At 59.4% G+C, this 219,719-nt stretch carries 202 protein-coding genes, 2 tRNA genes and 1 pseudogene; 99 read left to right on the top strand and 106 right to left on the bottom strand.

The window, feature by feature from the left end:
• Positions 1–123 precede the first annotated feature (123 nt).
• Positions 124–981, top strand: coding sequence for a PQQ-dependent sugar dehydrogenase (locus tag GMO_RS13505; protein ID WP_008850969.1), 858 nt, complete (start codon positions 124–126; stop codon positions 979–981).
• An 86-nt stretch (positions 982–1,067) separates the two neighbouring features.
• Here the strand turns inward: GMO_RS13505 and GMO_RS03835 are convergent.
• From GMO_RS03835 to GMO_RS03825, 3 genes and pseudogenes are all read right to left on the bottom strand, one after another.
• Positions 1,068–2,586 (bottom strand): annotated as a pseudogene (locus GMO_RS03835) (efflux transporter outer membrane subunit).
• 1 nt (position 2,587) lies between these two features.
• Complete coding sequence (locus GMO_RS03830; RefSeq protein WP_008850967.1) at positions 2,588–3,499, bottom strand: biotin/lipoyl-binding protein; 912 nt, start codon at positions 3,497–3,499, stop codon at positions 2,588–2,590.
• 12 nt (positions 3,500–3,511) lie between these two features.
• The gene (locus tag GMO_RS03825; RefSeq protein ID WP_008850966.1) at positions 3,512–3,709 is read right to left on the bottom strand and encodes a DUF1656 domain-containing protein; all 198 of its coding nucleotides are present in this window, start codon (positions 3,707–3,709) and stop codon (positions 3,512–3,514) included.
• A 259-nt stretch (positions 3,710–3,968) separates the two neighbouring features.
• Between GMO_RS03825 and GMO_RS03820 the strand changes: the two genes are divergently transcribed.
• The 3 genes from GMO_RS03820 (at position 3,969) to GMO_RS03810 (ending at position 5,987) form a co-directional block, all read left to right on the top strand.
• On the top strand, positions 3,969–4,409 hold the full coding sequence (locus GMO_RS03820; RefSeq protein WP_245528418.1) for a MarR family winged helix-turn-helix transcriptional regulator: 441 nt from the start codon (positions 3,969–3,971) through the stop codon (positions 4,407–4,409).
• 401 nt (positions 4,410–4,810) lie between these two features.
• Positions 4,811–5,269 (top strand): EipA family protein, encoded by a 459-nt coding sequence (locus tag GMO_RS03815; protein ID WP_050801380.1) that lies wholly within the window; start codon positions 4,811–4,813, stop codon positions 5,267–5,269.
• A 100-nt stretch (positions 5,270–5,369) separates the two neighbouring features.
• Positions 5,370–5,987 (top strand): DUF1269 domain-containing protein, encoded by a 618-nt coding sequence (locus GMO_RS03810; protein WP_008850962.1) that lies wholly within the window; start codon positions 5,370–5,372, stop codon positions 5,985–5,987.
• 266 nt (positions 5,988–6,253) lie between these two features.
• On the opposite strand, the gene GMO_RS03805 is transcribed toward GMO_RS03810, so the two are convergent.
• From GMO_RS03805 to GMO_RS03750, 12 genes are all read right to left on the bottom strand, one after another.
• Positions 6,254–7,645: a carbohydrate porin gene (locus GMO_RS03805; RefSeq protein ID WP_083813588.1), complete on the bottom strand. Its 1,392-nt coding sequence runs from the start codon at positions 7,643–7,645 to the stop codon at positions 6,254–6,256.
• A gap of 786 nt (positions 7,646–8,431) precedes the next feature.
• Positions 8,432–8,683, bottom strand: coding sequence for a hypothetical protein (locus tag GMO_RS03800; protein WP_008850959.1), 252 nt, complete (start codon positions 8,681–8,683; stop codon positions 8,432–8,434).
• A gap of 161 nt (positions 8,684–8,844) precedes the next feature.
• Positions 8,845–10,398 (bottom strand): glycerol kinase GlpK, encoded by a 1,554-nt coding sequence (glpK, locus tag GMO_RS03795; RefSeq protein WP_008850958.1) that lies wholly within the window; start codon positions 10,396–10,398, stop codon positions 8,845–8,847.
• Between the two features lie 27 nt (positions 10,399–10,425).
• Positions 10,426–11,322, bottom strand: a complete 897-nt coding sequence (locus GMO_RS03790; protein ID WP_008850957.1) for an MIP/aquaporin family protein — start codon at positions 11,320–11,322, stop codon at positions 10,426–10,428.
• A 34-nt stretch (positions 11,323–11,356) separates the two neighbouring features.
• Positions 11,357–12,937 (bottom strand): glycerol-3-phosphate dehydrogenase, encoded by a 1,581-nt coding sequence (glpD, locus tag GMO_RS03785; RefSeq protein ID WP_040507421.1) that lies wholly within the window; start codon positions 12,935–12,937, stop codon positions 11,357–11,359.
• Positions 12,938–13,057: 120 nt separating this feature from the next.
• Positions 13,058–13,840, bottom strand: a complete 783-nt coding sequence (locus GMO_RS03780; RefSeq protein ID WP_050801402.1) for a DeoR/GlpR family DNA-binding transcription regulator — start codon at positions 13,838–13,840, stop codon at positions 13,058–13,060.
• Positions 13,841–14,022: 182 nt separating this feature from the next.
• Positions 14,023–14,337, bottom strand: coding sequence for an antibiotic biosynthesis monooxygenase family protein (locus tag GMO_RS03775; protein ID WP_008850954.1), 315 nt, complete (start codon positions 14,335–14,337; stop codon positions 14,023–14,025).
• Positions 14,338–14,540: 203 nt separating this feature from the next.
• Positions 14,541–15,902, bottom strand: a complete 1,362-nt coding sequence (locus tag GMO_RS03770; protein WP_008850953.1) for a c-type cytochrome — start codon at positions 15,900–15,902, stop codon at positions 14,541–14,543.
• On the bottom strand, positions 15,895–17,532 hold the full coding sequence (locus GMO_RS03765; RefSeq protein WP_008850952.1) for a GMC family oxidoreductase: 1,638 nt from the start codon (positions 17,530–17,532) through the stop codon (positions 15,895–15,897). Before GMO_RS03765 ends, GMO_RS03770 begins: the two co-directional genes overlap by 8 nt.
• Positions 17,533–17,552: 20 nt before the next feature.
• On the bottom strand, positions 17,553–18,167 hold the full coding sequence (locus GMO_RS03760) for a sorbitol dehydrogenase family protein (protein WP_139064348.1): 615 nt from the start codon (positions 18,165–18,167) through the stop codon (positions 17,553–17,555).
• 639 nt (positions 18,168–18,806) lie between these two features.
• Positions 18,807–19,775 carry a ribokinase gene (locus GMO_RS03755; RefSeq protein ID WP_008850950.1) on the bottom strand — a complete coding sequence of 323 codons (969 nt, stop codon included), beginning with the start codon at positions 19,773–19,775 and terminating at the stop codon, positions 18,807–18,809.
• 106 nt (positions 19,776–19,881) lie between these two features.
• Positions 19,882–20,367 carry a YceI family protein gene (locus tag GMO_RS03750; protein WP_245528417.1) on the bottom strand — a complete coding sequence of 162 codons (486 nt, stop codon included), beginning with the start codon at positions 20,365–20,367 and terminating at the stop codon, positions 19,882–19,884.
• A gap of 206 nt (positions 20,368–20,573) precedes the next feature.
• Between GMO_RS03750 and GMO_RS03745 the strand changes: the two genes are divergently transcribed.
• Genes GMO_RS03745 through GMO_RS03730 form a run of 4 tightly spaced genes read left to right on the top strand, consistent with a single transcriptional unit; the run spans position 20,574 to position 25,336 of the window.
• Entirely contained in the window at positions 20,574–20,891 is a 318-nt protein-coding gene (locus GMO_RS03745) for a YtcA family lipoprotein (protein WP_245528416.1), read from the top strand.
• A gap of 2 nt (positions 20,892–20,893) precedes the next feature.
• A complete protein-coding gene (mdtN, locus tag GMO_RS03740) occupies positions 20,894–21,943 on the top strand; it encodes a multidrug transporter subunit MdtN (RefSeq protein ID WP_008850947.1) in 1,050 nt (349 codons plus the stop codon).
• A complete protein-coding gene (locus GMO_RS03735; protein WP_008850946.1) occupies positions 21,924–23,717 on the top strand; it encodes an FUSC family protein in 1,794 nt (597 codons plus the stop codon). The genes mdtN and GMO_RS03735 overlap by 20 nt, the downstream gene beginning before the upstream one ends.
• The gene (locus GMO_RS03730; RefSeq protein WP_008850945.1) at positions 23,714–25,336 is read left to right on the top strand and encodes a TolC family protein; all 1,623 of its coding nucleotides are present in this window, start codon (positions 23,714–23,716) and stop codon (positions 25,334–25,336) included. Before GMO_RS03735 ends, GMO_RS03730 begins: the two co-directional genes overlap by 4 nt.
• Before the next feature lie 161 nt (positions 25,337–25,497).
• On the opposite strand, the gene GMO_RS14940 is transcribed toward GMO_RS03730, so the two are convergent.
• On the bottom strand, positions 25,498–25,848 hold the full coding sequence (locus tag GMO_RS14940) for a con-10 family general stress protein (RefSeq protein ID WP_008850944.1): 351 nt from the start codon (positions 25,846–25,848) through the stop codon (positions 25,498–25,500).
• 301 nt (positions 25,849–26,149) lie between these two features.
• Here GMO_RS14940 and GMO_RS03720 point away from each other — a divergent pair, with 301 nt between their 5' ends.
• Both GMO_RS03720 and GMO_RS03715 read left to right on the top strand, forming a co-directional pair.
• Complete coding sequence (locus GMO_RS03720) at positions 26,150–26,701, top strand: 5' nucleotidase, NT5C type (protein ID WP_040507420.1); 552 nt, start codon at positions 26,150–26,152, stop codon at positions 26,699–26,701.
• A 143-nt stretch (positions 26,702–26,844) separates the two neighbouring features.
• Positions 26,845–29,049 (top strand): TonB-dependent receptor, encoded by a 2,205-nt coding sequence (locus GMO_RS03715; protein ID WP_008850942.1) that lies wholly within the window; start codon positions 26,845–26,847, stop codon positions 29,047–29,049.
• Between the two features lie 6 nt (positions 29,050–29,055).
• Here the strand turns inward: GMO_RS03715 and GMO_RS03710 are convergent, their stop codons facing one another.
• Positions 29,056–29,694: a TetR family transcriptional regulator gene (locus GMO_RS03710; RefSeq protein ID WP_008850941.1), complete on the bottom strand. Its 639-nt coding sequence runs from the start codon at positions 29,692–29,694 to the stop codon at positions 29,056–29,058.
• Positions 29,695–29,807: 113 nt separating this feature from the next.
• Positions 29,808–30,173, bottom strand: a complete 366-nt coding sequence (locus tag GMO_RS03705) for a hypothetical protein (protein WP_040507798.1) — start codon at positions 30,171–30,173, stop codon at positions 29,808–29,810.
• A gap of 176 nt (positions 30,174–30,349) precedes the next feature.
• Here GMO_RS03705 and metH point away from each other — a divergent pair, with 176 nt between their 5' ends.
• Complete coding sequence (gene metH, locus GMO_RS03700; protein WP_008850939.1) at positions 30,350–33,856, top strand: methionine synthase; 3,507 nt, start codon at positions 30,350–30,352, stop codon at positions 33,854–33,856.
• 141 nt (positions 33,857–33,997) lie between these two features.
• Positions 33,998–34,222, top strand: a complete 225-nt coding sequence (locus tag GMO_RS03695) for a hypothetical protein (protein WP_008850938.1) — start codon at positions 33,998–34,000, stop codon at positions 34,220–34,222.
• Positions 34,223–34,244: 22 nt separating this feature from the next.
• Here GMO_RS03695 and GMO_RS03690 read toward each other — a convergent pair whose 3' ends face one another.
• Positions 34,245–35,435: a serine hydrolase domain-containing protein gene (locus GMO_RS03690; RefSeq protein ID WP_008850937.1), complete on the bottom strand. Its 1,191-nt coding sequence runs from the start codon at positions 35,433–35,435 to the stop codon at positions 34,245–34,247.
• Positions 35,436–35,621: 186 nt separating this feature from the next.
• On the opposite strand from GMO_RS03690, the gene purU reads away from it, so the two are divergent.
• The 8 genes from purU (at position 35,622) to GMO_RS03655 (ending at position 43,948) form a co-directional block, all read left to right on the top strand.
• Complete coding sequence (purU, locus tag GMO_RS03685; protein ID WP_040507791.1) at positions 35,622–36,500, top strand: formyltetrahydrofolate deformylase; 879 nt, start codon at positions 35,622–35,624, stop codon at positions 36,498–36,500.
• Between the two features lie 175 nt (positions 36,501–36,675).
• Positions 36,676–38,094: an FAD-binding oxidoreductase gene (locus GMO_RS03680; protein ID WP_008850935.1), complete on the top strand. Its 1,419-nt coding sequence runs from the start codon at positions 36,676–36,678 to the stop codon at positions 38,092–38,094.
• Between the two features lie 52 nt (positions 38,095–38,146).
• Positions 38,147–39,646: a malate dehydrogenase (quinone) gene (gene mqo, locus GMO_RS03675; RefSeq protein WP_008850934.1), complete on the top strand. Its 1,500-nt coding sequence runs from the start codon at positions 38,147–38,149 to the stop codon at positions 39,644–39,646.
• Between the two features lie 112 nt (positions 39,647–39,758).
• Complete coding sequence (locus GMO_RS03670) at positions 39,759–41,306, top strand: phytoene desaturase family protein (RefSeq protein WP_008850933.1); 1,548 nt, start codon at positions 39,759–39,761, stop codon at positions 41,304–41,306.
• A gap of 196 nt (positions 41,307–41,502) precedes the next feature.
• Positions 41,503–41,685 (top strand): DUF2141 domain-containing protein, encoded by a 183-nt coding sequence (locus GMO_RS14935; protein ID WP_139064377.1) that lies wholly within the window; start codon positions 41,503–41,505, stop codon positions 41,683–41,685.
• Between the two features lie 400 nt (positions 41,686–42,085).
• A complete protein-coding gene (locus GMO_RS03665) occupies positions 42,086–42,277 on the top strand; it encodes a hypothetical protein (RefSeq protein ID WP_008850930.1) in 192 nt (63 codons plus the stop codon).
• A gap of 156 nt (positions 42,278–42,433) precedes the next feature.
• Positions 42,434–43,012, top strand: coding sequence for a hypothetical protein (locus tag GMO_RS03660; RefSeq protein ID WP_008850928.1), 579 nt, complete (start codon positions 42,434–42,436; stop codon positions 43,010–43,012).
• Positions 43,013–43,129: 117 nt separating this feature from the next.
• Entirely contained in the window at positions 43,130–43,948 is an 819-nt protein-coding gene (locus tag GMO_RS03655) for a DeoR/GlpR family DNA-binding transcription regulator (RefSeq protein WP_008850927.1), read from the top strand.
• Between the two features lies 1 nt (position 43,949).
• Here the strand turns inward: GMO_RS03655 and mntR are convergent, their stop codons facing one another.
• On the bottom strand, positions 43,950–44,426 hold the full coding sequence (gene mntR / locus GMO_RS03650; protein ID WP_050801378.1) for a manganese-binding transcriptional regulator MntR: 477 nt from the start codon (positions 44,424–44,426) through the stop codon (positions 43,950–43,952).
• 165 nt (positions 44,427–44,591) lie between these two features.
• On the opposite strand from mntR, the gene GMO_RS03645 reads away from it, so the two are divergent.
• Positions 44,592–45,962: an Nramp family divalent metal transporter gene (locus GMO_RS03645; RefSeq protein ID WP_008850925.1), complete on the top strand. Its 1,371-nt coding sequence runs from the start codon at positions 44,592–44,594 to the stop codon at positions 45,960–45,962.
• Between the two features lie 13 nt (positions 45,963–45,975).
• On the opposite strand, the gene GMO_RS03640 is transcribed toward GMO_RS03645, so the two are convergent.
• Both GMO_RS03640 and cysG read right to left on the bottom strand, forming a co-directional pair.
• Positions 45,976–46,914, bottom strand: coding sequence for a glutaminase (locus GMO_RS03640; RefSeq protein ID WP_008850924.1), 939 nt, complete (start codon positions 46,912–46,914; stop codon positions 45,976–45,978).
• A gap of 122 nt (positions 46,915–47,036) precedes the next feature.
• Positions 47,037–48,449, bottom strand: coding sequence for a siroheme synthase CysG (gene cysG / locus GMO_RS03635; protein WP_008850922.1), 1,413 nt, complete (start codon positions 48,447–48,449; stop codon positions 47,037–47,039).
• Between the two features lie 275 nt (positions 48,450–48,724).
• Here cysG and GMO_RS14825 point away from each other — a divergent pair, with 275 nt between their 5' ends.
• Together GMO_RS14825 and GMO_RS03630 are read left to right on the top strand one after the other, a co-directional pair.
• Positions 48,725–48,850, top strand: coding sequence for a hypothetical protein (locus GMO_RS14825; protein ID WP_280985119.1), 126 nt, complete (start codon positions 48,725–48,727; stop codon positions 48,848–48,850).
• A gap of 55 nt (positions 48,851–48,905) precedes the next feature.
• The gene (locus GMO_RS03630) at positions 48,906–49,493 is read left to right on the top strand and encodes an HD domain-containing protein (RefSeq protein WP_008850920.1); all 588 of its coding nucleotides are present in this window, start codon (positions 48,906–48,908) and stop codon (positions 49,491–49,493) included.
• An 87-nt stretch (positions 49,494–49,580) separates the two neighbouring features.
• Here GMO_RS03630 and alr read toward each other — a convergent pair whose 3' ends face one another.
• Positions 49,581–50,738, bottom strand: a complete 1,158-nt coding sequence (alr, locus tag GMO_RS03625; protein WP_008850919.1) for an alanine racemase — start codon at positions 50,736–50,738, stop codon at positions 49,581–49,583.
• Positions 50,739–50,967: 229 nt separating this feature from the next.
• Between alr and GMO_RS03620 the strand changes: the two genes are divergently transcribed.
• The 5 genes from GMO_RS03620 (at position 50,968) to spt (ending at position 56,830) form a co-directional block, all read left to right on the top strand.
• Positions 50,968–52,332 carry a lipopolysaccharide biosynthesis protein gene (locus GMO_RS03620; protein ID WP_008850918.1) on the top strand — a complete coding sequence of 455 codons (1,365 nt, stop codon included), beginning with the start codon at positions 50,968–50,970 and terminating at the stop codon, positions 52,330–52,332.
• Entirely contained in the window at positions 52,329–53,459 is a 1,131-nt protein-coding gene (locus GMO_RS03615) for a hypothetical protein (protein WP_008850917.1), read from the top strand. The genes GMO_RS03620 and GMO_RS03615 overlap by 4 nt, the downstream gene beginning before the upstream one ends.
• Entirely contained in the window at positions 53,459–55,270 is a 1,812-nt protein-coding gene (locus tag GMO_RS03610; RefSeq protein WP_175282569.1) for a fatty acyl-AMP ligase, read from the top strand. Before GMO_RS03615 ends, GMO_RS03610 begins: the two co-directional genes overlap by 1 nt.
• 115 nt (positions 55,271–55,385) lie before the next feature.
• Entirely contained in the window at positions 55,386–55,640 is a 255-nt protein-coding gene (locus GMO_RS03605) for an acyl carrier protein (RefSeq protein WP_008850915.1), read from the top strand.
• The gene (gene spt, locus GMO_RS03600; RefSeq protein ID WP_008850914.1) at positions 55,637–56,830 is read left to right on the top strand and encodes a serine palmitoyltransferase; all 1,194 of its coding nucleotides are present in this window, start codon (positions 55,637–55,639) and stop codon (positions 56,828–56,830) included. Before GMO_RS03605 ends, spt begins: the two co-directional genes overlap by 4 nt.
• 54 nt (positions 56,831–56,884) lie before the next feature.
• On the opposite strand, the gene GMO_RS03595 is transcribed toward spt, so the two are convergent.
• Positions 56,885–57,859: a hypothetical protein gene (locus GMO_RS03595; RefSeq protein ID WP_050801377.1), complete on the bottom strand. Its 975-nt coding sequence runs from the start codon at positions 57,857–57,859 to the stop codon at positions 56,885–56,887.
• Positions 57,852–58,802, bottom strand: coding sequence for a diacylglycerol/lipid kinase family protein (locus tag GMO_RS03590; RefSeq protein ID WP_008850912.1), 951 nt, complete (start codon positions 58,800–58,802; stop codon positions 57,852–57,854). Before GMO_RS03590 ends, GMO_RS03595 begins: the two co-directional genes overlap by 8 nt.
• A 127-nt stretch (positions 58,803–58,929) precedes the next feature.
• Here GMO_RS03590 and GMO_RS03585 point away from each other — a divergent pair, with 127 nt between their 5' ends.
• Genes GMO_RS03585 through GMO_RS03560 form a run of 6 tightly spaced genes read left to right on the top strand, consistent with a single transcriptional unit; the run spans position 58,930 to position 64,744 of the window.
• Complete coding sequence (locus tag GMO_RS03585; RefSeq protein ID WP_008850911.1) at positions 58,930–59,838, top strand: metallophosphoesterase family protein; 909 nt, start codon at positions 58,930–58,932, stop codon at positions 59,836–59,838.
• Positions 59,835–60,992: an LptF/LptG family permease gene (locus tag GMO_RS03580; protein WP_040507419.1), complete on the top strand. Its 1,158-nt coding sequence runs from the start codon at positions 59,835–59,837 to the stop codon at positions 60,990–60,992. Before GMO_RS03585 ends, GMO_RS03580 begins: the two co-directional genes overlap by 4 nt.
• Positions 60,989–62,098: an LptF/LptG family permease gene (locus tag GMO_RS03575; RefSeq protein WP_008850909.1), complete on the top strand. Its 1,110-nt coding sequence runs from the start codon at positions 60,989–60,991 to the stop codon at positions 62,096–62,098. Before GMO_RS03580 ends, GMO_RS03575 begins: the two co-directional genes overlap by 4 nt.
• Positions 62,095–62,895, top strand: coding sequence for a sterol desaturase family protein (locus GMO_RS03570; protein WP_008850908.1), 801 nt, complete (start codon positions 62,095–62,097; stop codon positions 62,893–62,895). The genes GMO_RS03575 and GMO_RS03570 overlap by 4 nt, the downstream gene beginning before the upstream one ends.
• Complete coding sequence (locus GMO_RS03565; protein ID WP_008850907.1) at positions 62,892–63,647, top strand: nucleotidyltransferase family protein; 756 nt, start codon at positions 62,892–62,894, stop codon at positions 63,645–63,647. Before GMO_RS03570 ends, GMO_RS03565 begins: the two co-directional genes overlap by 4 nt.
• A complete protein-coding gene (locus GMO_RS03560; protein WP_008850906.1) occupies positions 63,644–64,744 on the top strand; it encodes a glycosyltransferase family 4 protein in 1,101 nt (366 codons plus the stop codon). The genes GMO_RS03565 and GMO_RS03560 overlap by 4 nt, the downstream gene beginning before the upstream one ends.
• Here the strand turns inward: GMO_RS03560 and GMO_RS03555 are convergent.
• Positions 64,710–65,603, bottom strand: a complete 894-nt coding sequence (locus GMO_RS03555) for a glucosamine inositolphosphorylceramide transferase family protein (RefSeq protein ID WP_008850905.1) — start codon at positions 65,601–65,603, stop codon at positions 64,710–64,712. The two genes, GMO_RS03560 and GMO_RS03555, sit on opposite strands and share 35 nt — an antisense overlap.
• A gap of 78 nt (positions 65,604–65,681) precedes the next feature.
• Here GMO_RS03555 and GMO_RS03550 point away from each other — a divergent pair, with 78 nt between their 5' ends.
• The 3 genes from GMO_RS03550 (at position 65,682) to GMO_RS03540 (ending at position 67,991) form a co-directional block, all read left to right on the top strand.
• Positions 65,682–66,209 carry an MmcB family DNA repair protein gene (locus GMO_RS03550; RefSeq protein WP_008850904.1) on the top strand — a complete coding sequence of 176 codons (528 nt, stop codon included), beginning with the start codon at positions 65,682–65,684 and terminating at the stop codon, positions 66,207–66,209.
• Positions 66,210–66,219: 10 nt separating this feature from the next.
• Positions 66,220–67,008: an inositol monophosphatase family protein gene (locus GMO_RS03545; RefSeq protein ID WP_008850903.1), complete on the top strand. Its 789-nt coding sequence runs from the start codon at positions 66,220–66,222 to the stop codon at positions 67,006–67,008.
• Positions 67,009–67,097: 89 nt separating this feature from the next.
• Positions 67,098–67,991 (top strand): lipid-binding SYLF domain-containing protein, encoded by an 894-nt coding sequence (locus GMO_RS03540; RefSeq protein WP_040507418.1) that lies wholly within the window; start codon positions 67,098–67,100, stop codon positions 67,989–67,991.
• A 72-nt stretch (positions 67,992–68,063) separates the two neighbouring features.
• Here the strand turns inward: GMO_RS03540 and mltG are convergent, their stop codons facing one another.
• From mltG to GMO_RS14100, 9 genes are all read right to left on the bottom strand, one after another.
• Positions 68,064–69,110 carry an endolytic transglycosylase MltG gene (gene mltG / locus GMO_RS03535; RefSeq protein ID WP_008850901.1) on the bottom strand — a complete coding sequence of 349 codons (1,047 nt, stop codon included), beginning with the start codon at positions 69,108–69,110 and terminating at the stop codon, positions 68,064–68,066.
• Between the two features lie 16 nt (positions 69,111–69,126).
• Positions 69,127–70,410: a beta-ketoacyl-ACP synthase II gene (gene fabF / locus GMO_RS03530; RefSeq protein ID WP_040507417.1), complete on the bottom strand. Its 1,284-nt coding sequence runs from the start codon at positions 70,408–70,410 to the stop codon at positions 69,127–69,129.
• 127 nt (positions 70,411–70,537) lie between these two features.
• On the bottom strand, positions 70,538–70,777 hold the full coding sequence (locus tag GMO_RS03525) for an acyl carrier protein (RefSeq protein WP_011253554.1): 240 nt from the start codon (positions 70,775–70,777) through the stop codon (positions 70,538–70,540).
• Between the two features lie 209 nt (positions 70,778–70,986).
• Positions 70,987–71,727: a 3-oxoacyl-[acyl-carrier-protein] reductase gene (gene fabG / locus GMO_RS03520; protein WP_008850898.1), complete on the bottom strand. Its 741-nt coding sequence runs from the start codon at positions 71,725–71,727 to the stop codon at positions 70,987–70,989.
• A gap of 12 nt (positions 71,728–71,739) precedes the next feature.
• Complete coding sequence (fabD, locus tag GMO_RS03515) at positions 71,740–72,684, bottom strand: ACP S-malonyltransferase (RefSeq protein ID WP_040507763.1); 945 nt, start codon at positions 72,682–72,684, stop codon at positions 71,740–71,742.
• Between the two features lie 75 nt (positions 72,685–72,759).
• Entirely contained in the window at positions 72,760–72,939 is a 180-nt protein-coding gene (locus GMO_RS13500; protein WP_008850896.1) for a hypothetical protein, read from the bottom strand.
• Positions 72,906–73,313: a hypothetical protein gene (locus tag GMO_RS03510; protein ID WP_139064346.1), complete on the bottom strand. Its 408-nt coding sequence runs from the start codon at positions 73,311–73,313 to the stop codon at positions 72,906–72,908. The genes GMO_RS13500 and GMO_RS03510 overlap by 34 nt, the downstream gene beginning before the upstream one ends.
• Positions 73,314–73,544: 231 nt before the next feature.
• Complete coding sequence (locus GMO_RS03505) at positions 73,545–74,423, bottom strand: class I SAM-dependent methyltransferase (protein ID WP_008850894.1); 879 nt, start codon at positions 74,421–74,423, stop codon at positions 73,545–73,547.
• Positions 74,410–74,619: a hypothetical protein gene (locus GMO_RS14100; RefSeq protein ID WP_139064345.1), complete on the bottom strand. Its 210-nt coding sequence runs from the start codon at positions 74,617–74,619 to the stop codon at positions 74,410–74,412. The genes GMO_RS03505 and GMO_RS14100 overlap by 14 nt, the downstream gene beginning before the upstream one ends.
• A 59-nt stretch (positions 74,620–74,678) precedes the next feature.
• Here GMO_RS14100 and GMO_RS03500 point away from each other — a divergent pair, with 59 nt between their 5' ends.
• Positions 74,679–75,458, top strand: a complete 780-nt coding sequence (locus GMO_RS03500; RefSeq protein ID WP_040507415.1) for an acetoin reductase — start codon at positions 74,679–74,681, stop codon at positions 75,456–75,458.
• 64 nt (positions 75,459–75,522) lie between these two features.
• Here the strand turns inward: GMO_RS03500 and GMO_RS03495 are convergent, their stop codons facing one another.
• The 4 genes from GMO_RS03495 to GMO_RS03480 form a co-directional block, all read right to left on the bottom strand.
• The gene (locus tag GMO_RS03495) at positions 75,523–76,248 is read right to left on the bottom strand and encodes a glycine betaine ABC transporter substrate-binding protein (protein ID WP_040507414.1); all 726 of its coding nucleotides are present in this window, start codon (positions 76,246–76,248) and stop codon (positions 75,523–75,525) included.
• 81 nt (positions 76,249–76,329) lie between these two features.
• A complete protein-coding gene (locus GMO_RS03490; protein ID WP_040507412.1) occupies positions 76,330–78,426 on the bottom strand; it encodes a M13 family metallopeptidase in 2,097 nt (698 codons plus the stop codon).
• Positions 78,427–78,503: 77 nt separating this feature from the next.
• Positions 78,504–79,136 carry a Dabb family protein gene (locus GMO_RS03485; protein ID WP_008850890.1) on the bottom strand — a complete coding sequence of 211 codons (633 nt, stop codon included), beginning with the start codon at positions 79,134–79,136 and terminating at the stop codon, positions 78,504–78,506.
• Between the two features lie 79 nt (positions 79,137–79,215).
• On the bottom strand, positions 79,216–80,037 hold the full coding sequence (locus GMO_RS03480; protein WP_008850889.1) for an acyl-ACP desaturase: 822 nt from the start codon (positions 80,035–80,037) through the stop codon (positions 79,216–79,218).
• A gap of 101 nt (positions 80,038–80,138) precedes the next feature.
• Here GMO_RS03480 and bioB point away from each other — a divergent pair, with 101 nt between their 5' ends.
• Together bioB and GMO_RS03470 are read left to right on the top strand one after the other, a co-directional pair.
• The gene (gene bioB, locus GMO_RS03475; protein WP_008850888.1) at positions 80,139–81,179 is read left to right on the top strand and encodes a biotin synthase BioB; all 1,041 of its coding nucleotides are present in this window, start codon (positions 80,139–80,141) and stop codon (positions 81,177–81,179) included.
• 184 nt (positions 81,180–81,363) lie between these two features.
• Positions 81,364–82,662, top strand: coding sequence for an Hsp70 family protein (locus GMO_RS03470; RefSeq protein WP_008850887.1), 1,299 nt, complete (start codon positions 81,364–81,366; stop codon positions 82,660–82,662).
• Positions 82,663–82,744: 82 nt separating this feature from the next.
• Here the strand turns inward: GMO_RS03470 and GMO_RS03465 are convergent, their stop codons facing one another.
• The 5 genes from GMO_RS03465 to GMO_RS03445 are packed head-to-tail and all read right to left on the bottom strand — an operon-like array spanning position 82,745 to position 88,505.
• Complete coding sequence (locus GMO_RS03465) at positions 82,745–83,677, bottom strand: hypothetical protein (protein ID WP_008850886.1); 933 nt, start codon at positions 83,675–83,677, stop codon at positions 82,745–82,747.
• Complete coding sequence (locus tag GMO_RS03460; RefSeq protein WP_008850885.1) at positions 83,674–84,630, bottom strand: MlaD family protein; 957 nt, start codon at positions 84,628–84,630, stop codon at positions 83,674–83,676. Before GMO_RS03460 ends, GMO_RS03465 begins: the two co-directional genes overlap by 4 nt.
• Complete coding sequence (locus GMO_RS03455) at positions 84,630–85,349, bottom strand: ATP-binding cassette domain-containing protein (RefSeq protein WP_008850884.1); 720 nt, start codon at positions 85,347–85,349, stop codon at positions 84,630–84,632. The genes GMO_RS03460 and GMO_RS03455 overlap by 1 nt, the downstream gene beginning before the upstream one ends.
• A 1-nt stretch (position 85,350) precedes the next feature.
• On the bottom strand, positions 85,351–86,163 hold the full coding sequence (locus tag GMO_RS03450) for an MlaE family ABC transporter permease (RefSeq protein WP_008850883.1): 813 nt from the start codon (positions 86,161–86,163) through the stop codon (positions 85,351–85,353).
• Complete coding sequence (locus tag GMO_RS03445) at positions 86,160–88,505, bottom strand: adenylate/guanylate cyclase domain-containing protein (protein WP_008850882.1); 2,346 nt, start codon at positions 88,503–88,505, stop codon at positions 86,160–86,162. Before GMO_RS03445 ends, GMO_RS03450 begins: the two co-directional genes overlap by 4 nt.
• Positions 88,506–88,993: 488 nt before the next feature.
• Between GMO_RS03445 and ygfZ the strand changes: the two genes are divergently transcribed.
• Together ygfZ and hisI are read left to right on the top strand one after the other, a co-directional pair.
• Positions 88,994–89,806: a CAF17-like 4Fe-4S cluster assembly/insertion protein YgfZ gene (gene ygfZ / locus GMO_RS03435; RefSeq protein WP_008850880.1), complete on the top strand. Its 813-nt coding sequence runs from the start codon at positions 88,994–88,996 to the stop codon at positions 89,804–89,806.
• Complete coding sequence (gene hisI / locus GMO_RS03430) at positions 89,803–90,213, top strand: phosphoribosyl-AMP cyclohydrolase (RefSeq protein ID WP_040507753.1); 411 nt, start codon at positions 89,803–89,805, stop codon at positions 90,211–90,213. Before ygfZ ends, hisI begins: the two co-directional genes overlap by 4 nt.
• Here the strand turns inward: hisI and GMO_RS03425 are convergent.
• Genes GMO_RS03425 through GMO_RS03415 form a run of 3 tightly spaced genes read right to left on the bottom strand, consistent with a single transcriptional unit; the run spans position 90,201 to position 92,947 of the window.
• The gene (locus tag GMO_RS03425; RefSeq protein ID WP_008850878.1) at positions 90,201–90,983 is read right to left on the bottom strand and encodes a ribonuclease T2 family protein; all 783 of its coding nucleotides are present in this window, start codon (positions 90,981–90,983) and stop codon (positions 90,201–90,203) included. The two genes, hisI and GMO_RS03425, sit on opposite strands and share 13 nt — an antisense overlap.
• Positions 90,980–91,828, bottom strand: coding sequence for an S-formylglutathione hydrolase (fghA, locus tag GMO_RS03420; protein ID WP_008850877.1), 849 nt, complete (start codon positions 91,826–91,828; stop codon positions 90,980–90,982). The genes GMO_RS03425 and fghA overlap by 4 nt, the downstream gene beginning before the upstream one ends.
• 3 nt (positions 91,829–91,831) lie before the next feature.
• Positions 91,832–92,947, bottom strand: a complete 1,116-nt coding sequence (locus tag GMO_RS03415; RefSeq protein ID WP_040507411.1) for an S-(hydroxymethyl)glutathione dehydrogenase/class III alcohol dehydrogenase — start codon at positions 92,945–92,947, stop codon at positions 91,832–91,834.
• A gap of 233 nt (positions 92,948–93,180) precedes the next feature.
• On the opposite strand from GMO_RS03415, the gene GMO_RS03410 reads away from it, so the two are divergent.
• The 5 genes from GMO_RS03410 to GMO_RS03390 all read left to right on the top strand — a co-directional run bounded on the left by GMO_RS03410 (position 93,181) and on the right by GMO_RS03390 (position 97,660).
• Complete coding sequence (locus GMO_RS03410) at positions 93,181–94,056, top strand: bestrophin family protein (protein WP_008850875.1); 876 nt, start codon at positions 93,181–93,183, stop codon at positions 94,054–94,056.
• A 55-nt stretch (positions 94,057–94,111) separates the two neighbouring features.
• Positions 94,112–94,699, top strand: coding sequence for a CarD family transcriptional regulator (locus GMO_RS03405; protein WP_008850874.1), 588 nt, complete (start codon positions 94,112–94,114; stop codon positions 94,697–94,699).
• A gap of 159 nt (positions 94,700–94,858) precedes the next feature.
• Positions 94,859–95,659, top strand: coding sequence for a glucose 1-dehydrogenase (locus GMO_RS03400; RefSeq protein ID WP_008850873.1), 801 nt, complete (start codon positions 94,859–94,861; stop codon positions 95,657–95,659).
• A gap of 6 nt (positions 95,660–95,665) precedes the next feature.
• Positions 95,666–96,040, top strand: coding sequence for a response regulator (locus GMO_RS03395; protein ID WP_008850872.1), 375 nt, complete (start codon positions 95,666–95,668; stop codon positions 96,038–96,040).
• Positions 96,041–96,055: 15 nt separating this feature from the next.
• Entirely contained in the window at positions 96,056–97,660 is a 1,605-nt protein-coding gene (locus tag GMO_RS03390; RefSeq protein ID WP_008850871.1) for a tetratricopeptide repeat protein, read from the top strand.
• Here the strand turns inward: GMO_RS03390 and GMO_RS03385 are convergent.
• Positions 97,654–101,811, bottom strand: a complete 4,158-nt coding sequence (locus GMO_RS03385) for a translocation/assembly module TamB domain-containing protein (protein WP_008850870.1) — start codon at positions 101,809–101,811, stop codon at positions 97,654–97,656. The two genes, GMO_RS03390 and GMO_RS03385, sit on opposite strands and share 7 nt — an antisense overlap.
• Positions 101,811–103,985 (bottom strand): autotransporter assembly complex protein TamA, encoded by a 2,175-nt coding sequence (locus tag GMO_RS03380; protein WP_040507749.1) that lies wholly within the window; start codon positions 103,983–103,985, stop codon positions 101,811–101,813. The genes GMO_RS03385 and GMO_RS03380 overlap by 1 nt, the downstream gene beginning before the upstream one ends.
• Positions 103,986–104,140: 155 nt before the next feature.
• Here GMO_RS03380 and GMO_RS03375 point away from each other — a divergent pair, with 155 nt between their 5' ends.
• From GMO_RS03375 to GMO_RS03320, 12 genes are all read left to right on the top strand, one after another.
• On the top strand, positions 104,141–105,163 hold the full coding sequence (locus tag GMO_RS03375; RefSeq protein WP_342632837.1) for a lysophospholipid acyltransferase family protein: 1,023 nt from the start codon (positions 104,141–104,143) through the stop codon (positions 105,161–105,163).
• 238 nt (positions 105,164–105,401) lie between these two features.
• Positions 105,402–106,811 carry a tRNA (N6-isopentenyl adenosine(37)-C2)-methylthiotransferase MiaB gene (miaB, locus tag GMO_RS03370; RefSeq protein WP_083813587.1) on the top strand — a complete coding sequence of 470 codons (1,410 nt, stop codon included), beginning with the start codon at positions 105,402–105,404 and terminating at the stop codon, positions 106,809–106,811.
• Complete coding sequence (locus GMO_RS03365) at positions 106,805–107,971, top strand: PhoH family protein (RefSeq protein ID WP_040507410.1); 1,167 nt, start codon at positions 106,805–106,807, stop codon at positions 107,969–107,971. The genes miaB and GMO_RS03365 overlap by 7 nt, the downstream gene beginning before the upstream one ends.
• Positions 107,940–108,431, top strand: coding sequence for an rRNA maturation RNase YbeY (gene ybeY / locus GMO_RS03360; protein ID WP_008850864.1), 492 nt, complete (start codon positions 107,940–107,942; stop codon positions 108,429–108,431). The genes GMO_RS03365 and ybeY overlap by 32 nt, the downstream gene beginning before the upstream one ends.
• A complete protein-coding gene (locus GMO_RS03355; RefSeq protein ID WP_040507408.1) occupies positions 108,428–109,369 on the top strand; it encodes a hemolysin family protein in 942 nt (313 codons plus the stop codon). Before ybeY ends, GMO_RS03355 begins: the two co-directional genes overlap by 4 nt.
• 60 nt (positions 109,370–109,429) lie before the next feature.
• Positions 109,430–110,062 (top strand): DsbA family protein, encoded by a 633-nt coding sequence (locus GMO_RS03350; protein WP_008850862.1) that lies wholly within the window; start codon positions 109,430–109,432, stop codon positions 110,060–110,062.
• Complete coding sequence (locus GMO_RS03345) at positions 110,063–110,701, top strand: thioredoxin domain-containing protein (RefSeq protein WP_008850861.1); 639 nt, start codon at positions 110,063–110,065, stop codon at positions 110,699–110,701.
• A gap of 30 nt (positions 110,702–110,731) precedes the next feature.
• Positions 110,732–115,255, top strand: coding sequence for an AAA family ATPase (locus GMO_RS03340; protein ID WP_008850860.1), 4,524 nt, complete (start codon positions 110,732–110,734; stop codon positions 115,253–115,255).
• A gap of 111 nt (positions 115,256–115,366) precedes the next feature.
• The gene (locus GMO_RS03335) at positions 115,367–116,053 is read left to right on the top strand and encodes a metallophosphoesterase (protein WP_040507407.1); all 687 of its coding nucleotides are present in this window, start codon (positions 115,367–115,369) and stop codon (positions 116,051–116,053) included.
• Positions 116,043–116,360: a chorismate mutase gene (locus GMO_RS03330; RefSeq protein ID WP_008850858.1), complete on the top strand. Its 318-nt coding sequence runs from the start codon at positions 116,043–116,045 to the stop codon at positions 116,358–116,360. The genes GMO_RS03335 and GMO_RS03330 overlap by 11 nt, the downstream gene beginning before the upstream one ends.
• Before the next feature lie 2 nt (positions 116,361–116,362).
• Positions 116,363–116,878, top strand: a complete 516-nt coding sequence (locus GMO_RS03325) for a SixA phosphatase family protein (protein WP_008850857.1) — start codon at positions 116,363–116,365, stop codon at positions 116,876–116,878.
• A 106-nt stretch (positions 116,879–116,984) separates the two neighbouring features.
• Positions 116,985–118,280 carry a citrate synthase gene (locus GMO_RS03320; RefSeq protein WP_008850856.1) on the top strand — a complete coding sequence of 432 codons (1,296 nt, stop codon included), beginning with the start codon at positions 116,985–116,987 and terminating at the stop codon, positions 118,278–118,280.
• Between the two features lie 19 nt (positions 118,281–118,299).
• On the opposite strand, the gene GMO_RS03315 is transcribed toward GMO_RS03320, so the two are convergent.
• On the bottom strand, positions 118,300–118,536 hold the full coding sequence (locus tag GMO_RS03315) for a hypothetical protein (RefSeq protein ID WP_008850855.1): 237 nt from the start codon (positions 118,534–118,536) through the stop codon (positions 118,300–118,302).
• Positions 118,537–118,726: 190 nt separating this feature from the next.
• On the opposite strand from GMO_RS03315, the gene GMO_RS03310 reads away from it, so the two are divergent.
• Complete coding sequence (locus GMO_RS03310) at positions 118,727–119,473, top strand: orotate phosphoribosyltransferase (protein ID WP_040507406.1); 747 nt, start codon at positions 118,727–118,729, stop codon at positions 119,471–119,473.
• Positions 119,473–120,300 carry a glutamate racemase gene (gene murI / locus GMO_RS03305; RefSeq protein ID WP_083813586.1) on the top strand — a complete coding sequence of 276 codons (828 nt, stop codon included), beginning with the start codon at positions 119,473–119,475 and terminating at the stop codon, positions 120,298–120,300. Before GMO_RS03310 ends, murI begins: the two co-directional genes overlap by 1 nt.
• A gap of 68 nt (positions 120,301–120,368) precedes the next feature.
• On the opposite strand, the gene GMO_RS03300 is transcribed toward murI, so the two are convergent.
• Positions 120,369–121,424, bottom strand: a complete 1,056-nt coding sequence (locus GMO_RS03300) for a polyprenyl synthetase family protein (RefSeq protein ID WP_008850852.1) — start codon at positions 121,422–121,424, stop codon at positions 120,369–120,371.
• Between the two features lie 145 nt (positions 121,425–121,569).
• On the opposite strand from GMO_RS03300, the gene GMO_RS03295 reads away from it, so the two are divergent.
• Positions 121,570–122,412 carry a tRNA1(Val) (adenine(37)-N6)-methyltransferase gene (locus tag GMO_RS03295; RefSeq protein WP_008850851.1) on the top strand — a complete coding sequence of 281 codons (843 nt, stop codon included), beginning with the start codon at positions 121,570–121,572 and terminating at the stop codon, positions 122,410–122,412.
• Positions 122,413–122,425: 13 nt separating this feature from the next.
• On the opposite strand, the gene GMO_RS03290 is transcribed toward GMO_RS03295, so the two are convergent.
• Together GMO_RS03290 and GMO_RS03285 are read right to left on the bottom strand one after the other, a co-directional pair.
• A complete protein-coding gene (locus GMO_RS03290; RefSeq protein WP_040507746.1) occupies positions 122,426–123,451 on the bottom strand; it encodes a ribonucleotide-diphosphate reductase subunit beta in 1,026 nt (341 codons plus the stop codon).
• Between the two features lie 308 nt (positions 123,452–123,759).
• Complete coding sequence (locus GMO_RS03285) at positions 123,760–125,736, bottom strand: ribonucleoside-diphosphate reductase subunit alpha (RefSeq protein ID WP_040507742.1); 1,977 nt, start codon at positions 125,734–125,736, stop codon at positions 123,760–123,762.
• Positions 125,737–126,076: 340 nt separating this feature from the next.
• Between GMO_RS03285 and GMO_RS03280 the strand changes: the two genes are divergently transcribed.
• Positions 126,077–126,508, top strand: a complete 432-nt coding sequence (locus tag GMO_RS03280) for an OsmC family protein (protein ID WP_008850848.1) — start codon at positions 126,077–126,079, stop codon at positions 126,506–126,508.
• A gap of 54 nt (positions 126,509–126,562) precedes the next feature.
• Here GMO_RS03280 and aroC read toward each other — a convergent pair whose 3' ends face one another.
• Both aroC and fabI read right to left on the bottom strand, forming a co-directional pair.
• The gene (gene aroC / locus GMO_RS03275; protein ID WP_008850847.1) at positions 126,563–127,645 is read right to left on the bottom strand and encodes a chorismate synthase; all 1,083 of its coding nucleotides are present in this window, start codon (positions 127,643–127,645) and stop codon (positions 126,563–126,565) included.
• 1 nt (position 127,646) lies between these two features.
• Complete coding sequence (fabI, locus tag GMO_RS03270; RefSeq protein WP_008850846.1) at positions 127,647–128,498, bottom strand: enoyl-ACP reductase FabI; 852 nt, start codon at positions 128,496–128,498, stop codon at positions 127,647–127,649.
• A gap of 140 nt (positions 128,499–128,638) precedes the next feature.
• Here fabI and GMO_RS03265 point away from each other — a divergent pair, with 140 nt between their 5' ends.
• From GMO_RS03265 to GMO_RS03230, 8 genes are all read left to right on the top strand, one after another.
• Positions 128,639–129,172 (top strand): hypothetical protein, encoded by a 534-nt coding sequence (locus tag GMO_RS03265; protein ID WP_008850845.1) that lies wholly within the window; start codon positions 128,639–128,641, stop codon positions 129,170–129,172.
• Between the two features lie 134 nt (positions 129,173–129,306).
• Positions 129,307–129,921, top strand: a complete 615-nt coding sequence (gene pdxH / locus GMO_RS03260; protein ID WP_008850843.1) for a pyridoxamine 5'-phosphate oxidase — start codon at positions 129,307–129,309, stop codon at positions 129,919–129,921.
• A gap of 56 nt (positions 129,922–129,977) precedes the next feature.
• Positions 129,978–130,862 carry a universal stress protein gene (locus tag GMO_RS03255; RefSeq protein ID WP_008850842.1) on the top strand — a complete coding sequence of 295 codons (885 nt, stop codon included), beginning with the start codon at positions 129,978–129,980 and terminating at the stop codon, positions 130,860–130,862.
• A gap of 85 nt (positions 130,863–130,947) precedes the next feature.
• The gene (locus GMO_RS03250) at positions 130,948–131,664 is read left to right on the top strand and encodes a hypothetical protein (RefSeq protein ID WP_008850841.1); all 717 of its coding nucleotides are present in this window, start codon (positions 130,948–130,950) and stop codon (positions 131,662–131,664) included.
• A gap of 61 nt (positions 131,665–131,725) precedes the next feature.
• Positions 131,726–133,591 carry a glycosyltransferase N-terminal domain-containing protein gene (locus GMO_RS03245; protein WP_008850840.1) on the top strand — a complete coding sequence of 622 codons (1,866 nt, stop codon included), beginning with the start codon at positions 131,726–131,728 and terminating at the stop codon, positions 133,589–133,591.
• Between the two features lie 2 nt (positions 133,592–133,593).
• Positions 133,594–134,571, top strand: coding sequence for a tetraacyldisaccharide 4'-kinase (gene lpxK / locus GMO_RS03240; RefSeq protein WP_408734791.1), 978 nt, complete (start codon positions 133,594–133,596; stop codon positions 134,569–134,571).
• Positions 134,568–135,476 (top strand): lysophospholipid acyltransferase family protein, encoded by a 909-nt coding sequence (locus tag GMO_RS03235; RefSeq protein ID WP_008850838.1) that lies wholly within the window; start codon positions 134,568–134,570, stop codon positions 135,474–135,476. The genes lpxK and GMO_RS03235 overlap by 4 nt, the downstream gene beginning before the upstream one ends.
• 174 nt (positions 135,477–135,650) lie before the next feature.
• The gene (locus tag GMO_RS03230; protein ID WP_040507404.1) at positions 135,651–136,034 is read left to right on the top strand and encodes a hypothetical protein; all 384 of its coding nucleotides are present in this window, start codon (positions 135,651–135,653) and stop codon (positions 136,032–136,034) included.
• A 102-nt stretch (positions 136,035–136,136) separates the two neighbouring features.
• Here the strand turns inward: GMO_RS03230 and GMO_RS03225 are convergent, their stop codons facing one another.
• Positions 136,137–137,516 carry a penicillin-binding protein activator gene (locus GMO_RS03225; protein WP_083813585.1) on the bottom strand — a complete coding sequence of 460 codons (1,380 nt, stop codon included), beginning with the start codon at positions 137,514–137,516 and terminating at the stop codon, positions 136,137–136,139.
• A 95-nt stretch (positions 137,517–137,611) separates the two neighbouring features.
• Between GMO_RS03225 and rsmI the strand changes: the two genes are divergently transcribed.
• Complete coding sequence (rsmI, locus tag GMO_RS03220; protein WP_040507402.1) at positions 137,612–138,445, top strand: 16S rRNA (cytidine(1402)-2'-O)-methyltransferase; 834 nt, start codon at positions 137,612–137,614, stop codon at positions 138,443–138,445.
• A gap of 3 nt (positions 138,446–138,448) precedes the next feature.
• On the opposite strand, the gene GMO_RS03215 is transcribed toward rsmI, so the two are convergent.
• The 4 genes from GMO_RS03215 to GMO_RS03200 all read right to left on the bottom strand — a co-directional run bounded on the left by GMO_RS03215 (position 138,449) and on the right by GMO_RS03200 (position 142,238).
• Positions 138,449–139,081 (bottom strand): LolA family protein, encoded by a 633-nt coding sequence (locus tag GMO_RS03215; protein WP_008850834.1) that lies wholly within the window; start codon positions 139,079–139,081, stop codon positions 138,449–138,451.
• Positions 139,082–139,084: 3 nt separating this feature from the next.
• Complete coding sequence (gene mbfA, locus GMO_RS03210) at positions 139,085–140,041, bottom strand: iron exporter MbfA (RefSeq protein ID WP_008850833.1); 957 nt, start codon at positions 140,039–140,041, stop codon at positions 139,085–139,087.
• Position 140,042: 1 nt separating this feature from the next.
• Positions 140,043–141,419, bottom strand: a complete 1,377-nt coding sequence (locus GMO_RS03205; protein ID WP_008850832.1) for a glutamate--cysteine ligase — start codon at positions 141,417–141,419, stop codon at positions 140,043–140,045.
• Positions 141,420–141,494: 75 nt separating this feature from the next.
• Positions 141,495–142,238 (bottom strand): 16S rRNA (uracil(1498)-N(3))-methyltransferase, encoded by a 744-nt coding sequence (locus GMO_RS03200; RefSeq protein WP_008850831.1) that lies wholly within the window; start codon positions 142,236–142,238, stop codon positions 141,495–141,497.
• A 37-nt stretch (positions 142,239–142,275) separates the two neighbouring features.
• Here GMO_RS03200 and ubiA point away from each other — a divergent pair, with 37 nt between their 5' ends.
• A complete protein-coding gene (ubiA, locus tag GMO_RS03195; protein WP_008850830.1) occupies positions 142,276–143,193 on the top strand; it encodes a 4-hydroxybenzoate octaprenyltransferase in 918 nt (305 codons plus the stop codon).
• The gene (locus GMO_RS03190; protein WP_008850829.1) at positions 143,190–143,846 is read left to right on the top strand and encodes a class I SAM-dependent methyltransferase; all 657 of its coding nucleotides are present in this window, start codon (positions 143,190–143,192) and stop codon (positions 143,844–143,846) included. The genes ubiA and GMO_RS03190 overlap by 4 nt, the downstream gene beginning before the upstream one ends.
• On the opposite strand, the gene GMO_RS03185 is transcribed toward GMO_RS03190, so the two are convergent.
• From GMO_RS03185 to GMO_RS03165, 5 genes are all read right to left on the bottom strand, one after another.
• Positions 143,815–145,203 carry an MFS transporter gene (locus GMO_RS03185; protein WP_008850828.1) on the bottom strand — a complete coding sequence of 463 codons (1,389 nt, stop codon included), beginning with the start codon at positions 145,201–145,203 and terminating at the stop codon, positions 143,815–143,817. The genes GMO_RS03190 and GMO_RS03185 overlap by 32 nt on opposite strands.
• A gap of 6 nt (positions 145,204–145,209) precedes the next feature.
• Positions 145,210–146,622 carry a sugar porter family MFS transporter gene (locus GMO_RS03180; protein ID WP_008850827.1) on the bottom strand — a complete coding sequence of 471 codons (1,413 nt, stop codon included), beginning with the start codon at positions 146,620–146,622 and terminating at the stop codon, positions 145,210–145,212.
• Positions 146,623–146,795: 173 nt separating this feature from the next.
• Entirely contained in the window at positions 146,796–148,193 is a 1,398-nt protein-coding gene (gene der, locus GMO_RS03175; protein WP_008850826.1) for a ribosome biogenesis GTPase Der, read from the bottom strand.
• Between the two features lie 4 nt (positions 148,194–148,197).
• Positions 148,198–149,595, bottom strand: a complete 1,398-nt coding sequence (locus GMO_RS03170) for a PQQ-binding-like beta-propeller repeat protein (RefSeq protein WP_008850825.1) — start codon at positions 149,593–149,595, stop codon at positions 148,198–148,200.
• Positions 149,595–150,275, bottom strand: a complete 681-nt coding sequence (locus GMO_RS03165; RefSeq protein WP_245528415.1) for a tetratricopeptide repeat protein — start codon at positions 150,273–150,275, stop codon at positions 149,595–149,597. The genes GMO_RS03170 and GMO_RS03165 overlap by 1 nt, the downstream gene beginning before the upstream one ends.
• A 210-nt stretch (positions 150,276–150,485) precedes the next feature.
• Here GMO_RS03165 and GMO_RS03160 point away from each other — a divergent pair, with 210 nt between their 5' ends.
• Positions 150,486–150,782, top strand: a complete 297-nt coding sequence (locus tag GMO_RS03160) for a hypothetical protein (protein ID WP_008850823.1) — start codon at positions 150,486–150,488, stop codon at positions 150,780–150,782.
• A 22-nt stretch (positions 150,783–150,804) separates the two neighbouring features.
• On the opposite strand, the gene GMO_RS03155 is transcribed toward GMO_RS03160, so the two are convergent.
• From GMO_RS03155 to GMO_RS03105, 11 genes are all read right to left on the bottom strand, one after another.
• Complete coding sequence (locus GMO_RS03155; RefSeq protein ID WP_008850822.1) at positions 150,805–151,185, bottom strand: hypothetical protein; 381 nt, start codon at positions 151,183–151,185, stop codon at positions 150,805–150,807.
• A 45-nt stretch (positions 151,186–151,230) separates the two neighbouring features.
• Positions 151,231–152,550 (bottom strand): dihydroorotase, encoded by a 1,320-nt coding sequence (locus tag GMO_RS03150; RefSeq protein WP_008850821.1) that lies wholly within the window; start codon positions 152,548–152,550, stop codon positions 151,231–151,233.
• Between the two features lie 34 nt (positions 152,551–152,584).
• Positions 152,585–154,345, bottom strand: a complete 1,761-nt coding sequence (gene asnB / locus GMO_RS03145; RefSeq protein WP_008850820.1) for an asparagine synthase (glutamine-hydrolyzing) — start codon at positions 154,343–154,345, stop codon at positions 152,585–152,587.
• Positions 154,345–155,421 carry a glycosyltransferase gene (locus GMO_RS03140; RefSeq protein ID WP_008850819.1) on the bottom strand — a complete coding sequence of 359 codons (1,077 nt, stop codon included), beginning with the start codon at positions 155,419–155,421 and terminating at the stop codon, positions 154,345–154,347. The genes asnB and GMO_RS03140 overlap by 1 nt, the downstream gene beginning before the upstream one ends.
• 36 nt (positions 155,422–155,457) lie before the next feature.
• Positions 155,458–156,378, bottom strand: coding sequence for a glycosyltransferase family 9 protein (locus GMO_RS03135; RefSeq protein ID WP_050801400.1), 921 nt, complete (start codon positions 156,376–156,378; stop codon positions 155,458–155,460).
• The gene (gene dnaQ, locus GMO_RS03130; protein WP_008850817.1) at positions 156,378–157,064 is read right to left on the bottom strand and encodes a DNA polymerase III subunit epsilon; all 687 of its coding nucleotides are present in this window, start codon (positions 157,062–157,064) and stop codon (positions 156,378–156,380) included. The genes GMO_RS03135 and dnaQ overlap by 1 nt, the downstream gene beginning before the upstream one ends.
• Complete coding sequence (gene coaE, locus GMO_RS03125; protein ID WP_008850816.1) at positions 157,061–157,666, bottom strand: dephospho-CoA kinase; 606 nt, start codon at positions 157,664–157,666, stop codon at positions 157,061–157,063. The genes dnaQ and coaE overlap by 4 nt, the downstream gene beginning before the upstream one ends.
• Before the next feature lie 3 nt (positions 157,667–157,669).
• On the bottom strand, positions 157,670–158,500 hold the full coding sequence (locus GMO_RS03120) for a shikimate dehydrogenase (protein ID WP_008850815.1): 831 nt from the start codon (positions 158,498–158,500) through the stop codon (positions 157,670–157,672).
• The gene (locus tag GMO_RS03115) at positions 158,497–159,258 is read right to left on the bottom strand and encodes an N-formylglutamate amidohydrolase (protein ID WP_008850814.1); all 762 of its coding nucleotides are present in this window, start codon (positions 159,256–159,258) and stop codon (positions 158,497–158,499) included. Before GMO_RS03115 ends, GMO_RS03120 begins: the two co-directional genes overlap by 4 nt.
• A 335-nt stretch (positions 159,259–159,593) precedes the next feature.
• The gene (locus GMO_RS03110) at positions 159,594–160,175 is read right to left on the bottom strand and encodes a TlpA disulfide reductase family protein (RefSeq protein ID WP_008850813.1); all 582 of its coding nucleotides are present in this window, start codon (positions 160,173–160,175) and stop codon (positions 159,594–159,596) included.
• Positions 160,172–160,714, bottom strand: coding sequence for a TlpA family protein disulfide reductase (locus GMO_RS03105; RefSeq protein ID WP_245528414.1), 543 nt, complete (start codon positions 160,712–160,714; stop codon positions 160,172–160,174). The genes GMO_RS03110 and GMO_RS03105 overlap by 4 nt, the downstream gene beginning before the upstream one ends.
• A 42-nt stretch (positions 160,715–160,756) precedes the next feature.
• Here GMO_RS03105 and argH point away from each other — a divergent pair, with 42 nt between their 5' ends.
• Both argH and lptM read left to right on the top strand, forming a co-directional pair.
• Positions 160,757–162,202 (top strand): argininosuccinate lyase, encoded by a 1,446-nt coding sequence (gene argH, locus GMO_RS03100; RefSeq protein ID WP_008850811.1) that lies wholly within the window; start codon positions 160,757–160,759, stop codon positions 162,200–162,202.
• Positions 162,199–162,330, top strand: a complete 132-nt coding sequence (gene lptM / locus GMO_RS14345) for an LPS translocon maturation chaperone LptM (RefSeq protein ID WP_008850810.1) — start codon at positions 162,199–162,201, stop codon at positions 162,328–162,330. Before argH ends, lptM begins: the two co-directional genes overlap by 4 nt.
• A 74-nt stretch (positions 162,331–162,404) precedes the next feature.
• Here the strand turns inward: lptM and GMO_RS03095 are convergent, their stop codons facing one another.
• Both GMO_RS03095 and gluQRS read right to left on the bottom strand, forming a co-directional pair.
• Positions 162,405–162,605, bottom strand: a complete 201-nt coding sequence (locus GMO_RS03095) for a hypothetical protein (RefSeq protein ID WP_008850809.1) — start codon at positions 162,603–162,605, stop codon at positions 162,405–162,407.
• 51 nt (positions 162,606–162,656) lie between these two features.
• Positions 162,657–163,637: a tRNA glutamyl-Q(34) synthetase GluQRS gene (gluQRS, locus tag GMO_RS03090; protein ID WP_008850807.1), complete on the bottom strand. Its 981-nt coding sequence runs from the start codon at positions 163,635–163,637 to the stop codon at positions 162,657–162,659.
• Positions 163,638–163,710: 73 nt separating this feature from the next.
• Between gluQRS and GMO_RS03085 the strand changes: the two genes are divergently transcribed.
• Together GMO_RS03085 and GMO_RS03080 are read left to right on the top strand one after the other, a co-directional pair.
• Positions 163,711–164,283, top strand: a complete 573-nt coding sequence (locus tag GMO_RS03085) for an HNH endonuclease (protein ID WP_040507719.1) — start codon at positions 163,711–163,713, stop codon at positions 164,281–164,283.
• A gap of 43 nt (positions 164,284–164,326) precedes the next feature.
• The gene (locus GMO_RS03080) at positions 164,327–164,776 is read left to right on the top strand and encodes a CHRD domain-containing protein (protein WP_008850806.1); all 450 of its coding nucleotides are present in this window, start codon (positions 164,327–164,329) and stop codon (positions 164,774–164,776) included.
• A 76-nt stretch (positions 164,777–164,852) separates the two neighbouring features.
• Here GMO_RS03080 and guaA read toward each other — a convergent pair whose 3' ends face one another.
• Positions 164,853–166,448 carry a glutamine-hydrolyzing GMP synthase gene (guaA, locus tag GMO_RS03075; protein ID WP_008850805.1) on the bottom strand — a complete coding sequence of 532 codons (1,596 nt, stop codon included), beginning with the start codon at positions 166,446–166,448 and terminating at the stop codon, positions 164,853–164,855.
• 101 nt (positions 166,449–166,549) lie between these two features.
• Between guaA and GMO_RS03070 the strand changes: the two genes are divergently transcribed.
• From GMO_RS03070 to GMO_RS03060, 3 genes are all read left to right on the top strand, one after another.
• Positions 166,550–166,927, top strand: coding sequence for a hypothetical protein (locus tag GMO_RS03070; protein ID WP_008850804.1), 378 nt, complete (start codon positions 166,550–166,552; stop codon positions 166,925–166,927).
• Between the two features lie 62 nt (positions 166,928–166,989).
• A tRNA-Arg gene (locus GMO_RS03065) sits at positions 166,990–167,066 on the top strand.
• Between the two features lie 39 nt (positions 167,067–167,105).
• Positions 167,106–167,182 (top strand) — tRNA-Arg (locus GMO_RS03060).
• Positions 167,183–167,210: 28 nt separating this feature from the next.
• Here GMO_RS03060 and GMO_RS03055 read toward each other — a convergent pair.
• The 3 genes from GMO_RS03055 to GMO_RS03045 all read right to left on the bottom strand — a co-directional run bounded on the left by GMO_RS03055 (position 167,211) and on the right by GMO_RS03045 (position 168,862).
• Entirely contained in the window at positions 167,211–167,645 is a 435-nt protein-coding gene (locus GMO_RS03055; protein ID WP_008850803.1) for a response regulator, read from the bottom strand.
• Between the two features lie 111 nt (positions 167,646–167,756).
• Positions 167,757–168,476, bottom strand: coding sequence for a trypsin-like serine peptidase (locus tag GMO_RS03050; RefSeq protein ID WP_008850801.1), 720 nt, complete (start codon positions 168,474–168,476; stop codon positions 167,757–167,759).
• Positions 168,473–168,862 carry a cytidine deaminase gene (locus tag GMO_RS03045; RefSeq protein WP_008850800.1) on the bottom strand — a complete coding sequence of 130 codons (390 nt, stop codon included), beginning with the start codon at positions 168,860–168,862 and terminating at the stop codon, positions 168,473–168,475. The genes GMO_RS03050 and GMO_RS03045 overlap by 4 nt, the downstream gene beginning before the upstream one ends.
• Positions 168,863–168,931: 69 nt before the next feature.
• Between GMO_RS03045 and lysA the strand changes: the two genes are divergently transcribed.
• Entirely contained in the window at positions 168,932–170,293 is a 1,362-nt protein-coding gene (lysA, locus tag GMO_RS03040; RefSeq protein ID WP_008850799.1) for a diaminopimelate decarboxylase, read from the top strand.
• Positions 170,286–172,982: a DUF4175 domain-containing protein gene (locus GMO_RS03035; RefSeq protein WP_008850798.1), complete on the top strand. Its 2,697-nt coding sequence runs from the start codon at positions 170,286–170,288 to the stop codon at positions 172,980–172,982. The genes lysA and GMO_RS03035 overlap by 8 nt, the downstream gene beginning before the upstream one ends.
• 71 nt (positions 172,983–173,053) lie before the next feature.
• Here GMO_RS03035 and GMO_RS03030 read toward each other — a convergent pair whose 3' ends face one another.
• The 6 genes from GMO_RS03030 to GMO_RS03005 form a co-directional block, all read right to left on the bottom strand.
• Positions 173,054–173,740: an HAD family acid phosphatase gene (locus GMO_RS03030; protein ID WP_008850797.1), complete on the bottom strand. Its 687-nt coding sequence runs from the start codon at positions 173,738–173,740 to the stop codon at positions 173,054–173,056.
• A complete protein-coding gene (locus tag GMO_RS03025) occupies positions 173,737–174,879 on the bottom strand; it encodes an MFS transporter (protein ID WP_040507715.1) in 1,143 nt (380 codons plus the stop codon). The genes GMO_RS03030 and GMO_RS03025 overlap by 4 nt, the downstream gene beginning before the upstream one ends.
• Before the next feature lie 90 nt (positions 174,880–174,969).
• On the bottom strand, positions 174,970–175,740 hold the full coding sequence (locus GMO_RS03020; RefSeq protein WP_050801376.1) for a CDP-diacylglycerol diphosphatase: 771 nt from the start codon (positions 175,738–175,740) through the stop codon (positions 174,970–174,972).
• A complete protein-coding gene (locus tag GMO_RS03015; RefSeq protein ID WP_008850794.1) occupies positions 175,737–177,218 on the bottom strand; it encodes a Ppx/GppA family phosphatase in 1,482 nt (493 codons plus the stop codon). The genes GMO_RS03020 and GMO_RS03015 overlap by 4 nt, the downstream gene beginning before the upstream one ends.
• A gap of 9 nt (positions 177,219–177,227) precedes the next feature.
• On the bottom strand, positions 177,228–179,420 hold the full coding sequence (locus GMO_RS03010) for an RNA degradosome polyphosphate kinase (protein ID WP_008850793.1): 2,193 nt from the start codon (positions 179,418–179,420) through the stop codon (positions 177,228–177,230).
• A gap of 186 nt (positions 179,421–179,606) precedes the next feature.
• A complete protein-coding gene (locus GMO_RS03005) occupies positions 179,607–180,323 on the bottom strand; it encodes a DnaA/Hda family protein (RefSeq protein WP_008850792.1) in 717 nt (238 codons plus the stop codon).
• A gap of 102 nt (positions 180,324–180,425) precedes the next feature.
• Here GMO_RS03005 and purM point away from each other — a divergent pair, with 102 nt between their 5' ends.
• A complete protein-coding gene (gene purM / locus GMO_RS03000) occupies positions 180,426–181,484 on the top strand; it encodes a phosphoribosylformylglycinamidine cyclo-ligase (RefSeq protein ID WP_008850791.1) in 1,059 nt (352 codons plus the stop codon).
• Complete coding sequence (gene purN, locus GMO_RS02995; RefSeq protein ID WP_008850790.1) at positions 181,481–182,065, top strand: phosphoribosylglycinamide formyltransferase; 585 nt, start codon at positions 181,481–181,483, stop codon at positions 182,063–182,065. Before purM ends, purN begins: the two co-directional genes overlap by 4 nt.
• A gap of 10 nt (positions 182,066–182,075) precedes the next feature.
• On the opposite strand, the gene GMO_RS02990 is transcribed toward purN, so the two are convergent.
• Positions 182,076–182,747, bottom strand: coding sequence for a glutathione S-transferase (locus GMO_RS02990; protein WP_008850789.1), 672 nt, complete (start codon positions 182,745–182,747; stop codon positions 182,076–182,078).
• A 317-nt stretch (positions 182,748–183,064) separates the two neighbouring features.
• Here GMO_RS02990 and GMO_RS13715 point away from each other — a divergent pair, with 317 nt between their 5' ends.
• Positions 183,065–184,825, top strand: a complete 1,761-nt coding sequence (locus tag GMO_RS13715; protein ID WP_008850788.1) for a glycosyltransferase family 2 protein — start codon at positions 183,065–183,067, stop codon at positions 184,823–184,825.
• Between the two features lie 111 nt (positions 184,826–184,936).
• On the opposite strand, the gene ndk is transcribed toward GMO_RS13715, so the two are convergent.
• Positions 184,937–185,359: a nucleoside-diphosphate kinase gene (gene ndk / locus GMO_RS02985; protein ID WP_008850787.1), complete on the bottom strand. Its 423-nt coding sequence runs from the start codon at positions 185,357–185,359 to the stop codon at positions 184,937–184,939.
• A 115-nt stretch (positions 185,360–185,474) separates the two neighbouring features.
• Between ndk and GMO_RS02980 the strand changes: the two genes are divergently transcribed.
• From GMO_RS02980 to GMO_RS02970, 3 genes are all read left to right on the top strand, one after another.
• Positions 185,475–187,376 carry an ABC-F family ATP-binding cassette domain-containing protein gene (locus tag GMO_RS02980; RefSeq protein WP_008850786.1) on the top strand — a complete coding sequence of 634 codons (1,902 nt, stop codon included), beginning with the start codon at positions 185,475–185,477 and terminating at the stop codon, positions 187,374–187,376.
• Positions 187,377–187,606: 230 nt separating this feature from the next.
• Complete coding sequence (locus tag GMO_RS02975; RefSeq protein WP_008850785.1) at positions 187,607–189,388, top strand: Hint domain-containing protein; 1,782 nt, start codon at positions 187,607–187,609, stop codon at positions 189,386–189,388.
• 113 nt (positions 189,389–189,501) lie between these two features.
• Positions 189,502–190,692, top strand: coding sequence for an AI-2E family transporter (locus GMO_RS02970; RefSeq protein ID WP_008850784.1), 1,191 nt, complete (start codon positions 189,502–189,504; stop codon positions 190,690–190,692).
• Between the two features lie 572 nt (positions 190,693–191,264).
• Here GMO_RS02970 and GMO_RS02965 read toward each other — a convergent pair.
• The 3 genes from GMO_RS02965 to GMO_RS02955 are packed head-to-tail and all read right to left on the bottom strand — an operon-like array spanning position 191,265 to position 194,739.
• Positions 191,265–191,693, bottom strand: coding sequence for a hypothetical protein (locus GMO_RS02965; RefSeq protein ID WP_008850781.1), 429 nt, complete (start codon positions 191,691–191,693; stop codon positions 191,265–191,267).
• A gap of 2 nt (positions 191,694–191,695) precedes the next feature.
• On the bottom strand, positions 191,696–192,832 hold the full coding sequence (locus GMO_RS02960; protein ID WP_008850780.1) for a DegT/DnrJ/EryC1/StrS family aminotransferase: 1,137 nt from the start codon (positions 192,830–192,832) through the stop codon (positions 191,696–191,698).
• A complete protein-coding gene (locus GMO_RS02955; protein WP_083813608.1) occupies positions 192,829–194,739 on the bottom strand; it encodes a polysaccharide biosynthesis protein in 1,911 nt (636 codons plus the stop codon). The genes GMO_RS02960 and GMO_RS02955 overlap by 4 nt, the downstream gene beginning before the upstream one ends.
• A 142-nt stretch (positions 194,740–194,881) precedes the next feature.
• Here GMO_RS02955 and GMO_RS02950 point away from each other — a divergent pair, with 142 nt between their 5' ends.
• Positions 194,882–195,847, top strand: coding sequence for a glycosyltransferase family 4 protein (locus GMO_RS02950; RefSeq protein WP_008850778.1), 966 nt, complete (start codon positions 194,882–194,884; stop codon positions 195,845–195,847).
• Position 195,848: 1 nt separating this feature from the next.
• On the opposite strand, the gene GMO_RS02945 is transcribed toward GMO_RS02950, so the two are convergent.
• On the bottom strand, positions 195,849–196,244 hold the full coding sequence (locus GMO_RS02945) for a MarR family transcriptional regulator (protein WP_008850777.1): 396 nt from the start codon (positions 196,242–196,244) through the stop codon (positions 195,849–195,851).
• 310 nt (positions 196,245–196,554) lie between these two features.
• Positions 196,555–197,946, bottom strand: a complete 1,392-nt coding sequence (locus GMO_RS02940) for a M17 family metallopeptidase (RefSeq protein ID WP_040507398.1) — start codon at positions 197,944–197,946, stop codon at positions 196,555–196,557.
• 78 nt (positions 197,947–198,024) lie between these two features.
• Between GMO_RS02940 and GMO_RS02935 the strand changes: the two genes are divergently transcribed.
• The 3 genes from GMO_RS02935 to fdxA all read left to right on the top strand — a co-directional run bounded on the left by GMO_RS02935 (position 198,025) and on the right by fdxA (position 201,281).
• A complete protein-coding gene (locus GMO_RS02935) occupies positions 198,025–200,580 on the top strand; it encodes a helicase-related protein (protein WP_008850775.1) in 2,556 nt (851 codons plus the stop codon).
• Positions 200,577–200,855: an RNA-binding S4 domain-containing protein gene (locus tag GMO_RS02930; protein ID WP_008850774.1), complete on the top strand. Its 279-nt coding sequence runs from the start codon at positions 200,577–200,579 to the stop codon at positions 200,853–200,855. Before GMO_RS02935 ends, GMO_RS02930 begins: the two co-directional genes overlap by 4 nt.
• A 93-nt stretch (positions 200,856–200,948) precedes the next feature.
• Positions 200,949–201,281 carry a ferredoxin FdxA gene (gene fdxA / locus GMO_RS02925; protein ID WP_008850773.1) on the top strand — a complete coding sequence of 111 codons (333 nt, stop codon included), beginning with the start codon at positions 200,949–200,951 and terminating at the stop codon, positions 201,279–201,281.
• 254 nt (positions 201,282–201,535) lie between these two features.
• Here fdxA and cyoD read toward each other — a convergent pair whose 3' ends face one another.
• The 5 genes from cyoD to GMO_RS02900 form a co-directional block, all read right to left on the bottom strand.
• Complete coding sequence (cyoD, locus tag GMO_RS02920) at positions 201,536–201,877, bottom strand: cytochrome o ubiquinol oxidase subunit IV (RefSeq protein ID WP_050801375.1); 342 nt, start codon at positions 201,875–201,877, stop codon at positions 201,536–201,538.
• A complete protein-coding gene (cyoC, locus tag GMO_RS02915; protein ID WP_040507397.1) occupies positions 201,877–202,494 on the bottom strand; it encodes a cytochrome o ubiquinol oxidase subunit III in 618 nt (205 codons plus the stop codon). The genes cyoD and cyoC overlap by 1 nt, the downstream gene beginning before the upstream one ends.
• 18 nt (positions 202,495–202,512) lie before the next feature.
• Complete coding sequence (gene cyoB / locus GMO_RS02910; RefSeq protein ID WP_008850770.1) at positions 202,513–204,501, bottom strand: cytochrome o ubiquinol oxidase subunit I; 1,989 nt, start codon at positions 204,499–204,501, stop codon at positions 202,513–202,515.
• Positions 204,502–204,515: 14 nt separating this feature from the next.
• On the bottom strand, positions 204,516–205,448 hold the full coding sequence (gene cyoA, locus GMO_RS02905; protein WP_040507396.1) for a ubiquinol oxidase subunit II: 933 nt from the start codon (positions 205,446–205,448) through the stop codon (positions 204,516–204,518).
• A gap of 448 nt (positions 205,449–205,896) precedes the next feature.
• A complete protein-coding gene (locus GMO_RS02900) occupies positions 205,897–206,667 on the bottom strand; it encodes a Bax inhibitor-1/YccA family protein (protein ID WP_008850768.1) in 771 nt (256 codons plus the stop codon).
• Positions 206,668–206,816: 149 nt separating this feature from the next.
• On the opposite strand from GMO_RS02900, the gene thpR reads away from it, so the two are divergent.
• Complete coding sequence (gene thpR, locus GMO_RS02895) at positions 206,817–207,380, top strand: RNA 2',3'-cyclic phosphodiesterase (RefSeq protein ID WP_040507706.1); 564 nt, start codon at positions 206,817–206,819, stop codon at positions 207,378–207,380.
• The gene (locus GMO_RS02890) at positions 207,377–207,976 is read left to right on the top strand and encodes a uracil-DNA glycosylase family protein (protein WP_008850766.1); all 600 of its coding nucleotides are present in this window, start codon (positions 207,377–207,379) and stop codon (positions 207,974–207,976) included. The genes thpR and GMO_RS02890 overlap by 4 nt, the downstream gene beginning before the upstream one ends.
• On the opposite strand, the gene GMO_RS02885 is transcribed toward GMO_RS02890, so the two are convergent.
• From GMO_RS02885 to GMO_RS02875, 3 genes are read right to left on the bottom strand one after another with little or no spacing between them, the layout of a single operon-like run.
• Entirely contained in the window at positions 207,973–208,671 is a 699-nt protein-coding gene (locus GMO_RS02885) for a MarC family protein (protein WP_008850765.1), read from the bottom strand. The genes GMO_RS02890 and GMO_RS02885 overlap by 4 nt on opposite strands.
• The gene (locus tag GMO_RS02880; RefSeq protein WP_008850764.1) at positions 208,668–210,758 is read right to left on the bottom strand and encodes a lysylphosphatidylglycerol synthase domain-containing protein; all 2,091 of its coding nucleotides are present in this window, start codon (positions 210,756–210,758) and stop codon (positions 208,668–208,670) included. Before GMO_RS02880 ends, GMO_RS02885 begins: the two co-directional genes overlap by 4 nt.
• Positions 210,759–210,761: 3 nt before the next feature.
• Positions 210,762–212,381 carry a lysine--tRNA ligase gene (locus tag GMO_RS02875; RefSeq protein ID WP_008850763.1) on the bottom strand — a complete coding sequence of 540 codons (1,620 nt, stop codon included), beginning with the start codon at positions 212,379–212,381 and terminating at the stop codon, positions 210,762–210,764.
• Positions 212,382–212,593: 212 nt separating this feature from the next.
• Here GMO_RS02875 and GMO_RS02870 point away from each other — a divergent pair, with 212 nt between their 5' ends.
• On the top strand, positions 212,594–215,533 hold the full coding sequence (locus GMO_RS02870) for an ATP-dependent DNA helicase (RefSeq protein ID WP_040507395.1): 2,940 nt from the start codon (positions 212,594–212,596) through the stop codon (positions 215,531–215,533).
• A gap of 315 nt (positions 215,534–215,848) precedes the next feature.
• Here GMO_RS02870 and groL read toward each other — a convergent pair whose 3' ends face one another.
• The 3 genes from groL to GMO_RS13710 all read right to left on the bottom strand — a co-directional run bounded on the left by groL (position 215,849) and on the right by GMO_RS13710 (position 218,157).
• Positions 215,849–217,489: a chaperonin GroEL gene (gene groL / locus GMO_RS02865; protein WP_008850758.1), complete on the bottom strand. Its 1,641-nt coding sequence runs from the start codon at positions 217,487–217,489 to the stop codon at positions 215,849–215,851.
• A gap of 51 nt (positions 217,490–217,540) precedes the next feature.
• Entirely contained in the window at positions 217,541–217,831 is a 291-nt protein-coding gene (gene groES / locus GMO_RS02860) for a co-chaperone GroES (RefSeq protein ID WP_040507703.1), read from the bottom strand.
• 131 nt (positions 217,832–217,962) lie between these two features.
• Entirely contained in the window at positions 217,963–218,157 is a 195-nt protein-coding gene (locus GMO_RS13710) for a DUF4169 family protein (RefSeq protein ID WP_008850756.1), read from the bottom strand.
• 60 nt (positions 218,158–218,217) lie between these two features.
• On the opposite strand from GMO_RS13710, the gene GMO_RS02850 reads away from it, so the two are divergent.
• Together GMO_RS02850 and GMO_RS02845 are read left to right on the top strand one after the other, a co-directional pair.
• Positions 218,218–218,934, top strand: coding sequence for a dienelactone hydrolase family protein (locus GMO_RS02850; protein WP_139064343.1), 717 nt, complete (start codon positions 218,218–218,220; stop codon positions 218,932–218,934).
• Between the two features lie 9 nt (positions 218,935–218,943).
• Positions 218,944–219,693, top strand: a complete 750-nt coding sequence (locus GMO_RS02845; RefSeq protein WP_008850754.1) for an SDR family oxidoreductase — start codon at positions 218,944–218,946, stop codon at positions 219,691–219,693.
• Positions 219,694–219,719: the final 26 nt, after the last annotated feature.

Here is a 219,719-nt window from a genome sequence, read left to right as displayed (position 1 = left end):
CAGACCGACCAAAGTTCGTCCCTGGTCGTCCCACCCCATTTTCATATTGAAACTCTTACTAATGCCATTCCCGGAGCGCGAGAAATTGCTTTAGGAGCCCATGGAACCGTCTTTGTCGGGTCCATGGCACAAGGAAACGTCTATGCAATTCCTCATATAGATCAAAACAGCCACCCATTGCGGGTCTTTACCTTAGCAAAAGGGCTGAATACGCCTGCTGGCGTAGCTTTTCACAATGGCGATTTGTATATTTCGGATACAGACCGCATTCTTGTCTTGCGGGATATTGAAAATCATCTCGACAGTCCGGCCATCCCTGAGGTCATAACAGATCGCCTTCCGTACAAAGACGGTGATCATTTCTGGAAATTCATTGCTTTCGGTCCGGATAACCGCCTGTATGTTCCTATTGGGGCCCCTTGCAATATCTGTGACGTTGGACATGATTTCGCTAAAATAATCAGCATGAATCTAGACGGGTCTGATATTCGGGATGTCGCATATGGGATTCGCAACAGTGTAGGGCTAACGTGGCAGCCGCAGAGCAATAAACTCTGGTTTACGGATAACGGTCGCGACATGATGGGAGATGATGTTCCTTCAGACGAGCTTAACCAATTATCCCATATCGGCGCGTCATATGGATACCCTTATTGTCATCAAGGAAATATCCCTGATCCCGTTTTCGGGAAGCAGCATTCCTGTCACGATTTTACACCGCCTGCCCTTCTTCTTGGTGCCCATGTGGCGGCGTTAGGTCTGAGGTTCTATAATGGGAAAATGTTCCCTGCGGATTATCAGGGGAATCTTCTGATTGCAGAACATGGATCCTGGAACAGATCCGTACCGTCAGGATACCAAGTTGTATCTGTTCATTTCAGTGGAATGAATCATCCCGAAAAGCCAACTCTCCTGGTCGGAGGATTCCGCAGAAAGAACCACGTTCGCGGGTCGACCAGCCGATCTTCAACCATTACCTGACGGAAGTCTGTTGATTAGCGATGATCTGACGGGTTCGCTTTATCGCCTGACTTACGACAAAACCCGTCCCTGAACTGTGAGTTGTTTTATCTTGTAAAGGCCCGTGCGAGTGCGTTCTGTTTTTTGACTTTCGACGGGCAGTCTGGTGTCTTCGAGCTGCCGGCCCTGCCATCCGGCGCCGAGGGAGACATAGAGTTCGATGGCATTGCGCACGCGGGCCAGGCGCCCGACCACCGCCTGATCCTGCGCCGACAGGGCGGTCTGCTGCGTGGTCAGCACGTTCAGGTACCCGGTCAGACCCGCCGTGAAGAGTTTCTGCGCCCGGTCACGGGCCAGACCGGCATCCACCGCCGCCGCGTTCAGCTGCTCGACCAGTTCGGCATTATGCCGCCAGTCGCCCATCGCGTCCTCGACCTCCGCGAAGGCCTTGAGCACCGTCTTGCGATAGGTCAGACGGCTGGCTTCCGCTTCCGCCCGTGCCTGCGCAATCGCCGCCGTATAACGTCCGCCATGAATGACCGGCAGCGTCGCCATCATCATGAAGCTCCAGCTCATGCCGCCAAGCTGGAACGCCTGATAGGCCGCCGAGGCGTTCGGATTGAAGTTCAGCGGAATGGAGAACTTCGGATACAGGTTCGCCACCGCAATCCCCACTCGCGCCGTGTCGGCGGCGTATTCCGCCTCCGCTCCGCGGATGTCGGGGCGGTTGATCAGCACCGTCGAGGGCAGGCTGGCCGGGAAACGCGGCAGATCCGGCAGCGGACGGCGCTTCTCCAGATCCTCTTCCAGCTGGCCCGGCATCTCGCCCAGCAGCACGGAAATCGCATGCATCAGACGCTCTTCCTGCTCATGCAGGGGCGCCAGCCGGGAGCGTTCGAGATGCTCTTCGGTCTGCGCCTGGGCCACGGCCAGCGTGTTGCCCAGACCGTGCGTGTACAGCCGTTCCGTCAGTTCGCGCGATTTCTGCGCCACGTCGATGGCCCGCTCGGTCACCGTCAGACGCTCCTGCACACCGCGCAGCGTCACGTAATCGGAGGCCAGTTCCGACAGCAGTGCCAGCAGCACGGCACGGCGGTTCTCGATCGACTGTTCGACGATCCGCTTGCGCTCTTCCACCTGCCGCGCGATATGCCCGAACAGATCGATTTCCCAGCTCGCCCGCGCGCCATAGGTCAACACGGAAGCTTCCGGACGGTTGGCCGGGTTTCCCGGACGCAGTGGCCAGTTGTCCACATTCACGGAATAGCGGTCATCCCCGCCCCCGGCCGCCGCATCGAGCTGCGGGTACCAGGCCGACTGCGCCTGACGGCGCACCGCACGTTCGGAAATGATGTGCTGCGAGGCAATCTGCAGGTCGTAATTGCCCTTGATCGCCTGCTCCACCAGTTCGTTGAGCATGGGGTCATGGAACTGGCTCCACCAGTCCTTCATGTCCGCTTCGGTCTGTCTGATCTCATCCGCCGTCGCCACTTTCGGCTGCTCGACGAAGGCGTCGGGGATCTTGATCTTATCCGGCTTGAAGTTCGGCCCCACCGTACAGGCCGTCAGGGACAGGCAGGTTCCAAGGGCCAGGGCGACAGTGCGGGCGAAGACGGAGCGTGCCATGTCAGAGATGGTTCTGCAGCCAGGTGGTCAGCTTGCCCTGGGCTCCGGGCGCTTCCTTGCCGATGGTCACCGTGGCCGTCATGCCGGCCGCCAGCGTGATCTCCGGCGGAACGTTGTCAAATTCCAGACGCACCGGAATACGCTGTGCCAGACGCACCCAGGTGAAGATCGGGTTGACATCTGGCAGGCCGAGGCGGTCGGACACGCCGTTCTGGTCGTTGATGCCGCGGCCGATGCTGACCACGTGGGCCTGCAGGATCGTCTTGTAACCCATCAGCTTGACGCGCGCCATGTCGCCCACGCGCACGCCATGCATCTTGGTTTCCTCGAAATAGCCGTTGATCCAGAAGCTGTGCGCGTCGATGACCGCCAGACCCGACTGACCGGCATGGGCGTAGTCACCCACCCGCAGGTTCAGGTTGGTGATGTATCCATCCACCGGGGAATAGACCGTCGAGCGCTGGAGATTGAGCAGCGCCGTGTTGAGGTCCGCCTTGGCGGCGTTCACCTTGGCGCGCTGCGTCTCGGCGTTGGAGTTGAAGTCTTCCTGTTCTTCCGCGGAGACGATGCCGCCCAGCCCCATGCGGCGCTTAGCATCGGACATGCGGAGTTTCAGGTCTTCCTCTGCCCCGGCCAGGCGGGCCCGGGCGGCGTCGATGTCCAGGCGGAAGCGGACGGGATCGAGCACGAAGAGCGGATCTCCCTTGTGAACGAACTGGTTGTCCACCACCGGAACCGACACCACCGTGCCCGAGACTTCAGGCGCCGCATCCACAACATAGACGCGCACGCGTCCGTCACGGGTCCAGGGGGCAAGGACATAGATGTCCCACATCGTCCGCCCCAGCCCGATGGCCAGCGCCAGAACGATCAGGGTCAGCAGAACACGGATGACACTACGGGTCCAGTTCATCGCCGACCCCTCCTACACGTAAAGGATGAGCAGACAGAGAACACAGACATACAGCGCTATTTCAAACAGGGCGACATGCCAGAACCAGCCCAGAGCACCCGTTCGCCACAGGACACTCCGCAGGACCAGCGTCACAACAACCGCCGCAACCGCATAAAATCGAAAAGGGGGAGCAACAAAAACCCCAAAAAGATCAACCTCCGCAAGCATCACTCAGATACCTGCAGATCAACAAACTCGCCGGTCAGATCTCTTCCCACGGGGCTCCTCGGCTAGACCACAGCGACTCTTGCGATACGAAGAATCACCAGAACGCCATTCAAAGATTCCTGAAACCAGCGTCAATGGCAACAGACTGGTTCCCTTACAGACCGATGCCATATAAACAGATTATATGTCAATTAATGAGATATGATCCATTATGGGCCGCGAGCAGAACCCTTCAGATTTTCACAACCATTTTCAGGATATGAATCTGACATTCCACGTCATGCGTCTGGCGATTCTCTGGCGCGCACAATTAGATCGTGCCCTGCGCCCCGAAGGGATGACGCTGGCGGCGATGCGCCCCATGGCCTATCTGATGCTTCGCACAGCCCCTATGAATCAGAAGGATCTGGCAGCCTGCATGGGCCTCGACAGTTCAGCTCTCGTCCGTATTCTGGATTCTCTTGAAGCTGACGGTCTCCTCTTCCGTCAGTCCGATCCACAGGACCGTCGATCGAAATTCATTGTCCTGACAACAGCCGGACGGAAAAAATGTCAGCAATTCCACCATATTGCTGCTCAGGTGGAAGCAGAACTGACATCCTTCATCAAAACCGGCCAGAAAACTGAAGTTGCAAGTGTTCTGGCCACAATGGAAGCGCGTCTTTCCCCGCATTGCGTCCTGCCTTCTGACCCTTCCTGAAAGCAGCGATCACGGAGCCTCCCATTGATCGTTCCTTAGCTTCATCGCCCTTTCATGCAGCAGAGAACTTTGCCGGAATTTCTTTCAGGCGCCCTAACAGCAATTGTGATTGACCGCAGCTGTCGCTGCCCTTCCCTGAGACAGTCGCTTATCCGTCTGCGCAGAATCGTGACGCTCCTTGGTCAACTTCCGGCAAAAACCCTGACTGTGTATGGCAAACATATTTTCCCTTTGCAGCAGGGTTGCCGTCATCGTTTTTGACAGGATTTTCCGCCTTTTTTATTCGTAGAGAAACTAGGGACTGGATACAGACACAAACCGTTCATATCTAAATGAACGTTCCGATGCGTCGCGTGTTTAACGGAGGAAAGCATCGGTTATGCATGTGAAAGGTTTCAGTCATGTCTCTCACTACTTCGCGTTTCGGGATTACACTTGCTGTCATGGCAGGTCTGGGTCTGGCGGCAACAGGAACAGCTTCTGCGGCTGATACGCTGGGAACGCCTTCTGGTCATATCATACTGGAATCACACTCTGCGGATATCGGTGTCGGGCTTACCTGGGGCGAAGGAAAGCTGGTCTATGACCACCAGACCTATCGCTTCAAGATAAGCGGCGGCAATCTTGCAGCTGTCGGATATTCCACGGTCAAAGCAGAAGGAACGGTATACAATCTGAAGCACCTTCATGACTTTGACGGCAGTTATGGCTCCCTGGCCGGAGAAGCAACTCTGGACAAAGGACTAGGTGGCGCAGTCCTCCAGAACAGCAATGGCGTGCGGGTCCGTATTGACACTACTTCGTCGGGCGCACGTCTGGCCGCTGGCGCACAGGGGCTGACTTTTACCCTCAAAAACTGAAACGGATTTTCGAGCGGAAAAGTTTTACAAAAGTTTGCAGCCCTGAAGAGAGTGTGATCCTATCGCCTTCTCTTCAGGGCTTTCAGCATGAGGTCTTTCAATGAATACTAATATTCTGGTTCTTTCTTTCCATGAGGAAAGCAAGGCATTTCAAGCATTTTCGGAACTCAAACAGCGTGCGGCAGACCAGAAACTTGTTCTGATCAATGCCGCTGTCCTTCAGCGTGACACTGCTGGGAAACTTGCCATCCAGGACAGCTGGGTCAATGGTTCTGCCGGAGATCAGGTCCTGACAGGGACACTTCTCGGCTCGCTGGTCGGTCTTCTGCTTGGTCCGCTCGGTTTTCTGCTCGGCGCTACTACCGGTGCACTTATTGGTTCCGGCCTTTCTGTAGAGAGCGGCGAAGTTCAGACCAGTCTGATCGAACAGATCTCTGCATCAATTCCTGACGGGATGACAGCCGTTGTCGCAACGGCTCAGGAATACGTTCCGGAAGTTGTTGACGATCTCGCTGCCTCTCTGGGTGCCGCCGTACTGCGCCGACCTGTTGAAGCTGTAGAACAGGAAGTAGTCGGCCACGAAAAAGCCCAGATCGCCGCAGCTCTGCAGGCGCGTAAGGTATTGTCTTCACAGCACAAGGCTGAATGGCACGAGAAACTGGCTCAGTGGCATCAGCAATTTACTGCACACCTTCAGAATCTGAAGAATAAATTCTAATTCTGCCCGTATTTTCCTGTCCAGAACAGCAGGACAGGAAAATACTCCTGATAAGTACCTTGGCCATAGGTGAATATCTTTTCGTAGGCCCATGAAAAGGAAACAATCTTCTCAAGAACTTCAGTCATTTCATAATGCTGATACTAACCATTTCTATTTACCAAAATATGCAACGCATCAATTTCTATACGCCTGAAAAAATCTTCTCCGGATCCTGAACAATCCAAGAAAAATCCCTGCACTTTTGAGAAAAATATTTTCAGATTTTATAGGTTCCCCAAAACCTTAAGTCCGATGAGAGTTGCGTTGGGAATGACGGAAGTTTCGCCCGGTCTCATCATGTATTCAAATTCAGACTGGACCACGACCCCTGGCCGAACGGGAATACCGTAATAGGCCTCAAGAATTGCAGAATGGGTTTGTGGACCATTGACGAATGCCCCCATTGACATTCCCGCCATCTGCCGGAGCCGCTGACCATATGTCAGGGCCGGACTCATCTGGTAATAGGAATACATGACGCCAAACCGGTCAAAGGGACGACGCGGGATAATACCCAGCAGAGACGCACCCACATAAACTTCATCTGAAAATGCCGAAACGCTCGGTGTGTTATGAATATATCCGGCCAGAATATATCCACCTGCCATCTGATGCCGTCCCCCTTTCCGGTACACCATCTGATCTGCTTCAATATAGAAAGTATCTCGTGCCCGCTTTGAACCGGCCGTAACGATATTCCGGTATGCTGTAGGAATGGTTCCTATAAGATCGGCATAGGGCGACGTGTCATGTCCAAAGCCTAGTTTGTAATGACCCGGAAGCCGCTTTGGCCCGAAAAACGGCTCCCATGTCAGTTCGATAGGCAACATGACGCCAGTCGACTTTTCACTTCCCCATGACCAACCAGAAGGATTGTCCGTCAGAGCCGTTACACGGTAAGCCCCGGTCCGGAGCACGAGATCACGAGCAGGTTTGAAACGGACCGTCCCTCCCCAGGTCGCCTTTGGATATACACTCCATCCCTGCATTCCTTTCATGGCGACAGGTGCGGAGCACTGGACCATGAAAGTGCACAATAGGACTGAAGTGCCATAAGTATGGGTCAGCGTAATGCGACCAATATTGATATTGATCCTGTTATGTAAGAACGATTTTTCCAAGTAGATATCAGCAAGATGCGCTGCCATATGGCCAGAGAGACTATACACTTCACTGAGCAGGATATGATGATCCCCGACATGGTCGTATGACACCTGCCGTCCGGCGCGTTCCATCATGACAGCGTGCAAAATCCATCCATCAAACCCCAGCAGCTTACCCAGATCCAGCCGGTTGTTCCATGTCAGTTCATGAGCATAGGACATCCCGTGGCTTTCCCCTCCGCCCACGTCGGCCATCGCTTCTCCCTTATACGAAAACTCAAAGCTGTAGCCGTATTTCTGAAGCCAGTTCCGGACGGGAGAAAGTTGCGGAACAAGATGCCCAAAAGCTTCCTGCGGAACATAGTATCCCGCTACCAGGTCACTTTTGCGCAGAGCATCGTCATTTTTGTTCAGCAGGAAGGAAATGCTTTCCGTGTCGAATACAGACGCCAGATAATCCCCGGCAGCCGGAGGTTTCTTCGCAGGTTGGGGCAAGCTGTTTTTCTGTCCCATCGGCAGAACTTTTTCTGATCCTGAAGGCACTCCTGATGACGAAGATACCACTGGCGAAGCCCGGCCCGAATGTTGAACCATATCCTGCGCATGAGTCTGCAACGGTAAGATGGACAGTCCCATAAGAAGCACGGTTCCATATCCCCACTTCCAAGACAGGACAGGCTTCCGGGAATGTCGTGAACACCAAAGGCATAATCCTGACTGCTTTTTTATGCCCCATCGAATCAATGTGCCCATTGGACGTGCGCATTCGCATCCCGAAAAATCTTTTTCGAACATTACCTGCACGCTCCTGAGAGAATTTACCTGATATGCAATTACTCAAATTGCTAGACCACAAGACAAGAAATAAAACTAATATACACAGTAGAAATAAGCATATAATAATTTTTACAATATAAAAATGTGTTATTATTTAAATAATAAAATTATATAGCCATGATTTATTCCAAATTATTCAAAACTCTGATTTAGAGCTTAACCATATGTTCGAGATTCATTGGAGGGCAAGTAAGAGTATAGTCATTAAATACTTTTACTTTTCGTTGTTTTTGTAGTGATGTCAGTTCGCTCGACACGCCAATTCAGGACTGACATACTTGGCAGCAGCCGTCATATTCCGCCCCGGGAATGCTGTATGGGTTTCCCATACGGAAAGTATTTTCTTTCCTGCGAATTTTTATTTTGAAGTCATTTCGGGATTTTTATCCCCTTTGTCGGGCCTAGGACCCGCCAACAGACCCTTTCTCTGAAGGAAAGGGTCATCCCGCTCTCTTTCTACTTTCAGGAACGACCCAGAGAGTCTGAATCCAGAAAACGCAGGATAAGATAGGGAACGAAAAAATATAGCGCCACCAGAACAAGCAACTCGTCCAGCAGCCAGCCGACATCCACATGAAACACGGAGCGGTTCAACATATTCGCCAGCCCTAGAATGCAGATCACGCAGAAAAACCCACCCATGTTCCCCCAGAATCCACGCCCATCATTGATCTGGCGCACCTGTTCGAGAATGGTGCCGGACGTGATTTTCATGGCTACGTTCCCGTTCTTTCCGGAGCAATGGGTCTGAGTTAAAAGCGGCTCACATTCTGTAATCTAGCCCCATTGCTTCACGGATCAAACCCTTGTCTCACGAAAAAACCGGCCCCTCCCCTGAAGGAGAAGCCGGCTTTCCTGTTATTGTTCCTGACTGATCAGGCAGCGCGAACGGACGAAACCTGAGGCGTTGTCTCCTGCCCTGCCCGGGAAAGCGCTGCCGAACCCGGGGTCAGTGTCCGGTGCACGGCATCATGCCATCCGTCAATCATGATCCGACGCTGTGCAGGCTCCATGCCAGGCTGGAACACGCGCTCCTGCTTCCATGTTGCGGCCACCTCATCAAGGCTTTTCCATATTCCCGCCTGCAAACCCGCCAGAAAAGCGGCGCCGATCGCTGTCGTTTCGATGTTGCTGGGACGTTCAACATCCACTTTCAGCATGCTAGCCAGAAACTGTGCAAACCAGTCATTAACTGCCATTCCTCCATCGATCCGGAGCATTTTCGCCCGCATGGCGCCGTCCTGACGCATAGCATGGATCAGATCGTAGGTCTGATATGCAACAGATTCCAACATGGCACGTGCAATATGCGCCTGCGTCGATCCCAGCGTCAGACCACAGATCAGTCCACGTGCCTCGGCGTCCCAGTGAGGAGCGCCAAGCCCCACGAAAGCTGGCACGATGTAAACACCGTGGCTGTCAGGAACGCGGGTCGCCATATCATCCGTCTGTGAGGCATGTGTAATCAGATGCAACCCGTCACGTAGCCACTTGATCCCGGCTCCTGCCACGAAAATGGACCCTTCAAGGGCATAAACCGTGCGATTGCCGATCCGGTAACCAATGGTCGTCAACAGACGGTTATGGGACATGATCGGCTTCTCCCCGGTATTGAGCAGCATAAAGCAGCCCGTCCCGTAAGTTGCCTTCGCCATCCCTTCCTGAAAACAGGCCTGCCCCACGAGGGCCGCCTGCTGATCGCCCGCCATGCCTCCGATCACGATCGGCTCACCAAACAGCTTGGCATCCGTTTCACCGAAGAGACAGCTGTTGCCCAAGACCTCCGGCAGAAGCGGCTTGGGAACATTAAACAATCTCAGCAGGTCCTCATCCCATTCCTGTGTGTGGATGTTGAACAGGGATGTCCGACAGGCATTCGTAATGTCCGTCGCATGGCGCTTACCTCCGGTCAGCCTCCAGAGCAGAAAACTGTCGATGGTGCCGATAGCCAGTTCCCCGGCTTCCGCCCGCTGCCGCGCATCCGGCACATTATCAAGTAGCCATGCGATTTTGGTGGCCGAAAAATACGGATCCAGCAGCAGGCCGGTCTTTTCCCGAACCATGGGCTCCATGCCCGCCTGGAACAGCCGGCTGCATTCCTGCGCCGTACGGCGGTCCTGCCAGACCAGAGCCTTGTGAATCGCCTGTCCCGTCTTCCGGTCCCAGATCACAACGGTTTCGCGCTGGTTGGTAATGCCGATTGCTGCAATACGGCTCACACCACCGACATCATCAACCACTTCGCGCGCCGTGGACAGGACATCACGCCAGATGTCCTCAACGTCATGCTCGACCCAGCCGGGAGCCGGATAATGCTGCGGGAATTCCCGACGCGAAAGCGCAAGCGTTTCCACTTTATCGTTAAAGATAATGCTGCGTGTTGAAGTCGTGCCTTGGTCGATGGCGAGAATGCAGTCTTTCTTGATCATGATACATACTCCAAGAGACAGGCGAGGTCAGGAAACCTTGTTGATGACAGGAACCAGCGGCTCAGACGGGTTAGACACAACAAGGACGGGTTCCGCAGGATTGACGCCTTCCGAATCTACCTTGATTGTCTGCTCCGCAAACCGCGGCATGTAAGGGCGCAGGCCATACTGGTAGAGACCGGCACCAATCGGACCACCAACCATCGGCGCAACGATCGGAACCCACCAGTAGTTCGCTGGCGCAGGAATGGCCGCCTGTCCCCATCCTGCGAAAAAGCAGAAGAGCCGGGGCCCGAAATCACGGGCAGGATTGATCGCCCATGCATCCAGATACCCACACGAAGCGCCAATAGTGGCCACCAGAAGACCAATAATCAAAGCGCTGGAATTCGCCTGCGGTGCTTGCGTGTTGTACTGGCAGGTAATGGCAAAAATTCCGAACACCAGAACTGCCGTCAGGACAAGTTCGTCCCAGAAGGCATGGGAAACGGTTACAAAATCACCGGGATGCGTAAAGAAGACGCCCGAAGATCCACCATCCACTGCCCGGCTCAGCCCATGAGCAAGATTGTAATGATCGATCACTGGTACATACAGTGAATACACGAGAGCCGCACCAGCCAGTCCACCCAGAACCTGTGCTCCGATATAAGGTGCAACCTTCTTCCAAGAAAAACCGCGGAACAGGGCAAGGGACAGGGTAACAGCCGGATTGGCGTGCGTTCCACTTATGGCGCCGGTTGCGTAAATTGCAATGGTCACACCAAGCCCCCAGACAATACAGACGCCCCAGTAAGCCGTCTTGTAAGGGCTGGGATCATAGAGGGAATACATGGCCGCAACACCGTCTCCGAAGAGAATGATGATGGCGACCGCAAAGAACTCGGCAAGGAGTTCACCAATGTAGCGTTTATTCTCTGACATGACCGGGTATCCGCCATGAGAGTTGCGGGGAAAGTCAGGCGACGTTCTGCCGCCAGGCCTGCGATGTTTCGGATAACGGAGAGACACCTGTCCTCAGACGCCCCTCGACATAAGACTGAAGATCCGCCTTTTCCGCATCGCTGAGGAAAAGACCCAGCTTCGACCGCCGCCAGAGAATGTCATCTGCCGAGCGGGCCCATTCATGATCCATCAGGTAATCAACCTCGCGGGATGACAGGGTCTTCCCGAACAGGCGTCCCATCTCACGGACATCTGGCGTTGCAATGTCATAAGCGCACAAACCGTAATTGCGCATCAGACGCCATGCCGTTTCCGTAGAAAGATGAGGCGCGTAAGCCTTCAGACGGGCAAGCTGCCGATCGAAATCCTGCGGCGCAAAATCTCCGCCCGGTAATGGCGTATCCGCCGTCCATCCTGGCTTGGCCAGAACATGGACATAAGGCGCCAGCTTCTCGATCGCGTGTTCAGCCAGTTTGCGGAACGTCGTAATCTTGCCCCCGAAAACGGACAGGATAGGCGCGCCTGAATTGTCCACATCCAGAACGTAATCACGCGTGACAGCAGAAGCATTTCCGGAATTATCGTCATAGAGGGGACGCACACCCGCATAACTCCAGACAACATCTGCCGGTCGGATCTGCGACGTAAAATAGCGGTTCACGCTTTCACACAGATACGTCACTTCCTCTGGAGAAATATGAACCGTTCCCGGATCCTGGTTCCACGCCACATCGGTTGTGCCAATCAGGGTGAAGTCGTGTTCATACGGGATGGCAAACACGATACGCTTGTCAGGGTTCTGGAGGATATAAGCCTGTTTTCCCTCAAACTGACGGGGAACCACGATGTGGCTTCCCTTCACAAGACGGACCTGATTGCGGCTGGCAACATGCAAGCGATCGTGCAGAAGCTCCGCCACCCAGGGACCTGCAGCATTGACGATCGCCCGGCTCCGAACCTGATAGTCCTCGCCCGTATCGCGATTGCGCAATGTGACCGTCCATTCCTCCATATCCCGATCTGCCGTCAGAAGCTGCGTATGCGTCCGGATATCTGCACCGACACGCGCCGCATCCATGGCATTCAGCGCAACGAGCCGACTGTCCTGTACCCATCCATCGGAATATTCGAAACCGCGCACGTAATCGGATTTCAGCGGCACACCCGTCGGGTCTGTCCGCAGATCAACCGAGCGGGTCTTGGGTAATGTCATATTCGGACAGAGATGGTCATACAGGAACAGGCCTGTCCGCAGCAGCCAGGCCGGGCGCAGCATCTTCGAATGCGGCAGCACGAAACGCAGAGGCCAGATGATATGCGGTGCAATCTTCAGAAGACGCTCGCGTTCAATCAGAGCCTCACGGACAAGCCGGAATTCGTAATACTCAAGATAACGAAGTCCGCCATGGATCAGCTTTGTGCTGGCAGACGAGGTATGGCTGGCCAGATCGTCCTGCTCGACAAGCAGCACACGCGCACCGCGCCCTGCCGCGTCCCGGGCAATACCACAGCCATTGATACCCCCACCTACAACCAGAAGGTCATAGGCTTTGGGCTCTTCCACAGAGGGAGAAATTTCTCGAATCGATGACATCCCGATCTCCTGTCATCACGCTCCAAATCGAGCATTGGATGTTCGTTTTGGAACATCTTTATCGATAAAGAAAGGGATTTCTTCATTTTATCACGTGCTTTTGTGATTTATGTTATTATATTATGTTGTTTCTGCAATGTGCAATGTAACACCCGCGATTTCCAGCCGCTCCTGAAACGCCTCAGGTAACGGTCTGTCTGTAATGAGATCATCAATTTCCGATAGATCTCCCACCTTTCCCGTAGGCCGGCGGGCAAATTTCGTATGATCCGCAAGTAGCAGAACGCGACGGGAATTCCTGATGATGGTCCGGGCACACTGGATTTCCGCAAGGTCAAAATCCAGAAGCGTGCCATCCTCATCAATTCCACTGATTCCGATCACACCGTATTCCATACGAAATCCCGCCAGCGCTTCGGTCGCGGAAGCCCCCAGAATACCTCCATCCTGCGGCCGCAGTTCCCCGCCTACAATCACAGTCCGGAAGTCCAGCCGTCGCGCCACGAGAGACGCCACCTGAAGATTATTGGTCACAATCCGCAGATCCCTGTGCCCCGTCAGATTTCGGGCAAAAGCCTCCGTGGTAGTTCCGATATTGATGAAAAGGGAGGAACGATCCGGAATCAACCGGGCGCCATATCGCCCGATGGCGTCCTTGCTACCGGGATTGAGAACCTGCCGGTCATGATAGGCAATATTCTCAACCGTGGAAATCGGCATCGCACCGCCATGACAGCGACAAAGCAGGGTATTGTCCGACAAATAACCTACATCCCGCCGGATTGTCTGAACGACCACCCCGAAATGCTGCGCCAGTTCCTCATTGGAGATATATCCCTGTCGCCGGACCAAACGGACGATCTGCTCCTGCCGGGGCGTAATCTGTACAGAAAAATCCTGCATGTTTTTCATCCGAACAGAAACGAACATCATATAGGATTAAAGGAACATTATCACATACTCTATTCCCAGAGAGATCTTCATGGCGTTCTTTCGCACGCCTGTCTGGCTTGTGATCATCAAACACAAAAAAGGCGCCCTTGCGGACGCCTTTTTTCTACCGTGTGTCATGGTCGGAAAATTCGTCAGGCTTCAATATTCTGGAGAACCTGAAACCCCTCGAAAACAGGCGGGCCGACCGTCAAGCTTTTCCGCTGCCCTGCTCCGGCATGCGCGGCGCGGAACTGTTCAGACTGCGTCCAGCCAATAAAGGCTTCATAAGAAGCCCAGACAGTATGGGAAGCATAAAGAACGTAATCCTCCATGGCCGGCCCTTTCAGAAACTGAAAGCTCACAAAACCCGGAAGGTCTTTCAGAAAGGACTCCCGCTCCAGCCAGCGCTGGCAGAATTCCTTCTGGTTTTCAGGACGGACCTTGAAGCGGTTCATCGCAATATACATCGGAAACTCCTGCTGCTTTCGGGCTCAGAAAATGCCCCGTTTCCGAATATTGCCTGTTCCGCACCAAAAGACACACTGTTCCCATGATTTTCCGCTTCACAACCTGCGGAGTATTCATACAGAAAAGTCATAAAAAACCCTGGATCTTTTTAGAGAAAAAAGATCCAGGGTCAGGACTAAAAGATGCGGACAAAAACCGAAGGTTATTCTTTTCCGGTATGGACGGCTTTCTCTACATGAGAGACGATCTTTTCCAGATGGCTCTTGCGGGCCCCTGTAACCTGATCGGCCGTCACATGATGATCACCGCTGCCGAAAGTAGCCGTGACATAATTGACCAGCCGAGCAATTTCATTATCGCTCAGGCGCTGCACATCGGAGCTGCTTCCGAAGCTTGGCATGCTCGCATGCCCGCCCGGGGTCGTACGATCCACACCGTAAACAATCGTCATGATCAGGTTGTCAGTCCGCTCGGACCCGACGACTGAGTTGTGATACAGAGATGGTGCATACTGATTGGCCGTTCCCGAACCATTCTGCCCATGACAGGCTGCGCAATTTGCATCATAGATCTCTGCACCGCTCTTTTCAGCTAGGTTATCGATCCGTGTCAGCTCCCCGGACCGCAGATCGGGATTATCTGCCGGCCGCCCAAAACTGTCCCGGGCCTGATGATCACGGTCATCATCCAGTGCTTTTACCTGCTGAACAAACGCTGCAAGAGCATGCAGATCCCCATCTGTCAGATGACTGGTGCTGTGCTCAACCGCCTCGCCCATCGGACCAGCCGCCTGACTGCGCCCCTTGGCATGTCCTGTCCGCAGATACGTAACGATATCATCCTCGCTCCAGTCCCCGATGCCGCCGGTCTTGCTGGGCGTAATGTTCGGTGCATACCAGCCATCCAGGGCTCCCCCTCCCAGATACTGATCCTGCTTTTCCACCAGCATGAAGTTCCGCGGCGTATGGCACGTTCCACAATGTTCCAGTGCCACCGCCAGATAACGGCCACGACGCAACTTGTCATAAGACATGGAATCCCCTGTCTCCGGTTTTTCACTGCCGGCCAGAAGGTTCCAGGCCGCCATGCTCATACGGATATTTCCAGGAAATCCGAGCTGCGTCTCAGGCGGACTTTCCGCAACAGAACGCACACTATGCATGAACCAGGTATAAAGAGCTTTTACGTCCTGATCCGTCATACCCGCATAAGAGACATACGGCATGACCGGATACAAATAGGCTCCGTCCTTGCGAACACCGTGCCGGATCGCCTTTTCAAAATCCGCCTCGGTATACTGTCCGATCCCGTGAACAGGATCCGGTGTGATGTTGGTGGCAATTACATCCCCTTTCGGGGTCGAGATCTTGAGCCCCCCCGCGAATGGCTTGCCACCGGGACGGGTATGACACGCCACACAGTCGGAAGCCGTCGCGAGATAGGCCCCACGGGACAGAAGATCGTCCTGCTGGTTGTCAGCAGCATGAGCAGAATGAGCACCTACGCTCCCCAGAACCGCTCCACCGACCAGCATGGACCAGAAAACGTGTTTGATATCAGGCATGGAGGATTTCTTTTTTCAGCGTATCTGCAACACGGAGCGCAAGGGCAGCGACGGTCAGCGTGATGTTTCCCGTGCCGACTGACGAAAAGACCGAAGAACTGGCGATGAAAAGGTTCTCGTGGTCATGCGTACGGCAATGCCCGTCCACTACGGAGTCCTTCGGGTCCACACCCATGATGGTGCTGCCTGAGGGATGGTCCTGCGGGAAATAGCCCGGCGTCCACTGTTCGTCCGTACCGTGCATCAACCCGATAAGCTGCTTGAACACACTCCGCGTGTGCTCACAGCTGCGGACCGTATATTCCGGCAGTTTGTAATAGACTTCCGGATGAGGAATGCCGAGAGCATCCTTTTTCGTCTTACTCAGGGTCAGACGGTTATCCGGATCTGCGAGCGCTTCGTTATGACTGAACAGGCGCACGGTATGGGACGCCAGATAACGGATCTGCTCTTCCAAATCCTTTCCAACATATCCCTTGGAAATTGCCAGCTGGGTTGCAAAATCCACCTGGTTATCATCGACCATGTGAACCAGATACGCACCGCGTTCTCCGCGCCAGTCTCCGTCACGGAAATTGTCGATCACGTTGGTTTCCAGCGGCCCGCGCCCCGGCCAGAGCGCCTTGTCTCCACTGATGAACGTCACCTGCACGCCGGTATGATCCATCATGTTCCGGCCGACATGACCGGAGCTGTTAGCTACACCATCGGGACTCTTCTTATCAGCGGAAAGCAGCAGGAGCTTGGCTGTCTCGATGCAGTGTGCGGCAATGACGAAATACTTGCCGGTAACGCGGTGGGAACCCTTGTCAGGATCGTAATAGTTAACTGCCGTAACCTTCTTGTTGGCGGCGTCACGTTCGATACTGTACACGACGGCGTTCGGGATGAATTTCGCACCCGCAGCCTCGGCATGATAAACGGAGTAACTGCCGTTATACATGGCCCCGATCGGGCAGATCGGCATGCAGTTGTTATGGCCTTCACAGGTCGGACGGCCATCATAGGGGCGTGTATTGCGGGCCTGCGGCTCGTGAACGACGCGCCAAGGGGTCTGTTCACTGATGAGCTTGCGGAACTGCTGCGCTGCATAGGAAATCGGCAGCGCTTCCATGGGGTAAGCCTGCCGGCGTGGGGAGCCAAGATCCTCGACCTTCGCATCCGGGCCACACACACCCATCATTACCTCGGCTTGATAATAGAACGGCTCGAGATCATCGTATTTCAGGGCCCAGTCCCGTCCCTGCCCGTAACGGGATTTCAATTCGAAATCGGATGGCAGATATCGCCAGGCACATCCCGCCCAGTGCCACGTCGTGCCACCCATCATCCGTAGATAAACCTGCTGATAGGCTTCCGCATCAGGTCCTGTCGTGTGCAGATACGAGTTGGGTGTGACCTGATCGGGCGGATGAGGCGCCCAAGGTGTGGACGGAAATGGCCCCTGATAGGACGGCTTGTTTTCAAGATTGCGGAAATTTTCCACGAAATGCTGGCGGTCCACACGCGGTCCCGCTTCGAGCACGATGACGGATATTCCGGCACGAACCAGCTCGTTCGCAATGGAACTGCCCGCAACACCGGAGCCAACGATAACGACATCGGCGGAAAGATTCTGGTCAGAAGACATGGATATGGCTGTTCCGGTTTTCAGGTGGGTTCCACGACGAATTTGGATGGCGAGAGAGCGGGTTGCCCTTCAGGCCGGGCAACATCGGGCGGCTCGCTCGTCCAGTAAAATGGTCCACCAGCGGCATAGGTTTTGGGATAGATGGCGTCCTTGGTGATGTCGAACATCAGCGCGGAACGATAGACAACGACCTTGCCATTCGCGACACCCCGGTACCACCCTGTCATGACGTCGTGGATAACGTCCTTCAGAGCGGGATCAGCCTGTTCCGCCGCTTTCGCAAGTTGCGTTGACGACGTGATGTGTCCGCCCTGCATGATGTCATGTAACTTGCCGATCTGCGCCTTGCGCTCGGGGCCGGATGCCACGATACCCGCATACAGTGCCGCGCCGATCCGTGGATCAAGCTGTAGTCGGTCTGTCAGGCAGTGAGAAACTTCCATGAAGACCGCCACATCCGGGTCGGTCGCAGTCTGGACCATGGGAGCAGCCCCCGCCAGTCCACAGGTCGCGGCAGCGCCCATCCCGGTCAGCAGGACATCCCGGCGTGACATCCTCACCAGTCGGTTCATCCTCATCGCATTGGGGGACGAACCGTGAAGGTTAACAAGCGGGCAATACTTATCGTTCGCCATGACGGATCACTTTATCAATTCCACTATTCTGGACATAAGCAGTACTATTCCCGCTCACGTTTAAGTGCTTTAACACTACCGCGCTTTGTCGATCACGCAACCGCACCCCAACCAGCCCCACCGAACCTATCCAGAACATCGGAAAGAACTTTTCCTTTCCCGGTTGACATCGAAACTGATAGCTGTTTTATTACAAACGTTCAATATACGTTTCGATACCGGAATGTTATTTTCTTATTTGTTTGTATTGCATCTTCAAAAGCCCCACCAGTAAATGTAACAGACAACGCGGATACATCCGGAAATAAAGCCGAAGACGTAACATGATGTTTGCGTCACACAAACAAAAGGCCGTCCCATACCCGGTCCAATTTTGTTTAACGCATCAGACACATTGTCTTATATGCTTGGAGTATAGCTGCACTCCGAAAGAAAAATCCCAGTAACGCGCCTGACCGCCTCTTTCCTGACACGGCAGCCTCAGGACACAGAAAGTCACATTTTTGTTGTTAAAGCATTTGTGAACAGACAGAATCGCTTTTCCATGTCCAAGCCCATTCCCCTTATGGGAATAGGCCATATTTCCTGTCGATAACTATTTGGAAATAGGTAATTTTTATAGCATCAGCCCAGTCATAGCTATCGTGTCGCCATTGCTTCCAGAGATAGTTCCATCATCTGCGCCACCTCTTCCCATTCCGGAGCGGCTTCCGCTGCACCGACACGTGTCGTAGCCAGCGCCCCACAGGCCGCCGCCAATCGTACGGCTTCTCCAAGAGTTTTCCCGGCAGCCAGCGCAACGGCAAGTCCAGCATTGAAACAGTCTCCCGCCGCGACAGTGTCCACTGGAACGACCGGAAAGGGCGGCCAGTGTCCCTCGTGGGTACCATCGGTCCAGTAAACGCCCCGGGCGCCCATTTTCACGACAACAGCCCGGGCGCCACGACTAAGAAGTACTGCTGCCGCGCGGGCAGCCTCTTCCGGAGCAGCTGGCAGAATTCCTGTCAGACTGAAGGTTTCGGTTTCATTGGGCGTTATGATGTCACTTTCTGACCAGAGAGCGTCCAGCAACCCCTGCTCCGGAGCAGGAGCTGGATCCAAAATGACTGTTCCCCCTGCCTGCCTGACACGCCGTGCTGCACCCAGAACCGCAGCCTGCGGGATTTCAAGCTGAAGTAGCAGCACATGCGCTTTATCCAGCCATGGGCCAGCCTCTGCCACATCCGTCTCATCAACGGCCCCATTAGCGCCCCCGGCCACAGTGATGCAGTTCTCACCGAGAGCATCAACTCCAATCAGGGCGATACCTGTCGGATTGTCAGGGTCATCTCTCAAAGGCGCCAGATCAACACCGAAGCGCGTCAGGGTTTCCCGAGACTGCAACCCGAAAGCATCCTGTCCGACACGCCCCGCCAGAGCGACCTGAACACCAAGCTTTTTTCCCAGCCGTGCCGCCGCCGCCGCCTGGTTGCTTCCCTTGCCTCCCAGCCCGACGGCATAACTTTCCGCATGCACCGTCTCGCCCGGCGCAGGCAACCGCCTGACACGTGCCGTCAGATCCATGTTGATGCTGCCAAACGAGAGAACCAACGGAACGGAAGCCTTCATGACGTTTGTCGCCTTGTTAAAACCACGGAAAACAGGGCCTGAGCGCCCTGACTGGGCGTATCGAACCCACCCAACCGTCACAAGTCTCATCTGACGATGGCAATTGTTATTTCAGTTCGATAACCGTTTCCGACCGGACCATGGGATTGACTGAACGCAACAACGTGCTGACACCCCATTTCCGCTGATCGAATGTCGCGGTACTGACAATCCTGCGGAGCGTATTACCGGAGAACTGCATCCGAGATGCGAACGTGACCGGATGGGTCTGTCCCCGCATAGTCAGCATTCCGACAAGTTGTCCCTGCACCTGACCATTCACGACCCGGGGGCGACAGTCGCCTACGTAATGCATCGTCGGATGAGCATCACTGTCGAGCATGATGCCGGACAGCATGATCTGTTTCATGACAGCACTTCCCACTTTCAGGGAACTGACATCCATAGTCAGATCCACATGGCAGGTCTGATGTTCAAGGTCATAATCCAGATGCCCCGAAACCTCGCTGAACGTCCCGTCCACATCCGTCACGGCAGAACGCGCATGAAGATAAGCCTGTGTGTTGCCGGGTGACAGCGTCAGATTTTGCACTGCCGCAAAAGCAGATCCTGTCCCGAAGGCAACCGTGAGCAGGACGGACAGAAGAAAGTGTTTCCTCAACACGGATAATACCTTTCACAAAATCATTTCTGCCTTTGAGAACACAGGGCGGGAAAGTGGGTTTTATAATCTGACCTGAAACAGCATTCTGTCTCTACCGGCAGAGCGGCATGGCGGTACGTCGGGAATATGATAAAGTGCCAGCTCCAGGCCACGTGAAAGCGCACTCCTTTTCCATGCATGCGGCAAAATCCGGTAGACTGCTTCCTGTTCTCTGTCTTGGCTTCGGTCTCGGCGGATGCAGTACCGGAGGCGCACCGTCCTTTCCCCTAGTGGGAGCCTATTTTCCCGCCTGGATGCTGTGCGGCCTTATCGGGATTGCCACAGCCGTCGGGTTGCGCGTGCTGTTTCTGGCAATCGGGCTGGACGCCCTTATGAGTTTCCGTCTCTTCACATATGTCTCCCTGGGGGTCATTACCGCCCTTCTGGTCTGGGCGCTGGTGTTCGGGCCCTGACGATGCAGCGTGTCAAAATCTCTGGCAAAAAACCTGTTGGCATCTTCATCGCAGTTCTCTGCGTCGGCGCGGCGACACTGTTCGGCATCCATGTCGCTCATGAGGACAGCCAGTATCCCAGCTCCGAAAGCGCCAGTATCGATGCGGAACTGGTGCATGTGGCCTCCACGGTAGGCGGCCGCCTCGTCGATCTGCGCGTCCGGACCAATCAGCACGTCCACAAGGGCGATATCCTTTACCGCCTTGACCCGGAACCTTATGAACTGACGGTCAGACAGGCGGAAGCCAATCTTGCCCTTGCGAAGGCGGAGGTGGAAAACCAGCAGCGTCTTGTCAGCGTCAAGACGGCCAATGCCGCCACAGCCAGCGATCAGGTCACCCGCACACGCACAAACCGCGATCTGGCGGCACGGACCGTCGAACGCCTGCGGCCACTGGCTGACCACGCCTACATCCCCTGGCAGCAATACGATCAGGCCCGCGTCGCTCTCCACGATGCGGAAGTCTCACTTGCCCAGAGCGAGCAGCAGTCCATGGCAGCGGGCGTCGCCATCGGAGATCTGAAAAGCTCCCTCGCCGCAGCGGCCGCCAGTCAGGCCGCACTGGACCATGCCCGTTATGAACTGCGCCAGACCGTCGTCACTGCCCCGCAGGACGGCTATGTCACCAGCTTGAATGTCCGCCCCGGCGAGGTGCTCGCCCCTTCGCAAGTTCTCTTTACGCTGATTACGGATGACGCCTGGTACGCCACAGCCAATATCCGCGAGATAAATCTGAATGCTGTCCATGCGGGAGACTGCGCCACCGTCTATTCCATGATCAACCGCAAGTCCTCGATCCACGGCCATGTGGAAAGCATCGGCTGGGGCGTTCTGTCCGCGGATTCCGCTGGTATTGCCCGGTCCCTGCCACTGGTCCCCCGCCAGATGGACTGGGTCCATGTCGCGCAGCGGTTTCCCGTACGCATCAAACTTGATGGCACGACACTGGAACTGCTCCGTCTCGGCGCCACGGCCACAGTCGAGATCCGTTATGGCGCGGCCTGTCCCTGATTTTCCCGACAGACTGAGTCCGGCACGGCTCTGGCATCTGGTCTGTGACCCGACGCCCGGCCGCCTGCCCTATGCCATTCGCATGGCGGCGGCCTGTACCGCCACGGTTCTGATCGGCGAGATCTGGCAGGTTCCGGACCTTGCCGTCCCCACACTCGCCGCCATGGCGCTATGGCAGAAAGACAGGGTCACCAACGCACTGGCCGGCGTAGGCCTGAACGTCATCATCCTCGTTCTCATCGCACTTGTTTATGGACTGGTGCGCCTGACGCTCGATCACCCGATGGGGCTGGTCATCGTCATCGCACTTCTCTCGTTCATGTTTTTCTTTCTAGGGTCGGCAAGCAAGCTCAAACCGGTCGCCTACATGCTGGGTCTGATCATCGTCTACGCCCTGATTGCCATCGATCAGGTACCGGTCGGTGAGGTCGTGACCCGGGCCCTTCTCTATACTGATCTGTTTCTGGCCGTTCCCGGCGCAGTAATGGTCGTACTCGGACTACTGATCTGTCCGTCGCCCAAAATACTGCTGACAGATGCTGTTGCTACCCGGCTGCGTATTTCCGTCCAACTGCTGGAATCGCCAGATGGCCAGATCCGCGAGCGCGCAACGGACATGCTCCGAACCGGCACGACAGAAATGATGAAAAACGCGAAGATGGCCGCGCTGGAGAAACTCTGGTCTGCCCATGACCTCGCCTGTCTGAAACAGGCGGCCGGAGCAAGCGTCTCCGTGCTCGCACTGGCCATCGAAGCGGCGGACAGCCATTCCTCTCTGATCATACCGCCCGAACTCCTGAACCCACTGCGGAGCATGGTCGCCATATTCGCGCAGGGGGATTATCCGACAGACATCCAGCGTCCACACATCCCGGCTGCTGCGCCAGCCCTGCAGGCGCTCGCGGATCTGCTTCCCACCTTCACGACTCCCGCGCTGGAATCCAAACAGACTTCTGCAAAACAGGCATCCGGATTCTTCGCGCCAGATGCCTTTACCAACCCTGAGCACGTCCGCTTTGCCGTCAAGGGAACGGCAGCGGTCATGACCAGCTATTTCCTATTCAAGATCCTGAACTGGCAGGGCATTCACACCTGCATCATCACCTGTTTCATTGTAGCGCTCCCCACCATGGGAGAAATGATCTCCAAGCTGACACTTCGCATTGTCGGGGCCCTGATCGGCGGCTCAATCGGTATTTTGTCCATCATTTTCCTGATGCCCCATTTCAATGACGTCACAGCCTTCCTTGCGCTGGTTTTCGTTGCCTCCCTGATCGGCGCATGGATCAAGGCCGGTGATGAGCGCATTGCCTATGCCGGCTTTCAGATCGGCCTCGCCTTTTATCTGACGGACCTCAAGGGCTATGGCCCGACAACCGATATGGCCACCGCCCGGGACCGGATCGTCGGAATCATGATCGGCAATTTCATCACTTACGCGATGTTTACCAGCTTCTGGCCATCCAGTGCCTACCATCAGCTTCCCACCAAACTCCGCGCCATCGCCGACACTCTGAAAAGAGAGCGTGATGCTCCGGACATACAACACCGTGAGGCAGCCTGTGCGGAAACTCAGACCGCGATTTCAGAGGGGGAACGCACCCTCGAATACGCCATGACCGAACCTGCACACATGCGCGCCGACCTGACCCATCTTCAGACCTGCCAAGATGTCCTAAAAGATGCTGCCCGTCTGAGCGCAGACCTGCTTCAGGACGGCTCCGAAACCGATGCCGATAGCAGAATTGCACGACTGGAACAGACTGCCTCATGACCCGTCACGCCTCTTTTCTACCCGCAACAGTCCTGCTCCTGACATTGACCGCCTGCGCCACGCAGGAACTGCAGACCGCCCCCGAACGTTCTGACAGCCCGTGGCAGCCCAATCTGGCCGCAAGTGGCGAAATCATACCGGGAAAGCACGGCGCGCGGGGACTGGCCCTGCCACCGGGCTATACTCTACCCTCCAATAGCCACATCCAGATCCGTCCACCCGCTCCTGAAGCTATATTCCACCCCGGCCATGCCTATAATCTCGCGGAACTGATCGATATTGCGCAATCCGCAAACCCGGAAACACGCCGGGCATGGGACATGGCGCGGGATGCGGCTCTTGCCGTCGGCATCACCAAAAGCACTTACCTTCCGCAACTGACAGCCACTGTCGTGGGCGGATACAGTCACAGCCGTAATGACGGGGCCAATCCTTCCGTCAGCGATGCCGGTTCAATCGGAAACGGCATCAACTCCGGCTTGAATTCCCTCAACAACCTGTTAGGCGGAACCCGCAACAGGAATTCTGGCCCCGGCGAGGTACAGACGCTTGGACTGGAATGGCTGCTGTTTGATTTCGGTAAGCGCGAAGCCACCATTGAAGCTGCCCGCCAGGCCCAGATCGCCAGCAATATCCTGTTCACCGCTGCTCATCAGAAGATCATCTATGGTGTCACCACCGCGTTCTATACGCATGCAGCCGCAGCGGCCCGCGTCACATCGCTTCAGAAAGCCCATGACAACGCCGTCCTTGTCCAGCATGCCGCCGAAGCGCGCCTGAAACAGGGACAGGGTACCATAGTCGATGTTACACAAGCCCGGCAGGCAACTGCCCAGACGGAACTGAGACTGGTCCAAGCAGAAGGCGATGCGGAAAATACCTACCTGGAACTCGTCAACGCCATTGGCATTTCTCCAACCACGCGCTTCCAGACCGAAAATATTGCCGGCCGTCCCCTCGCGCTTGATGATACGCGTCTGCCTGACGCGCTGGTCCAGCAGGCCGTTGCCCGCCGTCCGGACGTGCTCGCGGCCTATGCCAATGCCAAGGCCGCCCGCAGCCGCGTTACAGCTGCGAAAAGCGAATTTCTCCCCAAGATTTTCGTAACCGGTAACGTCGCTTACACCACCGGACGTCTCGCCCTGTCCTCTGTTCCGGGCATTGCCAGTGAAACACCGCCCACCCTGAATCTCTCCACCAATTCCTTCAGCAGCCTGATCCTCGGAGGCATCACCGTTCCGATCTTCGATGGCGGAATGCGCGCCGCCATGCTCAGGCAGGCACAGGACCAGTCCGATAGTGCAAACGCCACCCTCCAGCAAACGGTTGATTCATCCGTCAAACAGATCGTGGCTGCGGAGAACGCCCTGCGGACAAGCCTGAGTGCCTACATGGCCTCCGACAAACTCCAGACCGCTGCCCAGACGGGTTTCGATGCAGCCTATGCGGCCTATCGCAACGGTGTAGGATCCATCACACAGGCGTCTCTGGCCCAGAATGGTCTGCTGAATGCGACCCTCAGCCATTCCGACGCTTATTACGCAGCCCTTATTGCTGCGGCTGGCGTTGCTTTCGGCACGGGCGCGCTGGGAGACGCACAGTCCACCGGCCTGCCCTGATATCCAAGCATTTTCGATGCGGAAAAAAAATTTCGACAGGTCCAGAACGCCGAAAAGCCGGCATCCCGAATTACTGAGGGAAATGCCGGCTTTTCTGAAGCATTCACAGCCCCTGAAGTCCTGACTGGTCACGAACCACGTCAGAACTTCAGGCTACCACATCACGATCGATGAGATGCCTGTCCGCCCTTTTTTCCGGCTTCAGACAGTTTTTCATGTGTCTGGCCCGAAGTATGGGAAGACGAATGGCTTCCCGAAGAACTGGAATGGTTGTTCTGTCCGCCCTTGCGTCCTGCTTCAGCCGCCTTTTCGTGGTTCTGGGAGAAGTTTCCCTCATGGGAACCTGTACCAGACGAAGACGAGCCGGAGTGACTGTGCTGTCCACCTTTGTGGCCAGCAGCAGAGGCCTTTTCACGATCATTGGCGAAGTTGCCGGGATTGGAAGAAGAACCACCGCCATGACCACTGGCGGCATAAACAAAGGAGAAGGTCTCTTCGTGATTACGAAACATGACTGATTTCCTTATGCTTGCATCGGCATGGAGAATTCAAACCTTTCGTCCAAACCGAGCAGTAACCTAAAAGAAGAAGTCAGACCTTAGTTTCGGAAAAAAGAAATTATTTTCCTGTTTCTTTTTCTTTCTATACCACATGAAACAAAAGAAATACTTGAAACAGACCTCACACAATATTTCATTAAGCATTAAAAATAAAATAGCACTTACCTGAAATTCTTTCGTCATTTCCTGCTCTCTTGCCTTTGCGTATCAGGCGTTTGACAATCCCTTCCCTGCTGTTGTCCCGGAGCCTTTCATGACTGACATACGCCCGCGTTTGGCCGTTGATATGGACGAAGTCATCGCAGATGCCTTCTCAGCCCAGCGCCTCTGGTACCAGCGGACTTACGGATATGAATGGGATGACACTTCCCTTGAAGGACACAGCCTCAAGCAACTCGCCGATCCCGAACACGCTGCCGCCATGGAAAATCTTCTTCATCAGGGAGATTTCTTCGCCGATCTCGAAGTCATGCCAGGAGCACAGGAGGGCCTGCGTCAGCTCTCGGAAGATTTTGACATTTTCATCACCACGGCTGCCATGGAATATCCTGCCTCCTGCGCACCGAAATTCGGATGGCTGCGGCGAAATTTCCCTTTTATTTCCCCGATGAATATTGTCTTCTGCGGTGACAAGAGCATTCTTGCCGCGGATTTCATGATTGATGACAATGCCCGGCACTTTCAGCGTTTCCAGGGTCAGGGCATCCTGTTTTCAGCGTTGCACAACATGAACACGATCTGGTCGCCTCGCGTTGAAAACTGGAAGGATGCCGTCGACCTGATGCGGCAGTTGAAAGAGGGTTGACAAACTGGCACCCTGTGTCATTTTAGTAACAAGAAAACGGAAACGGTTTTAAACCAGCAAAAAGTGTCCATCGCATAATTGTGACACTCAGTGCCGAAATGTAGGAAAGCAGGAAATTGCCATGCTTTCCGGGACGTTTCCACATGAAAACCACGCATCTGGCTTTCTGCCTCCTCTCTGCCTCCATGCTTGGCGGACTATCGGCCAATGCTGCAGAAACCACCCCAAAGACGGCTCGAAAAGCCAGGCCGGATGCGGCATCCCTCGTCAAAAAGCCCGCCCCCAAGGCTGAACACATTACCGTCCATCGCCGGAACGGCGCCGGGACGGCAGCAGATTACAATGCGAAAGTTGCCGACCTGGGTCCCCTCGGCAACCGCCCGATCCTTGACACACCGATGTCGATCATGACCGTCACCCATGATGTCATGCTCAACCAGCAGGCCCGCAATATCAACGATCTGATGGCTTACGTGCCTTCAGCCCAGTTGGAAATGCGCGGCGATCCGAACACAAGCCGTCCCCAGTCCCGTGGCTTTGAAGGTGACGTGATTGCCAACACCCGCATGGACGGACTGAACATGGTGATCACCACACCTTATGCCGCCGAGCAGTTCGACAGTATGCAGGTGCTCAACGGATTGGCTGGTGCGCTTTATGGTCCCCAGAACCCTGCCGGAACCTTCGATTTCACGCTCAAACGTCCCACGGACCGTATGACCGAGCGTTTTGTCGCAGGCGTGGATTCCATCGGCGCGCCAATGGAAAGCGTGGATGTATCCGGTCGTGTAGGACACAATAAATGGTTCGGATACCGGCTGAACCTGCTGAACCAGAACGGAGAAGGTTACGTCGCAGACTCTCACATGCGGCGCGATCTGGTCAGCGGTGACTTCGATATCCACATTTCACCGAAAACCGTCATTCAGATCGACGCCAGCCAGTACACCTATGCCGAGCGGGGTTATCCCGGCGGCTTTTCCTACAGCACGGCCATCCAGCTTCCACAGGCTCCCGATCTCAGCCAGCAGGGTTATGGCCAGCGCCAAGCCGGTTACAATATGGAAACCGACACAGTCCTGGCGAAGATCATCCATCATTTCAATGACAACTGGAGCCTGAAGGTCGGCGGCCTGTGGCAGAATGCAGGCCGTAATGTTTTCAGCACGGCCAATCAGCTCCAGAACTCGGCAGGGCTCTACAAACAGACCATCTCCGCTGCCCTCACGGCCAATGATTTCGTGGCCGGCAGCAACATGGCCTACCTCAATGGCACTTTCCATACCGGTTTCCTGAAACATCAGATCGAAATCGGTACTAACGGGTATGTCATGGGCAATTACAATCCGACATCCTCAACCGGCACCCTGACGCTCGGCGAAGCCTCGATCGGCCACCCCCAGACCTTTTCCAGTGCACAGCCTTATTACTCCGGCCGCTACAAATCCGCCGATACGATGAATCAGTCCTTGCTGGCCGGCGACACGATTTCGCTCGGACGTCACTGGTCCATCATGGGATCGCTCGCCTGGAGCTGGCTGAGCACCAATAACTACAACACCACCAACACCAAGACATCGTCCTATTCCCGCTCGGCCGCCTTCAGCCCGATGACAAGCCTGATGTACAAACCCGCCGATAACCAGACGGCCTATTTCACATGGGGTCGATCACTGCAGGCAGGCACGATCGCTCCGGCCGGAGCCGCAAACGTCAATCAGGTCACGGCTCCCTTGCGGTCGGAGGAATATGAGGTTGGCTATAAGATCCTCGTTGCCAAACGGCTTCAGCTTAACGTCGCCGGTTTCCGTATGGCCCGGCCATTCGGCTATACCGACCCCATCACCAACGTCTATTCCAACTATGGCATTCAGCGGAACTACGGTGTGGAATTCCAGGCGTCCGGCAACATTACTGATAATCTGAGCGTCCTTGGCGGGATGACCTGGCTGGATGCCCAGCTTCTCAATACCGGAACGGCCAAAACATCCTATAAACAGGTGGTCGGCGTACCGCCGCTCATGGCAAACGTCCTGCTGGATTACCGCCTGCCGTTCCTCAAGGGCGGAGCGGTCAATGCAAATGTCCATTACATGGGCCGTCGCGCCGCCAACGTCTACAATACGACCTTCGCCCCCTCATACGTCACGCTCGATCTTGGTGCCCGATACGCCGTGCATGTCTATGACCAGCCGCTGGTCTTCCGCTTCGGCGTCAATAACGTGACAAACCAGAGCTACTGGGCATCGGTCTATCCCTCCAGCATCAATGGTGGTGGCTCAGCGACCAATTCGGCCGTCGCCGGGCTACCGCGCACCTATCACTTCTCGATAGAACTAGATCTGTAAGCCCGGTCAGCCTGCGCTGAGGGGATGGTCGTCCTGCCACAGCAGTGGCTGAAAGACGAATGCCTGTCGCAGAATGGTCTCGAGATCGACCATTCCCTCTTTCCTGATCCATTCGTCCAGTGCGGAGCGGAACGTGGCAATAGCCGTCCGCGCCAGTAACCGGGCCACAAGAGACGGCATTTCCGTTGCTGGCATGCGTGGAATGAGCGCTTCGGCGAGTGTATCTTCCCATTCGGAATATTTTTGCAGGCTCATGTTCCAGAGGGCCGGCGTACGCTCCACCAGAACCACAAGCGCATAGGCGTCCAGGCGGTCGGACGAATAATACGCAACCACCGGCAACAAAGCTTCCAGCACGGTTTCCTGCAGAGGCGCATTCAGGGGAATTTTCCCGATAGCGTCAGCCAGAATCTTCGTCACGCCATGGGTCCATGCCAGTACGATATCGGCCTTGCCGGGAAAGTACCGAAACAGGGTTCGCCGCGACACCTGCGCCGCCTCGGCAATCTCCTCTACCGAAGTTTCCTCATATCCCTTGGTAGAGAAAAGACGCATGGCCTCCTGCACGAGGGCTGCATGCGTCCTGTCCTTCTTGCGTTGGCGAAGCTGACGTTCCTTGCCATCCGGCAACACATCGGTCGTCATATCGTCCTGTTACCCCCAAATGGCTGACGGGCCCGACATCAACCTGCCGGTTTCATAACCTGCTTCATCTTGTACGGTTTGCTTACGACAGGCATCGAAGAAGGAAAATCCCGTCATTCCTGCCCTGCCAGACGATAACGCGCCCGGACAAGAACGTCATTTTCAAGAATGTCCCGTAGAGCATGCCGCTCTTCCGGATGCATCACGAGCACGACCTCACGAAAGGGAGGCCGCTTTCCCATAACACGTTCCTGAAATACCGCCGCCAGCGTCATGACCGCAGGCTCACGGCTGCAACAGGCACATCCCGCTCCATGCCTCATCTGAAAAGGCGTACTTGCAGGAAGGGTTATACAGTGTGGCCAGTCCTCACCCGCCCCATCCGGCGCCCGAATCAGAAGCGCATCCCGGAGGCGGGCCTGCGGCCAGTCGGGAACATCCGTCAGCATGTGCAGGGGGATAAGACCATCAGTCGCCATGGACGCCATTCTATCAGCAACATGTCCCGGCATATACACATGCACAGACTCCGTCTTTTCCAGAACGAAAAGTTCCTCCGTCTGTTTGTCTGACCCTGTTCTATGATAGGAGACGCTCTCTGCGGTCTCACCGCCAGATCCTTCCCTTCATTATCCTGCTACAGAGCCCCGGTTTCATGTCCAAACGCCCCCATCTGCTCGATGCCCTCACCGACCAGGTCCTGCTGTGTGACGGCGGAATGGGATCACGTGTCCAGATGCTCGACCTCGAAGTGGACCGCGATTACTGGGGACAGGAGAACTGTACCGAAATTCTGAATCTTTCTCGGCCCGAACTGGTCCGGGAGATTCATCGCGGCTATTTCGAGGCCGGGGCGGACATGGTGGAAACCAACACCTTCGGTGGGTCCACGGTCACGCTGGCTGAATTCGATCTTCAGGATCGCGCCCGCGAGATCAACCGCATCGCCGCAACCCTGGCCCGCGAAGCCGCCGAAACCTTCTCGGACGACCGGCACCGCTATGTCATCGGCTCCATCGGCCCGGGCACAAAGCTCCCGACACTCGGCAATATCGACTACGACACTCTTGAAGCCGGAATCGCAGAACAGTGCCGCGGGCTCGTGGAAGGCGGCGTCGACGCCTTCCTGATCGAGACCTGTCAGGACACGCTTCAGATCAAGGCCGCCGTCAACGCCGCCAAGTTGGCCCGGCAGGAACTGCGTTCGGATGCACCGATTTTCGTTCAGGTAACTGTTGAAACGACCGGCACGCTCCTCGTTGGGCCGGATATCGCTGCCGCGGCAACCACTGTTCAGGCCTTGGACGTCCCGTCCCTGGGCCTCAACTGCGCCACCGGTCCGCAGGAAATGGGCGAGCATGTCCGCTGGCTGTCCGAGAACTGGCCCGGACTGATCTCGATGCAACCCAATGCCGGCCTGCCCGAGCTTGTAGACGGCAAGACGGTCTACCCACTGAGCCCGACCGAGATGGCCATCTGGATGGAACGTTTCATCCAGGAAGACGGCCTCAACCTGATCGGCGGCTGCTGCGGTACCTCCACACCCCATATCCAGGCGCTGGATGACATGCTGCGCCGCCTTGGCGATGAGAAATACCGTCCGGCTCCCGTCAAGCGCAGCACTATCTGGATGCCGTCCGTCTCCAGCCTTTATACGCAGGTTCCGCTCCGGCAGGAGAACAGCTATTTCTCGATCGGCGAACGCTGCAACGCCAACGGATCGAAAAAATGGCGCGAACTTCAGGAAGCCGGTGACTGGGATGGCTGCGTCGGGATTGGCCGGGAACAGGCGGCGGAAGGCTCGAATGCGCTGGATATCTGCACGGCCTTTGTCGGACGCAACGAAACAGCGGAAATGACCGAGGTCATCACGCGCTTCACGTCGTCGGTCAATGCACCACTGGTGATCGATTCAACGGAAACGCCCGTCATCGAAGCGGCCCTGAAACTGCATGGTGGCAAGCCGGTCATCAACTCCATCAATTTCGAGGATGGTGAAGAGCATGCCCATGACCGCATGAAGCTGGCCCGCAAGTTCGGCGCGGCCATGATTGCCCTGACGATTGACGAAGTCGGTATGGCCAAGGAGCCGCAGGACAAGCTGCGCATTGCCGAACGACTGGTTGATTTCGCCTGCAACCAGTATGGTCTGCCACAATCCGATCTGATGATCGACCCTCTCACCTTCACGATCGCAACCGGCGTGGAGGATGACCGCAAGCTTGGACAATGGACACTGGAAGGGATCCGTCTGATCCGGGAGAAATTCCCGGAAATCCAGATTATTCTTGGCCTCTCAAACATTTCCTTCGGCCTCAACCCGGCAGCCCGCGCCGTGCTGAATTCGGTCTTTCTCGATCATGCCGTCAAAGCCGGCATGACTGGCGCGATCGTCCATGTCTCCAAGATCCGTCCGCTGCACCTGATCGCACCGGAAGAGGTCAAGGTGGCTGAAGATCTGATCTTCGACCGTCGTACGGAAGACTACGATCCGCTTCAGAAACTGCTGGAACTGTTCGCGGGCCGCAAAGCTGCTGACGCCGTCAAGAAACGCCGTGCCGAAACCCCGGCAGAACGCTTGAAAGACCGGATCGTGGATGGTGACCGCAAGGGCATTGAGGAAGACCTCGAAGCCGCGATGCAGGAAATGCCACCGCTGGACATCATCAACAATGTGCTTCTCGATGGCATGAAAGTAGTGGGCGAACTGTTCGGCTCCGGCAAGATGCAGCTTCCTTTCGTCCTGCAGTCCGCCGAAACGATGAAGACTGCCGTGGCTTGGCTCGAACCGCACATGGAACGCGTCGAAGGACAGCACCGCGGCACAATGGTTCTAGCCACCGTGAAGGGCGATGTTCACGACATCGGCAAGAACCTCGTGGACATCATCCTGACCAATAACGGCTATCAGGTCATCAATCTGGGCATCAAGGTGCCGCTGGCGGACATGATTGCCGCAGCGAAGAAACACACGGCTCACGCTATCGGCATGTCAGGCCTGCTGGTGAAGTCCACAGTCATCATGCGCGAAAACCTTGAGGAAATGCAGCGGCAAGGCATTAACCTCCCGGTTATTCTGGGGGGCGCGGCCCTGACGCGGAATTATGTGGAGGAAGAATGCGCGGCCAGCTATGGCGGGGGAACACCGGGACGTGTGGCCTATGCTCGGGATGCCTTTGACGGCCTCGCCCTGATGGACAGGGTCGCGCAGAACGAATTCGACGGCTATCTGGCCGCCATCCAGTCCCGTCGCGCAGGCAAGCCCAGCCGCCGGAAAGAACGCGCGCCCGAAACCGCCGAAACAAGGGGCTTCGGCGTCGTGGACAGGGACGCCGCGCGGGCACGCCGGGAACGCATTTCCGGCTCTCTTCCTCCCGTGACACCTCCATTCTGGGGATCGCGGGTCATCGAAGCCCCACCAAATGCAGTCCTACCTTTTCTGAATGAACGCTCCCTCTATCAGTTTCAGTGGGGCTTCAGGAAACAGGGGCGTTCCTTGGAAGAGTTCATGGAATATGCCAAGCAGGAACTGCGCCCTGTCCTCAAGCGGATGCTGGCCCTAAGCGCAGAACAGAATATCATCCGCCCGCAGGCCAGCTACGGATACTGGAAGGCAGCCGGCGATGGAAACGACCTGGTCCTGTTCCATGAGGATGGACAGACCGAAGCCGCCCGCTTCACCCTGCCCCGCCAGCCCAAGGATGATGGCGAGTGCATTGCGGATTTCGTGCGCGATATCGGTGACGAGGTCCGCGACGTCATCGGACTTCAAGTCGTGACAGTCGGACAGAAAGCCTCTGATCTGGCACGGGAGTGGTTCGAGGCCAACCGTTATCAGGATTATCTGTATTTGCATGGACTGTCCGTCGAGATGGCGGAAGCCATGGCGGAATACACCCATAAACGTATCCGGGCGGAACTTGGCTTCGCAGCGGAAGACAGCCGGGACATGGAGAAGCTACTGTCACAGGGCTATCGTGGATCGCGATATTCCTTTGGCTATCCTGCCTGTCCGAAACTGGAAAATCAGGAACCGATCCTGAAACTGCTGGATGCCGAACGCATCGGTGTTTCCCTTTCGGACGGCTACCAGCTTCACCCCGAGCAGTCCACGTCCGCACTGGTGATCCTCAATCCGCAGGCAAAATACTTCACGGTCTGATGTCAATACTGCAAGCCCGGAAGGATGAACCCTTCTTGGCTGGCATCCTGCGGGGAACAGCATTACTTAAGAACCAGCCTCTCTTCCGTCAGCCTGAACCCTCTGGCATGTGATGGAAGACATTTTTTGGGGAGATCTTCCATGGCAGACGACTTGCCTGACAAGGACGTTTCATACGCTTACGCCTGGGTCGAGAAAGCCCTTTACTGCGCGGCATTCCTGTTTCTCGTTTTCGGGCTGGCCTATGGCTGGAGCACCTATGACGGAGGAAAGGCAGCCTATATCGATCCCTTGGCCATCTTTGCCATCATCATGGCCCCCATTCTGGGAATAGTTGCGAAATCCCTGAAGAATCTCGTCCCCTGAACTACGGTTCCGCAACCGGGCATCAGATCGGCGAGGAAAGACCCAGCGCATGCCCAACGGCTGTTGCGATATCATGGCGAAGACTGACGACACTGTGTCCACCAGACGGATGTACGCGGTTTGTCAGGATCAGCACGTAGCTGTCCGTGTCAGGATCGATCCAGAGAGATGTCCCCGTAAAGCCCGTATGACCAAAAGAACGGGCGGAAAAGAGGTCTCCGCGGGGCGAAGAATAATGCGTGTCGATATCCCAGCCCAATCCGCGCAGTTCGGTCTGTTCTGCCGGCTGCTGAGGCGTCACCATCTGCATCACGGTCTCCTGCCGGAGCGGAAAACGGCTGGGACGGCCTAACAGACGGTCAAGCAGCGCCTGCGCGTAGAGTGTCATGTCCTGCGCATCGGAAAAGAAACCGGCATGACCTGCAACGCCTCCCATGCGGCGGGCGGTCGGATCGTGCACAACACCACGCAGCATGATACCGTTTTCATCATACTGCGTGGGTGCGATGAGCGGACGCAGACTTGCATCCGGCAGGAAACCCGAGGACATCATGCCAAGAGGATCAAGGATATTTCGGCGCGCGTAATGCTGTAACGGCAACCCGCTTACCTTTTCCACAACCAGACCGAGCGTGATGAAGTTGATGTCACTATAAACGAATTTCGTACCTGGCAGGTTGATCAGCCTGGACTGCATCGCGCGCCTGACACCTTCCTCACGGCCGGTCCATGGATCATCCAGCGGTACATCGGGCGGCAATCCGGAATAATGCGTCAGAAGCAGACGCAGGGTAATCGCGCTTTTTCCGTTGGCTGCGAAGTCGGGAAGATACCAGCTGACCGGATCGTCAATCCGCACCAGTCCCTTCTCGGCAAGCTGCATGACAGCCGGGGCGGTAATGGTGGGTTTGGTCAGGGACGCCATGTCAAAATGCGTGTCCCAGGTCAGGGGTTCAGGGACTGGCACCAGAGCCCGGCGTCCATGAACATAGCGATGCACCACCCGCCCCTCATGTCCGACCGCAACAACGGCTCCGGGCGTCTGTCCATCGCACACACTGCGGCGGACTAACGCATCCACCTCGGCAAAGCGGTTACCTGATGAGCGGGCACAGGCTGAAAGTCCTGTCAGGAATGTGGCGCTCCCCAAGGCGAGAAACCCGCGTCGCACCAGCGGGAAGTGCTGGTACGGGATGCTGCTGTTTTCTGCCATGCGTTGCCTGCCCTGACTGGGATGTGATGCAAGAAGAGTAGAAAGAAAAGATCGGACAACGCAACGTCCTGGGTACAAATTCCGGACCGCCGTTCCGTTCCATAACGAAAAGGCGTAATGCGCTCAGACTGTCTTCGGACATTACGCGCCCTTTCGATCCTCCTTCTCCGGGGTATTTCCTACACCATGACAACCGTTTCCCCTTCCTGCGCAACATATATCCTGACCCTATCCTGTCCGAACCGCCCGGGCATCGTCGCGGCCATCAGCAGCCGGCTGGCCGAACTGAAAGCCAACATCACGGAAGCCCAGCAGTATGATGACAGGACCAGTACCTCTTTCTTCATGCGGATTGTCTTCGAGATCGCTCCGCATGATGCGGATGAGACGCGTCTGATAATGGAGATCACGGAACTGGCGGCTCAGTTCGCAATGGAATGGTCTCTGCATGACCGGGCACGCCCCCTGAAAGTTCTGCTACTGGTTTCAAAATTCGATCACTGCCTCGTTGACCTGCTGTATCGCTGGCGGATTGGCGAGCTTCCAATCGAGCCTGTCGGGATCATTTCCAACCATTCCGCCGAAACCTATGCCAACCTCGATTTCTGCGGCATTCCATTTCATCATCTTCCCATTACGAAAGAGACCAAGCTCCAGCAGGAGGCCCGGATCTGGTCCATTTTTGAACAAACGGGCGCTGAACTCGTCGTTCTGGCCCGTTACATGCAGGTTCTCTCCCAAGATCTTTCCGCGCGCCTGTCCGGCCGCTGCATCAACATCCACCATTCGTTCCTCCCCGGTTTCAAGGGCGCACGCCCTTATCACCAGGCCTTCGCCCGCGGAGTAAAGCTGATCGGGGCCACGGCGCATTACGTTACGGATGACCTGGATGAGGGGCCGATCATCGAGCAGGACGTGGAACGCATCTCCCATGCCGACACACCGGGTGATTTGATCCGTAAGGGACGCGATATCGAGCGCCGGGTCCTAGCCCGGGCCGTACGTTATCACATCGAGCGCCGCACGCTCATAAACGGCAGCAAGACCATCGTTTTCACCCCCTGATCCTTTTCTTCGGCGCACCTGAGGATAATTGCCGTCTCACCATAAACCGCCATGCCGGGTAGAACGGAACGTCGAACAATTCCTGATACCAAGCCCGTTAAGGGATTGCGCAAATCAGCATACGGATTAAGAGAATATTTCCTGACGTCATCATTTTCTTCCCGGATATTTCACAATGCCTGACAGTTCTTCATCTGCTTCCGCACGTCTTGCAGCGGCTCTGGCAAGCCTGCACGGGCAGATGGCCGATCGGATCAGCACTGCATCTTCGGTTCGCGAAGAACATAGTCATGGAGAGGCGATGAACGCGGCCTTCCTGCCGGAAGCCGTCATTTTTGCTGAAAGCACGGACGATGTCTCAGCCGTACTTTCAATTTGTCATGACCACCGCGTTCCCGTTGTCGCATTCGGTGCGGGCACATCCGTGGAGGGGCACGTTGTTCCTCCCGAACATGCCATCAGTCTCGACCTTTCCCGAATGACGGACATCATCCAGCTCAATGCGGAAGACCTGGACTGCCGGGTACAGGCAGGCATCACACGCCAGACCCTGAACACGGAGATCCGGGCCAGCGGCCTCTTCTTCCCTGTCGATCCGGGCGGCGAAGCGACCATCGGTGGCATGTGCGCCACCCGCGCCTCCGGCACCGCAGCCGTGCGATATGGCACGATGAAGGAAAATGTCCTCGGGCTGACGGTGGTTCTGGCGACAGGAGAAATCATTCGTACAGGTGGCCGCGTACGTAAATCTTCCACCGGATACGATCTGACATCCCTTTTCATCGGCTCCGAAGGGACGCTGGGCGTCATTACGGAAGTCCAGCTGCGTCTGCATGGTCGCCCCGAAACACTTTCCGCTGCAGTCTGCCAGTTCGAGACGCTCGACGATGCTATCCTGACCGCCATGGAGATCATCCAATGCGGTATTCCGATCAATCGCGTCGAACTCATGGACAGCATGCAGATGGACGCCAGCATCCGCTATTCGAAGCTGGAGGAATATCAGCCCCTCACAACCCTGTTTTTCGAATTCGCCGGTGCGTCCGCCGCCGTACAGGAACAGGTCACCGCCACAGAAGCTGTTGCGGCGGCCAATAACGGCCTGTCCTTTGCCTGGGCCAACACCCCCGAGGAACGCAATCGTCTGTGGAAAGCCAGGCATGATGCTTTCTGGGCCGCCAAGGCCATCGACCCGAAGGCCCGCGTCATTTCCACGGACTGCATCGTACCAATCTCACGCCTCGGGGAACTGATTGCAGGCGTTCATCAGGATATCGAGGCGTCGGGACTGCGCGCTCCCCTGCTCGGTCATGTGGGAGACGGCAATTTCCACACCCTGATCATCACGGATGATACGCCCGAAGGTCATGCCCGCGCCTGGGAACTGGACAAGAAAATCGTCGCCCGCGCCCTGTCCCTTGATGGTTCATGCAGCGGGGAACATGGTGTCGGCATGGGCAAGCTCGATTTTCTGGAGACGGAACATGGCGCCGGAACGCTGGCCGTCATGCGGGCACTGAAAGACACTATGGACCCGCGCCACATTCTGAACCCCGGTAAACTTCTGCCAGCCGGACCGGTTTACAGGGGATAGAAAACAGGAGACTTTTCAGCTCCTGTGACTGCCATACGGAACATCTGATCTTATGCCTCTGAAATCCGCCTCCTGTCCTGATATCGTTCTGATCGGAGCGGGTATCATGAGTTCCACGTTTGGTGCCCTCATCCGGGATCTGGACCCTTCCCTGTCCATTGCGATGTTCGAAGGACTGGCGGAAAGCGGACTTGAAAGCTCAAGGGCATGGAACAATGCTGGCACGGGACATGCCGGTTACTGCGAGCTGAACTACACACCCCAGCGTGCGGACGGGAGTGTGGACATTTCCCGCGCCCTGTCCGTCAATACCGAATTCGACATCTCCCGCCAGCTCTGGGCCAGTTGGGTCCGCACGGGCCTTATCCCCGATCCCGGACAGTTCATCTCCCCCTGCCCTCATATCAGTCTCGTCTGGGGTCAGGAAAATATCGCCTTTCTGAAGGCCCGGTACGAGGCCATGTCAGCCCATCACTGTTTCCATGACATGGAATACAGCGAAGACCGTGCCGTCATCGCGCAGTGGGCGCCGCTAACCATGGCGAGACGCGACGGATCGCCTCCTGTCGCGGCGACGCGCGTCAGAAGCGGAACAGACGTTAATTTTGGCGCCCTAACCCGTATCCTGACGAACCATCTTCACACAACTTCCGGCTTTACGGCCCATTACAATCACACCGTCACGGACATCAGCCGCACGGAAGATGGCCGCTGGCGTGTAACTGCCCGCAATACCGTGGATAACCGCTCCACGACGGTCCTGACCCGCTTTGTCTTCTTGGGTGCTGGTGGCGCAACCCTGTCTCTGCTTCAGAAATCCGGAATTGCTGAGGCCCAATCCTATGCCGGTTTCCCCGTCAGCGGGCAGTGGCTGCGCTGTACCGTTCCTGCCATTACGAGCCAGCATCACGCCAAAGTCTATGGCAAAGCGCCCGTTGGTGCGCCGCCGATGTCCGTTCCCCATCTCGATACCCGCGTCATCGACGGACAATCCTGCCTGCTGTTCGGACCCTATGCCGGTTTTTCAACGAAATTCCTGAAATCTGGCTCGTGGACGGACTATTTCCGCTCCCTCACGCCACACAATATCCTGCCTGCCCTGACCGCAGGATGCGATAACCTGCCTCTGGTGAAGTATCTTGTCCAACAGGTTCTCCAGACGGACCATGAGCGTTACAGGGCGCTGCTGGACTTCTACCCGTCCGCCCGCGAAGGGGACTGGACCAGGGTCAACGCCGGACAGCGGGTGCAGATCATCAAACCGGACAAGGGAAACCATTGTGGCGTCCTCAGATTTGGAACAGAACTGGTCCGTAGTGCTGACCAGTCTCTTGTCGCAGTCTTGGGAGCATCGCCGGGTGCGTCGATCGCCGCCTCGATCGCCCTGCAAGTCGTCCAGACCTGCTTCAGGAACCGTCTGGGTCAGAATGACTGGCTACCACGCCTGCAAGACCTTTTCCCGGCTTACGGAACAGACCTGAAATCGGATGCCAGCCTGTGCAACGACCTGAGACGACAGACCGCCACGGCATTGCAGATCGTTCAGGATTGATATCCGGCCTTAGGAACTGACTGAAGAGCCCCTCCCCCTGTCGCGCCTTTCGGCAAGACCGCCCCTGTCATGTTATGATATATTTCGACAGGACAGACGACGGCAGGCAGCAATGGCGACTCTCTTCCCCGGATCCCGGATTTCCTCTGATCAGGCGGCCTCACTGACAGGACGACGGGTCGCCATCATCGGAGCCGGCCCTGGCGGACTGGCGGCCGCCATGAAACTTGGGCATGCGGGCGCGCAGGTCACGGTTTATGAGCGCCATGCACAGGCCGGTGGTCGCTCGGGTCGCATCCGCGCTCAGGGATATACCTTCGACATCGGACCGACATTCTTCCTTTATCCTGAAATCCTGCAGGATATTTTCAGAGATTGCGGATTGGATTTCGAACGGAACATCACCCTGCGCAAGCTGGCGACCTGCTATCAGCTTGTTTACGAAAATGGCCCGACGCTGGATATCAGCAGCAATCTCACCCGCATGAAGCAGGAAATCGCCACGAAAATCAGCCCGGCGGATGCTGCCAACATTGATGCATGGTTACGAGACAACCGCGAGAAATTTGACGTTTTTGCACCGATCCTGAAACGACCGTTCAATTCATGGCGTGACCTTCTGCGCCCTGACATGCTTCATACGCTTCCCATGATGCGGCCGTTTCGGACGGTGGATCAGGATCTGGCACGCTATTTCCACGATCCGCGCACCCGACTGGCCTTCTCATTCCAGAGTAAATATCTGGGCATGTCGCCTTACCAATGTCCCAGCCTGTTCACGATCCTAAGCTACATGGAACATGAATTCGGTATCTTTCATGCCGTCGGGGGTACAGCCACCGTGATGGATAGGATGCAGGAGGCAGCGGAAAATTTCGGGGTGGTTTTCCGATTCAGCACACCCGTTCAGCACATCCATCTGGAACAGGGAAAAGCAGCGGGTGTGGTCACGGATTATGGTATCGAACCTGCTGATGCCGTCGTCATGAATGCAGATTTCGCACATGGCATGAGACAACTCGTCGCAAATGATGCCCGTCCTTCCTGGAGCGATATCAAAATTGCGAACAGCCGTTATTCATGCTCGACGTTCATGATGTATCTGGGGGTTGACCGCGCGTTTTCCGACCATGCCCACCACACGATTTTTCTCTCTGATGATTATGACCACAATTTCGCCCGCGTAGATGCTGGCCGGGCCCTTCCCTCCCGTCCCAGCCTTTACGTTCAGAACGCATGTGTAACAGATCCTTCCCTTGCACCTCAGGGATGTTCCACGCTGTATGTTTTGATGCCGGTCGCCAATCTTCACGAGAATGGCCTGCAATGGAGGGCGGAAACGCAGGAACAGGCCCGCGGAATGGCCTATCGGCGTCTGGAAGAAGCCGGTTTTACCGGTATTCCCGAGCATGTCCGGTTTGAAAAAATTATGACGCCACAACATTGGAAAACGGAGCATGACGTCCATCGCGGCGCCGTCTTCAACCTTTCGCATGATCTGGGGCAGATGCTCAATCGCCGCCCTCATAACCGTTTCAATGACATTCCCAATCTTTATATCGTAGGTGGAGGCACACATCCCGGCAGCGGTCTGCCGGTTATTTTCGAGGGCGCACGGATCAGTACAGACCTTCTGATGGAAGATCTGGCACATGCTTGAATGACCAGTGTTTCCGCTGTTCCTGATCTTCAGTCAGCCATGCAGCACCCCCGGCAGTGACGGTACAGGATGTTCCTGATGCAACTGGCGCAATCCGGATTGCCGTCTGCCCGCGAGCTGAATTCCTGCATATATCCTGTCATGATGCGCAGTCCGTTCCTGCAGAAAAGGCTCGGTTCGCGTCCGGTTTCCAGACATAGGACCAGGAATTTATGCCGTTCAGGTCTTTCAGGACCGAAACAGCAATGGAAAACTGGATCGGGGATTTCTGGGTGTTCCGCGCGGACCTTTTAGTTTTCGCGCAATCCGGCCACAACATGGGGACCACCCTTCTTCCAAAGCGCAGCATTCACAGCGGAAGACCAGGCAGTGGAACTGACTGTCAGTCTCAAGGGCAGACCATAAAATTACGATTAAGGAATGACATAAATTCCGGCTCTTCTTTCTTCTTGACGCATCTTCCTTCTTGGTGCGCGGAAATTTCACCCTATGTCATCAGACCGACGGCACAAACAACCAGATCAGCCTGCATATCCGTCAGCTTACGATATTTTCAGAAAAATATTTGGACACCGCCTTTTAGGCGGTTTTCTGTGTCGGAGATCAGCATGACCAATCTGTTTTCCCTCCTCAAACCCAGAATTTTCAACAATGCATGACCGGGGCCGGCGGAACGTTCTGCATCTTCTCACGACCGGAACGGCATTGGAGATCTGACAAACTGTACGATCACACGCGACAGATCCGTAACAACTATTACGCTGAATGTTCCTGAATTCGTGACAGATACAACTGTTGAGCCTAATTCGATCACGGACCGGACGCCGGCAGGAGGGCATGCCATCGCACTGGTCGGCTATAACCGACTGGGAATCTTCTTCAACACGTGGAGCGCGCGGACATTCATGCCATGGGCCACGTTCATGCAAATCGCCGATGAAGCCTATGGGCTGTTCAGTCGCCAGAACTGACTGACAATCCACAGCCTCTCACCACAGACAGAGAATTTCGACACCCTGCTGGCGGAAATGAAAGCTGTCTGACCCGAAGAGCAGCCGCTCTGTCTTCCCTGTTTTCCATGAGTGGTCTTCACGCGGATTCCATCAGCTCTCATTCTGTCATGTTCTATGGTCCTGAGCGGCTGTTCCATTCATCCCCGTCAGATGGTAACGGTCAGCAGGGCCATCGCCAGCATTCAGGCCGATCTCGCCAAAACAGGTGCGAGCGGCACATCCCGCATCCAGGAATTGTCTCCGATTCAGATGGCCCATTTCGATGCGAATATCCGCCCTTTCCAGTGTACCCAGAAAACCCCGTACCCGATCGTACCTATGATTTCCGGTCGGGTTCAGCTTACAGGCTCCTATACACGGAGCAGATCCTTTTCCGTCAGCACAATGGGAACGGCACCTGTTCTCGAAATTGGATCTGACGCAAGCCAGCGCAGGAACCAGCAGATTACGCTGCCTGCCCATTTCATTCCGCTCTCGGCATTGGCTGACGCGGAAGCCGAGCGCGAAACGGATTATGCCGAAGCCCTGCTGGCCCAGCCCAATACGGCACGAAAAACAGAAGGGGCGCGCATCGCGAATGACCGCGACCACTTTGCCGCACGTCTCTCCAACCTGATGAACCAGTATGCCGGATCAAACTGTCCCGATTCCCGCAAACCCACTCCACTGGTGGAAATACCGGACCACGCCTGAAGGGTGGAATATCCGGAATGGTATTTTCTGAACATTACAATCACATTCTCATCTGATATATCTGTGATGTTTTCCGGAACGCATGTCGCGTTCCTGATTGAAGGATCAAACTGACAGATGACTGACAGTCCGGGCTCCGCGATTTCTCCTGTGGCTTTTCCCGGAGGAAGACGAAGAGACAATTCTGCCCGGCAGCAGCAGATCCTAGATATTCTTCTGGAAACCGGAACAGCCACGATCGAAAATCTGGCCGACCGTTTTGGTGTCAGCCGCATGACCATCCATCGTGACGCACATGCACTGGTGGAACAGGGACTGATCGACAAGCTGCATGGCAGCATCGTCCTGCGCAACCGCGTCGTAACGCAGAAAACCGTTAATTTCCGGCGCTCCCGCGCTCCGGATCTCAAGGACGCCATCATCCAGCGGGCCGTCTCCATCATCCAGCCGGAACAGGTTCTTGTACTGGACGACTCCACAACGGTTGCCGCCATGCTACCCCTGCTTCCGGCGCTGGCACCCCTGACTATCATTACCAACGCGGTTGGCGTGGTGCAGGCGCTGTCTCCCTATCCGAACCTGAAACTGATCTGCCTCGGCGGGGACTATAATCCACCACGCAACGCCTTTTTCGGGCTGGTCTGTGAACAGGCGGCACAATCATTGCGGGCAAATACGATGTTTCTTTCCACATCGGTCATACACAACGCCACGGCCTTTCAGAACGATCAGGACGTCGTGAAAGTCAAACGCGCCATGATGGAAATTGCAGATCAGAGTGTCCTGCTGGTGGACAGTACGAAATTCCGAAAGGGCGGACTGCACCGGCTTGCGTCCCTCTCGGAATTCGATCTGGTCCTGACAGACTCTCACCTCAAACCCGCCATTCGCAAGGAACTGACAGGCGAAGGCGTGAATTTCGAAATCTGTACCTGATCTAGGTCTCGGGTAGGCTACGCATGAACTGATGCAGACCACCGGCAATTGCTTTTTCAAAAGCCGCCAGGGTCTCCTGACCAACGTAATGCTCGACACCCTCGGCGTCGATCCGGGCGTTGTCCGGACTGATCCCAAGTGCAAGCAGAAATTCCTCCACGAGGCGATGACGGCGCCGGGCCTTCCGGGCCATTGTCTGTCCGGCCTCAGTCAGAAAAACGCCCCGGTAAGACTTCTGCGTCACATATCCTTCCGCTGAAAGGCGGCTCAGCATCTTGGCGACCGTTGGCTGGGAGACCCCAAGCCGGCTGGCAATATCTACCTGCCGCACTTCCCGTCCTTCCGCGAGCAGATCCGAAATCAGTTCCACATAATCCTCAACCAAGACCCTGCGCCGCGCCGCGCGATTAACCCGGAACCCTTCAGACTGGATTTCTATGTCCGGCATGGCATCTGCCAGAGGTTCCGTGCGCCGCATTCCGTATCGCTCCATATTCCTTATTGAATATTCGCGAGGGAATAAAACATTCTCTCCTTGTGATCCAGTCAGGTTGGCCCGCTTCCCGTTTCCATCGGCAATATCTGCCCTTCAGATATATAGCATATTGAATATTTCATTGCTTTCCGTAAGAATGTCATCCTTATGTCCAGCCAACCTTCCCCGTCTGATAACTCCGCTTCTGGCTCGGGCTGGCGTTTTTCCCGAGACACGGACGAAGACCGCCCCAGCCTGCCGGAAGCTTTTGCATCCGTCCGGGTTCCTGCCGCTGGCGCGTCATGGTTCCGGCGGTTTCTGGCTTTTGTCGGCCCGGGCTACATGGTGTCTGTCGGATATATGGACCCGGGTAACTGGGCGACGGACCTTCAGGGTGGGGCGCAGTTCGGCTACACGCTTCTGAGCATCATCATGCTATCCAACCTGATGGCCATCCTGTTGCAGGCGCTTTCCGCCCGCCTGGGCATTGCAACGGGGCGCGATCTTGCACAGGCCTGCCGGGATCATTTTCATCCTGCCCTCAATATCGTCCTGTGGCTGGCCTGCGAACTGGCGATCATTGCGTGTGATCTTGCAGAGGTAATTGGTACGGCAGTAGCCCTGAAGCTTCTTTTTGGCCTTCCTCTGCTGGGCGGAGCGCTACTCTCCATTTTCGATGCGCTGATCGTTCTTCTTCTGATGAACCGTGGTTTCCGGTACCTCGAAGCCTTCGTAATCGTCCTGCTCAGCATCATCGCGCTTTGTTTCGGCATTCAGGTTGTGGCCGCGGCCCCACCGGTCAGAGACGTACTGGCCGGCCTGTTACCGCCAACCGGGATCGTGACGGATCCGTCCATGCTGTACATTGCCATCGGCATTATCGGCGCAACCGTCATGCCGCATAATCTTTATCTGCATTCTTCAATCGTTCAGACACGCGCTTACGAGCGCACGCCTGCCGGACGACGGGACGCCATCCGCTGGTCCACGCTGGATAGTACGATAGCGCTGATGCTGGCTCTTTTCATCAACGGGGCCATTCTCGTCGTCGCGGCCGCGGCCTTTCATACAACCGGTCATCAGGGGGTAGCGGAAATCGAGGATGCCTATCGACTTCTGTCACCCATCCTTGGGCTGGGAATGGCCTCTACCCTGTTTGCACTGGCTCTTCTCGCAGCCGGCACCAATTCCACCGTTACAGGCACTCTGGCGGGCCAGATCATCATGGAAGGCTTCCTCCGGCTGCGGATCCCGCACTGGGCCCGACGCCTCCTGACCCGGGGACTGGCCATCATCCCGGTCGCCATCGTGACAGTCCTGTACGGTGATCAGGGCGTTGGCATGCTGTTGCTGGCCAGTCAGGTCATCCTCTCGCTTCAGTTACCCTTCGCAGTCATTCCTCTGGTGAAATTCGTTTCCGACAAACGAAAAATGGGAGAATTCGTCATTTCACCCGCCATACGCCTACTATCATGGAGTGTAGCAGCCTTCATTCTTCTCCTGAACTTCAAGCTGCTTTACGATACCCTGTCCAGCTGAAAAGCCCCGACTTTCAATACGAAGGCCGGAAAACAGACCAGCCAGTCTGCTGTACCAGACGTTCCAGAGCCCGCGTCCCCAGCAGGGAGTTGCCCTGCGCGTTCAGCCCCGGTGACCACACCGCAATGGAGGCGATACCCGGCGCCACGGCAAGAATCCCACCGCCCACGCCTGATTTTCCCGGCAACCCGACACGAATGGCGAACGCCCCTGACCCGTCATAATGACCACACATCATCATAAGCGCGAGAACGGTCTGCGCATGGCGGGGCGTGACAACCTGTTCCTTCGTGCGGGGGTTACGTCCTTCCATCATCAGGTAGGTGCCAACCTCCGCTAGCTGGCGACAACTCATCGTGAGCGCACACTGATGAAAATAGAAGTCCAGCGTGTCTTCGACCGGATTGCGGATATTGCCGAACGTCCGCATGTAATTGGCCAGAGCGATATTGCGGAAACCCGTTTCCTTTTCCTGTCGCGCCACATCCCGATCCATCTGGATAGCATCTGGCGCACTGACCAGTGAACGAAGGAAATCCAGCAGGCGTTTCTGCGCACCGTCTTTGCCATACCGGGCAACAAGGATATCATCCACGACAATGGCCCCCGCGTTGATAAACGGATTGCGGGGAATGCCAAATTCGCTTTCAAGCTGAACAATGGAATTGAACGGACTGCCTGACGGCTCCTGACGGACCCTCGCCCAGATTTCCTCCCCCATCGCGTTCAGGGCCATGCTGAACGAAAAGACCTTGGAAACGCTCTGGATGGAGAACGGCTCATCAGCATCTCCCACAATATGGCAATGACCGTCTGCATCTATAACCGCCATGCCGAACCGTCCCAGATCCACGCGTGCGAGGGGCGGGATATAGCTTGCGACAGTTCCTCGCTCGGCTGCTATGCGCATTTCTTCTGCAATAGCAGCGATAATGTCAGCAATCTGTGTCATGGAAAAACCGGTCTTTTCAGGGAGATGATCGATCAGAGAGATTACCTTTCTCTGCCACTCCCTCTTCCCGCAACCCTCATGGCATGCCGGAAGGTATGCATTGAATGCATACCTTCCGCGGTTCAGTTCGTCAGGGCGACGGGCGAAATCACACGGTGCCTCACCACCTGCCCGATAATGACAAGCGCCGGAGATTTCACCCCTTCATCCCGGGTGCGGGCGGCAATGTCATCCAGCGTTCCAGTCAGCACACGCTGGGCAGGCTGGGTGCCACGCTCCACGATGGCAACGGGCCAGTCAGAGGGTAGCCCCTGTTCCTTCAGCCCCGTGACAAGCTGCTCCAGTGTGGAAATTCCCATATAGATCACGACGGTCTGGCGGCGGTCCGCCATATCTTTCCATGGCAGATCCAACCTCCCGTCAGCACGGGCATGACCCGTGACGAAAAGACAGGCCTGCGCGCAGTCACGATGCGTCAGCGGAATACCGGAATATGCCGCACACCCATTGGCCGCAGAAATCCCTGGTACAAGGCGGAATGGCACACTAGCGCCAACGAGCGCCTCGATTTCTTCTCCGCCACGTCCGAAAATGAAAGGATCGCCCCCTTTGAGGCGCAGGACCCGCTCCCCGGCACTAGCACGACGGATCATTTCCTGATTGATCTCTTCCTGTGGCAAGGCATGGCGATCCCGCTGCTTGCCCACAAACACCATTTCCGCGTCCCGGCGGACGAGTTCCAGCAGATCCGGGGACAGCAAATTGTCATAAAGTACAGAATCCGCGTTCTGCATCAGATGCAACGCCTTGAGCGTCAGCAGGTCCGGATCGCCCGGTCCTGCCCCAACCAGCCAGACCTCCCCAGTACGGACGGGATTGGCGAGAAGCGCCTCAAGAATGGTATCCGCACGGTTGTCTTCTCCCGCAGAAGCTGCCTCGGCACCGGGTCCATCCAAAAAGTCTTCCCAGATGCGTTTGCGTATCCGCACATCAGGATACCGCCCCGAAACGCGCACCCGCCTTGTCTGCATATAATCCGCAAGGGCAGCGGTTCCGAGGGGTAACTGGGCTTCAATCCGCTCCCGAAGTCGCCGGGCCAGCACCGGCGCGGCCCCGCCAGTCGAGATTGCCACCCGCACCACGCCACGCCGGATCTGCGCCGGGGTAATGAAACTGGAAGGTTCCGGATCATCCACCGCGCAGACGGGGATATTGAAACGGTCTGCCATGGCCGCGACCTGCCGGTTCACGGCACGGTCATCCGTGGCGGCGTAAACCAGACGGCTTCCCGGCAGCAGTGCCTGCAAGTTCTCCGCGTTGGCATGGTCCCCGACATGCAGGGCCTGTCCACTTTCAACCCACCCTCGAACAACCGGCCCAAGCCTGTCAGCAAGAATTTCGATACGCGCGCCATGGTCCAGAAGCAGCCTTCCCTTATTGGCCGCAATTTCCCCACCGCCCACCAACAGCACCCGCGCCCCTTTCAGGCGCAGGGAAACAGGAAACCAGCCTGTGCCGTTCTCAGTGGATGTCATGGTTCGTATCCCCGATCTGAAAGGTCGGCACTGCGGAAGAAAAGTTCATGGCCCTATGGATAATCCGGACAGGCACAGAGATGAAGGGATCAGCGCCATCCGGGCTTTCCTTTCTCCGACATCGCGAAAAATCCATATTCCCGCGACTTCCTGACAAATATGAACAGCCATGGGGCGACCCAATGTCAGTTTGATGCTAGGATCAATTTCCGACCAAACAGCAAGGGCAGGCCTGATCCTTGATGCTCGCCCTTCCGGGACCGGAGATTTCCCGCATGGCCAAATTTTTCGTGGACTTCATCCGCTCACTTCAGAAAGGCCCCGGTTTCATCGCGGTCTTTGCTGTACTGATCATCGCTGTTCTACTCGCCTATCTGACACTTTATGCCCTGGTTATGTAGGACAGGGAGCCATTTTCCCATGCCGTATCAGACACATTGGACAGGATACTGAGACATGACGTCAGACGACATTACAAAACGTCTGGACTTTATGCGGGAAGCCACGCGCCTCAAGGATGTCCTGAGACGGACCTACACCCTTGGTGGCCAGTCAGAAAGCACGGCCGAGCATAGCTGGGCGCTCTGCCTGCTCATCATGACGTTCGCTGACCAGATGCCGGACATTGATCTGCTGAAACTCCTGAAAATCTGCATCATCCATGATCTGGGCGAAGCCATCCACGGCGATATTCCCGCCATTTCCGTCCTGGCATCCGCGAACAAGTCCGTTCAGGAACGCGAAGACCTTCTGGTCATCATGGAATCCCTGCCTATTTCTCTTCGCGACGAATTCCTGTCCCTGTGGGACGAATATGAAGCAGCCTCCACACCCGAGGCACGCCTTGCCAAGGCATTCGATAAAATCGAAACCATCAGTCAGCACAACACCGGTCAGAACCCTTCCGATTTCGACTACGCGTTCAATCTTACCTACGGTCGCCGATATACAGACCACTCGACACTGACACGTCAGATCCGGGACATTCTCGATCAGGCGACAAAACGCAACATGCATGGAACACGGGCGTTGCTGGCAGACTGAAGCACGACAACCCCGGCCTGACCGGCAGCACCTTTCCAGCCTTAGCCCTGTTTGCCGTCCGGATGCAGATATTCCGCCTGCCAGAGATCAGCCGTCTGCTCCTTCAGCGCGAACAGCCGGACGGCTATCATTCTGCAAATCCCTCTGGCTCTGCTTATAGAAACGATGGAAACGGCTTCCCAGCGAAGTCAGCACCTCATATCCAATCGTCTTTCCAGACGCAGCAAGTGCATCCACGTCCTGACAAGGCCCCACTACTGAAAGAACATCGCCAGGTTCAAGGCTTTCAGAAGCCGCATTTAGATCAATGCAGATACTGTCCATTGAAACACGCCCGATGACTGGCAGTCGTTTCGATCCGTGCCAGACCGACGCTTCCCCCGCCTGCGCCCGGAAAAATCCATCCGCATAGCCCAGTCCAAGCGTTGCAATCCGGGTTGGTTCCTGTGCTTCCCATGTCAGGCCATATCCGACACGCTCTCCCGCCCTGACCGTGCGGATCTGAACGATCCGCGCATCCAGCCCCAGCACAGGAGAAAGGGAGCGGTTGCCCGGTTGTGGAGCGATACCGTAAAGCGCCGCGCCCGGACGGGTCAGTTCAAAATGATACTCTGGCCCCAGGAAAATTCCGGATGATGCGGAAAGCGAACGCGGAATCCTCGGAAAAAAAGCCGCCATCTCCAAGAAACGCTGCCGCTGGCGGGCATTGGCGGGATGATCGGGTGTATCCGCACAGGCCAGATGACTCATGATCAGGTGCAGTGACAGTCCCTCGAACTGGGCCCTGTTCTCGAGATCCGCTTCAGACAGGCCAAAACGGGACATACCGCTGTCAACCTGCAATGCCGCTGGAAGCGCCTGTCCTTTCAGAGCACAGAGGGCTTTCCATTCCTCCACCTGTGACAGGTCATTCAGCACCGGCAGCAGGCCATGATCTGCCATTGTGGCGGCACAGCCCGGCATGAAACCGTGCAGAACAAAAATGCGTCTTTCCGGCAGAATGGTACGGAGATGGATCCCTTCATCAAGATGTGCCACGAAAAATGTCCGTGCGCCTTGCCCTTCCAGGAGCGGAGCGATACGTTCCGCTCCTAGTCCGTAAGCGTCTGCCTTGATGACTGCAGCGCACTCGGCGGAAGCGCACATCCTGCTCAGAAGACCATAATTGGCACTGATGGCGTCCAGATCGACTGTCAGCCAGGCCCCTGCCCGTGCCGACGCTGCATCAGGAATGGTTTTCTTCATGGATGGGGCTGTCCGCTCTTGATCATACTTGGGAAGCAGCCTTCATCTAGACACGGTTCTGGGCCATAGAAAAGCCTGTAATCACAGTACTTTTCTTACATCCTGGCGCTGCGCGGCAGGAAACTGCAACGTTCCGTCATAAAACGTGAGTTCCGATTTCCGCGCGAAAGCCTATTTCTTGGCGAACCTATCGCAACGCTAGGACCATCAGGAAAGTTCCCGGAAACTGATGTCAGACGACATAACGTCATCTTCCCCCCTCAAAGCCGGCGGTGTCCGGCGGGTCATGAGCAATCTCGGCGTCCTGCTGGGAGGCCGGGCGGTCAACGCCCCTCTCAGCCTCGTGCATGTTTGGATGGCAACCCATCTGCTGGGCAGTTACAATTTCGGCCTGGTGGCCATGATGTACGCCTTTGCACGGACAATGGGCGATGTCGTGGACTTCCAGTCCTGGCAGACGGTGCTTCACTATGGCCTGCGCCCCCTGACAAACGGTGATCGCCGCGGCTTTCAGCGGATCGTGGCCTTCAGCCTCCTGCTCGACAGTTGCGGCGGGCTGATCGGCTTTGCAGGCGGGGTCCTGATCAGCATCATGGCCATGACTGCACTGGGCTGGCCTTCACAGATCCATGTTATCGGTGTGATCTACTGCGTATCCATCCTTTTCATGGCGTCTGCCACCCCCACTGGGCTGCTGCGGGTTTTTGACCGCTATGACCTGCTTTCCGCCCAGAGCACGGTCGCAACCATCGTTCGGGTCATCGGTACGGCGACTCTGGGACTGGGTTTCGCGTCCGTGGCGGGACTGGCGACGGTCTGGATCCTTGCGGAAATGGTGGCATGGGGGACAATTTTCTTCATGGCGGCCCGCGAAATGCATCGCCGTGACCTGATCCGGGGCCTTTTCCATGAAATGCGCAGCATCGTGCCGGAACTCTGGAACCGGCGGTTCTTTGCATCCTATCCCGGTATCTGGCGCTTTGCTGTCAACACCAATCTGAATTCTACTCTAGCGCTGGCTTTCGGGCATATCGGCACACTTGTCGTCGGTGCCTTCGTAGGCCCGACAAGCGCCGGGTATTATCGCATTGCCAGTCAGATCGCCTCAGGCATCGCAAAACCTGCAACCCTGATCCAGACCACCGTTTATCCGGAAATGGCTCGCCTGCGCCGTGACCGGGCCATGAAACGGCTTTACCGTCTGACAGGGCAGGTCGCACTTGCAGCTGGTGGTATCGGTACCGCTCTTCTTCTCCTGACTTTCTTCGCAGGCCAGCCACTGCTTCAGCTCTATATCGGCCACAAGGGCGCGATGGAGGCCATGCCGGTGACGCTCTGGCTGCTTGCGGCCGAAGTGGTCACGGTGTGGGGACTGCCGCTAGAGCCGCTGCTTTTCACCATCAACCGTTCAGGTTCCGCTATCCAGGCGCGCTGCCTCGAGTGTTTCTTTTTCCTGCCGGCTCTTCTGTTCATGGTTCACCGCTACGGGCTGAGTGGCGTTGGACCGGCAACCCTCGCCGGCGTCACGCTTCTGATCCTGACACAGTTCTTCTTTGTTCTGCGCGCCACCGGCCAGGGACAGGCCACGGCATGAAGGTCGCTTTTCCCCTGATCGCCCAGCGACACCAGACTCTCCATGCCCTGCCAGTCGCGCTGGAGATGTCCGCACGCCATCCCGACGTCGCGGTGCATGTGTCCTGCCTGACCATCAGCCACATGGAACTCGCGCGCTCGCTTGCAAGCCTGTACCCAGAGGCCCGGGTGCAGTTCGATCTGCTGCCTCTCTCTCCACGTCAGAGACAGAGAATCGAAAAACATGGTCTGCGTGTGATAGACCGGTTGATGGGCCTGTTTCTCGCCCGGCGTTATTTCCAGAAATTTGACGCCATCATCGTGCCCGAAGCTACCTCCCTGCAACTCCGCCACATGGGAGTTACGCATCCGCGCATGATCTGGACCGGACACGGCGCGGGCGATCGCGCTATCGGTTTTGCCCGACACCTCAGGAAATTTGACTTCCTGCTGGTTCCGGGCCGGAAAGTGGAGCAGCGAATGCTACGTGAAAAGATCATTCGCTCCGGTTTTTATCATCGGGGCACCTATGCGAAATTCGATCTGGTCCGCAGACTCGAAGCCCATCGGCCAAAGCTTTTCGATAATGACCGGCCTACGATCCTGTATAATCCGCATTTCCTGAAGCGGTTTTCATCCTGGTCCTCAATGGGTCCTCGTATTCTTGAATTCTTTGCCCATCAAGACCGCTATAACCTGATTTTTGCGCCCCATTTCCGCCTCTTTGACAACCGGCGCAAGGAAGGAGAGGCTCTGAAACAGGAATACGGACGCTTTCCCCATATGATCATAGACCCTGGAAGCGAACGCAGCATTGACATGACCTACACAATGGCGGCTGATCTTTACATGGGCGATGTCAGCAGCCAAGTCGCGGAATTCATGGTTCGCCCGCGTCCCTGTCTTTTTTTGAATGCCCATCATGCAAAATGGCAGAACGATCCCAATTATCTGTCATGGACGCTCGGTCCGGTAACGGACAGAATGGCTGACCCCGGCGCTGAAATCGAACGGGCATTCGAAACCCATCCACGTTTTCTTGAGACCCAGCGTCAATATGTATTAGAGACATTCGAGACTCTAGGCGACGAGCCCACGGCCCCCGCCGCTGCGGATGCCATCGTTGATTTTCTGCAAAGGGCCGCCTGATGTCCGGCGATCCAAATGGAGCTAGTCAAGGTTTGACCGAGGCCAACCAGAACCCCACCGCCCCTTCCGCCCCCACGCCCAGCCGCTCGGGCCTGACCCGGCGCTACGGGGACTTCTCCAGCTTTGCCGCAGCGCTCGACTACGCAGCCCAAGGTGAAAGTGGATTCAACATCTACTCAGGCCGCGGACAGCTTCTCGAGGCACTGCCCTATCGTGCCCTTCGCGAGCAGGCGCAGTCCATGGCGCGGCGCCTGCTGGGTCTGGGACTCACGGCTGGAGACCGCGTGGCCATCGTGGCAGAAAGTGACGGGGACTTTGCCCGCATTTTCTTCGGTTGTCAGTATGCGGGCCTTGTCCCAGCTCCTCTGCCTCTGCCCGTCGCCTTTGGAGGACGGGAAGGCTACGTCTCAACCCTGCGCGGCATGGTTGAAAGCGCTGCTGCACGGGCTGTGGTGGTTCCGGACGTGATCGGCAGCTGGACTTCAGACATCGTGGACGGGCTGGATCTGGTTTTTGGCGGCTCTCCCGCTGACCTGTATCGTCACGCGGAAGCGAATGTCGACCTACCGGAAATCCGTTCTTCAGATCTATCCTATCTCCAGTTCTCCTCGGGCAGCACCCGTTTCCCGATGGGTGTCTCCGTCACGCAGGCCGCCGGCATGGCCAATGCCCGCGCCATTGCCCGTGACGGACTGAAAGTCCATCCAGCCGAAGACCCGCGCAATGACCGCTGCGTGTCCTGGCTGCCGCTCTATCATGATATGGGACTGGTAGGTTTCTTTCTGACGCCTCTGACCTGCCAGCTCAGCGTGGATCTGCTGCCAACCCGGGAGTTTGCCCGCCGCCCGCATGTCTGGCTGGATCTGATCTCCCGCAATCGCGGCACGATCGCATACAGTCCATCCTTCGGCTACGAACTCTGCGCACGACGCAGCGGACAGACCGAGCTCGATCTGTCCTGCTGGCGTATTGCCGGCATTGGCGGAGACATGATCCGCCCTCATATCCTCGAAGGGTTTGCCGAGCGCTTCGTCTCCAACGGCTTCAATCCCAAGGCTTTCGTCGCCAGCTACGGCATGGCGGAAGCGACCTTGGCCATCAGCTTCGCACCACTCGATACCGGCATCCAGACAGATACGATCGACCTGCGGGCGCTGGAAAAGAACGGGATCGCCGAACCCTGCAATGACCCCACACATGCCCTGCGGACCTTCGTCCTCTGTGGCGCTCCCTTGCCAGACCATCAGATCGAAGTCCGTGACCCGGCAGGCAGGATCCTGCCCGAACGACACGTTGGCACAGTCTATGTGCGCGGGCCGAGCCTCATGTGCGGGTATTTCCGGCGCCCGGAGGAAACGGAAGCCGTCCTGGACGCCGATGGCTGGCTGAACACGGGCGACCTTGGCTATCATCTGAAAGGACAGATCATTGTCACAGGACGCGCCAAGGACCTCATCATCATCAACGGCCGCAATATCTGGCCGCAGGATCTTGAGTGGTCGGCGGAAAGCGAAGTTCCCACCCTGCGTTCACGCGATGTGGCCGTCTTCTCCATGGATACGGAAGACGGCGAGAACATCGTCGCGCTGGTTCAGTGCCGCGCGACGGAAGAAGCCAGCCGTAATCAGCTTCGGGATGAAGTGGCCAGCGTGTTCCGTCGCCAGCACGGTGTCGATGTCAAGGTCATTCTCGTACCGCCGCGTACCCTGCCCCAGACGTCATCGGGCAAGCTGACACGCGCAAAGGCGAAAACCATGCTCCTCACCGGACAGTTCGACCTCCACCCGGAAACCACGACGTCCGCCGCCTGACAATCCGATACCGTATGCCCGTTCCTGCAAGTTTAGATGCAGGAACGGGTGGCAGTCCTGCGCAGTTTGGCGCATAAGGCCGCCCCAACAGTTCAAGAGACCGAGAGCCCAATTCATGACTGACAGTGTCGCCGCCATTTCGCAGATGATCATCGACAAGTTGCTTGCCAATCCGAAAGTTCCCCGGGACATCGATGGCAACAGCAAGATCGTCGAAGATCTGGCATTCGACAGCCTTGCCGTCATGAATTTCGTCATGGAAATCGAAGACGAACTTGACGTTTCGGTCCCGCTCGACAAACTGGCTGATATCCGGACGATCAATGATCTGGCCGTCTGCCTGCATACGCTGAAAGCCAACCAGGCGTGACTGACATTTTCGCCAAGCATGCCGCGTTGCGTGCAGCTTATGACGGGCTGACCGCGCATTTCCCGCGCAATCCATTCGAAGTCGTCATTGACCATCCCCTGTCGGCTACTGTCGGCATCATTGAAGGACGTGAGACGCTCCTGTTCGGAACGAACAACTATCTTGGCCTGAGCCAGTCGAAACACGCTGCGGATGCCGCCATCGAAACGGCGCGCACCATGGGTGTCGGTACAACCGGCTCACGGATCGCCAATGGTACGTTCGGCCTGCACAAGCAGCTTGAACAGCGCCTGGCACAGGTTTTCCATCGCAAGCACTGCATGGTGTTCTCGACCGGCTATCAGGCCAATCTGGGTACCATCTCCGCCCTCGTGAACAAAAATGACATCCTTTTCCTGGATGCAGACAGCCACGCCAGCATCTATGACGGCGCCAAGCTCTCCGGAGCACAGGTCATCCGCTTTCGTCACAATGATCCTGCCGACCTGGAAAAGCGTCTGAGCCGCGTCAAAGATCATCAGGGCGCCAAACTCATCATCGCCGAAGGTATCTATTCCATGACGGGGAATGTCGCCCCGCTGGACAAATTCGTCGACATCAAGAAGCGCCATGGTGCTTATCTGATGGCCGATGAAGCCCACTCCTTCGGGGTTCTGGGTAAGCATGGCCGTGGTGTTGCTGAGCTTCAGGGCTGCGAGGACGGGATCGATTTCGTGGTCGGCACCTTCTCCAAATCCCTGGGTACGGTCGGAGGATACTGCGTTACGGACCATGATGGCGTGAACCTCATGCGTCTGTGCTCCCGGCCCTATATGTTCACGGCTTCGCTGCCTCCCGAGATCATCGCAGCAACCCTTGCTGCGCTGGATGAAATGGAGGCACATCCCGAACTGAGGACACGCCTTCAGGAAAATTCCGCAAGGCTTCACAAGGGATTGCAGGACGCAGGTCTCAGCACAGGTTCCCACGTTTCTCCGGTTGTGGCTGTCACGCTTGAAACCGTTGAACAGGCCGTCGCATTCTGGAACGCCCTCCTGGAGCATGGGGTTTACGTCAACCTCTCCCTTCCCCCGGCCACGCCTGATAACAGGCCTCTTTTGCGTTGTTCGGTCATGGCAGCGCATTCAGCACGGGAAATTGATCAGGCCGTTGACGTGTTTGGCAAACTGGCCAGAGAATTCGGGCTCTGATTTTCTACTCGATGCAAGAAAAGCGCCGGACAGGCTGGTCTGTCCGGCGCTTTTCTATTGTGTCCCGTTTTTCTTTTCTGGAACCATACCATCCTGAGGGCGGTTCCAGAGCTTCCGTGCCCGCCAGAGAAGCGCAGGCAGCATCAGAAGCGGATGACGTTGTTCAAACGCTGAGAGCCTCAGATCAAAACCGGTATGCCGCCTGATTTTCCAGGCGAGGTAAGACGCGCCGTTTTCAAATGTGAAGGCTCCTTTCAGCAACCGCATGACATTCCGCGGCTGACCCGTTCGCCGGACAAGCTGCCAGCGCTGTACCGCTTTCAGACGCAGTTCCCGTGGAATCACGGGTTCCAACAGCTGTCCGTCTGCGGAAAACTGAAGATGTGCCCTCGCCCATCCAAGGGCCAGCAGCGCAGCGTAACGCGCCTCCTGTCCTTGTAATAGACTGTTTCCCCTGCCTTTTTTTTCGACACGAAGTTCAGAGGCATAGGTCTGGGCAAAAAGCGTCCGCCAGAAACCGAGCGCCGTCATGCGCGGCTCTCCAAGCAAGGCGCTCCAGCAGGCTGCCGTGGTTACACAGCGCGCAATCAGGTCGAGCAGTGCATCAGCGGCTTCCGGCCCTCTGACCCAGATCAGCCGAGCCGGCTGACAGAAACGTGCCCAGAGCGTGGTGTCCAGTGACGCCAGACTGGTTCGCGCTGCAAACTGAGCTCGGGACAAAATCGCAATCTTGGCCCGCAGGATACGGTTATCGGACGCTGTGAACTCCGCGTAACGGACATTGGGAGGTAGCAGGCGATTGGCAGCTCGGGCCAGAAAACCGCCCGGAAAATCCCGTGCCGTCTCCGTGATGATATAAAAATCGAGAATCCCGTCAGGATCAGCTGACCGAAGCATGGAGCCATAGAACAGAACACCCAGCGGAGGCGCCGGCATGGACTGGGCCAGGTTGTGCGCGAACGCCACGACGGCCGGATCAACGGCCGTTGTCAGCTCACCAATCAGGCGTTGTTCGAGTGCATCAGGCATGGAGAAACCTGAAGGCCGGGGCACGTTCGAGACGGATGAGACCATTGGGAAGAGCCGTGAAAACCTCTCCATCCAGAACGAAATCACTTTCCGTTCTAAGCAGCATGTCATCCGTACGGCCGCTTACATAATCCGGATGAAGACGGAGCCAGCGGGGCGCGCGACCGCAGAGCAGAGCCATCGTGGCCCGGGCCAGACTTTCAGGATAGGCACTCACATCCAGATAACGTAGCCCTTCCACATTCGGTTCCGCATCCCAGAAGGGCCAGATCCGGTGCGACAGGCGGGCAAGCCCTGTCGTCAGGAACATGAAGCTGCGGCCATCATAGACATGACCACCCGTTTCGATACGCAGTTCGTCCCCGCTGAGCCATTTCCGGCGACTGGACCGGAAGAGAAGACTGACAACCGTACTGAGCAGCGTGATGCCAACGGCCAGATCGTGCGGCGCAAAACGCAGTATCGTTGGAGAGTGGGCAATCCGTACCGCCCGGGCATAGCCCGAACATCCGCCAAACAGCCCCAGAACTGGCAGACGGTCGCTGCCCGGCCAGGACAGACGGATCGGTGTTCTCATTCCGGAGCGCAGAGGCACGTCCTGCCGCAGACGCTGAAGCGCCTCCCGCCCGCGCAGACCAAACCCGACGTCACCAGCGATCAGATTGGTATTGCCGGACGCCAGCACCACGATGTCAGGCAGACGGTCAGGAGGATAGGCCCGGGCAATGGCCGTCAGCGCCGTACTGACCGTGCCATCTCCGCCATCAATCGCTATGGTATTGATACCACGTTCATAGAGCTGGCGAACGTGTTCCGTTGTTCCTTCCCGACTGTCGGAAGGAACAAAGTTTTCGCCCAGAAACGCCGCCGCTTCGGCAGCAAAGACGGAACCGTTGCGCAGATTTTTGCGGCTTCGGGCATTATGGATCAGGGCAAGTCGCACTATGGGGGGATTCTTCAGTCTCACGTTCGGTGCTATGCGGGCGGGTCTAGCATGGCTATGATGCTCCCGCCAGAACATGGGTTCCCCTTGAGACTGGCCCCAAGATTGACAAGGCCCTGTTCCTCTCATGTCCCACGACCAACCCGCAGATTTTTCCTCTCCGCGGGGCAAGTCCGTTGTCACGCTGGCTCATATCTCTGACCCCCATTTGCCGCCGCCTCCTGTCCGCTGGCAGGAAATCCTGAACAAACGTGCACTCAGCCTCGTTTCCTGGAAAAGATTCCGCAGACACGTCCATCTGGCCGCAACCTGCGAAGCACTGGTGAGCGATATTGGACAGACGGGGGTGGACGGAATTCTCGTCAGTGGGGATCTGACCAATTTCGGCACACCTGCTGAATTCGCCTCTGCAGCACGCTGGCTCAGAACCCTGCCCGCTCCCGCCATGGTCATACCAGGTAATCATGACTGCATGGTAAAACAGCCGGAAACCACGGGTCTGGCCCAGTGGAGGCCTTGGGCAGCCGATACATTCCCCTATGTCCGCATTCATGATGATGTCGCGGTTGTCGGCGTCAATTCCGGCATTCCGACCCCACCCTTCATGGCCTGTGGCCACGTCGGCGCCCGACAGAGGACCCGCTTGGAGCGACTGCTGGAAAGATTAGGGGAAAAAGGCCTGTGTCGCGTGGTGATGATTCATCATCCGCCCCGCCGTGGACTGGTGCCCTGGCGTAAATCCTTGCTGGATTCCCGGGAAGTCGCGCATCTTTTCCAGCGGACGGGAGCGGAAATCGTACTGCACGGTCATTCCCATGACGCAACCCTGACCCGCATCCCGGGAACGGATATCCCGCTCCTGGGCGTCGCTTCCGCCTCCTTGACCAGCACGACGCCACAGCGTCAGGCCTGCTGGAACCATCTGGCCATTCATCGTGACGGCTCCGGCTGGCGCATAAACCTGTCCCGGCACCGGGTTGATGGCTCCGTCAGTGAACGGGCATCCTGGTGTCGGCCGGGAAGGATGGGCTCGTGAAGCAGAAGGCGAAGATTCTTGACCTTTATCTGCTCCGGCAGATGGCGCCTTCCTTCTTCGTCGCATTGGCGGCCATGCTTGTCGCTCTTCTGCTGGAACGCCTGCTTGCCCTGTTCGATTATCTGGCCTCGGCAGGCAGTTCACTCGCAACCTGCATCGCGCTGCTAACCGATCTCCTGCCCCATTACTTTGGCATCGCCCTGCCTGCAGCCCTGTGCATCGCGGTTTTCCTGACCATCCGCGGCATGAGCGACAACAATGAGATCGATGCCCTGCAGGCAGCCCGCGTTTCCCTGATTCGCATCGCCCGCCCTTTCATGCTGGTCGGTCTTGTGCTCAGCGCCGCCAGCATGTTGCTCTATGGCTATATCCAGCCCGTGGCACGCTACGATTACAGGGCAGGCTTCTACTTTGCCGAACATACCGGCTGGGCCCCCCATCTCCAGGCCGGCATGTTCGCTTCCACGTCAAATTCCGCCGTCATGACGGCAGATAAAGTCACGCATGCCGGAACCCGGCTTGCCCGGGTTTTCATCCGCGAGATGAACAAGAACGGTGTTGCCCATATCATCACGGCTAAAACGGGTACACTCACCATCTCCGAACGCTCCCGCAGCACGCGCCTTGACCTGTGGAACGGGGAAATCGTGGATGACCCCTTCCCCGCAGCACCGGGCCACAAGCCGACCGTGACCCATTTCGAGCATGTGGTCCGGATCATTGACCGGCCACAGAAGGATACGACTTTCCGCTCCCGTGGGGCGGACGCACGAGAACTGACCCAGTTCGAACTGGCCCATGACCTGCGTCATGGCGTTCCCGGGATGGAATATCGCACTCTGCGTGCGGAAATGGACTTCCGGCTGGCCCGTGCGCTTGCCATTCCCTTCATTCCGCCCCTCGCTGTCGCACTGGCCATCAATGGCCGGCGCCGGCGCTCCATCTGGGGGCTGATCACGGTCGCCGTCATTCTTCTCGGCTTCGACCAGCTTCTGACATTCGGCCACAGTCTTGCCGCCACCGGACGCATGAAGATCTGGGCCGCCATCTGGGTGCCGGAAGCAGTTTTCTGTATTGGCTGCCTTGCGACCCTTCTGCGTCGTTCCCGCGGATCATGGCGGCGGCGTAAACTGATCCGGCGACCTGTGTCATGACATCACCCTCCAGCGACACACCACGCCTCGTTCTCCTGCGATGGCTGAATCGCGCCCTTCTGGGACGCGTCGTGATCTGTGGCGGCGTTCTCGCCGCGCTGATGGAAATCCTGGCCCTCCTAGAGCAGACGACTCCCATTCTGGATCGCAATCTGGGAATCAGGGGGATTCTGACGTTTTCGCTCCTGCATCTGCCGGTCATCAGCATCGACATCCTGCCCCTCGCCTTCATGATGGGGGCCCTGTTCCTTCTGACGCAGCTGACCCTTTCAAGCGAAATGGCAGCCCTTCGCGCGGCAGGCATGTCCACCATCATGCTGTTCAGAGTGCTGGCTCCCTCTGTGGTGATCATGGGTGGTGCCGGGATGATCACCCAATACTGGGTCGTGCCCGCCAGTGAAAAGGCCCTTGCCACCTGGTGGAACAAAACCGACCCAGATGCCGATAAACTGGACAACAAGGAAAAACGTGTCCTCTGGTTCCGGGCAGGGCCGACACTGGTCCGGATCGGCAGCTACGCGCAGGGCGGAACATTCCTGCGGGACGTCACTATCTATCACCGTGATCCGGGTGGCCTCCTGATCGGCACGGAACATGCCGACACCCTTACCTATACCAACGGCACCTGGCATCCGACCGGTGCGAAGGATCTGACCTTGTCGGCTGATCAGGCCTTCGTGAAGGTCACGAACGGCGACAGCAACTACGATATTCCCGCGACTCCATCGACGATCATGATCCTTTCCGAAAGCGGAGCCGCGGTAACACCAGGCCAGATCAGCGCCATTCTTCACAAAGGTGCACCGGCTAGCCTGTCGCGCGCTACCTATCGCATGGCACTCTTCAGCACACTCGTCCTGCCACTAGATATTGCGGTAATGCTTCTATTGACGCTCCCAGTGATCTATATCCCTCCCAGGGCAGGACTTCGTAACCCGCTGCCCGTCTATGTCCTTGCGGCCGGGATGGGTTTCGTGATCCTGCAAGGGATGATTTCCGCGATGGGAAATGCCGGGACGCTGACCGCGCCACTGGCCGTTATGGTCGGACCGGTTCTGGGCATTCTTCTGGGACTGACCTGGCTCCTGCGGATGGAGGAAAAATGAGCAAGTTCAAGGCCCCGTGGGGCAACATGTCGGCGATCCGGACCGGACGAAGCTTCGATCTCGGCAAGATGAACCTGCCGCAGCTCTGGTATGCCTACCTGACGTACCCGACTATTCTGCTTTATTTCGCGCTGATCGCCGCAACGGCTTTCGCTGCACTGCGTCTCTCCCACGGTTTCTGGGCAACGACCATTCCCGTTCCTGCGGTGATCGTGATCTACCCACTCGTCTGGTACCTGATCCACCGTTTCATCCTGCACGGCCGCTGGCTGTATCGTAACCACTGGACCGCGGCACTCTGGAAACGCATCCATTTTGACCATCATCAGGACCCTCACCTGCTGGATGTACTGTTTGGCTCACCCCTGAACACGATCCCCACCATGGCCATCATAACCATGCCCATCGGCGCTCTGATCGGCGGCTGGAGCGGCGCATTCTCTGCCCTGTGCATGGCGCTCGTGATGACCTGTATCTATGAGTTTTTCCATTGCATCCAGCATCTGGCCTACAAGCCGCGCTGGAAATGGGTGTCGCATATCAAGCAGCTTCACGTCTTGCACCACTTTCACGACGAAGACGGCAATTACGGCATCACAAATTATGTGCCGGACCGGCTTTTCGGCAGTTTCTATAAGGAAAGCCGCGACCGGAAGCGCAGCAGACACGTCTTTAATCTGGGCTATGACGTCAAGGAAGCCGAGCGTTATCCCTGGGTCATGGACCTGACGGGCGCCCCACCCAAGGACCGTCCCGACGGCGCCCGCCCGGCCTCAGATCGCAGTCGCGCAGCGTGACACTGCCGGTTCTCGTACTTGCAGGCTCGCGAGACGGAGAAGATGATCCTCTGGCCAGACTTGGCGGGGTTTCCCACAAGGCGCTCCTGCGCGTCGCCGGCCAGCCGATGCTTACCCGCGTGCTGGAGACGCTGAGACATACGCCCGGTCTGGGACCAATAACCATCAGCATTGAAAATCCGGAAGCCATCCAAGCCATTGCCGGGGACGCCCGAATCCTGAAATCCGCTTCAACCCCGAGTGAAAGCGTGGCCGATGCCCTGGCACGCATCGGAACGCCCTGCCTAGTCACCACTGCGGACCATGCGCTTCTGAAGCCTGAATGGATTACGGAATTTCTCTCCCGAACGGCCGGCTGCGATCTTGCGGCAGCCGTCGCCCTGCGTTCCACGGTCGAGCGGGACGTCCCGGGCACGAAACGGACTTATATCCACCTGTCTGACATGCAGTTTTCCGGCTGCAATCTTTTTTGGATGGGAACGCCAAAGGCCCGGAATGTCGTGGAATTGTGGAAGCAGTTGCAACAGAACCGGAAGCATCCCCTGAAAATGGCCCTGACGCTCGGGGTGAGCACATTGATCCGGGCCCTGCTGGGACGTCTGGATTCCAGGGCCCTGTACCAACGGATCGAACACCTGACAGATGCAAGGGTCCGTCTGGTTCCCCTCGCCGACGGAGAAGCAGCAGTGGATGTGGACAAACCAGCCGATCTGGAACTGAGCGAACGTCTTCTGGCACGACGGACAGCATGAAAGTCGCCTACGTCATCAATTCGGTGGAATGCGGGGGGGCGCAGATGCCCATTCCCGATATTGTCGCCCTTCTCCGCGCCCGGGGAGGAGATGTCACGGTCTTCGGTCTGGCTCCAAAGGACGCATTGGCTGTTCCCCTTCTCGAAAACGCCGGCGTCCCCGTCAGAGTCCGTTCAGGAACACTGAAGGACCATGTCGCGGCCTATCGCTGGCTGAGCCGTGAACTTCAGGCGTTTCAGCCAGACCTGATCTGGACGTCCCTGACCCGCGCCAGCCTGCTGGGCCAACTCGTTGCCAACAGGCTGAATGTCCCTACGGTGCACTGGCAGCATTCAGCCCGACTGAAAGGCGCCAATGCCTTTCTCCTGCGTCTCTGCCGCAAACGTACAACGCTCTGGATTGCAGATTCCCGTACAGTCGAGAATTTTGCGCGCCGTACACTGGGTCTGAAAAATAATCTGCTGTGCTGGCCGATTTTTCGGGCCAACCCGGATACGCCTCTTGCATCCCCCTGGAAGCAGGGCCAGACGGTCCGCATCGGCACGGTCGGACGCCTTCATGCCGTCAAGGGATATGACTTTCTCTGCGAAGCCATCAGACTTCTGAAAGATCGTCCCGGCTTGCCGCCATTCCGTCTTCTAATCGCAGGTGATGGCCCGGAACAGGCCTCTCTAGCTCAGTGTATCAGGAACAGCGATCTGCCGGTAGAGCTTCTTGGGCACTACACGGCCCCTCTGGATTTCATGAAAACGCTGCATCTCTATGTCCAGCCTTCTCACTGGGAAGGGCTTTGCGTCGCAGCTCATGAAGCCATGAGTTGCGGCCTGCCCATTGTCGCGACTCCGGCGGGCGAATTGGCGGTCACGATCGAAGAGGGAAGAACAGGAAAAATCGTCCCGTTCAACAATGCTCCCGCTCTGGCTTCCGCGATCGGCGACCTGCTTCAGCGTCCTGAAAAGCTAGCCGAAATGGGCCGTCTCTCTCGGGAGCGGGTTCTTGAACGTTTTGGGCCGAAAGCCTTTGCCGAGCATGGCAATGCCGTGCTGGACAGGCTTCCGGGCTTTACACCCCGACGCCCAGCTTCCGGCGCAGATTGAACAGGTCCCGTTTCGGTCCAAGCCCCACTTTTTTGACATCAATCAGCGTGACCTGTCCTGCAGCGGACAGTGTATGCATCCCGTCGGGATAATGACGCCGGAACACAGCCGGGCTTTGCAGCATCAGGTCAGGTGTGACTTTCGGCAACCCACGCTCCAGCCCTTCAATCTTGAGCAGTCTGATGGCTCTTCCATACGTGCCTTGGCAGTCCTGTGTCGGCAGGAAGATTTCCCCTTCCACGACAACCGGCGTTCCGCCAGGTCTGGCTCCCTGCCGATCCTTGAGAAAAAGACCCATGTCCTGCCAGAGACCGAAAAGGCTGTCCGCTACGGAGATATGAAGCATGCTCTGACGCTCGTCCCGGCTTCCCGGTGGCGTCCAGAACATCCACCAGCGTCCGGCATGATGAAACGGCGTGGCATCGATCGCACCAATGGGAAAATCAAACGCGTCCACCTTTTCCCATCCCCATGGAAACGCCACCGACCGGTAAAGGCTCAGCCGCCCGGATTCGCTGGCTTCCGGCAGCAGATAGGTTTCCCCCTCATGCTCGAAAACGTAGGGATAGGAGAGGTGCCAGTCTTCCTTCAGAACAGTTTCACGCTGAACAAGATGGCCAGTCCGGTCATAGGCCAGAACCTCGATCACCCCGTGGGGCTGACGATAGTCATAGGCCTCTGCAAAAACATAAAGCTGTCCGTCACGCCATAATCCGAACGGATCTGCCAGAAACCGATGATCGCCGATATCGGGCAGAAGCGTCACGGGATGGCCGTTCAGGCTCCCGGAACGGACAAGTTCGGCCAGCGGTGCATGAATGATCGCGCTACGCCAGTGATCGGTCCGGAGGAACGGCATGACACTCTCCCGTAAACTGGATGATGAAAAAGAACGACAGGGGAAGACGTAAAGCGCAGATCAGGGCAAGATGGAACCATGAGTGCCGCTCTTTCCGACATCTCTCCCGGTCTGCCAGAGACCCAGCTTGCCATCCGGCGTGCGGTTCTCGGCTTATGCCGTAACATGAACTGGGGCGCCATCAACGAGTTTTCCCTCCCTGCCGCCGGTCGCCGCGCTGACGTCATGGCGCTCCTGCCGGATCACTCCCTTACCTGCATCGAAATCAAGTCCGGAGTGCGGGATTTCCAGACAGACCGCAAATGGCACGAATACCGGAACTGGTCCGACCGCCTGTTTTTCGCCGTGGATGACCGCTTTCCCACCGAACTCCTGCCGGCGGATGTTGGTATCATCAGCGTCGGACTGAGCATGGTACCTGAAAGCCTGCGTGACAGTATCGTGCCGGAATGCGCCATTCTGCGCGAACCCGCCCTGCACAAACTGCCTCCGGCACGCCGCCGAACTCTCCTTCACCTTTTCGCCATGACAGGCGCCAGCCGCCTCATGTCGCTGGAAGACCCGGCCATCACAGCCTCCCTGCGCGCCGCACGTCGCGCTGAATAGGACTTTCCCCATGTCTTTCGATCCTGTCGCCGTCCGCCTTGAAGCCGCCCGCAGCGTTGTTCGTGACGCTGCGGCCCTTGCCCTTTCCATGCGTCCTGCGCCCGGAGGCCCAACCGGCACCCTGAAAGGCCGACAGGATTATCTGACGGAAGCGGACGGCGCTGTGGAAGCTCTCATCAGCGCCCGCATTCAGGAGCTTTTCCCGGATGATGGTTTTCAGGGCGAGGAAAACGGCACAACCCGGCAGGGTCGCTTCCGCTGGGTGGTTGATCCGATCGACGGCACGTCCAACTTCGCCCGTGGCCGTGATCGCTGGTGTGTTTCCCTCGGCCTTCTGGACGGGGATACACCCGTTGCCGGGATCATCGATGCGCCTGCGTTGCAGGAAGTCTTCACAGCGCGCAAGGGCCATGGAGCTTTTCTGAATGGAAAGCGCATCAAGGCCTCCCCTATCGCCAATCCACAGGAAGCCATGGTCGAGATGGGATGGTCTGCCCGGGTGCCGAAAGGTATATTTGAAGAGAAGATCGCAGCCATCATGGCGATGGGAGCCATGCCGCGGTCCGGCGGGTCCGGTGCGCTTGCCCTGACGGATGTGGCCTGTGGCCGGAGTGACGGATATCTGGAGATCGTGATCCAGCTCTGGGACGTCGCGGCAGCCCTGATCATTCTGGATGAGGCCGGAGCTGCAGTTTCTCCCTTTCTTCAGAGTGGCGGCCTGACGGGCGGAGCCACCATCCTCGCAGCAGCCCCGGCACTCGCCCCCATCCTTTCCCAGGCTTTCGGTGTCGAAATCTGACTTTCGTCTTTCCCTGCTCGTGATTCGGCCGCATTTCGCGCATAGTGCGGGAACATGATTTCTCCCGCATTCTGCAGAAGGTAGCCTCTATGACCCTGTCCGGTCTCCTGCGTTCGACCATTCTCATGGCCTCCGGCTGCACGGCCCTTTCAGCCTGTGCCAGTGAGGCCCAGACCACAGCCAGCCAGCAGCAGATCATCGTGGACAAGGCGACACTGGCGGTACAGGATATTTTCTCCGGTTCCACACCGCGCTCCCGGTCCCAAAAACTTCTCGCACAGGCCAAGGCCGTCATGGTGTGCCCGTCTGTCCTGAATATGTCCTTTGGGATTGGTGGGTCCGGCGGTCGCTGCCTACTCCTGAGCCGCGATGCCCGCGGTTCCTGGTCCGACCCGGCATTCTACCGGCTTGGAACGGGATCACTGGGTTTCCAGCTTGGCGTGCAGAGTTCGGAGATGATCTTTTTCATCATGTCCCAGCGCGGCATTCAGGCCATGCTGGACAGCCAGTTCAAGTTTGATGCCTCTGCTTCCGCTTCCTTTGCCAGTATCGGTACTGGCCTTCAGGACAGTACCGCAGGCGCCAGCAACACCGATATCTACGCCGCACAGAAAAACGAAGGCCTCTATGCCGGTGCAGCACTTGGCGGCTCCAAACTGACAGTCGATAGCGGCGCCAACCGTGCCTATTACAACCAGAGCGTCGGCCCGGAGGATATTATCGTCACGATGCGGGTCAACAATCCGGCCGCGGACCCATTGCGCAGGATGCTGATGTCCATCGCACAGGTTCCAACGGCCACGACTGCCCGCTCCACCACAGCTACCGCTGCCGGAACCACCTCAACCGCACATTCCACAACGACCGGCACCGCATCGGAAACGGGAAGCAGTCCTTACCCCTCTAATTATGATTCCAGCCGCCCCTATAACGCGCAGCAGGGCGCAGTGAAGAGCGAATCCCTTGGACGGGTCGGTCACTGACCCTGACCACATCTCTGACCAGCTGTAGACAGACCAAAAGGCGTTCCCCACTAGGAGAGCGCCTTTTTTTGTTCAGGGTTGAGACGCGGGGTCCGCCATCCGGGCACGATAGGCACGGATATTCCTGTCCTGGTCGGAAAGGGTCTCAGCGAAACTGTGACCGCCATTCCCGGTCGCCACAAAATACAGCATCTTGCCCTCTGCGGGATGGGCTGCTGCGGTCAGGGCGCTCAGTCCCGGGGAGCAGATGGGACCAGGCGGCAGGCCAGCCTGAAGATAGGTGTTATAGGGGCCAGGCGTCTGAAGATCTTCATGCGACAAGGGAGCGTCCAGCGTTCCCAAGCCATTACTCAGGCCATAAATGACGCTGGGGTCCGTCTGCAACCGCATTCCCAGCCTGAGGCGGTTCAGAAAAACACGCGCCACCATGGGACGCTCCGATTCCATCGCACTCTCCCGTTCGATCAGGGAGGCCAGAACCAGCAGTTCCTGTGGGGACTGGATCAATCCGTCAAGCGCTTCCACATCCCGACCGTTCCAGACCGTGTCCAGATGGGTCTGCATCATCTTCTGCAGTCGGCTGACCAGCCCCTGACGGTTCATTCCCCAGACATAGGAAAGCGTCTGTGGATAGACGCTGCCTTCGGCGAACTCCGGAACATCCCCTGTCAGGGCAGGAGCACGACGAAGAATATCCCTGATTTTCAGGGCCGTCAGCCCTTCGGGAATCGTGACCTGATGGGAAACTGGATGTCCATGCCGCAGGATTTCAAGCACATGCGCTACGGATACCCGGTCAGGGAATTCGAATTCGGCAGCGTGGATCTGTCCGTCCCGATGCGTCAGGAAAGCAGCAAGACGAAAGAACGCTCCCGAAGCCCAGGTTGGGGACAGGATACCATCATCCTGCAGGGCCTTCGTGACACGCGCGTTGTTGCCATGCGGAATGACAAAAACCTGCGTTTTCGGCAGCGGCCCAGGATCTGTGTAATGCCCATAACCGGCCGCCGCGATCGCGACACACAGGAAAGGCACCAGAAAGAATGCAGCCTTGCGACCAGCCTTTGGCGGAAGAAAACTCAGAAGGCTTTTCCGGGAGTCTTCTTCACCATCAGGCATGCGTCCAGCCTATTCCTCAGTCCTTGAAGCGCTTCAGGATAATACTGGCGTTCGTTCCGCCAAATCCGAAACTGTTGGAAAGAGCGACATCTACCTTCCGTTCCTGTGCCTTGTTGGCCACGCGATCGATCAGGCTCTCACGCTCGGCATTATCAAGGTTCAGCGTCGGAGGCACCACACCGTCCCGGATCGCCTGAAGACAGAAGATGGCTTCAACCGCCCCTGCAGCCCCCAGCAAATGGCCAATGGCAGACTTGGTGGAAGACATGGCGATGCTCTTCGCATGCTCTCCGAAGAGTCGCTCGACAGCATTCAGTTCAAGGTCGTCCGCCATGGTGGAGGTTCCATGGGCATTGACGTAATCGATATCCGCCGGTGTCAGGCCACCATTGCGCAGGGCGGCCTTCATGGCCCGGAACGCCCCTTCATGCCCTTCGGCGGGAGCGGTAATGTGATAGGCGTCACCGGACAGGCCATAGCCACCGATTTCGCCGTAGATCTTCGCACCGCGCCGTTTGGCGTGTTCCAGTTCTTCCAGGACCACGACACCCGCGCCTTCGCCCATGACGAATCCGTCACGATCCTTGTCCCAGGGACGCGATGCCTGCGCCGGATTGTCGTTCGACCCGGTGGAAAGTGCGCGCGCGGAAGAGAATCCGGCAATTCCCAGTTCACAGATGGCTGCTTCCGCGCCACCAGCGACCATGACATCCGCATCTCCGTACTGGATCAGCCGGGAAGCATCGCCAATGGCATGAACCCCAGTCGCACACGCTGTGACAACCGCATGGTTCGGCCCCTTGAATCCGTAACGGATCGAAAGATGGCCGGAAATCAGGTTGATCAGGGCGGAGGGAATAAAGAATGGGGAAAGCCGCCGCGCACGTCCTTCCGCAACCGTCCGCGATGCTTCATAAATCGTCTGGAGACCGCCGATTCCGGAACCGATCATCACACCTGTGGCGCAGCGATCGTCCTCATCTTCCGGCTTCCATCCAGAATCCTCAACAGCCTGGATTCCCGCAGCCAAGCCCAGATGGATAAAGCGATCCATCTTCTTCTGGTCCTTGACGGGGACCCAGTCGGACAACGTGAGACCGCCTTCCGCAGTCGGCCCATCTGGCACTTCGCCGGCAACTTGGGCCGGAAGACCGGACGGATCGAAATGCGTAATACGTCTGATACCGGACTGACCCTCGATCAGGCGTTTCCAGGTCAGTTCCGCACCTACGCCGAGGGGGCTGACAACGCCAATACCGGTGACGACAACGCGCCTTCCGTTCATTGCAGTCCCACTCATTGATGCCTCATGTCTCACGTTATGATCCGGTAACCGATACGGCCGGGAAAAAGCCGCATCCTTGTAGTCTGGTCTTTGTTGAAAAGACAGGGGAACCGGGCGTGCCCGGCTCCGTATGCAAAGAGGCTCAGGCTGCCTTCTGCTTCTCGATGTAATCGATGGCGTCCTTGACGGTCGCGATCTTTTCGGCGGCGTCTTCAGGGATCTCGACGGAGAATGCTTCCTCGAAAGCCATGACCAGCTCAACCGTATCGAGGCTGTCAGCGCCCAGATCGTCGATGAAGGAAGCGTCCGGAGTCACCTTGCTTTCGTCAACGCCGAGGTGCTCGACAACGATCTTCTTCACCTTGTCAGCAATATCGCTCATCTGTTCGTTCCTTATGCCCATCCCGGGCGTTACAAAAAAACTCGTTGCGCCGTCTGCCTGTCCGGGGGGCCACAGATCCCTCCAGCGCAGGGCCGCCTTCCCTTCCGGGGAAAGACGTTGCCGCCGGACGAACCGGACATCAGCCTTCATCAGGCTGGGCAAAGCAGCGCGCGATTAGCACGCTTTGACCGGAAAGGCCAAGCGTCTCCTTACACCATCGCCATTCCGCCATTAACGTGCAGGGTGGTTCCGGTGACCCAGGCGGCCTCATCGGATGCCAGATACACTACGGCGGAGGACACGTCATCAGCATTCCCCATCCGACCAAGCGGAATGGACCCCACCAGCTTCTCCCTGATGTTTTCCGGCATCACATCTGTCATGGGAGTCTCGATGAAACCCGGAGCCACGACATTGACGGTCACCCCACGCGGCCCTGCTTCCTGCGCCAGAGACTTGCTCATGCCCACGATACCCGCCTTTGCAGCAGCATAGTTGGCCTGTCCGGCATTGCCGGTCGTCCCCACGACGGAGGATATGGAGATAATGCGGCCAGCCCGCCGCCGCAACATACCTTTCAGGGCGGCCCGCGCCAGGCGGAACGGGCTTTCCAGATCAACCGTCATGACTTGGGACCAGTCGCTGTCCTTCATGCGGATGGCCAGCGTATCGCGGGTCAGACCAGCATTGTTGACGAGGATGTCCAGCGGTGCACCCGCCACCTCCTCCGCCTTCGCCACAAGACTGTCCGCTTCCGCCGGCTCGGACAGGTTGGCCACGGCGACATGCACACGCTCGCCAAAACTTTCGGCCAGCTCCTGCAGAACAGCCTCACGCGTACCGCTGAGGACAACGGTCGCACCCTGTGCATGAAGCTGACGGGCAATGGCCGTTCCGATACCACCCGAGGCACCGGTGACGAGAGCAATCTTTCCGGAAAGAGAAAACATGATCCGTTGTCCTTACAGGGTCTTGAGCAGCGCTTCGATTTCATCCGGAGTTCCGGCGTTATCCGTTCTGAGGTCCGGAGCAATACGACGGGCCAGTCCACACAGGACCTTCCCCGCACCCAGTTCGTGCATGTCCGTCACTCCCATGCCGACCATGGCTTCAACGCTTTCGCGCCAGCGGACCGTTCCTGTCACCTGCTGAACCAGCAGCTTGCGGATGGTCTCTGGGTCCGTCACCTTGGCGGCCGTCACATTGGCAATGACGGGAACGGAGGGCACCCTGAGCGTCGCTTTCGAAAGAGCCTCTTCCATCTCGCGGGCGGCAGGCGCCATCAGGGACGAATGGAACGGTGCAGATACCGGCAGCTTCACGGCTCGTTTGATCCCGCGCTCCTTCGCCAGCGCGATGGCACGGTCAACAGCTTCCATTTTGCCGGAAACGACGATCTGCCCGCCGCCATTGTCATTGGCGACTTCAAGCGTATCGCCCTGTGCGGCGTCCTCACAGATGGATCGTGCCTGCTCCGTATCCACCCCCAGAAGCGCCGCCATGCCTCCCTCACCTGCTGGCACGGCCTGCTGCATGGCGCGTCCGCGCAGACGCAGCAGGCGTGCGCCTTCATCAATGGCCAGCGTTCCAGCTGCAGCCAGCGCGGAATATTCTCCCAGTGAATGACCGGCCACCAAGGCTGCCTTGTCCGCCAGACGGAAACCGCCTTCGCTTTCCAGCGCACGAACCGTTGCCATGGAAACGGCAAACAGGGCGGGCTGGGCGTTTTCGGTACGGGTCAGTTCGGCGGCATCACCTTCGAACATGAGCTTTGTCAGATGCTCGCCAAGCGTTTCGTCGATTTCCTGAAAAACCCGACGGGAAGAGGAAAAGGCATCATGCAGGGCGCGCCCCATCCCGACAGACTGACTACCCTGCCCCGGAAAGACAAATGCGTGAACCGACATGAACACCCCTGCTGGCATGAAAAACTGGTTCTGGGTGATGCGGTTTTGTGCGCGCGCTGTCAAATGATCCGTGCATCAAAGGTCATCGAACGTGAAATGCGCATCGCCGGGAATACGGATGAAAACGCCCCGGAAACGCCGGTCAGACCGGAACAGCGCACCATCAGGATAATCTGCCGGACGAAGCAGAACGGTCAGAGGTACGCTCTGCCCGTTGAACGCTACACGTCTGGTCCCCTGAGGGGTATCCGCCATGAAAGATGCCCCGGGCGCGAGCTCAACCTTGAGTCTGTGAGCATCGGGGAGAAAAATGCAATCATCACACCAGTCAGGTCACGGATACAGGCATTCATCTGACGCAGCCAGCGCTGCGCATCCGCTTTCGTAAAACGGACCGGATCGGGAGTGGCAACCTTCAGCGCGACTTCCAGAACAGCCTTCCCGCCCTTGGGCACTGTCCCGCACAGAGGCGGATTTTTAGTCCACAAGGCATCGATCAGGGGAAGATGCATCTCCCGGTCCTGCCCGGCGAACAGAGGGATATTCACCTGCTCCGCCCGTATTACGACATTCGCCTGTGACGGATCACCTTCCCCCGGCTGAAGGACCCCCAGGATATGCAGGGACAATCCTTGACGAATTTCTGGAGGAAACCGTTCAAACCGCCGGTAAAGGCCAGCCACCCGCCGATAGGACGTTAACCGGACGCAGGAATGACCCGTAACCTGAACCGTTTCCGCTCGTGCGCAAAATGGTTGGACAGCCAGACTTCCAGCAACCAGAAACGCTGCCAGGAGTCCGAAGCGGGGCATGAGCATCGCGCCCTCCCTTTTCTGCAATCAGGACCGGCTGGCCGACGATCAGCCGATCTTCTGAAGGACGATCAGAACCTGCGGCAACCGGACCGGATTGTCGAGATACTCCACCAGCCTGAACAGTCCGCCCCATGCCTTGAGAACATAATTACGCGGGATGATGGCCTCGCCATAATGTGCCTGCGGATGAGGCGGCCGCGCAGACGCCGCATGCAGAAACCTGCCCGCCTCAAACTGGGCATTGGCCTGCGCTTCATCCGTAAAACTGTCAGCACAGGCCTCATGCCATGGGTGATCCAGTTTCATGCCCGACGCCCGTCGCAGCCGCTGTTCAGCGCAGAACCCGATGAACCGTCGGCTCTGTGTTGTCAGGACAAGCAACCCGTCAGGCTTCAGAAGACGATGGAATTCCCGCACCCAGTGCGACGCCAGAAATTCGTCAAGATGGGAAAAGACAGACCATGACGTCACGAGATCGAGACTTTCCGCTTTCAGCAGCAAAGGGGGCACCTGCCCGCAATCCAGAAATTTCAAAGCCGGATTGGCACGCCTTGCCGCCATCAGGAAACGGTCTGTCGCCTCCACGCCATACAGGTTTTCAGGAAGAATATCTTTCATGAAGAGACGCACGATCCGCCCCCAGCCGCAGCCGAAATCCATCAGAACCGTCTCAGGCCGCACCGGTCGTCCGGCATAGGCGCAGTAGGATTTGATTTCCCGATAAAAGACATGGGCCTCATGGATGGACACCTCTCCCTGGTGTCCATGGATTTCCCGCTGCAGCCCTTCAGGCGGGAAACCCGGCATGGGTACCCTCTGAATTTCCGGAACCTTCAGGGAAGACACCAGAACATGAAGCCATTCTTCATCACTAAGGCCGTTAAAGGTCTCAAAAACGGCACTCGTGCTTTCAGAAAGATTCATTCAGGGTCGCCTGCAATAATTTATAACGATTATTTAACGCACTCCCTGTCATCCGGAAACCGGGTAAAGCCATTCCCCTGCTTCCCATTCTCGTTTCTCGTCCCTCTATCGCCATTTCTTTCTCCGTCAGGACACGTTGCCGTGTCTTCAAACGAAAACCGTTCTTTTTTTGTGGAAAATCAATGTGAAAGGACATGAACATTCCTAATATCATTCCAACCGCCTTACATGCGGAGAATGAGAGAGGAAATCCATATGTCTCTTTCGGGTAAAGTTGCCGCAGTTACCGGAGCTGCACAGGGTATCGGCAAGGCCATCGCCCTTCGCCTCGCCAAGGACGGCGCTGATATTATTCTGCTCGACGTCAAGCACGACATTCTGCTTCAGACGGGAAAGGAAATCGAAGCGCTCGGTCGCAAGACGATTTCCCTGACCGCGGATATCAGCAACCGTGACCAGTTCCATGCCACGCTGGCAGAAGGTGCCAAGGCGCTCGGTGGACTGGACATCATGGTCAATAATGCCGGGATCTGTCAGGTCCGGCAGGTCATCGACATCCAGCCGGATGAATTCGAAAAGATCTTCCGCATCAACGTGGACGGTACTCTGTGGGGCATTCAGGGGGCTGCCAAGCTCTTTAAGGACAAAGGCACGAAAGGCAAGATCATCAATGCCTGCTCCATTGCCGGCCATGACGCCTTTCCGCTTCTGGGCGCATACTCCGCCACCAAGTTCGCCGTCCGTGCCCTGACACAGGCTGCGGCCAAGGAGCTTGCATCTTCCGGAATCACCGTCAACGCCTACTGTCCGGGTATCGTTGGAACCGATATGTGGGTCTCGATCGACAAGGGAATGGCGGAAATCACGGGCGCCGAGATCGGAAGCACCTACAAGAAATACGTTGATGGCATTGCGCTGGGACGTGTGGAGACCGGCGATGATGTTGCCGGCTTCGTCTCCTATCTTGCCAGCAGTGACGCCGACTACATGACAGGTCAGTCGGTCATGATCGACGGCGGTCTCGTCTATCGCTGACAAAAAAAGGTCGGGTCATAAGACTGACCCGACCTTCTTCCTGAGTTATCTGCTCCGGCCAGTCTTAGCGACCGATGAGACGGCCGCGCTGCCATGCTTCGGCAGCCTCTTCCGGGTCCTGCCCTTCCACGGCAATACAGTAATCCAGCGCACTCATGACCTTGTTGCCAAGCATCATTTCGGACAGCTCATCCAGCAGGTCCGTATCAGCTGCGCGCGCCACAGCTTCCCGCAGGATCATCCGTGCGGACATTTCACCACCCAGCAGGCGTTCCGGATCATCCAGAACGGTCAGCAGGGGAACATGGAAAACCGCATGGGGCTGAGTCGCCACCACCAGAGGTTTCTCCCCGTTTTCCTGGGCTTTTTCCAGCCGCTCGATCAGTGCGGCCTCTCCAGTAATCTCAACGGGAAGCCCTGACAGGGCAGGAAGACGACCCTGCGCCTTTTCAAAGGCGACCCAACTGTCTTCCGCGACAATAATCCGGTCTACATCCGATGCCGTCAGGGTCGTTACCTCGCCAAGCGGCGAAAGGGCTGCAAAACTGACGACCGGCTGGTAAAGGTCTCCGATCATGCGGGTCCCCGGAACAGCCAGCTTTTCGTCCCGCGGAAACCATGCCGATACCAGCAGATCGACCTCCCCCGCCTCCATGACGTCCGCCATGTCCTCGGGATCAAGATCAATATATTCGACCTCGACTTCATGCGCCTCGAGAACGCGGGCCACCGCGCTGGCACACCCGGCATGAAGCGAAGTGTACAGATGGCCAATCGTCATTTGCGTCATGAAACTCGCGCCCGTCAGTCAGAAAGAAATAAGAAACGTAAGGGCATGAGATAGGCCTCACGTCCCGCTTTGTCACGACCCTTACCAGATCTTTACGCGCTGATCGGGGGCGAGATAGAGGTTCTGACCGGGCTGAACGCCAAATGCGTCATACCAAGCATCGATGTTGTGGGCCGGGACATTGACGCGGGTGATGGCCGGAGCATGTTCATTGGACAGCACCTGCTGACGCAGGGCGTCCGGACGATCCTTCTCACGCCAGACCTGCGCCCAGCCCAGGAAGACCCGCTGGTCCCCCGTCAGACCGTAAACCGTAGTCGGGGCCTTTCCGTGCAGGGAATTGTGATAGGCCTGAAGACCAAGATTCATGCCCCCTAGATCGGCGATATTCTCGCCCATCGTCATCTTGCCATTCACATGAAGTCCCGGCAGGACTTCCTGCGCGTCGTACTGCGCGCCCAGACGATCCGCCAGCTTCTGGAACGCATCGCTTGAAGATTTGGACCACCAGTCATGCAGACGGCCATGTTCGTCATAATGACGTCCCTGATCGTCAAAACCATGGCTCATTTCATGCCCGATGACGCCACCGATGGCACCGTAATTCACGGCCATGTCGCCCTGCGGGTCGAAGAACGGCGGCTGAAGGATGGCTGCCGGGAAGACGATCTCGTTCATTGTCGGATCGTTATAGGCATTCACCGTCTGCGGCGTCATGCCCCATTCATCGCGGTCCACCGGCTTGTCGAGCTTGTCGAGCTCATGCTGCCAGTTGAAAGCTGCCCCACGAACGGCGTTGCCGTACACGTCCCCCTTACGGACCACGAAATGACTGTAATCCCACCATTTCTTCGGATAACCGACCTGGATGGCGAAGTGATCGAGTTTGTTCAGCGCAGCCTTGCGGGTCGGTTCATCCATCCAGCTGTTCTGCGCCAGACGATCGTGGAAGGCGGTCTTCACTTCCTGCACGAGAGACGTGATCCGCGCCTGCGCGGCAGGCGGGAAATAGCGGGCCACATAGACCTTGCCGAGTGCCCATCCCATAGCACTGTTCGTGACACGAACGCCACGTTTCCAGCGGGGGGACTGCTGTGCCACGCCCTGAAGGACATGACCATTGAACTGGAAAGACGCCACGGAGAAGTCATGTGACAGATAGGGTGCAGCGTTGTCAGCCAGATGGAAGGCGAGCCATGCCTGAAGCGTGCTGAAGTCTGCTCCCTTCATGACTTTCGCAATAGCCGCCACCCCGGGGGGTTCACGTACATCCACATTGCGCTCCGCCAGCCCGTCCGCAGGCAGGCCAGCCGCGACAAGGAACGAGGTCCAGTCGAAATCCGGGGCCAGCTTCTGAAGCTGCGAAACAGGCATGGGATTGTAGGTCTTGAGCGGATCGCGCGTCTGATCGCGCGGGATCTCGACCTTCGCAATAGCCGTTTCCAGATCCACTACAGCTTGCGCATTCCGGGCGGCGTCCGGCCATCCCACCAGGGTCAGCAGCTTCTGGATATAGGCTCGGTAAGCCGTTTTCTTGTCCGCCAGTTTCGGGTCCGTGTAATAGCTGATGTCCGGTAAACCGAGACCACCGCTCACACCGATACTCATGCCCTGGTCCAGCATCAGCATATAGCGCGTTGGATCTTTCTGATCCTGTTCGACGCCAATCTGGAATGTGGTGAAGGACAGGGACTTCAGAGAGGAACCGAAAGCCGCCGCAAGGCTTTTCGAATCCCCCACCGTCCGGATGGTTTCAAGGTCAGGTGCAAGCGGCTTCGCACCAAGACGATCCACGGCCTTCTCATCAAGGAAACTGGCGTAATACGTGCCGATCTTGCCCATATCGTCCGAAGGCTGGTCAGACACATGCCCGCGGGCTTCATCCAGAATGGTCCGCTGCCTTTCCAGGGAAAGTTCGTAGAGGATACGGAACGGGCCGTAGCTGCTCATATCCCCCGGAATTTTGAGGTTCTTGAGGTATGTTCCGTTGGCATATTCAAAAAAATTATCACCGGGCTTGACGCTGCGGTTCATCCCGGCTTCGTCGAAGCCCCAACCCGGATCATATCCGGCTGCCTGGGCGCCAGTTCCCATAATTCCTGCCGCCAGCGCCAGAATACTGGCGCTGCGGATCAGAAAATGCCGGGAAAATAATGACTTTGTCACATTATGCCTCATATCATAGCGTTTCTTCCACTATGCGGCATAAGATATTCTTCCGTCAAAAAGACGTTTCGCACACGGTACGCCAGACGTTAGCGACGTGATGTGTGATACTTCTTCCGCCCTGGTTCCTGCGGCGTCGTAACAGCCGCCACGTCATAATCGAACACCACTACCTTTTCGAGGTAAGGCGCAGAAAACTCCTTGAAGGCTTCGTGAGCCGGATCAAAGAACGCCGCATCGGTCACGACTGGCTTGCCAACATAGTAGTTCCGGTCTCCTTCCGAACGGAATGTGACCAGGAACGCCTGCTGAAGACCATTCCCGACCCCTTCGCCACTGTTCTGGAAACCGCTTTCCACGCTAACAACCACAGGCATGCCGTCCATACGCCGGCTGTCCACCGCCAGATGCATGAAACGGGCCGTCACTTCAGCCCGCTGCGCAGGTGTGGAACCCTTGGTGTACCGGAACATGACCATGTGCCGCACTGTCCCGACCTTCCAGTTCGGATCAGTAAAGCGGGCATACCCGACCTGCCGGGCAAGCTGTTGGGCGGAAAGGGTCATGGGGTCCGGTGCGTCGCTCCGGACAGGACCTGAAGTGGCAATCGGCAGGGAATAGGGATCAGCTTTCGCCAAAGGCGCCTGCACGATACCACCTGCACAGAGAAGTGCCGTAACACCATGAACGAGACGGCGGGAGAAACACGGAGGGACAGTCATCTTGATCTCCTGACGCAGGCGTAAAGAACACGCCTTTCATGACATAAGGCCATCCCGCCGTCTTCCTTTTTCAGCTGGCTCAGGCTGCGACCTGCCGCCGGAAACTGCGCCTGCGCCACTGCATGAGGTTATAGACTCCTTTCGCAGCCAGTTTCTGCCAGCGGGAATGGGGCGCAAAGCCGATCGTCTTGAAGATCATGGCCGTGACACGATCGACATGTTTCGGCTGATAGAAACCCAGTGTTTTGGACATGTAGGCCGCAATGCAGCGCTGATGATCGTAGGTCATGCCAACCGGTTCGTTGGTCGTATGGTAAGCCGAGGCCAGTTCGTCATCCTCGCTTTCCGTCACCCGACCGAGCGCGATGCGCGTCCGCGCCCATACACTCAGCTTCTCGCGCTTCAGATAGCGGTGCATGTGATCGTAGAACAGTTTGAAATGCCGGTATTCATCGGCGGCGATCTGCTTGCAGATGGCCTTGAGCAGCGGCTCATCCGTCGCATCCGCCAGCGCGGTATAGAACGACGACGTACCGGTCTCGACCATGCAGCGCGCAATCAGTTCCCCCGTGCGCGAACCGCGGATAGAGGCATCCACGTCCGCATCAATCTTGTAGGTGTCGCGGTAACGCTGGAACGCTGTTTCATAGTCCCAGGACGGATCGGCCAGCATGGCCCAGCGGCCCAGTGCGTCTCCGTGCTGGACCTCCTCGACCGCCCAGTTCTCGGCAGCCTGGCTGAAATCAGGATCCCCGACGAAGACACGGCGCAGATATTCCGCATAGTCGAGGCCGTTCTTTTCCACTACGGACGCCGCCTTGACCAACGGGATGATCTCGGGGTCCACGCGGGCGGGATCAAAGGAATCCCAGTCCATCTGCTCGATACGCCAGTGTTTCATCGGTTGCCTCGTCGATTTTTCCGTCTCCGGGTCGTGACGATCAGATGACACGGACACGCAGTTTTGGGTAGGTGTGAGATAGAAACGTTGGAGATTGCCCCGTGACGGCCCAGACCATGACCAAGCCCGATGTCCGCCACGACTGGACACGCGATGAGGTGGAAGCCCTTATCAACCTTCCCTTCCCGGACCTCATGTTCCGTGCGCAGGAGATGCACCGGCGCTATTTTGACCCCACAAAAGTGCAGATTTCCACGCTCCTGTCGATCAAGACAGGCGGCTGTCCGGAAGACTGCGCCTATTGCCCGCAAAGCGCCCTGCACGAAAAAAGCGTCAAGGCCGAACGCCTGATGGCGGTCGAAGCCGTCATGAAGGAAGCCCGGGCCGCCAAGGCAGCCGGCGCGGGCCGATTCTGCATGGGAGCAGCCTGGCGTTCTCCCAAGGAGCATGACCTTGACGCGGTCTGTGACATGATCGAAGGCGTGAAGTCGCTCGGGCTGGAAACCTGCGTGACCCTCGGCATGCTGAATACCGACCAGACACAGCGCCTCAAGGCCGCGGGCCTGGATTACTACAACCACAACCTCGACACGTCCGAAGAGTTCTACAACACCATTATCTCAACCCGCACCTATCAGGAGCGCCTCGATACGCTGGCCAATGTACGGGATGCCGGGATCAATGTCTGCTGCGGCGGTATCGTCGGCATGGGCGAAGACCTGTCAGACCGCGCAGGCCTGCTCATGACGCTGGCCAATCTTCCCAGGCATCCTGAAAGCGTGCCGATCAATCTTCTCGTCCGTGTGGAAGGCACTCCTCTGGGTGAGGCGGAAGCCGTGGATCCGATCACCTTCGTCCGCATGATTGCCACCGCCCGCATCATGATGCCGGAAAGTCATGTGCGTCTCGCAGCCGGCCGTGAAAACATGACGGATGAAGCCCATGCCCTGTGCTTCCTAGCCGGAGCCAACTCCATTTTCTGCGGCGAAAAGCTCCTGACCACGCCCAACCCCGCCGAGCACCGGGACCGCCAGCTTCTGAAGCACCTCGGCATGACGCCAATGGTTCAGTCCGAAACTGAAATGGGAACCCTCCGCCCGAGCGTTCCGGAAGACAGGGCCTGCGAAGTCGCGCTATCCTAAGGTCATCCCTGCGGCAGAGAGTGAACCTCACGGTCGCTCCCTCTGCCGGTTACCCCGGCGCATGAATAATACCAAACACCCTTTTCCTGCGCCGGGATGGCGGAAAACCATATTCTCTCTTGGCCGTCCTGCCGTTCTTCCCTAAACCCACGCCCTTTGCGCTTTTGGGACAGGAACGGGACAGATGACGACGCAGCCATCCACAGCAAAGATTCGCGTCGGCATTGATTTCGGCACCACCAACAGCGTCATCGTCATCTCGGACGAAAACGGCCAGACACACCCTGCTCTGTTCAGCTTCGTGGACAGTGCCGCAAGCGAAACCTGCCGCACCCTGCTTTGTCTGTGGCAGGAGCAGGCTGGAAGCCGACGCATCCTGCAGGACGCAATCGGCGTTGATGCGATCGAAACCTATCTGGATGATCCGGCCGAAAACCGTCTGATTATGTCCATGAAGACCTATCTCGCTCAGGGTTCTTTCCGCGAGACACGCGTTTTCAATACCACCATGACACTTCAGGCCATGATTGCACGTTTCCTGCGCGCGCTGATGGAAAAGGCAGAACTTGCGCCGGAACAGGTCAGCGTCACGATCGGTCGTCCGGTCCGATTCGCCGGCGAACTGGCCGATGACGCACTGGGCGTGCTGCGCCTGAAAGAGAGCTTTCTGGAAGCCGGCTTTACCGAACCCCGCGTCGTTCTGGAGCCAGAGGGGGCCGGCTGGCGTTTCATGCAGCGACTCGATCGTCCGGCTACTGTTCTGGTTGGCGATTTCGGAGGCGGCACGAGCGATTTCTCCATCATGCGCTTTGATCCGGAAGGTTCGCCCCGCACGCTTACACTGGGACATTCCGGCGTTGGCATCGCAGGAGACCAGTTCGATTACCGAATCATCGAAAACGTAGTGGCGCCCGCGCTCGGGAAAGGAACGACCTATCGCGTCATGGGCGGCCAGCCCCTGCCTGTTCCCGCGGAATGGTATGCTTCCCTCGGGCGGTGGCATCGCCTCTCACTGATGCGCACGCCCCAGACCCTGCGCAGCATTGCCGATGTAGCGAAAACAGCCTCCGATCCGCAGAAGCTCCGGAATCTCCTGAGGCTGATCGAAGATCAGGAGAGCCAGAACCTGTATCGCACCATAGGACGCGCCAAAACCGAACTTTCCCGTCAGGAGCAGACCGTCCTGCGCTTCACGCACCGCGATCTGCATATAAAAGAGACCATAACCCGCACGGCATTCGAAAGCTGGATCGCCCCGGATCTGTCGCGGCTGGATACAGCCATTGGCTGGGCGATGGAAGATGCTGAAACCGGACCGGAAAAAATTGACCGTGTCTTCCTGACCGGAGGCACATCTTTTGTTCCGGCCGTAAGGCAGCTGTTTATCAATCGGTTCGGTCCGGAGAAGATTGATACCGGCTCAGAATTCGTTTCCGTGGCGGAGGGACTGGCGCTGATCGAACAGGCGCATTGCTCCGGATAGACGCAAGCACACCCGGGAGCACCAGCCATAAAAGCTCCCCGGATACCGGGTATTCACTCTCGTCAGCGCCTGCACTTTCTGGTCACTGGGTGCCTCCGGTGTCTCCGACCTGCCCTGCCGATACGCTGTTGATTCGGATCGGACTGCCAGGATTACGCAGACTGACGGACACGTTGACACGGTCGTCGTGGCCTGTGGTGTCCGGGGCGTCACTGACCTCACCCCGCACGCTTCTCTGCTGATCGGACTGTCTGAGGCTGTCATCTTCCTGCTGACGCAGACGAGCGGCCTGCTGGCTCTGCCCGGCAGCATCAGCTGACTGAGCGGCCAGAAGAAGCGCACGACGCATTCCACGATAATCCAGCCTGTCACGGCGGCGATCCACCACCGTTTCGGCCAGACCCAACGCTTCCACAGGATGGCCACGGAGCAGGTCCAGCCGGGCCAGCAGTTCGTCCCGGTCTGTCCGAGCACCTTTTTCAGGAGACAGCCCCAGTTGCGTGACAGCCTGCGACAGGACATCCCCCTGCCGCAGGTCCGAGGCACAGAGCCCCGTCAGGTAAAGGGCGCGTTCCCGGATGCCCGTATCCGCCGACTGCACTTCCCCCTGTACCTTCTGCTGGGCACCCGAAATATCCCCGAGACGATACAGCGCCGCCGCCTCGACAACCCTCAGATCCCCCAGATCCGCTCGATGCCGCGCCATCATGGCGGATTCCACCTTGCCCAGAATGATCAGGGCACGCCTGGGCTGATTTTCGTTAAGCAGGACCGTCGCCAGATTGAAGCCGGCTTCATGGATCTGGTCCACGTCATCACGCAGAAGCGCGCGGTCATAGGCAGACCGGTATTGTGCTTCCGCCTGCGTGATCTGACCGCTGTCATAAACGCTGCGCGCCGTATCCATGGCGTCATCATAGGACTGATCCGGCTTCGGTCCATGGCTGCCCCCGGCGGAGGAACATCCAGCCAGCAGCAGACCAGAAGCACAGCAGGCCAGAAGGATGCGCATCATGGCCGCACCGCCTGCGCCGGAAGACGGCGTGTCTTTGGTTCTGTCTTGCCATTGCCGCCCAGCAGCCACAGTCCGCGAAGCTGGTCGGTCAGTTTGCGCAAACTGTTGGCGCTCGCCTGCGCCTGCGTGATGAGGGCCGGCAGGGCCGCGGTGGCCTCGTCCGTGTGGTTGACCGTCTCACGGACCTGCGGCATTGCCTTGCGAAGCGTATCCGTGGCGGAGCGGACATTTTTCATGCTGCCATCCGCCTTGACCATGACACTTCCCGCCTGTTTCTCGATCGGTTTCAGCCCTGCGATAACCTGATCCAGATGCTGGAGCGCCGCATTGGCTTCGTTCAGCACGTCATCCTTTGTCAGCAACCCTCCGACCGTGCCTTTACCCTTCCGCATGTCCGTAACCATGTCGTTGACCTGCGCCGTGATTTTCTGAACGTTCTGCATGGCAGGAACGAGCTGGTTGCGCAGATCCGTGACGGTCTTGGTGATGACATCTGCAGGATTGGGCTCGACCGTGGCCTTCATGACGGCATATTTCCAGTCCAAGGGCTGCCCCTTACCGCGATCCAGCTCGATATAGGTCGCCCCGGCCACGATCAGACGATGCCGGATGATGGCCGTACTGTCCTGCCGGATGAAGGGCACGAACTGCGGATCGATATACCCTTCTGCATACATCCGACCGCTGTCATTAAGCTTCAGATGGCGGATTTCACCGGCATGCACGCCCATCACCTCGATGTCATCGCCAATACCCAGACCGGCCACACCGCTTTCAGGCAGCACGAAATGGATCTTTTTCTCTGGTGTGAGCCACTGTTTCAGGAAGCCGGCCTCGATCACTGCCACTGAGAACAGGACGACGGCACCGAGAACCAGGAGCCCGACCCATTCATCCGCATAGCGGTTCTGGAAAAGCGGTTGCGCGGAATCGGTCTGGCGCACACGAAACATCACGAACCCCTCATTGAAAACAGACCATCATCATACAGTCGCAGGCGTATTGTCGCATCAGACGCATAATCGCCCCATCCGCTCTCATCAGGCGCAAACCAGACAACCGCGCACCCCCGGTCCCGCGCATCCGTCAGGGTGGAGAGAAAAGCTTCCATCATGATATCAGACGCGCCTTCCATGGGGTGTTCCAGCAGAAGAAGCGACGGTTCACCCAGAAACGCCCTCGCACAGGCCGCGCGCTGCCGGTCCGCCGCGGACAGTCGCCCCGGCGGAACTACTGGCAGGCCCGGCAAACCGAAACGCGTGGCAAGATGCCCCGCCTGCGTCACGAGCCTGTCCATTGGCGTGCGGGTATGATGAAGCTGGGGCCAGAGAATGTTGATGTGTGTCCCGTAAAGGTCGATCCACCCGCCACCGATCACAATTCGCCCACAGCGACCACGCAGGGCCCAGCTCCGGCGCTCATTCAGGTCACTCCAGTCCAGCCCCATGCAGCGGATATGTCCGTCCGACAGTGGGACAAGACCAAGGCACATATCGGCGAACAGACTGGCCTGCGTCATGTCGCGACACTCAATCAGAGCACATTCCCCCGCATCGAGATGCAAGTTGTATTTCGCGGAAACGAGCCCGCTTTCATCGAAGCGCGGAACAGCGTCCAGCAGTTCGAGAACCGGATTGAGGGCGTTGGAGAGCATGTCCCGTTCATCAGCCATGTCAGTCAAAACTCACGCTGAAAATGACGTTGATGACCATGATGGTCAGCATCCCGCGTGCAAAGCCACGAGGCATGAGAGAAGAAAGGTCATCCTCCGTCGTGACATCCATGCCTGACAGACAGGAACAGACACCGACCGCAAACCCGCTACATGTGAACTTGGCAGGGATAACGAAATAATCGATTGGATGCATGCTGCTGATAACTTGGTCCAAAAAGGCCCAGATCGGCATAGTAACGACATCCTCGACCCGGCAGACGGCAAATCCGACCAGAAGCGCCGCCATGCTGAAAATGATGCCGAGCGTAAAGCCACTGATCGTCATGGCCAGTGTGCGAGGCACAAGGAAAGTCAGAAACGGATCGATGCCCATGCCGGTCAGCGCACGCATCTGCCCCCCGACCGTCAGGGTACCCAGCTCCGTCAGCATGAGCATTCCTGACCGCCCCAGCAGAATGACTCCGACCAGGACCGGAGCGATTTCCCGGACGAGAACAGTAGACAGGATCGACCCCGTCATCTGGGCCAAACCGGCAAAACCGAGCCAGTACACCGCCTGCGCCACAATACCGAACCCCGTCAGGGCTCCAGTCACCAGCACGCTGATCAGGCCTCCGCCCGTTGCCTGATGCAGACTCTGCCAGAATTCGATGCGCACCGTCCGCCGCCAGGTTGTCGGGCTGCATGCCTCCCGGAGCACGCCCCACGAACCACCGATCACCATAAGGGTGAAGCGCATCTGCGTCCGGGTGAAATAACCCAGACGGATCAGAAAGCGGCGCAGGAGAATGATGCGGTTCGGCACTTTCATCGACGGCCGGCCAGAACGAAGCTGCGGGTCGTGCCACTGCTGGGAAGATAGAACATGCCCCGTGGACGGAAGAGGAAATGCTCCCGCAGCAGGGCATAGGCATGTTCGGAAACCTGGATGGTTCCGGCATCCGGAGCACTGGCCGTCAGCAGTTCAGCCACATTGATAGCCTCACCCCAGACATTGAAGATGGCCGGATTGGTGCCCAGCATGCTGGCCATGACCGGCCCGACATCCAGTCCGATCCTAAAGACAGGATCAATATCCGCAGCAGCTAGCGTGGAAAGGCAGACCTCCCGGATGGACACGGCTGCATCGGCAAGACGAAGCGCGGCCTCCGTGTCCGGCGTCTGGCTGATTCCACCCACCAGAACAACTCGGTTGCTCACGACCTGCACGGAGAAGAGATTTTTCTCGTCAGCGATGCGCTGGATATCCTGGCTGAGGGTAGAAACCACCTTCATCGCCCGGACAATGCTGTCACGGTTGCTGCCATACGGATCATCAAAAGAGATGACCATCACCGGAACCTGCGGATAGACCCCGGCCGGTAATACCCCGTCAGGGTGCCCCGCTTCCCCCTGCGTTTTCTGTTCTTCTCCTGGCTCCAGCAGAAAACCTTCGTCGAAACGGGTTTTCTGGCTGCTCTGGGTCAGGCTGAAAGTCTTGCCCTGTCCATCGCCCATCTCGTCATAGGCATAGGAGAAGCGCAGCGCTACGATGGAAGCAACAAAAGCAACGATATGCTCCATCGTCTCCACAACCGTCGGGTTTTCGAGCACGATGGCCCCGACGACCTGATGACCATACACCACCGGCTGAAGAAACAGTCTGTCGGCTCCGACAGTCCGCATGACGGTCCGCTGGAAGGTCTGGACGCGGTCATCCTGGGACGCATTGGCAATCGAGAGGACATGCCCCTCCGTCACGGCGTCGAACAGTTTTCCGTTTTCGCTGCGACTGATCTCCATGCCCGTGCTGTGCACGTCACGGGCCGCATCGAAAGCGTCCTCACAGATCAGCCGGTCACCTTCGGACAGAAGACGCCAGAGACTGGCCCTCCGCGAACCCGTCCGTACGGCCAGTGCCTCTGTCAGGACCGGCGCGTCATGAGTAGGATCAAACAGGTCCGGCGTGCTGGCGATTGCCTGAACCGTGACATTTTCTTCCCGGACCTGCGCGCGATCGCGGTTCATCCGCTTGCGCAGGCGTTCCACATGCCGCCCCTGCGCGATCAGTGCAATTGCCAGAACGGATGCCAGACCGATCACGAGAAGGGAAAAGCCGATATTCTGTCGTCTGACCGTTACGGCAAAATCCGCGAAATCGTCTTCCGGCGCGTTCAGCAGCAGAACCCATCGCCGATGTACGAACGGCAGCACGGACGCAATCGTCACATAATTCCGGCCGCCCTCCCTGACGAGCCCAGTCTGTGGTCCCTTGACGAGGAACATGTTCAGGGCACGGGTGAAAACCGGCTGCGTTTTCGGGTCCAGTTGGATTGTCGACGGGTCGAAGTTTGTATCGCCCGCACTGGTCCGCAGATTATGGCCGGCAATGACATGACCGTGCAGATCCACGATCACGGCCTGCCCGCTCCGCCCTACCTGAAGATGATTGAGAAAATCCGTCATCTGGTTGAGGGAGATATTGATGGCAAAGACGGTCGTATGCCCGTCCTGTCCCGGAAAGGCGATGGAAGCCGTCAGGATGAACTGATGTGTGGAAATATAGGGATAGGGGTCGGTCCAGTGCAGTTCCCGCCCTGTGTCATGTTCACGCTTGATGGCTTTTTTGAACCAGTCACGCGTCCGCACATCATAACCCGAAGCCGGATCCATCCCCGTCCCGGTGAATTTACCGTTCGAATCAACGTAGTTGTGCCGATAAATCTGCTTGCCGTTTTCTGTGGTGAAATGCGTCTCCTCAAACCCGCCTTGTCCGTGACGGGTCACCATCCAGAACTGCCCCTGGTCATTGGCGATATAGAAACTGTCCACCTGGGCCATATGCGTCAGAACAGAGCGGCCATAGAGCATGAACGTGTTGGGTGTCTGGTCCGTCAGGGGACCACGAAGCATGTCCTCCGCAATAAGGGCACCGTTGGATGCCGGGACGAGATAGTCCCTGACCTCCTGTGTAACGTACCGCTGCTGGCTGCGGAGCAGGTCATTGGACAGGGCAATCGCGCCCTTGCGGGTCGTCTGGTAATTATGAAGGCTGAGGATCGTGATCGTGGCAATGACCAGAAGAACGCCAATGATCGGGCCGAGGATCTGGAAGATCCGTCGTCGGCTGCTGGCCGGGCTCTGGTTCGGATCAACGATCTCGTCAGCGGACAATGTTTTTCACTCCGACAGTCGGCGGTACGGTTGCGGACGCATGACTGACCGCAAATGCAATATCCTCCGAGTAATGACGGACCGCAACCCGCTCTCTTCCAACGAGATGCTCCGATAACCGAAAAGGAATTTTTGCCTTTTCATGGTCTTCTTGGAACAACCCGGCATGAAAAAACCAGGATCTGCGACTTTCCCCTGACCAGACAACATAAATCCGCCTGATCAGCGGCCCGGCACAGAAAAAGCTGTCTTTTTGCCATCCTGTCACAAAGACAGATCAGCACTTCTGTGATGCTGAAACAATTTTTACAATAACAAAGAAAAATATCCATCATTTTCAGAGGCATGGTCCTGTTTCGTGTATAGTGCGGAAAATCATGCTGAATTTCCACGCGCGCAGGCTTCGTCCTTCGCGCTGAACAACAGGCTTTTCATTTCACCCCGGGCGGTTCGGCTCGATACCGCTGGAACACAGGTCTTTATCCCTGATGATCGAGTCATTGACCCATCGATCCGTCCTTCGCTTTTCAGGAAAGGACAGAACCACCTTCCTGCAAGGGCTTGTCACCAATGATCTCCTGTCCCTGACCGCCGGGCAGGCCGTCTGGAGCGCATTGCTGACCCCGCAGGGGCGCTGGCTAAGCGAATTTTTCCTGATGGAGCAGGACGGCAGTCTTTTCATGGACTGCGCAGCCGCACATGCGGAGATGCTGACGAAACGTCTCTCCCGCTTCCGCCTCCGGGCGGATGTCCAGATCGAACCTGCGGCCTTGCACGTCATTGCCGGAGATCACGCAACGCCGGCTCCGGAAACAGCGTTCTGCCATGCTCCCGACCCCCGATGCGACGGTGCCGGCTGGCGCGCGCTCGTGGGGGCACTTCCCGACCCCATACAGGACGCCAGTCACTATCTGATCCGGCGTCTGCCGCTTGGCCTGCCTGACGTCATGGATTTCGAACCTGAACAGACGCTGGCCCTTGAAGGAGACATGGACCTCCTGCATGGCATTTCATGGAAAAAGGGCTGCTACATGGGACAGGAACTGACGGCCCGGACCCATTATCGCGGACTGGTCCGACGGCGCCTGCTGCCAGTTTCCCTCCAGGGCGCCCCATTCCCGGCGGAAGGCGGTACGATCCTGATGGGGGGCCGGGAGATAGGGGATCTGCGATCCCGCTCCGGACACCGCGGGCTGACCATGCTCCGACGCGAAGCCTGGCAGGCTTCTGACCTGACATGCAATGGCCAGCCGGTTACAATAGACTGGCCACAATGGTTCCCTTCGGAGATGCGTTCGTGACTTACCTTCCCCCGTCCTCCGGTGTTGTGGATGACATCATCAGCCAGGTGAAATTTGATTCAGACGGACTGATTTCGGCCATCGCGCAGGATACGGACGGAACAGTCCTGATGCTGGCCTGGATGAATGCGGACTCCCTGAAGGAAACCCTGACGACGGGCCGTGTGTGTTACTGGTCCCGCAGCCGGCAGAAACTGTGGCGTAAGGGCGAAACCTCGGGCCAGCAGCAGAAACTGCTCGCAGCACGCCTCGACTGCGACATGGACGCCGTTCTCCTGACTGTCCGACAGACGGGCGTGGCCTGCCATACCGGACGCCGGAGCTGCTTCTATCATGGCGTTACGCCGGACGGACTGCGAGACACCTCACGGCCCGAAATCAGCCCCGAAGACCTTTACGGCCGCTGAACCGCCTGTGTTCCCACAACAGCCTGCAAGGGCCAGCCCGGAACAAGGAAACTGGCCGGACAGCCGTTCTGGTCATCCGGAGACGGCAGATAGGACGTCCCGGCAGGAAAGCTGTTCAGTCTGGCAGGATCCAGTGTGAACCAGAGCTGCGTCAGGACAGGCTGTTTCGTGGCCGCATCCGGCTCACAGCGAAGCTGAAGCGCACGGGGCTGTGTGGCGCCAGTCATCTGCGCGAACGTGCTCAGGATATCTTCCCTCCGCACCTGAAAACCGGCCTGCTGCGCCAGCCAGAGACCGAACCCGGACGCAGCCAGCCTGCTCCGCAACTGCATGGACGTGACGAAGAACCGGTCAGCCGGATAGCCGAAGCAGCGCGCATGCTTGGTATATTCATGCACATGCAACGGGGATTTCAGATGTGGCATGACGGCCGCTATTCCGGCTTGCGTGACAGATTGCAGAACGGGAGGCTGGTCATCGTGATCATAAAGGTCACAGCCCTGACGCCACCAGGTCTGCACCGGAATATTTTTCGCTTCCAGTGCATGCGGTTCCGACGCCCACAGGCCATGAAGCCCGATGGAGAGGTTGTGCGGCTGATCCGGCAGACAGCCCGATCCCGTGGCGCAGAATCCAGGCTGCCATGTCAGGGCGAGCGTATCATGTGCGAAATCCGTATGGGCCGTGGGCGTCAGAGTTGGCCCACGTGGCGAAGGCCCCGCACAACCTGCAAGAACCCCGCACAGCCCTAGAAGGGCCAGCCGCATCATGCGGAGAGTCCTTTCGCATGATGTGCCATGTGGTCGGCAATGAAGCTCTGCACGAACCAATAGGAATGGTCATAGGCAGCATGCCGGCGGAGGTCGAGCGCCTGTCCTACCTCTTTCGCCGCCTCTTCCAGCGCATCCGGCCTCAGATCCGCCAGATACTGATCCATCAGCCCCTGATCCACCAGAATGGTAGATGGATGGCAGTGACCTGAACGGAGGAGCAAAGTCGGATCGCAGATCTGCCATTTGGCCGGATCACCGCCGAAATACGCATCAAAAGCCTTCTGTCCCCACGGCACCGCGCTTGGGTTGCCAATAGGCGCGAAAGCAGACACTGTTTTCCAGCGTTCGGGATAACGCAGCGCCTGAACGAGCGCGCCCATACCACCCATGGAATGCCCCATGATGCCGCGGCGCGTACCGTCCAGCGGGAAGAGCTGTTCTGTCAGAGCCGGGAGTTCCTCCCCGACATAACGACCCATCTGATAGTGATGAGCCCAGGGTTCGGCTGTAGCATCGATGTAGAAACCGGCTCCCGTGCCGAGATCGTAGTCGTCATTCTCGCCTTTCGTTCCGGTGTCCCGCGGGGACGTGTCCGGCGCGACGAGAGCAATGCCATATTGTGCCGCGAAACGAAGGGCATTGGCCTTGATCAGGAAAGTTTCCTGCGTGGCCGTCAGCCCGGCAAGCAGGTGAATGACCGGAACGGTCTTCCCCTCCAGCGCCTGCTTCGGAAGAAACAGGCCGAACGTCGCCGGAACACCAAGAGACTGTGAATTGTGACGCAGAAAGCGGAGTTCACCATCAAAACAGGCATATCTGCCAACAATACCGGGTTCCGTCATACCTCAGTACTCCACCACGGTACGGATGCTGGTGCCCTTACCCATCATGTCGAAACCGCGGTTGATTTCCGACAGAGGGATCGTGTCCGTGATGAGGTGATCGATATCGATCCGCCCTTCCATGTACCAGTCTACGATTTTCGGCACATCCGTACGCCCACGCGCACCACCGAACGCTGACCCGATCCAGCGGCGACCGGTCACCAGCTGGAAAGGACGCGTGCTGATTTCCTGCCCCGCTCCGGCTACCCCGATTACACAGGACACACCCCAGCCACGGTGGGCACTCTCCAGTGCCTGCCGCATGAGTTTTACGTTCCCGACGCATTCGAATGTATAATCCGCACCACCGCCGGTCATCTCGATCAGATGGCCGACGAGATCACCGTCAGGGCCCAGATCAGCCGGGTTGACGAAATCCGTCATGCCGAACCTGCGCGCGATATCGGCCCGCTCAGGGTTGAGATCGATGCCGATGATGCGGTTGGCCCCCACCATCTTCGCCCCCTGGATGACATTGAGGCCAATTCCGCCAAGACCGAAAACCGCAACCGTGGAACCCGGTTCGACCTTCGCCGTGAACAGGACAGCACCAATGCCGGTCGTCACGCCACAGCCGATATAGCAGACCTTGTCGAACGGGGCGTCGGGCCGGATTTTGGCTAGGGCAATCTCCGGCAGGATGGTGAAATTCGCGAAGGTGGAGCAGCCCATGTAATGATGGATTGGCTGTCCCTTGCAGGAAAAGCGCGATGTTCCGTCCGGCATCACGCCCCGGCCCTGCGTGGACCGGATGGACGTGCAGAGATTGGTCTTGCGCGACAGGCAGGACGGACACTCCCTACATTCGGGCGTGTAGAGCGGAATGACATGATCCCCTGGTTTCAGGTGCTTCACGCCGCGTCCGACCTCCCGGACGATCCCAGCTCCTTCATGGCCCAGGATAGCAGGAAACAGCCCTTCCGGGTCCTGACCGGAGAGGGTGTACTTGTCTGTATGGCACAGGCCGGTAGCCATGATTTCCACCAGCACTTCCCCTTCATGCGGGGCTTCAAGCTGGACAGTGTCAATCTCGAGAGGACGACCTGCCTCGAACGCAATTGCTGCGGTTACATCCATGTCAGCGATCTCCGGTAACATTCAGTCCGGTCAGGGTGTCGTATGAAAAGCCGTTTCGGCAAGGGGCCGACGGCATTTTCCTTCCAACGGTGCCGGGGATATCGCGCCTGCGTCCGGACAGTCTTTCAAATACCCGTCAGGGGATAACGAACTGAAATGTTTTGCTGTTGGCCGGGTGTGCCTTTGGTCGATAGTCTTGAAGGCTTCCTTAATCCTCATGTGGAGACGCGCGATTGATCGTTAACCGTCGGCACGGACTGGCCATTCTGTTCTGGGAATCCCTGCCTCCCCTGCTGATCCTGGCACTGTGGGACTGCGTCGTGGTGATCCTCTTTCAGATCTACCATCAGGAGTGGATGGAACAGCCTGCCCTTCCGATCTCACTCATGGGCTCGGCACTGGCACTGTTCCTAGGAATGCGCAACAACGCAGCCTATGCCCGCTGGTGGGAAGGTCGCACGCTCTGGGGAGCCATCACCAATAACTGCCGATCATTCGGGCGTGAGGCGGCTTCCCTTCTCGGGGGCCGTCCGGATCTTGCCCGCGCCATGGCAGCCTACCCTCATGTCCTGCGCGCCGCCCTGCGGGGGGACGCACCCAGTGAGGATGTCCGTCGTCTGCTGACACCGGAGATGTATGGCCGGGTCTTTGCCTGCTCGAACGCAGCCAATGCCCTGCTCTACCAAATCGGGCTGGGCGTGCGCGAACAGGTGGAGCATCTGAACATCGACGGCGCCGTTCATGGCACGGTTGACCGCATCCTGTCGGACATTGCCAACGCCCAGGGGGGACTGGAACGCATCCGGAATACACCACTCCCCGCCCAGTATTCGCTTCTACCGGAACTCGTCACGCATCTGTTCTGCATCATCCTTCCACTCTCGGCCGTGCAGACGCTGGGCTGGATCACCCCGCTGGGCTCCAGCATCATCGGCGTCCTGTTCCAGATGCTTGATCGCAGCGGCCGCGATCTTCAGCAGCCTTTCACCAGCAGCGTCCATTCCCTGCCGATGGCGACCATGGCACGGAACATTGAACGCGACCTGCTCCAGCCCATCGGAGACGAAGCACCACCACCCATTGCTGCCGTGGATGGCGTACAGCCGTGAGATAAAGCGCGAAGGCACAAGACAGAAAGTGGTTTTTCTGCTATATTCCGTCTCTATGAACACCTTCAAGACACCCCAGAAGGGCGGCATGACCGACGAAATGGCGCGTGCCGCAGCCAAGAACACCGCGTCCCAGACCGAGCCGGATCATGACGAGGATCCCTTCCGCGAGGGTGACTCCATCGTTTACGCAGCGCATGGCGTCGGCCGGGTGGACAGGATCGGAATGGTCGAGGTTGCCGATACGGCCATCGAGATGATCCAGATCTCCTTTCCCGGCAACCAGATGACGCTTCGCATCCCTCTGGCCAAGGCCCGCAAGGCCGGCCTGCGCAAGATCGTCACGCGGGACATCGTGGACAAGGCGATGACTGTCATCAAGGGCAAGCCCCATGTCAGCAAAGGCATGTGGGCCCGCCGCGCCGTGGCCTATCAGGAAAAGATCAATTCCGGCGATCTGATCCAGATTGCCGAGGTCCTGCGGGATCTGCGTCGCAACGTGGACAGTCTCGACGGCAGCTTCTCAGAACGCAAGCTGTTCGAAGCCGCACAGGAACGTTTCGTTGCGGAAGTGGCCGTTCTGGAAAACACCGACCCGGCCACGGTCCTCGAAAACCTGACCAAAACCATGAAAGCCGCCTGAGGCTTCCAAAACGACCACACGGCTCTTTTCCCTCATCATCCGGAAAAGAGCCGGTTTTTTATTGCATCCCTCCCCGTTTCTTTCGCGTTGGCAAAGCAGCGGCACATCCAAGATTGCCGCTTCACACCCATTTCAGTTTTCAGGAGAGGTGAGGACAGTATGCCCGCCCCTTACAAAGATCGCTTTGCCGGCAGAAAAGTCTTCGTGACAGGTGCTTCACAGGGCATCGGTGAGACAACCGCCATCCGCTTCGCCGAAGAAGGTGCGCAGGTCGCCATCAATGGCCGCAAGGAAGACAAGCTCCGAGCCGTTCAGGCAAAGATGCCAAAGGTTGCCGAAGGTGAACACCCGATCGCAACCGGTGACATCTCGAAGGAAAAAGCCGTCAAAAACATCATGGCCGAAAGCATCAAAGCCATGAAGGGCCTGGACGTATTGGTCTGTAATGCGGGATACCAGATCGCCTGCCCCTCCGAAGATATCAAGCTGGAAGACTTCGAAAGCGTGATGGCCGTGAATGTCACGGGTGTTATGCTGTGCTGTCGCGAGGCCATCCGCTACTGGCTGGAAAACGGTATCAGGGGCACGATCATTGTAAATTCCTCCGTTCACCAGGCTATTCCCAAGCCGCATTACTTGGGTTATTCCGCCTCCAAGGGCGCGGTTGGAAATATCGTCCGCACGCTGGCGCTGGAATATGCCGGCCGGAACATCCGGGTCAACGCGGTTGCGCCGGGCGCCATCGTCACACCGATCAACAGCTCGTGGACCGATGATCCCAAGCAATATAAGGCCGTTTCCAGTCATATCCCCATGAAGCGCCCTGGGGAGAGTCGTGAAATCGCCGATACCATCACCTTCCTGGCCGCAGAGGACAGTTCCTACATCACGGGACAGACCCTGTATGTGGACGGAGGACTGACCCTCTATGACGATTTCGAAAAAAACTGGTCATCGTAAACGCATATGAAACCTTCCCTCTCCGTCCTCCTTATCGAGGATGATTTCCTGATCCGGACCTGTCTTGCGGAATTCCTGCAGGATAATGATCTGACGGTCATGGAAGCCGGAAACTGTGCTGAAGCCGAAGCCATCATCACACAGACGGCCGCTCTGGACGCCGTGGTGGCCGATGTCACCCTGCCGGATGGAGACGGGATGGCGCTCAGCCGTTCCGCCCGGGAAAAATGGCCGGATCTGCCTGTCATCTACATCAGCGGGCACGGAGACCTGAGGCGCAACGAGACATCAAACGACCCCTCGCGTGACCGTTTCATTTCCAAACCCTATACTCTTGCGAGCATACTGGACGCCCTTCAGGACATGGCGCATTCCGGTTGATCGGAGGAGAGTTGCATGTCGGCTGTACTGGACCCCGCGGAAACGGCTGCGGATGAAAATCCGCTGAAGGACGCTGTCGCAGCCCTCCATGCAAACCAGCCGGAGCGCGTTCTGGATCTTGTCGTTGTCGAGGATCTGCCTTCCACACCGGAAGTTCGGATCCCGGCCGCCCTGCTGCGGGCCAGGGCTCTGTTCCGTCTCTCCCGTCACGTAGAAGCCGCGGCCGAACTGGAACAGGCCAGCACGCCTTACGGACCACATCCCATTACAGGACTGATCGACGAGGCACCGGGCCTCGGGCTTCGGCATGAACTGCTGCCGCTGCTGCGGGAATGCCGGAAACTGGCGCCGCAGGATACACGTCTGCTGGAAGCTGCGGCGACGCTTCTGCTGCATCAGGGACATTTCAATGAAGCCGAAGCCCTTATCCGCGAGAGCCTGCGACGCCGCCCGGGCATCAAGTCCGCCCTGAACCTTCTGGTCATGATCCTGACGGAAAAGGGCGAGTTCGACGAAGCCCTGACCCTGATGGATACCCTGCGCCAGAGCGCCCCGAAAGACTGGGCCGCCATCTGCAACAAGGCCTGCATTCTCAGCAGCATCGGCCGACTCGAAGAAGCGGCGAACCTGTACCGACAGGCCATTCCGCTCGCGCCACAGGAGCCTCAGCTCCGGCTCAACCACTCTATCACCATGCTCAAGAGCGGACGCATGGCGCAGGGCTGGGCCGAGCATGAATGGCGCTTCGGATTGCCGGGGCATACAAACCTGCCGTTGGACAGACTCCTGCCCAACATTTCCCCGGACATCGATCTCCGGGGTAAGCGCGTGCTGGTTACGCAGGAAGAAGGTCTGGGCGATACGCTCATGTATCTGCGCTATATTCCGGCCCTCGGCAGGACAGGCGCCATCATACATATCTGGGGCGCGGAGACGCTGGCCGCCATCTGCCGCCGCGTCGAAGGTGTTTCCCATGTTCAGGTCGGTGGGACCACGCCCGAATTCGACTATCACTGCCCCTTCATCAGCCTGCCACGCGCTTTTGCGGGCACACCTGACGCCATGGGCGCTCCGGTTCCCTATCTTTCGGCGGACCCGGTCAAGGCGGATCTCTGGAAAGACCGCCTGAAGGCTGATCACCAGCTTCGGGTCGGACTTGTCTGGGCCGGTGGCGCCCGCCCGGAGAACACGGCCGCCATGATGGTGGATCGCCAGCGGTCCATTCCCCTGCTCCGGTTGGCTCCGCTTTCCGCCGTCAACGGCATGACGTTCTATTCCCTTCAAAAGGATGCCGCCGCCAGCCAGATTGCCGATTTCCCGGCCCATCTCGTGGATTACATGCCCGAGTGCCGGGATATGGACGACACGGCGGCCCTGGTCGCCAATCTCGACATCGTGGTTTCGGTCGATACCTCGATGGTGCATCTGGCAGGCGGGATGGGCAAACCGGTCATCATGATGGACCGCTTCAACAACTGCTGGCGCTGGCTTCACGACCGGGAGGACAGCCCCTGGTACCCACAGTTACGGATCGTCCGCCAGACCTGTTTCCGGGATTGGACGGATGTGGTGAGCCGTGTAGCTGACCTGCTTGAAAAGGCTGTGGACGAGCGTCAGTAACTGAAGCCGTAGGACAGGCCCACGCTCGATCCAGGATCGTTTTCCGGCGTGGTGAAGCCTGTCACCTGTCCACCCGTTCCGACCGTCGTGTTCAGCTTCAGACGCTTGGTCAGGTCAACCTGAACCTGCGCCTGCGTGCCGGAGCCGGACGTGGCCTGCTTGGCCCCGACATACACGCCCTTCATGACATACTTGCCAGCTTCGACGCTGGTGCCGCCGTTATCCACGCCACTGCCACCGCCGATCGCCAGACGGTCCAGTCCGAGCGTATTGCGGATCTTGCTCAAAGGATCGAAGGCGGACCCGCCTGCAAGCTGCACCACTGCGGCACCAAGCTCGGCAAGCTGCGTCGTGGACAGGGAATGGCTGTCCGTTCCGAACAGAAGGATGGACAGAACCTGATCCCGCGGAAGGCTGGGAACGGAACTGAAATCGATCTTCGGCGCGCTGGCATATCCTGTCACGAGCAGACTGGCGACAGTGCCGCTGGCATTGCGGTCCGCCCGGAAATCCAGCGTCGGATCGAGGCTGTGCCTCACGCCCGAACCATTGAAGCCGACGCGCCCGTGCGTGAAGTTCAGATTGACGCCGCCGAGATTGAAATTGCCACGCTTGAGATCAAATCCTCCGGTCACGTCCGGCGCGCTGCTGGTGCCACGGACATGCAGCGTTCCCTGCATCTCCGCGAACACGCCATGCCCCTGCACAAAGAACTCACCCGGCGAGACGACATCGATTCCAAGACCGATGATCAGACTGCTATCCGAGGCGGAGGGAGCTTTTTCTCCGGGTCGGATGACGGTCAATTGCGGCACGGAAGACGGCATGGAATCCGGAATGTTGATCGTCGCATTGGGAATAACGACCTTGCCGTCCACATCCAGCCGCGTCGTGGCCTGTCCATGAACATGCAGATCGGTGTTGATCGTCGCGGTCAGCAGATCGCTCGAAATCGGGCGCGCCTTCGTGGCGACGATATGCAGATCAACGGGCAGGTCCGGCCGGAAAGCGCCGACCGTGCCATCCAGCGCGATGGTTCCCGCCCCGGCATGGGCGAGGATATGATTGATGGCGATGCTGTCACCAGAGGCTACCAGCGTACCGTTGATGTTATTGAGCCGCACACCCTGCGCGTAATGATCGAAAGCCGCATTCTGGAGCGCGATTTGTCCGGATGCACGGGGCTGGGACGCCGTACCGGCCACGTTCATGTTGATGGCAACCTGTCCGGCGACGCCCATCCCGTTCGCGCCCAGGACGGCATTCGCAACCGAGAGGTCAACATGCCCGGTCGTCGCCAGCGCCATAGGGCCGGTACTGGACAGGGGGGCGGTACCGCGGACAGCCAGAGCCACTTTTGCTCCGGCGTCCATGGAGACGTCCACTTTCGCCGTTTTCCCTGCAAGGCCGATATTGGCCAGGATCTGCGCGGCCGGCAGGGAAGCGGCCGGCCCCGTCTGCATATGCAGGTTCCGCGCGGTCAGGGAAACGGTGCCAGTCGGAGCCTCGATCGTGCCACCGAGTTTCGCATTGCCCGAAATCGTACCTCTGGCTGCGAGATCAGGCGCAAAAGGACGGGCAATCGCGGGGGATACATTCTCCAGCCGGACGGTTGCGTTCAGATTGGGTTTGAACGTCCCGGCGACATCAATGGTCGCGGGGGATACGCCCTGCGGCGCCACGGTTGCCCGCAGGTGATCGACGCCCATCGTCTTGCCGAAAGACACATTGGCCGGACCGCCGAGACGGATGTGTTCCCCCTTGGCCGTAGCCGTCAGGCGGTCCAGCCGGACGGTCTTTTTCGGCATGTCGAGCAGGAGTGACGTGTCGATATCCGCTGGCGCACCGGCCACATTCTGGAACGCACCGGTCAGAACGATGGCCATGCCGCTCTGCGGGCCGCGGACAGTTCCATGCGCCCTGCCCGTTATGCCCTGCGCCCTGAGCCCGGAGACATCCAGCGTCAGATTGGGATTGGGGTTATCGATGGGATTTGTGACGGTACCCGACACCTTCAGGGCCTGCACGCTTGCCTGCTGCATGACGAGCATCCCGTCCAGCCCCATATGAACCACAGGCGGCGCGCTGGCCGCCTCCGTCGTGTGAATGGCCAGTGTGAGATGGCCGGCGATGGCCTGTCCGATCAGGCGGCGGAAATCCGCGAGATTCCTGACCCCGACATCCAGATCCCCGAGAGGAACCTTCGCGCCTTTTGGCAGCTTCAGCCTGCCGTGTCCGGACAGGCTGTTCCAGTCGAGTTTGGTCAACGTCAGGTGATAGGCACCCGCATCATCCTGCTGCAAGGCACTGTCAAGCAGAAGAGGCGCGTGATCGAGCGTGCCGTGTGCCTTGAGCGTTCCCTGAGGGCGCGATGGCAGATGCTGGAAATCCGCATCCAGCGCGATCGGTCCCTTAGCGACCTGCTTCGTACCGAAATCACCCGACAGATCGGCCTTGACCGCCAGATCGCTGGTCGGACCGTCCGCCGTGGCCTTCAGGACCGTCTTCCCCTGGATGGCCGGACTGACCTGTTTCAGATCCGGCAGGGAGAGAGAGGCCTGGGTCTGCATGGTGTTGCCGTGGGCGAGATCGACGACCGAAGACACCAGAAGATGCAGCGCCCGGCCATCCAGCCCGAAGTTCCGCAGTGTCAGGACATTGGCAGGCGACTTTGCAAGCTGGACAGCGAAATGTCCGTCACGACCGATCAGGCTGACGGCCTGTGCCTGCCCTCCCGTCAGGGAAAGCGTGCCCGTGCTGTTCAGGGTCAGATCATCATGGGTCGTACGGGGCATCGCGAAATCTGCCTCCAGACCCGCGCTGCCTTTCAGCTGCGTGCCGCCCATCGCTGCCAGAGGCTGAAGATCTGGCAGGGAAAGGGAAAGATGTCCCTTCGCGGCAGGTTTGATGTCCGCTGTGGCGCTGGCATGGATCAGCGGATGGTCGATCTTCGCCACGACCGGCATGGTCGCTGCCAGCGGATGAGCGCTGACATCCAGCGTCAGTGGCGCGGCCGCCAGAAGACGCGGCTGGGAGCCCGGCAGGCGCAGACCGTCCAGCACGGCAGTCAGATGCGCCAGCGTATCGCTTGGGCTGGCGCCCTCGGTGCCGTCAAACTGCGCATGCAGATGACCGATGGCCGCCCCGGATGCGCTCAGGCTGTCGATGTCGAACGCACCCTGTCCGTTCGGAGCCATCAGGGGACCATGCAGGTTCGTCTCCAGTGTGATAGCGTTCCAGCTCAGACCGGGCCTGAGGGTCATGGCTGGAGCGTTGGCCTTCACGTGCAGATCACCGGCGCGCGTAAAGAGGTTGATCGTTCCACTGGAGGACGCCGTGACCGGTCCGGCAGTCAGTCCGAACGCAAGAATGGCAGCATCACGCGGTCCGGTCAGGTTCAGATGCAGGTCCAGCGGATCAAGCTGCGGCGTTTTGGCGAGAGTGGTGATGAAACCGTTTGCGGCGTCCTGAAAATGCAGGTCAAGCGCCAGACGGTTGCGGGGTGTCTGGGCCGTCAGGGTCAGGCCACCGGGAACATCCAGCCGCTTAAGCCCCAGCCCCATATCCATGACAGGCAGGGTTTTGAGCGTTACGCCGTTCAGAAATGGCGCAATGCTGGCGATATGGGCGTGCCCGTTCAGCGAGAACACGCTCGCCTGCCCCGTGAAGGAGGGACCGATCTCAATCCGGCCGACATCCAGACGGGCGAGATCGACCCGCAGGTTCAGCTTCGATGGAGCGGAACTGGAAGAGGATGTCTCCGAAGACGAGGAAGACTCTGAAACGGGCGCCCGCGTTACAGCCAGCCGCGAGGCACTCAGATTACTGACGGAAGCATCAAAATGCAGGAGTGACAGCGGCGACCAGCGCAGGTCGAAATCATCCAGTTCGAGCCACGTTCCCTTTGTGTCTCGAATCTCCAGTTTCGTCAGGGCGAGATGCTGGGGAAGCATCCCATGAAGACCGGAAATCTGCACCATTCCGCCCGTAAGGGGACCGACCTTGCGTTCGATCAGTCGCTGGCCCGGACCTATATTGATTCCGACCAGCACGACAACAAGTGCAAGCACCACAAGCCCGACTGGAACCGCAACTACGCCAGCCGCGATCCGCAGGAGAAGTTTCCGGTGTTGCGTCAGCCAATGCCGCATCAGAACGTCTCCCCGAGGCCGAAATAGAGTTCCCATTTGTCGCCACCGACCGGGCGGTTCATAGGCAGCGCCACATCCACACGGACAGGCCCGATCGGCGTGAAATACCGCACGCCACCACCATAACCCACGCGCAGCTTGCCTTCACCCGGCCGGGATCCCGTCCCGACCTGACCGGCATCCACAAAACCTGCCACACCCAGATTCCAGGGGAGTCGCTGACGGTATTCGACGGAGCCAGCATCCATGGAGGTGCCGCCGATGCCGTATTTCGTATGCCCGTACTGTGGACCGACACCCTGATAGCGGAATCCGCGCACGGTTGAGGGACCACCGGCATAGAGCCGCTGATCAGGCGGGATCTGAAAGGTCGAGGCACCTTGGACGGATCCGACCAGACCACGCACGGCGATGACGCTCTTCCCCGGTTTCGTCAGCCCCAGATGGGCAAGATCGAAATAGGTGGAAACCTGTGCGGACAGAATGGCAAAGAACGAGGAGCCGCTTTCCAGCGACTCGGAAGGTGTGGCGGAGAGGGAAGCCCGGACACCATGCGTGGCAGGATCGATCGGGTTGCTCAGCTGGGTGTTATCGAAGTTGGCATAGAGCGGCGCAGAGATGATGAAGTAGTTTCGCGTAGTGCCAAACTGCTGGATCTGTTCCTGCTCGGCTGAAAGACTGCCGGAGAGGCTCCAGTACCGTCCTACATGGCGGGTGATGCCCGCCCGCCCCAGAATGGCGGTCTGGTGATAGGAATACAGCCACTGACGGATTCCTTCGAGACGTACACTCAGATTCTGACCCTTGTGCAGAAAGTCCGGCTTGAGAAAGTCAGCATAGAAATCATAACCGAGCCCCTGCTGCGCCGAGCCGCCCAGACCGGTGATGAGCGCCGTCAGGCGAAGCTGTTCGGCATTGCCGAGGATATTGTGATGTGTCCAGCTCACACCGGCACGCTCGCCCAGATCGGTCGAATATCCGACTTCCGCGGCCACGGTCCGGGGTTTGGATTCCTTGAAGTCGAACCGCACCGGCATGGCCTGCGTAATGCCCGGGACCATGCTCTCCGCGGGCGGAAGTGTGACGATGGGCGGGGCGTTGTTGGCCTGCACGGAAGAGAAGACACCCGTGCTTGCAAGATCCTGACGGGCATTTTCGATCCGGGACGGCTGGTACAGCTCTCCCTCATGCAGGGGAATGCGGCGGCGGAGATAGGACTGATGGGTGTTTTTCAGTCCATTCATGCCTATGGGACCGATGACCAGACGTGGCCCGCGCTGGATGCGGAACACCACATCCAGCGTCTTCGTCTGCGGCCGCAGATAAGCTAGCGGCGTCGAAACGGTTGCCGTCGCGTATCCCTCTTCCTGCAGATGGTTCAGCAGATTGGACTGCGCCGCCAGCACATCAGCCGCGACAGCGGGCTGCCCCGATCGCAGGTTGAAAGCCTTCTGTTCCTCCGGCGTCAGTGTGACGGGCGTGCTTTCCGCCGCCGCGGCCTGCGATGTGGGCGGAGCGGCATTGCCCTGTGGGGTCTGTGCGCTCTTTCCTCCCGGATGCGTCGTCTGCCGTCCGGCCTTTCCACTGGAGAATGAGGAGACAGTCTGCCCCGCCGTAGCGTTCCCTGCCTTCACGGCAGAGACATCGGCCGGGGTCGCGGTCCGGGCGGGGGGCGGCGTGGTGAGGGAAACGGTTCCGAGATGGAACTGGGGACCAGTCTGGGCAGAGATCGTAATGGTGGCTTTCTGCCCTTTAGGCAGAGCGCGCAGCACATCAGGAACAGTCGGATCGCGGCCATCAAGCGTATGGCCATTCGCCTTCACGGTGATGGTGATGGTTCCGGCGTAATAGCCGAATGATTCCAGCGCGTTTTTCACACGGTCATAATCTCCACGGATCCGTCCGGCGAGCGCATAACCTCCAACGGCATGGGACGCCTGAAGGGATTTGAGCTGCGACGATGCCGTCATGGCGGCGTCAAGTTCCGTGTTCTTCGTGGGCGTGACCGTCACGGTGTAGGCAACCGCCGGCTCTCCGCCCGGAGTATCCGTTTTCTGGGCGTGGGCGGCCTTCCTGGCCAAGGCGCTATGGGGGCCCATGGTGCAGAAGACGGTTGTCATCACGCCGAGCGCAAAAGACATGGGGAGAGCGGCTGAACGGCGAGCTGACTTCACCGGGCTTCCTGAAATCCGTTTTGAAGATACGACCGATCCACGAAACAGACCGATCGGAAGGCGCGGACCCGACAGAAGCGGCCGCATATCCCTGAGGAGCCTTTTCATCTCCCTCCTGTCAAGGGTGCACATGCCATCAGCTCCGGTTCACCTGAATGATTATTGCGCAATGGACAAACAAGATTGTCTCGGCGGATCGAAAACCGTATCACTCAGCCCCCATGTCCCATCATGATGCCCAGAACCCATCCAGCCGTCGCAGTCACAGCCGCCCGGTCCTCGACGAGAATGCGGATTTCTCCGGATTCCAGCCGACCACGCCCTCGACCCTGATGGGGCGTGTGCAATGCGTGGTACGGCTAGTCCTTGTGCTGCTCTGGGGGTTCTGGATCTGTAGCATTCAGGGGATTCTCATCCGCCTGCCGGGTCCGGCGAAAATTCTGTTTCCCCGCCTGTTCTGGAAAGGGATCGGCCGGATCCTCGGGATCCGGACCCGCGTGGTGGGGCGGATCGCAGGAGGCGTTCGCAGCCGTAAGGACGTCGAGCGCGGGGCACGGCCTGTCGTCTACGTCGCCAATCACTGTTCCTGGCTCGATATCGTGGTGATCGGGAGCGTTCTTCCTGTCGTGTTCGTCGCGAAGGGCGAAATCGGCGCATGGCCCCTCATCGGTAGCGCCGCCCGCGTGGGCGGGACGATTTTCGTCTCCCGCAACCGCCGCGACACGGGCCGCGAAGTCGCGGAAATGGCGGCACGTCTGCGAAGCGGGAGCGACATCGTGCTGTTCCCGGAAGGCACGTCTTCCGACGGGTCCCGCGTGCTTCAGTTCATGTCGTCCTTTTTCGCGATCGCAAAGCCGGGCCGGCTGGAACGCAAGGAGGCCGAGAAAGCTCCGCCTGTCCTGATCCAGCCCATTTCGCTCGTTTACGACCGGCTGGAAGGCCTCCCGGTCGGACGCAGCCGCCGGAACGTCTTTTCATGGTATGGCGACATGGATCTGACGCCCCACATCTGGTCGTTCGGGCAATGGCGTTCGATGGGAGCGACCCTTCTGATGCATCCGCCGCTTGACCCCGACGATTTCAAGAGCCGCAAGCAGCTCGCTAATGCCACATTCCAAGCCGTAAACGAAGGCGCTGCCGAACTGCGCCACGGCCGACGGGACGAGGATGAAACCTGACGCATTTTCCCCCGCCAGATGCAGGTTTATCTTGACTTACGGCCCATGCACGCTCCACTTTTGGTCAGGAAGAGTGGACGCAATCTCGCGTTCTCCCGGAGGCGGTAGTTCCCATTCAGGCCTGTCTGACATCATGCCGGTTTTCCCTGTCCTGCCATCCCCTATCCGGATCAGGCTTGACCCTAGCCGCTCCTGCCCCGATGTGTGTGCCTGATTCTGCCAGCCCCGGAACAAGACCGTGACCACTCAGACGTTTCCCACGCCCCCAGAAGCCACCGCGCGCGTATCGCGCAACCTGCATGTCATCACATGGGGTTGCCAGATGAACGTCTATGACAGCGCCCGCATGGCGGATGTATTGCGGCCTCTGGGTTATGCGCCGGTTGAGCGTCCCGAAGACGCCGACATGGTCATCCTCAATACCTGTCATATCCGGGAACGCGCGACGGAGAAGGTCTTTTCCGAACTGGGACGCCTGCGCAAGATGCGCGAAGAACGCATGCAGGCGGGTCATGACCGGTCGATCATCGCGGTGGCGGGATGTGTGGCCCAGGCAGAAGGGGCGGAAATCCTGGCCCGTGCGCCATTCGTCGATCTGGTGCTCGGACCGCAGACCTATCATCGCCTGCCGGAAATGGTGGCCCGGGCCGCGCGTGCGGGTAATGCCGTCATCGAGACGGATTTCCCCGTAGAACAGAAATTCGATTTCCTGCCGGAACAGGCCGCCCCACAGTCACAGGGTAACCTAACGGCTTTCCTGACCATTCAGGAAGGCTGCGACAAGTTCTGTTCTTTCTGCGTGGTGCCTTATACGCGCGGCGCGGAGACGAGCCGCCCGGTCCAGTCCGTTCTGGCAGAGGCACGCCGCATGGTGGACAGCGGTGTGCGCGAGATTTCGCTGCTTGGCCAGAACGTCAACGCCTATCATGGCGACGATGGCAGCGGCGCAAGCGCCACACTGGCGGAACTGACGGCAGATCTGGCAAAAATTCCGGGCCTTGCACGCGTCCGCTACATGACCTCCCATCCCCGGGACATGGAAGACGACCTGATCGCAGCCCATCGGGAGAATGCGGCCCTGATGCCGTTCCTGCACCTGCCGGTACAGAGCGGATCGGACCGCATCCTCAGGGCCATGAACCGCGGACACACCGCCGATGAATACCGGGACATCGTGCACCGCCTGCGCGAGGCACGGCCGGACATTGCCCTGTCTTCCGACTTCATCGTCGGCCATCCGGGCGAGACGGAGGAGGATTTCGAAGCAACCATGCAGCTTGTGCGGGACATCGGTTTTGCTAGTGCCTACAGCTTCAAATACTCTCCCCGCCCCGGAACACCCGCTGCCGGACAGCCGATGCAGGTCCCCGAGGACGTGAAAGACCGTCGCCTCGCCGAACTGCAGGCCCTCCTGCGTGAGCAGCAGGATGCCTTCAATGCCGACCTGGTCGGGACCATGCAGGACATCCTAATCACCGGACGGGGCCGTCTGCCCGGGCAGCTTTCCGGGCGCTCCCCTTACCTCCAGCCCGTCCATTTCGATGGGCCGGACCATCTGATCGGTTCCATCGTGAAAGTGGCCATCACCGCACGCCACACAAATTCCCTTCGCGGCACTCTGATCCGGGAGACAGCTTCCGCTTGCTGACAACACCCCCGACCCGTCCTGTAACCATGGACTCCGGTCCCGAAGGCAACCGCACGGTCGCGTTGCGCTTCAGCGACAATATCCTCCTCCAGCGGCTGCTGGGCGACCATGACCGCCATCTCGTGCGGCTGGAAGAGGGGTTTGACGTCCGTCTCTCCTGCCGTGGCAACAAGATCGCCATTTCCGGCGAAAATGACGCCGTAGGCCGGGCGCAGGCCGCGATTATCGCCCTGTATAACCAGCTTGAGCAGGGTGGCACGCTGGACAGTTCGCAGGTCGATGGCGTGATCCGCCTGACGGCCCTGCCCGTCCGTGAAGCCCGGACGCCGTCTTCTCCCTCCCCGGCGCCGGCCGCACGTCAGCCCCGGCACCGTCACGATGAGCGCCGCCGTCCCGAGCGGGCGGAGAAAAACTCTGATCCACTGACGGACCTGCCCGCCATCCGGACCAAGCGCGGGGTCATTGCGCCCCGCTCACACGGTCAGGCAGCTTACATGGACATGCTGGCCCGCACGGATCTGGTTTTCGGGATCGGACCAGCGGGAACGGGCAAGACCTATCTGGCTGTAGCTCAGGCCGTAGGCATGCTGCTGGCCGGACAGGTGGACCGGATCATTCTTTCGCGCCCGGCGGTTGAAGCCGGAGAACGTCTCGGCTTCCTGCCGGGTGACATGCGCGAGAAGATCGATCCGTATCTGCGTCCGCTCTACGACGCCCTCAATGACATGATGCCAGGCGATCAGGTCGTCCGGCGCATGGGAACAGGGGAAATCGAGGTGGCGCCGCTCGCTTTCATGCGCGGACGGACGCTGGCTCATTCCTACGTCATTCTGGATGAAGCCCAGAATACGACCCCGGCCCAGATGAAAATGTTCCTTACCCGTCTGGGGGAAGGAACGCGCATGGCGGTGACAGGTGATCTGAGCCAGATCGACCTTCCCTCCGGTGTGTCATCCGGGCTGCGGGAAGCGGTCGAGACCCTCGAAGGCATCAAGGGAATCGGCATTACACGCTTTTCTTCCGAAGATGTGGTGCGCCATCCGCTGGTCAGCCGCATTGTCGATGCCTATGAACAGAAAGCGCCAGCCGCCCGGGACGTCTTCCGGAACAGGCTGCGCCGGGAAAACAATGGAACCTCCAAGTCCACACGCCGGCACTGACATCATCATTGAGGACGCCAGATGGCGCGCCTCCGTCCCTGATACGGAGCGGGTCGTCCGGCGTGCCATCGCTGCCGTTCCGCGCCAGGGCGGGCCGGATTTCGCGGTCTCGCCGCCACCTTCCATCCTGCTGTCGACCGATCGGGTCGTGAAGCGGCTCAACGGCCATTTCCGCAACCGGAACAAGCCAACGAACGTCCTGACGTTCGAGCCTGTCTCGCCGCAGCATGGCGGGGACATCATCCTCGCCTATGAAACCGTCCGACGCGAAGCGCAGGCGGCACGGCGCTCCCTGCGGGCCCACCTGTCCCATCTTGTCGTGCATGGCCTGCTGCATCTGGCAGGTTATGATCATCACCATCCGGGGGAAGCCCGCGAGATGGAGGGCGTCGAGACGCGGACAATGCGTGCGCTCGGGTTTGGTGACCCATGGCGGCAGGGTGGAAAGGTCCGGGCATGAGCGACGAAAACAACGACCGACAGGACGATCAGGGCAAAAGCCGCTCACGCGGGCTGTTTGGCCTTTTCAGTCGTCGAGGCCGTGACCAGGGCCTGCGCGAATCCATCGCGACGCTCGTGCAGGAAGCCGGGCAGCCCACCGAGGACGCCGGAGAAACGGAAGAGCTCGACCGGCAGGAACGCGCGCTCATCATGAACGTGCTCCGTCTGCGGGACATCACGGCGGATGATGTCATGATCCCACGCGCGGACATCATCGCAATGCCCGAAAACATTTCTTTCGAGGATGCGCTCGATCTGATGCGCCGGGAAAACCACTCCCGGCTTCCGGTCTATCGCGGACAGCTCGATGACATTGCGGGCATGATCCACGTGAAGGATCTGATCGCGTATGTCGGAGACCCGCAGGCCTTCGACATACGCCCGCTCCTGCGTCAGCCCCTGATGATCGCCCCGACCATTCCTGTGCTGGACCTGCTGCTTCAGATGCGGCAGCGGCAGATGCACATGGCGCTTGTCATTGACGAATATGGCAGCATTGACGGACTTGTGACGATCGAGGACCTGATCGAGACGATCGTGGGAGATATTTCCGACGAGCACGACGATCCGGTCACGACAGCCTGGGTCGAACGGCCTGACGGTTCCTTCGACATCGATGCCCGTCTGCCGATCCGCCAGCTTGAAGAGCGGCTTGGAGCAGTTCTGACGGATGCGGAACGGGAAGCGGAAATCGAGACAGTTGGCGGGCTTGTCTTCCGTCTGGCTGAGCATGTTCCAGCCCGGGATGAAGTCCTGACCCATGAAAGCGGACTGGAATTCCGGGTTCTGGACGCGGATGCACGCCATATCCGCGCCCTGCGGATCCGGGTGCCGGAAGGCTGGGAAAAGAAGCCTCTGCCCACACCACGCACACAGGAGGACGAGCGCGGGTCTTGACGCCCGCGGCCGTTCGGCGTTGTGAGTATTCAGGATCACCTTCAATCGGAGCGTTGCCTCATGCCATCCGGGTCTTTCGGCCGTCGTGCTTTCCTTACCTCCGGGCCCGCCATCGTGGCTGTCGCTGCCCTTCCCGCCGCAAAGGCGGACAGTCTGCCCCCCGGCGATCCACGGATGGGACCACGGATGCTTGGCGCACCGGATGCGAAAGTGCTGGTGGAGGAATGGTTCTCCCTGACCTGTTCACACTGCGCTCATTTCGCCAAGGAAATTTTTCCGCAGATCCAGAAGCAGCTGATCGATACGGGCAAGATCCGTTACCGCTTTCACGATTTTCCGCTCGATCAGGTCGCGCTGCTCGCGGCTATGGTGGCGCGCTCCCTCCCCGCCGAGCGCTATGAGCCGTTCGTGCAGGATCTGCTGGTGAACCAGGATCAGTGGGCGTTCGCCCGGGATATCGATCCGGTGGCAGAACTGAAAAAACGTGCGGCTCTGGCCGGCATCGGTTCTGCCGAGTTTGACAAGATCAATGCGGATAACGCCCTGCGTGAGGCCATCGTGAACCGGCAGGACCGGGATGGCGCATTCCTTCAAATCAAGGGAACGCCCTATTTCCGCTTCAATGATAAACCTGCGCCGGATGTGGTACGCAGCTACGACGATTTCGCGCAGGCAGTAGCAAAGGCTTCCTGAATGACCGACCGCTTTACTCTCTCCCGCCGTTTCCTTGTCAGTGCGGCTCCAGCACTCGCCCTTGTGGGTACCGCGGCCCACGCCGCCGGAACCGATGCACCGGCAACGACGGATGCCCGGATGGGGCCACGCATCATCGGCAACCCAAAGGCTCCTGTCCTCGTGCAGGAATGGTTTTCCCTGACCTGTACGCACTGCGCCCATTTCGCGACAGAAGAGTTCCCAAAGGTCAAGGAACAGCTGATCGATACGGGCAAGATCCGTTACCAGTTTCATGATTTCTGTGGTGACCAGGTCGGCCTGACAGCAGCGATGGTGGCCCGCTCCCTGCCACAGGACCGGTATGTCCCCTTCTTGGAGGCCCTGTTCTCCAGCCAGATGCAGTGGGCATTCGCCTCGGGAGGCGATCCCATGCAGCGGCTTCAGCAGATGTCCGCACTTGCGGGTATTTCCGCATCCCAGTTCCAGGCCATCCATGATGACAAGGCCTTCGCGCAGGCCCTGTTCACGCAGGTCCAGAAGGACTCCGACACGTACAGCATCCAGGGTACGCCCTATTTCCGCTTCAATAACACGCATTACGATCAGGATCCGGAAACCTACGAGAAATTTGCTGATCTGGTTGCCAAGGCAACCTGATTCAGCAGCTGACATTTTCCTGTTTCCACGATGTCGCATCACGATACGACGATCAGCCGCCTGACGATCGGTGGCTTCAAGAGCTTCGCCGATGAGGTGCGCCTCGATATTCTCCCAGGCCTGACCGGAATCATCGGTCCGAACGGCTGCGGGAAATCGAACGTGGTTGAAGGGCTGCGCTGGGCCATGGGCGAAACGTCCGCCCGGGCCCTGCGCGGCGGAGAACTCGATGACCTGATCTTTGCCGGGACGGGCGCACGGTCGGCCCGGAACATCGCACAGGTCACGCTCAGCCTGACGGGCGCGGCTGGTCTGGCTCCCGCCCCGTTCCAGAATGCCGATGAACTGGAAATCTCACGCCGGGCGGAACGCGGCTCGGGCAGTGAATACCGCATCAACGGTCGCGTCATGCGGGCGCGGGATGTCCAGACCCTCTTTGCCGACCTGGCCTCCGGCGCCCGCAGTTCTGCCATTGTCAGTCAGAACCGCGTAGGGCAGCTCATTGCCGCCAAGCCGGAAGAGCGCCGTCTTCTGCTGGAAGAAGCCGCGGGCATCACCGGGCTCCATGCCCGCAGACATGATGCAGAACTCAAACTGCGCCAGACGGAGACCAACCTCTCCCGCGCAGAAGACCTGCGACTTCAGATCGAAGAACGCTTGGAAAGTCTGGAAGGCCAGACGGTTCAGGCCCGGAAATACCGAGAAATCTCCGAAAAGCTGCGTGATACGGAAACACAGCTTCATGCCCTGCTCCATGCGCGCGCCAATCTGGCTATCCAGCGCAGTCGCGATGATCTGGCCAAAGCACGCGAGGCCCTGAAAAAAGCCGAGTATGACGCGGAGCAGGCTACCATTGCCGAATTCGAGGTCCGCAAGACGGCCCCCTATGCCCGTGAGGAAACGGATCGCCTGCGTACGGTGCTGGAACGGCTGAAACTCCGCTCCGAGACAGCACGGGCGGAAATGGACCGTGCAGGACAGGCTGAACGCGAAGCGCTGGAGCGCCTGCAACAGGCTCAGGCTGATCTGGCACAGACCACGGAACAGTGCGAGGAAATCGCGGCAGCCATTGAAACCGGCCGCACAGACCTTGCTGCACTGGATGCCGAGAATGCCGCGCTACCGGCTCGCCGGCAGAACGCTGAAGCAGACGGCGCGCGCCTGAGCAAGCAGGAACACGACGAAGCAGCCGCACTGGAAACAGCCATCCGACTGCGGGATGCCGAAATCATCCGCCGTGACGGGCTGATGAGCGCACTTGATGCCCTGACCACCCGCCTGAGTACGGAAACCGGTGCATTGCAGGCCGTACAGGACGAACTGGCCACGCTGGAACGCGATCGGCCCGATGATGCCGCGCTGCAAACCCTGCGCGACCAGACTACCCTTGCGCTGGAGCAGGCCGAAGTGGCCCGGCAGAATGCCGCCGCCTCTGCAACGGCATTGCAGGAAGCGCGGCTGACCATGGAGCTGGAAGCCCGCGCCTTTACGGAAGGGCAGCAGAAAAGCGACAGCCTGACCAGGGCGGAAGCGGATCTGCGCGAGCGTCTTCAAGGCATTGAAGTCCGCCTCGGGGAAGACGGAAACGCGGCCCTTCAGGCACGCTCCGCCCTGCTGTCACCAGAACAGCGTCAGGCCTTTGAACAGGCCCGGGACGATACGAACGCACAGCTTGAACAGGCCCGCATAGCCGAGGACAATGCGCGCCGCATTCAGGATGAGGCCAATACGGCCTGGCTTGAAGCCCGGGCGAAAGCCGAGGAAGGTATCCAGCGCCACCGCGCCCTGACCCGCGCACAGGAGCAGGCCACGCAGGCTCTGGAACAGGCCCGGCGCAGGCTCGATACCCTGACGACGGAAGAGGATCGAACCCGGAAGGCGCTTCTTCCCGAAGAGCAACGGACAGAGGCGCATGGACAGGTCGCAGATCTTGAAGCCCGCCTGACAGCCCTGCAGGAGACCATCCGGCGTTCCGAGACAGCTGTGACTGTAGCCACGGAGCAGGATAACGCCGCCCGGCAGGCCCTGACGACACTTGAAACGGATATCCTCCGCGCCACGGGCGAAGCGGAGGGACTGGCCGAAACCCTTGCCGCCGTTGCGGCGCAGCCGGATCCGGTGGATGCGGCGCTGGAGATCCCGCCCGATCTGGTCCGGGCCGTTGCGACGGCTCTGGCAGATGGGCTGGATGCGTCCCTCGCGCCGGAGCGGATTGCAGCGGACAGGCGCTGGTACACCCTCCCGGCCATGGAAGGCTCTCCTTTTGCCGGATATCCCTCTCTTGCGTCCCTGCTGGACTATCCTGACGCACTGTCACGGTGCCTGAGTGCCGTTTTCCTTCTGGATGATCCGGCAAAAGGCCCCGCCCTTCAGAAAAATCTCTGCTCCGGGCAGGCGCTGGTCTGTCGGAACGGGGCGTTCTGGCGCTGGGACGGGTTTGTCCGCGCCGCCAACGCGCCCGATGCCGGAATAGCCAGGCTGGAGCAGCGCCAGCGCCTGAATGACATCCGGGCGCGTCTGGCCACTTTTGAGGCAAGGCGGCCGGAACTGGAACAGGCCAGCCAGACGGCAGACAGGGCCCGGAAGGTGGCAATTTGTGCTCTGGATGACTGCCGGAAGGAACGCTCCGCTCTGGAGCCTGCCCTTGCCGAGGCCCGGACCGTCGCCTCCCGACTGGCGCAGCAGGACAGCCTGACCCGGACACAGTGGGAACAGGCCAGGACACAGCTTGAGGAGGCCCGCGAAGGATATGCCTCCCAGACCCAAAACCAGCAGCAGGCACAGGCAGACCTTACCGCGCACCCTTCCCCTAATGTCTTGACGGAGACGGCGGAGCGCTGCGCAGCCGCGGCCGAAAAGGCGCGTCAGGATCTTGCCGGGGCAACCCGTACGGCCCAGACCGCACGCGACATGCAGGAACAGACCCTGCGGCAACTGGATCAGGCGGTTCTGCGCCATGACACTGCCCGGAACCGCCTGACGGATCTGGAAGCCGGGCTGAACCGTCTAACGCAGGAGAAAAATGCTCTCCACGCCCAGCTTGAGGACCTGTTGCAGACGACGGACCGCCCCGATCTGCCACATCTGACAGAACGCGCCCGGACAGCATGGGAGGCCTATGAGACGTGGCAACAGCAGGCACGGCATCATGCCACCGAAGCCACCAAAAGCCAGCAGATCGCCGAGCGCCATACGCAGGAGCTTCATGCGCTTGACCAGTCCGCCACGACACTTCTGGCCCACCAAAAGGCCCTGCTGCCGCGTGCGGCCGAACTGCAACAGCTGGTGGCGACGCTGGAGCGGCAGCGACACCAGCAGCAGCAGGACATTGCTTCCCGTCCGGACCCTGCCTTGCTGGAACGGAAGACCCTGTCCGCAAGCGGGAACCTTGCCCGGACACGCGAGGCCCTCAGAACCTCGCAGGAAGAGCGTTCCCGGATTTCACTCGAGGACGTCCGGATCACTGGCGCCCTCACCGCCCTGCGCAGCCGGCTGACCGATCTGGAAAGCCGGTTGCAGACCCTGAGCCAGACGCAGGCCGACCTGACGACGCGGGAAGCCCATCTGCGCGAAGCCCATGCCTCAGCCTCAGCCATTCCGCCGCAGCTCGAAGACGCATTCAGCCGTCAGGAACATGAACTGGCCGCGGCACAGACGTCCTATGACGCGGCACGGGCACGCGACGAGGCGACGGATCAGGCCGGACAGGACGCACAGGAGCGCCGCCGCACGGCCGAACAGGCGCTGTCATCTGCCCGTGAAGCCATTGCCCGTCTGACGGAGCGCGCGGAGCAGGCGCAGGCCTCACGGGAACGGCTACTGGCGGAAAGCGCACCACCCGTTGGGGGAGCATATCCGTCTGACCTGTCGGAACAGGCTGAAACATCCACGCGTCGGCGTCTTTCCCGCCTCACCCGCGAGCGTGAAGATCTGGGCGCCGTCAACCTGCGTGCGGAACTCGAATTCGAAGAAGCCCGGGAAACAGCCGAAACAATCGCGCGCGAACATGCCGAACTGACGGCGGCCATCAACCGCCTGCGCGGCGGGATCGGGACGATCAACAAGGAAGGGCGGGAACGGCTTCTCGCTGTCTTCACCGAGGTGGACCGGCATTTCCAGTCACTTTTCACTCGTATGTTTGGTGGTGGAAAGGCCCATCTGGGCATGGTCGGCAGTGATGACCCGCTGGAAGCCGGGCTGGAAATCTTCGCCCAGCCACCCGGAAAGAAGCTCTCGACGCTCTCCCTTCTCTCAGGTGGAGAACAGGCCCTGACCGCGCTATCCCTGATCTTCGCGACGTTCCGCTGCAATCCCGCACCGATCTGCGTTCTCGACGAAGTGGATGCGCCGCTGGATGACGCCAATGTGGAACGGTTCTGTTCCCTGCTGGCAGACATGACAAAGGAAGCCGGTACGCGTTTTCTGGTTGTCACCCATCATCAGCTCACCATGGCCCACATGGACCGGCTCTATGGCGTAACGATGCAGGAGCGCGGCGTCAGTCGTGTCCTGTCCGTCGATCTGGGCCATGCAGCAGCCCTGGTGGAGGGGTAAGGTCTTTTTTCTGCAATGGAAAATTGACCTTCCTTCGTTCTGGCCGTTTGATAGAAGGACAATCTGAGAGGACACACCATTTTCGCTGACCCGCCCCTTCCCGACACCATCATGACACGAATCCGTGAACACGGGATTCGTGTGGTCGGGGACGTTCATGGTGATCTCCACCCTTTCCGTCATGCCACCGCCACGGAACGGTTTGTCATCCAGCTTGGTGACCTGGTCGATCATGGTCCGGACAGCGCGGGAACGATGGAACTGATGATCGACCTGCTGGAATCACAGCGGGGCCTGTTCATTCTCGGCAATCATGACCGCAAGCTCGGCCGGGCGCTGGAAGGGCGGCGGCTGCGTCATGACCCTCCGCTGGAAGAAACCCTTCGCCAGATCTTTCTGCCCGAATACGGGGACCTGCCGCACAAGGCCTATGAAGCCATCCTGCGCGCGCCGACCTGGCTGCGGCTCGGGCGCTCCCTGTTCGTACATGGCGGCTTCCATACGGCCATGCTGTCCCAGTCCCCCCTGCCGGGTCTGGGCGAAATGTCAGCACCCCTCTCCCGTGCTCTCTTTGGAGAAACGACCGGCCGCATGCAGCCGGACGGATATCCCGAACGCCGCCTGACCTGGATCAACCGCATCCCTGAGGGGATGACGGTCTATGTCGGCCATGACCGCCGTTCCACGGACGGACGTCCCTGGCGCCGCACGGGGCGACTGGGAGGAACGGCCGTTTTCACCGACCTCGGCGCCGGAAAAGGCGGCCATCTTGCATGGATCGACATCAATGAACCCTGACCATTCCGCCCAGGCTGAACTGGAACACCTGCGCGCCAGTATCGACAATATCGACGCTGCTCTCATCTACATGCTGGCCGAACGTTTCCGCTGCACGCAGGATGTCGGCAGACTCAAGGCCCGTTCTCACCTGCCACCTGCCGACCCGGCACGCGAAAACCGCCAGATCGAACGCCTGAGACATCTGGCGAAAGAAGCCCATCTGGACCCTGATTTCGCGGAAAAGTTTCTTGCATTCATCATCCGGGAAGTGATCCGTCATCATGAGGCCATTGCGGCCAACAGCAGGAATAACGGAGGAACCTGACCATGACCCGCCAGCTTCTGATCCTGCGTCACGCCCAGGCTGTCCCCCATGTCCCGACGGAAGAAGGAGACCGGGCCCGGCCACTGACCGCCACAGGCTTGGAGCAGGCCCGCAGCATCGGCCGGAAGCTGGCGGCTCTCGCACCGGCACGCCCGATGAAAGTGTTGTGCAGCCCGGCCGTCCGGACCCGTCAGACCGCACAGGCGGCTCTGGAAGCGCTAGAGGCCGCGCCTGCCCCCGTTTTCGAGGACGGCATCTATCATACCGACCCCGACGGACTGTACCGCCTGATTCACGGTACGGAAGATGAAGTCCAGACGCTTCTTCTGGTCGGGCACAATCCGTCCATCGGGGCGCTTGCGATGGATCTTGTCGGGACTGCCGCGCTGCAGCATCCGTCATTTGCGGCGCTGCAAAGGGGGTACCCCCTTGCAGGCCTGACTATGCTTGGATTTGAAGGAGGCTGGCTGGATGTGCGCCCGTCCACCGTCAGGGCTGCCACGCTGCTGGTTCCGTGACTTTTCTCCTCAGGAAATGAGGTGAATAGCGCTCTGCTCTGGACAGAAAAAAACATTTTTCCCACACTTGGGGAAATATCCTTGCACGACAGGTAAATGACACGACATGACCGAATCTCGTTCCGTCAGACTTACATCAGAGTCCCACTGCGACGATTTCCCCGTTCTCAGCGGAACGATCGGTCCCGATGTCATTGATCTGCGAACCCTGCCGCAGAAAACCGGGCTGTTTTCCTTCGATCCCGGCTTGGGTGGGACAGCCACCTGCACAAGCAGCATCACCTATATCGATGGCGACAAAGGTATCCTGCTGCATCGCGGTTATCCCATTGAGGAACTGGCGCTCAACGCCAGCTTTACGGAAACGGCCTATCTCCTGCTGTACGGAGAACTGCCGACCACCGACGAGTATCAGGTGTTCCGCACCAACATGAACACCCATCGGCTTCTGAACGAACAGATCCGGAATTTCTTCAACGGCTTTCGTCGTGACGCCCATCCCATGGCCATCCTGTGCGGCACCGTTGGAGCGCTTTCGGCCTTTTATCATGATGGTTTGGACATCTCGCAGCCTGCCACGCGTGATCTGTCGGCCCGCCGCCTGATCGCCAAGGTCCCGACCATTGCCGCATGGGCCTATAAATACTCGATCGGGGAGCCGTTCATTTACCCGGATGAGGAAATGTCCTTTTCCGAGAACTTCCTGCACATGTTATTTGCCCGGCCGGGCAACCATTACCGCGTCAATCCGGTTCTGGCCCGCGCCATGGATCGTATCCTGCTGCTCCATGCAGATCACGAGCAGAACGCGTCCACCACGACCGTCCGCCTCGTCGGTTCGACCGGCGCCAATCCCTATGCCTGCATTTCCGCAGGTATCGCGGCCCTATGGGGACCGGCGCATGGTGGTGCCAATGAAGCCGCGCTCAACATGCTTCAGTCCATCGGTAGCCGGGAAGGCATTCCTGCTTTCCTTGAAAAGGTGAAAGACAGGAACTCCGGCGTGCGCCTCATGGGGTTCGGCCATCGCGTCTACAAGAATTTCGATCCCCGCGCCAAAATCCTTCAGGCGACCTGTCATGAAGTCATCGAGGAACTGGGGCTGGAGCGTGACCCCCTGCTCGATCTGGCCATGGAGCTGGAAAAAGTGGCGACCGAGGACGATTATTTCGTCAGTCGCAAACTCTACCCAAATGTCGATTTCTATTCAGGGCTGATCCTGAAGGCGCTGGGAATTCCCACAAGCATGTTCACTGTGCTGTTCGCAGTTGCGCGCACTGTGGGGTGGGTCAGTCAATGGAAAGAGATGATTGAGGATCCGTCTGCACGGATCAACCGGCCGCGCCAGCTTTATATCGGCCAGCCAGAGCGGAAATTTGTACCGATGAGCGAGCGGGGCTGAACGCCCCGCTTCCGGAAAATCAGCAGTCGCAGCCCCGCGTCTGCCCCTTGGCCTGACGGACGACATGATGATCGATCCATTCCGCCACCAGGCGGCGGGCTTCCGTCAGGGAGGATTCAGGATGATGGATGCGATACAGCGTGGTGCATGCTGCAAAGGCCTGCATGTCTGGCTGCCCGACGTCCTTCAGTTCCTGATAGGCCGTTACAACGGCGCGTTCGCATTTCCGGCCGATCCGGCTGGTCTCGATGCTCACTGATGGTCCTGCCGTAAATGAGAATGAAAATCGATATCTGTCATTAGAAGGAGCCGCTCCTTCATGCAAGCACAAGTTAGCATCTCTGGAGCCCTCGAACCACAACAACCGGGCCATGCAGCGAAATTGCCCCTACCCTTTGCCACAGCGGCCCGGTAAATCACGGAAAACGACGTCAGTGGAGAGTATCATGACACAGCTTGGCGAAAGCCCGATGGCAGGCCGGACCCAGTGGGACCGGGACGCAGCCCTGACCACCGCACGCATTCTGCTGGAAATCAAGGCCATCAATTTCCGGCCGGAAGACCCCTATACCCTGACGTCCGGATGGAAGTCCCCTGTCTATATCGACTGCCGCAAGATCATTTTCTTCCCGCGCGCACGGACGAAGATCATGGAACTGGCCGTCGAGAAGATTGGCCGTCATATCGGATACGAAAGCATCGACGCCGTTGTGGGTGGCGAGACGGCGGGCATTCCGTTCGCCGCCTGGATTGCGGACCGCATGATGACGCCAATGGCCTATGTCCGTAAAAAGCCCAAGGGTTTCGGTCGCAATGCCCAGATCGAAGGCGATGTCCCCGATGGCATGCGTACGCTTCTCGTTGAGGATCTGACGACGGATGGTGCCTCCAAGATCCGATTCGCCAAGGCCCTGCGTGAAGCCGGCGCCATCGTGAACCACACCTTTGTTGTTTTCTTTTACGGTGTCTTCCCCGGTGCGCACAAAACCCTGGCGGACATGGACATCAGCCTGCATTCCCTGTGCACCTGGTGGGATGTGCTGGAAGCCTGTGCGGACGGAAACTATTTCTCGGAAAAAGACAGCGCCGAAGTCCGGCGTTTCCTTGAAGATCCCTGCGGCTGGTCGCAGAAGCATGGCGGCGTAAGCAGCGCTGAAGAGGCCCTTGCCCTCAAGGCGAAAGCCGAGGGCTGATGGCGCAGGGCCCTTCCGCCCCCCGATGCCTGGTCTTTGACTCGGGCATCGGGGGAATGGGCGTCGTGCAGGCCCTGCGCGATCTCAGGCCTGACCTGCACATCGACTATCTGGCCGATACGGCGCTGTTTCCTTATGGAGAACAGCCTGATGGTCCCCTGACTGAACGGATCGTCACCCTGCTGGACGCTGCTACCCGGCGGCTTCAGCCGGATATCGTGGTCATTGCCTGCAATACAGCCAGTACAATCGCCCTGCCGCGCCTGCGGGAGCGTCTGACCGTGCCCGTCGTGGGATGCGTGCCACCCATCCGCTGGGCCGGGCGTGTTTCCACAAGTCGGGTTATCGGCCTGCTCTCCACCTCAGCCACGGCCCGGCGGCCCTATATCCAGGACCTTCATCGCAGTTTTGCACCGGATTGCCGCCTCATTACGCATGGAGCTCGGGGACTGGCGGACCTTGCGGAACGGGCCTTTCTGGAAGAACCGCTGGAAGAAGCGGACATCCTGCGGGAACTGGACTGCCTGTTCAGCCAGCCTGACGGCGGAAAGATCGACACCATCGGACTTGGCTGCACCCATTATACTTTCCTGATGCCCGATTTCTCCCGTCTTGCGCCCGCCGGACTGACATGGCTCGATCCGGCGCCTGCCGTCGCCCGGCAGGTAGACAGCGTCCTGCGGACATGCCCGACGCACAATCATCCCATCCGTCCTGTACGCCTTTTGATGACGCGCCTGCCGGATGGTCCTGCGCGACTGCAACGGGCAGTCCAGCGGCTTGGTTTCTCATTGATCGAAAGCTTCGATCTTCAACCAAGCCTCTGAAATGCAAAAAGCCTCCACATCTTCCGAAGATGTGGAGGCTTTCCGGTTCACTGACGTCCTGTCTGGCCTCAGCGAGCGCGATCAACCGTAAACTGGACCGTCTCGATCAGCAGACGACGAAGTTCACTGTCCGGGAAAATGGAAAGCGCCTTCACGGCCGCGTCCGCATAGGTCTGGGCACGGGTGATGGTGGTAGCGATGGCGCCCGTCTTTGCAATCAGGTTCAGCGCGTGCGGCAGGTCTTCATCCGTCTGCTCGCCTTTTTCGATCACGCGCTCCCAGAATGCCCGGTCTTCAGGGGAGCCGGCTTCATAGGCGGCGAGGACGGGAAGCGTGATCTTGCCTTCACGCATGTCATCCCCGACCGTCTTGCCCAGAATCTGCTGGTCGGCCGCGTAATCAAGGGCATCATCCACGAGCTGGAAAGCCATCCCGAGATTATTACCGAAACTGTCGAGCGCCTCTTCCACCTCTTCCGAGCGCCCGGCCACCACGGCCCCGACGCGGCAGGCCGCCGCGAACAAGGCCGCTGTCTTACCGTGAATAACTTCAAGATAACGGTCGATCGGAGTGGAGAGGTCATTCTGCACGACCATCTGCAGCACTTCGCCTTCGGCGATGGTCGCGGAGGCATCGGAGAGGATGGCCATGACCTTGAGCGAGCCATCCGCCGTCATCAGCTGGAACGACCGGGCGAAAAGGAAATCCCCCACTAATACGGACGCCTTGTTGCCAAAAACCGCGTTGGCAGATGCCAGACCACGACGCAGCGTACTTTCATCCACGACGTCATCATGCAGCAGCGTTGCCGTGTGGATGAACTCCACGCAGGCGGCGAGACCGACATGACGCTGATGATCAGGGCCCGGTTCGTAACCGCACAGACGGGCCGAAGCGAGCGTCAGGAGAGGACGCAGACGTTTGCCGCCGGCCGCTACGAGATGCGCACCAAGCTGGGGGATCAGAGGGACCGGGCTCTCCATCCGCGCAATGATGGCGCGGTTGCAGGCCTGCATGTCCTGTTCGAGATAAGCCGAGAGCGCGGACAAGGCACTTTCGCCTGCCGCACCCTTAACCACAGCTTTATCGACGGTTACGGCAGCGTCCGGGGCGGCAGAATCCAAGGGTCTTTACTCCTGTTCCCACATGTATCCCGGGACTGGCCCAGGAACAGGCAGGCACGATATGATGTGGCGTATCCCCCGTTCTTCTCCTGTTCGGAAAGACGAACGGGCCATGTAACGCCGGACGACAAATTGGAAAGACCATATGAGCGGCAGCAGGAAGGTGGTCAACCCATTGCAGCCCGGTAAGAAGCTTTCACCCCATTCCTCTTCTGCCGGTCCGTCCTCCTGTCAGGATGGCTTTCTCCTTGGCGGAGAGCTGCATTACCGACAGTTCACTGGCGGCTATCGCACGGGGCTGGAGCCCGTACTGATGGCTGCTGCCGTTCCGGCGCGGGCTGGCGAAAGCATTCTCGAAGGCGGGTGTGGCGCAGGCGCCGCACTCCTGTGCCTGGCACGACGTATTCCCGGCATTCATGGAGTCGGTCTCGAACAGGACACGGCCACGGTTGCGCTGGCAGAGCATAATTTTGAAAGCAACCGCATCTCCCTGCCCGCAACACGGCTTCAGGTCGTGCAGGCCCACCTGCCCGATCTTCCAAAAAGCCTGCGGGATCTGACACCTACGGTGAATGGCCGCTTCCATCACGTGATGGCCAACCCGCCATGGCACAGTCCGAAAGGCACCCCGTCCCCCGACAGACTCCGGCGTCTCGCCATGAATGCCGCAGAGACGAACCCAGAGGACTGGATCCGCACATTGACGAAATGGGTGCTACCGGGAGGAACGCTGACGTTCGTGCTGTCAGCCGGGGGCGCTGACAGGGCCTGCCATACATTGCTGGAGAATGGTTGCGGATCAATTCAGCTTTACCCGTTCTGGCCCAAACAGGGCCGCGAAGCGAAACTGGTACTGATCCGGGCCATCCATGGTGGCCGGGGCATTTTCCGCCTGCGATCCGGACTGGTCCTGCACAAAACGGATGGCGGTTTTACCGAAGCTGCCAATCGTGTCCTGCGTGACGGAGAGGCCCTGCCAGAGACCTGACCTCCCTGCCGTGTTACTCGAACACGCTGTCTTCAAAGGCTTCTTCCCACGTGCCGGACGTGGAGGCGCGGGAATATTCCGTCGAACGGTTCTCGAAGAAATTGGCGTGTTCCACGGCATTCAGCATGTGGTCGATCCACGGGAGCGGATTGTCCTCCTCCCCGTAAACCGGATCGAGGCCAAGCTGCGTCAGGCGCCGATCGGCAATGAAGCGGATGTAGTTCTTCACGTCCTGCGCCGTCAGGCCTTCAACCGGCCCCATTTCGAAGCACAGGTCGATGAACGCGTCCTCATGCTCGACCGTCGTGCGGCAGATCTGCGTCAGTTCCTCGCGGAACTCCGGCGTCCAGAGTTCAGGGTTTTCGCGAATGAACGTGCGGAACAGCCGGATCATGGACAGGCAGTGCAGCGTCTCGTCGCGCACTGACCAGGACACGATCTGTCCCATGCCCTTGAGCTTGTTGAATCGCGGGAAATTCAGAAGGATCGCGAAGGATGCGAAAAGCTGAAGCCCTTCCATGAAGGCCCCGAAAGCCGCCATCGTCTTGGCGATCTCACGCTTGTCGTTGATATTGAACGACTGCATGAAATCGTACTTGTCCTTCATCTCCTTGTACTTCAGGAACGCGGAATATTCGGTTTCCGGCATCCCGATCGTATCGAGAAGATGCGAATAGGCCGCGATGTGAATCGTCTCGATGTTCGAGAAACACGACAGCATCATCAGCACTTCGGTCGGTTTAAAGACCTGGCTGTAATATTTCATGTACGCGGAGTTCACCTCCACGTCCGACTGCGTGAAGAAACGGAAGATCTGCGTCACCAGATGACGCTCGGCTTCGGTCAGAGTCCGGTGCCAGTCCTTCACATCATCGGCCAGAGGCACTTCTTCCGGCAGCCAGTGCAGGCGCTGCTGCGTCAGCCATGCATCATAGGCCCATGGGTAACGGAAGGGTTTGTAGACCGGATTGGACGTCATTAGGTCATAGTGCGGCTCGGCGGCTGGAGTCTCACCAGCATTCGGGGTCGGATTGCTCATGACCTTGTTTCCTCTGGAACCCGACTCGCGGTGATCTGATCCTCCATTCCCGGAACATCCTGATCTGCCAGCAAGCCGCGTTTTTTTTGCATTTTCCGCCATGACGATTGCTCAGGAGAAGCTCTCCCGAACGTCGCCAGATTTGGGCGGGGATCATATCGCTGCAAATGCATCACGTCATCTGTCAGCTGGGTGTGGAAACCGTTTTTATTTTCATGCCATGCAAATACGCAGACAGCAGAAAACAGCCCTCCCCCATACAGGAGAAAGCTGTTTTCCGCACTGACCGAATAAAAGGTTACATCGCCTTACTGACAGGAAAGACACTCTTCATAATCGCCACCCGACACCGGAGCCCGCGGAGCGGCGGTGGGCGCTTCCGTCGTGTCATCATCTTCCATGATGTCTTTCTTGGAGGCCAGTGTAGAGACGGCGTCTGCCCGCTGGATGGAAAGCGAGCGACAGTAATAGAGGGATTTCAGTCCCTTCTTCCACGCTTGATAATGGATCTGGTGCAGATCACGCTTATGCACGTCTGCTGGCAGGAAGATGTTGACCGACTGCGCCTGACAGATGAACGGCGCGCGATCGGCCGCATGGTCCACCACCCACCGCTGATCGAGTTCAAAGGCCGTTTTGAAAACGTCCTTTTCATCCTGCGTCAGGAAATCCAGATTCTGCACGGACCCCTTGTTCAAGGTAATGGCCGACCAGACCTTTTCGGTGTTCTGTCCGCGCTTTTCCAGCAGTTTTGTCAGATGGCGGTTCCGGACGGAGAAAGACCCGGACAACGTCTTCTGCAGGAAGACATTGGCGCTGATCGGCTCGATGCCCGGGCTCGCATTACCCGTAATAATGGAAATGGAGGCCGTCGGCGCGATGGCCAGCTTGTGCGAGAAGCGCTCGTTGAAGCCATACTCCTTCGCATCAGGGCACGGCCCGCGCAGATCAGCCAGTTTTTTGGAAGCCGCATCGGCCTGGGTACGGATATGCTGGAAGATCTTCCGGTTCCAGACCTTCGCCATCACGCTCTCGAACGGGATCATGCGGGCCTGAAGGAAGGAATGAAACCCCATGACGCCCAGTCCGACCGAACGTTCACGCTCAGCTGCATACTTGGCACGCGCCATATCATCCGGCGCCCGGTCGATGAAATCCTGAAGCACGTTATCCAGGAACAGCATGACGTCCGTGATGAACTGCGGATCGTCCTTCCATTCGTCCCATGTCTCAAGATTGAGGGATGACAGGCAGCACACGGCCGTCCGGTTTTTACCGTGATGGTCAATCCCGGTCGGCAACGTGATCTCTGCACAGAGATTGGACGTCTTGACCTCAAGTCCGGCCAGCTTGTGATGCTCGGGACGCGCACGGTTCACATGATCGGAATAGATCACATACGGCTCGCCCTGCTCCATGCGGGCGGTAAGGATACGGATCCAGAGCGCACGGGCCGAAACCTTGCGGATGGTGCTGTGATCCTTGGGAGACAGAAGCGCCCAGTCCTCGTCATTCTCGACAGCCCGCATGAAGGCGTCGGTTACCAGCACGCCATGATGGAGGTTTAGCGCCTTGCGGTTTGGGTCGCCACCGGTCGGGCGGCGCATCTCCACAAATTCCTCGATCTCCGGATGCCAGACCGGCAGATAGACAGCCGCCGATCCGCGACGCAGGGAACCCTGCGAAATGGCGAGCGTCAGGCTGTCCATCACGCGGATGAACGGGATCACGCCTGACGTCTTGCCATTCTTGCCGATGTTTTCGCCGATGGACCGCAGATTGCCCCAGTAGGACCCGATTCCACCGCCTTTGGACGCCAGCCAGACATTCTCGTTCCAGAGACCAACGATTCCCTCAAGACTGTCCTCGGCTTCGTTCAGAAAGCAGGAAATCGGCAGTCCGCGGCTGGTGCCGCCGTTGGACAGGATCGGCGTAGCGGGCATGAACCAATGGCGGGAAATGTAATCATAGATGCGCTGCGCATGACCTGCGTCAGCGCCGTAATAGGATGCGACACGGCCGAACAGGTCCTGATAGGATTCGCCCGGCAGCAGATAACGGTTGTTGAGAGTCGCCTTGCCGAAATCCGTCAACAGCTCATCGCGGGACCGGTTCAGCCTAACAGCATAATGGCCCGGAAGCTGCACGACATCATCAAACAGTTCGGTCGTGTCATCACCCTTGGCAATAGGCGGCTCTTCCACAGGGTGATCCAGCGGAGGGCGCACGTCGTGGGGGCGATCAGCCTTCTGGGGCGCGTCCATCGTCACGTCGTGCAAGCTCATGGCTCTCTCCGCTTCATCAATCATTTTCCGTTTGGTGGTTCTTCATTTCCACCACTCCACTCCCGCCCGCAAGCAAAGAGTTTGCTTGCAAATCCGGACGAGCTGTGAATGTCGATTCACGCCATATGTAGCGATGAATTTCATCCACACCCCTAGATATAGTGCTGATCGCGGAAAACAGCCGCTGGTTTCCTTTTCATCCCCAGGCGTCGCTGCCGGTCCTGATGCCACCGTGCAGAAAGAACACAGCCAACCGGATTTCAAAGCATCCCGAGCCGGGCGGAACGATCAGCCACACATCACGTTGGAACGGACGACCCCACAGATGCGGAGAGTTTCCATGACCATCAACAAGACAGCTTCAGCCCACTGGCAAGGCGGCCTGAAGGACGGCGGCGGCTCAATCTCGACCCAGAGCGGCGCGCTTCAGGACCAGCCCTATGGCTTCAATACGCGCTTTGAAGACAAGCCGGGCACGAATCCCGAAGAGCTGATCGGCGCAGCCCATGCCGCATGCTTCACGATGGCGCTTTCACTTTTCCTAGGTGAAGCCGGCTTCACCGCGACGTCTCTCGACACGAAAGCCACTGTTTCCCTCGACAAGAAGGGAGATGGTTTCGCGGTCACGAGATCTCACTTGGAGCTGGCGGCCCAGATCCCGGACATTTCAGAAGCGCAGTTCAAGGAAATCGCAAACAAGACCAAGGTAGGTTGTCCGATTTCCCAGCTGCTCAACACGGAAATCACGCTGGACGCTCGTCTGGAAAGCTGAAACCCACTTTCGTGGATTGCCGGAAGGTTCTTACCCTTCCGGCACACTGAAAATTCAGCGCGGCCAGCCGCACTGCGCATGATGACGCAGCATGTGATCTGCCAGCACACAGGCCATCATGGCCTCAGCCACCGGGACGGCCCGGATTCCGATGCAGGGATCGTGCCGCCCCTTTGTCCTGACCTCCACGGCCTCCCCGTCGCGCGTGATACTAGGAACGGGCGTCAAAATCGAACTGGTTGGCTTGATGGCAAAGCGAGCTACGATCGGCTGGCCGATAGAAATACCTCCCAGAATCCCCCCGGCGTGGTTGGATTCGAAAGCCGGCCCCGGTGCGATCGGATCAGCATTCTGCTCCCCGCGCAGGGACGCAACACCGAAGCCATCACCAATCTCGACGCCCTTGACGCCATTGATCCCCATGAGCGCGCCAGCAATATCAGCATCCAGCTTGCCATAGACAGGCGCACCCAGGCCCGCCGGCAGCCCCTCCGCCACGACGGTAACCGTGGCTCCTATGGAGGAACCGGCCTTGCGGACGGCGTCGAGAAGCTCCTCCCACGACGTGACGGACCCGGCATCCGGGCACCAGAGGGGATTACGCTCCACCTCGTCCCAGTCCCAACGGGTCTCGTCAATCATATGGCCGCCAATTCCGGTCAGGGCAGCGCGGATCCTGACCCTTTCGCCAACCAGTGTTCGCAGTAGCACGCGCGCGACCGCACCCGCCGCAACGCGCATGGCCGTCTCGCGGGCAGAGGACCGACCACCACCGCGATAATCGCGGATGCCATATTTCATGTCATAGGCAATATCGGCATGACCAGGCCGGTATCGGCGTGCGATTTCGCCGTAATCCTTTGACCGCTGATCGGTGTTCTCGATCATCAGGGAAATCGGCGTTCCCGTCGTCCGGCCTTCAAACACTCCCGAGAGGATACGGACCTGATCCGCTTCCTGTCTCTGGGTAGTGAAGCGCGACTGCCCCGGCCGGCGACGGTCGAGCCAGGGCTGGATATCCGCTTCGGACAGCTTCAGGAGCGGCGGACATCCATCCACCACACAGCCGATGGCCGGACCATGACTCTCTCCCCACGTCGTGATACGGAAGAGTTTCCCGAAGCTGTTGTCGGACATATCAGTCTCCGGATGTGGCGACGGCGATATCCGGCGCATCCGGGTTCTTCATACCTACGATGTGATAACCGCAATCCACGTGATGGACTTCGCCCGTCACGCCGCTGGAAAGATCGGACAGGAGATACAGCCCGGACCCACCAACATCCTTGAGCGCAACGTTACGTTCCATCGGGGAGTTGAGCTGGTTCCAGCGCAGGATGTAACGGAAGTCACTGATCCCGTTGGCGGCAAGCGTCATGATCGGCCCGGCAGAGATGCCGTTGACGCGGATGTCGTCACGTCCCAGATCTGCGGCCATGTAACGCACGGACGCTTCAAGCGCCGCCTTGGCCACGCCCATGACGTTATAATGTGGCATGACACGCTCGGCGCCGAGATAGGTCAGCGTCAGGAGCGAGCCACCCGGATTCATCATGGCCGAGGCGCGCCTGGCGACCGCCGTGAAGGAAAAACAGGAAATGTCCATGGCCTTGAGGAAAGCATCTCGCGGCGTATCGAGATAACGTCCGCGCAGGAACTGCTTGTCCGCCCAGCCGATGGCGTGAACAAGAAAGTCGATCTTTCCCCATTTCCGCTCGATCTCGGCAAAAGTCTCGTCGATGGCCGCGTCATCGCTGACATCACAGGGCAGAACGAGATCGGACCCGACGCTCTCGGCCAGCGGGCGGACGCGCTTGCCAAGGGCCTCCCCCTGATAGGTGAAAGCGAGTTCCGCTCCCTGCGCGGCACAGGCGCTGGCAATGGCCCAGGCGATGGAATGCTTGTTGGCGACACCCATGACAACGCCGCGCTTGCCCTTCATGAGGGTACCGGTTGCAGGAGCCGGAAGAGTGCCTTCGGTTTCAGACATGTTGATTTCCTGAATCGCTTTTGCGTGATTAGGGTGGTGGTCGCACAGCCACACTCCGCAAACAAGACTCTCCTCTCCGACCTCTGCTCTTTTCCCGGTCGGCGTGTTTTTCCGGACATCGTCACAGTAAGGCAATCCAGATGGCTGAAACCTGTCCGCGCACGGGGCCTGCCTTCCATGAACACCATGTCATTGACATCGCGGCCACACCTGCAACGGTTCTGGAAGAATCCGGCCGATACCGCATCCAGCACGATCCTCTGGCCCGTCTGGCCATCCGTCTGCGGGAATGGCCAGCGCGACTGCTCCGACAGTCCACGTCTCCCCCACTGGACCTGACAGACTTCACACTTCTGGAACAGGACTGCGTCCGGCGGGTTTACGGGCTTCAGGGCGCCTTCTGGAAAGCGGGATACGGCCTGCGCCGCATCTCTTCACGAAGCGAATTCCTTGCATATCAAAGGGAGGATCTCTGCACCCTTTTCCTGAGCTTCACCGTCTCTCCTGGACAGGACGGGAAAACGCGTCTGGCAACCTCCACGACGGTGACCTGTCCGTCCTGGAAGATCTGGTGGCGTTTCCTGCCCTACTGGCTGCTCATCCGACCGGTCAGTGGCCTGTTGCGGCAGCGCATGCTGAGACAGATCAAGGCCCGATGCGAAATATTCCCGTAAGCGGGAAGATACTGCATGCTGCATATGACGCATCCGGAAGGGCACTTCTGCCGTTTGCAGTCCCTGTTTCCGGTGCAGTTCATTGTTCAGTCCAGCCTGCGGGCCGCCATTTTCCGCCACTCAAGGAGAGTTTCATGTCCGACATCCCCCTGATCGATCTTGCGGCCGATCCTTTCGCTCTGTTCGCGACATGGATGGCGGAAGCGGAGAAAACCGAACCGAACGACCCGAACGCCATGGCCGTCGCAACCGCAACGCCGGATGGGCGTCCTTCCGTGCGGATGCTGCTCCTGAAGGGCGCAGATGAGCGCGGATTCGTCTTCTATACGAACCTCGAAAGCCGGAAGGGCCGGGAGCTGCGGGAGAACCCTCACGCCGCCCTGCTTTTTCACTGGAAGTCCCTGCGGCGCCAGATCCGGATCGAAGGCCCGGTGGAGCCCGTCAGCGCGGCGGAAGCGGATGCTTATTTCACCAGTCGCTCGCGGACATCCCGTCTTGGGGCCATCGCCTCGGACCAGTCCCGTCCGCTGGATGACCGGAAGACATTCGAAGAGCGCCTGAAAACCGTGCAGGAAAAATATGGTGATGGCCCGATCCCGCGTCCCGCCAACTGGTCAGGTTTTCGTGTGGTGCCCGAAGCCATCGAGTTCTGGCAGGATCGGCCGTTCCGTCTGCATGACCGTGCCGTATGGACGCGCAGCAAAAGCGGGGATGACAAGGGATGGAACGTAACGCGCCTCTATCCGTAAAGACATCAGAAACACAATAAGACAGAACATACTCTGAACCCGGGGAGACCTCACCCATGCTTATCGAGATCAAGAATATTCTTCTCCCCCTGAATGGCTCCGGAGATCTGGAGTCGGTCATGTCGGTGGCGCTCGACTTCGCGAAACGCTTTGAAGCCCATCTGTCCGCCGTTGTGGTGGGTTCGGATCCGTCCGAAGTCGCGACACTGGCCGGCGAAGGCATTTCCGCCGGGATGGTCAATGAAATGATCGACACGGCCACCACGGAAGCCCAGCGCCGGGCCATCGAGATCCGCTCGTGCTTCGACACATTCGTCGGGCGGCACAGCATCCGCCGGATCGACCCCCGCCGGCTGGGCAGCGCACCGGGCGACGGTGTCAGCGCCAGCCTTGAGGTTCTGGACGGGACAGAGCATGACGCCCTGCCCTGGCGGTCCCGTCTGGCGGACATGACGCTGGTGCCCAACCTCTCGGCCGGTGCAGACCCGCGGGCTTCGGAAACGCTTCATTCCATCCTGTTCGACAGCGGGCGTCCCCTTGTCATCGCGCCCCCGAAGCCTCCCAAGACGGTTGGGCGGCGCATCGTTATCGCCTGGAACGGAACGCCCGAAGCATCCCTCGCCCTTCGCTGCATTCTGCCATGGGCCCATACTGCCGAGGCTGTTCAGGTCCTGAGCTGTCAGGATTACCAGCGCCGTGGCCCGGATGCCGAGGCTGTCGTGACCTATCTGCGGATGCATGGCATTTCCGCCACCGCCCGCGTTTTTGAGCCGGTGGACCGGAATATCGGCGCGGGTATTCTGAAAGCGGCCCGGGAATTCGAAGCCGACATGCTCGGCATGGGGGCCTATTCCCATTCACGTCTGCGCCAGATGATCCTGGGGGGTGTCACACGGCATATTCTTGAACGGGCGGAACTGACGGTTCTCATGAGTCGCTGAAGCGCAGATCCTGTCCACCCTTTCCCGAAGAGGGTGGACAGGCCATGATACGCCCCCGTTCCCGTCAGCCGGAAGACATACCATCATGCCTTTTCCTATCCGCTTCCTGTTTGCCGCTCTTCTGGCTCTGACCACTATTCTGCCCGCACAGGCGCTGGATCTGTCGCAGCGGCCGGAAACCGGAAACTTCACCCTCCAAGAACCTGCTGCCCGCCTGAAACTGAGACTGGTTCCCTCCACGACCCTGATCCAAGGCTATCACAGCAGTTTCTACCAGCAGAATCCCGGAACCGGAGCCATAACCCTCCAGACGGATGGGCTTCAGCCCGCCATTCGCGGGCAGATCGCTCCGGAGACGCTGCTGCGGGAAAACACGGCATGGTATTTTCAGGAAACACCGGGCGTCATGCAGGCTAGCCTACATATTGATCACTTCCCCCGGAACGGCCAGATCACGATCGGCCGCATCGCCAGCAAGACAGGCTCCGTCGCGGATCTGCGTGCCACGGCCAATCAGGTCGAAGCTGTGGTCCATACGGATACCGGCGTGAAGACGGCGGTGGTGGGAACGGTCTATCCTGAGGGCCGGGTCAGCTACCGCTTCGAGACCCGTCCGGACGGCCTGCTGCGTGTGACGGTCAACGGTACGAAAAGCACGTTTCTCCTACCCTCCGCCGCGACTGCACCACCTTTCTGGTTCGAAGCCGTTGCGGGAGAGACCGGCTGGCACATGCCATCCCACAATGATATGGGCCGCGTGACCTTCACCAGCCTTCAGGTCCAGCACTTTGTCCGGAAGTAATCCTGCCGCCTGATTGTTGCCATTTTTGCGGGCCGCCGCCCCACGTGCTACCGGACCGAACATGATTTCGCCCGCACGTCCGATCCGTCTCTGGCTGGGAATCTGCCTGCGTTCAACGCGCTGGCAGGTCAGGGGATCGGCACGGTCAAGGCGTCTCCTGACCACGGCACACCAGGGAACGGTGGTGGCATTCTGGCACCGCTCCCTGACGCTCAGCCCGGCCCTGTGGTTCTGGGCACGCCGCATTGAGCCGGCCCTGCGCCTGCGCGTGCTGATTTCCCGCAACCGTGACGGCCAGCTGATCTCACAGACTGTCCGTCCGTGGGACATTATCGGCATCCACGGCTCCTCCGGGCGGAAAGGAAAGGACAAAGGCGGCGCTTCCGTTCTACGCGTGGCCCTGAAAGAACTGAGGAACGGCGCGCTGGTCGCCATCACGCCCGACGGCCCGCGCGGACCGGCCGAGCAGGTCCAGCCCGGTACAGTAGCCCTTTCCCGTCTGGCGAAATGCGCCGTCGTTCCCATGGGGCTGTCCTGCAGCGGTCTGCGCCTGCCTTCCTGGGATGGACTGGCATTTCCCCTGCCATTCGGTCACGGTGCGATGGTCGCTGGGGCTCCGCTTTTTCAGCCCGACGCTGAAACCCTTCAGGATGCCCTGCGCGCGGTCTCGCAACAGGCCGACATCCTCGTTCAGCGCCAGAAACGCAGTCTGGCAGACCGTCTCTGGCATCTGACCGGAACACTGCTTGCCCCCGCGCTGACCATCATGCTGAGAATACGCCTGCACCGGGGCAAAGAAATCCGCACCCGCCTGCGGGAACGAATGGGTCTTGGCGCCCCATCACGGCCAGCCGGGCCACTCCTGTGGGTCCATGCCGCGAGTGTCGGTGAAACGCTGAGCGCACTCCCCCTGGTGGAAGCCCTCCTGCAGAAGCAGCCCGATCTCCATGTCCTGTTCACGACCGCAACGGTGACCGGCAGTGACATTGTCGCGCGCCATGCCTCTTCGGGTGATCGTCTGATCCATCAGTTCATTCCCCATGACGTGCCGCGCTGGGTCCGGCGTTTCCTGAAGCACTGGCGACCGGATGGCGTCGTTTTCGTGGAGAGCGAACTCTGGCCGGGCATGGTGTCCGCCTGTTATCGGCGCGGCATTCCGGTCATGCTGGTCAATGGCCGCCTGTCAGACTGCTCGGCCCGCCGCTGGGCGCGCGTCCCCAGACTGGCAAAACGGATGCTTTCCCGTCTTGCCTGGGTTGCGGCCCGCGGACCGGAAGATGCCCTACGGTTCAGGGCGCTCGGAGCCTCGCCCGTCTTCGAGGATGGCGATCTCAAGCAGGATGCCCCACCCCTTCCTTACGATGAAAAGGAACTGGCACGCCTGAAAGCCCTGATCGGCTCACGACCTGTCTTCGTGGCGGCGTCCACCCATCCGGGGGAGGAAACCCTCATTCTGGCCGCCGCTGCCCGGGCACGACGGACACAGCCGGACCTGCTGACCATCATCGTACCCCGCCATCCGGTCCGGGGCGCGGAACTGGCTGCCGAATTCGGCCTACCACGTCGCTCGACAGGCGCCACACCCGATGCTGCCACGCCAGTCTGGCTGGCGGACACACTGGGCGAGCTGGGCCTGTTCTACCGTCTGGCGGACAGATGCCTGATCGGAAATTCCCTGTGTGGCAACGGCGGCGGACACAATCCGTTCGAACCTCTGCGGCTCGGAACCTCCACAGCCACCGGTCCACTAATGCAGAACTGGCGGGACGCCATGAGCACGCTTTCCGGCGTGGTTCATTCCGTTCAGGATATGGAAAGTCTGGCGCAGTGGATCGTTACGTCCCTTCCTGCCGTCACGGAGGCACGCTGCAACCATCCGGTCGTAAACCGACTGCGGGACCGTATTCTGGGCATGATTGAGGAATGAGACTGAAACCACCCCGTTTCTGGTCCCGCCCCCGGTCGGGCCCGGCCGCATGGCTCCTCCGGCCGCTGGCCGCCCTCATGACATGGGGCGTGCGACACCGCCGTCAGCAGGAAGGGTATGCTGCACCCGTGCCTGTTCTCTGCTGCGGCAACGTCACGACCGGGGGAACCGGCAAGACCCCTCTCGCCCTTGATCTTGTGCAGCGCCTACGTGAACGGGGCCATCAACCTCACATCTTGAGCCGTGGTCACGGCGGGCGCGAACGCGGCCCGCTTCAGGTCCGTCCGGGGCACCATACCGCCCGGGACGTAGGAGACGAACCTCTGCTTCTGGCACGCGCCGCGCCGACTTGGGTCGGTCGGAACCGCGGAGAGACGGCCCGACTAGCCAGTGCCGCTGGCGCGGACTGCCTGATCATGGATGACGGGTTCCAGAATCCCTCCCTGCAAAAGACGCTCTCGATTCTCGTAATGGATGGCGGGGTCGGACTGGGCAATGGACACGTCATCCCTGCCGGCCCCCTGCGGGAACCACTGGCCGATGCACTGCGGCGGGCGCAGGCCATCGTGGTGATCGGGGAAGACAGGTTCCGGCTTCTCTCCACACTGAGCACACTCCTGCCGAAAGGGCAGGCTCGACTGCTCCCTGGTCCGGAGATCCGCAGCCTTCAGGGAAAACGTGTCGTGGCGTTCGCCGGAATCGGCCGCCCGGAAAAATTTTTCGACATGCTGAAGGAAGCAGGCGTGAACCCGATCCGATGCCTGCCTTTCCCGGATCATCACGTTTATTCCGCTACGGACATCCAGCGGCTCGAGGTCCTCAGCCGGGAAGCGGGAACCATTCTAGTCACCACAGCCAAGGATGCTGTCAAACTCCCGTCTGCTTTCGCCGCCACGGTCAGGGTCATCTCCGTCGAACTGCTCTGGGATGATCCCGCCTTTCCCGAACATCTTCTGGATCTTCTTTTCCACCGCCCATGAACAGCGTCCCATACCGGGCGGAAGCCCTTCTCGTCCGTGGTCTCCTCGCGCTCATCCGCATGCTGCCACCTGCCACAGCTTCCAGTCTGGGAGGCGCTGTGGCCCGCACAATTGGTCCCCGGCTTCCGGTCTCCCGCGTGGCGGACCGCAACCTCCAGCTTGCCATGCCCGCCCTGAAAGCTCCGCAGCGCCTCGCCATCGTCCGGGCCTGCTGGGACAATCTCGGGCGGACCGTTGCGGAATTTCCCCATGTCGGCCGCCTGATACAGAATACGCCCAAAGGGCCAGGGTGGCGGGTCGAAGGAGCGGAATATCTTGAGGAAGCGCACAGGTCCGGACGACCAGTCATTTTCTTTTCCGGGCATATCGGAAACTGGGAACTGATGCCCCCTGTCGTGGCACGATACGGCATGCCCTTTGCATCCTTCTATCGCGCCGCCAGCAACCCATGGGTGGACAGGCTGATCCATGAACTGCGCCGACAGGCCATGGGACAGGATGTTCCAATGTTCCCAAAAGGGGCCAGAGGTGCGCGTGACGCCCTGAAATATCTGTCCAGAGGAGGAAATCTTGGCATTTTGGGAGACCAGAAGATGAATGACGGAATCGAGGCCCGCCTCTTCGGACGCCCGGCCATGACAGCTTCTGCCGCCGCCGTCTTCGCCCTGCGCCACAAGGCCCTGATCGTTACGGGGCATGTCCGCCGTGACGGACCGGCCAGGCTCGTTCTGGTGGTCGATCCTCCCTTCCTGCCCCAACCCACAGAGAATCGGCAGGCCGATGTCCTGGCCCTCACGCAGCAGCTCAATGACCGGCTCCAGAGCTGGATCGAACAGGTTCCGGGATCTTGGCTCTGGCTGCATCGTCGCTGGAGCAAAGACCTGTACCGGAATGTGACAACATGATGTTGAGCCATGCATACGAAGCATGGCAGATTTGTCACAGTTGGTGGTCTTTGTTTTGGGAGAGGCCGTCAGGGTTTATTTAAATATTGTGAAACGCCGCCATCGCCTTTTAGCCTGAGGTTATCACCACGATCGGGCGGTTGCCCCCGCCCGGCTTTTGACGAGGACTTCCTGATGGTGCAGGCAACTCCCCTTCACGATCCCTCCCGGTCTCACACCGCCAGCAGCGTCGTGCCTTTGCGGCAGGGCTTTCTGCCCCGTCACCATGAATATCTTTTCCGGTGGCTTGACGCAGGGCAGCGCATGGGTCTGTTCGACGCCGAGATCGCAAAGGCCGGTCAGGACATCAGGAACGTGGACGGCACAGTCCCGGTCGAGCATGTTCTGATCTGGGTCCGGGAAAACCCCGATCCGGCCTATATGGTTCGACCGCAGGGCATGCGCTGGGTGCTAATCGACCAGCTCCGTCATCACGAACTTGGCAGTTTTTCCAGCTTCGAACTCGCGCTGAACACCATCCGCCCTGTTCTACCGCTGGAGGAGACCTGCGCAGCCTGAGCGCGTCTTCACCGAATCATTCAGTCCTCAACTGCCTGCGGAAACCCGGCCGGAATATTTTCTAGTCAGGTTTCCTTTTTCCATTCCGTCAGAAAATGACGCTCAACTCGGGCGGATCGCCACATCCCTTGAGGCAGGGACCACAATCCTCGATCCTCCACCGCGCTGGATCTGGAAAATCGCCAATGCACGGGTCACATGACCGTCCGGTCGCAGCCGGAAAAGACCGTCAACACCCATATACCCGTCCGGCCGCGTCAGACCCTGTACGGTAATACCGCCCTGCTTCATCAGGTTCCCTGCCAGAGCCGCCGCGTCATAAGCGAAATCCGTGACCGGCGAAGGCGTCTGATGATAAAGCGCCTTGTACTGGGCGACATATCCCAGACGGTCATGCGCATCCGGTGCAGCATACCAAGCGCCATGCAGGGCATTGAGCTTACCATCGAATGCCTTCCACAGCGCTGGCCCCATGATCTGGACCTGCCCTGTTTCGACATGATCCGCCTGAAGCGCCGTGATGACATGGGCCAGATCAAGCCCCGTATCAGCCAGAACAAGCGCATCGAATGGCGGAGGAGCTGTAACCTGCGGTTGCGGCGCGGGTGCAGAAGGTTTTTCTCCGTCTGCCGGCGTCGCGGATGACGCAGATTCAGACGGGGCGGCACTCTGCCCGTTCCCCGGTGCGGCCGATGTCTCGCCTGTGGGATCAATCGCGGACGGGCCGGACTGATCCGGCGCGGCGGGGGCCGGAGTCTGACGGGTTTCGATCGCCGACAGTGAGCGAAGACCATCATCAATGTTCTGGGGATCAGAGGTATGGAACACGATCTGCGGTTCTTTCAGCCCGGCATCCTGACAGGCCCGGCGCAGACCATCCCCCATGGCGTGACCCAGCGGATTTTCCGGCAGGAACGCCGCGAAAGTCTTGCGGCCGGTCGCCCGGGCGGCATCTACCATCCGCCGGACCTGCTGCTCGGGTGTCAGACCCATGATCCAGACGCCGGGACGAGCCTGTGTGGAATCGCTCGTGAACGCCATTTCCGGCGTCGCGGCATTCACGGCCAGCGGAGCCACGATCCCGGTATCGGTCGCCGTCAGCGGGCCGAGAATAACGGCATCCCCACGGGAAAGCGCATCCTGGGCGGCCTGCTCGGCGCCGCCGGGACCGGCACTGTCATGAACGTCGAGCGCCGGAGACCCTTTGGCGGCCAGGGCCAGCTTTGCCGCATCGCGCATCCGCCCGCCAATGGCGCCATACCGCCCTGTCAGGGGCAGGATCAGACCGACCTCGTGGGCACCAGGCTTGGCCGCCGGCACGCCGCCCACACCCGGCACCACGGAGGACGTTCCCGAGCAGGCCGTCAGCGTCAGAAAGGTCCCAGCGGCAAGAACGGCGCTTAAACCCTTGCGCAGATGGCCGAGGCGAGGAGAATGCCTCCCAGAGTTTGTCACCGAGGATGCAGATGTCTGAAAAATCATGGCCCGCTGAAACTCCCTTGAGCGATGCGGCTGAAACGTTACAGGCCGCTCCGCACGCGGAACAGCCCCCGACAGAAGAGGGTGGATGTCTGATATTGGTTGCAACGCCGATCGGCAACCTCGGTGACATCAGCGAACGCGCGATCGAAGCCCTGAACACGGTCGATGCGATCCTGTGTGAAGATACCCGCGTCACCGCGAAACTCCTTCTTTCGCGCAACATTGCCACCCCCACCAGAACATTGCACGACCATAACGAGCAGGACCGGACCCCGTTCCTGATCGGACAGCTTGCACAGGGGAAACGCTTCGCCGTCGTCTCGGATGCCGGAACGCCCCTCGTCTCCGATCCGGGATACCGCTTGGTCCGTGCGGCCATTGCCGAAGGCATCCCTGTCACGGCCATCCCCGGCCCGAACGCAGTCATTACGGCGCTCACGCTGTCCGGCTTGCCTCCCCTGCCTTTCCTGTTCCTCGGCTTTCCCGCGCCCCGGAGCGAGGCCCGCAAAAGCGGCTTCAGCACGTTACGGGCGGCAGAACAGGCCGGACTGCGTTCCACGCTGGTCTGGTATGAAGCCCCCCATCGACTGGTGGACGCCTTGCGCGACCTGATCGAAGTCTTCGGCCCAGAACGGGAAGCCGCGGTCGGTCGGGAACTGACAAAACGTTTCGAAGAAATGATACGCGGCACGCTGTCCGAAGTTCTGACTCACTTCGAACAGACCGCTCCACGGGGCGAGATCACCCTGCTGATCGGGCCGCCGGCGGAAGATGACAGCGGCGCGACCGATCTCGACAGTCATCTGCGGGAAGCTCTGGCAACGCACTCCGTCAAGGACGCCGCCGCCCTGGTGGCCGGTATCGTGAAACTGCCTAAACGCACGGTCTATGCCCGCGCGCTGGAACTCTCCCGCGAGATGAAGGACTGACCTTCAGTTCTCGGGTTTGGGCAGGATAAACAGGGACTGCGACACCTGCCCGCCCAAGTGGACACCGGACAGGGCGATCGTCGTGGTGCGGCCCTGCGCGTCCACCACGACCCAGCCCAGCAGGCTCAGGGGATTGTCCGAAAACACGAGCGTCAGCGCGCCCTCGCCCGGATTGTCCGTCCGGACGACACGCAGGTTGATCCGTCCGCCCGTATGCTCAAATCCCGTAACCGTCACATCGCCGGAAAGGCGCAGATCGGGCCGAAGAAGCAGCCCGAGCGGCGTGCGATCCAGCGGCATGACCGTCACCTGATCCACGCTTCGGTCCTGAAACACGACCTTGCCGTCATTCGCTACCAGAAGCAGCGGACTCGGCTTGTCATAATCGAAGCGCATCCGCCCCGGACGGTCGAGCGTCGCGGTACCCGTACTGGTCTTGCCGTCGGGGGCCGTCTGGAGGAAGCGGGCCTGAAGGGTCGTGACATGCCCCAAGGCATCCTGAATCCGGTCCACCCATCCCTGCTCCGTGGGGCGAAGCTGGATCGCCGCGGCAGAAGCGGAAGGCGCGAAAGGCAGGGCGGTCACGGAAAACAGGCTCGCCAGAATGGCAGCCCGGAAGAAAACGCGGTTCGTCATATGTCAGAAACTGCCGATCAGAACACCGGTTGCAAAAACGAGAGCGCCGCCGAGCAGGACCTGAGCCAGCGCCGCGCTGAAAGGCGTATCCTGATACCGCCACCGGATCCATGAGATCAGCAGCAGTTCGATCGTGACCGCAGCCAGCGCAACCACAAACGCCGCATGAAACTCCGGCACAAGAAACGGCAGGGTATGGCCGATTCCGCCGCCGAAGGTCATGGCACCACAGATCACACCCCGCGCAAGGGGAGCGCCCCGACCGGAGAGCTTGCCATCATCGGCCAGAGCCTCCGCCAGCCCCATGGAAATTGCCGCGCCGAGAGACGCCGCAAGCCCTACAAGAAAAGCCGCATGGGAACTGTGCGTCGCAAAAGCAGCCGCAAAAACGGGCGCGAGCGTGGATACGGAACCATCCATCAGCCCCACAAGACCTGGCTGCACGATACGCAGTACGAAAACGCGGCGGCTCTGCTCGTCTTCCCTGTCCCGATTGCTACCGTCGAGATGTTCGTCTTCCAGACGATGGGCTTCGCGGCGGTGGCGATCCTCTTCCGTCGCGAGATCCCCAAGCAGGCGGCGGATCTCCGCATCCACGGTCTGGGCGGCGGCCTGCCGGTAAAACCGGGCGGACTGGCGCTCCATCTCCGCAGCCTGTGTCCGGATGGACTCGATGCCACGGTTCTTCATCTGCCAGGCAGACCGCCGGACCGGAAAACCCTGTACGTCCTGCCGCCGCACAAGCGGAATATGATTTCCGAACCGGCGCACGAACAGGTCGATCAGCGCGCGGCGGTGCTGATCCTCTTCCGCCGCCATTTCCCGGAAAATGGCGGCACTGTCAGGGTAGTCATCGGCCAGCATCTGTCCGAAATCGGCATAGATGTGCCCGTCCTCTTCTTCACTGGCGATCGCAAGGGCGAGGATTTCCCGTTCGCCAAGATCCGAGAGTTTCGGCACGTCAGACGGCGGCTTCCGTAAAGAGCGGACGAACATCATGTCCCCACGCCCCGTTATAGAGATCCTGCCAGTACTCAGCCTGATTCGGGCCACCATCTGCGATCAGATGCAGCGGATCGAGGAATGCCGCCTCATCACGCACACGCGCCCGCAGCCCCTGCTCTGCAAGGGCCAGAACCCGTTGCGCAAACGGCTTCAGCCCACCGGGGAACGCCGCGTTCATGGCGATCTTCGGCACCTCCGCGCGAAGCTGGGCGTAAGTCTCCCATGGCTGCTCGCGCACAAGCTTCTCGGCCGCTTCCAGCGTAGTCGGATCGTAAAGCAGCCCTACCCAGAACGCAGACTGCGCCACCATCATTTCCAGACGTCCGGCATCCGCGCCCCGCATCTCGAGGAACTGCTTGAGACGCACATCGGGAAACGCCGTTGTCAGATGGTCTTCGAAATCGCCGATGGTCGGTGTCAGGCCCTCAAGGCCTGGCTGCGGCTCTCCTTCGATCCAGCGACGGAAGGACGCACCGGCAACGTCGATGTTCTTCCCGTCCCGGGCAACGAAATACATCGGAACATCCAGAAGCCAGTCCACGTAGCGTTCGAAGCCGAATCCGTCCTCGAAGAACAGCGGCGGCTGACCGGCCCGCTGGTTGTCCGTATCCGTCCAGATCCGGGCGCGGTTGGAGAGGTAACCGTTCGTCTTGCCTTCCACGAAGGGAGAATTCGCGAAAAGCGCCGTTGCCAGAGGCTGGAGCGCAAGCGAGACACGCATCTTGCGCGCCATGTCGGCTTCATCGCTGAAATCGAGATTGACCTGAACCGTGCAGGTTCGTGTCATCATGTCCAGCCCGAGCGATCCGACCTTCGGCATGTAATTGCGCATGATGGCGTAGCGCGTCTTCGGCATCCAAGGCATCGCGTCACGCGGCCATAGCGGCTGGAAGCCGAAGGGCAGAAAACCGAGTCCCAGATCCTGGGCCGGTCCGCGCACCATATCGAAATGCGCCTGCATTTCTGCCTGCGTGTCATGAAGGCTGACGAGCGGCGCGCCGGACAGCTCGAACTGTCCAGCGGGTTCGAGGGAAATGGCGCGGCCGTTCTGGGCATTCTGCCCCTGAAGACCGATCAGGTTTTCACCGTCATGTATCGGCGCCCAGTCAGGCCCCTGAAGCGCATGGAGAAGGGCGCCAATACCCTGCGGCTCATAGGGTGGCGGGAAAAGCGGCGGCCGACCATTGGCCCTGTCCGGCAGGACGAAACCGAATTTTTCATGCTCGGTCCCGATTTTCCATTCCGATTTCGGCTTGCAGCCCCGCACCAGAACCTCGACGAGCTGTGCCCGGCTTTCGATGGGCGCAGTATTGGGTGTACCGGAATTGGACATGGCGTTGGGCCTCGGTTTCAAAATCGTTGTTCGATATTCACTGAACTTGTAGCAGGTCCGACAATCCTGTCACCCTCAGGCACCCCGACGAACCGCCAGCCGGACCAGCCCGGCGCAGACAGCCGTCTCGGCCCGCAGGATCAGCGGCCCCAGACCCAACGCATGAACCGCGGGCGTCCGCTGGAGCAGCGCCACCTCAGCCTCCGTGAAGCCACCCTCCGGCCCGATCAGAAGTGCCGCGGCACGGACGGAACCGTCTTCCTCTCCGGGACGACGCTCCAGCGCCGCGAAAAGCGGTTTTCCATCCGGCCATTCTGCTAGGACCGCCTTCAGCGGTTCCAGCGGCGCAATGGAAGGGACATCGAGCCGCTCGCACTGCTCCGCCGCTTCTGTGGCGATCAGGAACAGCCGCTGGGGATTGAGACGGTGTGTGTTGGTCCGCTCGGTCACGACGGGAATGAAGCGCGTTACTCCCAGCTCGGTCCCCATGCGGATCAGCAGTTCCGTCGCATCACGCTTGAGAGGCGCAAACAGCAGTTCCACACCCTCCGTAGGCCGGGCCGGACGTTCCTGGACATAAAGGCGAATGCTCCCCCGGTCTTTCCTCAGAGTCTGGAGACATCCACTCCACTCCCCGTCCCGGGCGTTGAAAACACGAACGGCATCGCCCACCCTCTGTCGCAATACATTGCCCAGATAATGGGCCTGTCCCGGAGGAAGCGGAATTTCCAGCCCAGCTGCGAAGGGAAGGTCAGGGCTCTCAACATAAAGGCGGGGATCCGAACGGCTCATCTTTCCCCGATAGCGCGCGCCGCCCATTGACGGAAGCACTTCAGCGCCGCATCACATCCTTTCCATGAGCCAGACCCGCGCCCATACCGACATCCGCCTGACAGGCCGCATCGCGCGCCTGCCCGAACCCTGGCGTTCCTATGCCCTTCTGGCGCGGCTGGACCGGCCCGTCGGAACGTGGCTGCTGTTCCTGCCCGGCATCTGGGGCCTGTTTCTCGCACCTCATGCCACCATAAGCACGCGCCTTCTCGACACCGCTCTGTTCGGGTTCGGTTCGCTGGTCATGCGGTCTGCCGGCTGTGTCGTGAATGACATCTGGGACCGCGACATCGACGCGAAAGTCACCCGGACAGCCGGACGGCCTCTCGCCAGCGGCGCACTTTCCCTCAAACAGGGACTGCTTCTGCTGGCCGTGCTGCTGCTGATGGGTCTGGGGGTTCTGGTCTGCCTGCCATTTGCCTGCTGGGTACTTGCACCACTGGCCCTTCTGCTGGTCGCGCTCTATCCCGCGGCCAAGCGCGTCACCTGGTGGCCGCAGCTCGTCATGGGCTTCACCTTCGGATTCGGCGCACCAATGGGATATGCCGCCGCAGGGGGCTCCCTCGATGCCAACGGCCTCCTGCTCTATGCCGCCGTCATCGTCTGGCAACTCGGCTTCGACACGATCTATGGTTTCCAGGACATGGACGATGACGCCCGCATCGGCGTGCGGTCCACGTCACGCCTGATGGAAACGCGGGCACGCCCCTTCATCGGCACGTGTTATGGCGCAATGCTTGTCCTGCTCGCCATCGTGGCCATTCATGCCCGTCTGTCATGGGTCTTCTGGCCACCCTTCCTTCTGGCCGGGTATTTTCTCCTCCAGCAGGTCCGTCTGCTCGATCCGCACGATGCGCCTGCCTGTCTGCGGGATTTCCGCCGCAATGTCCCGATCGGTCTGATTCTGGCGCTCGCTTTCGTGGCTGGACGGCTTTTTGGATGAAAGACCCGGCCGCGTTCATCACAGCCAACACCATGATCGAACAGGCCCCGCTTGTTCCGGAAATCGCCCTGCATCTGGCAACGGACATCACCCCCATCTGGCAGGCCAGCGAAACCTATCTCGAACAGATGGGCATGGAGCCGCCTTTCTGGGCTTTCGCCTGGCCGGGCAGCCAGCTGATCGCACGCTTCATTCTCGACAATCCGGAGCGCGTGCGTGGCAGACGGGTGCTGGATGTCGCCTGCGGATGTGGCATGGCCGCCATCGCCGCAGCCATGGCCGGAGCAGCCAGCGTCACCGCCAACGACATCGACCCGCTGGCCCTATCGGCCACAGTGCTCAACGCGGAACTGAACGCCGTTTCCATCACACCCTGCCTGGGGGATCTCGTCGGCATCCGCCCGGACTGCGATCTGCTGGTGATCGGCGATGTCTGTTACAACGAACCCATGGCAGCAAGGATCGTTCCCTGGCTCCTGGAATGCGCAAAGGACCGCGAAGTCTGGCTTTGCGATCCCGGCCGTCATTATGCCCCGAAAATGGAACTCGACGTCCTGACGAAGCAGGACGTGCCCGTCACGCAGGCGCTGGAAAGCGCGGATATACGCACCACCACGCTCTTCAGTCTGCAACATACTTCCGGCAAAAGCTGAGCGCAGACCCCGTCAGGGCAACCAGCATGGCGCCGAACAGGCAGATAAAGGCCGGATGGGGAAAAGCCGTGAATAGCCCAGCCACCAGCAGCGCGCCAACCGTCTGCCCCCCCAGTCGCGCCACGGACAGCATGCCGCTGGCTCCACCTTCACGCCCCGGAGGCGCCGTGACCATAATGGCGCGATTGTTGGGCGGCTGAAACAGACCAAAGCCGCACCCTGCGAACAGCGTGCGCCACGCGATGGAAAAACTGCTCGCATCCGGTGACAGTGCCCACAGCAGGAAAAAACCGCTCCCCGTTATGAACAGTCCGAGCGAGGACAGCATGGAAGCCGGAAACCGGTCCGCCAGCCGACCGACCACGAACGACATGGTCGCGACCCCAACTGCCCAGGGTGTGATCAGCAGGCCGATCATGCCCGGTCCACAATGAAACGTCGTCGCCAGCGTAAACGGCATGGCGACGATATAGAGGTTTGAACTGACAAACCCGAAGAACCCGACCAGACAGGCCAAAAGAAACGGACGGCGGCGAAACAGATCAACAGGGACGATCGGCTCCAGCCGTTCCCGCTGATAGTGCAGCAGCATTCCCCAGCACAGCAGAGCCGCACCTGTCAGCAGGGCTCCGGGCAGGAACTCGGCATGCATCAGTTCATCCAGCCCGATTCCCGTCAGGGCAAAGGACGCAACGCACAGGGCGCCTCCAACCAGATCGACATGCACGCTGCTGCGGGGAGTCTCAGGCAAAGCAAAATGCGCCAGTGCCAGCGCCGCCAGTGCCAGTGGAAGATTGATCCAGAAAATCCAGGGCCAGGGCGCCAGAGACAGGATCAGCGACCCCAGCGGCGGCCCAAGCGCCACGCCAATCCCCACGAACAGCCCGTTCAGGGCAATGCCGCGCCCCAGTTCCGCATGGGGATAGATGAACCGGACGAGCGCGATGTTGACGCTCATGATGCACGCCCCGCCAATTCCCTGGAGCGCACGCGCAAGAGTGAGTTCCAGCAGATTCTGGGAAACGGCGCAGGCTACCGAAGAGACGAGGAAAATGACGATTCCCACCTGGCTCATCCGGCCAAATCCAACCCGTGCACCGATGGAGGCGAGAGGCAACAGGCATGAAAGACTGGCCATCTGGTAAGCGTTGACAACCCAAATGGCCCGGGAAGAGGACGCATGCAGGTCATGGGCAATGAAGGGAAGCGCCGTATTGGCGATAGCGTAATCAAGAATGGAAAGCATCAGTGCCAGAAGCACTGCCGACATCGCCTTGATGCGTCTGGCGCCGTGAAGTCCGGCGTGCCTTTTCGGATCATATTCCTCTGCGAAACCGGATGTCGTGGCTGCTTTCATGATGATCTACTGCCCCAGGTCACGCAGACGTCTCCCTGCGAAAAGATTGGTCTCCAGATTTTCGAGGGAGACACCTTTTGTCTCTGGCACCATAAACAGCGTCATCAGGATGAAAAGGCCGTTAAACACGGCAAACATCAGGAAGGTCAGGGATGCCCCGACAGCCGCCATGATGACTGGGAAAGTATAGGAAATCGCCCAGTTGGCCACCCAGTTTGTAACGGTGGAGCATCCAATCCCGAAATCCCGCCCCCGCGTGGGCTGGACTTCAGAGCACAGGGTCCAGACCAGGGGGCCTTCCCCAATGGCAAAACCGGCAACGAACAGGATCACGAAACCACACAAGGCAAGCTGGGATGCCAGACTGCTCGCTCCGATCCCCAGCAGAACGCCGACGCCAAGAAGGGAGAACGCCGCGAGCGCACAGCTCAGGATCAGAAGCGGGCGCCGTCCCCACCGGTCAACGGATGCAATGGCGACACCTGTGAAGGTCATGTTGACGAGACCGACCAGCGTTGTCGCCCAGATGGAAGCGTGCGCTCCGAAATGGGCAGCCTGAAACACACGGGGGGCATAATAAAGGAGCGCGTTGATCCCGGAGAGCTGCTGCATGATCTGAAGCAGCATCCCCAGAAAAACCGTTCTGCGGAAGTTGGGATTGGTCCTGAACAGTCCGAAACCGGCATTACTGCTTTTTCTGAGGCGGGACTGGATGTCCATCAGTTCCGCCTCCGCAACCTCCCGGTCCGAACGGAGCGTATGCAGAACGCGTCGTGCGCGCTCCGTATCGCCCTTCATCATCAGCCAGCGCGGGCTATGGGGAAGGATCAGCACGATTCCAAGAAAACCGCTCGCGGGAATGGCCATAACCCCAAGCATGACCCGCCAGTGCCCGCCAGACGCCAGCAGACTGTCTGACACGAATGCCAGGAATATCCCTAAAGAAACCATGAGCTGATAGAACGAGATCATGGCCCCGCGGGCGGACTCAATCGTGATTTCAGAAATATAAAGCGGAGCGGCAAATGCCGCGATTCCCACAGCCAGCCCGAGGAAGAGCCGGCCAATGATCAGGACAGTCGGTGCAGGAGCCAGCGCACAGAACGATGTCCCCGTCAGAAACAGGACAGCCGCGCCCAGCATGGCCCCTGTCCGCCCGAATCGGGCCGAGACCCGCCCCGCAAACAGCGATCCGACGGCAGCCCCCGCCATCATGGACGAAACGATCCATCCCTGAAGGGTGTCAGTGGCGTGAAAATCTGTAGCGATAAAGGGCAGCGCGCCGGCAACCACGCCTGTATCCAGACCAAACATCAGGCCTGCGAGAGCTGCAAGGATTGCCAGCGTTGTTGCCCGGGCGGTGCTTCGATGAGGACTGCCAGCGTCTTCGTCACTTCGGATCGAAGCGATTTCTGCCATACCTTCGGGTCCTCACCTGATTATCCATCGCGATCCGCAGACATAGCCTGTCTTCTCATTGAAAAAGATGCGTCATGTCTGGGGAAGAATGTCCCGCCCCGACACAGGAGGCAAGACACGGAAAGTTATTGTTCCGTTTTCCCGATGCGTTCAACGCGAACGGAAATAGATGATCATTTCTCCGCATAGGGGTTCTTCGTACCCCGTAGCTGAAGCCGGATGGGAACGCCCGGCATGTGAAATGTCTCCCGTAGTCCATTGACTAGATAGCGTTTATAGGAATCCGGCAACTGTTCCGCCCGCGTCCCGAACAGGATGAACGTCGGCGGACGGCTCTTGGCCTGCGTCATGTACCGCAGCTTGAGGCGGCGCCCATCTACCAGCGGCGGCTGGTGACGCTCCAGGGCATCCTCGAACCAGCGGTTGAGTTCACCGGTGGTCACGCGGGAATTCCAGATCTCGTAAACATTACGCACTGCAGGCAGCAGACGCTGAACCCCCGCTCCCGTCAGGGCCGAGAACGTCACCACCGGAATCCCGCGAACCTGCGCCAGGGATATTTCCAGCCGGTCCAGAATCGCCTTGCGTGTCGCGTTCCTGTCCTCGACCGCATCCCATTTGTTCAGGGCAATGACGCAGGCGCGCCCTTCCCGCTCGATCAGGCGGCCGATCTGAAGATCCTGCTCATGAACGCCCAGCGTGGCGTCAATGACCAGAACGACCACCTCCGCCATTTTCAGAGCCTCGATCGAAGCAGAAACGGACATCCGCTCCAGCGACTGCTCCACCCGGGCGCGCTTGCGCATCCCTGCCGTATCAACCAGCCGGATCGGACCGACATCATCATGCAGGTCAACCGAGACGGAATCACGGGTCAGCCCGGCTTCCGGCCCGGTAATCATGCGCTCCTCGCCCAGCAGACAGTTCAGCAGCGTGGACTTTCCAGCATTCGGACGGCCGATGATCGCCAGACGCAGCGGGCCGGCGGGTCGTTCCTCTTCCTGCTCCACGCCGCCTTCCCCTTCAACGGGAGGTGGCGGTTTCGGGCGTTTCCGGCGCTCTTCCGGCGGCAGGCGCTCGGCGATCGCGCCCATCAGATCCGCAATCCCCTCGCCATGCTCGGCGGACAGAGCCAGAGGTGTCCCCAGACCGAGCGAATAGGCTTCCAACGCCGCATTCGTCCCGGCCTGCCCTTCGGCCTTGTTCGCAATCAGCAGCACGGGGCGGTTCTGCCGCCGCAGCCACTGGGCGAAATGCGCGTCCGCCGGCGTGATGCCCGAGCGGGCATCAATGCAGAACAGCACCAGATCCGCCATACCAACAGCAGATTCCGAAGACGCACGCATGCGGCCGAACAGCGTGTCCGGCGCAGCTTCTTCCAGCCCGGCCGTATCGATCAGCCGGACCCTGCGCCCGCGCAGCAGGGCTTCCCCCTCCTTGCGGTCACGGGTAACACCCGGCATGTCAGACACGATGGCCTGACGCCGCCCGACAAGACGGTTGAAAAGAGTGGATTTCCCGACATTCGGGCGCCCGGCGATAACAACGACGGGCAGGTTCTCAGAGGTCATTCGTTCAGCCATAGGCCCGCAGGACAGCATCCTGCGAAAGCGTCAGTACATGTCCGTCACAGACAATGGGCTGCACTTCGCACGGCGCGGTTGTCTTGCGGCGCATTTCAAATTCGCCAGTCACGGCATTCACAACAGCCATGCCTTCCGGCGGCAGGTTCGAGAAACAGACCAGCTTGCCCTCGGCCAGCACCGGCCCCACCCAGTTCACCGCATCCTTCTGGACGGATTCCCGCCGGAAACGACGCAGCTGCGTGATCCAGCGCACATGTCCGGACAGACGGTCCAGACAGGCCAGCTGCTGGTCAGTAGAGAGGACATACAGCCAGTCTCCACAGATCACGAGCGGATTCTGCCCGCTGATCTCCCGCTCCCACAGACGACGTCCCGAGCGCATGTCGATCGACACAAGAACATTTGCAAGCGAAACGGCATAAGCCGTACCGTCAATGATGACGGGCGCTCCACGAATACACGAGAAATCGAGCATGGCGCCCATGCCGTTGGCGCCACCCAGACTGTCACTCCAGACCATCTCGCCAGACGTGGCACGCAAGGCCACGAGGTCACCACTGCCAAACCCGGCCAGGACAACACCATCCACGAGAGCCGGCGCGGCCTGTCCGAAGATGACCGTGTCGGCAGCCGTCGCTTGATAGGTCCAGATCTGACGGCCGGTCTTGGCGTCCAGCGCGAACAGCCGTTCATCAATGGTGCCGAAGACAACCAGACCTTCCGCCACCGTCGGAGCGGAACGGCCAGGCGTTCCCAGATTCACGACCCAGTGAGGTTTTCCGGTCTCCGCATCCACGGCCAGCGCCTGCGCCACACCATCCACGATGTAGAGCGTGTCCCCATCCAGCGCGAGACCACCGCCGATATTGGTGGACCGGGAATTTTTCGGTGCGGGCTGACGCGTCCACAGATGCCTGCGCCCCGGCCAGGTCCAGGCCTTGACCACACCCTGCGCGTCAGTCGTGAAGAGACGCCCGTTCCCGATAACAGGAGGCGACTGAATGGCGCCACGGTTGTTGGGCATGATCGCGATCATGGACAGCATGCTTGCGGGATCGGTGTTCGCGCCGACGGAATGGCTCCATGTCAGCTGGGGCCCCTTCCACTGCGCATTGACCGCAACATGGTCAGGGGTCCGTTCAGCCTGAAGCCATTCGCTCACGGCCTGAACAGGGGCTAGCCGGATCGGGGTATGGTCATCCTTGTCCACGGTCAGACCGGCACCGGTGGAAAGGATATTGACGCGATGACCGGCCAGGGTCGGCTTCTTGTCATCCTCGAACAGGCTGCACCCGCCAAGGGCCGCGACAGCCACCCCGGAACAGGCCGTCCGCAGAAGAGAGCGACGGTTCATGGAAGACAGGGACAAACAGTCAGGACGGCGCATCAACCAGCGTCTCCAAAGGTTTCGAGGAGGGCCTGCGCCCGTGCACGGGTTCCCTCTGTCGCGGTATTGCTGCTCACGATCTGGGTCAGGAGACGGTGCGCCTCTTTCTGCTGGTCAGGCGTCGCGCCGGGACGCAGGTCCAGCGCGACCAGCCCTTCCTGTGCGAGCGCGGACCAGCCGCCACCGTTCTGGACAAGCGCTTCATACCCCGCACGCAGAGTCTTCGGGTCAGCCGTGTCCGTCTGGGCATTCAACGCCATGTATCGTGCCATGCTGCGCAGGGCCGGCTCGGCCCTGTCATCCGCCGCAACGGCATTCCAGGACTTCAGGGCCGCCACCATGTCGTGGTCGTGCGCCTTCAGATCTGCCAGACGCAACCCCGCATAGGCGCGCACGCCCACCGGGCCATGATCGGTTAAATCTTGGAATTCCGTCTCGGCCTTCCGGGTTGCCGCCGCGTCATGCTTGGGATCGGACAGGCTCTGCACGGCCCCGAAATACTGGGCCGAAGCCAGCCGCTGGGCCTCATGGCGGGAATGGACATTCCATCCCCACAACCCGCCTCCAACGGCTCCGACAACGATCACGGCGGCCACGATGCCACCAACACGTCGCGCCATGGCACGCAGGCGCTGTGCCTGAATTTCGCTATTCACGTCTGCGATGAAATCGTCCGCCACCTGGTCCCCTGCTGGATCGGTCTTCAAACTGTTCGCGGAACCATACAGCCGCCGCCTGCCCGCGGCAAACTGTTCCCCACAGTTTCCCCCGGCGGTCGCATTCCGCTTCTCTCCGCCCGAGAGGATATGCATTGAGGGAAAATCATACCGCAACAGAAAAAACATCCGGTCTTCAGACTTCCTTAACCGGAACCGGCTCAGAACCTTCCTATGATGAAGCGCGCCCTGATCCTGCTGCTCCCCTTCGCCCTTCTGACCGCCTGCGCCCCGGATCGCCTGGCATCCGCCGTGACGGGAAAGGATTGCAGCACGGCCTATCTCTATGACGGAGACAGCTTCTGTGCCCGCCCAATCGGACCGCCGCCTCCACAGCCTTACTGCACGACCAGCTTCGAGGGTACGGAATGTTATGCCCGGCCGGACCTGATGCCGAATGTCGCCCGTCAGACCTATGAAGGACCCACATCCCTGACTCCATTACAGAATCAGGAACGCATGGGTCAGTAAGCAACACCCACAGGCAGAAGGATCAGTGATGACCCAGCTTGCGTCCGGCCGTCGTCAGTTCGGTGGAGAGTTTCTGGAAGCTGGCGGCGATATGACCCTGCACGGCCGCGCTTCCCGCATGAATATGCGAGATTTTCGCACTGGCTTCCTGGCTGATGGCCGTCTCTTCCCGGTTGGCCTGCCCCGAGACGCAGGCGTTGTAGGCCCGGGCAGCCTTTTCGTAAGCCGTTACGCGATCCACACTGTCATTGTACTGCGCCACGGTTCCGGCCTTGATGGCAGGAGCCTGTGGTTCGGCGCCGCATTTGGCGGCCGTCCAGGAGGATTCGGCCGCCTGAACGACGCTGGTGGACAGTACGGCCAGAAGAGACAGGCCGCACAGGGCGATGACGGAACGACTCATAAAGCTCCCTTTCATGATCGAAGCGGCGCGCCCCCTATCGCCTGATCAAGGCGCAAATTTGGCAGGACGTCCCGTCGCGCTTCCGGTCACGGCATCATTCTCCATGACAACCGTCCCCCGCACGATGGTCGCCATGGGCCAGCCCTTGACGGAGGTTCCGTCAAATGGCGTCCAGCCCACGGGAGACGCGATCCAGTCATTGGTAATCGTGCGCTGAGCCTGCATGTCCACGAGCGTGAAATCCGCATCGAACCCGACGGCCAAACGCCCTTTGGTCTGAAGACCGTAGATCCGGGCCGGACCCGCCGCCATCAGATCCACCAGCCGCGAAAGGGAAAGCCGTCCGGCATTGACGTGATCCAGCATAACCGGAACGATCGTCTGCACGCCGGTCAGGCCGGACGGACATTTTGGCCAGGGCAGACGCTTGGCATCCAGCGGATGCGGCGCATGATCGGAAGACACGACGTCCACACGCCCATCCCGCACGGCCTGCCAGCTTGCCTCATAGTGCCGCCGGTCCCGCAGGGGAGGGTTCATGACGGCCAGACCGCCCAGCTTCTCATAACAGTCCGGTGCAATCTGTGAGAGATGGTTCACCAGAACCTCTACCGAGCAGATGTCGCGGTGATCCGCGAGATATTCCAGTTCTTCCGCCGTGGATGTGTGCAGAATATGGGCCGGACGGTTGGTCTTGTGCGCAATGGACACGATGCGGCGCGTGCCGAGAAAGGCACATTCCACATCCCGCCACAGACTGTGCGTTTCGTAAGGCTGACCTTCATGGAACAGCGATTTGCGCGCCTGGAGACGGTACTCATCCTCGGAATGGAAACAGACCCGCCGATGCCCCGAACGCATGACGGCCTCGATCCCCGCATCATCCTCGATCATCAGGTTGCCGGTGGACGATCCGGCAAACACCTTGATCGCACAGACACCGGGCATCTGTTCCAGTTCGGCCAGATCCGGCGTGTTCTCGCGCGTTGCCCCCACATACATGCCGACATCCACATGTGCCGTCTTCGTGATATGGTCGTATTTCCACTCCAGCATCGTCCGGTCCGTAACGGCCGGAGACGTATTCGGCATGTCAAAAACCGTTGCCACCCCGCCAAGGGCCGCAGCCCGCGTCCCGGTTTCCAGCGTCTCTACTTCCGGTTTCCCCGGATCGCGCAGATGAACATGGGAATCAATCAGCCCGGGAAGAACATGCAGTCCCTTCGCATCAATCACACGTCCGGCCTCATCCTGCGCCGTCACGGAAAGAGAAACGATCTTCCCGTTCCGAACCCCCAGATCGGCATCGGCCTCCCCCCAGGGGAAAACGCAGCGCCCGCCACGGATGATGAGATCGTAATGCATGCTCGGTCCTTTGGTCTTTCAGGGAGATATGCGTCTATGCGGCGCGATCGAGGGTGTCGAAAACATCGCCATCAGCGGGAATGTTTTCGATATGATGCCGATGCCACAGGGCATAGAACAGAAGCGTCCAGGCCTGCCTGACATGCCCGCGTTGTGTGGCCGTTTCGAACAGGGACCGGACATCCAGCGGCAGATTCAACGCACGGATGCAGTCCTGTCGCGCCATGAGCGGACCGAGCCGTCTGGACCATCGCTCGATCCAGTGTCCGATCGGAACGGTAAAGCCCTGTTTGGGCGCGAAGGGACGCGACTCGGGCAGCGCCGTTTCAAGCCAGCGCCGCAGCAGCCATTTGCCATACCTGTCCCGGACCTTGAACCGGGCCGCCAGCGGCCAGACCGCCTTCGCCACGACCGGATCAAGCAACGGCGTGCGCCCTTCAGCCGAATGGGCCATCAGACAGCGATCCAGCTTGAGCAGAAGATCATTCGGCAGCCACTCCGCCACGTCCAGCGCCTGCGCTCCTTCCAGGCCGCCGAGACCGAGCGCCAGTTCCGTGGCGGACAAACCGGCCCGCCATTGCTGGCTGCGCCCCGGAAAGCGTTTCCCGAACGTCCCGGAGCGATAGGGCGACCGCCCCCCCTGCCACCAGGGCCTCAACACACGGCGATAGCGTCCGTACCCGGCAAAAAGTTCGTCGCCACCTTCTCCGCTCAGGATGACCGTCACGTCCCGCCGCGCCTCCCGGGCGAGAAACCATGTCGGGATGATGGCATAATCAGCTGCCGGATCATCCATGCAGCTCACGATCCGGGGCAGATCCCGCCACACCATCTCTTCCGTGACCGTCAGGACATGGTGCTGCGCCCCGACCGCGTGCGCCAGCCCGGCCGCGGCCTCCGCCTCATCTGCCGCGCCGCTGTCAAAACGCGCCGTCCATGTCAGAGGGTGAGGCAGCCCCAGACGATGGGCCGCAGCCAGAATGGTCGCGCTATCAATTCCACCGGACAGGAAAAGACCCAGCGGAACATCCGCCCGCAGATGTGCGTGCACACTGTCCATCAGGGCCGCATCAAGACGCCGGATGGCCTGTTCATCCGTCAGTTCGGCCGGCACGATGTCCTCCGCTTCCCGCAGGGGATAACGCCGCCGGGATTCCACGATGCGCCCGTCCAGAATACGCAGGGTCTCACCCGGCAGGAGACGACGGATCCCTGCGAGAACCGTGTCCTGTCCGGTTGTGAACTGAAGCTGGAGGAGTTCATCACGGCTGCTGGTCAGGACTTCGCGTCGGCCATATCCGCCTGCGAGCAGGGCCTGGGCCTCGGAAGCGAATGCGATGCCACCCGGATATTCCGCCACATACAGCGGCTTGATCCCGAAAGGATCGCGCGACAGCACCATTTCGTGCTGGCCATGCTCATCCTCTACAGCGGCAATCGCATACATGCCACGCAGTTCATGCGTATAACCCGCACCGTCCCTCAGCCAGAGATGGAGCGGCGGCTCACAGTCACTACCCGTCCGGAAGCAGTGCTCCGGAAAGCGGCTTCGGATCTGCGGATCGTTGTAGATCTCCCCATTCGCGACCAGAGCGGCATCCCCGAGGACAAAAGGCTGCTTTCCCCCGGCAATATCCACGATCGAAAGACGTCTGTGACGCAGGCCGGCCCCCGCGAGATCCAGTCGCCCCTCTCCGTCCGGCCCACGATGGAAAATGGCCTGTGACATCCGGTCCAGCGCCGCCTGATCCGGCCGGTGCCCGGGAAGGCAGGAAACACCCGCAATGCCACACATCAGCCCCGCCCCCCGTCAAGGAAGGCAGACCACCGGGCCATGACGATATCCTGTGCGAATTCCCGCTCGAACCGCATCCGGCCGTTACGACGCAGACGACGGTTCAGGGCCTTGTCCTCCAGAACACGCCCGATCTGCTCCGCCAGACGCACGTCATCCTCGACCGGCGCCAGAAGTCCGTCCTCCGTCCCTTCGAGGATTTCCCTTGGGCCCTGAATGGCACTTCCCACCACGGGCACGCCAGCCGAAAGCGCCTCGATCACAACATTCCCGAGCGGTTCGATCCTGGAGGGACACACCAGCACGTCACAGGCCCGCAGCCAGGGACCGGTCTCGGCCATCCAGCCCGGCAGATGAACACGCGCCGCCACGCCTTCCCCATGCGCCAGCTTTTCGAGTGCGCCCCGTTCCTGACCTTCTCCTGCGATAACAAGATGGACCTGCGGCAGATGCCTCATGGCGCGAATCAGGACATCGAACGCCTTGTTCTCATGCAGCCGCCCCAGCGCCAGCACGAACGGAACATTGTCCGGCAGAAAGTCAGGACGACCGGGTTTAACGGACGAGAAATCCGTTGCGAAATTCGGGAGGTAATGCACCCGCTGTTCCGGCCATCCCTGCTCCACCATCCAGCGGGCCAGCCCCCGGGTATTCCCGATCAGATGATCGCACCGCCGATAGTTGGACAGATCATAATACCCTCCCAGACGTCCGGCGAGGCGCCATGGCCCGGCGGGAACAAGCCGGGCGGCACGGCTCATCCACGCCACGACCATATCCGGCTGGAAGTCCCGCAGGCTCCGCCGCAATGCCGGAGTGGTGCCCAGATCTAGCAGCCCCCCGAACCGGTAGGTCCGCGTCTCCACGCCAGCCGCTTCGAGGCGGGCATGGCGGTCCCTGTCGTGACGGATCATGGCGCGGACAGATCGGCCATCCTGTGTCTGGGCAATGGAGAGGCGCTCGAAGAACAGTTCCGCCCCACCACGCGCCGCGCCGGCCATGACATGCGCCACCCGCCCGCGATGGCTGGAAGACAGGGTGTGACGTGGCAAAGCGGACGGCTGCGGGGCAATCATGCACCCTCTATCGGGCAAGAGGGGCAGCGCTTCAAGTCAGGGAATGCGGGCAGACGAAACGGAAGGGGCGTTTTCATGCAGCAGGGAGCGCGCGACACCCAGCACGGTTGCCTCGCCCAGACCGCAAATCGGCGCATGTCCTTCCGGTCCCGGCGCCTCGACAAAACGCGCAGAAGGCCCGGCTGGCGCATATTCCGTGGCACGGGAGGGACCGAACAGACCCAGCGTCGGCGTCCCGGCAGCGGCGGCCAGATGCATCAGACCGGAATCATTCCCGACGAACAGACGGCAACGCCGCAGAAGGGCCGCAACCTCTCCCAGCGGGCGGTCACCCCCGAGATCCAGCGCATCCGGCAAGCCATCAAGAACCGGCTGGGCACGCGCCTTTTCCTGCTGTCCCGGTCCGTAGAACACCACGGGCCATAATCCTTCGGCGCGAAGACTGTCCGCCAGCGCCACGAAACGCTCCGGCGGCCAGATCTTCCCATCCCAGTTGGCGGTTGGTCCCAGGGCAAGCCAGTTCCCGGGAGGCAGCAGACGCGCGGCAGACGCTTCCTGCTCTGCCGAGGTCCAGACGCGGGGCATGGGAATACGGCGATAGCCCAGCGCCCGTCCCAGATGTTCGATACGGCGCCCCGGCCTGCGCCCACCCCGCACGATGAGCCGGCGGCTGGCCCGGAGCGTCAGTCCAAGCAGCGACCCCCGCAGATCGACCACCATGAACCAGCGCGTCCACACACATTGCGTCCAGAGATCCAGCCAGTGCCGGTCATAACGCCGCTTTTCCATGGTAATGACCTGCTCACAGCGCGGATCGGGCGTGAACAGGCCTGCCGCCACCGGCCCGCATACGACGGTAAAGACGGCGGAAGGATAACGGCACTGCAACGCATCCAGAACGCCGGTGGAAATAACGGCATCTCCCAAGCGGTTCGACGTGATGAACAGGATCCGCATCAGGCGCGACGCCATACGGGGTCCTTGATCGTATCCACGAAAGCCGTATGGGCCGCCAGCTCCGCGTCGGACGGGGGAGCCATCGGCCGCGGCGCGCGCCCTTCCAACGGGTTGATGTTCCCGGCCAGCCCCCTGTTACGGGAGGGGCCCGCCAGACCCAGCCCGCGCTGACGCCCTCCCATGAGCTCAACATACACATCCGCCAGAAGCCGGCAGTCCAGAAGCGCGTTATGGGTGCCACGATCCGAGAGATCGATGCCAAAACGACGGCAGAGCGCATCAAGGCTGGCAGGCATCCCGGGATATTTCCTGCGCGCCATCTCCACCGTGTCGATGGCGCGACTGGCATAATCCAGAGGCCGGCGACCACACTGTTGCAGTTCGGCATTCACGAACTTGAAGTCGAACCGTGCATTATGAGCAATCAGCGGACTGTCCCCGACGAACGCCAGAAAATCCTCCGCGACCTCCGCGAATTTCGGCTTTCCTTCAAGATCCTCGATCCGGAAACCATGCACTTTCGTCGCCTCGGGCGGAATGTCCCGCTCCGGGTGGACCAGGACATGGTAATGCCGGCCGGTCGGCAGATCGTCGATCAGTTCAAGGGCCGCGATCTCGATGATCCGGTCTCCCTGGTCCGGATCAAAGCCGGTGGTTTCCGTATCGAACAGAATGGAGCGTTTCATGACCCCTCACGAAGGCGGTGCAACAGGGCGTGGACCTGCCTGACAGCCGCTCCACGGGACAGACCGGTTCGTATCACGATGTGCGCCCGGCGTCTGCGCTCATGATCGGACATCTGCCGCAACAGAAGCGCCCTGGCGTCCTCAACGCTCATGCGCGCTCCTCCCTTCCCCCGCTGGCGGATGCGGGAAAGGCGCGTTCCCATCGGCGCCTCGACCACCACCACGACATCACAGTTCCGATCCTCTCCGATTTCCATGAGAAGAGGAATATCCAGCACGCAGGCCCGGCATTTCCGCGCTCTGCACTGCCGGAGGAAACGTGCGCGCGCCTTTCGAACCAGCGGGTGCATGATATGTTCAAGGCGTTGCAGCGCATCCGGCTGCCCGACAACCACTGCACGCAGCGCCGCACGGTCAAGCCTGTCGTCCCGGACCGTCCCCGGAAACGCGGCCGCAATCGCCGGGAGTGCCTGTCCACCCGGCGCCTGAAGAGTGCGCACACAGGCATCGGCATCAAAAACCGGCACGCCGGCCCTGCGGAACAGGGCCGCCACCGTGCTTTTCCCTGCAGCCATGCCGCCTGTCAGACCAATGATCTTCATGAATCAGCGCAGGGATGCCGCCAGAAGCGCGAATGTCTCCTCATCCGCCACGGGATCAACGCCGAACCATGCCCTGAACCCGGCACGGGCCTGATGGATCAGCATTCCCAGCCCATCCACTGTTTTCAGGCCACGCGCCTGTGCGGCTTTCAGGAGCGGTGTCTCCCGCGGCGTATAGACAATATCCGTCACACACAGGGCGGGACTGGCCTGACGGAGCGCCGCTTCCCAGTCCATGTCCGTCCTGCCGTTCATGCCAAGGGATGTCGCATTCACCAGCAGGGAGCAGCCTGACAGCAGGGACGGCCATTCGAACCAGGGCAGAGCTTCGCCACCCTCCAGCGCTTCCACCAGATTTTCGGCCCGTTCCAGCGTGCGGTTAGCCACGACCACCTCGCATCCCCGGTCCAGCAGAGCCGCCGCTACCGCCCGCGCAGCGCCCCCGGCGCCCAGAACCAGGGCCCGCCCTTCGATCGCAACCCCATGCGCCGTCAGGTTGTCACAGAAACCGGTGCCGTCCGTACAGTCCCCGACGATCCGTCCGTCGGTGAAGCGGATGGTGTTCACGGTCCCGGCCCGCTTCGCCACATCCGTCAGTTCGTCACAGGCCCGCATGGCGGCTTCCTTGTGCGGAATGGTGACGTTCACGCCACGGAACCCGGCCGCCGCCAGTCCTTTCAGGGCCTCATCGAAAACCCCGGGGCGCGTGGGCAGCGGAACATAAGCCCCGTTGACGCCCGCCACCCGGCACCAGTGATTATGCAGGAGGGGCGAGCGGGAATGTTCCACCGGCCAGCCCATCACGCCTGCCAGGCTGGTATGTCCATCAATCATACTGCAAGTGTCTCCCAGACGCGGGGCAGAAGATGCGCCAGCAGATCAGCCCAGTCACGCTGCCCCTCCTCCCCGGCGATCAGATCCTGCCGGATTTCAATTTCAAGATAAGGCAGGCCAGCGGCCTCCGCATGGCGCGGCACCGTATAGTCCGATACATCCGTGAGAACATAGGGCTCGTTATCACCAACACACAGATCTTCCGCTTTCAGAAGGTCAAGCATCACACGCGCCATCCGGCTGTCCCGGTTATGCAGGATGCCGATCTGCCAGGGACGTTCAACGCCATTCATCTCCGGTGTGAAACTGTGCAGGGCGATCAGGGCAGTGGGCCGGTCACCACGTTCGGTCAGGACTTCCTGAATGGCGTCATGATAGGGATGCAGGATCTCCCGCTCCCGTCGCTCACGGCAGCTCTCCGGCGCTTCGCGGTTGCCGGGAATGGGCGTACGGTCACTGACATGGGGGATGGAGGTGGGATGTCCCGGAGCGCGGTTGCAGTCAATGACAAGACGGGAATAAACCTGCTCGATCAGGGTCGCCCCCAGCGCCTCGTGCAGTCTGCGCCCTACCCCGACGATCCCGATATCCCAGGCGATATGCCGCTCCCAGTCTTCCGCGTCCACACCCAGCATTCCCAGCACTTCGGGAACGGCCCGTCCGGCATGATCGCTGACCAGAACGAAGGGTGACGGAACTTTTTCCGGAAACACGAGAAATGGCGCAGGATCGCTGGCGCCAAGCAGGGAAACAGACATCGACTCTTTCGCTTTCAGGTTCGCCTTTATCTGGCTGGAACCTCTACCGTATGGCGGACAGCCTTTGCAGACCAGTCCATACAGCCCATGACGCGTATAGCGGCCCTGTCTCCCGATGGCCGAAATGGTCTGTGCAAGACTTCGCAAGAGAGCATGGCGACCTTTGCTTCCGTTTCGTCAGGAACACAGTGCGGACTGTTCAGCACCTTGATCATAGAAGACCGTATGTCTTCATGCAGTCCGGAACAGTGACAATAGCAGACCGTGACTGTTCCCAAACGACTGGTCCTCGGATACAGAGGGAACGGCCGCCCGACCCGAAACTGTCCGATCCCTTACGAGCGGGCTTCCATCAGGACGTGCCGCAAGGCGGGACCCGCACCAGTGTCATTCCAGGCCATGCTGCCTCCGGAAGCAGCCCGCCTGTATCCCTTGTCGTCGATAAGGATCGTTACCGGAACGCCCGCCGCGCTCCGCCCTATCCAGTTTCCAAACACCTCCGCCGAGATCGTCCAGGCCGGAACATGATCCAGTGCCCTGCGATGAAGAAATGTCTGGACCGCCTCCGGCGAGCCGCTCTGGAGTGCGATAGGAATAACCGGACAGTCTGCTCCCCAGCGCTGAAAAAAAGCCTCAAGCCGCGGCAGTTCCCGAAGGCAGGGCGCACACCATGTCGCCCAGACATGCAGCAGGAACGGTGCGCCCTGCTGACGGGTCAGCGACAGGGTCCGGCCTTCCGGCCCCGAAAGTGTCAGGCTGACCGGACGCCCCTGACGGGCACAGGGTTTCAGGTCTCCCAGCGATTCCCCCTGACGCCCGGCCCAACGCGCACCCACAACGGCTGAAACACCACCCAGCGCCAGAATCCCTGCAGCAAGGCTTCTGCGTCGCAGCGCTGTGTGATCGGGTGGCTTCACTTTTCCAGACTGGCAACAAGGTTATGAAACACGTCCACCGCATCGGCCGCGCCCCAGTTCACCGGCCCTTCCACAGAGGCGCGCAGTCGCCCCTGTGCATCCATAAAGCAGGTCATGGGCAGACTGGGCTGCGGCAGAGCAAGCCACTGCGTCAGGGCATGGAGGTCAACCGTCCAAGGCTGGATGCCCGGGAGATTCCCGGCTTGCAGATAGGCTTCAACCTTCGGGAGAGGGCTGGCGACCGCAACCGGCACGACGGTATGATCCTGACCGGCAACGCCCAGAAACCGGTTCAGGGCAGGAAGCTCTTCCTTGCACGGGCCGCACCAGGTCGCCCACAGATGTAGGAGGAACGGTCTTCCCCGCTCCTGCGTCAGCGAACGCGTGGCCCCGTTGAGCCCTGTCAGTGTCAGGGCGATCGGCTCATGCATCGGGCGACCCGGGCGCAGACGCGCCAGCGGATATGGCATATCTTGCGCGTGTGCGGAATTGCACAGGAACGCCCCCCCGGCTAGGCTGGTGGCTCCTCCGAGAAACATTCGCCGGTCGATCCGCTTTTCCATCATCCTGTTACGGTTAACATGAAAAACGCCCCTGTCGAGAACGAAACAGACGCCTCCAGCGCCTTTGAAGGTACCGCTGCCAATCCACAATGGGGCGGCCGCTTCGCCTCCGGGCCAGCCGCGATCATGGGTGAAATCAACGCCTCCATCGGTTTTGACAGGATCCTCTGGCGGCAGGACATCCGTGGCTCCCTCGCTCATGCCGCCATGCTTCAGAAGGTCGGCCTGTTGACGAAAACGGAACTGGCGGAAATCCGGCAGGGGCTGGGAGACATCGCCCAGGAGATCGGAGAAGGACGGTTCACGTTCTCCCCTGCCCTCGAAGACATCCACATGAACATCGAGGCCCGGCTGTCCGAGCGGATTGGAGAAGCCGGCAAACGTCTTCACACGGCCCGTTCCCGCAATGATCAGGTCGCGACGGATTTCCGCCTCTGGGTCCGCGATGCGATCGATGGGCTTCAGGAACAGACTGCCTCCCTGATGCGCTCCCTTGCGACGCGCGCCCTCGAATATCACGCCACGCCCATGCCGGGATTCACGCATCTTCAGGTCGCCCAGCCCGTCACGTTCGGCCACCACCTGCTGGCTTATGTGGAAATGCTCTCCCGCGACCGCGGACGTCTGCGGGACGCCCGGGCGCGGATGAATGAATGTCCGCTCGGTTCGGCCGCGCTGGCTGGAACGTCTTTCCCGATCGATCGTCGGATGACAGCAGAAGCGCTGGATTTCGCCCGTCCGACCGCTAATTCCCTTGATGCCGTTTCAGACCGTGATTTCGCGCTGGAATTCCTGTCCACGCTGTCTCTTCAGGCCATGCATCTGTCGCGTCTGGCGGAAGAAATCGTGAACTGGTGCTCTGCTCCCTTCGGTTTCATCAGACTGTCCGACGCCTTCACCACCGGCTCTTCCATCATGCCGCAGAAGCGCAATCCGGATGCAGCTGAACTGGTCCGCGCCAAGATCGGCCGCATCCTGGGGGATTTCGTGGGGCTTCTGACGGTCATGAAAGGTTTGCCCCTAGCCTATGCCAAGGACACGCAGGAAGACAAGGAACCGGTTTTCGACGCGACCGAAGCCATGACGCTCTCCCTCGCGGCCATGGACGGCATGATCCGTGATCTCAGGCCGAATGAAGCCCGGATGCGGGACGTTGCGGATATGGGCTTCTCCACCGCCACCGACCTGGCGGACTGGCTGGTCCGGGAACTGCGCGTCCCATTCCGCACGGCCCATCATGTCACGGGCCGTCTTGTCGGCCTGGCGGAACAGAAAGGCTGTGACCTCGCCGACCTTTCACTGGCCGAGATGCAGGCTGTCGAACCGGGCATCAACGCCGGTGTTTTCGATGTCCTGACGGTCGAGGCCTCCCTCGCCTCACGTACGAGCTATGGCGGCACGGCTCCGTCCAATGTGAGGCAGCAGGCTGAAGGCTGGCTGGCAAAACTGGGAGAGCACGCATGAAAACGCTGATTCTGGTCAGCATGGCCGTTCTGGCACTCGGACTGACAGCCTGCGGCAGAAAAGGCTCGCCGCACGCTCCGGGACCGGACTCCGATATCACCTATCCGCGGGCCTATCCGCCCGAATAAGACAAAAAACGCCGGGCTTCACGCCCGGCGTTTTCAGTCTGCCCCATATTGCCGATAATGAGGCGACAGACAGATCAGGGCTGCGAAGGCGTATTCATCCCTCCCATGCCCGGGCCTCCCGGCCCTGAACTGGGGCCACCTTCCGTCGGGCTGACTCGCTGGGACGCCGAACCCGCGCCCCCAGGACCGGCCGGAGATCCAGGCGGCGGGCCATCACAGGCCGCGAGCGGCAGGACAAGGCCGACTGCCAGCAGGCCAAATGCAATCTTTTTCATGGTTCGTCTCCATCAGGGTAAGAGAAATCCGTTCATGACGGAGAACCAGCACTACGCACTGTCCCCGGGACAGGTTCCTTCAATATCCTGAATGGAATGTTCAGAAGCCGGTCTGAAAGGCGGCAGATCGCTCTCTTCCAGAGCCTGAACCACACGTGGATGGGTCAGCACCGCCTCCGCAGTCCATCCTCTCTGCCGCAGAATACGCACGCCCTCCGCCCCGTCCCGTTTGGAGAGCTTGCGTCCATCCGTCTCCAGAATGAGAGCATGATGGGCATATTCGGGCTCAGGCCAGCCCATCAGGTCCTGAAGAACGCGATGGACCGAGGTTGCGTCATAGAGATCCCGCCCCCGGGTCACGCGCGTGATTCCCTGCAACGCATCGTCATGCGTCACACAGAGATGATAGGACACACCGTTATCGCGCCGCGCCAGCACGATGTTTCCGAACGCATCCGCCCGTCCGGAAATCCGCCCTTTCCCGACTTCATGCCAGGAAGGAACACCGTGCAGTTCATGCAGCGCGCGGTCCATGTCCAGCCGCCAGACGGGCGCACGTCTATCCGGCGCAAGCTCGCGATGACGACACCTTCCCGGATAGACAAGACTACCGTCCGGAGCGCGCTGTGTCGCACCTGCCGCGATTTCCGCCCGTGTGCAGAAACAGGGATAAATGAGCTTCCGATCCCGCAGCTTCTCCAGAACAGACACATAATCTGCAAAATGACGGGACTGCTGACGCATCGGTTCAGCGGACCGGAAACCCAGCCATGCCAGATCCTCGCTCAGAGCCCGTGTCAGGGCATCCGTACACCGTACGCGGTCAATATCCTCGATGCGGATCAGAAAACGCCCTTCAGCCCCGGCCATTCTGCGGGCATGAAGCGCCGAGACGACATGCCCGAGGTGCAGATGCCCGGTCGGACTGGGAGCAAAACGGGTGGAAACAGACGTCATCAGGGTTTCACAAGCAGGTGCTTGCAGCCGGGCCGGTTTGCTGAAATAGTCATGACAAAGAAGCCGACGACGCATGTTCTCCGGCGTTCATCCTGTTATTTTCGTTCGGCGCCGAAACCAACCCCATGTTGTCGTCCTTGCAGAAGGGATGCATGTGGTGTCCGTAAGCAGTCAGCATTTTCCGGCTCTCGTCCTGAATGCGGATTTCCGTCCGCTCTCTTACTTTCCCCTGTCTCTGTGGTCCTGGCAGGAAGCCGTCAAGGCCGTGTTCCTCGATCGTGTTTCCGTTCTCTCCGAATATGAAGACGCTGTCGTGCGCTCCCCGAGCCAGAGCATCCGGCTACCCAGCGTCATTGCGCTGAAAGATTACATTCCCGCCGCGCGCAAGCCGGCCTTTACCCGCTTCAACGTGTTCCTGCGCGATAACTTCTCCTGCCAGTACTGCCATGACCGATTGCCCACCCATGAACTGACCTTCGATCACGTCATCCCGCGTGCCCGTGGCGGCAGGACGACATGGGAGAACGTGGTAACCGCATGTAGTCCCTGCAACCTGCTCAAAGGTTCGCGATTACCAAGCGAAATCGGTATGCATCCCCACAAAAAACCGGCACAGCCCAGTAGCCGTCTTCTTCAGGAAAACGGGCGCACCTTTCCCCCCAATTATCTTCACGAAAGCTGGCGCGATTATCTCTACTGGAACACCGAACTCGAGACCTGAACCGGCGTTCTCTGTGCCCATCTTATCTGCAAGGACATGTCCCATGCGTAGTGGATTACTGCTTACCGCTCTTGCCGTCGGTTTCGCTACCACGGCTCTTCCCGCTTCCGCGGAAACGATCCACCTGTTCGGAGCTTTCAAGACCGAGCACGGCGCAACGTCCCCCATCAAGGGATCGGCCTCAGCCATGCTGGATACCACCAAGGACACCCTGTCCTACCGCTATGAAGACAACGGGCTCAGCGGCCCGGTAACGGCCGCCCACTTGCATGGACCTGCGGAAGGCGGACAGGACGCTGGCGTGATCGCTCCGATCCAGGGTCCATACACCACCCATCAGAAAGGGACGCTTCATCTGACGGCAGATCAGGTCAAGGATGTTCAGGCTGGCAAAACCTATATCAACCTGCATACGGAAAAGTATCCCGACGGCGAAGCCCGCGCCCAACTGACAACAGAACTGACCGGTCACAAACATCACGGGACCGACTGAACGGTTTCTTCAGACACTGGACCATGAAAAAAGGTCCGTCTCGCAAGAGACGGGCCTTTTCCCTGGCGTCAGACAATCATTCCCACTCAATCGTCCCGGGCGGTTTGGACGTAATGTCGTAGGTCACGCGGTTGATGCCGCGCACTTCGTTGACGATGCGCCCGGCCACGCGGTTCAGGAACGCGAAGTCGAACGGATAGACTTCCGCCGTCATGCCATCCGTGCTGGTCACGGCACGCAGGGCGCAGGCCTGATCATAGGTTCGGCCATCACCCATCACGCCAACCGTCCTGACCGGAAGCAGAACGGCGAAGGCCTGCCAGATCGCGTCATACAGTCCGGCATTGCGGATTTCCTCAAGATAGATGGCATCCACCTTCCGCAGCAGATCCAGCTTCTCTTTCGTGACATCGCCGGGGATACGGATTGCCAGACCCGGCCCGGGGAACGGATGCCGCCCCACGATGTTTTCAGGAATACCCAGTTCACGCCCCAGAGCGCGCACTTCATCCTTGAACAGCTCCCGAAGCGGCTCGACAAGCTGCATGTTCATGCGCTCGGGCAGACCGCCGACGTTATGATGGGACTTGATCGTCACGGACGGACCACCCGAGAAGCTGACGCTTTCGATCACGTCGGGATAAAGCGTTCCCTGCGCGAGGAACTGAGCACCACCCAGCTTGGCCGCTTCCTCTTCAAACACCTCGATGAACAGACGCCCAATCGTCTTGCGCTTGACCTCGGGGTCCGTCACGCCAGCCAGTTCTCGCAGGAACAGCTCGGACGCATCCCGGTGAACGAGCCGGATATTGAAGCGGCCACGGAATGTCTTGACGACCTCATCCGCCTCGCCACTCCGCAGGATACCCGGGTCAACGAAAATACAGGTCAACTGGTCTCCGATGGCGTCATGGATCAGCTTTGCAGCGACAGAACTGTCCACACCACCAGACAGTCCACAGATCACACGCCCCGACCCGACCTGCTTGCGTATCCGGGCGATTTCGAGGTCACGGAAACCGGCCATCGTCCATGTGCCACTGCAGCCGGCGACGTTATGGGTGAAATTCCGGATCAGCGCGGCGCCATGCGGGGTATGCACCACTTCAGGATGAAACTGCACGCCATACAGGCGACGCCCTTCATCCGCGATAATAGCAAACGGTGCACCTTCGGAATGAGCGACGGCACGGAAACCAGGCGGAAGCTGCGTGACGCGATCCCCATGGCTCATCCAGACCTGCTCACGCTTGCCCCGGGCCCAGACGCCACGGAACAGGGAGCAGTCCTCCGCAATATCAATGTAGGCCCGGCCGAATTCCCGGTGCTCATGCGTTTCGACCTTGCCCCCCAGCATCTGGCACATGGCCTGCTGGCCGTAGCAGATACCAAGGACAGGACGGTTCAGCGCAAAAACCACACCCGGAACCGGTGGAGCGTTTTCATCATGGACACTAGCCGGGCTACCGGAGAGGATGATGCCGCGCGGATTGAAGTCGCGGATCTTCTCTTCACTGGCTGTGAACGGCCAGATCTCGCAATACACGCCGCTCTCGCGGACGCGGCGGGCAATAAGCTGCGTCACCTGGCTTCCGAAATCCAGGATCAGGATGCGATCTTCATGAAGGGTTTCGTCGAGCTTCTCGACGGTGCTGACGTCCTGCTGGGTCAAAGTGATGGCCTCGCGTTCCGGTTCATGGTGCCTTTTGAGGCACTCCTATAAGGTGTTGTGTCGTCTGCGTCATCCATTCTGCACCATGGAACAGAAACAACATGCGTCCGATTGCATTTTTTGCCCTTTCCGCCACTGCATTCCTGGCGGCCTGCGCCGGAACACCTGATCCAGGCCACGATCCGGGCGGCCGGTGGGTAGGCGCGCTTGTCGCCGATCAGGGCGAATGTCCAACCGAGAGGACATCCACACTGGAGATTCGCGGCAAGGAAGTCCTGTTCACGCCGGCGGACGGAGCGCAGATCCTGCGTGGCACCTATCATTCCGGAGACCAGCGCTATCATGCCGAACTGATGACGCTGGACATGAACCGCCATCCCTCGCCGGTTGTTTTCAATGGTTATCCGGTCGGTCAGGCGATTGGCGGCACTTTCGGATCGGCTGCCTGCCGGGCGCATATCACCATGACACGAAAGTAGAATTTATTTTCGGAGGGGGGTTGTCAGCCCGAAAGACCGCCTGTAAAACCCCGCCTCACAGCGCACCCGTAGCTCAACTGGATAGAGCACCAGACTACGAATCTGGGGGTTAGAGGTTCGAGTCCTTTCGGGTGCACCACTGTTCTTCCGGCTGACCGGAAGAGAAAATCATGTGCACGCACCCGTAGCTCAACTGGATAGAGCACCAGACTACGAATCTGGGGGTTAGAGGTTCGAGTCCTTTCGGGTGCACCACATAACCCCTCCCTGAAAAACCGAGCTCCTAGTGCTGGACTTTCTCCAGACTACGATACACTTCATCCCACTCATAGGGCTTGGGCAAAAACACCGTGCCGTGCGGCAGAGCTGGCGCCCTGCCGAGATCCTCTCCTGACGTCAGGATGATTCCAACATTTGGCCAGCGGGCATCGACAGTCCGCGCCAGTTCCAACCCGTCAACGGAACCGGGCATGTTGATATCCGAAAAAATGAAGCCGATATCCGAAAAGTTTCCGAGCGCCTCAAGAGCCTCCTGAGCGTTTGCCGCTGCCACCGTGGGATACCCTTCCGTTTCCAGCATATCCACGGCCAGAAACCTCAGAAGCGCCTGATCTTCCACAATCAGCACACGCTCTGCATGGGCGCGGTGCTCTTTCTGTGCCTGCGCATTATGAACAGGCTCCCGATCGGATGCGTCTTTCATGGACATGATGTACATGGTGAAAATCCTCCCAGATCGGGAAAACCGGCAGTGCCGGAATGTTGTCTGCTTTTTGAAAACGTCTGGAACCGGGAAGGTTTTCAGTCACCCGAAAATACTGCCCTGCATTCAGTGCATGACCGGAGGCATCAGGGGAGCCGCGAAACCACCGGCCCCCTCCTGGGCCAGAACTGCAAGCCCCCCGATCTTCCAGCTTCCATCCGGCTGCCGGACCAGAAGAGGACTACCGCTGTCTCCGTGCGTCGCAGCGCAGTCATGATGGATCAGCCCGCCTATCGTCAGCCCGTTCAGATGGCAGTCCACGTCGCCGTAAGGAACTTCTGCCCGGTCCTGCGGATATCCGACCAGCATGACAGACTCATTCCCTTTGACGGCCACGGGAGAGAGAAGATCATCCGTCTTCACGACCGGACGGTCCAGAATGAGCGTGGCCCGGTCAACGGACGCCGTGGCACTCTCGTTGGCAGGATCATATCCGGGCGCGACGATGATGCGCCTGACCTGCGCATGGGTGCGGTAACTTCCCCGCACATACCCCATCAGGACATGAACATCGCGGGGCTGGATATAATGACCCGTGGCAGGAAGCCACAGACAGTGCGCTGCAGTCATGACAACAGTCGGCGCAACGGCAAACCCCGTGCATTTCGTGCCCAGCGCGGTCTGAACCCGCCCCAGAATACGCCATGGGTAACTGTTGACGTCCACCAGATCGCGGTATGCTCCTTCACGGCCCAGTCCAGGCAGGGCCGGCAAAGGCGCCGCATATGGCCTGGCTGCTCCTGCGATCAGCATCAGCGCCGACAGGATGGCAGCAGCCTTCCTCATCCAAGATGATCCGGACCGAACGCATCAGGCAGAAGCGCCGTGAGAGTCCGTGTCATGAGATGCCGCCCCTGCGGGTCCACCATATGGACTTTCAGGTCCGGCGCACCGAACTCCCGGATTTTCTGACGACAGCCGCCACAGGGCGTACAGGGCTCATCCCCGCCCACGACCACTATTTCCTCGATCCGCCGTCCGCCGGCACGGATCATTGCGGCAATGGCTCCGGCCTCTGCACAGGTGCCAAGAGGATAAGCTGCATTTTCCACGTTGCAGCCTGAATGCACCACGCCGTCACACCGCAGCGCCGCCCCCACCTGAAACCGGGAATAGGGCGCATAAGCCCGGGAGCGGGCTTCAAGCGCCTGTCTGATCAGTTCTTCCATCATGATTCCCGACCCTAACCGCTGCGGGTTCGGCTTGGAACATGTCTCAGACAGCGATACGGTAGCATCACCATGAGCGCACCCTTTCCTTCCGACCCTTCCACTGATCCATCCCTGCTCGATCTTCTGGCCAGCCGTCCTTCCCTCCGAATGGACGTACGCGACGGCCTGCTGTTCGAGGGCGTCCCTCTTCATGTCATTGCAGCCGCAGCCGGCACACCATGCTGGATTACCGGCGCAGGCACCCTGTGCCGGCGCGCGCAGGCGCTGAAATCCGCCTTTGAAGCACGGGGCCTGCCGGTCAGCTACCATTTCGCCATGAAATCGCAGGACCATCAGGCCACCCTGACCATCCTGCGTCAATGTGGTTTCGGTGTCGATATCGTCAGTGGTGGGGAAATGCAGCGCGCGCTCCATGCTGGCATTCCTTCATCAGGGATCGTCTTTTCAGGCGTTGGAAAATCCGATGCCGAACTACGGGCCGCGATTGAGCACGACATCGCACAGGTGAATGTCGAGAGCGTCGAGGAACTGTACCGTCTGGACGAAATGGCCCGGGCCTGCGGGAAGGTCGCCCGCGCTGCCCTGCGCGTCAATCCGGATGTGGACGCCCAGACCCACGACAAGATCAGTACCGGTCGTGCCGGAGACAAGTTCGGGATCGAACACCGCCGCGCTGTGACGCTGTACGGGGAAGCCACCGCCCTGAAGAACGTCCGGCTGGTGGGGCTTGCCGTCCATCTTGGCAGCCAGATGGTCACGGCCGAACCGTTTCGGGAGGGTTACACCCGTCTGGCGGAAATGGTCCGGGAACTCCGGGCTCTCGGTCATACGGTCGAAAGCGTGGACTGCGGCGGTGGCCTCGGTATCCGCTATCGCGACGAAATCGCTCCCGCACCCGACATGCTGGCCGGTGTCATCGCCGAGACACTGGGAAATCTGGATGTACGCCTGAGCATCGAACCCGGACGCTGGCTTTCCGGACCAACCGGCCTTCTGCTGACGCGCGTGATCGAAACCAAGGCCGGGAATCCTGATTTCGCCGTGATCGACGCGGCGATGAACGATCTGGCCCGTCCCGCGCTCTATGAATCATGGCACGGTATTCTTCCAGTTGCGCCAACGGCCCTGCAAGCCGACACAAAACCCTGGGACGTCGTAGGGCCCGTCTGTGAGAGCAGCGACATCTTCGCCCGCGACCGCGCCCTGCCGGCATCCCTCAACCGGGGAGATCTGGTCGTTCTTCTGGATACGGGAGCCTACGGATCAGTCATGAGCTCGACCTACAATACACGCCCGCTGGCAGCCCAGGTTCTCGTGGATAACGGGCGCTGGGACATCATCCGCCAACGCCAGACCGTCGCAGAACTGATCGCGGCCGAGACCGTTCCGGCCTGGCTGGAACAGGATAGCGCGAATCCTGCCCATGGCTGATCCCCGGAACGCCACAGCCCGCCTTGCCACCATCCGCCAGCGCGCCCGACGCGTCATCTGGTGGGAACGGGCATGGCAGCCATTTCGCTGGCCGCTTCTGATGGTGGCGTTCTATGTGCTGGCCTCTCTGGCCCGCCTGCCACAGTCCCTGCCCGACTGGCTGCACGCCCTTGCGGAAATCGCGGTTCTGGGGACGGCCCTGTGGCTTACCATCCGGGGCATACGCCAGATCACGCCGGCCACCACCGTGCAGGCCGATCGCAGGATCGAGCGGGATTCCCATCTCGCCTTCCAGCCCCTGCTCAGCCTGACGGACCGGCCGGCCTATGCCGGCATGGGTGAACAGTCTACCATCTGGACCCGCCATGTCGAACGTGTGGCTGCCGGCCTCGGCCCCCTGCGGGTCGGTTTCCCGCGCCCTGCGATGGGAACGCCGGAAAAAGCTGCGGTTGCCGCTGTGCCACTCGTCCTGATCACCGCCATCGTGCTGAGTGGCGTCCATACGCCGTCACGGCTGCATGCCGGTTTCCTGCCCGGCGTGGATGATGACAGCATTCCGCTCCCCACCCTTCAGGCCTGGATCGACCGTCCGGGCTATGCCCCGGGCGCGCCGGTCTTCCTGTCCGCGCATGGACAGAACGGGACTATCCGGGTTCCGCAGGGCGCAATCCTGAACGCCACCATCACCGGTGCGCGTGGACGTCCCGTCCTTCACGGCGTGTCATCCGCAAAGCGCAGTCGTCTGGATGCCCAGAGCTGGAACGAACATGCCCTGCTGGAGCAGAGCGGCCTCGTCAGCCTCATGGTCCGGGGACGGACGCTCGGTTCATGGACCATCACGGTAGAACCGGATCTGCCACCCACCGTGACATGGGACGGCAGACCGGGCCCTGAAAAAGACGACTGGCGGACAGGCCTGCCGTGGAAGGTGCATCAGACCTATGGCGTCTCTTCCCTGGAAGCGGAAATCACCCTCCCCGGCCTGTACCGCGGGCGCGTCCTGACGGTTCCCATCCCGCTGGATGGACAGCCGAAGGATGCACACGGACTGGCCCGCCCCGACCTCTCTTCCGATCCGTTCGCCGGCATGGAAGTCGAAGGGCGACTGCATGCAAAAAGTGTGTCGGGACATGAAAGCCGGAGTGCAGCCGTCAGGTTCCGGCTCGGAACCCGCAGATTTTCTGATCCGCTGGCCCGGGCGCTGGTCTCCCTGCGCCGTCGCCTGATGCTGGGGCAGGAACACACGTCGCAGGCAGCAGACGAACTGACTCTCCTCACGCAGACCACCAACGTCCCGGCCATTCTGGCTCCCATGGGACTGATGATCGCATCCCTTCAGAAAGATGCCCCTGAAGGAGCGGAAGTCGCTGTGCCAGGCCAGCTCTGGGCACTGGCCCTGTATCAGGACGACCTCAAACGGGACGGACCGGAAATCGCCGATGCCGCCGCCGAGGTCCGGGCCGCACAGCAAAGCGTCCAGCAGCAGCTCGATCACATGCGCGATCTGGGAGACAAAGGCCACAGCCTCCCTGAGCAGGAAGAACTCCAGCGGCGGACAAAAGCGCTGAAGGACGCGCTGAACCGCCGGATGCAGCTCCTGTTCCAGCGCGCAGCCGCCAGCGGGATCGTCATGCCCCAGTCCGGCAGCAGTTCCGCTGAACCATGGTCGGATGCGATGCGCCGCCTTCAGTCGGATGCCGAACAGGGCCATGGCGATGAGGCGCTCCGCCGTCTTCAGCAGATGGAAGACATGGCCGAACATATGCGTCAGGCCACGCCGGAGGACCTGAAGGCCCTTGCCGCCCAGATGAAGGCGCAGGCCGAAGCACAGGCCCAGCGTGCGGCTCTGCATGATCTCGTCCACCGTGAGACCATGCTGCTCGATCACACACAGGCCCGCCTTTCCGCCGCGCGCAAGGCAGCGATGCCTCCAGGCGAACAGATGGACAGCCATGGCGATGTCAGCCAGATGTCCACGGCCGATCTTCTGCGTCAGCTTGGAATGCAGCCGCCACCGGGTATGGACCAGCACGCAGCGGACGCGGCGCCACCTCCTCCCGTCGATCCGGCGACCGTCAATTCTCCGGCTCAGTCCGATCAGCGCCGTGCGGATCATGCGCTGCAACGCGCACTCCAGCGCGTAAACGACATCCTCTCCCGTCGCGTCAAGGATCTGACAGGTAAACCGGCAACAGCCTTCGACAAGGCCCGGGACGATATGAAAACCGCCCGTCAGACCCTTGCCGACCGGCAGGATGACAAGGCCCAGACCGCCGAGCAGAAAGTTCTGGCTGATCTGGCTGAGGCCGGGAAGCAGGCCCGCCAGAACCAGAAATCCGGCGGTGGATCAGGCAGCGGCCAGAGTGGCGGTCTGAGCTTCATTCCCTCCATGGGGTCAGGTGGTTCAGGCCACCAGCAGCATGGTGCCAAAGGTCAGGACGGCGATAATGGCGATCAGCCGGAAGCTGGCGATGAAGATGGTGACGACGATACCCAGAAGGATCAGGACCCGCTGGGCCGCAAGCTGGGTGAAGGCCAGAACGGCAAGGATTCGGACGCCCATATTCCGGACAAGAGCGCCCGCGACCGCGCCCGCGACATCGAGCGTGAACTGCGCCGCAGGGCCTCGGACCGGACCCGTCCGCAGGGCGAACTGGATTATCTTGAGCGACTGCTGAAGTCGTTCTGAACAACAAAGGGCGTCCCCAGCCTGCTGATGGGGACGCCCTTCACGTTACGGAATGGTCCTGTCGCTCGCCGTTACGGAACCCGGTAGAACGGATTGGGCAGAAGAAAGGCCTTTTCTGCATGGCCGCCTTCCAGATCGGACGGCTGGTCGCCCAGACTGGCGATGATCGTATAGCCTTTGGCCTCGATCGCAGCCCGGGTGGGTGTCTTGTAATGCGCAGCATAGCCGTGGGACGTCATGGGCCGCAGATCCAGCCCGTCCCAGTGCGTGATCCCTGCCAGACGCAGGTTCTTCGCCGTTGCCTCGCGCTCGTCCTCGTGGCGGCCCGTGATGAAGAACAGCGCGACATGATGCGCCTGTGCCTCGTCGATCAGCGCTTTCATTGAAGCAAAAGCCGGCGCACGACCGCTCTTCTCCCACGCGATGGCACCGCACGGTCCCTTGGGCAGGCTGTCACACGGACCAGCCGGAATATAACCGAACGCATCCGCCCGGATTTCATCCCAGTTGGACAGCGTGGTTTCGTCAATGTCGAGCACGATGGCCGGACGATGCACTTTCGGCGCTTCGAATGTGATCCATTGCCGCGCCTGCGCGGTAACAGCGTCAAAATCGCGCTGGTAATCGCCGCTGTCATGATAGGCGCTGGCGGCCATGATGGCATCACCGACATTGGCCGGCTGTTTCGCAAGACCCGTGCCCGGCATGAAGGTGACGCTGGCGAGCAGGCCAGCGGCGAGCAGAAAAGAGCGTGTCACGGCGGAGCGACCTTTCGCGATAGGAGAACGAGACCAGCCCCGAACAGGGCCAGAACCGTTCCGATAACGGAAATACCCGCATAACCCAAGCCCATGGACAGAGCGATCGCGCCAAATGCGGCGCCCAGCGCATTGCCGAGATTGAACGCGCCGATATTCATGGACGACGCAAGCGCCGGAGCACCATGGGCCGCCTGCATGACACGCATCTGAAGCGCAGGCATGAGAGCGAAAGTGGCAGTACCCCACGCTAGCGTACCCAGCAGCGCCCCAAGAACGGTTCGGGCCATCCAGGGGAAAGCCAGCATGACGCAGCCTAGCACCGGGAAAAAAACCAGTAGACTGCCGTCCAGCGAACGGTCCGCGCTGCGACCGCCAATGGCGTTTCCAATCGAGAACCCCACCCCTGTCAGCATGAGGGCAACCGTGATGACAATGGAAGAGGCATGGGTGATGTGCTGGAGGATCGGAGCGATATAAGTGTAGAGCACGAACATCGCCCCGGCCCCGATGGCCGTAGTCAGGAGCGCCAGCAGCACGTTTCCCCGGGTCAGAACGCGCAGTTCCGCAGCCACATCTGGCGGCGGACCGATCTCCCGTGCGGGGAGAGCCAGCTGGACCGCCACCATGGTCAGCACGCCCAGCAGGGCCGTGACACCAAAAGCCATATGCCAGCCATGATTCATGCCCAGCCAGGTTGCAGCCGGAACGCCAATGATATTGGCAACCGTCAACCCCATGAACATGGTCGCAACAGCGCTGGCCCGGCGGTCGGGCGCGACCAGAAGCGAAGCCTCCACGGCCCCGAGACCAAAAAAAGCCCCATGCGCCAGACTTGTCAGCACACGGGCCGCAAACAGTACGTTGTAATCCGCGGACACGGCCGAGAGCAGATTCCCCGCGACATAAATGCCCATCAGCAGCATCAGCGACAGCTTGCGGCGGAAACGCGTGAGAAGGAGCGTCATGACAGGCGCTCCGATCATGACGCCCATGGCATAGGCTGTCACCAGCCCACCCGCTCTGGGAACGCTGACCTGAAGGCCCTGCGCAATAACAGGCAGCAGACCCATTGGCGTGAACTCAGTCGTACCGATGGCGAACGCACCTACGGCAAGCGCAAGTAACGGCCAGTTCAATGACGGCTTCACTGGCAAAGCTCCGGAAAGGAAGGTTGTTCGATTTTTATCGAACAATTTCGCTTCCGGGGCAAATCCTTCTCACGGCACTTACATCATGCCGTTCTGATGCATCCCCATGTCCAGACCATCCATGACCATGTGTTTATGCTTCGGATCGTCGATATGGCATTTGTGATCCTGAAGCTCCTCACCCGAGGCGAAGTCCAGAGCATGGGCCTGATCGTCCAGCAGGATGAAACCACCGTGTTTGGCCGGCGTCACGACCAGCGTATGGATGGACATGTCATCAGCCGCCAGCACCCGGAACGGAGACGGTTCAAGGCTCTTCACCACTTTCGCACGATACGGATGACCATAGAGGGAGACCAAAGACCAGTCCTCCGTGATCATGTTCTTGTCGAGTTCCGTCCGGACGTAGGGAGACAGACAGTCCACATGGATATGCAGCTGATCCTGCGTGCGCCCGGAACGGGAATTGATGGCGAGGGACAGATGGGCATCCGGGATCGGAAAACCGTAGGACTGCGCCACGTGCCCACGTTCAGCCCATGCATCCGCAAAGTAGTTTGGTTCATCAGGTTTCAGCAGGTCCGGATCTTCCACGCCGGGAGTCCTGAGCGTCGGGATCAGAAGATACTGTCCCCTGCCGTTACGGTCCTTCAGGAGCGCGTACCCATCCTTCGCATCATAGACGGTACAGGGATTGTGACCGGCATCATTCGCGCACTGCGTTCCGACAATGCTCCACAGTCTGTTGCGGTCATGACCCTTGTGGCAGGCCGTCAGACCGCCAGCCATGGCCAGTGCCGATACCAGACCGAGTACGGCCTTCATTCCCCTGTTTTTACGAACCCTCATTCTTCCCTTACCTGACACTCAAGCTGCATGGCCGCAGCCAGTCTTTCAAAACGGCGACGGACTGCACTTCCCGCCGCCCGGACACTCCGCGCCCCGAGGATCAGGACCAGCCGGTCACCCTCGACGATCAGCCTGCATTCCTCCAGCAGGACAACCGTACCGCCACACAGCGTATAGGCCAGACGCAGCGCGAGGCCCAGACAGATGGCGCGTTCGATTTCCGAACGGGACAGCAGCTGGCGGGACGGTTCGATCAGCGGAGAATCCAGCGGAACCTCGTAACGGACCGCCAGCGTCAACCCGATGAACGCGCGTGCAGTATGCTCAAAGCCCACGCCATGCCCATGCATGATGCGGCGATAGGTCTGCTCCGCGCGGTATTCCGGATGGTCGTAGGAGCCGATGTCCGACAGCGTACAGGCCAGAACGCGCAGGCGCTTTTGATGTGGTGTTTCATGCGGGAAAAGAGGCGCCGTCCAGCCAACCAGCGGGTGGGACAGGCCCACGCTCCGCGCGAGGCGGTTCGCCATGTCCTGCGCCAGCGTTTTCATCGGATCCTCTGCGGCCACCGAGGATGCGATGTGCTTCATGTACCAGCCTTCACGCAGGCCATCGACGCTGAACACCACCTTGGACGGCCTGACCCGTTCCATCAGGCAGCGCAGGACCACAGCCGCGAAAGGTGCGTCCCCCAAGCGCTTCCGGGGCGCGCCGGGCAGTTTTTCCAGCGTGCGTCTTGGCGCGTTGATGACCCAGTCCGCCAGTTCCCGCGCACCGCCTTCCGAAAGGGTAAACAGATGCACGAGATTGAGGGGGTAGCGCGTTCTGGCGATCTGTAACCGTGCCAGCGCCCGGAATGCTCCGCCGACGAGATAGAGCGGACGTCCCGTCATGCCCGGCAGCCAGTTCACCTCGCCCAGCATCTGCCTTGCGATGTCGGCGGCAACCTCGATGTTCCCCTCGGCACGGTCCTGAAGGCGGATGACACCGAGTCTGGTGGTCAGGGCCTCGAAATACTGCCCGTCCGCAATGTGAATGAGTTCCATCGAGCCACCGCCGATATCGGCGACCAGTCCGTTGGCCTCAGGCAGACCACACAACACACCGCGCGCGGCATAATCCGCTTCCTCTTCTCCCTCCAGAACACGGATGGGAACGCCGGGCATCCGCGCCCGGATAGCCGCGACGAAATCCGGGCCATTGCTGGCATCACGCACGGCGGCGGTCGCAAGGACCTCGAACGGCTCCGCCCCCATGGCCCGCGCAACGGTATGAAATCGCCCGAGGACGTCCATCGCCAGGGTGACACCCTCTTCGTTGAGCCGCCCCGTGGCGTCCAGCCCCCGGCCCAGCTTGAGAGTGACCTTTTCATTGAAGATCGGAAGCGGATTACGGGTCACGCCTTCGAAAACAACGAGACGGACCGAATTGGACCCGAGATCGACAATGGCGGAGCGCAGGGCGGCGGGTGAGGACATACAGGGTTTTCAGTCTTCCAGGATCCGGTCAGGCCGTTCGCGGGGCCGCAGCCCCTCCGGCAGGATTTTCTCCCGCGCAGCCGACCCGCGGCCGGACAGGGACGGATTGTTCATGAAGTATTCATGGGCGGAGAATGGATGCGCGCCCGGCGAAACACGATGCCAGCGACTATCCTTCGAGAGCGTCCAGCTCTGAAGGTTGTCCTTGATGTTCATGGTCATGATCTGGCCGAGAATCTGTGCATGGACGGTCGGGTTGGTGATGGGCACCATGGCTTCTACCCTCCAGTCCATGTTCCGCACCATCCAGTCGGCGGAAGAAATGAAAACTTTTGCTTTCGTGGACGGCATCCGATGCCCGTTTCCGAAAGCAAAAACCCGGGCGTGCTCCAGGAAACGCCCCACGATCGACTTGATCTCGATATTCTCAGACAGACCCGGCACACCCGGCCGCAGACAGCAGATACCCCGGATGATGCCAATGATTTTCACGCCGGCCTGCGAGGCCTCGTAAAGCAAATCAATCAGTTCGGCATCAACGAGACTGTTCATCTTCAGCCAGATTCTCGCCGGCCTGCCCGCTTTCGCATACCCGATCTCGTCCCGGATCAGCTTCTCCAGTGTGGACCGGATGGTGATGGGAGAGAACGCCAGTGCCTCCATTTTCACAGGCGTGGCATAGCCGGTCATGTAATTGAACAGTCGGGCGGAATCGGAAGCCAGAGCCGGATTACAGGTGAAGAACGACAGGTCAGTATAGATCCGGGCCGTGATGGGATGATAATTCCCGGTCCCGAAATGGGCATAGGACCGCAGCGTATTGCCTTCCCGGCGCACCACGAGACTCAGCTTGGCATGGGTCTTGAGATGCGCGAATCCGAACACGACCTGCACGCCCGCCGCTTCCAGCGCCCGTGAGAGGCGGATATTCGCTTCCTCATCGAACCGCGCGCGCAGTTCGACCATGGCCGTAACGGACTTGCCTGCCTCGGCGGCCTCGATCAGCGCATGGACAATCGGACTGTCGCGGGAGGTACGATAAAGTGTCTGCTTGATGGCCAGCACGTTGGGATCAAGCGCAGCCTGCCGCAGGAACTGCACCACCACGTCAAAACTTTCGAACGGGTGATGGACGAGAATGTCCTTGGCCCGGATGGCGGCAAAGCAGTCTCCGTCATAATCCAAGACACGCTCGGGAAAGCGGGGGGTGTAAGGCGGGAAAACCAGCCCCGGCCGATCATCGACAATCAGCTGCTTGAGGTCCGTCAGCCCCACGAAATGTGGCGTGACGACAATATCCTCATCACTGACGCCGAGTTCCTCCCCCATTTCACGCCCGATGGTTTCTGGCAGCTTCCTGTCCACCGCCAGATGGATGCCAACCCCCCGCCGCCGCTGCTTGAGGGCTGTTTCATAGGATCGGACCAGATCTTCAGCTTCATCCTCGAATTCGACATCCGTATCACGGATGATCCGCAGCACACCGGCCGCATCAATGGTCAGCCCCGGAAAGAGACGGTCCGCAAAAAGAGTGATCAGATCTTCCAGCAGAACAAAACGGATGTCGTCCTGCGCCTTGCTTCCGGCCCTGACCCGCGAGGGGAGACGCAGAAAGCGGGGCACCTGCGTCGGCAGAAGAATCAGACCATCCATGACGTGAGCACTGCTGACCGGGTCCTTGAGCCGCAGCACGAGCGCCAGTCCCATGTTGGGAATGAAAGGCAGCGGATGGGATGGATCGACCGCAAGCGGTGTCAGGACCGGGAAAATCCGTTCATTAAAGAGGGTGGAAAGCTGGGCCTGGTCCTGCTCGTCCAGACGGTCGGGCGGCAGGACGAAAATACCGGCCTGTTTTAGCTCCTCTTCAAGGGCACACCAGACACGCTGCTGTTCGGCCAGAAGATACCGGACCTTTTCACGAACGACCGTCAACTGCTGGGCCGGCGTCAGGCCATCCGGACTGCGCACCACCATGCCTTCGCGAACCTGCCCCACCAGTCCGGCCACGCGGACGGAATAGAATTCGTCCAGGTTGCTGGCGCTGATGGAGAGGAAGCGGACACGTTCGAGCAGAGGATTGCGAGGGTTTTCCGCTTCCTCGATGACGCGCTGGTTGAAGTCCAGCCAGGAGAGTTCACGGTTGATGAACCGGGCGGGAGACGTCGGCATATCCGCGTAATCCTCAGCCGTCGGAACAACCATCCGACGTCTGCGCGCCCGGCTCACCGCGGGAGTAACATCTCCCTGACGGGATTTGCGGGGTGAACGACGGGGGCGGCGGCTGGAATTCTCACTCGTCACAATAGTCTCTTCCGGAAGGCGTAAGAACGAACATGAACAGAATCGACGACAGACACAGCCCCTGTCAAACGTCGTTTTCGTGTCAGTCTAGCTGTCCGGCCGCAGCAGGTCAGGCAACATTTCAAGCGCAAGGGCACGCGTGATCGACGTTCCCCGTGCCAGTGCGGCTTCATCCAGCCGCTCCACCGCGGACACAAGAGCGCTGCCCGTCCGGGGCAGATGCCGCCAGAGCCATTCCGTCACAGACTGGGAGACCACAAGCTGACGGTCTGCCAGCAGCGACAGAAGAAGCATCGCCCGCAGGGTATCCTCCGGCTCCCCGGTGGCGGTGGTAGCGGTGGCGCGCAGGCGGCTGGCGAGATCCGGAAGAGCAAAATGCGTACGGGACGGCGGCAGTCGCCCCACCAGCAGAACGCGGTCCCCCTGTGAGACGGCATCATTCAGGAGATGAAGCATCGTCGCCTCATCTCCGGGCGAATCGGCATTATCAAGCGCGAGATTACCAACGACGCGAATGCGCCCACCAGAGGAAGAGCGGGAAAACAGCCGTGCATCCAGCACCGTGGCATCATGCTCATGGGCCCAGATCGTCAGGAGATGGGTCTTGCCTGTCCCCGGAGGGCCCCAGAGCCACAGACGGCCGTCGGGCCATGTTTTCCGGGCCAGCCACGCCCTTGGCGCGGAATTCGACGGGCCCGCGATGAAACGCTCGGCAGTCATGGCCGTGGCCCGGCGCAACGGAAATGCCATCTGCGCGCCCACGGGGCCATTCTGGCCGGTTGTCCTGTCGCCCCGTTTTGTCATCGCCGCCCCTTTTCCATGCCGTTACGCCATCAAACAGGCGTTCCGCCTGCGCGCAGGATGCTTTAGAACGGCGTCACGTCAACCAGCGGGAACATTTTCATCATGACCGATCAGCCTGACACCCAGGGCGCCAGCTATGCACGAGCCGGTGTGGACATTGCCGCGGGCGATGCTCTGGTCGATGCGATCAAGCCAGCGGCAAAGGCCACCGACCGCCCGGGAACGATGGGAGGTCTCGGCGGATTTGGCGCCCTGTTCGACCTGAAAGCCGCCGGTTTCACTGACCCCGTGCTGGTCAGCTGCACGGATGGTGTCGGCACGAAACTGATGGTCGCCATCGAAACCGGCAAGCATGACGATGTCGGAATCGACCTCGTGGCAATGTGCGTGAATGACCTTGTGGTGCAGGGCGCAACCCCCCTGTTCTTTCTCGATTACCTCGCCACGGGAAAACTTTCCGTCCGGGATGCCGCGACCGTCGTCAAGGGAATCGCCCGGGGCTGCGCGGAATCAGGCTGTGCACTGGTCGGTGGCGAAACGGCGGAAATGCCGGGCATGTATGGCCCTGGCCATTACGACCTCGCCGGTTTCAGCGTCGGGGCCGCAGAACGTAACCGGCTTCTGCCCGCAGGCATCCGCGCAGGAGACACGCTGATCGGACTGCCCTCTTCCGGCGTCCATTCCAATGGCTTCTCACTGGTACGGGATGTGGTCCGGCGCTCCGGACTTGGCTGGAACGATCCCGCCCCCTTCGCCGAAGGACGGACACTGGCCGAAGCCCTTCTGACACCAACGAAGCTCTATGTCCGCACGGTCCTGAACCTGCATGCGAAAGGCCTCCTCCATGGCTGCGCGCATATTACCGGTGGCGGCCTGCCGGGGAACCTGCCCCGCGTCCTGCCGGAAGGTCTGGGCGTATGGATCGACGGTTCGGCATGGGTGATACCGTCCGTGTTCCGGTGGCTGGCACAGGCAGGCGGCGTCGCGGATGATGAAATGCTGAAAGTGTTCAACTGCGGCATCGGCATGGTTCTCGTCACGCCCGATCCGGAAGCAGTCCTCGCGGAACTGGACACACAGGGCGAGACCGGTTTCATCATGGGCAAGGTCGTGCAGTCGGAAGACCGCTATGCCCTGACGGCTCCGGTTTCCTTCGCATGACGCGAAAAATCCCCATCGCCATCCTCATCAGTGGCCGCGGCAGCAATATGCGGGCGCTGATCGAGGCCTGCCAGAAACCGGATTTCCCGACAAAAATCGTACTGGTACTCAGCAACCGGCCGAACGCTCCGGGTCTGGATGTCGCACGCGATGCCGGACTAAAAACGCTGGCAATCGATCATCGGCCGTTCGGGAAGGACCGTGAAGCCCACGAACGGAAGATCGACGAAGCCATCCGTGCCAGCGGCGCGGAACTGGTCGTGCTGGCGGGCTATATGCGGGTGCTGACCCCCTGGCTGGTTGGAGCATGGGCCGGACGGATGCTCAACATCCATCCAAGCCTCCTGCCCGCTTTCCCCGGATTACATACGCATGAGGCTGCCATCCGGGCCGGCGCCAAGGACCATGGCTGCACCGTCCACTTCGTGACGGATGGTGTGGATGAAGGGCCGATTCTCGGTCAGGCTAGGGTCCCGGTTCTTGAAGACGACACTCCCGATCTACTGGCGGCCCGCGTGCTGGAACAGGAACACATTCTCTACCCCGCCATGCTGGAAAAGGTCTGCCGCTCCCTACTTTAGAGAACAGTCCTTACGTGTCAGCATAGATATAGGGGCCACCCTTCTCGATGGCGCGCTGATAGGCTGGCCGGGCATGGATTCGTTGCAGGAAATTCCGGACATTGGGCCGGCCCGGCAGCGCATCGGCCCGAGAGGCGGCAGCTTCCATCGGAAAGCTCATCTGAATATCGGCACCGGTCAGACCGTCCCCCGCAAACCAGCCAGTCTGCGCCAGTTCGCTTTCCCAGAAATCCATCTGAAGCGTCAGCTGCGGGTTCACAAAAGCTTTCTGCGTTTCGCAGGAAATCTTCCGGACCAGCGGTCGTAACAGGAACGGCACCTTTTCCGGCAGCATCTGGAACACAAGCTTCAGCAGAAGCGGCGGCATGGCCGAACCTTCGGCATAATGCAGCCAGAAAATATAGCGCACCCATTCAGGCGTATTTTCGGCAGGCATCAGCCGTCCGTTTCCATAACGTTTGAGAATGTATTCGATGATTGCGCCGGATTCAGGGAGAACAATGTCTCCGTCCACCAGGACAGGCGCCTTGCCGAGTGGATGAACCTTCTTCAGCGCAGGCGGGGCGAGCATGGTTTTCGGATCCCGTTTGTAGTACCGGATCTCGTAAGGCAGTTCGAGTTCTTCCAGCAGCCAGAGAATACGCTGGGAACGGGAATTGTTCAGATGATGGACGACAAGCATGACGGTCTCCCTTGGTCAGGGAGATAACAGCGGCTGTCGCACAGAAGTTCCACCAGACAGAAACCATCAAAAAAAGCGCGGACTGTGGACTACGGCAAGATTTTTATCCTGCGCGGGTATTCAACCATCTCAAGCAGTTTCGACGTATCGCCATTCGATATGGTAGGATTGCTATCTCCTTCATACATTTCTCAGCCTCACAGCCGTGAAGTTCTGGAGCAGTTTTTTAATAACATGCCTTCCAGAGGCACATCTTGCTTATTTTGCCTCTCTGAGTTTCCATATCGACAACCCTTTAACTGATAGAGATCGATTTCATGATTGATTCAAATTTGCGATGTGCCTGTTTACTCATGCAACGCAATGAATCTGAATTACTTGAACCTTGGGTGCGGTATCATGCCGCATTATTTGGTTATGAGAATATTTTCATATTTGACAATGGATCTGGTAATCTCAAGACGAAACGGCTTCTTCGCGAATATGAGGACCTAGGCGTTCATGTCGATCGTCGATTTTCTACGTCAGAAGACTATCCTTCGAAAGGCGCCATTCTGACAGATTGTATCGTACAATTGAATGAAAGTGGAAATTATGATTTCTTTTTCCCATTGGACTGTGATGAGTTCTTAGCTATTCACAAAAATGGGAAGGTATTATGTGATTCCCTGAGTATAAAAAACTATCTAACATCAATTCCATTTTCGGAAACTACTTATCATGTTACGAAGAACTATCTTAATATAATTGGTCATCCAGAGTATTACCAAGAGCATCCGTACAGCAAAGTATTTTTTAGCAAAAAATTAATTGTTCCTCTTGATCATGGATCACATTTAACATCTGCTTCTGTTAAAGTAACCCCTAGCGATATTGTTTACATTCACTGTCATGCAAAACCTTTTGCAACACTATTAGCACATTCACGAGATAAATTACGTCCTTGGGTTGATATAGACGATCCCAAAGCACTTGCAGCTTTTGAAAACGATCAAGGAATTGGATGGCATCTGGTAAAATATCTTAGAATGTCGGAAACAGAATATTTGAACCTTTTTAACACGAAAGGCGCAACATATATTCCTGATTTTCCGAAAATCTTAAAAGAACTTGGATGCTCCATCGATTTTTTATCGGGAATAAAAATAGAACGCATGACAAAACCCGTTGATAAAATTCCTTCTCCAAGATCCTTAATTCTAAATGCAAAAGATCATTTAGACGATGATACTATTGTTCTCGCAATATCTTCTCTTTCCTCTGAAACAGACCTACTCGTAAGTGCTTTTTTACGAAATTTAGGGTTTAATTGTATTTCTATTAACGAGCCTATCGAAGAAAATCATACAGTTAAAAGTGCACTTCAAGCTGGCACATGGGATATTCTTAGAAAATTTTCGATTGCTCAAACCGAAAAAAATCATCGCCTTGCTATTACAGGTTTCTCCAGCACGGAACTAGACTTAGCTCAATATCTTCCCATCCAAGGATTACGTAGCGTAATCGTTTTAAAATCCCTGATGAGCTTTCTGACCGGCAATCCTCATGTCATGGCTTCCTCTGCTCGACACCTTGCAACCCAGCGTATCGATCAGGTGGCGACAAACTTAAAATCCGCGCTCTCCAGTTCTCTTGAAGCCTTAATTCTGGAAGAAGATTTTATTCAGACAGATATTCAATCTTTTGTTGAAGCTTTTTTAGTTTTTCTGGGACAAAGTTTTACAGAGGATACGGATACACTTGTCCGCCAACTCCAATATACCATCGCTCCGTCTATTAGGAAAGATGTCTCACTATACGAAGGTTGGATCGACACTATTTCTGGTCAATTAGTTTCGGGATGGTGCTGGAGAAAAAATAGTAATATTTCACAAATCGTTGGTCTTGTCGTTAATGACCACATTGTCGACGTCGGAATCGCCAATAATTTTCGAGAAGACCTCAAGAATGCAGGCATTGGCTCTGGCGCTTTCGGCTATCACCTCACACTACCAGAAAATATTTCACCTTCTTCAAATCGCATTCAGGTTCGCATTTTAAATGGCAATATTCCCCTCGATTCTTTCATAGAAAACTAAGACTGAAAACGGAGGGACTTTTTTTACTCACAAATCAATCCAAGACAAAAAAAGGCGCAGGCCATGAAGCCCGCGCCCTTTCTGGCAGAGACTGACTTTCCAGGCCGTGGATTACGGCAGGATTTCGGTCTCGGCGAAGAAGAAGGCGATCTCGTTCTTCGCGTTTTCCAGGCTGTCGGACCCATGAACGGAGTTCGCTTCGATGCTCTCGGCGAACAGCTTGCGGATCGTGCCTTCGGCAGCGTCAGCCGGGTTCGTCGCGCCCATGACTTCACGGTTCTTCGCAACAGCGTTCTCGCCCTGCAGGACCTGCACGACAACCGGTTCAGCCGTCATGGAGGAGACGAGGCTGCCGTAGAACGGGCGTTCCTTGTGAACGGCATAGAAAGCGCCAGCCTGCTTTTCGGTCAGCTGGATACGCTTCTGGGCAACAATGCGCAGACCAGCTCCCTCGAACACGGCATTGATCTTGCCGGTCAGGTTACGCTTCGTGGCGTCGGGCTTGATGATGGAAAGCGTGCGCTCGAGAGCCATCTTTCTTCTCCTGGTTGGACAAAAGGGGTAAATCCAGCCGTTCCCCTAGAGCAAAATCGTCGTTCCTGATAGGTCTGTCGCGGTTTTTTCACCTTCCCGACCGATCGAGGCGCCCGTGAGCCTGCTCACCATTACTGACCTGACCCTTCGCATCGCTGGCCGTACACTGCTGGATGGCGCATCCCTGAGTGTCGATCCGGGGCGCAAGATCGGCCTGATCGGAAAGAACGGCGCGGGAAAATCCACCCTGCTGACCGCCATTGCCGGCGACATCGCCCCTGATGGCGGCACGATCACACTGGCCAACCGCGCCACGATGGGCCGCGTGAAGCAGGAAACACCTTTCGGGGATACATCCCTGATCGACACGGTGCTCGAAGGTGACCTCGAACGCACACGTCTTCTGGCGGAAGCCGAAACCGCCACCGATCCGACGCGCATCGCGGACGTGCATGAACGGCTGATCGCCATTGACGCCTATACTGCCCCCGCACGCGCAGGTGCCATCCTGTCCGGTCTCGGCTTCAATCAGGACGCACAGCTCCGTCCGGTTTCAGACTTCTCCGGCGGCTGGCGGATGCGCGTTTCTCTGGCGACGGCACTGTTCCTGAACCCGGATCTGCTTCTGCTCGATGAGCCGACCAACCATCTGGATATCGAAGCCACGCTCTGGCTCGAATCCTGGCTGGCGAAGTTTTCAGGCGCGGCCATCATCGTCAGCCATGACCGCTCGCTGCTCGATAACACCGTGGACGCCATCGCCCATCTGGACCACCAGAAACTGAGCCTCACGCCAGGCGGCTATGACAATTTCGTCCGCATCCGCACGGAACAGGCCCTTCAGCAGAACCGGGCCGCCGAGCGCATCGCGGCCCAGCGCGCGCATATGCAGTCCTTCGTGGACCGTTTCCGCGCCAAGGCCACCAAGGCAAAACAGGCACAGGCCCGCCTAAAGGCGCTGGAACGCCTGCCCCAGATCGACAGCGTCGTGGAAGATACGCCGACGCGCTTTTCCTTCCCTGAACCACAGCCCCTCCCCCCGCCGATGATCACGCTCGACAATGTCAGCGTCGGTTATGACGGACGCGTGATACTGCAAGGACTGAACCAGCGTCTGGACATGGAAGACCGGATTGCGCTGCTGGGTCAGAACGGACGGGGCAAATCAACCTTCGCCAAGCTGCTGGCCGGGCGGCTGGAGCCCATGTCCGGCTCTTACAATCACTCCCCCAAGCTGAAGATCGGTTATTTCGCTCAGCATCAGGCTGATGAACTGGTCCTGACCGAAACGCCGATCAACCATATGGCCCGCGCCATGCCCGATGCGACGCCCGTTGCAGTCCGCGCGCAGCTTGCCCGTTTCGGACTGGACGAAAACCGGGCCGAGACCCAGGTGTCGGAACTTTCCGGCGGGGAAAAAGCACGCCTTCTTCTGGCGCTGTCCACGCGTGAAGCCCCGCACCTGCTCATTCTTGACGAGCCGACCAACCATCTGGACCTTGATGCGCGCGATGCCCTGATCCGCGCACTCTCGGAATTTGAAGGCGCGGTCATCCTGATCAGTCATGACAGCCATCTGGTGGAATCGGTGGCGGACCGGTTCTGGCTGGTGGAGGACGGGACGATCTCGCCTTTCGAGGGCGATATGGCCGAATACAAGGCCTGGCTGATCGAACGCGCGCGCAAGGCCCGGTCCGAAAATGCGGAGCGCACGAAAACTGCGCGCCGCCCGGCGGAAGACGTGCCCGCCGGGCGGCGCGCAGACCGCAAGGAACAGACACGGGCGCTGGCTCCCCTTCGCCGCAAAATCCGGGACGCCGAAGCCAAACTGGCCCAGATTGCGAAGGAAAAAGCGAAAATCGAGGCCCAGCTGGCTGATCCCGACCTGTACCAGTCCGGCAACCCAACAGAGATCGGCGCCCTCAACACCCATCTGGCCGCCTTGACCACGGTCGAGGGCAAAACGGAGGAAGCTTGGCTGGAGGCGCAGGCCGAGCTCGAGGAAGCTATGTCATAGTTTGCAAAAAATTATTTGTAACAAATGAGTTGAAAGAAATATTAGCTATTTGTTAACCATCACGCTTCGACATCGTTAAGATTAGGCTGACACCTGTTCCCGTAATTTCCGCCGAATACCGGGCGCAGGGTCGGCACATATCCTTAACACCTTGTTCCAGGCAGCGAGATTCAGGCCACAGGCCCTGGAAATCCGGGGGTGGCTGCCACGGACAGAAAGGAAAAAGCGTAATGATGAACAGATATCACCCGGCTCCGTCCGGTCCCCACGCCCCCTCCCAGCGTCCACATGCCGGTTACTCCCCGCAGGGATGCCTGGTCACGATCCACGGATGTCAGGTCGCTTCCGATCTGACCGTCAGTGGTTATGGCAAGGTTCTCTGGGCTGTTGATGGCGGAACCCTCAACCACACCACCATCACCAGTGGTGGCAGCGCTGTCGTCACCCAGGGCGGGACATCCCATGACGCCACCGTCGGCCATGACGGCTTCCTGGCCGTTGCTGACGGCGGAACGACCAGCAACACTACTGTCACCGCAGGCGGAGTGGAAGCCGTCTATTGCGGTGGACAGACAGTTCATACGGCCCTGAACGGCGGCGATCAGTACGTTTTTGGCGGTAACACTTCCGACACGACGGTTGGCCAGGGCAGCACGCAGTACGTCTTTTACGGCACGGCCAAGGGAACAGAGATCGGCAATGGCGGCACGGCCATCGTCTCCCCCTATGGCACCATGAAGGACACGTCCGTTTACAGCGGCGGCAAATTGGTCGTGAACTATGGCGCCTCCGTGGAAGGAACGACGCTCTACAACGGCGGCACGATCGATCTGAACTTCCTGCGCTTTACCGGCGACACCACAGCCTACATCACCAATGACTGGCTGGTCGTGACGGAAGATCACGCCCGCGTCTATTTCAAGCTGGCCGACAATTACAACGGCTACAGCAACGAGCGCGTCGTGGTTTCCCGCGATACGGATGGCAACACGCTGGTCCAGCTTCAGGAAGTCTGCTTCCTGCCAGGCAGCATGATCGCCACTCCCGAGGGAGAGCGTGCGGTCGAGACGCTCGAAATCGGCGATGTCCTCCTGACGGCGAATGGCGAAACACGCCCCGTCACATGGGTCGGTCGCCGCAGCACGCGCGTCCGCCCAGGCACCTTGGACGACTTGGCGGGCTATCCGGTCCGCATCCGCGCCGGTGCAATTGCCGATGGCGTCCCGCACAGTGACCTGCTTGTGACCGGTGAACATTGCCTGTTCCTCGAAGGTGGTTTCATTCCCGTCCGTATGCTGATCAACGGGACATCCATTTTCTGGGACCGTGGCATCACCGCCTATGATTACCTGCATGTCGAAACGGACGGACACGCCGTCATCCTTGCGAATGGTCTGGCCACGGAATCCTATCTCGACACAGGAAACCGCCGGAGCTTCGCCCAGACGGGTCGCATCGCTTCCCTAGGCGGCGCACCGAAAAGCTGGGAACAGGACGCAGCAGCGGAACTGGTGACGGACCGCGCCCGCGTCGAGCCAGTATGGACGACCATTGCCAGCCGCGCCGGAGCCGCTCCGGTGCCTGCTTCCACCACGGAGGATGCCGCCCTGCATCTGCGCCTCGCGGACGGTACGCTTCTCGCGCCGCGTCGCATAGCTGGAAACCGTGCGGTCTTCACGCTTCCAGGTGGCGTGGAAAATGTTCGGATCGTCTCCCGTACGAGCCGTCCCTGTGACGTAACCGGCCCGTTCCTCGATGACCGCCGCGATCTCGGTGTTCTGGTCGGCGAGGTCACACTCTATGACAGCGCCTGCACGCGTCAGATCCAGACGCACCTCAACACGGCGGATGCCGAAGGCTGGAACAATCCGGAACCCGGTGCACACCGCTGGACCGCCGGTGACGGCATCCTGTCCATTGGCACGATGACACCGGCTACGCTGGCCATTCAGGTCCTTGCGGCTGGTCCGTATCTGGAAGAAGAGGAGAGCCAGATCGCCCGCCGGGCATGATGGCCTTGCTTCTGCTGTCTTAAAACAGGGAGGGAACGGGGGATGGCATTGACCCCCGTTCCCTCTCCTCCTAAGCCAGTCCAAGCCTGACTGACAAAGGACTGCCCCCTTTCATGCCCATTTCCTTTTCGGACCCGATCGAGCGTAGCGAGACGGAACCCCGTGCGCGGGAACTGGCCAAGATCGCGGGGCTACTGCGCCTGACTCTGACGATCGCCATCACCATGCTGGCGATCTGGCTGGTCGGGGATGTGCTGACCATCATTTTCGCCGCCACGCTCATGGCGATCGTCCTCCATGGACTGGCGCGGATTCTGCGCCGGCGACTACCCTTCATTCCCTATCAGATTGCCGTGATGATGGTGGCCCTCGTCATCATAGCAGCCCTCGTCGGTCTTGGCTGGAGCACGGGGCCCGCCATCAGTGACCAGTTTATCCGTCTGCGCGAGGTCCTGACCTCCCAATCCGGTGACCTGCGTGCACATCTGGCCGGCTCCACTCTCGGCCGCCTGTTCCTGAACGAACTTCCCTCCGCGCTGGGTGGCAACAACCATGCGGGCAGCGGCATGGGATCATGGGGCACCGGCCTCGCAGGCTCCGTAACCGGCCTTGTCAGCAGCGTTTTCGGCGTCATGGGGACGCTTCTGGTCATCGTGATCGCGGGCCTCTATTTTGCCCTGTCCCCGGCGCTCTACATTGACGGTTTTCTGCGGCTCGTTCCGCCTCACCAGCGCGAAAGCGCACGCGAACTCCTGATGGCCGGGGGAACGGCTCTCTGGGCCTGGACCGCCGGACAGGCGCTTGACATGCTGGTCGTCGGAATGCTGTCCGGATTTGGCGTATCCATGATTGGCGTTCCGCTGGCCCTGGCCCTCGGCGTTGTCGCCGGGCTGTGCAATTTCATCCCCTATATCGGTGCTATTCTTGGGGCGGTTCCGGCAGTTCTGCTGGGTCTTTCCATAGGAACACACGAAGCGCTCTTCGTGACGATCCTCTACTGCACCATCCAGTTTTTCGAGGGCAATGTTCTTGCCCCGCTGATCCAGCGTCGCGCCGTTCACATGCCGCCTGCTCTTGCTGTCCTGTCCCAGACGATCTTCGGCTCGATCCTTGGCATCCCGGGACTGATCCTGGCCTCTCCACTGACGGCGGCCCTGCTGGCCATGGGCGACAAGGCCACGGCTCCCCTCGAAGACAACACACGCACGCAGCAGGTGGTCGGGGAAATTTCCAAGGAAGAAGCACAGCAGCGCAAGCTCCAGAAAAGCCAGAGCCCCTCCGACAATCAGAAGACGCCGTCCTGATTTTTCCGCATTGCTCCTTCCGACGCATTGTCACGCCGGAAGGAATACTCTGACGGCGCAAACACACCGGACAGATTTTCCAGCCCTGACGATCTGGCGGGAGCAGCTGGCCCAGCTCTTCGCACTTTCGGCTGTTATGTCCTCATCCAGGGCAGAAACACGCAATACGCTCATGTCGCCAATTCCTGACGCTATACGCCCACCTACCGATTGCTCAGGAACACGCCCGGCCCGACATACGTTCCGGCCGAACAAGATCGCCAGCACCCTGCAATCGAGAGCCTTGGATACATCCCAACCTGACAGAAATCTTCGCTGCGCAAGAGAACAGGATGGCACGGGAACGGCGTTCGCAAATGCGCTCGAGAAATCCTTGTAAAGGCCTGCGGCAAACCCGGAAGACCCTGATCTGGGAATAGCTGATGCTAAAGGAGCCACGGCCCGGGAAAGCGGATCCTCCAAAACACAACAGCCCATGCGCGGCTTTATCCGGGCACGGGTTGCTGATAGGCACCAAGGCTTATGGACATCCGGACTTCAGAAGCCTTTCTGGGTGCCGGAAGCCCGTGACATCACCCGTGTGGTGCCTGAATGACAGAAAGCTGGAGCGCCTGTGTTTCCGCGTCCGTGAAGGAATTCATGCGATATGGACCATTCTGTTGCGTCTGGATACCGACAATGCTGTTTTCGTGTTTATGCTTCCAGATAGAAATGATGACATGCTGGTTCTGGGGCCCGGCCATGTCCAGAATTATATTCCCCGGCGCGGGCGGCCGCTCCCCGGAAGGACCCCATGCCGTTTCATGGGACTGAAGCCACAGATTGATGTTCCGGGCCTCATCGCTCGTAATTTCCGCACTAACCGGCGCCACAACACGCCCGGTTGTCACCTCCGGGAAATGCCAGGCATGCAGCAATGGCCATGTCACGAACCAGATGATGCCCACCGGAATGAAGACAAGGGCACAGAAGGCCAGAAGGAGCTTGTGATTGCGTTCCACGCTTATTCTCCGGCCCAGCTGCGCAGGGCTGCTATGATGTACTGGACGTCCTCATCCGTCAGTTCCGGATGGATCGGCAGGGCAAGAACATGACTCCCAAGCCTCTCCGAGACCGGCAGGGACACACCATCATGGTGTTCACTGTAAGCCGGCTGACGATGCAGGGGTTTGGGATAGTAAATGGCCGTCGGGACACCTGCCGCTTTCAGATGCGCCTGAAGGGCATCCCGGCGTTCCGCATCCGGCAGCAGGACAGTATAAATGGCCCAGGCGCTCTGACTGTCCGCCACGCGGGCCGGTGGCTGAATGGTCTCCGGCATGGCCGCATCATAGGCTGAAGCGATGGCATCCCGGCGTTCCAGCTCTCCCTCGAAAGCGTCGAGCTTGGCCAGCAGGACGGCGGCCTGAAGCGTATCCAGCCGTCCATTGATACCGATCCGCTCGACTTCATAGCGCGTCCGGCCTTCACCATGCGTGCGCAGGGACCGGTAGAGAGCAGCGAGATCTTCATCATCCGTGAGGATCGCGCCACCATCGCCATATCCACCCAGCGGCTTTGACGGAAAGAAGGACAGCGTCGTGGCGCGTCCCTCATGTCCCAGCCGGCGCCCATGATAGGACGCACCGAAAGACTGGGCGCAGTCCGCGAAAAGCAGCAGTCCGGTTTCCGCTGCGAAAGCCTTCAGTTCGTCCCAGGGCGCAGGCTGGCCAAACAGGTCCACGGCAATGATGGCCCGGGGTTCCAGCTCCTCGTCCCGGCGCACATCCGCCAGCCGGGCGCGGAGGGAAGCGAGACTGATCTGGAACGTGTCGGGCTCCACATCCACGAAAACCGGCGTCGCCCCCAGCAGAAGCACCACCTCCGCCGTCGCGGTATAGGTAAAGGCCGGCAGGAAGACAGCGTCACCCGGACCGATTTCTTCCGCCATCAGCACCATCAGGAGTGCATCCGTGCCAGACGACACACCGATGGCATGTTTCGCCCCCCCGAATGCAGCGAGGCGCTGCTCAAGTTCCTCAACCTCCGGCCCCATCACGAAGCGGCAATGCTGAAGCACGGCATCCACCCGGCGCTGGATCGCACCTTTCAGGCGGGCCTGCTGTCGGGGAAGGTCCAGAAAGGCAATCTGTCTGGTCATGAGAGGGTCATCTCCGGATCGGGAGGGGAAGAAAGAACCGGGGACGGCACCAGACCATCCCGGTTGTGTATGAATTCCGGCACAAGGCGATACAGGATGCTCATGACGGTGGGGAGGTCATTCTGAAGACAGGCCTCTTCCAGCCCGTCCATCGCGGCGGTCGCCACGCTGAAATCCACGGTGCGGGGAGAAGCCATGCGCAGGCCGGGCGCGTCCGTCGGTACGGGTGCCTCACGGCCATGGAAGAGTTCCTCGAACAGTTTTTCACCGGGGCGCAGACCGGTAATCCGGATTTCCACGTCCGTCTCGGGTTTCAGTCCCGCCAGCCGGATCATCTGACAGGCAAGGTCCATGATCCGAACCGGATCTCCCATATCCAGAACGAAGATTCCACCCTGCCGAAGACGTTCATCCGTCGCATCTTCCCGCGGCCCGTCCTGCGTCCCGCGCACCGCGGCCTGAAGAACGAGACCCACGGCTTCGGGAACCGTCATGAAATAGCGGGTCATATCTGGATGTGTCACGGTGAGCGGACCACCATGTTCGAGCTGCCGGCGGAACAGGGGCACGACGGACCCCGTGGACCCCAGCACGTTGCCAAACCGCACGGTCACACAGCGCAGTCCGCCCCGCCCGGCCCGGGCGCGCATGTCGAGCGCCTGCCCGTACACTTCGGCGCAGCGCTTGCTGGCCCCCATCAGGCTGGACGGATTCACGGCCTTGTCGGTGGAGATCATGACCATGGCTTCCGCCCCGACGCGCTCTGCCGCGTCCGCGACGATGCGCGTCCCGATCACGTTCGTCAGGACACCTTCGATCGGATTGTCCTCGACAATGGGAACATGCTTGAGTGCCGCCGCATGAAAGACAAGCGCCGGACGGTAGGTCTCGAAAATTTCCCCGATCCGACGCCGGTCCCGCACATCGGCCACAAGCTGGTGCCGGACAATCCCCGGAAAACGTTCGGAAAGATCGAGGTTAATCTGCCATAGCGCATATTCGCTGTTCTCGATCAGCAGAAGCGTGGCAGGGCCGAAAGAGGCAATCTGCCTCACCAGTTCGGACCCGATGCTCCCTCCTGCGCCCGTTACGGCAACCGTGCGCCCCCCGATCAGCCGGGCCATGCCTTCCGAATTGAGAGCAACCGGCGGCCGGTTGAGAAGATCCTCGATGGCAACAGGACGCAGTTCCACGCTGTCAGCCGGTTTGAGCGCTGTCAGGGAAGGCGTGCGCTGAACATCGAGATTGTAATGCCGCGCCACCTCCAGAATACGGGACAGGGGCGCGCCCTTCAGATCCGGCGTCGTGATGACGAGCGCATCCGGCAGCCGATGCGCGGCCGAGAGCCGTTCCAGGATTTCGGGCGTTTCACTGATCGTGCCGAGGATGGGACAGCCATGGATGCGACGACCCGCCTGCTGTGATCCCCCCGTCAGGAGACCGACAACCCGGCGCCCTCCCTGACTGTCACGTTCCATGGCCCGCAGGAACAGGTCCGCCTCATGATCGGCACCCAGCAGAAGAATACGTTCACGCTCTACGACCAGCCCTTTCCGCCGCGCAGCCAGACGCCATCCCATCCGGATCGCTCCGAGGGAGGTTAGCAGGACGAGCGCATGGATGATGGGAAAAGTCGGTGTCGGGATCGGATATCCGCAGCCCCACAAAAGCAGCGAAAACAGTGTTGCGCTGACAACCGAGGCGCAGGCGATGCTGAACAGGTCCGCCACACCGGAGAATCGCCAGTACTGCTGGGGAATGCGAAAGGGTAGCCCACTGACCAGCAGGGTGATGCCCCCGCCCGCCACGAACCAGAGCGGGTGCAGCAGACCGCCCGCTGGGTCAGCCAGCCAGCGTGCGAAGGGTGCAGCCAGGGCGGATACGACTCCGTCCAGCATGACGTTCATCGCAATACGGCGCGCAGGGACGGATGCACGGCCGGCGCGGCTGACAGCGGAAGTCTGGGCCGATGGACGGAGGCCGGGAGAAGGAGCAGATGTCACGCGCTCCCTTATAGCGTCAAAAGCCCCGCTCCCATAAAGTCACGACATGTCCTTTTCTTTCCAGTCACTGCTCTCGGGCTTCACCCTGGCCTGCCTGCCGGCAATCCTGCTGTGCAACGTCCTGATCCTTGTCATGATCCGTGCCGGTGTGCTGGATCACCCGGGACACCGCAGTTCCCATACGCGCCCGACCCCGAAAGGCGGCGGCATCGGGATTATCGGAGCATTCGTTGTCTGCCTCCCCTTGGCGCGATGGATGGCGGGCCAGCCGGTCATGGACAGGGCAACTGTCTGTCTGCTGGCGGGAATGCTGCTGCTGGCCGTGGTGTCATGGCTGGACGACGTGCGTCCATTTCCGGCACGCTACAAACTCATGGCGCAGTTTGGAGCCGCTCTGCTGGCGGCGGCCGGAACGGGCGCACCGCTTCCTTGGATGGTCCTGTTCGTCCTCGGAGCGGTTTTCATAACGAACGCCCTGAATTTCATCGACGGACTGAATGGACTGGCCTCCGGCGTCATGGCCCTTACCGCCCTGGCTCTGGCCGCAGCCTGCATATCACCCGTGACATTCGTGCTGCTGGCCGTCTGCCTGCTGGCGTTTCTGCCCTACAACTTTCCCAAGGCCCGGATTTTCATGGGAGATGTCGGCAGTCAGGCGGGCGCGCTTGGCATCGCATGGGGGGGAATGCGACCGGACTGGAGCCATCCCCTTCTGGCGGCGGCCCTTCTTTCAGGGGTGATATGGGATGTCAGTTTTACCCTGCTAAGGCGGAGCCGGGCGGGAGACCGTCTGACGGAGGCCCATCGGGGCCATCTGTACCAGCTTGCCGTCCGCTCGGGACTGCCCATGCCGCTGGTCACGCTCATCTACTGGGGATTTGCCCTGTGGGGCGGTCTCGCTTTCGAGACGGGGAATGCAGGAGCTGCCTTGCTCCTGATTTTGCTGCCGCAGATCGTCTGGACAGGATATATTTGCACGCGGGCCGGAGCCCGCGTGCAGGAGCGCTGGTAATTCAACCAGCGCGACGGGCGCTGAGACGCTCGACTGAAGCCGAAGCACGGCCGGACGAGCGCGGACCAGATGCTTCCGTCATGACAGCACGCATTTCACGCAAGAACGTAGACCCCTTGAGGGTGCGCTGCACGAGCACCGAACGACGATCCAGCGGATCCACCTTGCGGCGGGCCAGATCCAGCTCGCCCAGACGGTCAAGGGCACGGGTAATGGCAGGCTTGGAAACCTTGAGCTCGGAAGCAAGCCCACGAACCGTATGTGCACCATCCTGCAGATAGCACGTCAGGAAGACGGCAAGCTGGCGCGCGGACAGGTCAGGTCCATCACGGCGCACCATGGAAACGATCGTATCGCAGAGCAGGTTGAGCATCTGATCATTATTTGCCTGAGGCATGATCTCTCTCCTTATTGCAATCAACCCTCCTGTTGCCTGATCGGACAACAGGGGGAAAACGGGCGATGCCCGGGTGTTAAGTTCGACGCCTTTCCCTCAACAGCGGGACAAGGCTTTTGGTGGCCTTCAATCTGGTGTTTTGGAACGCATACGCAAGTATGTGGGTTCCAAAACATTTTGGCCGGCTTGACGATGCCGGTTCAAAACGGTTCAGGCGGTATGCCGCATTGCGGAATGTTTTACACCCTAATCTTGGAAAGTGCTCTTATTCCGTTTTTAAAATAATCTATAACAGCCCTCTGAACTGCTCTCACGTATTCTTGTTCAGGGCCGTGAGCATTTCAAAAAGCCCCCGCAGGCCAAGTGTTTCCCCGCCTTCCGGACGTCCCGGAGACGTCGCATCATTCCATGCATAAGTGTCCAGATGCGCCCATTTCTGCCCTTCCGGAACGAAACGCTGGAGATACAGTGCCGCCGTGATCGCCCCTGCCATGGGACGGGACGTAATGTTTCCCAAGTCAGCGACCTTGCTGTCCAGCCATGCGTCATACCCATGCCAGAGCGGCATTCTCCACAATGCATCGGCTGTCTTTTTTCCCGATTCGAGAAAAACCGATCCCCATTGATCATCATTCGTGAAAAGTGCCGGAAGATCAGGACCAAGCGCCACGCGTGCCGCACCCGTCAGCGTCGCCGCATCAAGGATGTAATCCGGTTTCGTTTCGGCGGCTTCCGTGATGAGATCACACAGAACCAGCCGCCCTTCCGCATCGGTATTGCCAATCTCCACGGTCAGACCGCTGCGTGTCTGCAGGACATCGCCCGGACGCATGGCGTGCCCTGAAACGCTGTTCTCCACGCAGCCCAGACGCAGCTCCAGATCCACATCCAGTCTGGCGTCAATGGCCGCACACATCAGGGCCAGCATCAGGGCCGCGCCACCCATGTCCTTCTTCATGCGCAACATGCCCGCGGGGGGTTTGAGATCGTATCCCCCCGTATCGAAGCACACGCCTTTCCCGATCAGGGAAACGCGCGGCGCCCCCTCGCGGGCCTTCCATCGCGCCACGACAACCGCAGGCTTGCGCTCAGACCCTTCTCCGACCTGCGCCAGACAGGGATACGACGCCATGAGCTCGTCGCCCGAAATGACCGTTGTCGTAGCACCCCGGTGACTCAGGGCCTTGCTGGCAGCATTGGCCAGATCCTGCGGACCAAGCAGATTGGCGGGCATATTGATCAGATCACGCCCCAGCCAGTTGGCTTTCGCCAGCGCAACGAGCTTTGCCGCGTCATCAGGAACGACCATACGGGCCTTCCCGGCCTTACGCTCCCCGACCCGATAGCTGTAGGCCCCCATGCAGAACCCCAGAATGGCGCTCTCCCGCGCGGATTCTTCCAGACCGTGCAGAACCGGCACCCAGTCACCCGCCAGTAGTTTTGTTCCCAGCAGACCAAAAGCCATGGGATCATGGCTCCTGTCGCGACTGACACAGAGCAACGCCGCTCCCACGCTCTCTCCGGACGGAATCAGCGTGAACGCACCGTCTTCCGGTTTGAACCCCTGCCCGGTCAGGAAACCCGCATGATCTCCCAGCAGTGCGGACACCGTCGTGGCGTCATCAGCCGCCACAAGATGGACCTGCCGTGCCGCGGGGGCTTCGGCACTTGTGGCGAAAGGAAGCTGGATATGGGCACTCATGTCTTTCTTTCCTGAAAAGATGAAGCCAGACGGCTTCGAACGCTTGCTTTTGCTCCGCAGGCACCCGACCATTCAGGCATGAAGGGTGCATTTCGCGGAACCACTTCCGGCTACCATACCATGCCTGCCAGCATTCGTGCGGCACTGGGCCCGACCAACACCGGAAAGACACATTATGCCCTGACGCGCATGATGGCCCATGCCTCGGGTATCATCGGCTTTCCGCTGCGCCTGCTGGCCCGGGAGAACTACGAACGTCTGGTCCAGGCGAAAGGAGAACACGCGGTCGCGCTGATCACGGGGGAAGAAAAGATCGTCCCGCCCCGCGCGCGATGGTTCTCCTGCACGGTAGAGGCCATGCCGCTGGACCGGCAGGCCGAATTCGTGGCGGTAGACGAAATCCAGCTCGCCGCCGACCCGGACAGGGGCCATATCTTCACGGACCGCCTGCTTCACGCACGCGGTACGGTCGAAACGCTCTTTCTGGGAGCAGAAACCATCCGTCCCCTGCTCCAGAAGCTGGTTCCAGGCGTCGAAATCGATATCCGGACACGTCTCTCCAGCCTTGTCAGCACGGGATACACCAAACTTTCCCGCCTCCCGCCTCGCTCGGCCATCGTTGCGTTCTCGGTCGGGGAAGTCTATGCACTGGCCGAGGTCATCCGCCGTCGCCGCGGGGGATGTGCCGTCATCATGGGACAGCTCAGCCCCCGCACCCGGAACGCGCAGGTCGAACTCTATCAGAACCGCGAAGTGGACTATCTCGTCGCCACTGACGCCATCGGGATGGGGCTGAACATGGATGTGGACCACGTGGCCCTCGCCCAGCTCAGCAAGTTTGACGGAACCGCTCCACGCCCCCTGTATCCGCAGGAAATTGCACAGATTGCGGGACGGGCCGGTCGGGGCATGAAAGACGGAACTTTCGGAACAACAGCCGACTGCCAGCCCATGTCCGCCTCTCTGGTCGAAGCCGTCGAACAGCATCGCTTTGACCCCATCAAGCGCCTCTATTGGCGAAATCACGAACTGGACTTCACCAACCCGCATGCCCTGTTCGACAGCCTGATGCAGCCGCCACCCTCCCGGGCACTGACTGCGGGACGCGTGGCATCGGACGTCACAACCCTGGGCTCACTGATCCTCGACCCCGACATCCGGGAGGCTGCACGCGGCCGCAGAGCCACTGCCCTTCTGTGGGAAGTCTGCCAGATCCCGGATTTCCGCAAACTCGGCGATGACAGTCATACGCGCCTGTGTGGCAGGCTGTTCCTGCACATCCTCAAGGAAGGCGCCGTTCCCGACAGCTGGCTGGACGGGCATATCCGCGGGCTGGCCCGGACGGATGGAGACATTGATACGCTGATGCACCGCCTTTCAGGCGTGCGCGTCTGCTCCTATGTAGCGGCCCGGACAGAATGGAGCCGGCATTCCGCCAGATGGCAGGAACGCGCACGGGAGGTGGAAGACCTGCTGTCGGATGCCCTGCATGAACGCCTGACCTCCCGTTTTGTGGACCGCCGCGCCACAACGCTCCTCCGTCGGCTCAATCCGGACAATCCGGACCGCAAACTCCTGTCCGCGGTCACGGCGGAAGGCGCCGTGATTGTGGAAGGCCATAACATCGGGCGTATCCGTGGCTTCACTCTCGAGGCTGACCCCGCTACCAGCGGCCCGGATCAGCAGCTTGTGCTGAAAGCCGGACGCAGGGCGCTGCATCAGGAAATTCCCCGCCGCATCCGCCTGTTACAGGACGCGCCGGATACGGCTTTCTCTCTTGATGTGGAAACGGGAACGCTGCTTTGGGATGGATTTCCCATTGCCCGCCTGAAGCAAGGCGAAAGCTACCTGTCTCCCGCCATCCGTCTTCTGCCTGGCGAGTTTGCGGACACCCATCAGCGCGATGCTGTGGAGGGACGACTGCACCGTTACATGCAGGCCCTTCTCAACCGGGAACTGAAGCCCCTTTACCATGCAGACGCGAATGAGCAGGACAGTCCGGCCCTGCGTGGAATTCTGCACCGCCTGCGGGAAGACGGCGGAATCACAACCGCTCTCCCTACAGACCGTTCCCTGCCCCATCCCCTGCAACGCCGGCTTTGGCGAACAGGTATCGACGTGGGACGGTTTGCCATCTTCCATCGCGCCCTCATGCGCCCCCGGGCACTGGAATTCCTGACCCTTCTGACAAACCTTCAGACAGGCAATTCCCTCCTGCCTGCCCCACCAGGTCGCGTATCACTGCCCTGGACCTTGGTTCAGGGACTTCCAGGCTGGTTACAGGCCGGGCAAACAGGAGTGCGTCTCGATATCGCAGAACGCTGCATCGCGGATCTGGAACAATTGGTGGCCCGTCACGACTGTCAGGCCCCTCCGTCCCTTGCGTCCCGGCTCGGCGTCAAAAATGACAGGCTCCCCGCCATTCTCAAGGCACTGGGCATCGCGCACCGGCCGCCTGATGATGCAGATCGGCGGCGCTACGGTCCCCCTGCTCCGCTGATGCTGCTTTCAGACCGGCGCACGCGCGCCAGACCACGAAGACGGCCAGCACGTGACAGTAAAACCTCCGTGTTCATACGCCCGGACAGTCCTTTTGCCGGGCTTGCCGTCCTCAGAGAAAAAGCGCGTTCATGAGTGAAAACTACCAGCGTCTCGATCAATGGCTTTATTATGCCCGCGTTGCGAAAACACGCGCGCTCTGTGCGGCAATCATCGCCAAAGGGCGTATCCGCATCAACCGCCAGCCAACCAGCAAACCCCACGCCAAACTCCATATAAACGATGTATTGACTTTCCCTCCCGGTTCTGGCGGAGAAGTGCGCGTGTGGCGCGTTCTGGATCTTGGCGAGCGTCGTGGTCCGGCCAAAGAAGCCGCATTGCTGTACGAGATAATCAGGGAAGAAGGCTGAGAAGCGCTTGCTTCCTCAGCCAAACCCTCGCATATCATCCCGCACGGATGAAACCGGCCGGATGCCGGGTGAGCAAGACGATCGGAGACACCAATGACCTATGTGGTCACTGAAAACTGCATTCGCTGCAAATTTACGGACTGTGTGGAAGTCTGCCCCGTAGACTGCTTCTACGCAGGCGAAAACTTCCTTGTCATCAATCCTGACGAATGCATTGACTGCGGCGTGTGCGAGCCGGAATGCCCGGCTGAAGCCATTTTTCCTGACAGTGACAACCGCGCGGCTCCGTGGATTGAAATCAACGCGAAATTCTCCACCCAGTGGCCGAACCTGACCCGCAAGCTGGATGCACCTGCTGACGCCGAGGAATGGAAAGACAAGCCCGGCAAGGCCGCGATGCTGTCCGAGGAACCTCACAAAGGCTGATCCCGTCTGACAGATCCGGAACAGGCAAAAGCCCAGCTTCGCAGGAAGCCGGGCTTTTTCTTTGTCTTCTGTACACCCTGCCTCACTCCGTCGTGTGTTTCCGGCGGAACAGGGCAACCAAACATCTGTAACAGTCCGGCCATGAAGTCCAGACCACAGCACCCAGACACCCCTTCTCCCGAAGGAGAGCGGACATAAAAAAGGCTGGCAGGATTACTCCTGCCAGCCTTTGAACCAAGAACCTGCGAAGGATCTTAGCGGGACATCATGTTGATAGCCGTGTCATGCATGATGAACAGCGTACCACCGATAATGACCACCACCGATACAGCGGCAAAGATGAAACACATGAGGTTCCAGCTCTGCTCGGTGCTGGTGTTCAGGTGAAGGAAGAACACCAAGTGAACGACGATCTGGACAACAGCAAGAATGGCGAGTGCAGCCAGCGCCAGACCGGGTGACAGTGCGTGGGTCAGGACAGCCGCGAAAGACGCGATCGTCAGGATCACCGCGAGGACAAAACCGATCAGGTAAGACGGATAAGAACCATGGCTATGGTTATCAGCCGTCATGGTGGTTGTAGGAGCCTGGGTCATTACATCACACCTGCCAGATAGACGAAGGAGAAGACACAGATCCAGACAATGTCCAGGAAGTGCCAGAACAGGCTGAGGCAAGTCAGCTTGTTCATCATGCGCTCCGACAGGTCCTGCGGACCCATCATCTGTACCATCAGCACAGCCATCCAGATCAGACCGAACGTAACGTGCAGACCGTGCGTACCGACCAGCGTGAAGAAGGCGGACAAGAAGGCGGAACGGTCAGGACCGTTGCCTTCTGCGATCATGGAGCTGAACTCGGTCAGTTCCAGACCTACGAACGAAAGCCCCAGCACGAACGTGACGGCAAGCCAGAGCAGCACCATCTTCTTGTTCTTCGCCAGCGCGTTCAGCGAGGCAAAGCCGTAGGTGATCGAGGACAGCAGAAGGATTGCCGTCTCGATACCCACGTTCGTCAGATCGAACAGTTCCTTGCCCGACGGCCCCCCGGCAAACTGGTTCCGGAGGACAGCGAAGGCAGCGAAGATCGACCCGAAGAGGATGCAGTCCGTCATCAGGTAGAGCCAGAAACCGAACACGGCGGGGGACTCGTGATGTTCCCCCCCATGATCGTCGGCGTGTGCCAGAGGCGACATGGTTGCTTCGTGAGCCATAAGTCTAATGCGCCCCTCTTACTCTGCTGCCTGAGCGGCAGCGATACGACGGGAATAAACTTCTTCGTCGTGTTCGATTTCGCTCACCGGGACATAGTAGTCGATGTCACGGTCAGCACTGCGCAGGATCACCGTAGCGATAATGCCGATGGCACAGATCGCGGCAAGCCACCAGATGTACCAGACCGAAGCAAAACCAAGAGCCAGACTGAACACACCGATGAAGAAACCAGCGGAGGTGTTCTTCGGCATGTGGATCGGAGCCAGCTTCTTGCCGTGAGCCTGACGGCCCAGCTGCTTCTCGGTGTGGAACGTGTCCAGACCGTGAATGTCCGGGATAACTGCGAAGTTATAAGCCGGAGCCGGCGAAGAGATGGACCATTCCAGCGTACGGCCGTTCCAGGGATCGCCCGTAAGGTCGAGGTTTTCCGGCAGGTTACGGTCACGGATGGACACGTAAAGCTGCGTCAGCTGGCAGACGATACCCAGGGCAATCACGATTGCACCGGCTTCGGCTACGAGCATCCACGGATACCAGTCAGGGTTGTCGTAGTGGTTCATACGACGGGTCATGCCCTCGAGACCGAGGATATAGAGCGGGATGAAGGCCAGATAGAAGCCAACGAACCAGCACCAGAACGCCCGCTTGCCCCAGGTTTCGTTCAGCTTGAAGCCGAAAGCCTTCGGGAACCAGAAGTTCATGCCTGCGATGTAACCGAAGTACACACCACCGATAATCACGTTATGGAAGTGGGCAATCAGGAACAGGGAGTTGTGCAGGATCCAGTCAGCAGCCGGCATGGCCATCATGACACCGGTCATACCACCGATGGAGAAGGTGATCATGAAGCCGATCGTCCAGTACATCGGCGTCGTGAATTCAACACGACCCTTATACATGGTGAACAGCCAGTTGTAGATCTTCACACCGGTCGGGACAGCGATAACCATCGTCATGATACCGAAGAAGGTATTGACGTTGGCGCCTGCGCCCATGGTGAAGAAGTGATGAACCCACACGACGAAGGACAGCACCATGATGGAGCACGTTGCGTACACCATGGTCTTGTAACCGAAGAGAGGCTTCTGGGAGAACGTGGAGGTAACTTCGGAGAAAACACCGAACGCCGGGATGACGAGAATGTAAACTTCCGGGTGGCCCCAGGTCCAGATCATGCTCAGGTACAGCATGACGTTGCCGCCGGCATCGTTCGTGAAGAAGTGCATGCCAAGGTAACGGTCAAGGCTGAGCAGAGCCAGCGTCACGGTCAGAACCGGGAACGAGACCATGATCAGAACTGTCGTACAGAAAGCCGTCCAGGTGAAGACCGGCATCTGCATCCAGCCCATGCCAGGTGCACGCATTTTGACGATGGTTGCGAAGAAGTTCACACCCGTCAGCAGCGTACCGACACCGGAGATCTGAACCGCCCAGATGTAGTAGTCAACACCGACGCCGGGGCTGAACTGCATCTCGGAGAGCGGGGGATAGACCAGCCAGCCGCACTGGGCAAACTCACCGATGAACAGCGAGATGTTGATCAGAAGGCCGCCGACAAGCGTCATGTAGAAGCTCAGCGAGTTCAGGAACGGGAAAGCAACGTCGCGTGCACCGATCTGAAGCGGCACAACGAGGTTCATGAGACCCGTCATGAACGCCATGGCCATGAAGAAAATCATGATCGTGCCATGGGCGGAGAAGATCTGGTCATAGTGGTGCGGAGGCAGATAACCGGGGTTTCCGGCATAAGCCAGCGCAAGCTGGGTACGCATCATGATGGCATCCGCGAAGCCGCGGAACAGCATGACGATTGCCAGGATGATATACATGACGGCCAGACGCTTGTGGTCGACGGTCGTCAGCCAGTTGCGCCAGAGATAGCCCCATTTACCGTAATAGGTAACAAGACCCAGTACGGCGATGCCGATGACAGCGACGCCGATGAAGGTACCGACAAGGATCGGCACATCCAAAGGCAAGGCTGAAAATGATAATTTTCCGAGCATCTGTCGATTTTTCCTTACATGCCAGTGTCGGACGGTGCAGCGTTGGAAGCTGACTGCATATGCATGACCTTGCCCGTCGTCTTATCCACCATCATGCCGTTGTTGTACTTGGCTACGATGCCGTCAAAGAGATCCGGCTGGACATGCGCAAAATACTCGACCGGAGCCGCTTCCTGCGGGGCCGCGTATTTCGGATAGGTCGTGTCGTCGAGGTTCTCGCTACCGCTCTTCACCTTGTCGACCCAGGCACTGAACTGGTCAGGGTCCATGGCAAGAGTGCGGAACTTCATGTCAGAGAAGCCACGGCCACTGAACTGGGAAGCTTCACCCAGATAGTCACCGGACTCATTGGCCAGCAGATGCAGCTGCGTCTGCTCACCCGGCATGGCGTAGATCATCGAACCCAGACGCGGGATGAAGAACGACGTCATGACGGTATCGGAAGTGATCTGGAAATTCAGCGGCGTGTTCGTCGGGACATCCAGCTGGTTGATCGTTGCGATCCCCAGATCCGGATAGATGAACAGCCATTTCCAGTCGAGGGAAACCACCTGAACGTGCAGGGGCTTCACGTTGTCCGCCGTCTGAATAGGGCGGTACGGGTCATAAGCGTGCGTGCTCCACCAGCTGATCGCACCGAGAACGATGATGATCAGAGCGGGGACGCCCCAGATGACATATTCGATTTTCGTGGAGTGATCCCAGGTCGGAAGGTATTCCGCCTCGGTGTTGGAAGCACGATACTTCCAAGCAAAGTAAACTGTCGCGATGCAGGTCGGAACCACAACGGCCATCATGACGAGGAATTCCGTCACCATGACATCACGGTTCATTTCTGCGATCGGACCGCGCGGCTGAAGCAGATCAACCGTGCAACCCGATAGCATCAGCGCCGGCAACGCTGGAAGATATCGCCAGAGTTTTTTCATCGGTCCTGCTTTCATCATCCGTTCCGGCATGTGGTGGTCGCCGGGAAACGGTTTGACACGATAAGGTTCGCATCAGAGCTGCCGAACGCTGCCATAAGTCTGCTGCCTTTCTCGTTCGTATCCTGACGTCAGGAACCGGATCATAGATCCGACCCTGAAATTCATTCAGCATGGGACACGACTGTCCCGGTTCCTTGGGTTTTTTCTGCCTGATTCATCTCAAACACAAGGCTTATCACGTAGTTCGTGAGGGTCCAGGCGACTCCTGCACCCGAAAGGAATGGCCGTTTTTCGCCACATTTGATCGCATTCGAACTTAAATTAATTGCGAACATTACTTTTTTTAATGTAAACCATCTCCAATAAGCCGAAAAATAATCAGGGACATATTTGGTCCCAATACCAGAAAGGGAGCGACATTGACTGTCGCTCCCTTTCTTCGTCTTCTGGTCAGGATAAAGTAAAATCAGTCGTTGTTACCGGAACGCACCCCAGTAAACTGGATCAGGAACTGGAAGAGGTTCACGAAGTTCAGATACATGGTCAAAGCGTCGTAAATACTGAGACGCGCCACGTCGTCAGGACCAGCATATGTTGCATATTGCTGGTATGTAATCTTGATCCGCTGGGTGTCGTAGGCGGCCAACATTGTAAACAATGCGACACCAATAAGTGAAACGAGCGTGGTCAGCGGCGAACTCTGGACGAAGATGTTCACCACCATCGCGATCATGATTCCGATCAGCCCCATGAAAAGGAAGGAACCGAGTCGAAGAAGGTTCGCGCCGGTCGTGTAACCCCACAGGGACATTCCGGCGAATGTCGCCGCGGAAATGAAGAACGTCCGCGCGACAGACACGCCTGTATAGCTGAGCAGAAGACTGGCCATGCTGGCCCCCATCGTCGCGCTGAACAGCAGGAAGATGGCCTGCACGGCGGATCGGGACAGACGGTTGACCCCGAAAGACAGGATCATGACAAAAGCCAGCGGCGCAAAGATACTGACACCACCCAGGAACGTCGGTCGCAGGACGAGCGCGCCACTTGGCAGTTCCGCCACATGGAAGAACAGGGCGCGCAGCTCGGTCTCGGCTACTCCGTACGCCACCAGTCCGGTGATGACCAGACCGATCGCCATCCAGTTGAAGACGCGGCACATATAAGCCCGCAGACCGGCATCCAGACTACCGATCCCGGCCTGCGTCCCGGCCCGGCTGAAGTTGGAATTGAAAGCCATGACACCTTTTCCAATGTAAGCCCTCAGGAGAAGGGCGCTTGACGAACCCGTTAAGGCCGTTCGTACTTCCCTATGAATGTGGGAATTTTATCATTCCGGTCAAGAATATTACCCCTTTTTCACCCCTCTTTTCCCGGGAAACGCGCCTCTTGAGACTTTTTGTCGCACTTGACCTTCCTGACGCCCAGCGTGAAGCCCTTGCCCTCCTGCGCGGCTCCATGCCCGGTGTGCAGTGGATTCCGGCTGAAAATTATCATGTAACGCTGCGATTCATCGGTGAGGTGACAGACCGTCACATGATGGAAGAAATCGATCTGGCCCTGTCCCGTCTTTCATGGGAGCCCTTCGCGCTTTCGTTCCACGGCGCAGACCTGCGGGAAGGCATGACGGCAGATAGTCTGGTGATCAAACTGGATCGTTCCCCCGCTCTGAACGCCCTTCGCAGCCAGATCGAGACCGCGCTGCGGCGGGCCGGCTGCAGTATTGCCAAACGGCGGTTTCACCCTTTCGTTGCTCTGGGTCATACCGCCACAAGCCAGCGCCCCGAAGCGGCACGCTGGGTACAGACGCATAATCTTTTCCGCACAGAACCAATGCCCGTCGAGCATGTTACATTATTCGAGAGCCTTCGCGGATATGATCAGCATGTCTATATCCCCCGGGCGGAATATGCCTGGAACCCCGATATTTCCCTTCTTTTCGAGGACGAATGATTTCACCTGACGATTGCAGGAAACCTCTGGAAGCCCTTGTCCATGAAGTCAGGGCCTGCCGGGTCTGTGAGGCGCATCTTCCACTGGGTGCCCGCCCTCTTATTCACGTCTCGAGCACATCCCGATTGCTGATCGCAAGTCAGGCGCCGGGCACGAAAGCCCATATGAGCAACAGATCGTTCTATGACGCCTCGGGGGACCGCCTTCGCGAGTGGCTCGGGATATCGGCAGACGATTTCTATGACGTCCGCAAGGTCGCGATCCTGCCCATGGGACTGTGCTATCCCGGACGCCTCCCCAAGGGAGGAGACTGTCCGCCACGTCCTGAATGCGCTCCTCTGTGGCGGAACAGGGTTTTATCGCTCATGCCGGATATCCGCCTGACACTTCTGGTAGGCAGCTATTCCCAGTATCATGTTCTCGGACGCGGCTCCGTTACGGAACGGGTCAGGAATTTCCGGGATTATCTTCCGGACTATTTCCCCCTGCCCCATCCCTCCTGGCGGACCGGAGCCTGGGAACGGCGCTCTCCTTGGTTTCAGGAAGATGTCATCCCGGCCCTGCGCGAACGGGTCAGGACCCTGCTACAGGACTAAAGCTTCGCCTTGTGCAGGGTTTCGATCAGGAATCCTTCTACGCCGGAAGCGAGAATCTGGATGCCGATCGCAAGAAGAAGCAGGGCAGCAAGACGCCCGACAATCCGCGTTCCCGTCACACCAAGCATGGCGACGACCCGCTCGGCATAGGCATAAACAACAGCAATAATAACGGCCATCATTGTTGCCGCAGCGGAGAGACCAAGGAAATAATCCGAGAGCGGCACGCCAGGCAGGCTGGATGTACTAAGAGCGATGGCGACAGAAATACTGCCTGGCCCGACCGTAAATGGCAGGGCCACCGGGAAGAACGCCAGCTCCTTCAGATCAACGGTGGCAACCGTTCTCCCATCCTGAAAAGCCTGTTTTTCCTTCCGGGCCTCGGACGTTTCCGGCTGAAGGAGCATGACCCAGGCCCGTGAGGCCACGACAAGGCCTCCCGTAATGCGGAGGGCATTAATGGAAATTCCGAAGAAACCGAGGATCCAGCCGCCGAACCAGATGGAAACAAGCAGAATCCCCAGTGAATACAGCGCAACGAGACGCGCAAGCGTAAGCACCTCGTGACGGGCCCGTCCTTCTGTGATCTGCGCAAAGATCAGAGACGCGCCGAGCGGATTGATGATCGAGAACAGGGCCGGAAAGGCAATAAGCCAGCTGGTGGTGACATTCCCGAGCGCAGGAGGCAGACTCACGGTCTGTGCGGCTCCGTTAGATCGCGGCGTTTGCGAGCCTGACGTTCTTCATTCTTCAGGAATGCCCGAAGCATACGGTAATCCTCGGAAAAACAGCAGATTGTTCCAGCTGTCCTGTCGGGACAGACTGTCAATCCGAGATCGTTATAAACAGCCATCAGCGACTGGCCAACCCGGATAAATGCCAGTTTGCAGCCTTCCTGCAATGCCAGATCCCGAAGGCGCCAGACAGCGGCAACACAGTTGCGCTCCGCCCCCGCAGGGTCACCAAGACCGATGATGAATTCGCCAGTCCGGAGAAACGGGATGGCGGCACGACCGGTTTCGTCGTGCAAAAGGCCGGTAGGACGGCGGGGGCCAAGTTCGGACAGAGCATGAGCAAGCGTATGATAATGGCGCTCATTCTCCGCCGTCCAGGCATCGAAACGGATGCGCGCCCGTCCCATTCCGCGCCACAGCACGTAAAAGCCGCAAAGCGCGGACACCCCCAGAAACCACCTGCCGATTGCGGTATGGGCATCATAGATCATGGAGCGCCACCAGATCGGCCCCAGATGCCGCTGGACAGCGACCCATCCCACACCGATCAGCCCCAGCGCCCACAGGGAAAGCGGCGCCAGCATCGACGGTGTCAGCGGAGCGACCAGAAGATGGGCCCGCCTATAATAACAGCTCCGGAACGGGGCGATGAGAAGCATGACCAGAGCCACGATGACCGGCCCTTCCCACGCTGCATGACGCAGGACCAGCAAGACGACACAGCCTGCCAGAACGCCGAGCGAGGCGCGCCAGGCCAGCGCCACCCGCTGGGACAGACCCAGAGCCAGCCCCACCAGCGCAACGCCCGCCACAGTCAGGAGCAGATCCGCGATCTGCGAAACGGCCGCCCCAAGAGCGGTCTGCAAAGGCGGGATCGGCGCTACCAGCGCATAGAAAACCAGCAGAAGCCCCACAACGGCCTGCACGCTGGTCGCAACGGCAACCGAGAAATCCGCTTCCGATTCACGGATGACCTGGCTGGGACGCATCCGCTTGGGCGCCTGTCCCGCAGAAACGAGAACCTGCTCCCCCCGCAGAAAAATCTCATGCCCTGCGAACATCAACCCCGCCAGCAGCAGGGGAATGATATAATAGAACAGACGGAACACCAGAATGGCGCCCATGATCTGGGGCACAGGGAGATAAGGACGCAGGGCCAGCAGCATGGCGCTGTCAAAAACCCCTAAGCCCCCCGGCACACTGGCCACGAGCCCCGCCGTGTAGGACGCCAGATAGACCGCCAGAAACGTGCCGAACCCGAAATGCGCTTCAGGCGGCAGGGGCGGAAGAACGGAAAAGGCGATCAGTGCCGTGGCGGCCATGTCGGCGGCGCTGACCACAATCTGGCCGATGGCAATTCCGGTATTGGGAAGTTCGATCTCATACCGGCCGAGCCGGATATGACGACGGGTCCGCGACAGGGCGACATAAGCGACAAGAACCACCCAGCAGCCAACCCCTGCAAGCTGGAGCAGGATCGTCGGCAAACGGGAGAGAATCGGGATGGCGTGAGGCTGCGCAATCAGGACGTAGCCGATCAGCGCCAGTGTTCCGAGAAGATAGGTCGCGGAACAGAAGGCTATGATCTGTGCGATTGCCGCAGGAGCAACACCCCAGCTCCGGTACAGCCGGAACCGGACCGCCGCCCCCGAAATGGCCGCACAGCCGAGATTGTGCGAAAGGACATATGAGCAGAACGCCGCAAAAGCGGATCGCTTGTAGGATACCTTCGCCCTGACGTGCAGACAGGCCAGCCGGTCATAGAAAGACAGGATGAAATAGGACAGGACTGTCGCCCCTGCCCCGGCCAGCAGCGCCGTATCCGGAATGGCGCCAAGGCTCGTCATGATGTCGCGCAGGGAGAGATGACGCAGTTCGCGCCAGATGACGATGACAGCGCCAACAAGAAGGAAAAGCCCTACGACAGCCGGCGCCCGGGTCAGCAGGGACCGCCAGCGCTGCTTCGTCTCCCTGTCTTCCGCCCCCATCTCCGGTTCGGGAGCATGGTCTTTTATGGCCTGCCAGTCATCATCCCGCGGGCTGACCATGAATCAGGCCTGAACTGTTCCGTCAACCGGACGGGCCAGGGCTTCCCGGATGAGGGAAACCGTCTCCGGCAGCCCGAACAGGGACGCGAAAATGCCGAAACGCGGACCTTCCTTCTGTCCCAACAGCACCTCGTACAGGCAGCCGAACCATGACCGCAGTTCCGGCTTGGCAAAATACCGCTTGCCCACTTCGAACACCACATCCTGAACGTCAGACGGAGACGTGGCCGGATCCAGCTTTTCCAGTGCGTCCGCCAGATCCTCAAGCCCCCTGCGTTCCGTTTCCGTAGGGGAACGATAGGTCTTGTTGGGGTAAACCTGCTCCTTGAAATAGGTCAGCGCGCAGTGAACCAGCTTGTCCACATAGGGATGGGTTTCCGGCGAGAGGGTCGGATCGTAGCGACGCAAAAACTTCCAGAGCGTTTCAGGCCTGTCGGCATTGGCGACGTTCGCAAGGTTCAGAAGCGCCGTATAGGACACGGGGCTCGTATCTTCCGGGCGGATGTGGCCACCGTGAATGAACCAGACAGGATTGGCCATGAGATCAGCCGGTTCCTGCGTTTCCGCCTTCTGCACCAGCGTCAGATAGTCATCCGTCGCGCGGGGAATGACGTCAAAATACAGGCGCTTGGCGCGGGTCGGCTGCTGGAACATGTACTGCGCGAGGCTCTCCGGCGTGCCATAGCGCAGCCATTCCTCGACGGACAGGCCATTTCCCTTGGACTTGCTGATTTTCTGGCCATTCGCATCCAGGAACAGCTCATAGGTCAGCCCGGCAGGAGGCTTTTTGCCCAGAATCCGGCAGATCTTCGAAGACAATTTTACGCTGTCGATCAGATCCTTGCCCGACATCTCGTAATCCACGCCCAGCGCATACCAGCGCATGGCCCAGTCGGCCTTCCACTGCATCTTCGCCTGACCACCGAACACGGAAGTCTCGAAGGTCCGGCCGCTCTCGTCCTTCCACACGACTGTCCCGGCATTAGGATTCACCGCGATAAGAGGAACCTGCATGACCTGACCCGTTTCGGGGTGGATGGGCAGGACAGGAGAATATGTGGCGCGACGGTCAGGCCCGAGTGTCGGGATAATGGTCGCGACGACCTCATCATGAACTTCGAGCATCCGGCGCAGGGCCGCGTCGAAAACGCCGCTGGTGTAATACTGTGTGGAAGACGCAAATTCGTACTGGAAGCCAAAGCTGTCCAGAAACTGGCGCAGCCGCGCATTATTATGCGCCGCAAAGCTCTCATACTCCCCAAACGGATCGGGAATACGGGTGAGCGGCAGCCCGAGATGCTGTGCCAGCATCTCCTGCTGCGGCACATTGGTCGGAACCTTGCGCAGAGCGTCCATGTCATCGGAGAAGGCGAGCAGGCGCGTCGGGCGCCCGGTCAGGGTCTCGAACGCCTGACGGACCCAGGTCGTCCGGGCAACTTCTCCGAACGTGCCGATATGCGGCAGGCCGGACGGGCCATAGCCTGTTTCCAGAAGGGCCGGAACCGCCGGATCACGCCCCTCTACGTGAGAGGCAATTTTCCGGGCTTCCTCGAATGGCCATGCTTTAGGGAGCGGCGCATCCGATGCGAGGGAGAGGGCTGGAGATGTCTTGGAAGTCTGCATGATTACAGGGGAACCTAGGGAGACACTCCCTTCCGGTCAAGCGATACGCGACACGGCTTTTACGCAGGAAACGCCTCCTTTTTCATTATAAAACATATCTCTCCTCTCCACAGGCGCTTTCGCGTTCAACACGCCCTGAATTTTCACGATCCGTTCCCATATTCCCAAAACGGCCTCGCGCCTTCCGGGGCTTGCCGTTAGAGTGAAACGTGATGCCTCCGTCCCCTTCCTTCCTTTCCCCCTTCGATGCCCCTGCCCTCGTGGCGCGGCGTGGACAGTCCTCACTTCTGACCCCGGATGGAGAACTGCTGGACCTGTCAGCGGAGGAAACCCGCCAGCGGCTCGCCCAGTTTCCACCGCCCCTGCTGGTGCACGGTCCGGCCGCCCTGCGCGCGCTTGATCTTTCGCCCCTTTCCCAGCCCGTACCCTGGTTCGACCTGCTGGATCTTTTCCTCTTCACCTGCCCCGCCACCACGGTCGCGCCGACGCCGCGCGGACTGGCCCTGGCCCTGGGCCTGACACCCCCCGAAACCATCAGCGCCGATCTTCTGCCGATCCTGTGCGAAGCCATGCTCGATCGCCTGCGCGCCATGGCGGAAACGCGGGAAGGCGCCCGTCTTCGTGCCCTCCTTGCACCTTTGACGCGCGCCGGATGGGCATGGAGCGGTGAAGTGGCGCAGGCGATCGGTGCCCCACACGAAGCCGGCACAGGACATCCCTCCGAAGCCATCCGGATCTGGAAACGCCTTCCGAAATGGGAAGAAACAGCCCCCCGCCCCGCTCCGGGCAGCCAGCCCGTTTCCCAGAAAGCCGCGCGGCAGCGCCTTCAGGATATCCTGGGCAAGAACGCGGAAGTCCGTCCGGGACAGGCCGATTTCGCGTCTGTGGCAACGGCTGCCTTTGAACCGCGCGAGACCATCGGCTCCCCCAATGTGGTGCTGGCGGAAGCGGGGACCGGAACAGGAAAGACACTCGGCTATATCGCTCCCGCCAGCCTCTGGGCGGAACAGAATGACGGCGCGGTCTGGGTCAGCACCTATACACGCCACCTGCAACGGCAGATCGAACAGGAGCTGCGGCGGCTTTATCCCGATGACGCGGTCCTGCGGGATAAAGTCGTCGTCCGGAAAGGCCGGGAAAACTATCTGTGCCTTCTGAACATGGAAGACCTGCTCAACACGGCCACCTCGCGCGGCCCTGACGGGATGGCGGCCCTTCTGCCGCTTGCCCTGCTGGCACGCTGGGCGGAAGCCAGCCGCGACGGTGACCTGATGGGCGGTGACCTGCCCGGCTGGTTCGGAGAACTGTTCGGACATGGGACACTTTATGGCGCAGCAGACCGTCGTGGAGAGTGCATCCATTCCGCGTGCCCGCATTACCAGACCTGCTTTGTGGAACATGGGATCCGCCGCGCCCGCCAGGCCGACCTGGTGGTGGCGAACCATGCGCTCGTCATGTCACAGGCCGCCTGGGCTGCCCTGGCGCGCCCGGGCCTGCCAGACGAAGATGCAGCCCCGACGCGCTATGTCTTCGATGAAGGACACCATGTCCCCGATGCAGCTGACAGTGCCTTTGCAACCGTCCTGTCCGGCCTCGAAGCGGCGGAACTGCGCCGCTGGCTTCTGGGTGCGGAAGGAAGCCGTTCCCGCGCACGTGGCCTCCTGCGCCGGCTGGATGATCTGGTGGAACGTATCCCGGCCATCGATGCACCTTTGCACGCCGTTCTTCAGGCCGCCCGTTCCCTGCCCGCGCCAGGATGGAGTTCACGGCTGAACCCACCTTCGGACCATGACGCAACTGGCACCGGAAATGACAGTCCCGTTCCGGACGACATAACGGCTCTGCCGCTTCTCCTGCCGGAAGAGACAGGCCCGGAAAACCCCTCGGAGACGTTCCTGCGGGCACTGGATCATCAGCTGCGGGCCAGACAGAGCCGGGAAAAAGACCGGAGCGGCTACGCCTCTGCGGAATGCGATCTGCATCCGGCCAATGACGACGTAACGGAACGCGCCGAGACACTGGCGCGGGCGCTACGACGGCTCAAAGAGCCTATGGTTCTTCTGGCGAAACGTCTCGAAGCGCAGATCGAAGACGATCCTGAAATGGATGCCCCGACCCGTCAGCGGATCGAGGCCCTGATCCGCACCCTGCACCGTCGTGCCATCAGCCGGGTCGCCGGATGGGTTGCGATGCTTGATGCACTCCAGACCCCGCCGGAAGCCGGCGTGACACCCACCCATGTGGACTTCATCCGCACGGAACGTCTGCCCCGGACCCGGGCGGCGCAGGGTGATCATGACATCGGCCTCTACCGGCACTGGCTGGACCCGACCATTCCTTTCGCCTCAACAATCCAGACACCCGCCCATGGGCTGCTCCTGACCTCCGCGACACTGCGGGACCAGACGGGCCAGGGGGAGGATGAGGAAAGCTGGCACGCAGCCGAAATCCGTCTCGGCGCAACGCATTTCATGAAGCCGCCCCTGCGTGCGTCTCTCATGAGTCCGTTCGACTATGCCCGGCAGACGCGGGCGTATGTTATCACGGACGTTTCCGGAGAAATCTCGTCCCTCGCCCATGCCTTCCGCAGCCTGTTCGAAACGGCGGGCGGTGGTGCGCTCGGACTGTTCACAGCGATCCGCCGCCTGAGAGAGGTCCACAAACGCATCAGCGAACCCCTCGAAACGCAGGGCTATCCCGTTTACGCCCAGCATGTGGATGCGATGGACAATGCCACGCTTGTGGATGTCTTCCGGACCGAGACGCATAGCTGCCTTCTGGGAACGGATGCCATGCGCGACGGCGTGGATGTTCCGGGAGAAGCATTGCGCATGGTGGTTTTCGAGAAAACACCTTGGCCGCGACCGGATATTCTGCACCGCGAACGCCGCCGCCTGCTGTCGGAAGGACGACCCGGCGATTATGATGATCGCATCACGCGGATGAGACTGCGTCAGGCTTTCGGCCGTCTGATCCGGCAGGGCAGTGATCGTGGCGTTTTCGTCATGCTGGACCGGCGGATGCCCTCACGCCTGCTGAGTGCCTTTCCGGACGGTGTGGACGTCCGCCGGATGAGTCTGGCCGAAGCGCTGGACGACATCCGGGCTTTTCTTTCAGAACCGGTTGCGCCTCTTGCCAGCGATCCTTCCTGAAAAAACGCCGCAAGCAGACAACTGAACCGCAAGATCGAAAAGCAGGAACAGAACGCCCTTATCCGGAATAGCCGGTTCCTGCGCGGATCTTTTCCGCTCTGCTCTCATCGCCCGCAAACGGACCTCCGAAAAAACCGGAACAGCTTTCATTCCGGCAACGCACGCCTGAACGGCTGGGTAGCTCACCCCACCTGACATTCCACGCGGAGCCCATACGAAAAAACCGCCCTGCCCCAGAGGGCAGGACGGTTTTCCTGATGATCGTGCAGGGGTCTTCCGGCTCCGGGAAGCCGGAAGGACCAGACTTCTGAAAGATCAGAAGTCCATGTCACCCATGCCGCCCATGCCACCACCCGGAGCGGCCGGAGCCTTCTTTTCCGGACGCTCGGCAACCATGGCTTCCGTCGTGATCAGCAGACCACCGACCGAAGCGGCGTCCTGCAGGGCCGTACGGACAACCTTCGTCGGGTCGATGATACCGGCCGTGACAAGGTCCTTGTACTCACCCGTCTGGGCATCGAAGCCGAAGTTGTAGGTGTCGTTTTCCAGCACCTTGCCAGCAATGACGGCACCGTCTTCACCAGCATTCTCGGCGATCTGACGCAGCGGCGTCTGCAGAGCCTTGCGGACGATGTCACCACCGATGCGCTGATCGTCGTTGTGGTAGTGCAGTTCCTTGAGGGCGACGGATGCACGGGCCAGAGCCGTACCACCACCCGGAACAATGCCTTCTTCCACAGCGGCGCGCGTTGCGTGCAGCGCGTCATCCACGCGGTCCTTGCGCTCCTTCACTTCCACCTCGGTGCTGCCACCGACGCGGATGACGGCGACGCCACCAGCCAGCTTTGCCAGACGCTCCTGGAGCTTCTCGCGGTCATAGTCAGAGGTGGTTTCCTCAACCTGGGCACGGATCTGGTTGCAGCGACCCTTGATGTCTTCCGGGTTACCAGCACCCTCGACGATCGTGGTGTTCTCTTTCTCGATGTGGACCTTCTTGGCCTGACCCAGCATGTCGAGCGTAACGGACTCGAGCTTGATGCCAATGTCATCGGAGATCACCTGCCCACCCGTCAGGATGGCGATGTCTTCCAGCATGGCCTTGCGACGGTCACCGAAGCCCGGAGCCTTCACGGCAGCGATCTTCAGACCACCACGCAGCTTGTTCACAACCAGCGTGGCAAGTGCTTCGCCATCAACGTCTTCCGCGATGATCATCAGCGGACGACCGGACTGCACAACGCTCTCAAGCAGCGGGAGCATCGGCTGAAGCGAGGAGAGCTTCTTCTCGTGGATCAGGATGTACGGGCTGTCGAGGTCAGCCGTCATCTTCTCCGGGTTCGTCACGAAGTACGGGGAGATGTATCCGCGGTCGAACTGCATACCCTCGACAACGTCGAGTTCCGTGTGCAGACCCTTGGCTTCTTCAACCGTGATGACGCCCTCGGAGCCGACCTTCTGCATGGCAGAGGAGATCATCTCACCGATTTCACGCTCACCGTTGGAAGAAATCGTACCGACCTGAGCGATTTCCTCCGGGGAGGTCATCTTCTTGCTGTTCTTCTTCAGCTCTTCAACGACAACACCAACAGCCTTGTCGATGCCGCGCTTCAGGTCCATCGGGTTCATGCCAGCGGCAACAGCCTTGGCACCTTCACGAATGATAGCCTGTGCGAGAACCGTGGAGGTCGTCGTACCGTCACCGGCGAGGTCGTTCGTCTTGGATGCGACTTCGCGCACCATCTGGGCGCCCATGTTCTCGAACTTGTCAGCCAGTTCGATTTCCTTGGCGACGGAGACACCGTCCTTGGTGATGCGCGGTGCGCCGAAGCTCTTGTCGAGAACGACGTTACGTCCCTTCGGACCCAGCGTGACCTTGACGGCATTTGCGAGGATATCAACGCCGCGCAGCATGCGGTCGCGGGCGTCAGCGCCGAACTTTACGTCCTTGGCAGCCATGTTCTTAACTCCTGTTGAGGTCTTTTAACGAGAGGAAACGGGGACGGCTGATCAGCCGATCACACCCATGATGTCGCTCTCTTTCATGATCAGCAGCTCTTCGCCGTCGATCTTCACCTCGGTGCCGGACCATTTGCCAAACAGCACCTTGTCGCCGGCCTTGACGTCAAGCGCCACGATCTGGCCCTGTTCGTTGCGGGCGCCCGGACCAACGGAGACGATTTCGCCTTCGGTCGGCTTGTCCTTGGCGGTTTCCGGGATGATGATGCCGCCGACGGTCTTTTCTTCGGCGTTCAGGCGGCGGACCACAACACGGTCGTGAAGGGGACGAAACTTCGTCATGGATTGCTCCATTCTGGGCCCTGCCCTTGTTCTAAAGCAGCATGGCCGGGTTGATGCATTCAGGTTCTGCAATGCATTTTAGCACTCTCACACCGAGAGTGCCAAAGAGGTAGCGCCCTACCCCGCCAACGTCAAGAATTTCGCGAAGATTCGGAAGAAATTTTTCGCCCTTCAATGAAACTCTCGAAGCGCTGTTTTTCCTTCTTTTCAGCAGTTTTCTGACCTTTTGTGCGCCCATGCAGGCGCCGGTTGGCCTCCGCCAGCTTCGCATCCTCTACGGACTTGCGGCGTTTGCGTTCCCGACGGAGATTAATAACGTCGCTCATGGTCAGGGTCTCCGGGCTCTGGCCTTTTCGGGCGTTTCAGAAAAAAAATGGATTCAAGCAATGGCTCATAACTCCTCCCACGAAAAGCCGGCCGGCCATATGATCCGTCTCAAGGCGGCAGACGGTCATGAATTCGAGGCATGGGAAGCCGGCTCTCCCGATGCAGCGCGGTCCGTCGTGGTCGTACAGGAGATTTTCGGCCTGACAACTCACATCCGCACAGTGTGCGAGGAACTCGCGGCGCACGGTTTCCATGTTCTGGCTCCTGCCCTGTTCGACCGCGTCAAACCCCATACCGTCCTGACCTATTCCGAAGCAGGGATGAAGGAAGGCCTCGATTTCCGCAGCCGCATTCCGTCCGAAAAGATTCAGGAAGACATCACAGCCTGCGCCGACGCACTCCGGGGCCGGAACGCCGGTCAGCCAGTAGGGATCCTCGGCTTCTGCTGGGGCGGACTGATCGCATGGCTCGCCGCGACGCAGACGCACCATTTCAACGCCGCCGTCAGCTGGTACGGCGGCGGTATCGCCAACCATGTCGATACGCCGCCCCATTGCCCGGTCGAACTGCATTTCGGTGGTGAGGACGCCCATATTCCGCCTTCCGACCTCCAGAAGATCCGCGCGGCACGGCGGGAAGTCGAGGAATATGTCTATGACGACGCCGGGCATGGCTTCGGCTGTCCGGACCGTCCCAGCTTCAACCGGGACGCCCGGGATCTGGCCTGGAGCCGGAGCGTTGCGTTCTTCGAACGCCATCTTCACCCGAAAAAATGAGGCCCCATCATGAATAATATTCCTTCCATCGAAGGCAAAACCGTCCTCATCACGGGCGCAAGCAGCGGGCTGGGGGAAGCCACGGCCCGCTACCTGGCCGAGCGCGGCGCCAAGGTGGCGCTTGCCGCCCGGCGCCGTGACCGGCTGGATGCAATCGCTGCAGACCTGACCGGCAAAGGACAGACCGCACGGGCCTATACGCTCGACGTAACGGACCGCCAGCAGGTTGAGGAAACAGTGAAAGCTGTCCAGCGCGATTTCGGTCGGCTGGACGTTCTGGTGAACAATGCCGGCCTGATGGCCATCGCCCCGCTCAGCCAGCTCCGGGTGGATGAATGGGACCGGATGATCGACATCAACCTCAAGGGCGTCCTTTACGGAATCGCCGCAGCGTTGCCGATCTTCACGCAGCAGAAATCCGGCCATGTCATCAATCTGTCCTCCGTAGCCGGCCTGAAGGTATTCGCACCGGGAGGCACGGTCTATTCCGGCACCAAGTTCGCGGTCCGGGCCATCAGTGAGGGACTGAGACAGGAGTCGGCAGGAGCATTTCGCGTCACCAGCATTGAACCTGGTGCAGTGGAAAGCGAACTCCAATATGGCAGCGGAGACGCAAAAAGCCGCAAACACGTCGAGGCCTTCTACAAGATCGCCATCCCGGCGGACTCGGTGGCCAAAGCCATCGCCTTTGCCATTTCACAGCCGGATGACGTGGACATCAATGAGATCGTCCTGCGTCCAACCCGGCAGGAATTCTGAGGCCGGGGTGACGATCCGCTCAGACC

The sequence above is a fragment of the Gluconobacter morbifer G707 genome (assembly GCF_000234355.1).
In the GTDB taxonomy this organism is placed as follows: domain Bacteria; phylum Pseudomonadota; class Alphaproteobacteria; order Acetobacterales; family Acetobacteraceae; genus Gluconobacter; species Gluconobacter morbifer.
Note: the sequence above shows the minus strand (reverse complement) of the source record. Positions and strands in the feature narration are given on the sequence as shown.

What these genes read in the sequence shown, in the direction of transcription:
- GMO_RS03455 (WP_008850884.1), bottom strand. Translation starts at nt 85,349, where the DNA reads ATGGCTGATGAACGGGACATGCTCTCCAACGCCCTCAATCCGGTTCTC.
- GMO_RS03610 (WP_175282569.1), top strand. Translation starts at nt 53,459, where the DNA reads ATGTCCGGCGATCCAAATGGAGCTAGTCAAGGTTTGACCGAGGCCAAC.
- GMO_RS03005 (WP_008850792.1), bottom strand. Translation starts at nt 180,323, where the DNA reads ATGACAAAACGGGGCGACAGGACAACCGGCCAGAATGGCCCCGTGGGC.
- GMO_RS03525 (WP_011253554.1), bottom strand. Translation starts at nt 70,777, where the DNA reads ATGAGCGATATTGCTGACAAGGTGAAGAAGATCGTTGTCGAGCACCTC.
- GMO_RS03150 (WP_008850821.1), bottom strand. Translation starts at nt 152,550, where the DNA reads ATGCATTACGATCTCATCATCCGTGGCGGGCGCTGCGTTTTCCCCTGG.
- purU (WP_040507791.1), top strand. Translation starts at nt 35,622, where the DNA reads ATGACAACCGTTTCCCCTTCCTGCGCAACATATATCCTGACCCTATCC.
- GMO_RS03505 (WP_008850894.1), bottom strand. Translation starts at nt 74,423, where the DNA reads ATGAATCTTTCTGAAAGCACGAGTGCCGTTTTTGAGACCTTTAACGGC.
- GMO_RS03135 (WP_050801400.1), bottom strand. Translation starts at nt 156,378, where the DNA reads ATGCGGATCCTGTTCATCACGTCGAACCGCTTGGGAGATGCCGTTATT.
- lptM (WP_008850810.1), top strand. Translation starts at nt 162,199, where the DNA reads ATGAAAACGCTGATTCTGGTCAGCATGGCCGTTCTGGCACTCGGACTG.
- GMO_RS03405 (WP_008850874.1), top strand. Translation starts at nt 94,112, where the DNA reads ATGAACACCTTCAAGACACCCCAGAAGGGCGGCATGACCGACGAAATG.
- GMO_RS03550 (WP_008850904.1), top strand. Translation starts at nt 65,682, where the DNA reads ATGAGTGCCGCTCTTTCCGACATCTCTCCCGGTCTGCCAGAGACCCAG.
- coaE (WP_008850816.1), bottom strand. Translation starts at nt 157,666, where the DNA reads ATGAAGATCATTGGTCTGACAGGCGGCATGGCTGCAGGGAAAAGCACG.
- GMO_RS03390 (WP_008850871.1), top strand. Translation starts at nt 96,056, where the DNA reads ATGTCGGCTGTACTGGACCCCGCGGAAACGGCTGCGGATGAAAATCCG.
- GMO_RS03180 (WP_008850827.1), bottom strand. Translation starts at nt 146,622, where the DNA reads ATGGCAGAAATCGCTTCGATCCGAAGTGACGAAGACGCTGGCAGTCCT.
- GMO_RS03340 (WP_008850860.1), top strand. Translation starts at nt 110,732, where the DNA reads ATGTCGCATCACGATACGACGATCAGCCGCCTGACGATCGGTGGCTTC.
- GMO_RS03760 (WP_139064348.1), bottom strand. Translation starts at nt 18,167, where the DNA reads ATGGCGAACGATAAGTATTGCCCGCTTGTTAACCTTCACGGTTCGTCC.
- GMO_RS03470 (WP_008850887.1), top strand. Translation starts at nt 81,364, where the DNA reads ATGACGACGCAGCCATCCACAGCAAAGATTCGCGTCGGCATTGATTTC.
- asnB (WP_008850820.1), bottom strand. Translation starts at nt 154,345, where the DNA reads ATGTGTGGCATTGCGGGTGTTTCCTGCCTTCCCGGGCACCGGCCGGAT.
- GMO_RS03120 (WP_008850815.1), bottom strand. Translation starts at nt 158,500, where the DNA reads ATGATTGATGGACATACCAGCCTGGCAGGCGTGATGGGCTGGCCGGTG.
- GMO_RS03345 (WP_008850861.1), top strand. Translation starts at nt 110,063, where the DNA reads ATGACCGACCGCTTTACTCTCTCCCGCCGTTTCCTTGTCAGTGCGGCT.
- GMO_RS14940 (WP_008850944.1), bottom strand. Translation starts at nt 25,848, where the DNA reads ATGTTTCGTAATCACGAAGAGACCTTCTCCTTTGTTTATGCCGCCAGT.
- argH (WP_008850811.1), top strand. Translation starts at nt 160,757, where the DNA reads ATGAAAAACGCCCCTGTCGAGAACGAAACAGACGCCTCCAGCGCCTTT.
- GMO_RS03200 (WP_008850831.1), bottom strand. Translation starts at nt 142,238, where the DNA reads ATGGGCGGCGCGCGCTATCGGGGAAAGATGAGCCGTTCGGATCCCCGC.
- GMO_RS13715 (WP_008850788.1), top strand. Translation starts at nt 183,065, where the DNA reads ATGATTGATTCAAATTTGCGATGTGCCTGTTTACTCATGCAACGCAAT.
- cyoA (WP_040507396.1), bottom strand. Translation starts at nt 205,448, where the DNA reads ATGATGAAAGCAGGACCGATGAAAAAACTCTGGCGATATCTTCCAGCG.
- cyoB (WP_008850770.1), bottom strand. Translation starts at nt 204,501, where the DNA reads ATGCTCGGAAAATTATCATTTTCAGCCTTGCCTTTGGATGTGCCGATC.
- glpD (WP_040507421.1), bottom strand. Translation starts at nt 12,937, where the DNA reads ATGTCATCGATTCGAGAAATTTCTCCCTCTGTGGAAGAGCCCAAAGCC.
- GMO_RS03205 (WP_008850832.1), bottom strand. Translation starts at nt 141,419, where the DNA reads ATGTCCAATTCCGGTACACCCAATACTGCGCCCATCGAAAGCCGGGCA.
- GMO_RS03020 (WP_050801376.1), bottom strand. Translation starts at nt 175,740, where the DNA reads ATGAGGGTTCGTAAAAACAGGGGAATGAAGGCCGTACTCGGTCTGGTA.
- GMO_RS03645 (WP_008850925.1), top strand. Translation starts at nt 44,592, where the DNA reads ATGTCCAGCCAACCTTCCCCGTCTGATAACTCCGCTTCTGGCTCGGGC.
- GMO_RS03585 (WP_008850911.1), top strand. Translation starts at nt 58,930, where the DNA reads ATGTCCCACGACCAACCCGCAGATTTTTCCTCTCCGCGGGGCAAGTCC.
- GMO_RS03655 (WP_008850927.1), top strand. Translation starts at nt 43,130, where the DNA reads ATGACTGACAGTCCGGGCTCCGCGATTTCTCCTGTGGCTTTTCCCGGA.
- GMO_RS03815 (WP_050801380.1), top strand. Translation starts at nt 4,811, where the DNA reads ATGTCTCTCACTACTTCGCGTTTCGGGATTACACTTGCTGTCATGGCA.
- GMO_RS03460 (WP_008850885.1), bottom strand. Translation starts at nt 84,630, where the DNA reads ATGTTTCGTGTGCGCCAGACCGATTCCGCGCAACCGCTTTTCCAGAAC.
- GMO_RS03615 (WP_008850917.1), top strand. Translation starts at nt 52,329, where the DNA reads ATGAAGGTCGCTTTTCCCCTGATCGCCCAGCGACACCAGACTCTCCAT.
- GMO_RS03500 (WP_040507415.1), top strand. Translation starts at nt 74,679, where the DNA reads ATGTCTCTTTCGGGTAAAGTTGCCGCAGTTACCGGAGCTGCACAGGGT.
- GMO_RS02940 (WP_040507398.1), bottom strand. Translation starts at nt 197,946, where the DNA reads ATGAGTGCCCATATCCAGCTTCCTTTCGCCACAAGTGCCGAAGCCCCC.
- alr (WP_008850919.1), bottom strand. Translation starts at nt 50,738, where the DNA reads ATGAAGAAAACCATTCCTGATGCAGCGTCGGCACGGGCAGGGGCCTGG.
- GMO_RS03010 (WP_008850793.1), bottom strand. Translation starts at nt 179,420, where the DNA reads ATGGTTGTTCCGACGGCTGAGGATTACGCGGATATGCCGACGTCTCCC.
- GMO_RS03015 (WP_008850794.1), bottom strand. Translation starts at nt 177,218, where the DNA reads ATGTCCTCACCCGCCGCCCTGCGCTCCGCCATTGTCGATCTCGGGTCC.
- GMO_RS02950 (WP_008850778.1), top strand. Translation starts at nt 194,882, where the DNA reads ATGTCCTTTTCTTTCCAGTCACTGCTCTCGGGCTTCACCCTGGCCTGC.
- GMO_RS03085 (WP_040507719.1), top strand. Translation starts at nt 163,711, where the DNA reads ATGCATGTGGTGTCCGTAAGCAGTCAGCATTTTCCGGCTCTCGTCCTG.
- GMO_RS13500 (WP_008850896.1), bottom strand. Translation starts at nt 72,939, where the DNA reads ATGGCGGATACCCCTCAGGGGACCAGACGTGTAGCGTTCAACGGGCAG.
- ygfZ (WP_008850880.1), top strand. Translation starts at nt 88,994, where the DNA reads ATGATCGAGTCATTGACCCATCGATCCGTCCTTCGCTTTTCAGGAAAG.
- purM (WP_008850791.1), top strand. Translation starts at nt 180,426, where the DNA reads ATGACCGATCAGCCTGACACCCAGGGCGCCAGCTATGCACGAGCCGGT.
- GMO_RS03400 (WP_008850873.1), top strand. Translation starts at nt 94,859, where the DNA reads ATGCCCGCCCCTTACAAAGATCGCTTTGCCGGCAGAAAAGTCTTCGTG.
- GMO_RS02850 (WP_139064343.1), top strand. Translation starts at nt 218,218, where the DNA reads ATGGCTCATAACTCCTCCCACGAAAAGCCGGCCGGCCATATGATCCGT.
- GMO_RS02930 (WP_008850774.1), top strand. Translation starts at nt 200,577, where the DNA reads ATGAGTGAAAACTACCAGCGTCTCGATCAATGGCTTTATTATGCCCGC.
- ndk (WP_008850787.1), bottom strand. Translation starts at nt 185,359, where the DNA reads ATGGCTCTCGAGCGCACGCTTTCCATCATCAAGCCCGACGCCACGAAG.
- GMO_RS03560 (WP_008850906.1), top strand. Translation starts at nt 63,644, where the DNA reads ATGAAAGTCGCCTACGTCATCAATTCGGTGGAATGCGGGGGGGCGCAG.
- GMO_RS02935 (WP_008850775.1), top strand. Translation starts at nt 198,025, where the DNA reads ATGAAGGGTGCATTTCGCGGAACCACTTCCGGCTACCATACCATGCCT.
- cyoC (WP_040507397.1), bottom strand. Translation starts at nt 202,494, where the DNA reads ATGGCTCACGAAGCAACCATGTCGCCTCTGGCACACGCCGACGATCAT.
- GMO_RS03660 (WP_008850928.1), top strand. Translation starts at nt 42,434, where the DNA reads ATGGTCCTGAGCGGCTGTTCCATTCATCCCCGTCAGATGGTAACGGTC.
- GMO_RS02970 (WP_008850784.1), top strand. Translation starts at nt 189,502, where the DNA reads ATGCCCATTTCCTTTTCGGACCCGATCGAGCGTAGCGAGACGGAACCC.
- GMO_RS03235 (WP_008850838.1), top strand. Translation starts at nt 134,568, where the DNA reads ATGAACAGCGTCCCATACCGGGCGGAAGCCCTTCTCGTCCGTGGTCTC.
- GMO_RS03450 (WP_008850883.1), bottom strand. Translation starts at nt 86,163, where the DNA reads ATGAAAGTGCCGAACCGCATCATTCTCCTGCGCCGCTTTCTGATCCGT.
- GMO_RS03680 (WP_008850935.1), top strand. Translation starts at nt 36,676, where the DNA reads ATGCCTGACAGTTCTTCATCTGCTTCCGCACGTCTTGCAGCGGCTCTG.
- GMO_RS13505 (WP_008850969.1), top strand. Translation starts at nt 124, where the DNA reads ATGGCACAAGGAAACGTCTATGCAATTCCTCATATAGATCAAAACAGC.
- GMO_RS03385 (WP_008850870.1), bottom strand. Translation starts at nt 101,811, where the DNA reads ATGCGGCATTGGCTGACGCAACACCGGAAACTTCTCCTGCGGATCGCG.
- GMO_RS03190 (WP_008850829.1), top strand. Translation starts at nt 143,190, where the DNA reads ATGAAAGACCCGGCCGCGTTCATCACAGCCAACACCATGATCGAACAG.
- GMO_RS02960 (WP_008850780.1), bottom strand. Translation starts at nt 192,832, where the DNA reads ATGACCAGACAGATTGCCTTTCTGGACCTTCCCCGACAGCAGGCCCGC.
- GMO_RS03265 (WP_008850845.1), top strand. Translation starts at nt 128,639, where the DNA reads ATGGCTGAAACCTGTCCGCGCACGGGGCCTGCCTTCCATGAACACCAT.
- mntR (WP_050801378.1), bottom strand. Translation starts at nt 44,426, where the DNA reads ATGCGGCGCACGGAACCTCTGGCAGATGCCATGCCGGACATAGAAATC.
- GMO_RS03715 (WP_008850942.1), top strand. Translation starts at nt 26,845, where the DNA reads ATGAAAACCACGCATCTGGCTTTCTGCCTCCTCTCTGCCTCCATGCTT.
- GMO_RS03485 (WP_008850890.1), bottom strand. Translation starts at nt 79,136, where the DNA reads ATGACTGTCCCTCCGTGTTTCTCCCGCCGTCTCGTTCATGGTGTTACG.
- GMO_RS03670 (WP_008850933.1), top strand. Translation starts at nt 39,759, where the DNA reads ATGGCGACTCTCTTCCCCGGATCCCGGATTTCCTCTGATCAGGCGGCC.
- GMO_RS03605 (WP_008850915.1), top strand. Translation starts at nt 55,386, where the DNA reads ATGACTGACAGTGTCGCCGCCATTTCGCAGATGATCATCGACAAGTTG.
- GMO_RS03050 (WP_008850801.1), bottom strand. Translation starts at nt 168,476, where the DNA reads ATGAGGAAGGCTGCTGCCATCCTGTCGGCGCTGATGCTGATCGCAGGA.
- ybeY (WP_008850864.1), top strand. Translation starts at nt 107,940, where the DNA reads ATGGAACCTCCAAGTCCACACGCCGGCACTGACATCATCATTGAGGAC.
- aroC (WP_008850847.1), bottom strand. Translation starts at nt 127,645, where the DNA reads ATGTCCGACAACAGCTTCGGGAAACTCTTCCGTATCACGACGTGGGGA.
- GMO_RS03140 (WP_008850819.1), bottom strand. Translation starts at nt 155,421, where the DNA reads ATGATTGCCCCGCAGCCGTCCGCTTTGCCACGTCACACCCTGTCTTCC.
- GMO_RS03325 (WP_008850857.1), top strand. Translation starts at nt 116,363, where the DNA reads ATGACCCGCCAGCTTCTGATCCTGCGTCACGCCCAGGCTGTCCCCCAT.
- GMO_RS02900 (WP_008850768.1), bottom strand. Translation starts at nt 206,667, where the DNA reads ATGGCTTTCAATTCCAACTTCAGCCGGGCCGGGACGCAGGCCGGGATC.
- GMO_RS03095 (WP_008850809.1), bottom strand. Translation starts at nt 162,605, where the DNA reads ATGAAAAAGATTGCATTTGGCCTGCTGGCAGTCGGCCTTGTCCTGCCG.
- GMO_RS03415 (WP_040507411.1), bottom strand. Translation starts at nt 92,947, where the DNA reads ATGGATGTAACCGCAGCAATTGCGTTCGAGGCAGGTCGTCCTCTCGAG.
- GMO_RS03115 (WP_008850814.1), bottom strand. Translation starts at nt 159,258, where the DNA reads ATGTCTGTTTCCCTGCTTGGCGCCAGCGATCCTGCGCCATTTCTCGTG.
- GMO_RS02945 (WP_008850777.1), bottom strand. Translation starts at nt 196,244, where the DNA reads ATGCCTCAGGCAAATAATGATCAGATGCTCAACCTGCTCTGCGATACG.
- GMO_RS03720 (WP_040507420.1), top strand. Translation starts at nt 26,150, where the DNA reads ATGACTGACATACGCCCGCGTTTGGCCGTTGATATGGACGAAGTCATC.
- GMO_RS03755 (WP_008850950.1), bottom strand. Translation starts at nt 19,775, where the DNA reads ATGAAGGCTTCCGTTCCGTTGGTTCTCTCGTTTGGCAGCATCAACATG.
- GMO_RS03790 (WP_008850957.1), bottom strand. Translation starts at nt 11,322, where the DNA reads ATGTCAGAGAATAAACGCTACATTGGTGAACTCCTTGCCGAGTTCTTT.
- murI (WP_083813586.1), top strand. Translation starts at nt 119,473, where the DNA reads ATGGCGCAGGGCCCTTCCGCCCCCCGATGCCTGGTCTTTGACTCGGGC.
- mqo (WP_008850934.1), top strand. Translation starts at nt 38,147, where the DNA reads ATGCCTCTGAAATCCGCCTCCTGTCCTGATATCGTTCTGATCGGAGCG.
- groL (WP_008850758.1), bottom strand. Translation starts at nt 217,489, where the DNA reads ATGGCTGCCAAGGACGTAAAGTTCGGCGCTGACGCCCGCGACCGCATG.
- GMO_RS03800 (WP_008850959.1), bottom strand. Translation starts at nt 8,683, where the DNA reads ATGAAAATCACGTCCGGCACCATTCTCGAACAGGTGCGCCAGATCAAT.
- GMO_RS03730 (WP_008850945.1), top strand. Translation starts at nt 23,714, where the DNA reads ATGACCCGTCACGCCTCTTTTCTACCCGCAACAGTCCTGCTCCTGACA.
- GMO_RS03465 (WP_008850886.1), bottom strand. Translation starts at nt 83,677, where the DNA reads ATGATGCGCATCCTTCTGGCCTGCTGTGCTTCTGGTCTGCTGCTGGCT.
- GMO_RS03215 (WP_008850834.1), bottom strand. Translation starts at nt 139,081, where the DNA reads ATGACGAACCGCGTTTTCTTCCGGGCTGCCATTCTGGCGAGCCTGTTT.
- GMO_RS03805 (WP_083813588.1), bottom strand. Translation starts at nt 7,645, where the DNA reads ATGGGACAGAAAAACAGCTTGCCCCAACCTGCGAAGAAACCTCCGGCT.
- GMO_RS02875 (WP_008850763.1), bottom strand. Translation starts at nt 212,381, where the DNA reads ATGCAGACTTCCAAGACATCTCCAGCCCTCTCCCTCGCATCGGATGCG.
- GMO_RS03055 (WP_008850803.1), bottom strand. Translation starts at nt 167,645, where the DNA reads ATGTACATCATGTCCATGAAAGACGCATCCGATCGGGAGCCTGTTCAT.
- GMO_RS03160 (WP_008850823.1), top strand. Translation starts at nt 150,486, where the DNA reads ATGATGAAGCGCGCCCTGATCCTGCTGCTCCCCTTCGCCCTTCTGACC.
- GMO_RS02955 (WP_083813608.1), bottom strand. Translation starts at nt 194,739, where the DNA reads ATGAACGTCATGCTGGACGGAGTCGTATCCGCCCTGGCTGCACCCTTC.
- GMO_RS03735 (WP_008850946.1), top strand. Translation starts at nt 21,924, where the DNA reads ATGGCGCGGCCTGTCCCTGATTTTCCCGACAGACTGAGTCCGGCACGG.
- GMO_RS03710 (WP_008850941.1), bottom strand. Translation starts at nt 29,694, where the DNA reads ATGACGACCGATGTGTTGCCGGATGGCAAGGAACGTCAGCTTCGCCAA.
- fghA (WP_008850877.1), bottom strand. Translation starts at nt 91,828, where the DNA reads ATGACGGAACCCGGTATTGTTGGCAGATATGCCTGTTTTGATGGTGAA.
- GMO_RS03545 (WP_008850903.1), top strand. Translation starts at nt 66,220, where the DNA reads ATGTCTTTCGATCCTGTCGCCGTCCGCCTTGAAGCCGCCCGCAGCGTT.
- GMO_RS03245 (WP_008850840.1), top strand. Translation starts at nt 131,726, where the DNA reads ATGATTTCGCCCGCACGTCCGATCCGTCTCTGGCTGGGAATCTGCCTG.
- GMO_RS03335 (WP_040507407.1), top strand. Translation starts at nt 115,367, where the DNA reads ATGACACGAATCCGTGAACACGGGATTCGTGTGGTCGGGGACGTTCAT.
- fabF (WP_040507417.1), bottom strand. Translation starts at nt 70,410, where the DNA reads ATGAGTGGGACTGCAATGAACGGAAGGCGCGTTGTCGTCACCGGTATT.
- GMO_RS03225 (WP_083813585.1), bottom strand. Translation starts at nt 137,516, where the DNA reads ATGATTTTTCAGACATCTGCATCCTCGGTGACAAACTCTGGGAGGCAT.
- GMO_RS03620 (WP_008850918.1), top strand. Translation starts at nt 50,968, where the DNA reads ATGTCAGACGACATAACGTCATCTTCCCCCCTCAAAGCCGGCGGTGTC.
- GMO_RS03185 (WP_008850828.1), bottom strand. Translation starts at nt 145,203, where the DNA reads ATGAAAGCAGCCACGACATCCGGTTTCGCAGAGGAATATGATCCGAAA.
- mltG (WP_008850901.1), bottom strand. Translation starts at nt 69,110, where the DNA reads ATGCCTGATGGTGAAGAAGACTCCCGGAAAAGCCTTCTGAGTTTTCTT.
- GMO_RS03355 (WP_040507408.1), top strand. Translation starts at nt 108,428, where the DNA reads ATGAGCGACGAAAACAACGACCGACAGGACGATCAGGGCAAAAGCCGC.
- GMO_RS03295 (WP_008850851.1), top strand. Translation starts at nt 121,570, where the DNA reads ATGAGCGGCAGCAGGAAGGTGGTCAACCCATTGCAGCCCGGTAAGAAG.
- GMO_RS03575 (WP_008850909.1), top strand. Translation starts at nt 60,989, where the DNA reads ATGACATCACCCTCCAGCGACACACCACGCCTCGTTCTCCTGCGATGG.
- gluQRS (WP_008850807.1), bottom strand. Translation starts at nt 163,637, where the DNA reads ATGCGTCGTCGGCTTCTTTGTCATGACTATTTCAGCAAACCGGCCCGG.
- GMO_RS03330 (WP_008850858.1), top strand. Translation starts at nt 116,043, where the DNA reads ATGAACCCTGACCATTCCGCCCAGGCTGAACTGGAACACCTGCGCGCC.
- GMO_RS02845 (WP_008850754.1), top strand. Translation starts at nt 218,944, where the DNA reads ATGAATAATATTCCTTCCATCGAAGGCAAAACCGTCCTCATCACGGGC.
- groES (WP_040507703.1), bottom strand. Translation starts at nt 217,831, where the DNA reads ATGACGAAGTTTCGTCCCCTTCACGACCGTGTTGTGGTCCGCCGCCTG.
- GMO_RS03830 (WP_008850967.1), bottom strand. Translation starts at nt 3,499, where the DNA reads ATGAACTGGACCCGTAGTGTCATCCGTGTTCTGCTGACCCTGATCGTT.
- GMO_RS03595 (WP_050801377.1), bottom strand. Translation starts at nt 57,859, where the DNA reads ATGCCTGATGCACTCGAACAACGCCTGATTGGTGAGCTGACAACGGCC.
- metH (WP_008850939.1), top strand. Translation starts at nt 30,350, where the DNA reads ATGTCCAAACGCCCCCATCTGCTCGATGCCCTCACCGACCAGGTCCTG.
- GMO_RS03820 (WP_245528418.1), top strand. Translation starts at nt 3,969, where the DNA reads ATGAATCTGACATTCCACGTCATGCGTCTGGCGATTCTCTGGCGCGCA.
- GMO_RS03250 (WP_008850841.1), top strand. Translation starts at nt 130,948, where the DNA reads ATGCCTTTTCCTATCCGCTTCCTGTTTGCCGCTCTTCTGGCTCTGACC.
- GMO_RS03230 (WP_040507404.1), top strand. Translation starts at nt 135,651, where the DNA reads ATGGTGCAGGCAACTCCCCTTCACGATCCCTCCCGGTCTCACACCGCC.
- fdxA (WP_008850773.1), top strand. Translation starts at nt 200,949, where the DNA reads ATGACCTATGTGGTCACTGAAAACTGCATTCGCTGCAAATTTACGGAC.
- GMO_RS03570 (WP_008850908.1), top strand. Translation starts at nt 62,095, where the DNA reads ATGAGCAAGTTCAAGGCCCCGTGGGGCAACATGTCGGCGATCCGGACC.
- GMO_RS03690 (WP_008850937.1), bottom strand. Translation starts at nt 35,435, where the DNA reads ATGGCAGAAAACAGCAGCATCCCGTACCAGCACTTCCCGCTGGTGCGA.
- GMO_RS02870 (WP_040507395.1), top strand. Translation starts at nt 212,594, where the DNA reads ATGCCTCCGTCCCCTTCCTTCCTTTCCCCCTTCGATGCCCCTGCCCTC.
- GMO_RS03035 (WP_008850798.1), top strand. Translation starts at nt 170,286, where the DNA reads ATGGCTGATCCCCGGAACGCCACAGCCCGCCTTGCCACCATCCGCCAG.
- GMO_RS03350 (WP_008850862.1), top strand. Translation starts at nt 109,430, where the DNA reads ATGCCATCCGGGTCTTTCGGCCGTCGTGCTTTCCTTACCTCCGGGCCC.
- GMO_RS03775 (WP_008850954.1), bottom strand. Translation starts at nt 14,337, where the DNA reads ATGTATATTGCGATGAACCGCTTCAAGGTCCGTCCTGAAAACCAGAAG.
- lysA (WP_008850799.1), top strand. Translation starts at nt 168,932, where the DNA reads ATGAGCGCACCCTTTCCTTCCGACCCTTCCACTGATCCATCCCTGCTC.
- pdxH (WP_008850843.1), top strand. Translation starts at nt 129,307, where the DNA reads ATGTCCGACATCCCCCTGATCGATCTTGCGGCCGATCCTTTCGCTCTG.
- GMO_RS03540 (WP_040507418.1), top strand. Translation starts at nt 67,098, where the DNA reads ATGACCCTGTCCGGTCTCCTGCGTTCGACCATTCTCATGGCCTCCGGC.
- GMO_RS03285 (WP_040507742.1), bottom strand. Translation starts at nt 125,736, where the DNA reads ATGAGCTTGCACGACGTGACGATGGACGCGCCCCAGAAGGCTGATCGC.
- GMO_RS03255 (WP_008850842.1), top strand. Translation starts at nt 129,978, where the DNA reads ATGCTTATCGAGATCAAGAATATTCTTCTCCCCCTGAATGGCTCCGGA.
- GMO_RS03555 (WP_008850905.1), bottom strand. Translation starts at nt 65,603, where the DNA reads ATGCCGTTCCTCCGGACCGATCACTGGCGTAGCGCGATCATTCATGCA.
- fabD (WP_040507763.1), bottom strand. Translation starts at nt 72,684, where the DNA reads ATGTCGGTTCACGCATTTGTCTTTCCGGGGCAGGGTAGTCAGTCTGTC.
- GMO_RS03105 (WP_245528414.1), bottom strand. Translation starts at nt 160,714, where the DNA reads ATGTTTCTCGGAGGAGCCACCAGCCTAGCCGGGGGGGCGTTCCTGTGC.
- GMO_RS02880 (WP_008850764.1), bottom strand. Translation starts at nt 210,758, where the DNA reads ATGGTCAGCCCGCGGGATGATGACTGGCAGGCCATAAAAGACCATGCT.
- GMO_RS14100 (WP_139064345.1), bottom strand. Translation starts at nt 74,619, where the DNA reads ATGTCCTTTCACATTGATTTTCCACAAAAAAAGAACGGTTTTCGTTTG.
- GMO_RS03825 (WP_008850966.1), bottom strand. Translation starts at nt 3,709, where the DNA reads ATGCTTGCGGAGGTTGATCTTTTTGGGGTTTTTGTTGCTCCCCCTTTT.
- fabG (WP_008850898.1), bottom strand. Translation starts at nt 71,727, where the DNA reads ATGTTTTCTCTTTCCGGAAAGATTGCTCTCGTCACCGGTGCCTCGGGT.
- GMO_RS03375 (WP_342632837.1), top strand. Translation starts at nt 104,141, where the DNA reads ATGATTATTGCGCAATGGACAAACAAGATTGTCTCGGCGGATCGAAAA.
- purN (WP_008850790.1), top strand. Translation starts at nt 181,481, where the DNA reads ATGACGCGAAAAATCCCCATCGCCATCCTCATCAGTGGCCGCGGCAGC.
- GMO_RS03780 (WP_050801402.1), bottom strand. Translation starts at nt 13,840, where the DNA reads ATGCAGGATTTTTCTGTACAGATTACGCCCCGGCAGGAGCAGATCGTC.
- GMO_RS03310 (WP_040507406.1), top strand. Translation starts at nt 118,727, where the DNA reads ATGACACAGCTTGGCGAAAGCCCGATGGCAGGCCGGACCCAGTGGGAC.
- GMO_RS03155 (WP_008850822.1), bottom strand. Translation starts at nt 151,185, where the DNA reads ATGAGTCGTTCCGTCATCGCCCTGTGCGGCCTGTCTCTTCTGGCCGTA.
- GMO_RS02990 (WP_008850789.1), bottom strand. Translation starts at nt 182,747, where the DNA reads ATGCTTGTCGTCCATCATCTGAACAATTCCCGTTCCCAGCGTATTCTC.
- GMO_RS03695 (WP_008850938.1), top strand. Translation starts at nt 33,998, where the DNA reads ATGGCAGACGACTTGCCTGACAAGGACGTTTCATACGCTTACGCCTGG.
- GMO_RS03630 (WP_008850920.1), top strand. Translation starts at nt 48,906, where the DNA reads ATGACGTCAGACGACATTACAAAACGTCTGGACTTTATGCGGGAAGCC.
- GMO_RS03045 (WP_008850800.1), bottom strand. Translation starts at nt 168,862, where the DNA reads ATGATGGAAGAACTGATCAGACAGGCGCTTGAAGCCCGCTCCCGGGCT.
- GMO_RS13710 (WP_008850756.1), bottom strand. Translation starts at nt 218,157, where the DNA reads ATGAGCGACGTTATTAATCTCCGTCGGGAACGCAAACGCCGCAAGTCC.
- GMO_RS02975 (WP_008850785.1), top strand. Translation starts at nt 187,607, where the DNA reads ATGATGAACAGATATCACCCGGCTCCGTCCGGTCCCCACGCCCCCTCC.
- GMO_RS03290 (WP_040507746.1), bottom strand. Translation starts at nt 123,451, where the DNA reads ATGAGCAATCCGACCCCGAATGCTGGTGAGACTCCAGCCGCCGAGCCG.
- GMO_RS03640 (WP_008850924.1), bottom strand. Translation starts at nt 46,914, where the DNA reads ATGACACAGATTGCTGACATTATCGCTGCTATTGCAGAAGAAATGCGC.
- GMO_RS03480 (WP_008850889.1), bottom strand. Translation starts at nt 80,037, where the DNA reads ATGAAACACTGGCGTATCGAGCAGATGGACTGGGATTCCTTTGATCCC.
- GMO_RS03170 (WP_008850825.1), bottom strand. Translation starts at nt 149,595, where the DNA reads ATGCGCCGTCCTGACTGTTTGTCCCTGTCTTCCATGAACCGTCGCTCT.
- GMO_RS03080 (WP_008850806.1), top strand. Translation starts at nt 164,327, where the DNA reads ATGCGTAGTGGATTACTGCTTACCGCTCTTGCCGTCGGTTTCGCTACC.
- GMO_RS03395 (WP_008850872.1), top strand. Translation starts at nt 95,666, where the DNA reads ATGAAACCTTCCCTCTCCGTCCTCCTTATCGAGGATGATTTCCTGATC.
- GMO_RS03070 (WP_008850804.1), top strand. Translation starts at nt 166,550, where the DNA reads ATGCGTCCGATTGCATTTTTTGCCCTTTCCGCCACTGCATTCCTGGCG.
- fabI (WP_008850846.1), bottom strand. Translation starts at nt 128,498, where the DNA reads ATGTCTGAAACCGAAGGCACTCTTCCGGCTCCTGCAACCGGTACCCTC.
- GMO_RS03495 (WP_040507414.1), bottom strand. Translation starts at nt 76,248, where the DNA reads ATGACGCAAATGACGATTGGCCATCTGTACACTTCGCTTCATGCCGGG.
- cyoD (WP_050801375.1), bottom strand. Translation starts at nt 201,877, where the DNA reads ATGACCCAGGCTCCTACAACCACCATGACGGCTGATAACCATAGCCAT.
- GMO_RS03765 (WP_008850952.1), bottom strand. Translation starts at nt 17,532, where the DNA reads ATGTCTTCTGACCAGAATCTTTCCGCCGATGTCGTTATCGTTGGCTCC.
- mdtN (WP_008850947.1), top strand. Translation starts at nt 20,894, where the DNA reads ATGCAGCGTGTCAAAATCTCTGGCAAAAAACCTGTTGGCATCTTCATC.
- GMO_RS14825 (WP_280985119.1), top strand. Translation starts at nt 48,725, where the DNA reads ATGGCCAAATTTTTCGTGGACTTCATCCGCTCACTTCAGAAAGGCCCC.
- ubiA (WP_008850830.1), top strand. Translation starts at nt 142,276, where the DNA reads ATGAGCCAGACCCGCGCCCATACCGACATCCGCCTGACAGGCCGCATC.
- glpK (WP_008850958.1), bottom strand. Translation starts at nt 10,398, where the DNA reads ATGATCAAGAAAGACTGCATTCTCGCCATCGACCAAGGCACGACTTCA.
- dnaQ (WP_008850817.1), bottom strand. Translation starts at nt 157,064, where the DNA reads ATGAAACGCTCCATTCTGTTCGATACGGAAACCACCGGCTTTGATCCG.
- der (WP_008850826.1), bottom strand. Translation starts at nt 148,193, where the DNA reads ATGACCTCTGAGAACCTGCCCGTCGTTGTTATCGCCGGGCGCCCGAAT.
- GMO_RS02890 (WP_008850766.1), top strand. Translation starts at nt 207,377, where the DNA reads ATGATTTCACCTGACGATTGCAGGAAACCTCTGGAAGCCCTTGTCCAT.
- GMO_RS03425 (WP_008850878.1), bottom strand. Translation starts at nt 90,983, where the DNA reads ATGATGCGGCTGGCCCTTCTAGGGCTGTGCGGGGTTCTTGCAGGTTGT.
- GMO_RS03705 (WP_040507798.1), bottom strand. Translation starts at nt 30,173, where the DNA reads ATGGCGACTGATGGTCTTATCCCCCTGCACATGCTGACGGATGTTCCC.
- GMO_RS03770 (WP_008850953.1), bottom strand. Translation starts at nt 15,902, where the DNA reads ATGCCTGATATCAAACACGTTTTCTGGTCCATGCTGGTCGGTGGAGCG.
- GMO_RS03810 (WP_008850962.1), top strand. Translation starts at nt 5,370, where the DNA reads ATGAATACTAATATTCTGGTTCTTTCTTTCCATGAGGAAAGCAAGGCA.
- GMO_RS03280 (WP_008850848.1), top strand. Translation starts at nt 126,077, where the DNA reads ATGACCATCAACAAGACAGCTTCAGCCCACTGGCAAGGCGGCCTGAAG.
- cysG (WP_008850922.1), bottom strand. Translation starts at nt 48,449, where the DNA reads ATGACATCCACTGAGAACGGCACAGGCTGGTTTCCTGTTTCCCTGCGC.
- GMO_RS03490 (WP_040507412.1), bottom strand. Translation starts at nt 78,426, where the DNA reads ATGAGGCATAATGTGACAAAGTCATTATTTTCCCGGCATTTTCTGATC.
- GMO_RS03320 (WP_008850856.1), top strand. Translation starts at nt 116,985, where the DNA reads ATGACCGAATCTCGTTCCGTCAGACTTACATCAGAGTCCCACTGCGAC.